This window comes from Paenibacillus sp. IHBB 10380, from assembly GCF_000949425.1.
GTDB lineage: Bacteria > Bacillota > Bacilli > Paenibacillales > Paenibacillaceae > Paenibacillus_AQ.
On record NZ_CP010976.1, the window covers coordinates 2,133,841 to 2,364,526 of the forward strand.

At 41.5% G+C, this 230,686-nt stretch carries 183 protein-coding genes and 7 pseudogenes (2 of these 190 running past the window's edge); 44 read left to right on the plus strand and 146 right to left on the minus strand.

Annotation, left to right across the window (positions count from 1 at the left end):
* Positions 1-917, minus strand: the 5' portion of a protein-coding gene (gene nhaC, locus UB51_RS09220) for a Na+/H+ antiporter NhaC (protein WP_044877048.1). 472 nt of this gene lie to the left of the window's left edge; the window shows 917 of its 1,389 coding nt (coding positions 1-917); the start codon lies at positions 915-917; its stop codon lies beyond the left edge, outside the window.
* Between the two features lie 1,006 nt (positions 918-1,923).
* Between nhaC and UB51_RS09230 the strand changes: the two genes are divergently transcribed.
* Positions 1,924-2,592 carry a CAP domain-containing protein gene (locus UB51_RS09230; RefSeq protein WP_044877050.1) on the plus strand — a complete coding sequence of 223 codons (669 nt, stop codon included), beginning with the start codon at positions 1,924-1,926 and terminating at the stop codon, positions 2,590-2,592.
* Between the two features lie 508 nt (positions 2,593-3,100).
* Here UB51_RS09230 and UB51_RS09235 read toward each other — a convergent pair.
* Entirely contained in the window at positions 3,101-3,880 is a 780-nt protein-coding gene (locus UB51_RS09235) for a PhzF family phenazine biosynthesis protein (RefSeq protein WP_044877051.1), read from the minus strand.
* Between the two features lie 112 nt (positions 3,881-3,992).
* Between UB51_RS09235 and UB51_RS09240 the strand changes: the two genes are divergently transcribed.
* Complete coding sequence (locus tag UB51_RS09240; RefSeq protein ID WP_044877052.1) at positions 3,993-5,381, plus strand: aminotransferase-like domain-containing protein; 1,389 nt, start codon at positions 3,993-3,995, stop codon at positions 5,379-5,381.
* A 31-nt stretch (positions 5,382-5,412) separates the two neighbouring features.
* Here the strand turns inward: UB51_RS09240 and UB51_RS09245 are convergent, their stop codons facing one another.
* The 3 genes from UB51_RS09245 to UB51_RS28210 form a co-directional block, all read right to left on the minus strand.
* On the minus strand, positions 5,413-6,447 hold the full coding sequence (locus tag UB51_RS09245) for a YdcF family protein (RefSeq protein ID WP_044877053.1): 1,035 nt from the start codon (positions 6,445-6,447) through the stop codon (positions 5,413-5,415).
* A complete protein-coding gene (locus UB51_RS28415) occupies positions 6,387-6,578 on the minus strand; it encodes a hypothetical protein (protein WP_162484580.1) in 192 nt (63 codons plus the stop codon). Before UB51_RS28415 ends, UB51_RS09245 begins: the two co-directional genes overlap by 61 nt.
* A 379-nt stretch (positions 6,579-6,957) precedes the next feature.
* Complete coding sequence (locus tag UB51_RS28210; RefSeq protein ID WP_160297246.1) at positions 6,958-7,110, minus strand: hypothetical protein; 153 nt, start codon at positions 7,108-7,110, stop codon at positions 6,958-6,960.
* 279 nt (positions 7,111-7,389) lie between these two features.
* Between UB51_RS28210 and UB51_RS28215 the strand changes: the two genes are divergently transcribed.
* A complete protein-coding gene (locus UB51_RS28215; RefSeq protein ID WP_160297247.1) occupies positions 7,390-8,034 on the plus strand; it encodes a hypothetical protein in 645 nt (214 codons plus the stop codon).
* Positions 8,035-8,750: 716 nt separating this feature from the next.
* Here the strand turns inward: UB51_RS28215 and UB51_RS09255 are convergent.
* The 3 genes and pseudogenes from UB51_RS09255 to UB51_RS27065 form a co-directional block, all read right to left on the minus strand.
* Positions 8,751-9,212: a hypothetical protein gene (locus UB51_RS09255; RefSeq protein WP_044877054.1), complete on the minus strand. Its 462-nt coding sequence runs from the start codon at positions 9,210-9,212 to the stop codon at positions 8,751-8,753.
* A 538-nt stretch (positions 9,213-9,750) separates the two neighbouring features.
* The gene (locus tag UB51_RS09260; protein WP_044877055.1) at positions 9,751-10,170 is read right to left on the minus strand and encodes a hypothetical protein; all 420 of its coding nucleotides are present in this window, start codon (positions 10,168-10,170) and stop codon (positions 9,751-9,753) included.
* Positions 10,167-10,295: pseudogene (locus UB51_RS27065) on the minus strand (winged helix-turn-helix domain-containing protein); the annotation flags it as partial. The pseudogene UB51_RS27065 and the gene UB51_RS09260, both read right to left, overlap by 4 nt.
* Here UB51_RS27065 and UB51_RS29680 point away from each other — a divergent pair.
* Positions 10,268-10,381, plus strand: a complete 114-nt coding sequence (locus tag UB51_RS29680) for a hypothetical protein (RefSeq protein WP_445322359.1) — start codon at positions 10,268-10,270, stop codon at positions 10,379-10,381. The pseudogene UB51_RS27065 and the gene UB51_RS29680 sit on opposite strands and share 28 nt — an antisense overlap.
* A gap of 209 nt (positions 10,382-10,590) precedes the next feature.
* Here the strand turns inward: UB51_RS29680 and UB51_RS27070 are convergent.
* Positions 10,591-12,411: pseudogene (locus UB51_RS27070) on the minus strand (bifunctional cytochrome P450/NADPH--P450 reductase); the annotation flags it as partial.
* A gap of 680 nt (positions 12,412-13,091) precedes the next feature.
* Here UB51_RS27070 and UB51_RS09270 point away from each other — a divergent pair.
* Positions 13,092-14,573: a M6 family metalloprotease domain-containing protein gene (locus UB51_RS09270; protein ID WP_044877056.1), complete on the plus strand. Its 1,482-nt coding sequence runs from the start codon at positions 13,092-13,094 to the stop codon at positions 14,571-14,573.
* A 237-nt stretch (positions 14,574-14,810) separates the two neighbouring features.
* On the opposite strand, the gene UB51_RS09275 is transcribed toward UB51_RS09270, so the two are convergent.
* The 9 genes from UB51_RS09275 to hpaB all read right to left on the minus strand — a co-directional run bounded on the left by UB51_RS09275 (position 14,811) and on the right by hpaB (position 27,640).
* Positions 14,811-16,034 carry a VWA domain-containing protein gene (locus UB51_RS09275; protein WP_044877057.1) on the minus strand — a complete coding sequence of 408 codons (1,224 nt, stop codon included), beginning with the start codon at positions 16,032-16,034 and terminating at the stop codon, positions 14,811-14,813.
* A gap of 3 nt (positions 16,035-16,037) precedes the next feature.
* The gene (locus UB51_RS09280; RefSeq protein ID WP_044877058.1) at positions 16,038-18,440 is read right to left on the minus strand and encodes a DUF5682 family protein; all 2,403 of its coding nucleotides are present in this window, start codon (positions 18,438-18,440) and stop codon (positions 16,038-16,040) included.
* A complete protein-coding gene (locus UB51_RS09285; protein WP_044877059.1) occupies positions 18,437-19,534 on the minus strand; it encodes an AAA family ATPase in 1,098 nt (365 codons plus the stop codon). The genes UB51_RS09280 and UB51_RS09285 overlap by 4 nt, the downstream gene beginning before the upstream one ends.
* 24 nt (positions 19,535-19,558) lie before the next feature.
* Positions 19,559-21,289 (minus strand): HEAT repeat domain-containing protein, encoded by a 1,731-nt coding sequence (locus UB51_RS09290; RefSeq protein WP_044877060.1) that lies wholly within the window; start codon positions 21,287-21,289, stop codon positions 19,559-19,561.
* 27 nt (positions 21,290-21,316) lie between these two features.
* Entirely contained in the window at positions 21,317-22,750 is a 1,434-nt protein-coding gene (locus tag UB51_RS09295; RefSeq protein WP_044877061.1) for a hypothetical protein, read from the minus strand.
* Positions 22,751-23,001: 251 nt separating this feature from the next.
* A complete protein-coding gene (locus UB51_RS09300) occupies positions 23,002-23,952 on the minus strand; it encodes a DUF4179 domain-containing protein (RefSeq protein ID WP_044877062.1) in 951 nt (316 codons plus the stop codon).
* Positions 23,953-24,165: 213 nt separating this feature from the next.
* Positions 24,166-25,326 (minus strand): MFS transporter, encoded by a 1,161-nt coding sequence (locus UB51_RS09305; RefSeq protein ID WP_044877063.1) that lies wholly within the window; start codon positions 25,324-25,326, stop codon positions 24,166-24,168.
* Between the two features lie 245 nt (positions 25,327-25,571).
* Positions 25,572-25,883, minus strand: coding sequence for an ArsR/SmtB family transcription factor (locus UB51_RS09310; RefSeq protein WP_044877064.1), 312 nt, complete (start codon positions 25,881-25,883; stop codon positions 25,572-25,574).
* A gap of 308 nt (positions 25,884-26,191) precedes the next feature.
* Positions 26,192-27,640 carry a 4-hydroxyphenylacetate 3-monooxygenase, oxygenase component gene (gene hpaB, locus UB51_RS09315; protein ID WP_044877065.1) on the minus strand — a complete coding sequence of 483 codons (1,449 nt, stop codon included), beginning with the start codon at positions 27,638-27,640 and terminating at the stop codon, positions 26,192-26,194.
* Between the two features lie 227 nt (positions 27,641-27,867).
* On the opposite strand from hpaB, the gene UB51_RS09320 reads away from it, so the two are divergent.
* Complete coding sequence (locus tag UB51_RS09320; RefSeq protein WP_044877066.1) at positions 27,868-28,518, plus strand: transmembrane-type terpene cyclase; 651 nt, start codon at positions 27,868-27,870, stop codon at positions 28,516-28,518.
* Positions 28,519-28,531: 13 nt separating this feature from the next.
* Here the strand turns inward: UB51_RS09320 and UB51_RS27745 are convergent.
* From UB51_RS27745 to UB51_RS09380, 13 genes and pseudogenes are all read right to left on the minus strand, one after another.
* Positions 28,532-28,633, minus strand: a pseudogene (locus tag UB51_RS27745) (DUF1541 domain-containing protein); the annotation flags it as partial.
* Between the two features lie 73 nt (positions 28,634-28,706).
* Positions 28,707-28,955 (minus strand): hypothetical protein, encoded by a 249-nt coding sequence (locus tag UB51_RS09325; protein WP_044877067.1) that lies wholly within the window; start codon positions 28,953-28,955, stop codon positions 28,707-28,709.
* 96 nt (positions 28,956-29,051) lie between these two features.
* Complete coding sequence (locus UB51_RS09330) at positions 29,052-29,393, minus strand: hypothetical protein (RefSeq protein WP_324607755.1); 342 nt, start codon at positions 29,391-29,393, stop codon at positions 29,052-29,054.
* A gap of 118 nt (positions 29,394-29,511) precedes the next feature.
* Complete coding sequence (locus UB51_RS09335) at positions 29,512-29,775, minus strand: hypothetical protein (RefSeq protein ID WP_044877068.1); 264 nt, start codon at positions 29,773-29,775, stop codon at positions 29,512-29,514.
* Between the two features lie 217 nt (positions 29,776-29,992).
* Positions 29,993-30,355, minus strand: a complete 363-nt coding sequence (locus tag UB51_RS09340; protein WP_044877069.1) for a hypothetical protein — start codon at positions 30,353-30,355, stop codon at positions 29,993-29,995.
* 208 nt (positions 30,356-30,563) lie between these two features.
* Positions 30,564-30,977, minus strand: a complete 414-nt coding sequence (locus UB51_RS09345; protein ID WP_044877070.1) for a hypothetical protein — start codon at positions 30,975-30,977, stop codon at positions 30,564-30,566.
* 805 nt (positions 30,978-31,782) lie between these two features.
* Positions 31,783-32,100, minus strand: a complete 318-nt coding sequence (locus UB51_RS09350) for a hypothetical protein (protein WP_044877071.1) — start codon at positions 32,098-32,100, stop codon at positions 31,783-31,785.
* Between the two features lie 10 nt (positions 32,101-32,110).
* A complete protein-coding gene (locus tag UB51_RS09355; protein WP_052675829.1) occupies positions 32,111-34,924 on the minus strand; it encodes a contractile injection system protein, VgrG/Pvc8 family in 2,814 nt (937 codons plus the stop codon).
* Positions 34,925-34,989: 65 nt separating this feature from the next.
* The gene (locus tag UB51_RS09360) at positions 34,990-35,424 is read right to left on the minus strand and encodes a DUF4280 domain-containing protein (protein WP_082063091.1); all 435 of its coding nucleotides are present in this window, start codon (positions 35,422-35,424) and stop codon (positions 34,990-34,992) included.
* Positions 35,421-35,969, minus strand: coding sequence for a hypothetical protein (locus UB51_RS09365; protein WP_052675830.1), 549 nt, complete (start codon positions 35,967-35,969; stop codon positions 35,421-35,423). Before UB51_RS09365 ends, UB51_RS09360 begins: the two co-directional genes overlap by 4 nt.
* Positions 35,966-37,174: a pentapeptide repeat-containing protein gene (locus UB51_RS09370; protein ID WP_052675831.1), complete on the minus strand. Its 1,209-nt coding sequence runs from the start codon at positions 37,172-37,174 to the stop codon at positions 35,966-35,968. The genes UB51_RS09365 and UB51_RS09370 overlap by 4 nt, the downstream gene beginning before the upstream one ends.
* A gap of 23 nt (positions 37,175-37,197) precedes the next feature.
* The gene (locus tag UB51_RS09375; RefSeq protein ID WP_044877072.1) at positions 37,198-38,616 is read right to left on the minus strand and encodes a phage baseplate assembly protein V; all 1,419 of its coding nucleotides are present in this window, start codon (positions 38,614-38,616) and stop codon (positions 37,198-37,200) included.
* A complete protein-coding gene (locus UB51_RS09380; protein ID WP_044877073.1) occupies positions 38,613-39,257 on the minus strand; it encodes a hypothetical protein in 645 nt (214 codons plus the stop codon). The genes UB51_RS09375 and UB51_RS09380 overlap by 4 nt, the downstream gene beginning before the upstream one ends.
* Positions 39,258-39,665: 408 nt before the next feature.
* On the opposite strand from UB51_RS09380, the pseudogene UB51_RS27075 reads away from it, so the two are divergent.
* Positions 39,666-40,188: pseudogene (locus tag UB51_RS27075) on the plus strand (transposase); the annotation flags it as partial.
* A gap of 83 nt (positions 40,189-40,271) precedes the next feature.
* On the opposite strand, the gene UB51_RS09390 reads toward UB51_RS27075, so the two are convergent.
* The 3 genes from UB51_RS09390 to UB51_RS09400 form a co-directional block, all read right to left on the minus strand.
* Complete coding sequence (locus UB51_RS09390) at positions 40,272-40,718, minus strand: DinB family protein (protein WP_044877074.1); 447 nt, start codon at positions 40,716-40,718, stop codon at positions 40,272-40,274.
* A 458-nt stretch (positions 40,719-41,176) separates the two neighbouring features.
* Positions 41,177-42,631, minus strand: coding sequence for a zinc-binding metallopeptidase family protein (locus UB51_RS09395; protein WP_044877075.1), 1,455 nt, complete (start codon positions 42,629-42,631; stop codon positions 41,177-41,179).
* Positions 42,632-42,669: 38 nt separating this feature from the next.
* On the minus strand, positions 42,670-42,975 hold the full coding sequence (locus UB51_RS09400) for a hypothetical protein (protein WP_144406989.1): 306 nt from the start codon (positions 42,973-42,975) through the stop codon (positions 42,670-42,672).
* A 188-nt stretch (positions 42,976-43,163) separates the two neighbouring features.
* Here UB51_RS09400 and UB51_RS27750 point away from each other — a divergent pair, with 188 nt between their 5' ends.
* On the plus strand, positions 43,164-43,361 hold the full coding sequence (locus UB51_RS27750; RefSeq protein WP_144406990.1) for a hypothetical protein: 198 nt from the start codon (positions 43,164-43,166) through the stop codon (positions 43,359-43,361).
* 319 nt (positions 43,362-43,680) lie between these two features.
* Here the strand turns inward: UB51_RS27750 and UB51_RS09410 are convergent, their stop codons facing one another.
* From UB51_RS09410 to UB51_RS09430, 5 genes are all read right to left on the minus strand, one after another.
* Complete coding sequence (locus UB51_RS09410; protein ID WP_234405591.1) at positions 43,681-44,430, minus strand: hypothetical protein; 750 nt, start codon at positions 44,428-44,430, stop codon at positions 43,681-43,683.
* A 534-nt stretch (positions 44,431-44,964) separates the two neighbouring features.
* On the minus strand, positions 44,965-47,229 hold the full coding sequence (locus tag UB51_RS09415) for a M56 family metallopeptidase (RefSeq protein WP_044877077.1): 2,265 nt from the start codon (positions 47,227-47,229) through the stop codon (positions 44,965-44,967).
* Between the two features lie 44 nt (positions 47,230-47,273).
* The gene (locus tag UB51_RS09420) at positions 47,274-47,672 is read right to left on the minus strand and encodes a BlaI/MecI/CopY family transcriptional regulator (protein WP_044877078.1); all 399 of its coding nucleotides are present in this window, start codon (positions 47,670-47,672) and stop codon (positions 47,274-47,276) included.
* Between the two features lie 260 nt (positions 47,673-47,932).
* Positions 47,933-48,145, minus strand: a complete 213-nt coding sequence (locus tag UB51_RS09425; protein ID WP_044877079.1) for a helix-turn-helix transcriptional regulator — start codon at positions 48,143-48,145, stop codon at positions 47,933-47,935.
* A 19-nt stretch (positions 48,146-48,164) separates the two neighbouring features.
* Positions 48,165-48,611 carry a hypothetical protein gene (locus UB51_RS09430; RefSeq protein WP_044877080.1) on the minus strand — a complete coding sequence of 149 codons (447 nt, stop codon included), beginning with the start codon at positions 48,609-48,611 and terminating at the stop codon, positions 48,165-48,167.
* 229 nt (positions 48,612-48,840) lie between these two features.
* Between UB51_RS09430 and UB51_RS09435 the strand changes: the two genes are divergently transcribed.
* Entirely contained in the window at positions 48,841-49,560 is a 720-nt protein-coding gene (locus tag UB51_RS09435; protein WP_044877081.1) for a DUF4386 domain-containing protein, read from the plus strand.
* A gap of 21 nt (positions 49,561-49,581) precedes the next feature.
* On the opposite strand, the pseudogene UB51_RS09440 reads toward UB51_RS09435, so the two are convergent.
* The 9 genes and pseudogenes from UB51_RS09440 to UB51_RS09475 all read right to left on the minus strand — a co-directional run bounded on the left by UB51_RS09440 (position 49,582) and on the right by UB51_RS09475 (position 60,565).
* Positions 49,582-50,160 (minus strand): annotated as a pseudogene (locus UB51_RS09440) (Crp/Fnr family transcriptional regulator).
* A 1,093-nt stretch (positions 50,161-51,253) separates the two neighbouring features.
* Positions 51,254-51,391: pseudogene (locus tag UB51_RS29425) on the minus strand (SH3 domain-containing protein); the annotation flags it as partial.
* Between the two features lie 125 nt (positions 51,392-51,516).
* Positions 51,517-52,557, minus strand: a complete 1,041-nt coding sequence (locus tag UB51_RS09445) for a hypothetical protein (RefSeq protein ID WP_044877082.1) — start codon at positions 52,555-52,557, stop codon at positions 51,517-51,519.
* Positions 52,517-54,175: a glycoside hydrolase family 3 protein gene (locus UB51_RS09450; RefSeq protein ID WP_044877083.1), complete on the minus strand. Its 1,659-nt coding sequence runs from the start codon at positions 54,173-54,175 to the stop codon at positions 52,517-52,519. The genes UB51_RS09445 and UB51_RS09450 overlap by 41 nt, the downstream gene beginning before the upstream one ends.
* Before the next feature lie 19 nt (positions 54,176-54,194).
* On the minus strand, positions 54,195-55,220 hold the full coding sequence (locus UB51_RS09455) for a zinc-dependent alcohol dehydrogenase (protein WP_044877084.1): 1,026 nt from the start codon (positions 55,218-55,220) through the stop codon (positions 54,195-54,197).
* 346 nt (positions 55,221-55,566) lie between these two features.
* The gene (locus tag UB51_RS09460; RefSeq protein ID WP_044877085.1) at positions 55,567-57,081 is read right to left on the minus strand and encodes a hypothetical protein; all 1,515 of its coding nucleotides are present in this window, start codon (positions 57,079-57,081) and stop codon (positions 55,567-55,569) included.
* Positions 57,068-57,343 (minus strand): acyl carrier protein, encoded by a 276-nt coding sequence (locus UB51_RS09465; RefSeq protein WP_044877086.1) that lies wholly within the window; start codon positions 57,341-57,343, stop codon positions 57,068-57,070. Before UB51_RS09465 ends, UB51_RS09460 begins: the two co-directional genes overlap by 14 nt.
* Positions 57,344-58,016: 673 nt before the next feature.
* The gene (locus tag UB51_RS09470; RefSeq protein WP_445322374.1) at positions 58,017-58,928 is read right to left on the minus strand and encodes an arsenic resistance protein; all 912 of its coding nucleotides are present in this window, start codon (positions 58,926-58,928) and stop codon (positions 58,017-58,019) included.
* A 47-nt stretch (positions 58,929-58,975) separates the two neighbouring features.
* The gene (locus UB51_RS09475; RefSeq protein ID WP_234405592.1) at positions 58,976-60,565 is read right to left on the minus strand and encodes a sigma-70 family RNA polymerase sigma factor; all 1,590 of its coding nucleotides are present in this window, start codon (positions 60,563-60,565) and stop codon (positions 58,976-58,978) included.
* Between the two features lie 528 nt (positions 60,566-61,093).
* On the opposite strand from UB51_RS09475, the gene UB51_RS09480 reads away from it, so the two are divergent.
* On the plus strand, positions 61,094-61,960 hold the full coding sequence (locus tag UB51_RS09480) for a pentapeptide repeat-containing protein (protein ID WP_044877089.1): 867 nt from the start codon (positions 61,094-61,096) through the stop codon (positions 61,958-61,960).
* 163 nt (positions 61,961-62,123) lie between these two features.
* Here the strand turns inward: UB51_RS09480 and thrS are convergent, their stop codons facing one another.
* The 3 genes from thrS to UB51_RS09495 all read right to left on the minus strand — a co-directional run bounded on the left by thrS (position 62,124) and on the right by UB51_RS09495 (position 86,321).
* Positions 62,124-64,037, minus strand: a complete 1,914-nt coding sequence (gene thrS, locus UB51_RS09485; protein ID WP_044877090.1) for a threonine--tRNA ligase — start codon at positions 64,035-64,037, stop codon at positions 62,124-62,126.
* Between the two features lie 568 nt (positions 64,038-64,605).
* Positions 64,606-74,412 (minus strand): non-ribosomal peptide synthetase, encoded by a 9,807-nt coding sequence (locus UB51_RS09490; RefSeq protein ID WP_052675834.1) that lies wholly within the window; start codon positions 74,410-74,412, stop codon positions 64,606-64,608.
* Positions 74,413-74,435: 23 nt separating this feature from the next.
* On the minus strand, positions 74,436-86,321 hold the full coding sequence (locus tag UB51_RS09495; protein ID WP_044877091.1) for a non-ribosomal peptide synthetase: 11,886 nt from the start codon (positions 86,319-86,321) through the stop codon (positions 74,436-74,438).
* Positions 86,322-86,834: 513 nt separating this feature from the next.
* Here UB51_RS09495 and UB51_RS09500 point away from each other — a divergent pair.
* A complete protein-coding gene (locus UB51_RS09500; RefSeq protein WP_052675835.1) occupies positions 86,835-87,635 on the plus strand; it encodes a class I SAM-dependent methyltransferase in 801 nt (266 codons plus the stop codon).
* A gap of 474 nt (positions 87,636-88,109) precedes the next feature.
* Here UB51_RS09500 and UB51_RS09505 read toward each other — a convergent pair whose 3' ends face one another.
* The 8 genes from UB51_RS09505 to UB51_RS09540 form a co-directional block, all read right to left on the minus strand.
* Positions 88,110-89,054: a GNAT family N-acetyltransferase gene (locus tag UB51_RS09505; protein ID WP_044877092.1), complete on the minus strand. Its 945-nt coding sequence runs from the start codon at positions 89,052-89,054 to the stop codon at positions 88,110-88,112.
* A gap of 582 nt (positions 89,055-89,636) precedes the next feature.
* The gene (locus UB51_RS09510; protein WP_044877093.1) at positions 89,637-90,650 is read right to left on the minus strand and encodes an LCP family protein; all 1,014 of its coding nucleotides are present in this window, start codon (positions 90,648-90,650) and stop codon (positions 89,637-89,639) included.
* Between the two features lie 28 nt (positions 90,651-90,678).
* The gene (locus UB51_RS09515; RefSeq protein WP_234405593.1) at positions 90,679-91,299 is read right to left on the minus strand and encodes an undecaprenyl-diphosphatase; all 621 of its coding nucleotides are present in this window, start codon (positions 91,297-91,299) and stop codon (positions 90,679-90,681) included.
* Between the two features lie 48 nt (positions 91,300-91,347).
* Positions 91,348-92,472, minus strand: coding sequence for an FtsW/RodA/SpoVE family cell cycle protein (locus UB51_RS09520; RefSeq protein WP_044877095.1), 1,125 nt, complete (start codon positions 92,470-92,472; stop codon positions 91,348-91,350).
* Between the two features lie 10 nt (positions 92,473-92,482).
* Positions 92,483-93,613, minus strand: a complete 1,131-nt coding sequence (gene ftsW, locus UB51_RS09525; RefSeq protein WP_052675836.1) for a putative lipid II flippase FtsW — start codon at positions 93,611-93,613, stop codon at positions 92,483-92,485.
* A gap of 45 nt (positions 93,614-93,658) precedes the next feature.
* On the minus strand, positions 93,659-94,192 hold the full coding sequence (locus UB51_RS09530) for a hypothetical protein (RefSeq protein WP_044877097.1): 534 nt from the start codon (positions 94,190-94,192) through the stop codon (positions 93,659-93,661).
* A 93-nt stretch (positions 94,193-94,285) separates the two neighbouring features.
* A complete protein-coding gene (locus UB51_RS09535) occupies positions 94,286-95,665 on the minus strand; it encodes a sensor histidine kinase (RefSeq protein WP_044877098.1) in 1,380 nt (459 codons plus the stop codon).
* 4 nt (positions 95,666-95,669) lie between these two features.
* A complete protein-coding gene (locus UB51_RS09540; RefSeq protein ID WP_044877099.1) occupies positions 95,670-96,374 on the minus strand; it encodes a response regulator transcription factor in 705 nt (234 codons plus the stop codon).
* A 576-nt stretch (positions 96,375-96,950) separates the two neighbouring features.
* Between UB51_RS09540 and UB51_RS09545 the strand changes: the two genes are divergently transcribed.
* The gene (locus UB51_RS09545) at positions 96,951-98,153 is read left to right on the plus strand and encodes an oxalate decarboxylase family bicupin (RefSeq protein WP_044877100.1); all 1,203 of its coding nucleotides are present in this window, start codon (positions 96,951-96,953) and stop codon (positions 98,151-98,153) included.
* A gap of 21 nt (positions 98,154-98,174) precedes the next feature.
* Here the strand turns inward: UB51_RS09545 and UB51_RS09550 are convergent, their stop codons facing one another.
* Positions 98,175-99,125: an alpha/beta hydrolase gene (locus UB51_RS09550; protein WP_044877101.1), complete on the minus strand. Its 951-nt coding sequence runs from the start codon at positions 99,123-99,125 to the stop codon at positions 98,175-98,177.
* A 182-nt stretch (positions 99,126-99,307) separates the two neighbouring features.
* On the opposite strand from UB51_RS09550, the gene UB51_RS09555 reads away from it, so the two are divergent.
* Positions 99,308-99,925, plus strand: coding sequence for a TetR/AcrR family transcriptional regulator (locus tag UB51_RS09555; protein ID WP_052675837.1), 618 nt, complete (start codon positions 99,308-99,310; stop codon positions 99,923-99,925).
* Positions 99,926-100,115: 190 nt separating this feature from the next.
* Here UB51_RS09555 and UB51_RS09560 read toward each other — a convergent pair whose 3' ends face one another.
* A complete protein-coding gene (locus UB51_RS09560) occupies positions 100,116-101,312 on the minus strand; it encodes an ROK family protein (RefSeq protein ID WP_199924999.1) in 1,197 nt (398 codons plus the stop codon).
* A 200-nt stretch (positions 101,313-101,512) separates the two neighbouring features.
* On the opposite strand from UB51_RS09560, the gene UB51_RS09565 reads away from it, so the two are divergent.
* Both UB51_RS09565 and UB51_RS09570 read left to right on the plus strand, forming a co-directional pair.
* A complete protein-coding gene (locus UB51_RS09565) occupies positions 101,513-102,331 on the plus strand; it encodes a purine-nucleoside phosphorylase (RefSeq protein ID WP_044877103.1) in 819 nt (272 codons plus the stop codon).
* Between the two features lie 121 nt (positions 102,332-102,452).
* A complete protein-coding gene (locus UB51_RS09570) occupies positions 102,453-103,709 on the plus strand; it encodes a nucleoside permease (RefSeq protein ID WP_044877104.1) in 1,257 nt (418 codons plus the stop codon).
* 187 nt (positions 103,710-103,896) lie between these two features.
* Here UB51_RS09570 and UB51_RS09575 read toward each other — a convergent pair whose 3' ends face one another.
* The 16 genes from UB51_RS09575 to UB51_RS09650 form a co-directional block, all read right to left on the minus strand.
* A complete protein-coding gene (locus UB51_RS09575) occupies positions 103,897-104,547 on the minus strand; it encodes a CatB-related O-acetyltransferase (protein WP_044877105.1) in 651 nt (216 codons plus the stop codon).
* A 315-nt stretch (positions 104,548-104,862) separates the two neighbouring features.
* The gene (locus UB51_RS09580; protein WP_044877106.1) at positions 104,863-105,717 is read right to left on the minus strand and encodes an alpha/beta fold hydrolase; all 855 of its coding nucleotides are present in this window, start codon (positions 105,715-105,717) and stop codon (positions 104,863-104,865) included.
* Between the two features lie 218 nt (positions 105,718-105,935).
* Positions 105,936-107,024 carry an efflux RND transporter periplasmic adaptor subunit gene (locus tag UB51_RS09585; protein ID WP_044877107.1) on the minus strand — a complete coding sequence of 363 codons (1,089 nt, stop codon included), beginning with the start codon at positions 107,022-107,024 and terminating at the stop codon, positions 105,936-105,938.
* Between the two features lie 29 nt (positions 107,025-107,053).
* Positions 107,054-108,433: an ABC transporter permease gene (locus tag UB51_RS09590; protein WP_044877108.1), complete on the minus strand. Its 1,380-nt coding sequence runs from the start codon at positions 108,431-108,433 to the stop codon at positions 107,054-107,056.
* The gene (locus tag UB51_RS09595; protein ID WP_044877109.1) at positions 108,430-109,143 is read right to left on the minus strand and encodes an ABC transporter ATP-binding protein; all 714 of its coding nucleotides are present in this window, start codon (positions 109,141-109,143) and stop codon (positions 108,430-108,432) included. The genes UB51_RS09590 and UB51_RS09595 overlap by 4 nt, the downstream gene beginning before the upstream one ends.
* Before the next feature lie 39 nt (positions 109,144-109,182).
* Positions 109,183-111,726, minus strand: a complete 2,544-nt coding sequence (locus tag UB51_RS09600; protein ID WP_052675838.1) for a hypothetical protein — start codon at positions 111,724-111,726, stop codon at positions 109,183-109,185.
* Between the two features lie 264 nt (positions 111,727-111,990).
* Positions 111,991-113,355 carry a HAMP domain-containing sensor histidine kinase gene (locus UB51_RS09605; RefSeq protein WP_044877110.1) on the minus strand — a complete coding sequence of 455 codons (1,365 nt, stop codon included), beginning with the start codon at positions 113,353-113,355 and terminating at the stop codon, positions 111,991-111,993.
* Positions 113,352-114,026, minus strand: a complete 675-nt coding sequence (locus UB51_RS09610; protein ID WP_044877111.1) for a response regulator transcription factor — start codon at positions 114,024-114,026, stop codon at positions 113,352-113,354. The genes UB51_RS09605 and UB51_RS09610 overlap by 4 nt, the downstream gene beginning before the upstream one ends.
* A 152-nt stretch (positions 114,027-114,178) precedes the next feature.
* Positions 114,179-115,333, minus strand: a complete 1,155-nt coding sequence (locus UB51_RS09615; RefSeq protein ID WP_044877112.1) for a HAMP domain-containing sensor histidine kinase — start codon at positions 115,331-115,333, stop codon at positions 114,179-114,181.
* On the minus strand, positions 115,326-116,018 hold the full coding sequence (locus tag UB51_RS09620) for a response regulator transcription factor (RefSeq protein ID WP_044877113.1): 693 nt from the start codon (positions 116,016-116,018) through the stop codon (positions 115,326-115,328). Before UB51_RS09620 ends, UB51_RS09615 begins: the two co-directional genes overlap by 8 nt.
* Before the next feature lie 363 nt (positions 116,019-116,381).
* Positions 116,382-117,389, minus strand: a complete 1,008-nt coding sequence (locus UB51_RS09625; RefSeq protein ID WP_044877114.1) for an LLM class flavin-dependent oxidoreductase — start codon at positions 117,387-117,389, stop codon at positions 116,382-116,384.
* Positions 117,390-117,446: 57 nt separating this feature from the next.
* Complete coding sequence (gene hslO, locus UB51_RS09630; RefSeq protein ID WP_044877115.1) at positions 117,447-118,328, minus strand: Hsp33 family molecular chaperone HslO; 882 nt, start codon at positions 118,326-118,328, stop codon at positions 117,447-117,449.
* 43 nt (positions 118,329-118,371) lie between these two features.
* Entirely contained in the window at positions 118,372-118,596 is a 225-nt protein-coding gene (locus UB51_RS09635; protein ID WP_044877116.1) for a DUF896 domain-containing protein, read from the minus strand.
* Positions 118,597-118,619: 23 nt separating this feature from the next.
* Entirely contained in the window at positions 118,620-119,102 is a 483-nt protein-coding gene (locus UB51_RS09640) for an RrF2 family transcriptional regulator (protein ID WP_044877117.1), read from the minus strand.
* Positions 119,103-119,417: 315 nt separating this feature from the next.
* A complete protein-coding gene (locus UB51_RS09645) occupies positions 119,418-120,134 on the minus strand; it encodes a thioesterase II family protein (RefSeq protein WP_044877118.1) in 717 nt (238 codons plus the stop codon).
* Between the two features lie 182 nt (positions 120,135-120,316).
* Positions 120,317-121,222 carry a LysR family transcriptional regulator gene (locus UB51_RS09650; protein ID WP_044877119.1) on the minus strand — a complete coding sequence of 302 codons (906 nt, stop codon included), beginning with the start codon at positions 121,220-121,222 and terminating at the stop codon, positions 120,317-120,319.
* A 117-nt stretch (positions 121,223-121,339) separates the two neighbouring features.
* Here UB51_RS09650 and UB51_RS09655 point away from each other — a divergent pair, with 117 nt between their 5' ends.
* Positions 121,340-121,960 (plus strand): histidine phosphatase family protein, encoded by a 621-nt coding sequence (locus tag UB51_RS09655; protein WP_044877120.1) that lies wholly within the window; start codon positions 121,340-121,342, stop codon positions 121,958-121,960.
* A 251-nt stretch (positions 121,961-122,211) separates the two neighbouring features.
* Here UB51_RS09655 and UB51_RS09660 read toward each other — a convergent pair whose 3' ends face one another.
* The 8 genes from UB51_RS09660 to UB51_RS09695 form a co-directional block, all read right to left on the minus strand.
* Positions 122,212-122,922, minus strand: coding sequence for a transaldolase (locus UB51_RS09660; RefSeq protein WP_144406991.1), 711 nt, complete (start codon positions 122,920-122,922; stop codon positions 122,212-122,214).
* Between the two features lie 2 nt (positions 122,923-122,924).
* Positions 122,925-124,298 carry a PTS ascorbate transporter subunit IIC gene (locus UB51_RS09665; protein WP_044877122.1) on the minus strand — a complete coding sequence of 458 codons (1,374 nt, stop codon included), beginning with the start codon at positions 124,296-124,298 and terminating at the stop codon, positions 122,925-122,927.
* A gap of 20 nt (positions 124,299-124,318) precedes the next feature.
* Positions 124,319-124,597 (minus strand): PTS sugar transporter subunit IIB, encoded by a 279-nt coding sequence (locus UB51_RS09670; protein ID WP_044877123.1) that lies wholly within the window; start codon positions 124,595-124,597, stop codon positions 124,319-124,321.
* 34 nt (positions 124,598-124,631) lie between these two features.
* Positions 124,632-126,698, minus strand: a complete 2,067-nt coding sequence (locus UB51_RS09675) for a BglG family transcription antiterminator (RefSeq protein ID WP_044877124.1) — start codon at positions 126,696-126,698, stop codon at positions 124,632-124,634.
* A gap of 290 nt (positions 126,699-126,988) precedes the next feature.
* Entirely contained in the window at positions 126,989-128,107 is a 1,119-nt protein-coding gene (locus UB51_RS09680; RefSeq protein ID WP_044877125.1) for a DNA alkylation repair protein, read from the minus strand.
* A 147-nt stretch (positions 128,108-128,254) separates the two neighbouring features.
* Positions 128,255-129,103: a M15 family metallopeptidase gene (locus UB51_RS09685; protein ID WP_199925000.1), complete on the minus strand. Its 849-nt coding sequence runs from the start codon at positions 129,101-129,103 to the stop codon at positions 128,255-128,257.
* 17 nt (positions 129,104-129,120) lie between these two features.
* The gene (locus UB51_RS09690; protein ID WP_324607756.1) at positions 129,121-129,393 is read right to left on the minus strand and encodes a hypothetical protein; all 273 of its coding nucleotides are present in this window, start codon (positions 129,391-129,393) and stop codon (positions 129,121-129,123) included.
* Between the two features lie 506 nt (positions 129,394-129,899).
* Complete coding sequence (locus tag UB51_RS09695) at positions 129,900-133,196, minus strand: endonuclease (RefSeq protein ID WP_234405648.1); 3,297 nt, start codon at positions 133,194-133,196, stop codon at positions 129,900-129,902.
* A gap of 204 nt (positions 133,197-133,400) precedes the next feature.
* Here UB51_RS09695 and UB51_RS09700 point away from each other — a divergent pair, with 204 nt between their 5' ends.
* The 3 genes from UB51_RS09700 (at position 133,401) to UB51_RS09710 (ending at position 135,652) form a co-directional block, all read left to right on the plus strand.
* Entirely contained in the window at positions 133,401-134,063 is a 663-nt protein-coding gene (locus UB51_RS09700) for an S-layer homology domain-containing protein (protein WP_044877128.1), read from the plus strand.
* Positions 134,064-134,181: 118 nt separating this feature from the next.
* On the plus strand, positions 134,182-134,976 hold the full coding sequence (locus tag UB51_RS09705) for a YqcI/YcgG family protein (protein WP_044877129.1): 795 nt from the start codon (positions 134,182-134,184) through the stop codon (positions 134,974-134,976).
* Between the two features lie 67 nt (positions 134,977-135,043).
* A complete protein-coding gene (locus UB51_RS09710) occupies positions 135,044-135,652 on the plus strand; it encodes a DUF1989 domain-containing protein (protein ID WP_044877130.1) in 609 nt (202 codons plus the stop codon).
* Positions 135,653-135,763: 111 nt separating this feature from the next.
* Here the strand turns inward: UB51_RS09710 and UB51_RS09715 are convergent, their stop codons facing one another.
* The 5 genes from UB51_RS09715 to zwf all read right to left on the minus strand — a co-directional run bounded on the left by UB51_RS09715 (position 135,764) and on the right by zwf (position 141,336).
* Entirely contained in the window at positions 135,764-136,324 is a 561-nt protein-coding gene (locus UB51_RS09715; RefSeq protein ID WP_044877131.1) for a GNAT family N-acetyltransferase, read from the minus strand.
* A 1,138-nt stretch (positions 136,325-137,462) separates the two neighbouring features.
* Complete coding sequence (locus UB51_RS09720; RefSeq protein WP_044877132.1) at positions 137,463-137,933, minus strand: ferritin-like domain-containing protein; 471 nt, start codon at positions 137,931-137,933, stop codon at positions 137,463-137,465.
* Between the two features lie 233 nt (positions 137,934-138,166).
* On the minus strand, positions 138,167-138,835 hold the full coding sequence (gene fsa / locus UB51_RS09725) for a fructose-6-phosphate aldolase (RefSeq protein ID WP_044877133.1): 669 nt from the start codon (positions 138,833-138,835) through the stop codon (positions 138,167-138,169).
* A gap of 31 nt (positions 138,836-138,866) precedes the next feature.
* The gene (gene gnd, locus UB51_RS09730; RefSeq protein ID WP_044877134.1) at positions 138,867-139,760 is read right to left on the minus strand and encodes a phosphogluconate dehydrogenase (NAD(+)-dependent, decarboxylating); all 894 of its coding nucleotides are present in this window, start codon (positions 139,758-139,760) and stop codon (positions 138,867-138,869) included.
* Positions 139,761-139,797: 37 nt separating this feature from the next.
* Positions 139,798-141,336: a glucose-6-phosphate dehydrogenase gene (gene zwf / locus UB51_RS09735; protein ID WP_082063094.1), complete on the minus strand. Its 1,539-nt coding sequence runs from the start codon at positions 141,334-141,336 to the stop codon at positions 139,798-139,800.
* Between the two features lie 257 nt (positions 141,337-141,593).
* Here zwf and UB51_RS09740 point away from each other — a divergent pair, with 257 nt between their 5' ends.
* Positions 141,594-141,914, plus strand: a complete 321-nt coding sequence (locus UB51_RS09740) for a winged helix-turn-helix transcriptional regulator (protein ID WP_044877135.1) — start codon at positions 141,594-141,596, stop codon at positions 141,912-141,914.
* A gap of 82 nt (positions 141,915-141,996) precedes the next feature.
* On the opposite strand, the gene UB51_RS09745 is transcribed toward UB51_RS09740, so the two are convergent.
* From UB51_RS09745 to UB51_RS09785, 9 genes are all read right to left on the minus strand, one after another.
* Positions 141,997-142,962, minus strand: a complete 966-nt coding sequence (locus UB51_RS09745) for an ABC transporter ATP-binding protein (RefSeq protein WP_044877136.1) — start codon at positions 142,960-142,962, stop codon at positions 141,997-141,999.
* Positions 142,955-143,938 carry an ABC transporter ATP-binding protein gene (locus UB51_RS09750; protein ID WP_044877137.1) on the minus strand — a complete coding sequence of 328 codons (984 nt, stop codon included), beginning with the start codon at positions 143,936-143,938 and terminating at the stop codon, positions 142,955-142,957. The genes UB51_RS09745 and UB51_RS09750 overlap by 8 nt, the downstream gene beginning before the upstream one ends.
* A 14-nt stretch (positions 143,939-143,952) precedes the next feature.
* On the minus strand, positions 143,953-144,879 hold the full coding sequence (gene opp4C / locus UB51_RS09755) for an oligopeptide ABC transporter permease (RefSeq protein ID WP_044877138.1): 927 nt from the start codon (positions 144,877-144,879) through the stop codon (positions 143,953-143,955).
* A 12-nt stretch (positions 144,880-144,891) separates the two neighbouring features.
* On the minus strand, positions 144,892-145,848 hold the full coding sequence (locus tag UB51_RS09760; RefSeq protein WP_044877139.1) for an ABC transporter permease: 957 nt from the start codon (positions 145,846-145,848) through the stop codon (positions 144,892-144,894).
* A gap of 54 nt (positions 145,849-145,902) precedes the next feature.
* Complete coding sequence (locus tag UB51_RS09765) at positions 145,903-147,645, minus strand: ABC transporter substrate-binding protein (protein ID WP_044877140.1); 1,743 nt, start codon at positions 147,643-147,645, stop codon at positions 145,903-145,905.
* A gap of 234 nt (positions 147,646-147,879) precedes the next feature.
* The gene (locus tag UB51_RS09770; protein WP_044877141.1) at positions 147,880-148,794 is read right to left on the minus strand and encodes an ArsR/SmtB family transcription factor; all 915 of its coding nucleotides are present in this window, start codon (positions 148,792-148,794) and stop codon (positions 147,880-147,882) included.
* A gap of 162 nt (positions 148,795-148,956) precedes the next feature.
* Positions 148,957-149,799 (minus strand): aldo/keto reductase, encoded by an 843-nt coding sequence (locus UB51_RS09775; RefSeq protein WP_044877142.1) that lies wholly within the window; start codon positions 149,797-149,799, stop codon positions 148,957-148,959.
* 131 nt (positions 149,800-149,930) lie between these two features.
* A complete protein-coding gene (locus UB51_RS09780) occupies positions 149,931-150,836 on the minus strand; it encodes an alpha/beta hydrolase fold domain-containing protein (protein WP_044877143.1) in 906 nt (301 codons plus the stop codon).
* A gap of 22 nt (positions 150,837-150,858) precedes the next feature.
* The gene (locus tag UB51_RS09785; protein ID WP_044877144.1) at positions 150,859-151,422 is read right to left on the minus strand and encodes a PadR family transcriptional regulator; all 564 of its coding nucleotides are present in this window, start codon (positions 151,420-151,422) and stop codon (positions 150,859-150,861) included.
* A 222-nt stretch (positions 151,423-151,644) separates the two neighbouring features.
* On the opposite strand from UB51_RS09785, the gene UB51_RS09790 reads away from it, so the two are divergent.
* Positions 151,645-152,499 carry a sulfurtransferase gene (locus UB51_RS09790; protein ID WP_044877145.1) on the plus strand — a complete coding sequence of 285 codons (855 nt, stop codon included), beginning with the start codon at positions 151,645-151,647 and terminating at the stop codon, positions 152,497-152,499.
* Between the two features lie 305 nt (positions 152,500-152,804).
* On the opposite strand, the gene UB51_RS27085 is transcribed toward UB51_RS09790, so the two are convergent.
* The 3 genes from UB51_RS27085 to UB51_RS09800 all read right to left on the minus strand — a co-directional run bounded on the left by UB51_RS27085 (position 152,805) and on the right by UB51_RS09800 (position 155,685).
* Positions 152,805-153,017: an S-layer homology domain-containing protein gene (locus tag UB51_RS27085; protein WP_324607778.1), complete on the minus strand. Its 213-nt coding sequence runs from the start codon at positions 153,015-153,017 to the stop codon at positions 152,805-152,807.
* A 360-nt stretch (positions 153,018-153,377) separates the two neighbouring features.
* Positions 153,378-154,985, minus strand: a complete 1,608-nt coding sequence (locus tag UB51_RS09795; protein WP_044877146.1) for a hypothetical protein — start codon at positions 154,983-154,985, stop codon at positions 153,378-153,380.
* Positions 154,969-155,685: an ABC transporter ATP-binding protein gene (locus UB51_RS09800; protein ID WP_044877147.1), complete on the minus strand. Its 717-nt coding sequence runs from the start codon at positions 155,683-155,685 to the stop codon at positions 154,969-154,971. The genes UB51_RS09795 and UB51_RS09800 overlap by 17 nt, the downstream gene beginning before the upstream one ends.
* An 885-nt stretch (positions 155,686-156,570) precedes the next feature.
* Between UB51_RS09800 and UB51_RS09810 the strand changes: the two genes are divergently transcribed.
* The 3 genes from UB51_RS09810 (at position 156,571) to UB51_RS09820 (ending at position 157,713) form a co-directional block, all read left to right on the plus strand.
* Positions 156,571-156,966, plus strand: a complete 396-nt coding sequence (locus UB51_RS09810) for a hypothetical protein (RefSeq protein ID WP_044877149.1) — start codon at positions 156,571-156,573, stop codon at positions 156,964-156,966.
* Positions 156,967-157,060: 94 nt separating this feature from the next.
* Complete coding sequence (locus UB51_RS09815) at positions 157,061-157,477, plus strand: hypothetical protein (RefSeq protein WP_044877150.1); 417 nt, start codon at positions 157,061-157,063, stop codon at positions 157,475-157,477.
* On the plus strand, positions 157,468-157,713 hold the full coding sequence (locus UB51_RS09820) for a hypothetical protein (RefSeq protein ID WP_044877151.1): 246 nt from the start codon (positions 157,468-157,470) through the stop codon (positions 157,711-157,713). Before UB51_RS09815 ends, UB51_RS09820 begins: the two co-directional genes overlap by 10 nt.
* Before the next feature lie 219 nt (positions 157,714-157,932).
* Here the strand turns inward: UB51_RS09820 and UB51_RS09825 are convergent, their stop codons facing one another.
* Entirely contained in the window at positions 157,933-159,480 is a 1,548-nt protein-coding gene (locus UB51_RS09825; RefSeq protein ID WP_044877152.1) for a class I adenylate-forming enzyme family protein, read from the minus strand.
* Positions 159,481-159,790: 310 nt separating this feature from the next.
* Here UB51_RS09825 and UB51_RS09830 point away from each other — a divergent pair, with 310 nt between their 5' ends.
* Entirely contained in the window at positions 159,791-161,863 is a 2,073-nt protein-coding gene (locus tag UB51_RS09830; protein ID WP_052675840.1) for an S-layer homology domain-containing protein, read from the plus strand.
* Positions 161,864-162,131: 268 nt separating this feature from the next.
* On the opposite strand, the gene UB51_RS28220 is transcribed toward UB51_RS09830, so the two are convergent.
* The 11 genes and pseudogenes from UB51_RS28220 to UB51_RS27090 all read right to left on the minus strand — a co-directional run bounded on the left by UB51_RS28220 (position 162,132) and on the right by UB51_RS27090 (position 173,290).
* Positions 162,132-162,290, minus strand: a complete 159-nt coding sequence (locus UB51_RS28220; RefSeq protein WP_160297248.1) for a hypothetical protein — start codon at positions 162,288-162,290, stop codon at positions 162,132-162,134.
* 149 nt (positions 162,291-162,439) lie between these two features.
* Positions 162,440-163,537 carry an alpha/beta fold hydrolase gene (locus UB51_RS09835; protein ID WP_052675841.1) on the minus strand — a complete coding sequence of 366 codons (1,098 nt, stop codon included), beginning with the start codon at positions 163,535-163,537 and terminating at the stop codon, positions 162,440-162,442.
* A 91-nt stretch (positions 163,538-163,628) separates the two neighbouring features.
* Positions 163,629-164,222 carry a TetR/AcrR family transcriptional regulator gene (locus tag UB51_RS09840; protein ID WP_044877153.1) on the minus strand — a complete coding sequence of 198 codons (594 nt, stop codon included), beginning with the start codon at positions 164,220-164,222 and terminating at the stop codon, positions 163,629-163,631.
* Positions 164,223-165,432: 1,210 nt separating this feature from the next.
* Positions 165,433-166,350 carry an FG-GAP repeat protein gene (locus UB51_RS09845; RefSeq protein WP_052675842.1) on the minus strand — a complete coding sequence of 306 codons (918 nt, stop codon included), beginning with the start codon at positions 166,348-166,350 and terminating at the stop codon, positions 165,433-165,435.
* Between the two features lie 191 nt (positions 166,351-166,541).
* Positions 166,542-167,564, minus strand: a complete 1,023-nt coding sequence (locus UB51_RS09850) for a hypothetical protein (RefSeq protein ID WP_052675843.1) — start codon at positions 167,562-167,564, stop codon at positions 166,542-166,544.
* A 311-nt stretch (positions 167,565-167,875) separates the two neighbouring features.
* The gene (locus UB51_RS26375) at positions 167,876-169,246 is read right to left on the minus strand and encodes a hypothetical protein (RefSeq protein WP_052675844.1); all 1,371 of its coding nucleotides are present in this window, start codon (positions 169,244-169,246) and stop codon (positions 167,876-167,878) included.
* 238 nt (positions 169,247-169,484) lie between these two features.
* Positions 169,485-169,670 (minus strand): annotated as a pseudogene (locus UB51_RS09860) (N-acetylmuramidase domain-containing protein); the annotation flags it as partial.
* 295 nt (positions 169,671-169,965) lie between these two features.
* The gene (locus UB51_RS09865) at positions 169,966-171,123 is read right to left on the minus strand and encodes a TolB-like translocation protein (protein ID WP_052675845.1); all 1,158 of its coding nucleotides are present in this window, start codon (positions 171,121-171,123) and stop codon (positions 169,966-169,968) included.
* A 70-nt stretch (positions 171,124-171,193) separates the two neighbouring features.
* Positions 171,194-171,955: a C40 family peptidase gene (locus UB51_RS09870; RefSeq protein WP_044877155.1), complete on the minus strand. Its 762-nt coding sequence runs from the start codon at positions 171,953-171,955 to the stop codon at positions 171,194-171,196.
* 602 nt (positions 171,956-172,557) lie between these two features.
* Entirely contained in the window at positions 172,558-172,872 is a 315-nt protein-coding gene (locus UB51_RS09875) for an IS66 family transposase (protein ID WP_052675846.1), read from the minus strand.
* A 199-nt stretch (positions 172,873-173,071) separates the two neighbouring features.
* Entirely contained in the window at positions 173,072-173,290 is a 219-nt protein-coding gene (locus UB51_RS27090; protein ID WP_160297249.1) for an IS66 family transposase, read from the minus strand.
* Between the two features lie 263 nt (positions 173,291-173,553).
* Here UB51_RS27090 and UB51_RS09880 point away from each other — a divergent pair, with 263 nt between their 5' ends.
* Positions 173,554-173,916 carry a hypothetical protein gene (locus UB51_RS09880; RefSeq protein WP_044877156.1) on the plus strand — a complete coding sequence of 121 codons (363 nt, stop codon included), beginning with the start codon at positions 173,554-173,556 and terminating at the stop codon, positions 173,914-173,916.
* A gap of 984 nt (positions 173,917-174,900) precedes the next feature.
* Here UB51_RS09880 and UB51_RS09885 read toward each other — a convergent pair.
* The 11 genes from UB51_RS09885 to UB51_RS09935 all read right to left on the minus strand — a co-directional run bounded on the left by UB51_RS09885 (position 174,901) and on the right by UB51_RS09935 (position 189,121).
* Positions 174,901-175,452 carry a GerMN domain-containing protein gene (locus UB51_RS09885; protein WP_052675847.1) on the minus strand — a complete coding sequence of 184 codons (552 nt, stop codon included), beginning with the start codon at positions 175,450-175,452 and terminating at the stop codon, positions 174,901-174,903.
* Positions 175,453-175,476: 24 nt separating this feature from the next.
* The gene (locus UB51_RS09890) at positions 175,477-176,949 is read right to left on the minus strand and encodes an N-acetylmuramoyl-L-alanine amidase family protein (protein ID WP_044877157.1); all 1,473 of its coding nucleotides are present in this window, start codon (positions 176,947-176,949) and stop codon (positions 175,477-175,479) included.
* A gap of 537 nt (positions 176,950-177,486) precedes the next feature.
* The gene (locus UB51_RS09900; RefSeq protein ID WP_044877159.1) at positions 177,487-178,467 is read right to left on the minus strand and encodes a hypothetical protein; all 981 of its coding nucleotides are present in this window, start codon (positions 178,465-178,467) and stop codon (positions 177,487-177,489) included.
* 92 nt (positions 178,468-178,559) lie between these two features.
* Positions 178,560-179,552, minus strand: a complete 993-nt coding sequence (locus UB51_RS09905) for a hypothetical protein (protein ID WP_144406993.1) — start codon at positions 179,550-179,552, stop codon at positions 178,560-178,562.
* The gene (locus tag UB51_RS09910; RefSeq protein WP_234405649.1) at positions 179,542-180,453 is read right to left on the minus strand and encodes a helix-turn-helix transcriptional regulator; all 912 of its coding nucleotides are present in this window, start codon (positions 180,451-180,453) and stop codon (positions 179,542-179,544) included. The genes UB51_RS09905 and UB51_RS09910 overlap by 11 nt, the downstream gene beginning before the upstream one ends.
* 129 nt (positions 180,454-180,582) lie before the next feature.
* A complete protein-coding gene (locus UB51_RS09915; RefSeq protein WP_044877162.1) occupies positions 180,583-180,777 on the minus strand; it encodes a hypothetical protein in 195 nt (64 codons plus the stop codon).
* 301 nt (positions 180,778-181,078) lie between these two features.
* Complete coding sequence (locus UB51_RS29285) at positions 181,079-181,207, minus strand: hypothetical protein (RefSeq protein ID WP_267884742.1); 129 nt, start codon at positions 181,205-181,207, stop codon at positions 181,079-181,081.
* A 295-nt stretch (positions 181,208-181,502) separates the two neighbouring features.
* Positions 181,503-182,546 carry an NAD(P)/FAD-dependent oxidoreductase gene (locus UB51_RS09920; protein WP_044877163.1) on the minus strand — a complete coding sequence of 348 codons (1,044 nt, stop codon included), beginning with the start codon at positions 182,544-182,546 and terminating at the stop codon, positions 181,503-181,505.
* Between the two features lie 122 nt (positions 182,547-182,668).
* Positions 182,669-184,582 carry a helix-turn-helix domain-containing protein gene (locus UB51_RS09925; protein WP_160297251.1) on the minus strand — a complete coding sequence of 638 codons (1,914 nt, stop codon included), beginning with the start codon at positions 184,580-184,582 and terminating at the stop codon, positions 182,669-182,671.
* A gap of 329 nt (positions 184,583-184,911) precedes the next feature.
* Positions 184,912-186,876, minus strand: a complete 1,965-nt coding sequence (locus UB51_RS09930) for an AraC family transcriptional regulator (protein WP_044877165.1) — start codon at positions 186,874-186,876, stop codon at positions 184,912-184,914.
* 247 nt (positions 186,877-187,123) lie between these two features.
* Complete coding sequence (locus UB51_RS09935) at positions 187,124-189,121, minus strand: AraC family transcriptional regulator (RefSeq protein WP_044877166.1); 1,998 nt, start codon at positions 189,119-189,121, stop codon at positions 187,124-187,126.
* A gap of 408 nt (positions 189,122-189,529) precedes the next feature.
* Between UB51_RS09935 and UB51_RS09940 the strand changes: the two genes are divergently transcribed.
* Together UB51_RS09940 and UB51_RS09945 are read left to right on the plus strand one after the other, a co-directional pair.
* On the plus strand, positions 189,530-191,122 hold the full coding sequence (locus UB51_RS09940; RefSeq protein WP_044877167.1) for a helix-turn-helix domain-containing protein: 1,593 nt from the start codon (positions 189,530-189,532) through the stop codon (positions 191,120-191,122).
* A 103-nt stretch (positions 191,123-191,225) separates the two neighbouring features.
* Positions 191,226-192,239: an ABC transporter substrate-binding protein gene (locus tag UB51_RS09945; protein ID WP_234405594.1), complete on the plus strand. Its 1,014-nt coding sequence runs from the start codon at positions 191,226-191,228 to the stop codon at positions 192,237-192,239.
* Positions 192,240-192,427: 188 nt separating this feature from the next.
* Here UB51_RS09945 and UB51_RS09950 read toward each other — a convergent pair whose 3' ends face one another.
* From UB51_RS09950 to deoC, 9 genes are all read right to left on the minus strand, one after another.
* On the minus strand, positions 192,428-192,826 hold the full coding sequence (locus UB51_RS09950) for a hypothetical protein (protein ID WP_044877168.1): 399 nt from the start codon (positions 192,824-192,826) through the stop codon (positions 192,428-192,430).
* A gap of 359 nt (positions 192,827-193,185) precedes the next feature.
* On the minus strand, positions 193,186-194,343 hold the full coding sequence (locus tag UB51_RS09955) for a GNAT family N-acetyltransferase (RefSeq protein WP_044877169.1): 1,158 nt from the start codon (positions 194,341-194,343) through the stop codon (positions 193,186-193,188).
* 73 nt (positions 194,344-194,416) lie between these two features.
* On the minus strand, positions 194,417-195,988 hold the full coding sequence (locus UB51_RS09960; protein ID WP_044880025.1) for an ABC-F family ATP-binding cassette domain-containing protein: 1,572 nt from the start codon (positions 195,986-195,988) through the stop codon (positions 194,417-194,419).
* A gap of 256 nt (positions 195,989-196,244) precedes the next feature.
* Positions 196,245-197,546: a pyrimidine-nucleoside phosphorylase gene (locus UB51_RS09965; protein WP_044877170.1), complete on the minus strand. Its 1,302-nt coding sequence runs from the start codon at positions 197,544-197,546 to the stop codon at positions 196,245-196,247.
* 41 nt (positions 197,547-197,587) lie between these two features.
* Entirely contained in the window at positions 197,588-198,295 is a 708-nt protein-coding gene (deoD, locus tag UB51_RS09970; protein WP_044877171.1) for a purine-nucleoside phosphorylase, read from the minus strand.
* A gap of 24 nt (positions 198,296-198,319) precedes the next feature.
* Entirely contained in the window at positions 198,320-199,498 is a 1,179-nt protein-coding gene (deoB, locus tag UB51_RS09975; RefSeq protein WP_044877172.1) for a phosphopentomutase, read from the minus strand.
* Between the two features lie 38 nt (positions 199,499-199,536).
* Positions 199,537-200,715, minus strand: a complete 1,179-nt coding sequence (locus tag UB51_RS09980; RefSeq protein ID WP_044877173.1) for a NupC/NupG family nucleoside CNT transporter — start codon at positions 200,713-200,715, stop codon at positions 199,537-199,539.
* 85 nt (positions 200,716-200,800) lie between these two features.
* Positions 200,801-201,196, minus strand: coding sequence for a cytidine deaminase (locus UB51_RS09985; RefSeq protein ID WP_044877174.1), 396 nt, complete (start codon positions 201,194-201,196; stop codon positions 200,801-200,803).
* Between the two features lie 55 nt (positions 201,197-201,251).
* Positions 201,252-201,926 (minus strand): deoxyribose-phosphate aldolase, encoded by a 675-nt coding sequence (deoC, locus tag UB51_RS09990; protein ID WP_044877175.1) that lies wholly within the window; start codon positions 201,924-201,926, stop codon positions 201,252-201,254.
* A gap of 265 nt (positions 201,927-202,191) precedes the next feature.
* Between deoC and bioA the strand changes: the two genes are divergently transcribed.
* The 6 genes from bioA to bioC are packed head-to-tail and all read left to right on the plus strand — an operon-like array spanning position 202,192 to position 208,121.
* Positions 202,192-203,553: an adenosylmethionine--8-amino-7-oxononanoate transaminase gene (gene bioA / locus UB51_RS09995; protein WP_044877176.1), complete on the plus strand. Its 1,362-nt coding sequence runs from the start codon at positions 202,192-202,194 to the stop codon at positions 203,551-203,553.
* Positions 203,550-204,296 carry a dethiobiotin synthase gene (gene bioD / locus UB51_RS10000; protein WP_044877177.1) on the plus strand — a complete coding sequence of 249 codons (747 nt, stop codon included), beginning with the start codon at positions 203,550-203,552 and terminating at the stop codon, positions 204,294-204,296. The genes bioA and bioD overlap by 4 nt, the downstream gene beginning before the upstream one ends.
* A 5-nt stretch (positions 204,297-204,301) precedes the next feature.
* Positions 204,302-205,300 (plus strand): biotin synthase BioB, encoded by a 999-nt coding sequence (gene bioB, locus UB51_RS10005; protein WP_044880026.1) that lies wholly within the window; start codon positions 204,302-204,304, stop codon positions 205,298-205,300.
* Positions 205,301-205,313: 13 nt separating this feature from the next.
* The gene (gene bioF / locus UB51_RS10010) at positions 205,314-206,492 is read left to right on the plus strand and encodes an 8-amino-7-oxononanoate synthase (RefSeq protein ID WP_044877178.1); all 1,179 of its coding nucleotides are present in this window, start codon (positions 205,314-205,316) and stop codon (positions 206,490-206,492) included.
* Complete coding sequence (locus tag UB51_RS10015) at positions 206,489-207,271, plus strand: alpha/beta fold hydrolase (protein ID WP_234405595.1); 783 nt, start codon at positions 206,489-206,491, stop codon at positions 207,269-207,271. Before bioF ends, UB51_RS10015 begins: the two co-directional genes overlap by 4 nt.
* Positions 207,261-208,121 carry a malonyl-ACP O-methyltransferase BioC gene (bioC, locus tag UB51_RS10020; protein WP_044877179.1) on the plus strand — a complete coding sequence of 287 codons (861 nt, stop codon included), beginning with the start codon at positions 207,261-207,263 and terminating at the stop codon, positions 208,119-208,121. The genes UB51_RS10015 and bioC overlap by 11 nt, the downstream gene beginning before the upstream one ends.
* A 7-nt stretch (positions 208,122-208,128) precedes the next feature.
* Here bioC and UB51_RS10025 read toward each other — a convergent pair whose 3' ends face one another.
* Together UB51_RS10025 and UB51_RS10030 are read right to left on the minus strand one after the other, a co-directional pair.
* Positions 208,129-209,064, minus strand: coding sequence for a DNA-binding transcriptional repressor DeoR (locus tag UB51_RS10025; protein WP_044877180.1), 936 nt, complete (start codon positions 209,062-209,064; stop codon positions 208,129-208,131).
* A 64-nt stretch (positions 209,065-209,128) separates the two neighbouring features.
* Positions 209,129-209,443, minus strand: coding sequence for a winged helix-turn-helix transcriptional regulator (locus UB51_RS10030; protein ID WP_082063297.1), 315 nt, complete (start codon positions 209,441-209,443; stop codon positions 209,129-209,131).
* Positions 209,444-209,626: 183 nt separating this feature from the next.
* Here UB51_RS10030 and UB51_RS10035 point away from each other — a divergent pair, with 183 nt between their 5' ends.
* Complete coding sequence (locus tag UB51_RS10035; RefSeq protein ID WP_044877181.1) at positions 209,627-210,238, plus strand: flavin reductase family protein; 612 nt, start codon at positions 209,627-209,629, stop codon at positions 210,236-210,238.
* A gap of 121 nt (positions 210,239-210,359) precedes the next feature.
* Here UB51_RS10035 and UB51_RS10040 read toward each other — a convergent pair whose 3' ends face one another.
* Positions 210,360-210,920 carry a hypothetical protein gene (locus UB51_RS10040; RefSeq protein ID WP_234405596.1) on the minus strand — a complete coding sequence of 187 codons (561 nt, stop codon included), beginning with the start codon at positions 210,918-210,920 and terminating at the stop codon, positions 210,360-210,362.
* A gap of 136 nt (positions 210,921-211,056) precedes the next feature.
* The gene (locus UB51_RS10045; RefSeq protein WP_044877183.1) at positions 211,057-211,827 is read right to left on the minus strand and encodes an exodeoxyribonuclease III; all 771 of its coding nucleotides are present in this window, start codon (positions 211,825-211,827) and stop codon (positions 211,057-211,059) included.
* Positions 211,828-212,034: 207 nt separating this feature from the next.
* Between UB51_RS10045 and UB51_RS10050 the strand changes: the two genes are divergently transcribed.
* From UB51_RS10050 to UB51_RS10060, 3 genes are all read left to right on the plus strand, one after another.
* Positions 212,035-213,201 (plus strand): MFS transporter, encoded by a 1,167-nt coding sequence (locus UB51_RS10050; protein ID WP_044877184.1) that lies wholly within the window; start codon positions 212,035-212,037, stop codon positions 213,199-213,201.
* 113 nt (positions 213,202-213,314) lie between these two features.
* The gene (locus UB51_RS10055) at positions 213,315-214,004 is read left to right on the plus strand and encodes a helix-turn-helix domain-containing protein (protein ID WP_044876000.1); all 690 of its coding nucleotides are present in this window, start codon (positions 213,315-213,317) and stop codon (positions 214,002-214,004) included.
* Complete coding sequence (locus UB51_RS10060; RefSeq protein WP_267884751.1) at positions 213,938-214,879, plus strand: IS3 family transposase; 942 nt, start codon at positions 213,938-213,940, stop codon at positions 214,877-214,879. Before UB51_RS10055 ends, UB51_RS10060 begins: the two co-directional genes overlap by 67 nt.
* Positions 214,880-215,036: 157 nt before the next feature.
* Here UB51_RS10060 and UB51_RS10065 read toward each other — a convergent pair whose 3' ends face one another.
* The 8 genes from UB51_RS10065 to UB51_RS10100 form a co-directional block, all read right to left on the minus strand.
* On the minus strand, positions 215,037-216,446 hold the full coding sequence (locus UB51_RS10065; protein ID WP_044877185.1) for a sensor histidine kinase: 1,410 nt from the start codon (positions 216,444-216,446) through the stop codon (positions 215,037-215,039).
* 3 nt (positions 216,447-216,449) lie between these two features.
* The gene (locus tag UB51_RS10070) at positions 216,450-217,160 is read right to left on the minus strand and encodes a response regulator transcription factor (RefSeq protein ID WP_044877186.1); all 711 of its coding nucleotides are present in this window, start codon (positions 217,158-217,160) and stop codon (positions 216,450-216,452) included.
* 300 nt (positions 217,161-217,460) lie between these two features.
* Complete coding sequence (locus tag UB51_RS10075; RefSeq protein WP_044877187.1) at positions 217,461-217,814, minus strand: YxeA family protein; 354 nt, start codon at positions 217,812-217,814, stop codon at positions 217,461-217,463.
* Between the two features lie 20 nt (positions 217,815-217,834).
* Positions 217,835-219,766 carry an FtsX-like permease family protein gene (locus tag UB51_RS10080; protein ID WP_044877188.1) on the minus strand — a complete coding sequence of 644 codons (1,932 nt, stop codon included), beginning with the start codon at positions 219,764-219,766 and terminating at the stop codon, positions 217,835-217,837.
* Positions 219,753-220,520, minus strand: coding sequence for an ABC transporter ATP-binding protein (locus UB51_RS10085; RefSeq protein WP_044877189.1), 768 nt, complete (start codon positions 220,518-220,520; stop codon positions 219,753-219,755). Before UB51_RS10085 ends, UB51_RS10080 begins: the two co-directional genes overlap by 14 nt.
* A gap of 242 nt (positions 220,521-220,762) precedes the next feature.
* The gene (locus UB51_RS10090) at positions 220,763-221,833 is read right to left on the minus strand and encodes an ABC transporter ATP-binding protein (RefSeq protein WP_044877190.1); all 1,071 of its coding nucleotides are present in this window, start codon (positions 221,831-221,833) and stop codon (positions 220,763-220,765) included.
* A gap of 262 nt (positions 221,834-222,095) precedes the next feature.
* Positions 222,096-222,824, minus strand: coding sequence for a hypothetical protein (locus UB51_RS10095; RefSeq protein ID WP_052675848.1), 729 nt, complete (start codon positions 222,822-222,824; stop codon positions 222,096-222,098).
* Positions 222,825-222,864: 40 nt separating this feature from the next.
* Complete coding sequence (locus UB51_RS10100) at positions 222,865-223,317, minus strand: flavodoxin (RefSeq protein WP_044877191.1); 453 nt, start codon at positions 223,315-223,317, stop codon at positions 222,865-222,867.
* Positions 223,318-223,581: 264 nt separating this feature from the next.
* Here UB51_RS10100 and UB51_RS10105 point away from each other — a divergent pair, with 264 nt between their 5' ends.
* From UB51_RS10105 to UB51_RS10130, 6 genes are all read left to right on the plus strand, one after another.
* The gene (locus tag UB51_RS10105; protein WP_044877192.1) at positions 223,582-224,415 is read left to right on the plus strand and encodes a YihY/virulence factor BrkB family protein; all 834 of its coding nucleotides are present in this window, start codon (positions 223,582-223,584) and stop codon (positions 224,413-224,415) included.
* Positions 224,416-225,004: 589 nt separating this feature from the next.
* Entirely contained in the window at positions 225,005-225,901 is an 897-nt protein-coding gene (locus tag UB51_RS10110) for a carbohydrate ABC transporter permease (RefSeq protein ID WP_144406995.1), read from the plus strand.
* Positions 225,898-226,779 carry a carbohydrate ABC transporter permease gene (locus tag UB51_RS10115; protein ID WP_044877193.1) on the plus strand — a complete coding sequence of 294 codons (882 nt, stop codon included), beginning with the start codon at positions 225,898-225,900 and terminating at the stop codon, positions 226,777-226,779. The genes UB51_RS10110 and UB51_RS10115 overlap by 4 nt, the downstream gene beginning before the upstream one ends.
* Positions 226,780-226,825: 46 nt before the next feature.
* Positions 226,826-228,220: an ABC transporter substrate-binding protein gene (locus UB51_RS10120; protein ID WP_044877194.1), complete on the plus strand. Its 1,395-nt coding sequence runs from the start codon at positions 226,826-226,828 to the stop codon at positions 228,218-228,220.
* Positions 228,221-228,941: 721 nt separating this feature from the next.
* Positions 228,942-229,949, plus strand: a complete 1,008-nt coding sequence (locus UB51_RS10125) for a LacI family DNA-binding transcriptional regulator (RefSeq protein WP_044877195.1) — start codon at positions 228,942-228,944, stop codon at positions 229,947-229,949.
* Between the two features lie 44 nt (positions 229,950-229,993).
* A protein-coding gene (locus UB51_RS10130; RefSeq protein ID WP_044877196.1) for an N-acetylglucosamine kinase crosses the window boundary here: on the plus strand, positions 229,994-230,686 show its 5' portion. It continues 297 nt past the right edge of the window; only the first 693 of its 990 coding nucleotides appear in the window; the start codon lies at positions 229,994-229,996; its stop codon lies off the right edge, out of view.

A 230,686-nucleotide genomic window follows, 5' to 3' on the forward strand; every position in this document is an offset into this window, starting at 1 on the left:
TGCAAGCCGCCGCGGTTTACGATGGAAGCGACCGTTTCGTTGGCGATAGAGCTCTTATAGCCGCTCTGCATCACACTGAACCAGACATCAATTGCCGTCTGGTGCTGAATCAAGGCGGTCAATAGAAGTCCGGTGACAATACCGACGACTAGCGTCGGTATAATCGGAATCCTCTTGATAGAGCAAGCAATAACAGCAAGAGGTGATATCAACGTTAACCAATGAATATGGAATCCGTCATGCAATGCAAGCTTGATTTGTTGTATCGATGATAAATCGATGGTATTGGTTTTTGGCGCGAGCAGGAAAAAGACAGTAGTCACGACAAGCGCCGGAACCGTTGTGTATACCATGTTACGAATATGTGTGAATAAGGATATGCCAGCCACCGCAGGAGCAAAATTCGTCGTATCGGATAATGGCGACATTTTGTCACCAAAACAAGCCCCACAGATGATCGCTCCAGCCGCCAGGACTGGAGAAACACCCGTCGTTAAAGCAATTCCCATTAAGGCGACGCCGATCGTACTGACTGTAGTGAACGAGCTTCCGGTGAACATTGAGACGACGATGGTGACATATAACGCGCTCACTGCAAAATAATGCGGTTCAATATAATCCATACCATAGTATAAAATCGTCGGTACCGTACCGCTCATCATCCATACGGCGATCAGAATACCGATGAGCGAGAGGATGAGAATCGGCATAATGGCCGTTTGAATACCTTGAATGATGGCGGATTCGAGCTTCTTCCAAGTAAAGCCGAATAAGCGCAATAGAGTGGCTGTGCCAACGGTTGTTGCGAGAAGTGGGAGATGCGGTTCCGCTTTTAAGAGAAAGATCGATACAAATAGAGCTGCTAGAATAAAGACGATGAGAATGATGCTTTTTGAGAAATTAAGCTGTCGGTCCATGATGATGGGGCTCCTTATCCATTGTTGTGGCGGTAGAAGATTCATATATCCTTATTCGCTTCTATATATCTTTTAGCATAGGATTATCATCTTTTTCACTTTTAAGCTTTTTGGCTTTTTGGCTTTTTCGCTTTTTGGCTTTTGTGCATTGAAGCATAGAGGTAATATAAACGATAAGTATGAATAGAGTCAATGTTATGAACATACAAAGCAGGATTTTTCAGCCAAATGGACAGACGTCGGGGTTTTGTCGCTCCAATTTTGATAGAGTCACATTCATCAAACCAGATGTACTGAAGGAAAGCCTCTTATCTGCCTTGAATACCGAAAAGTGTTTCCCGAAATACCTTTACGATTTCTGCCATAAAAGAATACCTCCTCCTTTACTCTTTTAAGCTCATATGGTGATTAACCCCGTTGGAGGATAATATTCGTCATGAGTGTATTTAGATCCCAGCTTGCAAAATATAAAACTATAGTAATATGATAGTTTCCTGTTTTGTACATAAGTATACTATCGGATTTATATCTTTCCTTTCAAATTCAACAGTGGCAAAACCTCCGCCAATTATTGGCGAGGGTTTCGTTTGACGGTCTATGGCTTCCGTTGGGGACAACGAGATACTTTGATCCTTTGACAAGTAAAGCCAGTTGATTGACTTTTTCCTCACCGATAACCAGGTCAAGTTCCCCTGTAATAAACAACGCTGGGCATTGAATGCTGAATGCTGCTGTTCTGTTCCTTCGTAAGTTGTGGGTATAGACGCCATCTTGTGCGGATTTTCTCATGTGCTCTTGCCAATATCCTTGATGTGCTTCTATATGTCTTTCTTCCATCGATTTAATAAAATCATAGTGTAAAAGCCATTCGGTTCAAACTCCTCCGATTCTATGGAGGTGACAAAGCCACAGCTAGGAGAAAACGAAAATAAGGAATAAATAAAGGGCAAGCAGGAAATCTTAATTCTGTAACTTCACTAATTTGACGGACCAGGGAGGTTGGCTTATGGTAAAGTTTATCGTATTAGCAGTATTATTACTGGTGACAGGCTGTATGGCCAATAACAATATGACGCAAAAGCAAGTGACTCCTAAGCAAACAAGAATTTCAAATCATGTTCATACTGTTGCACCAACTCCTGTTATAACACAAGCATCATCAACAACTACATCGAGGATTACAACAAAAGAAGCACAAAACGGAATTCATTCGGATTTGTTGGGTCTGATTCAAACACCGGCCGGAAATCCTGGAGAAAAAGTCCCGACAAGTACAACAGGACAGGCACAGGAAGGTGAAAACGATTCATCCCAATTCGCACAGCAGGTTCTGGATTTAGTAAATGGAGAAAGGTCCAAAGCAGGATTAAGTTCCCTGAGTATGAGTGAAGAATTGTCAAATATGGCTATGGTTAAGGCAAAGGACATGTACAACAATAATTATTTTGATCATAATTCTCCAACACATGGATCCCCCTTCGATATGATGAAGGAATTCGGGATCACATTCAATTCCGCTGGAGAAAACATCGCAAAAGGGCAAACCACCCCTACCCAGGTTATGAAGGATTGGATGAATAGCCCAGGCCACAAAGCAAATATAATGAATAATAGTTATACCCGTATCGGTGTTGCTTATTATAACAATGAATGGGTCCAAGAATTTACTGGATAACCCAAAATTGATACATACTACTGTCCATTTAGAACAGTAGTATGTATTTCTAACATGAAGATGCATCTATGTTGTTCTGCTTCCGGCGGATTCCGGAGAGAATCACGACTTTTAACTCTTCTTGGGCAATACGCTGAATGTAAGCGTAGATAATGACTTTGGTAAGCCGCTTCCCCATGATAAAGTAATGCATTGTATTTCATGTACGAACTCCATTATTGTAGATTTTCAATAGAAACCGGACCTTATTTCATGAAGACCGTCATTTCAAAATCGAAATTCACTATTTAAACAGCTCTAGGGGAAATACCTCCCGGAGCTGTTTTGTATGGACTGTTCAGAATTCTGAGCGAGATCCATTTCGATTGTAGCTCCTGAAGAAGATCCACTAACCTCATAAATCCAAACTATTGCAAACCGATAAACGCGACTTACGGGGATTTAGGAAGTATAATTCCTAATTTTTCAATTGTTCGTTCTATTCTCATCGTATGCAGTCTCCCTTACCTTATTGATTTATTTGAAGATCCGCTATGGCATATAAAACGGCTGATCCGCTAATTTTCACTCTATCTCCGACTAATTCACAGTATAATGTTCCACCGCGCTTGGAAAGCTGTCTCGCCACCATTTCATTTTTGCCTAGACGGTTTGCCCAGAAAGGAATGAAGTTACAGTGTGCAGAACCACATACGGGGTCTTCATTCACATTTAACTTTGGAAAAAAACTTCTAGAAGCAAAATCGTACTTTTGACTTTTGGCCGTAATGGAAACACCCAGGCCCGGCAGCTGTTTAAGCTTGGAAAAATCAATTGATGCATTTTGAACATCTTCTTCTTTTTCCAGTACAAACATTAAATCTCTACCCAGATAGGTTTCTACAGGTTTTACACCAAGCGCTTCCACCATTTGCTCCGTTAAGGTGAATTCTTCAGGCATTCTGCTAGGGAAATCCATTTCATAAAGATCCCCTTTTTTCACCACAACAAGCTCCCCGCTCATTGTCTGAAATGTAATTTGGTCTACATTCTTTTCATAATAGTTAGCAATGACATACGCGGTTGCCAAAGTAGCATGTCCGCAAAGGTCAATTTCTTCTGCTGGAGTAAACCATCTTAAACGATAGCACTCTCCCTCTTTGACAGCAAAAGCTGTTTCAGAAAGATTATTTTCAGCAGCGATTTTTAGCATGGTATCATCCGAAATCCATTCTTCCATGATACAGACGCCGGCAGGATTCCCTTCGAATAATTTTTTAGCAAATGCATCTACAACGTAATATTTCATTGTATTAACCTCCTTATTTTTATGGGAATTGATCACATACATAACTTTAGCGCTCTAATTGTATGGTTTCAATGATATAATTGTATGCAAGACAATGATCAGGAGGTTTAAGATGCCCGTAAATTCATTTGAACATTATCCGATGACGTGGAAACCGGATAAAAAGCAGCTTGTTTCTCCGTTATATCGATCCATTGCCAGCCTATTAGAATATGATATTCTCAATGGATATCTGCCGCCTAATACCAAACTCCCGCCTCAAAGAGAGCTAGCCGATTATCTTGATATTAATCTCAGCACCATAACCAGGGCTTTTAAAATATGTGAAGTGAAAGGGTTAATTTATGCGGTGATCGGGAGGGGAACCTTTGTCACTCCTAATGCGAGAAATGCAATCTTTATGGCAGAAAGTAGTGAGGGACAAAATTATATAGAGATGGGCATTGTAAAACCACTGGATTGCTCAAACGGATTAGTGGCAGAAGCTATCAAAAGTATTGCCAATAATAATTACCTGGAGCAATTACTTGATTATAGACATCCGCTGGGAATGCCTTATCACAGAATGGCAGCCAGGAAGTGGATGCAGAGATTTTCCATGGATGCACCGGTTGAGAACATCGCTATCACTTCAGGGGGACAAAATGCTCTTACGCTGATTTTAATATCCCTGTTCCACCCGGGGGATAAAATTGCGGTGGATACGTATACGTATCCTAATTTTATTGAGCTCGCTAACATATTAAATATCCAGCTCATTCCGATTGAGGGAGATCAATTAGGCATGATGCCGGAGAGGTTAGATGCTGCCTGCAGAACAAATCAGCTGCAAGGAATTTATATAGTTCCATCCTGTAACAACCCTACTGCTGTCACGATGGATATGAACCGCAGAAAGGATATAGCAGAGATTATAAAAAAACACGAACTTATCTTGATAGAAGATGACATTTACTCTTTTCTTGCTCCAGAAGGTTATTTACCTGTTTCACATTTTGTGCCAGAAAGATTTGTTTATATTCTAAGTATCGCTAAATCACTAAGTTCCGGGATGAGAGTGGCCTTTATAGCTTACGCAAATTCGTTTGTTGAAAAAATCACTTACGGAATCTTTAATATCAACATAAAAACTTCTGCCTTAAATGCAGAGGTTATAACAGAATTGATTAACACGGGAGTTGCTGACAGGATCATTAGAGATAAGAAAGAAATGGCAAAAGTACGCAATGAACTCTATCAAAAATATTTTCAAATAACTAATCCACATGAAAATCCGCTCAGTTTTTTTCGGTGGCTTCCGCTGTCCCAGCTTTATCAGCTCAAACAGTTTGAGCAGAATGCTTTAGCACACGGTATCCATGTTTATCATTCCGATCGGTTCTTGGCCAAAAAAGATGAATCCGCTCAGTTTATTCGCATTTCGCTGACATCTGCCAAAGATGTTGATGAATTGGATAGAGGACTTTGCCTGCTTAAGCGTCTCCTGCTAGATACCGAATAAAAAAAATTTGAAAGGTGTGCTGCCGCTTTTCTTAAAAAAATAAATAGCCAATTACCGTCATTATTATAGATAATCCTAGAATAATTCCTACTACTATACTATGACGCTTCCGACTCATTACAACAACCGCAATATATTCTCGAATCATTGCATTTGGCCAGTAATAGAAAGCTGTTTTTGAGCCGATTCCTTGGCTCATTAATCCTGCTTGTTTCGCATATAACCCGGCGCGGAAAAGGTGAAAGTTGTTTGTTGTAAAGATGCTTTTATATTTATCACCTTTTAATGAATCCATAATTTGTTTTGAAAAGAGCATGTTCTGGTAAGTATTCACAGAACGATCTTCTTTTATTGTGTGCTGCATAGGAATTCCCTTTTCGATAGCATACATTTGCATTGCCTCTGCTTCGGGAAGATTTTCATCTGAGCCTTGTCCACCAGAAAAAATGATTGTTGGTGGAGATGAGACAGTGGCTTGCTTCCAATAAAAATCAATCGCTCTATTGATTCTGCTAGCCAAAAGTGGAGGAACTTTATTATTAATCAATCCACTACCAAGAACGATAATAAAATCTTGATTGTATTTTGGTCTATTGAATTGATAGAGAAAATAAGCCATTAAGAAATTAGATAAGTTTACAAATAAATATAAAACAATAAAAACCATTCCCGTGTAAAGTAGCTGGAGTTTATCAGATAAGAATCGAGACGGATCGATTATAGAAATTATTATCAATAACAAAAGACAAATACCAAAAATAAAAGTTAAATAATTAGAAAAACGTCGTCCCTCTTTTCTAGTTAGAATCCTTGCATTCAGAAACATTCCTATCATTAACACAAAAAGGCCAAAGCTAAACATTAAGAAAATAATTAGAATAGGTATAACAGCAACAATCATTAAATATTGATTATTTGAGCTGAAAGCTAAATACATGCATAGAATACCTAATGAACAAAAAAATAAGTTGAATAGAAAACCATTGATTATCCTTCTAGGGTCTGTTAAATAAAACCATAGAAAAATGACCAGTAAAGTAATTGTAATCCCCAAAAATATAAACATATTTTCTTAACACCTCGTTTTTTCATATCATTTATTACGATCTCCTGACGCCAGTTTCGAATGGTCTTCAAGCAGGCAACAATAGCAGGATAGTTACGATTACTCCCCAAATGTGAATGTAGCATATTCATATGTACGAATCTCCCCTCAACAATCTTAGTGCAAAAATCATTTAAGTGTCAATTTCAAAGTTACAGAATTTCTCTGACTTTAATTGATGCATTTATCGCATCCTCCATGTGATTTTGCCAACTACTTGTTCCCCTTACGCTCTCTGAAGTTTTTATTACATGTATATGCAATTCTTAGATTTGGTAAAGATATTCTTTAACTAACGGCAAATGAAGCTTCCTTACGAGGAATTTTCAAAACCAATGACAACTTCACGCACTAACTCTTCGATAGTAGCTTCAGAGAGACGTAAACGTAATTCACCCGCAGCTTGAATAAAATATTCACGGTTGTTAAGGGGCGTCTTTAGGTCGCTGATTGACCCGCTCCCACAACAGTTTAATAGCAAGCGCAGCTTGAGAAGTGAAACCATTTTTCATTAGCCTCTTTCAGGCAGGGGGATGTATCCTTCTGATCGTCACTCAACCCTGTTATTAAAGGAAGGAGTCCATTCCCCTTCATATCGGCCTGCCAAATTTGATCAAATAGCATGTTTATTCCTCCAATATAAGTTTGTTGTCAGTTCCCCCAACGCTATATTCCTTTGTATATGCAATTACATTTATGCAGAGTAAATGCGGTAAATAATGTATTCGCCTTAAAGGAAATCATACTGAATTCGAATATGAATGGTTTGGAAACTAATGAAACATACTACTAATAGTATGACTTAATTGGGGGTGACAGGCTTGGTAATGAGGAGGAACGCATTTAATCATCATTCATGGCAGGGACAAAAAACCAGCTTGCGAGGAGATGAAGCAGCTAGTTTTGAAGTCCATGATTACGGGCTTAAGACGACTTGACGTTGAGACAGCAACAAGGGTGGAGCAGCAAGAAATCAAGATTTCTTTTGTTTACTATGGAGATATATGCAATCGTATTTTGATGGGGAAATGGCCACTTCAGCTAAAAAAGAAAATGATTGAAATAGATGGTCAATTCTATGTCGAGTCCGGTTATTATGATGAACCTCTGAAGCGCTTGATAGAGCGCCCTGCGAACCAACATACGATGGAGGATTATTACCAATTTACGCGTGGGGAAGTAGTCCGGTTTGCGGACGAGACCGCAAGGCTAGCCAGCCCGTTGTTAGCTTTAGGTTTGAGTTCACAACTTATTCAGTGGCGTTTACCAGATTTAGCTAAGTATCAGAATAGTCGTGTAGTGGGATCGGAAATCCGTGGGATGGTTGAGGTATGCGAAAAAATTATGAGGATTGAAGGAACCTTCGTTGTCCCTCCAAAACGTATAAATACGTGGAATATCTTCAATCGACTCAACCAACTGCTTGTACAGCATCATGGAAAAATCATCTTTCATATCTCCATCGTGAGCAATATAGTCATCCTCGGCACTAATATTGATCCAATTGACGATGTTTCTCGGATACATGCCGTCGTCAGGCTCATTTGAATCATAGAGTCCTTTTTGTATTGCTGGTTCACCTAGTGGACTTCCTAAGGTGAGCCAAAGCTGAACTTTTTTGCCCCACAAGAGCTTATACTCACTCATTCTAGAAAACTTCCATAACACATCGTACGCTACCAGGCTAATCAATTGCTGCAATGGCTTCGATCTTGATAAGGCAAACTTGTGAGTTAAAACAAAAAGGAGTGCCATGATCAATAAAAATGGGCTCTTTTTTGTGCGTTAGGATGTATGAACCGAGACTGTAGTAGCAGGAAGGTGAGCTTGCTTCTTTAAAGCAGCGATTATGTTGGTATAGCAACGATTTACATTTCTTTTCATATCATATAATTAATCAACGTGTCGAAGTCTATCAAAGATTGTCGATAATGTTATTTAAATCTTTTTACGATATTCTTTTATATTTGTAATTCGTCAAATTTTTCTATTGCTCCTATTAGAAGTTAAACTCTACTACGGTGCAATTAAGTATGGGATGTGAAGTTTAAGTTCCTACAAGAGAATACGAGTCCAGATTGACCAACTCATCGTATTTCTCCGATTTTTCCTCCTGTTGAGCAACGAATAGCTTTACGAACTCGAAGAGAATTGGGTTGACGGTTAAGAACAGCTAGTAATTCACTATTCATTGTTTCGTCTTCTTTTTCCAAAACAAAAAGCCATTCTCGTAAGAGAACAGCCTATTTATACCTATTATTTTATTAGAATAGCCAAGGGTTTAAATAGTAAGTAGCATTTGGATCATAACCAGTAAGGGAAGATTTGAATACAATGAAGTTGTATCTAGCATTTGCCTCAACCCTAAACGATACCCACTCAGGATTTCCAACACCCTGAGAAAGCACTGTATATGGTACAGGCTCACCAAAGTTTTTGTTAATTACGAATATAGAATGGGAGCTCTCTGGCTTCGTTTGGAGAAAAAGAGTCATTTCTCTTCCCCCGTCATTCGCACCAGTTTCGACGTAAAACCAGTCTCTATCATTTGCTGAATTTATCTTCCCCACAGCTAGATCTCCATATACAAGCTTTTGGGCTGAGTAGTAATCATCATTATATTCTTGGTCAGGAACATTTGCTGCGAAAGCCGCTTGTGATGAGAACACCAAAGAAAATACAATTATACCAACAGCCAACAATTTTTTAGATAGTTTATTTAACATTTGATAAAACCTCCATTTACTATTTAGGGTTTAAAATCTAAAATGAGGGCCCAGTCATCTCAATTTATTTACATAATATACCATGTATATCATTAACAGTAAATAATAATATTTCTATATTGATAGATTGTTATAAACAGAGACTCACTTCACATCACTCATTTAGAACTTTGTAAGGAGTCAACATAAAATGGAATATTATAAAAAAGCATATCTTATTCTGTGATGAATCCTCTACTTTGGTAGATATGACATCTGTCCGCATGTGATCACCACTACATAATAAAAAACCGCAAAATGCGACTTTTGGAATTAGTTATTCCGCGCGGATTTATATAAAACTATTTCAGAGCTGTATCTCAATTCGTATCTTACTGTGCTCCACGGCGTGCCGAATCGCATTGCTCAATATATTTATTCGTCTAGGGCCTGCACAGGCAGCAATAGATCCGATATCTCCCCTTTCACACGGACCTAACCCTCTCTTAGCTTCAAGTCTTGCTGCTGTATCTTCACTGGTTGCATAATGGTGTCTTCTTCATCCAATAAAGATTCCATCCACCACCAGCAAATAACCAGTGCTAAGTCCTGTCGGAATGTCTTGCGTCATCGTGCCATCTGACGAGATTTGAATTGTAATGATTGTGGACTCTGTTTGCAGCCTAATAAAATACGGGTCTAGGCTCATTCGTTCAAACTGCTTATTCAGTATAGCGACACTGGCATTATTATGATTCATAAAATGACCGAGAAGCCGTGCCGCTTCGATCTCATTCAAGTACACACCTCCATATTGACGACCCAATTGGCTCATGTTTCGTTCCAACTCATCTATTTTAGCTGACCTGTAAAATCGTTCAAAGAATAATCCTTCTGCTATTGTCACTAAAGAGAAAATAATCAAAATTAGTTCGGACGTTACAACGAATAATTTAAGGAGAACACCATGCCTTCTCATGGTTCCATCTCAAATTTATAGCCAGAACCAATGACAGTACGAATATATCGCCCTTCGTTACCTAGCTTAGCCCGTAATTTTTTAATATGGGTGTCCATTGTACGCAAATCTCCAAAATAATCAATTATATGTATGTCTGGCCATTTATGTAATACAGATGATCTTCAGCATTGTTTGGTTGCGCTTGTTTACAATGGGACGCGTGATATGAATCGTACTACCAAAAGAAAGCACAAATAGGCTGCCATCATTGTAAATCCTATCCAATTATTTTATATAAGCTTTCACCATAAAAGTATCCCCTCCAAGTTCACTCTTTCCCCCATGAAACATGCGGTCTTTTTTGAGTGTCTACTTAAAAGGGGATAATACCATGTCTCTTTCGAATCAAATGGTCTCAGCTACTACGTGAGCCAATCTTTAAACCCCCATCCAAACGTCTTTGACGTAATGTCCTTCGACCATGAGACGATCCAGCCATTTTTTCGCTTCCGTTTCGCTAACGCCGTGAATCTCTTGATAAGATTTTTGCAGGGTTGCCTCTACATCCGGAGCCATCTTACTTTCGTCTCCGCACACATAGAATCGTCCACCCTGATCCAAGAGTCCAATTAGCTCCTGCTCCTGCTGTTGCATCAGTTGTTGAACATAAGTCTTCGACTGCCCTTCCATCCGTGAGAATGCTATGTGTACGGTAACAAGTCCCTCTTGTTGGAACTGTTCCAGCTCCTCATGGTATATATGATCCGCTTCGTTGCGGCAACCGAAATAGAGGTGTGCTGTGCCAAGTTGCATTCCTTCTCGCTTGAGTGCACAACGTGCCTGGAGGAATCCACGGAACGGCGCGATCCCTACCCCTGGTCCTACCATAATAATCGGAGTTCCCGGATCTTCAGGAAGCTGGAAGCCTGACTCTGGCGTGCGAAGGAACATCACGATGGAATTTCCCGGCTGCATGTCCGCAAGATAGTTGGATGCAACTCCTTGGTATTCACCTTGGCCATTCCAGGCAGGTCCGCGCACAACGCTAACTGTAATGCTGGCCTGTTTCGGCTGCACGCAAGGAGAACTGGAAATCGAATAATAACTTACTTTAAGAGGAGGCAAAAGCTCCACAAAACGTTCAAACGGCATTTCGCATGCCACGTATTTCTCTAACAAATCAAGCATCGAAATCCGTTTCTGAAGGACATTCACCTTGTATGCCTCTTCCTCCATTAGAGCTTCCAGCTCTCGCTTATGGGGCGGGCATTCGGTTAATGCAGCAAGAGCAAGCTCGAGTCGCGGCCTCCTGTAATTCCACGCTGCGGCTCAGCAGGTCGTATAAGCTTACGGGACGATCCAGCGGGAGATGAGCTGCACGCTGTCCAGTCGATTTCAGAATAACATGGTCCTTGCCATCCAATCCAAATCGACTTAAGACACGCTCGACAAGTTCATTCCAATTATGAGGAAAAACACCCAAATGATCTCCCTCTCGATACGATATTCCCTCTGGAAGCTCAATTTCAATATGCCGAGTACTACGTCCACCCCCTCCTGTTTGAAGCTCGCAGTTGTCAAGTACTTTTGCATAAAGGGCGTCGTACGTTTCGGCAAGTGGCGTTTCTATCGCTTCACTGACATACTGTACGGACAGAGTAGAGCTTGCTTGTTTTGTCTTTTCTTTGATGCTCAATCCTAATGTGCTCATGATTTCTGGCCATAGCTGATCACGTCAGCTCTCTACCTGTGTTTCGAAATCGCCGCTGACGTCGCCTTCCCCGAGAGAGACTAGTCTTTTTGCCCCTTTGGATGCAAGCTGCTCGTCAATAAATTTCGGAACACTCTGATAAGTGCTTGCCCAGTTACGGTCACCGCAACCCAAGATGCAATAACGAATACCTTCCAATTCACCAGACTCCACTTCAGGCAACCACTGAACGAAGTTACGTGCATTATGGGGCGGTCTGCCATTATAAGACGCCGTTACAATATAAATAATGCCGTCTGTAGGTAATTTCCCTACATAATCGTTCAGAGATGCTACCTTACTTTGGAAGCCTTGATAGTGGGATGCATCCGCAAGCTCGCGGGCAATACCCTCGGCTGTGCCAAGATCGGATCCTCGAACCTTTCCGGGCGGAAATCCTCGGCATCCTCTCCCCACGCGGAGACATCTCGATGCAATTGAGGAATCAGCACAATCATTCGTTCCCCTTTTTTCAAAGCATATTTTCCCGCTATCATCGTATCTTCTTTCACTATGTTTAAATAAAATAAAAAAACGCGATTTTTGCGGATATTAATCGGACTACATTCTGTTTATAACCTTTAGTTATCAAATTAACCCGGATGAAAAAAAGTATTCGAAATAAACTTTCACACATATATAATGTAAATTTTAACATAAATAGATATTGAAGGTAAATTCAGGACATGCTATGATATGAGCAGATCAACAAAACTTACAGACACCACACTGAAATGAAGAAGTGTTACATTGTGAAAAATTGATAACTGTACCAGTTGTAGGAGCACTAGTCTTATTCTATTACTGTGACTAACTAACTATTAATTTTAAAAATTGAATATGCTATCTATACCATATAGACCCGAGGATGATGTTGCATCATCTTCGGGTCTATGTTTCAATTCGCTGTTTATGGCTTTAATCGCCACTCACCGGCAATAATCTCATCTGACTCTATTCGTCCTACTAAAACACGAGCGTTTAATTATATAATCTCTATAAAATTAGTGAATTTTTCAAAAAAAAATTGATCGGTGATTATTACGACCTACGGCCCTTTAACGATTATATAATCGTCACAACAAATCCGAAAAATTTCTAGTATTTAAAAAATTCAGGACTTGAGAATGATTTTCGAAAGTGAGTTCATAATAAAGAACAAAAATCACTACTCAGGAGGTAAATTTTAATGAGCAAAATAGATGGAGAAGTATTAAGCTTTACCCATGGGAACAAAGAGATAACTCTTCGCGTATTTGGTGATGAATTTTACGCTAGATATGAGTCGCTTGATGGTTATACAACCATTTATGATACAGACTTAAAAAAATACTGCTACGCTTATCTAAATAACGGAAAACTTTCTTCAAGTGGTATTGACATCACTGACCCCTCACCTTCAGATCTTACTCGTCATATTAAGGAGGATCCATCAATAAGAAGTGAAAAATTTTCAATGAGATATAACGAGCTCAGGCCAAAGGATGAGAAAAAAAACTTTGAAAATAATATGAGGGCAATAGGACCAAATAATGGATTACTTGAAGGAAGATCCATTACAAAAGGTGTAGTTCGTGGCTTAACTGTTTTAGTTGAGTTTTCTGATCTCTCTTCCTCTGTTACCGTTGATGATGTGAGCAACATGTTAAATGGAGATAATTATCAAGAAAATGGAAACTTTTGTTCTGTAAGTGAGTACTATAAACTAATGTCGTCTGGGAAATTAATTTATAATAATCACGTAGTTGGACCTGTAAAACTCCCAAATGGGATTGATTATTATAAAAGAAACCTTCTTATAAAGGATGCTATGGATATCTTAGTAAGAGATTTAAATATCGACTTGTCACAATTCGATTCCACGAATAGTAAGATTGTTGATGCAGTAAACTTTCTTTATGCCGGAAGGACAGTTTATGAAAAACAACTCTGGCCGCACAATTCACATGCTGATTTAGAATACAATGGTTATAAAATTGATTTATACATGCTATCCAGTCTAGGAAGAGGCCCTAGTGATTTAAGTATAGGGACTTTTTGTCATGAAACTGGACACTTACTATTCCGCTTCCCTGATATGTATGACTATGGTGAACGTGATGGTGACAGGGAAAAAAGCCAAGGTATAGGACAATATTGTTTGATGGGCTCCGGTAACCACCTCAATAATGGTCTTACACCTTCGCCAGTTTGTTCATATTTAAGGGACTTAGCCGGCTGGTGTGAAAATAAGATTATTCTTAACGAACTTACTGGTAAAATTAATGTACAGCATGGAGATTACAATACTATTCTTAAATATAATACTGATATTGAAAATGAATATTTTCTTGTTGAAAATCGAACGTCTGTTGATCTGGACAAACATTTGCCTTCAAGTGGGCTAGCCGTATATCATTGTGACATTAATGGATCTAATGAATATCAAGCTGCTACACCAACAGAGCACTATCAATGTGCTCTAATACAAGCTGATGGGAACCTAGATCTAGAGAATAACCGCAATCCTGGGGATAATCGGGATTTATACGGTAATATTGAAGGGCTTGCACTTTCATATAATACCAATCCATCCAGTAGACAGTGGAACTCTAAGGATTCAGGGTTAATTATTTCAGATATATCTGATTCAAGCATGAATATTGAGTTTACACTTGGTTCAAATGTTTAAGAAGAATACACATCATGAGGTTAACAAAGCCCTGAATTTTCGAGGGCTTTTCTATTCCTGAAAACCACCGGACTGGATTCCTAATTCCCATGCATTGAGGAAGAACGGAAGAGCGTCCATTTGTCGAGATGAGGAATTAAAAACTCTGCCCCGTTCCAGAAAATATCGAATTCGTGCCACAACTAAATCCTTGTTCAATAATTTCTCGGCACGATCACCTCTGGTATGCTGCCTTGTTTACAGGTTCTTCGCATCTCCTATCCGATTAGCCATCTCCTTCAGGTCCAATCCCTTCAATGCTCCTTCAATTAATTCAGGTAGCCGGTCTGGCGAACAACCGAAACACGGGATGCCAAAGGACGCTAACTTCTTAGCTACAGAATCATCGTAATCCGGTATTCCTTGATCTGATAGGGCAAGCAGACATACTGCCTTCACTCCCGCTTGCTGCATCTCTGCCATTCTGCGCAGCAGCTCAGATCGATTACCTCCTTCGTATAGGTCAGAGACGAGGATAAAAATTGTCTTTTTCGGTTCTGAAATAAACTGTTCACAGTAAGCTACGGATTTGTTAATGTCCGTTCCTCCTCCAAGCTGAACACCGAACAACATGTCAACTGGATCCTCGGCACACTGCTCGCTAAGGTCGACGACTTCAGTATCAAATACGATGACTCTAGTGTCTAGAGAAGGCATACTGGCAAAAATCGAACCCACAATCGATGCATAGATGACGGAATTCGCCATAGAGCCGCTTTGGTCAATATCCAGAATGACGGTCCACTCCTTGCTTCTGCGTGCCCGGTCGAAAAAGTAAACTTTTTCTGGTATGAGCAGCTGTCGGTCCATATCATAATGTTTCAAATTTTTACGAATGGTCGTATTCCAGTCGAGCCCAGAAGCTGACGGTAACGGCGAATGCTGCCTCCGGTTCAACGCCCCAGTTACAGCCCTTCGTATGTCATCGGAGAGCCGTTTCGTTATTTCCTCTACCACCACTTTTACGAGTTGCCGTGCCGTATCTTTCGTTTTCTCGGGAATATGTCCTTTTAATGACATCAATGTAGCCACCATCTGAATATCGGGCTTCACTTGAGACAATAGTTCAGGTTCAAAAAGGAGCTGATTTAACCCCTTCCGTTCAATAGCATCTGCCTGAATAATAGACACGACATCCGGCGGGAAAAATGAACGGATATCGCCAAGCCACTTGGCGAGCTTGGGGGAAGACGCCCCCAAACCTGCTGATTTCCGGCTCCCGGCGAGACCTGAACCGCTAGAGTCCATACAACTGTGACCAGATGTTCCATCATAGATAGCTGCCAGTGCTTCATCCATCAGCCTAGAGTCCTCATCAAGCAGAGGGCCGGACGTTGCTCCATATGATTGTAGCTTCGGCTCAGCATCTGCACCAAGAATCAGCCTCCATCTTTTTACCTGCTCCTCATGATTCATCGTCATAGCTTACAAATCCCCAAAATCAAAATCATTGAGTTCATCGATTTTCTCCTTTTCTTCCTCACTAAGTGGCTGCTGAAGTACTTCCCCGGTCTCCATCGCTCCGCTTCCCCACAGGTCGCCCATCAGTTCGGCAATAGATGCCTTTTCCCTTGGCTCAAAAGTGCTGAATACCCTGCGCAAAAACACCAAGGAACGTTGAAATTGCTCGTGCTCCAGTGAAAGTATGTACTCATCGAGCTGCTTCCACAGAAAGATACGGGAGAGTAACGCATATCTGTTCCTCGAAGCCAGGCCTTCAAACCAGCCTGCACCAAGATCGGCAGGAATGCCCGGAGATAGCCGCCTAGATACCTCTGCAGCACATTGGTTCTCGGACACTTCGTTTCGTTCGAGCAAAATACCAAATGCATAACCCGACATCATAGCGTTCCGGTCATCACGTGAGGAAAGTTCTTCTAGATTCTGCAGCCACAATAGGTCGTCAACCACATCAAAATGCTCTTGAGCAATCGTATGCAGTGCATTCATTGCACTGATGTTGTTCTTAGCCGCTTCTTCACTGCACAGTGCAGTATCGACCAGTAACAGAGTTCCACGCAAAAACAATTGCTGAAGAAGCGGGATCATTGTCTCCGTCTCAATTAGGCGGATCGACCCATATTGAATGAATACAGACAGCTCATAGGCCGAAGTGGCTATCTCTACAAAATTGCCCGCATCAACGGCCAGTCGTTGTAGCGTCCTTCTGGCCTCTTCCATAAGTGAGGGTAGGCCGCAATCGCAAGCGATACGGATAATCTGCGATGCTTCCACGATACTGTTACATTCCAGCAGCTTTTCATGTAGCACAAAGGCAGCCGCTAACTGGACAGTCTCCCCTTTTAAAGTCGATTCTACCGTTTGAATTTCAGCCTCTGGTGTCCACTGGAGCACCCATTGTTCTGCCCACGTGGCGGAATCTTGCCGGCTTCTGTGCTTCCTGGCAAAACTGATACCAATAAGCTCAAGCCGATGTAGCAGCACAGAGCGGTTCAAGTCGAGAAATGCCGCGGCTTCTGACTTAACTCGGCGATTTTCGCGCAGATCAAGTTCGAGGTCAGTGGCTACCACAGATTTGTACTTCTCCAGCTTGAGCCGTTTCAACTCACGCTTTAAGTCGTCCTGGACCGGTGTCTGGCTGACGCCTTCCGGCAGGCTACCGATTACTGTGCCGATATCGGTCCGGGCCAAAGCTTCAGCGACAGCGGACAGCTCGCCGTTACCGAGACTTATCACCACTGCATCCCGCAGATCCTTCCACGTTGGAAACCTACCGTTGTGCAACGAGGCAAGCGCATCAGCTAGCCTGACCCCCTCGATAACCGACGCAGTTGAACGGTACGTTCCGTGCTCACGCATATGAGTGACTATATGCGTGAGATACAACGAGGAAAGCTTGTTAAGTTCATTACGCTGCAGGCATCTCCAGAACAGTTCATAATAGGCGGGCGCATGATTTCCCGCCCCATAACCTGACTGTGTTGACAGCTTGTAATAAGAGTATGGCATGAGCGTAATTTTGGTAGCACTCCGCAGAAGGTTTGCCAACTGCACGTCGCTCATGGGAGGTAAATCCGCCCGCAAAGCCGATACATGATGTGCACCAGTTACGACAACAACTTTATCAGGATCATGTCCAGCATCGAGAACCTCTTTGATTCTGCGACGCATATAGGCTTCACGAATTTCGTTATACGCTGCCTCCGCTGGTGCAAGTTCCCATTCATGTTGTTCCGTCATTGCCCTCATTTGAGCGGAATAATGATGTATCGCCTCCCGATAAGTCTCCCTTTCCCCTTCGTGCTCGAAATACCGCTCCCAATATGACTCATAATCTGACTCTCCCGCAAGGGCAGCGATTTGCTCATACAGGTCATGCTGCGTACTCGCATAGCTCCGGATGTTACCAACTGCTTGGGGAACCTCTTCTTCCCCGTTGTTAGCATTTTGTACAGAATTATTGTCTCTGCCATTTCCCGCTTCATTGACCGGATTATTGTTCGAACTACCGTTTGTTCCCTCTCTTCGCATTTCGTACAAAGACAGCGAAATATCCGAAGGTAAATCGATAAACTCCACATGAACTCCGTTCTGTTCTGACCAAAGGAAAGCCTGGTACTCAGGGGAATATACTGCAAAAGGGTACAAAAGCGTCCTTACGGGTAACTGATCCGTATAGGCCAAAAGGGCAACCGGAGGCACCACCTTGCGGGCAACCAGCTGCGAAATATATTCGCTTGCATCTCCGGGACCTTCCACTAGAACTGCGGTAGGCTTCTTCTCTTCCAGAAAAGCGCGTAAATGATAAGCGCCCGTAGGAGATAAATGCCGGATCCCGAAAACATGGTACGGCTGCCTGTCGTTCATCCGTTCATCTCCGAACAAGCGTTGTACAAGCTCCGCCATGACGATCCCCGCTTCTTCATCACATTGTCCAAGTATTCTTTCCACACAAGACGGTCCTTCTCTTCATCTTTCACAATGGCTCCCTGCAGTCCTGCGGCGATATCTTCCTCCTGAATGGTCCCGCTGCCGAAGCTGGCAGCAAGCGCCATACTTCCAGTCAACAGCGAAATCGCTTCTGCTGTTGAAATAACACCGCTTGTCGGTTTCACCTTTTCCTTGCCGTCCATAGTCATACCACTGCGAAGTTCACGGAAAATAGTGACAATCTTGCGCACCACATCATCTTCCGGCAGGGACGCGGTCAACGCGTAATTCGCCGATATTTCACCCACACGCTTGCGAACGATATCAACCTCAGTTTCAATATCCGCTGGCGCTGGCAGCACGATGATGTTGAACCGCCGTTTGAGCGCTGCAGACATTTCATTCACCCCACGGTCGCGCGTATTCGCCGTGGCAATGATCGAAAACCCCCGTGCTGCTGGCATCTCCCGACCAAGTTCGGGAATAGACACCGTTTTTTCGGACAAAATGGAAATCAGTGCATCCTGCACTTCAGACGCGCACCGGGAAATTTCTTCAAACCGGGCAATCCCGCCCATTTCCATTGCCCGAAAAATGGGGCTCTTGATCAAAGCCTGATCCGACGGACCTTGTGCCAGCAACATTGCGTAATTCCAAGAATAACGGATCTGTTCTTCGGTTGTGCCGGCCGTTCCCTGGATGACCTTGGAAGAATCGCCATGAATAGCGGCTGTTAAATTCTCAGACAACCACGACTTGGCCGTTCCCGGTTCACCAATGAGCAAAAGTGCCCTATCCGTCAGTAGCGTGGCTATCGCTATCTCGACCAGCCTTTTATTCCCTATATATTTGGGCGTTATTTCCGTGTCTCCCGCCTTACCTCCGGTTATGTACGTAAGAACAGCCTTTGGCGAAAGCTGCCAACCTGCAGGCCTTGAGTCCTTATCCATATTTTTCAACGCTTCCAGTTCCTCACTGTACAATTTCTCGGAAGGAAGCCTTAACACATTTTGTTCATCATGTTTTGTCATTATCTGTGTTCCTTTCCTGTTCAATTAGGATGGTTTGGCTGCTACAGTATCAGCGATATCCAACACCTGTTGTTTGACGTTCTGGTACTTCATTGTTTCTGCGAACTGTCGCAGTCTATCCGCATAAACGGGAGAAAGTTGGGACAGAAGCGCTGTTTGTGAACGGTTTAAATAATACGAGTGACTCGTTTTATCTCGCTCCAAAATGTCCATGACCATTTCCGACACGTTATCATCCCTGAGGTGGAAAAGGGCCAGCAACATATCGACAGTAACGTAATCTTGGAATTTCGGATGAGCAGTAATCTGCTTGGTAAGATATGAGATGACTGTAGAATCGGAATGAATTGCGAACCGAGTGACAAGCTCTTTCTCATCCAGTTTTATCAACAAATGAACCCATCTTGGGTCCCATGTTTCTATTGCAGAATTTCCGTTCATCTGATCCGTAATATCCACCGAAATCATACTCATCGTTCGCAGCAGTTCCTTAGCGGCCGAAGTCCGTTTATTGCTTAACTCAGTAGCGTACCTCTCGTATACCTCTTCAGGTGGCAGACTGTGAACCGCAGCACGGAAACTGTAGGCAATGAACCTGCGGTTATACTTCTGCTGCAGCCCAACAGTGAATGCATATGCCTCTGGATCATCCAGATCCAGAAGCATTTGCGCAGCTACCTCTTGTAAACGGTCCAGCTTAGCTGTTTTAGAGGCAGGAACGGATAGTATCTTTTGCAGCAGTAAACAGAGTTCATTCGATGAATCGCCTTCTATACTTGATAGGTATGAAATGAGGTGCTGTTCCTGCTCATCATTCTCTTTACCTGCAACTATCTCAGCAAGTACATCTTCCGTTTGTCGGATGACGCGATGGATCAATTCATCCGATCCGCACAGACGGATTGGCTCTACTGCCAGTTCATGGTCCTTGGATGTCAAAGCTTGGAACAGACAGTCCTGTGCTTTATCCGAGCCAAGCTTGGATAAAGCGGACAAAGCAGCTCGTCGAAGTTCTTTTTTCTTATCATCAGCTTGTTCCAGCAGAAACTGCTCCTGTTCTGGGTATTCCCCCAGTAGTTCAATGGCCGCCGCACGTACATCGACAGATCCTTCGGTCGCAGCTTGGAGATACAGATCAATAGCGGCCTCTCCCTCCACATTATGAATTAACTGAAGTCTCCTAGCGTGTCCTTTACCTCCTTGAAGCTGAAACTGCTGTTTCAGCATAGGAAGAGCATCGGCTCCATACTGCGAAATCACTTTGTGAAAAAGAAACTCTGGAATTTCTGCATAGCTGTCATCCAGCGCGGTTACTGCCGCAGAAATCACACGAAAGTCGTGGAATAATCCTTCATTAAATGCCTGGTGGATCTGTTCCAGTCTGCCTTGGCCCTTTTGCGTTAATGCTTCGATCAAAGGAGCAATCTTCCGGTAAGGGATAGAGGTATCAGCTTTGATTTCCGTTCCAACCAAAGGATATATTTCTCCTGCCCCCTCTGTCTTTCCCTGTGTGTATAGGACGGAATGTAGAAGTGTACCTAGTTCGAGCAGCTTTGATGCTGCTTCGGCTCTATCCGACGCCAGAAGCTCATTTACTCCTTGTGCAAATTTATTGAATACGGGAGCGGATTCTCCCAATTTTTGCAGCTGCGGTAGCATTTTACCGAGTCTCAAATCCCCCGCCGCCATTCCACTTCCTGCTATGTACAGCCGGCGCAGCTCATGCTGCAGTTCAAACAGTATATTTATGCTCATAAACGTTTCTCCTAATCTTGTTCATCATCAGTAAAACAAACGAATAATATGATCACGTGTAACGATGCTTAACGGCTGAGCTGATAATTGATTGTGCTCCAGGTCATGCTCAAACATCACCAGCATTGCGTGATTGCTAACATGCTGTCGGTTCAACCACGACAGTAAAGGTGTTGTCGGATGATTCAGCCATGATAAATCTGCAAGCCGCAGCTGCTTGCCCTGTCTATCAACAATCAGGAAGCCATCCCTATCACGTGCAATATATGCATATTCCAAAAGTACAACCGGATGCTTATCAGCGAGCGGGGTTTTGATCTGATTTTTGACTAGTTTGACCGCCTCTGGAATAGACTTACATGCATGCGATCGCATCGTATCATAATCGTGCTGCTCTGGCTGCTGGAACGTCGCATCTTCCCAACGCACGCGGGGGTTCATATCTCCTGGATAGACAAAGAGCTCTTTGACTTTCAGCACATCATAGAATGAATCTTCCTCCCGGATAAATTTGGCGGCACGGAAAGGTCGGAATGTTCGTGTCATGCGAAGGCTACCGGTCAGAAGATCCATCCAACATCCTTCGTCAACATACTCGCCCCGAGCATCATCCGCATAGGAGCGGAAGAACAGCTGTCGTAGCTCTGCATCTACCTGTACCCGGCCATATTCCCGGAGCTCCGCCAATTGCCAAGCATGCCCGATCCATTCTTCGAGCGTGGAGTCAACATCCATCGTTACCTCCGGATTATCTATTTTGCTCTGCAAATAGTTCTTGCTTTTCTTCACCAATGAATAAAGGATGTTCAAACGCTCCATGGCGAGAGAATAGGTTGTTTCTCTGTCATCATCGGACTGTAGCACCAAGAGCAATTCCCTTAGGGCTGTCTGTGCTCCAGGGATATAATGGTTACCCAGCTGCTTGGCCTGCTCTTCTAACGTTTGAAGCATCTTCTTGTCGATGCTTCCCAATCCGGACTGGATAAGCTTTAGAATCAGTTTCTCCAATATGCCGATCCCTTCTAGTTGGGAAGATATTTTTTTTACCAAAGCTGCTTTATTCGGTTTACGTTTTTTGACGTTGTCTCCGTTGATCGCTTCTTTTTTCTTTTCTTCACGCTTCTCGGCGTTCTCCCTTTTGTCCACAATATCTTGAGGAATGTCTATCGTTTCAAACGGTTTACCCGTTGTATAGGCATACATTAATCCTAAATTATGTTTGCACGGAAACTGCCGACTGGGACAGGAGCAACGGAATATTGGGGTATCTTTTTTAATGAAGTCAACGGAACAGATGTATGGATTACTTCCACTTCCTTTGCACTCGCCAAAAATAAGGGTCTGGTCAGGGGAGTTGCACAACTTGGAGAACTTGTCCTTCTTGACCAAATCCTTACCATTCTTAATTGCATTGCTATTCAGTGCTAGACTATCTATATAGGATTCTGTTAATTGATTCATCTTCTACCTCTCACATCTAGTTTTAATATAAATTAATTCTACATTCATTTGAAATTACCTCTTAAAATACGAAAAAACGACAAAAAAAATAGACCGCGCGTGCGAAAATCCTTGTTTTTACTAAAATCGTTTTCGTTTCTGGCACGTCATCTTTATACGACTCTTAACCTTGCAGATTAGCATCACAGACCTTCCAAATAAAAAAGGAATCCGCGCTGACGTCAGCGTGAATTCCCCTCATCGAGTGGTTGTTATTTAGGGACTGTAATCTTCATTTCCAGCTTCTTGTGATAGGTCTTGGCCCAGTTTTTTTGGCTGTCTTTCAGAATCTTTCCTTTAGCGTCCAGTGTGTACGAAAATGGCCTAATGATGATTGTTTTCGGCACTGCATTAAACGAACCACTAAAGATCAGGTCTTCTTTACTCTTTGATCCGGACGGTTGCTCTAGGTTGGAATCCCAAATGCTTGCCCCGAGTACATTTCCTGTTTCATCTGCAATTTCATAAAACATCTTGCTGGAACGATCTTTGGATTTAGCTGCTGCCGGAACTTTTCCTGTGCTGTGCAGCTTGAGCATCATCGTTATCGGCGTCAATTGGAAATAGTCTACTGTATAGCTGAAATCCCCACTTTTTAGGGTTGTGCCCGGCTGCAATGTTACAAGACTTTTAGCCTTTTTCACCGGAACAGTAAAGGTGAACGGCTCCTTGACGTTCTCGGAGTACAACTTCAGCGTCATAACGAATTGATCCGGGAGCTGCGGTTTGTCATATCTAGAGAAGGAGATCAAAACGCCCCCTTTATCTCCCGGTATAGACTTCAGATTAGGAGTATATACAATCGGTTTCCCATTAGCAGACAAATCCAGTCCCTTCTTTAGGTCAATGATTTCCTTACCGACAGTCCCCCCCTCCTTCCGGACAGTAACCTCAAGGCTATTCCCGTCAAATATAACGTTGGATAAGCTGAGTGTCACGTCGCCGTGGGTAATTACTTGATTGGACTCATTATCCTCCCCATCCGCATCTATCAAGATGGGATTTGAAATGGGAGAGGTACTGTTGGCAACAGTAGCCTTTCCGGAAGTCTCGGCACTAACGTATGTAGGAAACCCGCTGCCTACGACTGCCATTCCCAACGTTACTATCAATGCTGTTACAGCGATTTTTTTTCTCATATCATTAGGTTTAGTAGAGTTCAATGGTCTCGCTCCTGTTCTATTCTGAGATACCTTCTTGAAACCGGCCGGTTTTCAAAAAGGTAATTACCTCTGTCTACACCTATATAACACTTCTCATCTGTGCTTTTGTGACAGGAATAATTTTACAGCCATTCGTTGCTTCAGAATATACGCTCAACAAATCCATACTCCGGTTACCAATATAGTAGCCTGTTGTGCTTCAAAAAAGGATCTTTATGTGACTCTCGAATCAAAAACTTTAATTTTTATCATAATCAATATGAAAGCAAGCAATGCGAATATGATTCCACTCCAAATGAGCTGATGTATTCCCCATTGAGAGATAAACCAACCACCAATGGAAGCTCCCAACGTAATTCCAAGATTTGAAAATGAGATAAACAAACTGTTTCCGAATTCAGGAGCTTCTTTCGCTTCCGTTGTAAGCCATGCTTGACTGACAATTAACCCGCCAGAATGCACCGTCCCCCAAATAAGTACGATGACAATCATCGGAATGAAAGAAGAGCCCATATAATAAACAAGTAAATAACTTACTATATACGCTAGTGGAAACATAATAACGGTCTTAGTAATGCTTTTTTGCAAAAAGCTTCCAAATAGAAAATTACCAAAAATCATGACTAAGCCAAATGCCATCAACAATGCACTAATCCAGGAACTATTCATATGAGTTACTTTTCCAAGATACTCGGCAAAATAGCTGTATACAGAGAACATAGCCGCAAAAACAAACATAATCGTTACGATATTTACCCATAATTGCGGTTTTTTTAATATACTAAGCTGCTTGCCATAAGACATTTTTTCCTTAACAGGCATGGAGGGAAGCCATAGTAATATCCCTACAAAAGCAATTAAGCTGACAATTGCGCCAAATAGGAATCCAGCTTCCAGCGAAATTTGTTCAGCGAGATATGACGTCACAGGCACGCCAAATGCAAACCCCACCGTAATCCCGGCAAAAACCTGTGTGACTGCTTTTCCACTTTTTTCTGGAGGGACAAGTTTGGCAGCCGTCACAAGAGCTACAGAAAAGAAAACCGGATGAAAAATAGCAGGTATGATACGGAATATCAACATCACATTGAATATCGTTGTGTATGCATAAACCATATTTGATATCGCGAACATAAGTACAGCGATTAATAGAATGACTTTTCGATTCATCCCGGATGCAAGTAATGTTAGGAAAGGACCTGAGATCGCAACGACTAGAGCAAATATACCTACAAGTGATCCAGCCTGTGAAGTCGATATATTAAATTTCCGAGCCACCTCGGGCAGAACTCCTACGATTCCCATTTCCGTTGTAATAATGCCGAACACACCTAGAGCTAGTACAAAAATAAGCAAAGGGTTAACCTTCTTCAATGTAAATCCTCCATTTCTTTTGCATTCATCAATTCATATATCTAGATTTGTAGATTCATAAAAACCTTCAAAGCGTCTAAAACAAATAATCAATTAATCACACCGTTAAAATATATTGGAAATACGCGCCGGGCAATCAATTAAGCGAATCAGGTTATGCCCACTCAGCCATCAGATTGAACAACAAACTACAATTACATATCTGTATATGTAGATTTGATTGCGTAAAAACCTCCTCCTTTCCTCTAAAGTTCATTTCGGACGTAATCGGAAAATTCCTGTATCGTTTTATCGTTCCGACGGTAATAGGTCCATTTCCCGATGCGCTCAGATTGGAGCAGCCCTGCTTGCTGCAGAGTTAACAAATAACTAGATATAACCGATTGTGCAAGTCCCGATTTAGCCTGAATATCTGCTACACATACGCCAATTCGAAAAGTAATACCATGTTCTAAATATTTCGCTTCATCAAAATAATCCTCTGGTTTTTTTAACCATAGCATAATTTGACGGCGTGTCTCGTTCGACAATGCTTTATAAATCAATGAAGGTTCCATACACAATATTATATCTATAAATATAGATTTGTAAATATAAAATGCGAATAATTAATAGCCACTGTCTCTTTCGAGCAGTAACCACAGTTGATAACTGTTCTACTACTGTAACTAATTAACTATTAATTTTTAAAAATGAATACATTACAAAAAGACGACTCTTCTTGATTTAGAGTCGCTCTTTTCTTGATTATTTTTGAGGGCTTTTCTATTCCTGCCTCGTAACTCCAACGTCTGGTAGTTGGAACTTGGTCACAGCTTCGCTAGCAGAAATAATGCCTCTCTCATGCACGGCCAGCATAGCGGAATTAAGACAGAAAATCTTTGACACGGTTCTTAAACTTTTCCCTGCCTTGATACCCAGTGTATAGACGACTATTCACTGTGGAGGAATTTCCAAAGAAAAAACGTTCGTAGACCGTCTGCCTGCCTCCAAACGCACTGACGCTCAGTTCCCACGCCAGTCTGGCTAACTGCACATTTTCTTTGGCATCGAAGCCTATGCCTTTCAGGTAACGGTTCAATTGGCCGCGGATTTCAGTGTCAAAATCCTTTTCGTCCGGAATCATAATTAGGCTGCTCCCACCAATTAATTGGATGATTTCAATCATACGGGGGTACATTTTCGGAAAATAAGCATTGGCAGCAAGGAGCGGCTTCCGATTGGGAAGCATACTGCCCCACCGGTCAGGAGAAGCCCCCTTCTCGGCTGCAAGCTGCAGCGCCTTGAGCGTTTCCAGCGCGATGATAATCTCTGTCACCTTCTCGATTATATGGTCATGGCTTTCCAGTCCGGCTACTTCGATCATCATTTCAATGGTTCCCAATAGAAACTCTGTTTTGGCAATGTTTTTACACATAATCTGTGCGCTGGCATGGGTATGAAAACGGCTTTCATCGACCAGTTGGAACGCCAGTTTCTCATCCCCACATATAAATACCCGGTCCCATGGGACAAGCGCGTCATCGAAAATGACTAGCGTATCCATCTCCTCAAATCGGGAGCTTAGGGGATAGTTATACGCGGATTCGCCGCCAACGAAGCTCTCCCTGCATACGAACCGGACCCCGGGGAGATTACTCGGCACTGCAAATGCGAATGTATAAGGACTTTCCTCGGCGTTTGCTGAGGGGAATGGTGGCGGGAATACAAGAATTTCGTCAGAGGTCGCCCCTTGCGTGTCCAACAGAAAAGCTCCACGGACTACGATCCCATCCTTAGTCTTTTCCACCACATGGGCCGCCTCCGACTCTACAAATGTCTTTAAAAAGGTCGACAGCCTGCCTGCCTTCGGTTGGATAAACACGTGCGAAAGGGTGATGTCATTTTCCCGGCAGTATTCATAGTAGCTCCTCAAATTAGAGGCATATTGGGGAGTTTTCTCTTCCAGAAGCCCCGATGCTGCGGAGAACGCCATAAGGACTGTGTTCATATAATCGGGGGCACGTCCCAGAAAGCCGTGATGAGTGTATGCCCAAGCCTGCATCATCTCTCTTCTTACAGCAAGCTCCTTCTTCGTCTTTGGCTGCATGAAGGAAAGTCCGACAGGGTCGCCTGTCAACGGTGAAGAATAAGACATTTTTGCTTTCCATCTGTCTTCCTGCTGCATATCATACAAAGAAGCTTGAGTCACCATAAGCCCCTTGAAAGCTTTATGCTCCGATATAGTCCCCTTCACCTGCTCACCTGCTATCCAGACATCGGGCAAATTCTTATTTATCTGTTCAATATATTGGGTACCATTTTTAACTGACATGATCTAATCACCCCCCTCGGTTCTACGTTACTGTATTCTGATTAAGGCTACTTTGCACAAGCGAATACCTATGATCACTTACTAAAAGAAATCCGTATTTTGTACATATGCCGACACTGCGTTGCCAGCGCCCCTTATGGTCTACATAGATTGCTTGTTTCATATATATAGACAAGCTAGCTGATTGATGGCCGAAAATTTTCTGAAAAGGATGCGATTGCCACCATATGGAGTACCTATTACCGCTAAAATCAGAATATTATCCTCTGTTGTTTGGGGTTGCCCTATTTTGGATTATCGTCTATATTCTTATTATTTATAAAGGGTTTAAGGATCAATCCTGTGGAATGCCCCTAGCCTCTATATGTGCAAACATTACTTGGGAATTTCTGTTTACCTTTCTTATGCCGTTTCACCCGCTTCAGCAAATCGTAACCTTAGTTTGGTTTTTATTAGACTGCATCATTCTGCTCCAATTTCTCTATTATTCAAAAAATTCATATCCAAAACGCACGCTTCATGCTTCTGTCTGCTTCTTAATTGTCATAGCATTTCTGCTGCAGTATGGAATGGCAGTTGAATTTCATGATAAAATGGGTATTTATTCGGCCTTTGGCATCAATCTGCTGATGTCCATCCTCTTCATAAAAATGCTATTGATCAAAGAGCTGCAAGGCCAATCCTTATCTATCGCTTACTTCAAAATGATAGGCACCTTGTGCGCCTCCATCCTCTGCTATTCGATCTACCCGCAATCCATTTTATTAACGATTATGTATATTCTGATCTTTATACTGGACGTTGTGTACATCCTGCTGGTCTATAACAAATCAATCAAAATCATTCACATGTCGACTATCTATAAAAAGCCTATGTGATTTATGAAATAGATACCCATTTATGATTTAAGACTTTCTTCCCACCCGTTGTCGGAGTATACGAAACAGCATAGGCTTTAGTATCAAAAACACCCACTATCGTTGCTATTGCACCCTACACACCTTCCATATGGCACAGAACTCCAAATCGTATCCTAACTATTTAAATTACTTAAACGACATGGCGATCAAGTCGATTTTATTTCGTACAGATCGTCTTGAAGCAAAATGCTGACGGAATCTTTTCCTTCAATTATGACCCTTGTGTCGAATAAGGAAGGAGCTCGTCCGTCAGGGAACCAAGGCCGATGTTTGTCCACCACAATCAAAGCCCCTTCTGCATCGCCGAGCGGTGCGAATTGCTGTCCGTCCTCTCCCCACAGGTTAAGTTGGAACGCATTGATAAGCTTCCGCGCGAGTAGATCTCTTACCCTCACCCGCACCCTCAGCCTTACCTGGTTGTATTACCTACTCACTAAAGGGGGAATGTCAATCAGAGTGCAACCTTATCTTAGCCATGTTACCAGATACTTTTATGATTGAATTTTTTCAAGAAAGTTTTCGAGCATTCTCTTTACTGCCACCCCAGCCTTTGGGATCAAATCATTAACTCGGTGTAATATGTGTGGATTGCCTAGTATCATTTTCTTGCTTTCTGGGGTGGTGAAACTCCTTAAAGTATCAACACATGTCTCGAATTGTTCCTCATCTTCAGTACTAAGCAATGATAATAGAATTTCCAGTTCATGCATATTACAGTTACTATCCAGACAATACGCTATTTTTTTCTGCCATTCTAGCGATTTGGTAAGTACTTCATTCGATAATTGCTCCCAATCTTGTGGGCTGAACTTCGATAACCTTTCAGATACCATTACACATCCTACCAAAAATCAGTAGAATTTTGATATTCCGTTATAAGTTCATCTACTTCTTTATACAATTTAGTCACCTCTTTCTGATTATTTTAGTAGAAATAAACAGATAGCTCATTTAGTTTAAACCTGTCGTGTGAACACCACCAGTAGGGAATCCTGAAATTACCTTATCTCCACCTTTTATTACTTCTATTTCGACCCCATTCACTGTACTTCTATGTGAATCAACCACAGATTCGTTACTACCTAATTCTAGACTATTGTTCGCAAATATAAAAAGGTGCTTGTTCGCTTCTGTCCTAGGGATTTTCAACACTAGCGAGTAAGTACTTGTATTAAATAGAGACCCCGATTGTAATCCTCTTTCGATTTTGGGCATGAAAAAAAGACTCATTCCTAACTCATGAATCAAGTAGGAATAAGCCTTTAAAGGTTTAATAAGTGATTGTACGATCTTGTTGTTATGATTTATACCTAATAGATTAATATTATCTATCGAATTTACACAAAATCTATAATCACAATTTTGAAGTTAGTTAAATATTATTACTTTTAAGTATTTATATGCTTTTTATCAGACAAATTGCTAATTACTATTAATCAAAACAAAAATCTAAACGTCCAACTTTTACCTCAACATATTTTCCATCAAGAAATCCATATTCAAATAAATATTCCCTATCAATAGCAAAATCTAATATTGAGCTAATAATTCCATTATCAATATCAAGAATTCCAAATATTGAATAAGAAAAGGTGCCTTTACTTAATATACTTTTCTCATGTATATTAGATTCTTCTATCTCAATATCATCATAAAGTTCTATCTCAACTTCTGTTTCCTCATCTTTAGGTATATTAATTCCAATATTTACAAAACCTGTAATAGTTACTTTTCCAATCTGGATTGTTACTTCCTCATCATCTTCAATTTCCTTAATCACACAATTGTATTTCATTAAATATTCTCTCCTTACTTTGGATTAATACCTTTATATTTTCGCCATTTAACATCTTCCAAAAAATTTTACCACTCTCGGTATGAAAAGTAGTTATAAAACCTTCATTATTTGGTCAAGTGAATAATGTCTGTCTCGCCGTCTAGAATCATACATTTTAATAAGTTTAGGAGTTTATATAATCTATTTTACAGACTCGTCTGATACTTTATGAATGAATTTTCATAAGAAATTCTTCAAGTATTTTCTTTACTGCTACGCCTGCTTTAGGTAGCAAATCATTAACTCGATGCAGTATGGATGGATTGTCTAATATCATTTGCTTACTTTCTGGGGTCGTAAAACTTCGTAGAGTATCTATGCATATCTCGAATAGTTCCTCATCTTTAGTACTGATCAACAATAATAGAATTTTCAATTCATACATATTGCAGTTACTATCCAAACAATACGCTAGTTTTCTTTGCCATTCTAATGAGTTAGTAAGCACTTTACTTGATAATTGCTCCCAATCTCGTGGGCTGAACTCTGACAGTATCTCACTTGCAATTATACAACCATCGTCGTACCATGAGTCCACCGTTGTATCGGCTGATATGAGATTATCCAATTCTCTATACATGTTAACCCACCTTTCATTTTCATAAGTTTTAACAGCCTGATGGGCGAGGTGCATTAACGTTACCTGTTGGGTAACCACTAGTTACATCATCACCAATTTTGAGGACATCAATCTCCACAACGTTTACTACTGTTTTATGCCAAGTTGCTCCGTCTCTTAATCTTGTTGATATAGCTGGTTACGTCTTTCATGTTCTGCCCCCAACCGAAATTTTTTTAACGAATTTCGGACTATATTAGAGGGCAAGATGGCTAGCCTTACAACGTTGCCTTACCTGTATATGTTGACTGGTCGTCACCAGATTTCTTTCCTGTACCGTAATCATCGTTGCAAGGGTTAGTTAAGTTGCGGACAAAGTCCTATTCTTTGCATAACACCTTTACTATAGTTGTCGTGCTATCCATCTTGAAAGGTGCGATTTTTTTCTTTCTCAGTATCACTATCGTTATGTGGTATTCTACAGTTACGAGTAATTTTGAAAAAACCGCAAGATAGCAAATGTAACAAAAAACAGATCAATCATGGTGGTGTCTGACCATAATCGACCTGTTTTATGTAACGCTTTAGCGTTATTTAGGTTATAATTGTCAAGCATTATTGTGCGCACAAACGAAATGACGAAATCTTTATACGGGTATTACATGGGTTAGATGTGTTATTGGTTGAATGATGGATTCATTCGGCACTGGGTATCCCCCAACAACTAACGCTTAATAATATTTAATTATAATCATACTTGAACCAAAACAAGGGTCATAATCTGATGATATTTTCCCTGAAATATTGATGTTCTGTTATTCCGTGTCTAAACGGAAAGTAGTTTTTCAATATTGGGGATTATACTAATAATATAGTCTTTAATAAATTGATTATGGTATTCTGATTGAATTTTAGAATAGATATATATGCCAACATCTTCGTGATATACCAAATTGAATTCAACACCATTCTTATTGCAATCTGCTATCCGTGAGTATATTCCTTCTATTACATCTACTATATCACAACTATCGTCCTTTAAAACCCCGAGAACAATTTCAAAATCATCAAAATATTCTAACTCAACTAAATAAAATTCCAACTGTTCAAATCGGTTTACAACCTCTGCTATTCGGACTCCCAAAATTCATCACCTACTCTAACCCTAATTTTTGATTAACACTCTTTCTTGATCTCTGAGAGCTACCAAGAATATAGTTATAAATTTCATCTCCAGAGTAACCCTTCTTCTTGGCGATATCTATTATCTCATTCCATGATTTATTGGGTTCTTTCCAAAACAATTCATTTGCTCCTTCTAAATCTGACATTAGCTCCCTTGCTTCTGTTCTATATTTGTTACGCAGATCAAATGCCTGTCTAGCTTGTTTCTCTAATTGGAGATTTGAATCAATCAAACTCGGAATACTTCGCTCCTGTCTTAAGTACCACTGTCTAGCTTCAACATCACTTAACGAGTGTTTAGGAATGCCGTTTACCGTGTTTGTAGGTTTACCCGGCCCCTCAACCTTACCTGGTCGTGTTACTTTTTGATTAGGTAATTTAACGCCGGTACTTGGTTTCATAATAGTGGGAACCTTTATACCTCCGACTACTGTTGATGCCAATCCAAAGCTACTCAACCAGTGTTCTTTGGAATAGGCTCCTCCTTCTGGGTTAATGGTACCTTTTATAGGACTTACTATAAGTCCTATAGTTAAATAATCAAGGTAATTCAAGAAGGAGTCGTTCCTCTTCGCAGTACGTTCTGCAGCGGCATCATATATTCCTTTGGGTATACCCGACGTTAAATAGTTTAACATGTCACCCGCTGAATCCCGTGCTTTATCTCCCCGGTCTTTTGCAGCCGACACAATATCAGTGCCAATTTCTCCAAAACTATCAATTGATTTCTTAAATCCATTTCTCGTATCCATACACATCAGTTGATTATAAGCATCTGCCTCATCTTGTAACTTCTGAAGTTTTCTATTTTCTTCTTGTTGTATCCATCTCTCCCTGACGTTCTCTGGTATGTTGTAATAGGTTGTCTCTATTTCCTTCATCACTTGATTCATTTGTAGTAATAAGTCCTTCAGCGAAGTTGGGCTTTTCAAATTTCTTGCAGAAGTAAATACCTTTCCCCAGAACATCGAGGAATAGTAGTTCTCCTCTGCCTTCTGCTCCTTGAGGTGATTTACGAATCCTCCATAAATCTGTAGCGCCAACGACTTCATCGACCCCACCGTCGGTGTTGCTCCCAACATTCCTAAGGATAAGCTGGTGGCGGCTACCTTAGCCATAGGGCCTATTACAGGTACCATGCCTAGTAAGGCCAAACCAACTTTGAGCAAGGCCCCTTGGTCCGGAGCGACGGAGGCCGTGATGGTTGGTGTTGTCGTTGCGGCTGACTGTGCCGCTTCGTAGGCCTCGATGGTCATGAGTGGTGGTTCTGGCATCGGCGGTAGATCTGCTACGAAGACAGGGGCTTTGACGCTACCCGTTTGTTGGATGCTTGGAGATTTAATGTCTGTCTCGCCGTCTAGAATCATACTACTGCTTCCACCGCGCAGGTAGATTGCTTGTCCCGCTTGTACATTCAGCTTATCTCCAGCCTTAACCTGCAAAGCTCCCCCACTTATCGCTACATGACCTGAACTCTCAATGAGGATGTCTCCGTCATTCAGGGAGATAATTAGGCCCTCGCTTGCACTAAGCTTTAGCTCTTGTTGTCCAAGACGAACTTCCTTACCTACGGCAGTACCCCACACTTTCTCACCAGGGGTCATCTTCCCTGTCTGCTGGGGAATAGAGCCTTGGACATAGGCCTGTCCTTCCCAAACACTTGGGATATACAGTTGCGCAAGATCCCCTCGCTCAGGCATACTGTATAGTCCACTCTGTCCATCCGCTACATATGCAGTTGCTACTGAGAACCAGCACTTGCTTCTTGCATCTACGGGTGTTTCACCTTCATCTATGGTCAGTTGAAGCTGCACCTCATCCTGCTTCACATCCAATACCTTACCGCTTAGTGTCACACCTGTGATTCGTTTATTTGCTAGTGGGCGTTGTTTAAGTTGCTCTTCTGGCACTAGTTGATAGGTCGTTGTTAGAACCGCATCTTGCATCCGCGTCTCTGCAGCGGCGACCTTAAGTTCACCGCCATCTCCCAATATTACACTATCTCCCAGCGCATAGTGGCTGTGACTTTCCATGATGTATGCCGTATATCCATACGTACTTTCTCCATCAGTCCAGGAATGATCTGCCCGCTCTTCTCTACCTCTATTTATACCTCTATCTCTATCTTCATCAAATAAACGGACATGTCCTAATATCTTCTTCAACCGATAGGAGCTTTCCTCTTCTATTTCCCACAGTCTTCCTTCCGGTACACCGAAGAACACCTTCGGTGATGCCGCAGTCACTTCAGGAATAACCACGGTCCCGAACCGTGCTGCCATACGCTTGATGAACGCCCAGTCTGTCTCATCATATTGTAGCGTGAATTCCTCAAGTTTAGCAGTACCCGATGCCATATCGATGACATCTGCATAGAGGTAGTCTGCTAAAATCTGTTCCAACAGTGCACTGTAAGTGAGATCCACATTCTGATACGAACGACGTCTGGGCTTCCAATCCAGTTGCGAACTATGTGAGATGGCTTCCAGCTCGAACCGATAGACACCATTTACACGATGCACCGCTAGATCTGTGAGTACTCCGTGAAATAGTCGTCTAACCTCTCGTCCCTCTTTATCCACTTGCCTAATGGCAATAGGCTCACGATCCGTCTCACCCTTGATACACTGTTCCCCTTGCTCCTCAGGTAATATTCCACTGACATACAAAGTGGCGTGATCATTCATCTTACGGATGATTCGTACCTCTTGCAGGGTCTGCGCCTCATACGGCCAGTATAGCCGAATATGTTCGTAGCCCACCTGCTCTTGAATTGTACTCATTAGCTTTTCTCTCCCCCCTTTCCTCTTTCACTCCTCTTCCACTCTGTGTAGATAGGATGAGAGATTCAATCCAGATTCTGTCCATCGTCCTCAATATGAATCAAGCCACCGTACAGACACTTCTGCTTATAGCTCTTAAGTAACGCAGGCTGTCCTTCAATGAGTACATCGCTCTTCTCACTCAACCATGGCATGGTCAGCGCCGGAATACACGGTGACTTCTTAACTCCGTTAATATCTACCATTTGGCTATTCTCAACCGCCGGGTTATGTACACAAGCGCAATTACCGAAAGATATTATATTAATGCCTTGCACATAATCTGCTACATGGGTCTGCGCTTTACCCTTCACATAGACTCCATGACTAAAGGGTAATTTCAACCGCGTTAGCTGGGTACCGTATTCACATTGAAGAATGGCACCTGCCACCACGTAGCTGTTCTTATCTCCACTTCCACTCTCCACGCTGAGATCGTTCGCATCACTTGTCTGCTTCACTGCTGATCCACTCCTCCTTCGTCCTCATGCTCTACAGCATGCAAGGTAATCCCTACATAGTCCCGACGTAGCAAGCTTTCTGCAAGCATCAGATTCACAAAAACATATCGTTCCCGTATGCCCTCTACCTGAAATAGCGGTCTGGTCACTCGTTGTTGATCCAGCACCAGATGCTTCATCGTACCGTCGATATGGAGTTCGCTCTGATTGGATAGACACTTCAGCGTAGGTGGCGACAGTAGCCAATAGACCGCTTGATGCATGCTCTTTATATCCGCTAATATCACCGATCGCCACACCAGACCTGGCATAATCTTCTCAAGAAACCTCCGCATACGATCAGAGACAAGGGGAAGAGGTGCATCCAGATAATCCGCGTATTCTAGATCCTCACCTTCACGAATCGGTAGTTGAATCGGTTCCAGTTGCCTTCCTGACTGCTGTAGCGTCTCCATTACAATCCGTAATCGTTCACTCTCCGCTAACCCCTTAGGCTCTGCACGGTGGGTCATTCGCTTATCCGCCTCAAGTCGGAATAATCTCAATGGACTCCCTCCTTCTCTGCGGTTAAGTGCTGCTGCACTTCAGAATCTGTATGCCATAGCTCTGGGCTCCCTGTCGTCTCGCTCAGATCGAGACCTAGCAGCATATCCTTATCAAACATAGCTCCAGCTAAGGAAGCTCCCGCCCACAGAACATTATTCATATGAGTACCGCGAAAATTGGCTCCATCCAGATTTGCTCCACGAAAATCTGCTCTATCCAACAACGAATCCCCGAAGTCTGCTCCCCTCAGGTTACAACCGCGGAAGATAACCCCTCCTAGACCGGGACCACTCCACTCAGGGTCAAGCCTACCGGAAATGCCCACCGCGTCACAGAAAATCGCCCCTTGTAGCGAACTACCACTGTAGTCAGCTCCAGCGATCACACTTCCTGAGAAATTTGCTGCGACCAGATCACACGACTGCCAGCTCGTTCCCATCAGTACACATTGCTTGAAGCTTGCACCTTCAAGGTGAGTTCCACGAAAAGCTGTATAACGGAAATCCATCCCGTCACATTCACAACCTGACAAATCCAAGCTTCCAAAGGCATGATAGGTATACTCATGTGCATTCTTCTCGTTAAGCCATGCCTTCACATCTGAAGCTAGTAACAAGCGACGATCCTCTCTATACACACATACGCTAGCATCACAATATTCACCAACACGTATTTCAAACTCTTCTTCTTTCTCAATCTCTGCAAATTCAGAAGTTACTATCGCCACACGCATGGCAATGCGAATAAGAGCTGCCACATATCGTTGTACAACCCCAGCTTCCCGCAGTCGAATTCGATCAAGCTCAATAGGCGTAATTAAGCCCATATAGGATTTAGCTGAATGGGCCAACCGTATCATCATCTCATCTAATGCTTGCAGCGCCCAATCCCCATCGTAGGTAACCTGTATCGGTGTTCGATCTAGGTACCAGTTCGCATCTGTTGCCTCGACAAGATAAGCACTTCCGCCCATGGCAATCTCCGTTCGCAGCATCGAGTACGTAATATAGCCAACTGCTCCTTTCCCTCCAGCGCGCTGTTCCCTGCTAATCTGCAGACAGAGTTCTTGGAAAGAAGCTACAAATGCCTCGATCAGATGTTCACCATCACGTTCAAGATAGAGGTCTAGTGCTTGTAGCATCTGTTGTCGCTCTAATCCAATCTCTTCATCGTTAAAAAGCCTTCGTGCTTCTTCTCGCTTCATCACGCATTCTCCACCTTCGTATGCTAATTCGACTTGACTTCGGCACCCGTAATGCTCGCATGACTCCCAAGGTGGACGTGACTTCCTTTGCAATCTAGATTCAATTCACCATCTGCGGACATCGTAATACTCTTCTTAGCACTCAGCGAGATATTCCCACCAGCAGAGAGTGTAACCCCTTTGCTACCTTGAATATGTATCCCATCATGATCGTTTAGCTTAATGAATACCGCTTCTTCCTTGCTTGTAATGACAATTTCATCTGGGGCCAGTCGAATTTCTTTTCCTGAGGGTGTGCGGAATATCTTCACATTAGGATTGCTGAGCTTATTGCTATTACTAACTTTTCTATCCTGACGCACAGCGCTTCCACCAATTCCCTCTTCTTCACGACTACTTGGGAAATAAATAGAGACGGGGTCTCCAATCTCCGGCATTACATACCATCCGCTATGCCCCTCTGCCGAATACATCGTTGAGTAAGGGAACCAGTGAGCCTTCTCCCGATCTTGAACCGCATCAATCTGAAAATGAACCTTCACCTGATCTCCTGTTACATCAATGACCTTGCCACTTAGCGATGCACCTGTGACCTCAGCATTGAAATACGCCTTCTGCCGTAATCCCTTATGCGAGCTAAGAACATACCAATTCCGCACAAGCCCTCCGCTCATATCCGTATATGCCTCACTAACATACAGACTGCGTCCCTGAAATTGAATATGACCGCCGAGCTCCATCACTTCATCCGTCTCTACCTCGAACACAATGAAATCTTGCTCATTCACAGGGGAGGAAGCTTCATTCTCAGTGAAATATCGAAAAGGAGTCATCCGCTTACGTACGGTATAACGAGTGTGATCCAGCTCAACAGGCGCACTGCTCTCATATATGCCAAAATAGAACTTAGGCGTATCAAATTGTGAAGCAGGCATAAGGCTCGTCCGATAACGTGATGCCATTCTGCGTAGAAATTCCCAATCTGTCTCATTGTATTGAATGGCGATCCTACCAATCTTGGCGTTAGCAGATGCTTCATCGATGACATCCAGTCCTTCATAATCTTGACCGATCTGCTTCAGCATCTCTGGGATCGTCAGCTTGATATCTTGAAAAGATCTGTATCTCCGCTTCTGATCCATTCGGTACGTATGAGAAATGGCTTCCACCTCTAGGGTATACACCCCTTGAATCACCTTCACCTCGACCGAAACAGGCAGACCGCTGAACAGCGGCTTACTCACACCTTCGTCATTGATATGATGCACACTAATCAACATATCCTCGTCTGTTGTCTGGATATAGCTATCCCTCAGTTCCTCTGGAATGATTCCCGTGAACCGCATTCGAGTATGCTCGTTAATATGCTTACTAATATTCAACTCTTGGATATTCAGTAGTTGATAGGGTCGTATTTCTAGGTTGTTATAAGTAAGACTCATGCATCTGTACCTCCATGTATAACTTGTAATGAATCCATCATGCTCTGGAAAAGGGGTGCCCATGTCTTCATTTCTTGCTCTGTACAGTTAAAAGAACACAGCAATGTCTTCCCTTCGAGAATAGCAAACCCCATCTCGTTATAAAGATTAGCGTTTAACCCAGAGGAAATATACAGTGAGTAACCAATTTGCTCACCATGCGCGTTCTCCCTGACACCAGAACCCTTCCACTCACGAATGGGCAGGTTGAAACGTAGTATATGCGACATATCCTCAGTTAAGCCAGCTAATCCCTCATCCGTTAGCGGATTATCTAAGCAGTTGAAGGTCAGATTAATAGAGCCCGCCCCATTCGTGTAGATCAACGAAGGACGATGCTCAGAAGGGTACTTTATAGCTACTTGTTGAGGATTCATCACTTGAAAGCTCTTTGGAAGAATCATACTAACCTTACGATCAAGCAGTTCCTTACGGCCAAAAGGCATCCGTTCTCCATCGACTAGCACAAGCGGCTGAGTTATATCTATGATTTCAATCGCATTCTCTACAGGAAGAGACTCAGATAATCCCTCTAGTTCTTCCGTCTCTACTTTCTCTGCCTCATATAGCATGGCGAATATTTGCTCATCCATAGCACTCATTCCTTAGCCCTTCCTTTCAATTGATAGCTGTACATTTATCGAATTATATGACATTGATGTGAATGTTTTATGAGTTAATTTATCCCTTTATTGTTCTATATCGGAAAACAAATTGTAAAATATTAGATTTATAGCTGCTGTAGGTTATATTCCATCAATGACTTGCCACACTAGCTTTCGATTATCTGAATAAAATATAAATGACCCGAAAGCCACTTTATTCAAAGTGTTTATCTTTCGGATCACAGTTTATATCTCTCAAGGTTTTTTTAACTTCATTTGGAAGCAAATGAGTTATCAATATTTTAAACAACCTTGTTTGTAAAAATTCTCTCTCTTGATTTGGATTAATTTAGTATATAACTCAACTTTCGCAACTCAATTCTTTAAATAAACCCTTGATATAGCGGCATTCAACTCTTGAATCTTCGTCTTCTAACAAGGCAATTTGAGTCCATCACGGATATGTATGTTCAAGCAAAGTTGCAATTCCAAGCCGTCTTAGATCAAGTCGTTCTGAACGTTGGGCAGAAGAAAAGGCAACGCTCATTATAGCTGCAGCAAGTAGCAATACTTTTCAAAAAATAACGTATCAGAGCCACCTAATAAGCCTTAATTTGTGGGGTTACTACTTCAGTATCAAGAGCATCTAGCCTATTTGGAGGAACAGATTGTTGCACTTGCTACTGAAGTAGAGGAATATCCAATTATTCAATCGATTCCCGGTATCGGCAATAAAATCGCGGCAACGGTTTTATCTGAAATCGGGGAAATCCACAGGTTTAATCATGCGAAGAAGCTAGTCGCGTTTGCAGGCATTGATCCTAGTGTATACTCGTCCGGGAAATTTACGTCAACAATAAATCGAATCACAAAACGTGGTTCCAAACAACTTCGATACACCCTGTATCTTGCTGTTTGTGCGGGATTAGACGTTCTAGAAGCAAGAAGTTAAGAGAAAAATATTGACAAGATATTAGCTGGTTTTAGTTCAAATAGCAAACATTTATACATCTATCTCACAAAAGTAATATAATCAGTATTCACTGGTTCAAAACCATCTGCTCGAATTCGTGAGTTAATCTGTCCTCGATGATACTGACCATGAAGTGCTACATGAATTAAAATATCTCGTGTGGAAGTCTTAAACTCTTTACCTTTACTGTTTGTGTATGATATTAAGTTATCTAAGTCAGTTTTTGCTATTTCAGCGAAAAGTGTTTTGAAGTTTTCTTCATTTTGTTTAATAAGTTTTGCACAGACTTCTAGATCACCATCCGACCAGATGGGCATTTGTGAACTGTCCTTTCCTTTTATTCTAGTAATCCATACTTGTTCTGAATATAGAATATGAGAAAATAATCTTACCTGTTGGTCCTCAACTTCAACATTTTGCAAGGTTTCTAGAATGCGTTGATTAGCCCAATTTAGATGTTCATACATCTTTTGGATTGTTTTCAATGGTACCGCCTCCTACATTATCAATCACTTGTTTTTTATGAATTCTATAAAAAAGAGTTCTTCCCCTTCTTTTACTCATTAAATGGGAGGTTTTAATCGATTGTATTGCACTAGCGTTACCCGTTAGCTTAATGAAGCATCGGTAGTCTAAGATCAATAACAACTCGGTAACCACTTTCATTACTGTTATAATAGACAAAAAACGACATCTCTGCCGTTCATTCTTTGCTATAAGCACTCCATATGTGTTGAGGCTGAGCATATATTCAAATTTTATAATTTAATATGGTAGATTCTACTCGTAGCTCAATTCTCCGCTTCACCACTATTTGTGATACGGTTTAGCTTAACGGGTCTATCGGCGAAAATATTAGGGCAAGCAAATCCAAAGCGGAAATCGGTAAGTTCTTGAACGGCTAAAAAGCCCTCGGCCTGAATTTTATGCAAAGTATGTAGTGTCACTCCTTTACGAGCAACCCGATTATCCCTTTCGCATGAGCCTGAGGCTTGCCTAGCTTTTCCGTTGGGGTGCAATCGATAGCAGCCGCAAGCTTAATAAACGTTACGATCTGCTCGTTCATGAAATGGACATCCAGCTTGTCCAGCCCTCCGGCTTCTCCTGCGGCACATAAATAATCCGGGGCGGGAATCAGGGAAACGGTTGGTATACCCGCCATATATAAGGGCTGACCTTCTCCGAAATAGATACTGCTCTTGGGCTGCAGCGTGATGCTTCTCACCTTCGTTCGACCTGAAAGCGAGGCCCTATACAGCTCGTCCATCACTTGATTTCCCGTATAGACAAACTCAACCTCAAACCTTCCGGTATAGCTGTATGCAGCGGCATCCTCTGAATCTTTCCATTCTTTACAGCCGAGATGCTCCAGCGTAAGCCCTGCGACCGCCCTTGGATGCCCGCCTTCTCCGCTCCACAGCTCAGGATGGTCATGCAGCCACCGGGTCGTCGCCTGCCCATGGATGCCGAACTGGGGAATTTGAAAATGCCCCGTCACGAACACAAACACCATGCTTCTTTGACGCTGTTCTATCGGGAGGGATGAAAAATAACGGGCCATGGCCAGCAAGCCGACTCCCCCATTTTCCTCGCAGGCGTTTGGTCCATCTGTATGCGTGTTCACGATCACCGTCTCACTTCGGTTCGTACCGGGAAGAACGGCATACAGCGTATCGCTTGACGCGCACTCATCCATTTCCGCCTGCAATACAAGCCGCGCCTTCGCCCCGTGCTTCGCCATCTTCTTCAGCCTGCTTCCCGTCTCCTTGCCTACCCAGAGTGCGGGACACTGCCGAGGCCCCGTTGTAAAAGGTAAATATTGCGATCTCGCATTAGCCTCCGACAGATCGCGCCACACACAGATGACGCCCAGCACGCCCGCCTGTGCTGCTTTTTCCAGGTTAGGCCCTCTCACAATGGAGCTGAGAACAGGATTACTCATCAGAAACGGCATGGTCTCGTTCTTCGGATAAGAAGATCTGCGTTTGAAAAATAGCGATGAAGGCAATTTCGGACTGCTCACATCGACGATAGCAATTTTGCCGGCGGCTTCACGAAAACGGCCCGGGCCTTTCCCGCAATAAATCAGCTCGCCCACAACGCCTTCCTCAGGCGTAGTCCCTGAATAAGGGAAATAAAACGTGGCTGTCAGCTCCTCCTCATGGTCGCCATCTGAATAGATGGACAACCGCCAATGTTTCGCCTCCCATTTGGTGAAGACATGGCTGTCTCTGTGCGTCTTCAGCCCCATTTGCCGTAATTCCGCTTCAAAATAATCAGTCAGCCGCTTATGCGCATCATTGCCTGTTAAGCGTGGCCCGAAGCCGTCAAGCTTCTGCTGCCACGACCATACCTTCTCCAAATCCGGAAGCTTATTCTGGTGTATGACCGTATCCATCGCTCTCACTCCTTGTGGCTTTCTTCTATTATAAACATTTAAGTATGCTGCAACGTCAAGGGGCTGCTGGACGAGCAATGAGGATACATATTGTTCTCCAAATATTCCTCGTAGTCCACGGGGATGAAAATAGAGAACATGCTGTTAGGTGTGAAGGGATTAACGATGCTTAAGTAAAAGTAATATGTTTGATCGCCTTTATGGATGAAATCCGCTTTGTCATCAAAGAAATCAGGCGCATTTCCACCTATCCAGCTTGTACAATGTTCTATTGCTGGGCCTGGGCTCGCATAATAGGTAATACAGTCTGTTCTTTTCACTAAAATTTGTTCGTTTGCGTGCAAAGAATTCATCTCCCTCCTGATTTGATATCATCTAGCCAACGGCTAATCCAGTGGAATCGCTTTGTTCATATATTCGATATTCACACAATTTTTTCCTTTTTATCGGAATGGAACCACGCTGCGGCAGGAATACTGTTGCATGCGTTGAATATTGCATAAACGTTTAAAACAAGGGAGATGTTCCGGCAATGAGTGCTTATGATGTTCATATCGGCAAGCTGATCAGAGGAAGACGGGACTTGGAAGGTAGCGGAAGCTATCTCCTCTGCACCCCCGATCAGAAAATCATGGAGATGGATTCGCACAACTCGATTGACGGTATCGTTGTGAGTTCCAAAGATGTGGAGGACCATCCCGAGAGATCTCCTATATACGTTATGCAATAATAAACGCGCCCATCTCCACATAGGATCTTAAACCGGCTGTCTGGAGCCCCTCCGCTTTGGGCCGACGGGTTGCATACCACAGCGGTTATTCGAAAGAATAGATCAACCGATCTATCGTTACTGTTAAACACATCCGTCGCTATTGGTTTCAACGTATAAATATTCTCTTCCTGGAACGGGCTTGACCCCGGGAACATCGGAGATATCTATATCCATCGTCATCGTACCTCTCCCGCATTTGCGTCTTGTTCGCCGGACACCATTGATAGAAATTCGTTCAAACTGATTTGACGCATTTCATAATCCGCACCGATGCTCTTCAGCTCTGCCTCGATTTTTGCGGCCCCCAATCAATCCCCTTATACACGAGCAAATGCGCCGCCTCGACATAGGCTTTCGCTTGCGAATAATCACAGGAAAACGTTTTTTTGACGAACAACAGTGTTTTTATCTTATTGCTGCCTTCACCTGTAATAAGTACGTTGTAGTAACGATACTGTGCTTCTTCGTCTGTCTCCCACGCCTCAGAACTGTGTGGCAATAAGACGCTATGTAGGAACTGGGCAAGATGGTCATAATAATTAAATCTTATATATCCGCCTAGTTGCCGGTAGAACAGGTGGCAAGTATACCCGGTTTCAACGGCCAGATCCGGCGAAAAAGCCGCTCGGCACATGCCAGCCAGCTTAGGCAGCGACAGCTGATCCTGCCCCGGCGGCAAGCGTAAAAAGAGATGGCTCTGCGAACCCGTCCACGGTTCATCCTCTTGGCCGCTTCCATACACCTGACGATATATTTCGTCCAGCACCATGACGTACGTTCTTTCGTCTTTCCGCTCCCGCGCCTGCAGCGTAATTGCCATCAATTGCTCCGCATGCCGAGGTAGCCAGAGCAATTGCGCCGTCTCTGGATGCAACGCCAGAAAATCACCGTCCACCGTTGTGCCTATCGCGACGCACTGTCCGATCTGCTGCGCTGTAATCGGGCTGTCTTCATCATGCTCCCATAACTCATACTCGGCAAAAGGCTTGAGCACCTCCGTGTATCCGGCAACTGGACATTCATCCACCCTCTGTAAGTTCCTTCTCCAAATCGCTTTAAAAACCGGAGATAGCCCGGTGGAAAAAAAGCGCGTCTTCCTTCGCAAGCGTTTGGTTTCGGTCATCGGACAGCGGCTTTGGCTGAGATACGATGTACATGAATACTCCTCCTGTTTCCTGAACGATCTTCCCTAAACGAACCTCTATAGGCATGGCTAAGGTTAAAATGATACGGACCTGCACTCCGCTATGGATTGAAGCAGCAAGATGCAATTCTGGAGGTATCTTACCACAATAGGTATATTGTGTACTGAGGCTTTCGTTTCAGAAATCGCTGTGATCGGTAGCTATTTCAAGTGTCTAACCATGAATGGAAACCCGAGGCACAAAACCTTTATCTAGCGCACTATAGTAGTTTTTTTAATGCGGGCGGAGCCAGCGTCATCATTGGCTTTAATGGCTACAGGCCACCACCCTCTCTTGACAAAAAAGGGGCGCCCTAGCTAGGTCAATGGACCTTTTAGGACGCTCCCTTATACTGCAACCAATTTGACCGATTTATGTTACCGGTCCGGCTTCATCAAATATTGTACTATTTTTTGGTCCTCCGGTCCTTGATCTTGGAACATGGCTTGATCTTGGAACACGGCTTGATAACAAACCTGACCGTCAAACCAGAAGTAGCTGATTAAGCTAAGATCATAAGGGCCGTTAGGTGAGCCATCTAGATTGTATGGCTCTGTACGAAGCACTTCCTGCCCCTGAAGAGTTAAAGCTTTGAGCTTTACCTTATTCCGTTCACCGTCAATTTTCGTAAAAGAAACCCGGCCGTTCTTTTTCATCTCCTGATACATATCCCCGTTTAACATCTGCTTAAATGAAACGTCTCGGATGCTGGAATCAGTTTTATTTTTCTGTTTGTGAGCGCCTCGGCTATAATCGACACTAAACAGTTTGCGCATGGAATCCTCATCATTTTCCACATAATTAAAATTCGCTTTACGGGAAACATAGGAACCGCTGGCGGCAAAATCCCCGGGCAGCTTTCGCGGAAAAGCGGCTTTAAAACCAACCAGTTCCTGAGCGCGCCGGATATCCTCGGTGTCATACAAATCGGTCAGGATTTTCCCATGATAATCATTATCTATTTGAAGCTTGTTCACCTTCGTATCGGGAAATTTCATTGAAGCGATGATTTGCTCCATTTCGTTGCTGGACAACGCGTAGGAGCTCAATTCATAGCTTATGCCTTGGTCCTTCCAGAGATAATAATATCTTTCCGGCTGCCCCTTCCAGGCGGTCATGCGAATCGTCACTTTTAAACCTTCATCCATGCCAGGTAAGGATAGGGATTCTTTCTCTATAACTTTCCCGCTATCCTTCTGATCGGTTCCGTCTTGCTCTTTCTTGAAAATTTGATCATATTGTTTCTGAAGATCAGTGCCTGGCTTGATTGCAAAGTTGAAGCTGCCACTACTTTTGCTTATTTTAGTTATAACGTACCATAGGCTGACACTCGGTGGCGAAGCATTGAACTGAATGCTCAATTTGCTAAAACCATATCCCTTTGGCAGCAAGGATGGAACTTTAAATTTAAACGGTGCCATCTTCGCCCCTTTTTCAAGGTTATCATATGACCGAAATTCTTCATTCGGAAATAGCGTTTCATTCCCGCCGTCTTCGGCATGAACCCAAGCGGAAGATCCCGCTTCAGATGCTCGCGCATTGGTCAGCGTTGCCGTACCGATCAAGAGTACAAGAACAACCGCCATCATTGAAAATTTATAAGAACCCTTTTTAAAAGATTGAATCATTCTAATTCTCCTCATCATCTCTTTTTGCCCGTTCAAGCCTTTGAAATAAAGAAGATGTGCCTGGCTTCTTCCCGTAGCATACCGTCTCAGAAATCCGATAATCGTCATGCCGTAAGGCACAGCCTCCTCTTCTCCAAGTGCCTCTAGGACACATGCATCACAGGCCAGCTCCCGGTCGGCTTTCATCTGCCTCAGCATGAACCAGACGAACGGATTCATCCAGTGAACAGCAAATACCAGACTGCCGACCATATTCCAGATTGTATCCTTTCGTTTGTAGTGGGCCAGCTCATGCGCGATCACGTGCTTGAGCAGTTGTTCATTGACTGCTTCTGAAATAAGCGATTTCGGCAAATAGACCGCTGGACGGAAAACTCCAGTAATATACGGACTCTGAGCGGATGGATCCACGTAAATCCCCACAGGGCGTTTAATGGAAAATAAGATTCGGCATTCTTCCGCAATCTTCAATATCGCAGCACTGTCGACAGGACTAAGATGTTTTTGTTTTCTTTGGAATCGCAGCCAGTAGGTCAGGTTATATCCGAGCAAGACGGCTGCACCCGTCAGCCAAACTACAGCCAGCACACGAACAGCCGGATGGCTTTCTCTCTCTATGCTCGCTTCGGCATGTTCTTCCATATCCTTCATGGTCATAAGAGGCTGAAAAACAGTATTCTTCTCAGCTTCATTCGTTGTATAATATGGTTGATATGTGTTTTCTATTTGGCTGTGTTCGGATATCGTGTCAGGCTTGCCCAGCTGGTACGAAAGCCCGAAGACAGCATTTTTTATGTCTGTCAGTGTAGGAACTGCATTAAACAAGCTTACCGGACTTTGCGGTAGCACCGGCAGCATGAGCCTCAACAGTACAATTAGCCATAGTGCATGCCTCAAACGCGCATGAATGCGTCTGCGGAACAGATGCTGAACTGCTAGCACCACGACTGCAACTGCGCTTGCCATCAGCGTCGAGGCAACAAACCAATTGAAGAGACGTTCAGCTATATCCATGGTATAACCTCATTTGGTTAAATTTCACGCTTTTAAGGCTGTGATCAGTCTTTTGAATCTTTAGATTCTTTTCCCTGCTTCTCCAGCAAAATTTGCTGCAATCGCTCGATCTCCTGATCTGATAACTGGGTCTCCTCCAGGAAATTGGTCATCATCAATCCGGCTGCGCCGCTGAAGACCCGGTTTAGAAAAGAACGGCTTTCCGCGCGTACGCACTCTTTTTCCGAAATTAACGGATAATACAGATAACTTCTGCCCGATTTCTGGTAGCCCAGCGCTTTTTTCTTCATCAGCCGGTTGATAAAGGTTCTGACCGTCTGATCACTCCAGTCCATGCCCTCCGGCAAATACTGCACGATTTGCTCGGCTGTCAGCGGGTTTTCCTGCCAAATGACCTTCATGATTTCCCACTCAGATTCCGAAATTTTAGGCATTTTTTCCATCGTTCTCCCTCCCTTCTCTATTTGTGATAAACTATTACAAATGTAAATATAACCTATTTGAATAACTATTACAAATGTAATTTAAAAAGGACATGAAATTTCACGCCTCGTGGCTTCATATATCAACCGATTGAACATAACCAGATCCGGAAGGTCTTGCAAGCTGCTGAGGAAATCCCCATCCCAATGCACCGGAAAAGAGCCGTACTTGAACCTCGAAGGTCAAGTACGGCTCCTTTGTACCAAATGGTTCTAAAACTCTAGTCATCGCGGAGAATAAACAGCTCCTCCACCGTAATTCCAAACACCTTGGCAAGCTTAATCGCTAATATCGTACTGGGAATAAACCTGCGGTTTTCAATCGTATTAATCGTTTTTCGCGTAACGCCAACCTGTTGGGCGAGCTGCTCCTGGGTCAATCGAAGCCTGGCCCGGTTCATTTTCATCGTATTTTCCAATACTTCATCATTCATAGGTATTTCACCCTTAGCATTATTCTTTTTCAAAACTCAAATAGGCTAGCGAAGAAGAAACAATCCCCGTAAACAAAGCGGCATGCAGAACGAAGCCTGTCGAGATATCTATCCAAAAGCTGAAGGTGAACAATACGGCGATCGCCGCCATAAGCACCCAAAATCCAGCCGCAAAGCTTCGAGTCCAGATCAATTGCATATATTCGTCGTTCAAAGCTTTAGCCATCTCCCGATTTTTGCGTAGGAGCCATGATCCAAGCTGCATCCTGATCAAAGAATACGCCCATATAATACTTCCTGCGACGGAAACCCAGGTAATCCATCCTCCAGATAGCGATATATGGTTCTTACCGGAAGTGAAATATGAAACCAAATACGGAACTTGCCAGATAATAAAGCCAATGGTGAGTCCAACCAAAAACCTCCTGCGTTTCGATTCAAGCTTTGAGATTCCTGCTAGCAACATATTCTCTCCCTTGAATGTAACCTTTACTACTCATAATATAACCTTAGGGTTACATATCGTCAAGAATAATTTTCCATATACTTCTTTAGGAACTCATCGTATTCATTTGTTACGGACTTACTGTCCGCTGAGGTCGTTCATATCGAGATTTCCCTTGATTTAAGTCAATGAAACCGTCATAACCCTTCGATTACAATGAATTCATTACAGAACTCTAGGGGGTTATTCGATGGCTACCACCAAAATACAACGAACGGATCAGCGACAATCTGCATTCATTGCGGGCATATCGCTAATAATCATGACACTTGCTGCATTTTTCTCTTATGGCTTTGTCCATGCTAACCTTGTGATACCAGGAGATGCCAGCGCCACATTTCATAACATAAGGTCATCCAGCATGCTTTTCAATGCTGAAATCTTTGGTTGGGTCATCATCCTGATCTGTGACATCGTGGTCGCCTGGGCTTTCTATATTTTCCTGAAGCCAGTGAATACAAGCCTTTCATTGCTCGGTGCGTGGTTCCGTCTTACCTATGGGGCTATATTGGGCATAGCCATATTGAATTTAATACTCGGGCGGCTGCTCTCGAGTAGTACAGACGATTTAGGATTATTTACAACCGAACAACTTCAAGCCCTTATGATGCTATTTTTAAATGCATTCGAGTCGATTTGGTCGATTGGTTTAATTATTTTCGGAGGGCATTTATTGATTGTGGGCTATGTGGCTATCACATCAGGCAGTATACCGAAAATCATTAGTATCCTATTGTTGATTGCTGGTGTAGGCTATATGCTCATTCACCTATGTAACACGTTTCTTCCACAATACGATGGCATCACTACTATACTTAAATATGTATTTATGGTGCCAATGATTGTAGGAGAATTGGGCTTTGGGTTATGGCTGTTGTTCAAAGGCGGGAAAAACCCTATACCGGCCTAACATCAGTCTTCATGATTGTCTTTATGGATGATGGACTCGTTTCTTGATTCTGCTTAATGACTCGGGGGTAATCCCGAGATAACTTGCCAATTGATATTGGGGCACGCGATCGATTAAATGTGGTCGGTTCAGTAATAGCGAATTGAAGCGTTCTTCAGGTGTAGAAGCAATAAAAGCAGCATATTCATCTTGTACTTGACCAAAGTTCTCCTCGACCATCTTGCGTGTCATGGATTCCAATTGCAAGTATTTGCTGAACATGTCCTGTTTGGCATCAAGATCACCAACAACCACGATACAGTCTTCCAGACAAGCTAAGGCATACGGGGATGACTTCTCTTGTTTATGTTGATTGAAGATCGTAACGGCTTGCTCTTCTGTGTAGAAATTCGTTGTGACCTCTTTTCCCGCTTCATTGATCGAATACTGCCTTACGCATCCCTTCAACACGAAATAACATTTCGTAGGAACATCTCCTTGTCTAAGGAGAACTGTTCCTTTTTTATTTTCTTCAATAAGGATATCATCAACAATCACCTGTTATTCTTCTTCGTTAAGGGATGTAAATTTAGTCATGTATTTGAACAATATTTCTTTCATTTCATTGTCCTTTCACTTCGTAGATAAAGTCATCTACCCTCTACTTTACCACTATTTGTGGTACGGTTCAGCACCCTTTGCAAAGGGTTTTCCATGGATTACTATAATGAACTTTACATATTATTTTGTACATATGTGTTTAATGTACAATTATCCCTTATACAGCAAGCAGCAAGCCCTCTTAAATAATTTATCCATCAATGCTCTGCCTCGCCCTTGCAAAGTTATCTGTGCATCAGTTGTTCAGTGAAAATAAAATATTAGAGTGCTGGGTACTTCAGCATTTACTCCGATAAAACAGGCATCATGAGCTCGAACCCCGTAAATAGATTATTTACGGGGTTATTTTGTTTTTTGGAGTTGATCAGGATTGAAACTAGGCGAAAAAGTCAGAACTATCCAAAAATTGCACGAGCTGAACCAAAAAAATTTGCTCTGAAAATTGGCGTTTCACAAGGGATGTTTGCAGTAATCCGTATGAGGAACAAAAGCAGGTTTCAAGAGTAACACTCCAATCGCAAGATGTAGAAAGGTCATACTCCTCTACGAAATTGTGGATGATTTTGAAACTTATCAATTACTTTTTTGGAAATTCAGCCACTTTTTAATATTTTTTTCAAATCAGCAAAAAGGGGTTAAAATAAAAAATCCCCCTACGTATTGTAGGAGGAAGGAAGTTTGGATGGTACGAGGAAACCCTTGTCCCATCTGCCTCGGCGAATACTGAGAGGCTATTTTGTTATTTAGGAGGCGCTGTAAATGTTGAAATAGTGCACTCCGTCGTGAGCGGTATCACCCGCTTTTGTACTTCGATTGGTGTTGAACCAGAATTTATCCCCGTTGGCGATTCCAACGCCCTCTATCTCAAAAAGGTCTAGATATGCATCGGAAGTAATGCGGAATGACAGATTATTATCTGCATATATTGTACCCGAGGCAGTAGATATATTACGATAAACAAGTACAATGCTGATGTTTTTATATGTCAGCGGAACATAAGCCATTGGTTACATTAATTGTACCGCTATTTGCGGTCAGTGGGAGTGAATCCCTGTGATGATAGTACCTCCGACAATACCTACCCCTATGTACATCAAACATTTATTACAAAACCACTTGGCACCCATCCTTCTTTATCAGTGGTTGTAGACTTACAAAAAATCCAGTTAGGATATTCTGTATCTTCTTTACCATAATGAACAAGCTCTCCTTCTTTGAGAATGATGGGAAGCTGCGAAGTTTGAGTTAATAATAAGGATTAGATTAAAAAATCTCTAACTTAGAGCCCACGTAGAAAACCTGGCCTTCCGGTATGTATCGCATCCAGCTCCGAAGGTTCTCCCCGGGGGCTTTTTTTCAGCCTTCGAGCAGTGTAATCAGTTTTTGCATGAGAACAGGCTCTTCATCCCGGAATTGGTCGAACCGGAGCCTCAGCCGTTCAAACACTGCCTTATCTTCGCGGATTTCATGACGAATGTACTGATCCCTCAGCTTCATCGCCCTTTTGGTCACATCCTTGTAGCCTTCCACAAGCTCTTCGTCGTACGGGATTATCCCCTCATCCACCAGATATCCGATCCGCTCGCTCATCATTTTTTTATGCTCCCAGAGGACATGAAGGTGCCTCACATCGTTGCGATCACCCAGCCGGGAATCGTTGTTCTCTACGGCATCATAGTACATTTGCAGATAGTCGTATACCTTGATTCCGTAAGCTTCCTCGTCGGGATTGTAATTGATCCGGTTTAAATGGGTCTCCCCGTTAAGGTAATCGCGCAGCTGGTCGATCGCAGTCGTTTTATCGAAAGGATAAGGAGAATGCGGCTCGTACTTGTAAAAATACGTTTGATGATCGGCCGTGAGGTTCTCCTTCAAAAGCTGTCTCATGGACTGGACGGCATCCTGGAACTCCTGGAACGAGATCTGCAAATTGCGGTATACTCCCGTATGGTCGAACATGGAAGCATAGAAGACACTTTCGTCCCAATCGAAACCGTATAGAAAAAGATGATGTGGGAACGGCTCTTTCTGATAGGAGGCCGCCGGGGATAGCCTGGCTTCGTCCAAAAACACGACGCAATAATAGTCGTTGCGGATCAGATCCGCGAAAAATTTTGGCCAGGCGTCCAATTGCAAAGTCTCCAGAATCGTATAATCGACAGAGCAGGTGACAAGAAACGGATTGTTGTAATGCAGTTCGTTGGGCATGCCCCGGAAAAAATCGACAAAGTACTGCCTGCCGTCCTCCAGAAATTTTTTGGTGCAGGACAACTGGATAAAATTGCTGTAATACCAAGGAATGGTTTCTTCGTGGACGCTGGTGATCGAAAGCGTGTAGGCCCACCGCAAAAATCCTTTAAGTGGCGGATTCAACAACGGAAGCTGAACGGGGTTCAATTGATTCTCTCCCTTCTGATGAGTGATCCGGAAGCGTGACCGGTAGTATTCCGGCAGGCTCCGCCATGCCCATCAGAACACGGGACAGGGCCTGCAGGGTATGCGGGTGATGCTCGTAACAGGCCAGAAAGCCCTTGGCTTCCGGGAATGCCGCGAGATCGACGGGATTGCGCAGGGAGACCAGGATGACTTTGGTCCCTCCCGCCAAGAGCTTGCGGACCAAAGCTGGTTGCCCGGGATTAGAAGCCGTGTGGAAAATTCCCACGACGATCTGCCCATACTCTTTCGATTCGGTGGCCAAGGCCGCAATCTCATCCGGACTCGGACTGGTCCCGTATACACGTTCCGTCAACTTTGCCGTAATAAAAGGACACAGGCAGCTGCCGAGAGTGTCATCATATAGCGGCTCGTCCTCGGATTTGCAGGCGGCCGCCATTTGCGGCCAGAGTACGAGCGTGCCGACTCCGGGAGACAACCGGCAAAAATCCGGTTCACGGTTAACGGCGGTGATGCTTTTCTCGCGGAGCCGCTCAATCGTCCGGAGCGTCCGCGGATTTTCCAGCAGGGTCCGCGTCTCCTCCCAACTGCGCTCCCGCAGCTCTCCGATGCGGAGCTCCTTCAGACGAAGGATGCGCTCCACGGAAGCATCGATCCGCTCTTCCGGCAGACGCCCGTCCGCCACCGCACGTTCCAGGGCAGCCACCGCCTCCAGCTGGCTTTCGTACGTATGGCTGACGAGAAGAAGGTCCGCTCCGGCCAGCACGGCCCGGACGACTGCCTCCCCCACGCCGATTCCCTGCGTTACGGCGTTCATCTCCATGCAGTCGGTCACGATAAGTCCATCGAATCCCATCTCTTCCCGCAGCAAGCCCGTCAGAATTTCCCGGGAGAGTGTGGCTGGAACGGACTCTCCGCCGCTGAGCACCGGAATCCCGACGTGGGCCGTCATGACGGCTTCGGCCCCGTTCCGCGCAGCCTGCCGGAACGGCACGAGCTCCACGGACCGCAGTCGCTCAAGGGAATGCCTCACGACCGGCAGCTCCGCGTGGGAATCCGTCTCCGTATCACCGTGCCCGGGAAAGTGCTTGATGACGGAGACGATTCCTCCGTCCTGAAAACCGAGCATGGCGGCGATCCCCAGCTCGGCGACAAGTTCGGCATCGTCTCCGAACGAGCGGACATCAATGATCGGATTTCGCGGATTGACGTTGATGTCCACCACCGGCGCGAAATTCATATTGATGCCCAGCGTCTTCAGCTCCTCCGCCGTTCCCTTGGCGGCTTCGTAGAGCAGCACGGGATCGCGTGCCGCTCCCAGGGCCATCGCCGCAGGCAGCTGCGCAATCCCCTGCCTTACCCGGACTACCATGCCCCCCTCCTGATCCGTTCCGATCCACAGCGGTATACCCGTCGCAGCCATAGCCATCCGCTGGAGTTCCTGCGTTAAAGCGAATGCCTGCCCAGGGTTGTCCAGATTACGGGAAAAGAACACGACTCCCCCGGTGAAATGATTTTGCAAAAGATCGCCGATATTCGCATCCGGCATAAGGCCCTCGAACCCTGTCATAAGCAGTTGCCCGATTTTCTCTTTCATCGTAAGCCGGTTACACGCTCTCATATGTATACCTCCTCTGCTATTATAATTGCGTCCAATCGAACAAAACTCCCATAAAATCGGACTTACGCCCGGCGAGCCGGGAATAGACCGATACGGCTTCGAGCGGGCTTGCTTCTTCGGTAATGAGACTTGAGACGTCCAGTTTCCCGCGACGGATAGATTCGAATATGAACCCGTTCATGTCCGATTCCGTCCAGCCTTTAAAACCCTCCATCATCCGGCCGTGAATCCCTAGTACGCTGACCGAATTAAAGACTACTTTGGGCCCGATAGTCTGCTTAGAAGGTTCCGTCGAATCACCCAGCAGGATTACTTTGCCCAGGTCCCGGGTCAACTGCGTGCAGTAGGGCAGTACGGCGTAAGAACCCGTCACGTCGTATATCGTGTCCAGCATTCTGCCTCCGGTAAGTTCTTCTACCGGTCCGAATGCTTCAGCCACCGGAATATTCAGCAGATCGGTCGCCCCATTTCTGCGGGCTTGGTCCAGACGGAAGCTGTCCGGTGCAATCGCAATAATCTGGCGCGCACCGCCCGCATTCAGATACTGGATGACAAGCTGGCCGATAAGACCGAGCCCGACGACTCCCACTCTTTCTCCGAATGCGGGCTCGGCGCGCAGGACCCCCAGCAGGGCAACCTTCGCGATCTGCGTAAAAATCGCCTCTTCGTCACGGATCGAATCGGGGATAAGCGCCGCTTCCTTATAATCCGCGAGGAAGTACTGGCTGTGTCCGGCCGGACAGATGATCCTGTCACCGGCCTTCATTCCCTCCACGCCGCTTCCTGTCTCCAGCACTTGCGCCGCCATGGAGTATCCCGGATAGAATGGGTACCGAACCCAAGATGACCAGACCGTCCCCTCGTCGAAACGCCCCTTCAGACAAGCTAACTCCGTTCCTGTACTTATCAGCGACTTTTTGGCCGCACATAAAATTTGTCCCGGTCCCGGCTCGGGCACCCGCTCCTCTATAAGTTCGATCCGATCCGGCTCCTGAAATACGCAATTTAACGAGGTGCGGCCTTGGGTTGTCGCAATGTTCGGCATACGTTGGCACTTCCTTTTCTAAGTGTAGGATAGAAACCCTGATATTTTTAATTGCCTGGAGCTTCCAGCAGACACAGGCAAGAGGCAGCAGTCTAGGCAGGTGTCCAAACGCATACAGCCGCCCGGCTGCCTTTTTTGACAGAAAATCCGTCTAACTGCTCGCGCTGCTGTACCCCTTCACGGCCTGTTTCCAGAGCAGCCATACGGCTGCGAAAGGCAGAAGCGAACCGACCAGCTTATGCCCCATACGGGCAACGGAGAAATCAGCATGGAATGCTTTTTGGGTGGACAGGATCTTGTGAAGGTAACCGAAAATGAATTCATGCGCAGCTCCCGAGTTCCAAATTTAGTTGTACACTTTAACGGACAAGTCGGCGAGCACCTGCCGTAGGCTTTCGACCAGTTTGCTGCGGTGTCCGTCGTCACGGCCCACCACCGATATATACAGCCGTCCCTTCGGCATGCCCCGTTTGTTCTGCGTTCCCTCGGCGATACGGCGACGGGTCAGAATCTCGTTTACCATTACGGTATTAGATGAGAGAGGGACGATCCCGTACCCCCCGGGGGCTGTCAACAGAAGACGGGATTCGTGCAGAGCCTGCAGCAGCCTCCCGAACGCAAAGTCTTCCGGAAGACCGAGGGACAAGAAAGTAAGCCAGCCGGTAAGGCCGTACGTTTCCCAGCATTTATCGAGAAAAGCGTTAATGAGGCCCATGGACTTGCGGGCGTTAATCTCCACAATGGATACGACTCCCCCGTCCTCCAGTATCATGGAGTCGAAGCAGACGAAGCCGTGGTAGCCGTCCTCCGCCAGAAGCCGGAGCGCTTTCTCCAGCACGCTGAAATAGCCTGCGTTCTCCAGCAGGAGGATAAAAGCTTCATCCGCTTTGATAGACCCGCCGTAATTTTGCTGGTGATTAATCATCCGCTGAACGGAGATGAATTCCGTCTCACCGCTCTCCCGGATGAACCAGTGAGAACTGAAGTCGGTCTCTTTCATCAGCAGGGGCTCCAGCAGGAATTGAGAGCGCAATCCGCTTCCCTCCTGTTTATACAGGTGCTCCGCTATCCTTCGCTGCATGGCTTCGCTGTCGATGAGCAGATTGCCCTTACCCGAAACGCCAAAGGGATCTTTCAGCAGATACGGCCCCCGCTTCAGAAGCGCACTTCCGGCCGCCTCCATTTCCGCTGCGCTGTTCGCCTCCGTGCCATAGCACTTCTCGCCGATTCTGACCAGGAGCCGGTTGGAGTACATCTTTGAGTTAACGCGTATAACCGTCTCAAGGTCCGGCAGAGGACCCAACGGTCCGGCGGCGTGCAGGTAAGCTTCCGTATCCGCCGTAATGGCGTACGGAGACAGAATTTTTGCGGCGCAGGTGAACACCGCTTTACCCGGTGATTGCGATTGCCGTAAATCTCCGGCGGCATTCACCGGAGAGATAGATTCCGGCAAGAGCGCACCCTCGGGATAACCGGAACTGGACGCCTGCAGCACTCTGTTTGCCGATTTAAGAAGCTGGGCTTGATCGGCCGCAAGCCTGAACATGCACCGCTTGAAAACGTCCGGTCCGGGCAGGGGCTCCTTCTCATCGTTCAAATCATAGTGATAACGGGTCCGAAAAGAAAAGCCCAACCCGTTCAGGTACTCGTGCAGCGCCGGATCGATTTTGCAACGGCTGTAGAGGACATCGTCCGGCCCGCAGAACGGAAAGAGCAGCTCGTCCATGCACAGGACGATCGATTCACGGTCCTTATCAGGCATAGCGGGTAGCCGGGCCAGATCCGGATCCCTCCAGCGCGTTTCGGGATCGAAGGTACCCATAACGGTTTTCGGAATCACGCCGGCTTCACTGCTTAACATCTTCGTACAACGGCTGCTCCTGCGGCTGGCAGCTTTTCAGAAAAGCGGTAAAAGCGTCGATCGACTGGAGATGTTCGTAATCGAATTGGTCATAGTCAATGGCCACGTTAAACTGATCCTCGACTTTGAGCATAAACTGGATCATTTCCAGAGAATCGAGGCCTATATCGTTGTTCAGATCCGTTTCGGGGGACAGGGATTGGCGGAGTTCCGGTTGGTCTTCTTTGATAGCGCACAAAATGTCTGCGATTTTATCGTACATAACTACACTCCTTCAAAGGGTTAATGTGTGAGGGTACAACCGAATCCTTACGTTTACAAATTCCACTCAAATAAAAACTGGTTTGCTGTCTCCCCTTCCTTTTCTATAAGTTACAATTATTATCATCTCCTTGTTAAAATCTGTCAATGATAAATGAAGTAAAAATTTTACTCTATTGTAATATTGTGTCCCTCCAAATAGATGCGAAGAATGGTTCAGCCAACACGGTGGGTTTGAGTTTTCTCACCACTTTGAATACGGTTAACATAATTATCTGCGCTTGGGCATCTTGGGCATAGCTCTCCTAAATGCCGAAAGTGCGGAGACTCCTCACGAAGAACAAGGCTTAGGGGTAGTTACAGCATAGGCATTGAAATGCTTTTTTTTGTGAATGTATTCTATACTTTTCTTCTAATACTAGAACGATGGTCTCTCTGGAAAACCTATCTGAAACAAGAGTTAACCATTCTTCTACTATATTTATTTCCTGATCAAAAAGTTTTGCAATCTCCATATGCCCCCCGAAACAATGATCACCCAATCAGAAGCTGCAATTAAATCCGTATTGCGTTAGCCCATGATGAAATAAATAACGGGAGATTATCCAGCTAATGTGAGTCAAATATGATAAAAAAGAAGTAGCACTATTGAGTGCTACTCCCATTTTTTTGTGTTAATTATCTCGTAGAACAATTGAAGGAACAAATCTAATGTAAATGAGTTCACCTACCAGCTCCACAATGGTTTGAGTCACAATCACTGCGCTGGCTACTGTAGCCCATTCATCTGGTAAAGCCAACGCCAAAGGAAGAACAACAAGCGAATTTCTCGTTCCTGAACTAAAAATAAGTGCTCTTCCTGCTCCCAAATCTAAACGAAATAACACAGCAATTATTCTAGATAGAAATGGCATCAAGATTAGAAATAAAATATAAATTGGGATTACACGTATGATGACATCAAAATCATTGTAGACTTTCCCTATTTGTGAAGCTACTACAACGATAAGGACAATTACCATAAACGGAACCGGCAACCAAGCCGTTACATTTAATACGGTTGTCCCTTTTTGATTATTTTTCGCCCATAATTGCGTAATGATCGCAAGCAGTAGAGGGATAACAATCAGGAAGAAAAATGCTTCTACAAAGGGTCCAATCTTCATTATTTCAGCAGTCTCCTGTCCCATAAACAACCACAAGTAGAACGGAAGGAGAATCATTTGAACAACGAATAATACAGGAGTTGCTGCTAACATAAGCCTTTCATTACCTAACCCAAGTTTTGTGAAAACAATGACATAATCGATGCATGGAGTTAGTAGTACTAAATACACACCTACTAAAATAGGCGGAGACTGCGGAAACAATTGGGTTAATATCCAAACCAAAAGAGGAACAATAATAAAGTTAGAGACCAGTAAAGCTCCAATGAATCTTGCATTTGATATAGATTCCCGAATTTGAAGAAATGGAATCTGCGCGAACATTCCATACAGAAGTATAGCAATTAATGGGGAAATCGTTATATGAAGTGAGGAACCTGCTTCTGGATTGACTAGCCCGACAATCACACCAATAATGATTGCTAATACATATAACCCAATTTGTTGGTTTTCAAATTTTTCTCTCGTTAACACTCTTTTTCTTCACTCCTTACCATAACTACTATTTTTCGGGATGTGTCCCATCGCCATTGTCTAGGATGATTATGTAGATGTATACCACCATACCATTCATCTATTCCATTCATCGATATTCTATCTTCTTTCCCGTCCATGACGTTCCTGCCTAACTCTGTTAGAACAACTTTACAATGACGAAATGACGGCGATGGATCCTTGTAGTTGGGAAATGTCTGTAGTCCTTCGATATTTAGCAACGGGAATGGACCTTGTGAAATTTTCGCTAAGTTATGCCAATATTGAAGGTCACCCATGCCGAGCTCATGTAGCTTATTTCCCACATGCTCAAACAATCCCAGCGGAGAATTCAGACCACTATGGACCATCTCTAATGTTGTTTGCTCTACAATTCCAAGTCCATTATGAGTGGAAGGCAACCGTGATAAATGAAGCTGAAATGCGTTATGTGCAAATGGTAAAGCTGACGTATCTCCTTGCAACATTTGATAGAGTTTCATCGGATCTGAAGAGGCATACGCCTCCCACATAGCGCTTCCGAGCTCCAGTTCCTCCTGCCCGACAGCTTGCCATGTTCCTGATAAAGTTTCCATTTGCTTAACAGATAATTGACCTAAGCCTCGGAATAATTTGATCTCTGGAAAAGTTCCGATACACAACAAGCTTAGCTTTGTTTTACCTAACGATTGCTGCGCAAACCAATGAAGCAAATAACATAACATCGTCTGATCAAATAGATCATGTTCGAACCATAACACAATTTCCTCATATTTATTAAAATCAACTAATACTTTCTCCTGTGTTTTGCTTATACGTATATGTTCTGCACTCGGAATTCCCATTGCTTTTTCCAAGTATTGCGCACGAACCGACCGGTTTGCATATTCCGTTGGATCTACAAATATGGGTCCTTCGGGATATACCTCCCTCCATACAAGAATATCACCTTGGACGACGCCTTGCCGTAGCTTTTCCGCAACGGAATCACCGTTTACAATATGTAGCATACTTTTTCCCCCTTCGTAAAGATTGTGGAATACGGATACGAAATCGGCAACGGGTAATGTTCCTTTCAATTTGCTACGAGCATCAAATAGCCTTTTTTTTAATGCAGAAACAGGTGTACCCAAGTAAGAAGAGATTTCTTGAAGAGAATAGCCGTGAAAATAAAACAATTGAACCGCTACTCGCATGTTTGGCGATAAAGTTGCTATGGATTCATGTAGTAACTTCTGCATTTCTCTTCTTTCAACAATCTCCGATACATCTACTTGTATCTCGGCAGTTTGGATGATTTCCTGGAATGGTACTGTTTGCGGTTGTTTCCTACGTATAAGACGATGACATTGACGAATAACTATCGTTTTAAACCATCCAGGGAAAGCTTCCGATTTTTTTAACTTACTCAAATGGATAAATGCTTCCGCAAACGCCTCTTGAACTGCATCTTCCGCTAAATGGGAATCATGCAGTTTTTCATACGCAACAGTATGAGCCATAGCTGTAAATTGACGAACAATATGATCACAGGCTTCGCGATCTCCTGTTTTCGCCTTTTCAATCCATTGCAACACGTTCATTCACCTCCTCTTGTCTGTATTCTATATATAAGTGCCGAAGGAGTTTACAAAAGTTACGATATATATCAGATGGTTGTGGATGAGAAAGGTTGACAGTTTATGCTCAAAGTAGCGCAGAGGACGGAACGATTTCGGAAAAGCGGTAGCGGTTGCCTGAATTTCCAAAGGAAAGCTACTTCGTAAGCATATGCCTTGGTCTCCGAATTCCAACCGCTACGCGAGATTAATTCAGAAATTTGGAGACCACAGCGATTGGAGAAACGATCCGTTCGCGGAGTGTCTCTCAGAATATCTAACTTTCCCCTACAAAAAAAACAAATGGGGTGTCCCTAGCCATTTTCACGACTTATGGGACAACCCCTCTTGCAAACAAAGATTGACAGAGAAAATATTCAGTAATAGTATATAAGAATTGAGGAAAAATTCATTTTTATACATAAGAGAACATCCTATTAACATCCCATAGGCTTACCTTTAGATTAGACTATGTAAGTATGGAAATACGGTGAAACGGAAGGAAGCTACCCATTGTCTGAGAATCACGAATATTCAGGATCTATCTCCGATAGGAGTCGCCTCAGTCTGCAATCTGAATGCGAGAACTGCTTCGGCTTGTGCTGTGCCGCGCTGCCCTTTGCAGCTTCGGTAGACTTCGCGATCGACAAAGACGCCGGCCAACCCTGCCTTAACCTGCAATCGGACTTCCGCTGCGGTGTTCACAAAAACCTCAGGCAGCTGGGCTTTCGAGGTTGCACTGTTTATGACTGCTTCGGAGCAGGACAAAAGGTTTCCCAAGACACCTTCGGAGGACACAACTGGCGACAAGCCCCAGAATCCGCGAAGCAAATGTTCGAGGTGTTCCCAATCATGCGGCAACTCCATGAGCTGCTCTGGTATCTAACCGAAGCGCTGACGTTACAACCGGCCCGCACGATCCACGGTGCGCTCAGCACGTTACTCGACGAGACGGAGCGTCTTACTCACCTCAGTCCCGACTCTCTCATGGAACTGGATGTGGCAGCACATCGGGCAGATGTCAATGCTCTGCTCCTACGGACCAGCGAACTCGTGCGAGCCCAACAGAAGGACCGCCCGGGGCGTAAGAAGACCCAGGGCCGAGGAGCCGATCTCATCGGGGCCAATCTCAGAGGCGCCGACCTCAGAGGCGCTAACTTGAGAGGCGCCTACCTTATTGCCGCTGATCTCAGAAGCGCTGACCTGAGACTAGCTGACCTCATCGGGGCTGACTTTCGAGATGCTGACATTAGAGGCGCCAACCTTACCGATAGTATCTTTCTTACCCAAGCTCAGCTCAACGCGGCGAAGGGGAATGCCGATACAAAGTTGCCTCCGTCACTCACTCGTCCAGCGCACTGGTCTAATATCGGAGCTTAAAGCGAGTGGGCAACAATAACCCGCAGCGCCTTCAAAGTCCTAAATTCGTTAACACATCTTATAATGAGTTTTACAAGCGGAGAAGGCTACTCATCTCAATGAGATGGGTAGCCTTCTTCTGAATTTGGCGAGCGGGCCTTATCTTCAATCAACCGAAATCAGCTTATTTTTTAGCATGAATTTCTTCCTTAATTTGTCCAATAATCTCTAGGATACTTTTGGAGCCAAGGTCTCCTTCACCTCGCTTTCTCGCAGACACACTATCGGAATTCTTCTCGTTCTCACCAAGTACGAGCATGTAAGGTATTTTTTCAAGTTGGGCTTCACGAATTTTATATCCGAGCTTTTCATTTCGTATATCTACTTCGACACGAATACCAGCCTCTTCTAATGATTTCTTCACTTGAAAAGCATAGTCGATATAGTTCTCTGAAACAGGCAATAGCTTGGCTTGGACGGGTGCAAGCCATAGTGGGAAAGCACCGACAAAATGTTCGGTTAAAATACCTATAAATCGATCAATCGATCCATAAACAGCGCGATGTATAACGACCGGTCGGTGCTTTTGGTTATCCTCACCAATGTAAGAAAGATCGAACTTTTCAGGCATCTGGAAATCCAATTGGATCGTCCCACACTGCCAGCTTCGTTTAAGCGCATCTAAAATGTGGAAGTCGATCTTTGGACCGTAGAAGGCGCCATCGCCTTCATTAACACGATACGCAATGCCACGTTTATCCAGGACATTTTGTAAAGATTTTTCTGCCTCGTTCCATAGCTCCTCAGAACCCATAGAATCTTCTGGCCGAGTCGATAACTCAATCTTGTATTCAAAACCAAATACTTGATAAATATAGCCAATTAGGTCAATGACACGGCTAATTTCATCTTCAATTTGCTCAGGTAATACGAAAAGGTGTGCGTCGTCCTGGCAGAATGTACGAACTCGCATCATTCCGTTAAGTGCGCCGGAAAATTCGTGGCGGTGTACTTGACCAAATTCCGAAAGACGAATAGGCAATTCTCGATAGGAGTGTAAGCTATTTTTGAAAATGAGCATATGTCCTGGGCAATTCATAGGTTTAAGAGCATACTTCGTTTCGTCTACATTGGTGAAGTACATGTTATCTTTGTAATGATCCCAATGTCCAGATTGCTCCCAAATCCGATTATTCATCATAAGCGGTGTACGTACTTCATCATAATCCCGCTGTCTCTGTATTTCACGCGCGAAGTTTTCAAGCTCTGTACGGATCGCCATACCCTTCGGAAGATAAAAAGGCATTCCTGGCGCTTCTTCAGAGAACATAAACAATTCAAGTTCTTTGCCTAGCTTGCGGTGGTCACGCTTCTTCGCTTCCTCAAGAAAATGTAAATGGTCTTCAAGTTGGGCTTTCTTCGGAAATGAAGTCCCATAAATGCGTTGCAACATTTTATTATTAGAGTCTCCACGCCAGTAGGCACCCGCCACATTCAGCAGCTTGAATGCCTTGAGTCGGCCTGTAGAGGGAAGGTGTGGTCCTCGACATAGGTCGAAAAATTCACCTTGATCATAAATAGTGATTACGGAATCTTCTGGCAAATCACGAATGAGTTCCAACTTTAACGGTTCTTCGAGTTCCCCAAATGTCTTAATCGCTTCTGTGCGGCTTACGATTCGGCGAACAATTGGTAAGTTTTCTTGTATAACTTTTTCCATCTCTTTTTCAATTGTGACAAGATCATCACTGGACAGTGGTTTTTCTATATCGATGTCATAATAAAACCCGTCTTCGATAACCGGTCCAATTCCGAGCTTGACGGCCTTATCTCCATAAATACGTTTAATGGCTTGAGCCATTACATGAGCCGTACTGTGTCTATATATCTCCAGACCGTCTTTACTGTCAAGTGTAACAATTTCGATGAGGCTATCACGCTCGATCAGATGGTTAAGATCCACGAGTTTTCCGTTGATCTTTCCAGCTACAGCATTTTTCCTCAAACCTGTACTAATGGATTCCGCCACTTGTTCGATGGTCGTTCCTCGTTGATACCTCCTAATTGTTCCATCTGGCAAAGTTACATTGATCTCCATGATTTAGCCTCCATTCTTAATTTTTCATTATTTTTGAACGCAAAAAAACGCATCTCTCCCAGAAGGGACGAGTGCGTTCAGCTCGTGGTTCCACCCTAATTCGACCTACAACGTATCATCTTTGGCTATTCACCAAAACATACAGATGCAAGGACCTCATTGGTATCCGGTATCGGGGATAAGGCGGTGTCGCTTACAGCCGCGAAATATTAATCGACGGGTTCAACGCCACGGCTACAAAGGGGTAATTTCACAACCGGTAACTGGAGAAGCTTTCAGCGTAAACTTCTCTCTCTGGACAGTTCGTGAAGGAAATCATGTCTTTGGTCAATGCCTAATTTATGTTTACCGGTACAATATTACATAATCGCTCTCGAGAAAGTCAAGGAAAAGAATTATTCTTTAAAAGAGATGGCCGTTTATTCAACGTATTTTTCCTAAAGAACAAACACTCACGCCATTGACGGTGATTCTTCCACCGACAAATCACGTGAGCGCTGATTAAACAAGAGAGAAGAATTCAATCATAAATCAAAGCCATTTAATAGTTTATTTTCTTTTACGTGTACTAAAAACTACTCGACGTAATCATTCCAAGTTCATTTATTTTAACCTCGGAATTCGTTACCACTTGTTTAATGATAGCGATAAAATGCTCTTGAATCTTTTCTACTGTTGATGAGTCATATACATTTGCATTATATAGCAATATTATCTTCATATGATCATGGGGCTTGACTATTAAAGTAAAATCAAAACTATTGTGTTCTGCACACTCAACATTCATAATTTCAAGAGGCTTTTCGCCGTATTTACCCAAATCCTCCAGCTGCTCTTCAACAGGGAAATTCTGATATACAACAACGTGGTTAATTAAAGATTGTTTTTGTTTGGTTAAATTTTGAATATCATATAATGAATACGTATCATAAGCATGTGACACAACAGCTTGTGCTTGAGTTTTTTTCATTAATGATATAAAAGATTCTTCTCCCTCCGATTGAATTCGAACAGGCACTGCATTTATAAATAATCCAATCATACTTTCAATACCAGGAATAACAGGCGGTCTGCCTGATACAACACTTCCGAATACAACATCGTTACTTTCATTATATTGCTGTAGTAAAATACCCCAAGCCGTTTGCACTAATGTGTGCATGGTAACCTGATTCTGCTCCGCTATTTGCTTCATTTGCTTGATCAGTACATCATCCAAATAACAGTTTAAAGTTTGTGAATCTTGTCTTACATTCTTTCTTTTTATTTTTTCTCCAGGCAATTTCGTTTGCTCTTCATAACCTTCCAAGTAATGACCCCAATATTTTATTGCTTCTTCACTGTTTTGTTGTTCTAGCCACTCAATAAATTGACTATATGGCGTCAGTAAAGTCATTTCAGGTTTTCTTTTCTCCCGAATAGCAAAGTAATTTTCAAATATTTCCTTGCTTACAAGAGACATACACCAACCATCCATTAAAGTATGGTGAAAACTCCATATAACGCGGTATTCTTCATTTTTTGTTCGTAAAACAGTCATACGTATTAAGGAATTTTGTTGTAAATCAAATCCTCTTGCCTTATTTTGTTGGATATAATCGTTAACATATCCCTCACGTAGAATCTCCTTCATATCCAGTAAATCTTCATAATTAAATTCGAATTTCTTCTCTTGATAAACGATTTGTAAAGGGATATCCATGAAATCACTATAAAAATTAGTTCTTAATATCGCATGTCTTTGCATTAAATGATCCAAGCTCTGTGCAAAAGATGTAACATCGAAATCCCCACGCATATCAAACATGATTTGTACAAAATAAGCTCCCGAAATTGGATTCCGTTCACTTTCAAACAGCATTTCCTTCTGTAACGGTGTTAACGGATAAATATTTTCTATACGACCTATGTGTTGTGTTTGTCCCACTAAGCGATCCAGTTGATCAATGGTTAATGTCTTGCATGAAATATCACTTGGTGTAAGTTCGGTTCGTTCTTTCGTAACACAATGGACAATCACTTCCTTGAGACTTTCCTTAAAGAGCGAAGCCAGTTGCTCCATTGTTTCTCGCCGATATTGTCTTTGACTATAGTTGATTGTGAGCGACAACCTGCCTTCTATAACGATCCCATTGATATTAAGTAAAAATGGCCTTTTGTTGTTTTCACTTACTGACGGACCACTAGAATGAGATGAAAATTTAATTCCATCATTTTCTGAACCTTGATCCACCTGTCCCATATAGTTAAAACTAATTTCAGGATTTTTTTCAAGAATAAATTCTTTATGAGAATGTGACAAATACTTTAGAATACCATAACCAACACCTTTGTTTGATATCTGGCGTAATCCTTCCTTAACCGTCTTAATCCTTCTTGATACATCTGTCGCAGCTTTCATACTAAGGATCACAGGGTACATACTCGTAAACCAACCCACTGTTCGGGTGATATCCATGTCTGGAATGATTTGTTCTCTCCCATGACCTTCTAAATTCACAATGATTTCTTCCATACCTGTCCAATCATGAATAGCCATTCCAAGTGCCGTTAGCAATAGATCATTAATTTCAGTATTATACGTATGATGTGTCTTCTTCAATAATTGTTCGGTTTCTTCTGCTGTCCACTGTATGGTTATCACTTCACTGTCTTTCCCTATGGTATAGTCACAGTCAATATCTTTAGGCAGTGGTTTCATATCAACCTGCTCAATACAATGCCAATATTTATATTCTTGCTCCATTTCAGGACTGTTTGCATAAATAGATAATTGTTCTGCCCATAGTTTATACGAAGCCGTTTTTTGTGGAAACTGAATTTCTTGACCCCTTAAAAATTGATCAAGTCCTGATTGAATATCTTCATATAAAATACGCCATGAAACCCCGTCTACCACTAAATGGTGAATTGCAACTAATAAATGATCCCCTTCAGCACATTGGAACAATCCTAGTTTTATCAACGGCCCATGATCTATATTTATACTACTCTGAATTTCTTTCACTTTATTTTCAATGATTTGTGCAGGGTTTACTTCTTTCCTAAGATCCATGATTTCTAGACTAAATAATTCATCTTCCTCGATCCCCTGATTCCTTGCTTCATATCTGCCTTCAGCTGTCTTGAGGAATACCATACGAAGTGCATCATGATGCTCAACCATCTTATTCATCACTTGGTGAATGTAACTAACTTCAAATCCTTTTTCTCGATAAAACATCATTTCCTGATTGTAATGATGCGCATCCACCATATTTTGATCGAAGAACCAGCGTTGAATCGGGGTGAGCATCACTTGTCCCGTAACTTCCCCTTGATCAGAAATGGTGCTTACTGATTTAACGTGTAAACTTAACTCTTCTACAGTGGGGTAGGTGAAAAAATGCTTCATTTCAACTTTATAACCTGCTTGTAGCAAGCGTGAGGAAACTTGAATGCATTTAATCGAATCGCCTCCGAGTTCAAAGAAATTATCTGATATGCTAATATTCTGAACGCCGAGCACAGCTTCCCAAGCAGAAGTTATCGTTTGTTCTGTAGATGTTCTTGGCGCCATATATTCTGTTCCTTTTTGCATGCTTTCTTCTGGAGAAGGTAATGCTTTTCGGTCGATTTTCCCGTTTGATGTTAACGGCATTTGCTCTAATTGAATAAAATAAGATGGAATCATATAATCTGGGATTTTTTGAGATAATTCCATTCTCATTTTCTTGGCTGTGAGTGAGCTGTTCCCTTTCAAATACGCACATAACTGCTTTGACCCATCATTATTCTCCCTAGCAATCACCACTGCTTCTTGAATAGAGTCTATTTTTAAAAGCGCTGTTTCCACTTCGCCAAGCTCGATTCTATAACCGCGAATTTTCACTTGATGATCAATCCGTCCTAGATATTCAATATTTCCATCCGGCAACCATCTCGCTGCATCTCCTGTTCTATACATCTTCCCTTCTATCACAAAAGGGTTATCTACGAATTTCTCTGCTGTTAAATCAGGTCGGTTTAAATAACCTCTAGCAAGCCCCTCACCTGCTACATATAACTCTCCCTGCACTCCGATAGGTTGATTTCGTTGGTGTTTATCCAAAATATACGTTTGCAAAGTCGGGATCGGTTTGCCAATATTGCTTTTACCCGCATGTATTTCAATTGCTGTTATTTCTTTATAGGTCACATGAACCGTTGTTTCCGTTATTCCATACATATTAATCAACTGTGTTAATGGATATTTTACCTTCCACTCACTTAATAACGATGGATTGAGTGCCTCTCCACCAAAAATTACTTTTCTTAATTTCAATTCTCTTCCATGATCTTGTAGCGCTTCACGAAGGAGATGATAGAAGTAAGTGGGTGTTTGATTCAATATCGTCACTTGCTCATTTTTTAACAATTGTAGGAATTGTTCTGGACTTTTTGCCGTCATTTGAGGCACGATGACTAATTTTCCACCATAGAGTAAAGCACCATACATTTCCCATACAGAAAAATCAAAACAAAATGAATGAAACAAAGTCCATGTATCTGATGCATGAAAATCAAACAAATTTTTACTATTGAACAATAAACGAACGACATTTTTATGTTCAATCCACGTACCTTTCGGTTTACCTGTCGTTCCTGAAGTATAAATTACGTAGGCTAATCCCGATGGAGCAACGGTTATTCCTAAATTTGAATGATCTTCATGATAAAATTCATGATCATCTACCATAACAACCTTTCCTGCGAAAGAAATACGTTCTTGTAAATGACTTTGTAACAATAATAAGTGTACTCCCGAATCCTCAAGCATATAGTGAATACGATCCGCTGGATATTCTGGGTCAATGGGTACGTAGGCTCCACCCGCTTTCATAATCGCCATGATTCCAATGATCATATCTAATGATCGTTCTGCCATGATCCCAATTAACTGATCCGCTTCTACCCCTTCAGATTTCAGTGTTCTTGCTAATTGATTGGCTTTTTCATTCAATTCTTTATAGGTTAAGTATTTATCCTCAAATACAACAGCCACTTGTTCGGGAGTTCGTACCACTTGCTCTTCAAATAACCCGTGAATCGTCTTGTCTAATGGATAGTCAGCCATGGAATCATTAAATACCTCTAAAATTTGTGTTTTCTCTTGTGGTGTTATTAACTCTATTTCATCGATACTAATTTGTGGACTTTTTATCACTTGCGCCAAAATTTGTATCAAATGACCTCGAATTCGTTCTATGCTTGCTTGATCATAGACGTTTGCGTTATAAAAAAACATCCATTTCATCTCTTCACCTGGTTTTATAATCAGGTTAAAATCATAATTCGTTTGTTCATCCGCTTCTACATTCGTAATCTTAAGAGCTGTCTTCTCTTGATCCCCAAACTGTTCCATAATGCCTTGTACGGGATAATTCTCAAACACCAGGATATGATCAATCAAATGTTGTTTTTGCTGCGTTATAGCTTGAATCTCATATAATGGATACGTATCGTAATGATGAGAAGCGACGGCTTGTTCTTGATTCCGTTTCATTACTTCAATAAATGCTTCATTGCCTTGGGCATGAATACGTACTGGAATGGTATTAATAAATAAGCCAATGATGTTTTCGATGCCTATGATGGCCGAGGGTCTGCCTGATACAACACTCCCAAATACAACATCGTCACTTCCATTATATTTTTGCAGTAAAATGGCCCATACGGTCTGCATTAACGTATTCAACGTAACTTGATTCTGACTGGCGATTTGTGTCATTTGCCCAGTCAATTCTTTACTTAGCTTATAAATCATATTCTCTGAACAATATTCGTCACTCTTCGTTATTGTATTTTCTTTCGGCAGAGTCGTTTGCTCGTCATACCCTTTTAAATATTCACTCCAGTATTTCAAAGATTTATCATGATCTTGTTTTGCTAGCCATTCGATATATTGACTATACTGGATCGCTACCTTCTCCTCAGGTTTTCTTTGTTCTTGAATCGCAAAGTATCCATCGAATAGCTCCTTTATTACAAGAGACAGACACCATCCATCCATCAAAATATGATGATAATTCCAAATAAAACGATATGTTTCATCATGGGTATGCAAGATTGAGATACGCATTAACACATCTTGAGATAAGTCAAAACCTTTAATTTTATCTTCTCTCGTATAAGATGCCACATATGCTTCACGTTCTTCTTCATTCATTTCACGCAAATCTTCATATATGAGTCCATTCTGTTTATTACGATATACGACTTGCAATGGATTATTTGTCCATTTACTGTGAAAATTAGTTCTGAAAATGACATTTCGTCGTATCAGATGATTTAAACTCTTTGTAAAAGCTTCCACATCTAAAGATCCATGAAGATCAAGCGTTGTTTGAATAAAATAAGCATCAGAACTTGAATTAAGGAGGTTAAGGAAAAACATTCCGTTTTGCATAGGCGATAAAGCATATATATCTTCTATCTCACCAATATGTTCGGATTGCTGCACAAATCCTTCTAATTCTTCTATATTTATTCCTTTTAACGAAATATCACTTGGGGTTAACTCTGGTTTCTCTTTCGTTACGCAATGCCTAATAATTTCTTGTAGACTATCTTTAAATAGTTTAGTCCATTGAACTATCGTTTCTTTGTGATATTGTGTGCGACTATAACGAAATGAAAGTGATAACTTTCCTTCCACAATTAGACCGTTCATATCAATAAGATGATTTCTTGTGTGGTTTTCACTTGTTGCTACTCCGTTAGAGTAAGGGGATATCTTCATCGCAGTATTTTGAATATCTTGATCAAATTGTCCCAAATAGTTAAAACTAATTTCTGGATTTATTTTAAATTGAGCATCTGCTAAATACCTTGCAATACCATAACCAATTCCTTTTTTCGGAATCTGGCGAAGGTCTTCTTTTATTCTCTTGATGAGGTGCGACATATTTGTACTTGCTTCCATATCTAGTACAACAGGATACTGGCTCGTAAACCATCCAATAGTACGTGTAATATCAAGATCTGCTATAATTTGTTCTCTTCCGTGCCCTTCCAGATTCACAAGGACTTTATCCATGCCTGTCCACTGATGAATAGACATGCCTAATGCGGTTAGCAACAAATCGTTGATTTCCGTTTTGTAAGCACGGTTCGCTTGTTTTAATAGTTGTTCCGTTTCTGCTTCTGTCCATTCTAACGTTATTTCTTCACTATCTTTTGTTAGTGCATGATCCTGTTCATCATCTTTAGGTAACGGATTACATTCGACTTGTTCTATTTCATTCCAATATTCAAGCTCTTGCTGTATCACTTCACTACCCGCATACAACTCCAATTGTTCTGCCCATAATTGGTATGAACCTGTTTTTTGAGGGAATTGAATCGGTTCTTCATTACGTAATTGTTCATATCCCTTTGAGACATCTTCTATCAATATTCGCCACGAAACCCCGTCTATGACCAAATGGTGAATAACGATCAATAGATGATCTCCATCTGCACATTGGAATAGGCCTAACTTCATCAAGGGTCCTTTATGCAAATGGATACTGCTTTGAATTTCATTGGCTTTATCCTCTATCTGTTGAGAAGGATCTGCTATGTTCTTGAAATCTATAATTTCAAGGCTATATAATGGTTCATCTTCCGTCCCTCTATTCCATGCTTCATAACCACTTTCCGTTTGGTTATATACGATGCGAAGCGCATCATGGTGCTCACAAATTTTATGTAATACATGGCGAAGTGTAGCTTCGTGAAAACCATCCTCCCGATATAACGTTATAGATTGATTATAGTGATGGGCATCCACCTTATATTGCTCAAAAAACCAATGTTGAATTGGGGTTAACATCACTTTTCCAGTTATGATTCCCTGCTCTGACATTGCACTAATGGGATGAACATATGAAATTAAGCTTGCTATGGTCGGATATTTAAACAAATGTTCCATTTGTACCTGATAGCCCGCTTGATATAATCTCGAAGAAACTTGAATAGATTTAATAGAATCCCCACCAAGTTCAAAGAAATTATCCGAAATCCCAATCTTCTCAACTCCTAATACCACTTCCCAGATGGATGCGAGTTGTTGTTCCACAAAAGTTGCTGGTGCTTCGTACGCCATTCCTTTCAACATATTTTCCTTCGGGGCAGGTAACGCTTTGCGGTCGGCTTTTCCATTTGTCGTAAGTGGCATCTGATCTAGTTGTACAAAGTAGGACGGAATCATATAGTTTGGTAGTTTGTGGGACAACTCTTCTCTCAGTTTTCCTATCTCTATTGCATCCTTACCAACCAGGTATGCGCATAATTGCTTCGTTCCCACTTCATCTTCTCGGGCAATGACAACGGCCTCTTGAACCTTTTTTATTGTTAAGAGTGCTGTTTCTATCTCGCCAAGTTCGATCCGGTATCCACGAATCTTCTCTTGATGATCCATTCTTCCTATATATTCAATGTTCCCATCTGGCAGCCACCTGGCTGAGTCACCCGTCTTGTACATTTTTGCTCCTGCAACAAACGGGTCATCTACAAATTTCTCTGCCGTAAGGTCCGGTTGGTTCAAGTAACCTCTAGAGAGTCCTGCTCCGGCTATACATAATTCTCCCTGTACGCCAATAGGCTGTAATCCATTTTGTTCCCCTAATATATAGATTCTATTATTCGCAATAGGCTTGCCGATTGAAATGTCTTGATCCGCATGATGAATAGAAAGAACCGTTGATACGACACTATTCTCGGTTGGGCCATACTCATTACAAATTTCGATATGCGAATTAATGTGCTGTAATTTGTGTATTAAGGCAGGTATGATCTTCTCTCCTGCGGCGACGACATTCTTCATCGAAATCCAATCTTCTGCGTTCACACTTTCCAATAAGGTCATCAAGAAACTCGGTGGACTTTGCATATGCGTGATTCCCTGTTTTTTTACGATGGTGTTAATGGCTATAGCATCTTTACATTGTTGTTGACTTAACACATATACCGTCGATCCAGAACTAATGGGCCCAAAAAAATGGGTAATAAACGAATCAAAAACGAATGGATTCAGCATCAATACCCGATCTTCTTCAGTAAATTTGTAAAATTCTGATTTCCACTGAATGGAATTTGCAATACTGCCGTGTTCGATCATAACTCCTTTAGGATTTCCTGTTGTTCCTGATGTATAGATTACATAAGCCAAATCACGCGAACTCGTTACGTGCTCCAAGTTCAAACGATTATTATCGTAACTTTGTTCATCATCTAAAATAATGGATGTTCCTGCAAAAAATACTCGTTCCTGTAAATGACTTTGCAATAACAAGCATTTCACTTGCGAATCCTCTAATGTAAAATGAATACGTTCTTCCGGGTATTCTGGATCAATTGGAACATAAGCGCCACCTGCTTTTAGAATACCGAATATGCCTATGACCATCTCAAGCGAGCGTTCCGCCATAATTCCAACTAACTGCCCCACCTGTACACCTTTAGATTGAAGCGTCCTAGCCAATTGATTCGATTGTTGATTTAGTTCTCTGTACGTTAGTTGTTTACTCTCAAATACCACAGCTACATGATCTGGTGTTCGTTCCACCTGTTCTTCAAATAATTGATGCATCGTCTTGTTCTGTGGATACTCCACCACTGTATCGTTGAAATCAAATAATAGCTTATTTCTATGTGTCTCTGAGAGCATATCTACGTTATTAATCTCTAGTTCAGGTTGGTTTAAAACAATGGAAAAGAATTGGTCTAAATGTTCAATCACTTGAACCATAAACTCTTCATCGTAACGATCTTCATCAAAAAATAATTTCAAATGAATTGCATCATTTTCCAGATCGAAATGAAAAATAGTATCTGAACTTACGTCCTTTTCATAATCGATTGAATGAATTTCATTTAAAGAGACCATGGTATTGATCATAGGTAAGTGGTTCGAATCATATTGCAGATTTAACTGTTCGACCATTTTTCTAAAAGGTATTCTTTGATGTTGGATGGCTCCACTTAAACCTAGTTTCACTTGATTAAATATAGATTTAAATGAACTATTACTATCTATACGATTTTTTAATATTAAAAACTTATTGGAAAGCGAAAGATCACTATTCTTTTCTTCCATCGTTGGAATACCAATAATAATATTGTTCTCACTCGTGTATTTATGAAGTAGGCACTTCATCCCAGTTAATAAAATCGCATAAATCGCCATATTAGAGTCCTTAGATATAGACTTGATTTTTTGCGAAACATCGGATGATAAAGATCTATAAATAAAATTGTGATGATTCGTATCACCTAAATGTTTTAAAGTCGTTTTATAAGGCAAATGAATAAGAACATCATCTTCTTCAAACTGATTTGTCCAAAAAGACTCTTGTTTTTCAAAAATTGACATATAGCACCTCCGATTTTTAATAATTAGAAATCTACTTCCATTAAATCTACTAAGGGTTCACTATTTATTAATTCTTCAACCAATTTAATCTTGTTGATTTCGATGTGTGGGTTTTGAACAACAGATGTTAAGATCAACAATAAATTTTTGGACATCGCTTCGATCGTTGTTTTCTCAAATAATGTTGTGCTAAATTCAAAAGCCGCTTCTAATTTATAGTCAAAAACTTCTGCATATAATGTTAAATCAAATTTTGATATCTTGTTATTTTGAACATAAGGTTTACATGTTACAGCATCCATTTGAATTTCCGTTACATCTGTATTTTGTAACACAAACATCGTGTCAAATAACGGATTACGCCGTACATCTTTTGTTATATCTACTTTCTTGATTAATTCCTCAAATGGATAATCTTGATTTTCATAGGCATTTAACATGTTTTCTTTGACCTCAAGTAAGTACTTCGTAAACGTTTTTTCTCCTGAAGGATAGTTTCTTAAAGCAAGTGTATTCACAAACATACCAATAATCGGTTCTAACTCTGCATGAGTTCTTCCTGCAATGGGTGCTCCAACTATAATATCTTCTTGCCCACTGTATTTAGATAAAAGGATGGTATAGGCTGCTAATAGAATCATATACAGCGTCGTTCCTGTTAAACCTTCCATCGTTCTTAAACCTTCAATCATTTGTTCCTGAATCACAAATTCGAATAAATCTCCTTCATAACCTAAGGATATAGGTCTCTCATAATCTGTTGGCATATCCAATAAGGGGATTCCTTCACTAAAAACATGGAGCCAATACTTTTCCTGTTCTTTCATCCGATCACCTTGAATTTGAATCTGCTGCCATTCTGCATAATCCTTGTATTGAATCCGAAGAGGTGAGAGTTTCGCTCCATTATATAACTCACTAATTTCAGTCATTAGAATGTTTACGGATAATCCATCTGAAATAATATGGTGCAAATCTACAAGCAATACATGACGCTCAGGCTCAAGTTCAATGAGTCCAACTCTTAGAAGAGGTGCTTGACTAAGATCAAATACACGAACAAATTGTTGAATTTGATCTTCTACATCTTCTTCTGTTAGTTCTACATATTCAATTCCAAAATTCACTTCAGAATGGATCAATTGTTTAGGTTCTCCGTGTATTACTTTAAATGCCGTTCGAAGAGACTCATGACGATGAATTAATTGTTGAAACGATTCTTCTAATCTCATTCGGTCCAATGATCCTTCGATCATGAATACACCTGACATATTATAGATAAGTTCTTTACCGGCCTTTATACTCATAATGTACATTCTCATTTGTGCTGAAGAAATAGGGTAGTATTCTTTCTCCACAGCTTTGGGGATGGAGACAAATACATTCCGCTCCTCCATATGATCAATGAACTGGGCCATCTGTTCGATCGTGAGTAATTCAAACACATTTCTGACAGATACACTGACATTCATTTTTTCATTTATCTTTGATACGAGCTTTGTTGCTCGTAAAGAGTTGCCTCCGACATCAAAGAAAGGATCTTTGATACTGATCTTATTTACACCAAGTACGTCTTGCCATACAGATAACAACTGTTCTTCCACCAATGTTCGAGGTTCTACATAATCTCTTCCCGTTTGTATATTTCCTTCTGGAGCAGGAAGTGATCTGCGATCAACTTTTCCATTGGGTGTTAGTGGCATTTGATCCAATTGTATAAAATAGGCTGGAACCATGTAGCTCGGTAATTCATTGGATACTTTTTCTTTCAACTCTTTAACCGTTAGCATTGAATCTGCTGTGAAGTATGCACATAACGATTTATCCCCATGATCATCCTCGTGCACAGTGACGACGACCTCTTTTACTGAATCTATATTTAACAGCGCTGCTTCTACTTCCCCTAGTTCTATTCGATATCCGCGAACTTTTACTTGGTTATCCATTCGTCCTATATACTCGATGTTACCCTCTGGAAGCCATTTTACTAGATCACCTGTCTTGTACATTCTTTCTCCCTGCACAAACGGATCACTTACAAATTTCTCTGCTGTGAAGTCTGGTAAATTTAAATAACCTCTACCTACCCCATCGCCAGCAATACACAATTCTCCTGCTACTCCCACAGGTTGTAATTGTTCATATTTATTCACAACATACAAACGGTTATTGCCTAATGTCCTGCCAATCGGGACGTATGCTCGACTATTTCCTGATACAAGTTGCTCTGGCGTAACTTTAAACGTAGCGGCATCCACACAACATTCTGTAGGACCATACACATTTATAATGGTTGGTGGCGCTGTGTGGTTTATAGAAAATAATGATGTTAATTCAACCACACTTTGCTGAGAAAGAGCCTCTCCTCCAATCAGCATGTATTGTAACGATATGTCTTGAAAACCGTTTGATTTTAAAAGTAATTTCAAGTGCGCAGGCGTACCGTCTGTTAAATCAATTTGATTGTCTCGATAGTAATTCAATAAAGCCTGTCCATCTAATATCGTTTCTTGGCTTGCGATAAACAAAGAGTGTCCTAACAGTAGTGCACCAAAAATTTGCTTAACAGATGCATCGAAATAATAAGGGGCTAATAATGCTACGTTCAATTTTTTATTCTGATCATCAATAACTTGGCCATACAACCCTTTAATTAAATGATGTACCTGACGGTGTTCAATCATGACCCCTTTGGGCTTTCCTGTTGTACCTGAAGTATAAATAACATAAGCTAACGAATTGGAATCTACTGTTAACTCCAAGTTCGAAATATCATCTGTATAGGCTTTTTTATCATTTAAATCAATATACTTTCCACTAAAAGATACAGCTCGTTTAAGATGCCCTTGCGTGACTAACAACTTTGCTCCTGCATCATGCAAGATATACTGGATACGCTCTGCTGGAGAGTCCGGATCAATCGGAACGTATGCCCCGCCTGCTTTTAAAATCCCATAGATGCCAATGATCATCTCAATTGAACGTTCTGTCATGATCCCTACCAATTGATCTGCATGTACACCTTCTGCTCTTAGTGTTCGTGCTAACTGATTCGCTCGTTCATTCAGTTGTCGGTAAGTCAAATTGTGATCTCCAAATGAAACCGCCAATTGGTTGGGTGCTTCCTTCACCTGTTCTTCGAACAGTTCCTGAATCGTCTTATCCCGTGAGTACTCTATCTTTGTGTCGTTAAATTCATTTAATAGTTGGTTTTGTTCACTTTGAGATAACATTTGAATGTCTGACAATACAACATCTTGTTTGATCACAATGTTTCTGAGTATGTTGATGAAATGCGTTTGCATCGTGTCGATTGTATCTCGTGTAAATAAATCCGTCTTATAATTAAAGTGCATCTCCAAACACTGGTTATCATCTTCCACGATTAGCATTAAATCATACAACGATACTCCAACATTTAATTCTTTAACCTTAAACTGACAATCATCTTCTTGTCTTTGATTTAAATCTGTATTTAAAAAGCTATACATCGTATTGAAGAGCGCTGTCCCCGTTGTATCACGATGTGTATTTAACTTGTCTATTAGTCTATCAAAAAGATAATCTTGGTTATCCAATGCATCTAGGGATTGTTTTTTTATTTCTTCGAGATAAAATCGAAACGACTTATTCGCAAGGGGTTGCGATCTAATCGCTACGGTCTGAATAAAAACACCTATCATTTTTTCTACATCGGGATGATTTCTACCTAAAGTAGGCGTACCTATAATAATATCTTCTTGACCTGAATACTTGTGAAGTAAAACATTATAGGCTGCCAATAAAACCATAAATAATGTTGTTTCTGTTCGTTTTGCAAGCTTATCCAAAGACAGCTTCAATTGATCATCTAAAAAGAATGAAAGTCTTGATCCTTTTGATGTTACAAACGGTGTTCGAACAAAATCAGTAGGCAAATTAAGGTTTGGAATCTCCCCTTTAAATTGATCCAGCCAATATTTTTCTTGTTTCTTGAAAGAGTCTCCCGCCAAAAATGTGTTCTGCCAAGCTACAAAGTCTTTGTATTCAACTTCAATTTCTGGAATATCATTTCCATCATAATCATCCATAAGTTCATTAGCGAGAATACTAACGGAATACCCATCGGATATAATATGATGCATCTCGATAAGTATCTCTACTTGATCTTGATCTATTCGAATGAATTCCGCACGAATTAATGGAGCCTTTGACAAATCAAATGGTTGTGCAAAATCATTAACAGAAAGATCAAACTGACTAGCGCTCATTTGAGACCTTTTCACTTCGAAATCAACGGATGGGGAAATCTTTTGATAAAGTTCTCCGTCTACAAGCTGAAAGGATGTTCGAAATGCTTCATGACGCTGTATCATTTTGTCCAATGAAGAAATCAATTTATGTTCATTACTTTTCCCTGTAATCGTGATGTGCCCGCACATGTTTTGAAAAATGCTATTCTGTTCGAATTGATCCATGAAATATATCCGTTGTTGTGCAGGTGATGTTTCATAGAATTCCTTTACTTTCAATACCTCTATAGGTATATAAGCTTCCTCTTTCTCACCCATAATCACACTAGCTAGGTCCTTAAGATGTTGATTCTTGAAGAATTGTACAATTGAAATTTTATGATGTAACTGCTCATGCACTTTTGAAAGCATAACCGTGGCTTTGAGAGAGTTCCCCCCTAGATCAAAGAAATGGTCATTTCTGCCTACTCTCTCTACAGTGAGTATGTCCTGCCAAATACATGCCAACGTTCTCTCCGTATCACTTACTGGATGTTCAAACACGGCTATTTGATTGGAGTTAAGTTCACGCTCATGAACAAAACGGTTATACATTTCATTTAAATGCTCTTGTCGTTCATGCGAAAATAACGTTAAAGACGAAATCTCAACCCATGAATGACTCACCATATTCTGCAGCAGATTCACAAAACCTTCTGACCACAATTTCATGATCTCATGCTCAATGACATCGGTATTATAATCAAAATCCAAACACAATTCATGGCTAACATCCGTAATATTAAGGAATAGGTCATAAGCCACATGTTTAATGGGATACGATATAATTTCGGTCTCCATGTTTTCAAAATAAAGGTTATGAATCGTTCTATCCATATTAAATAAAATACGAGTATCCGGTATTTGCATGTTAGGAAGTTGTTCTGAAACGATAGACAACGGCACACCCTGATGTTTCATCACGCTAGCTAATGTTTCTTTAATATGAATGATATGGTCTACAATGGATTGCTCCGTTTGCACGCTATTGTGAACAGGTAGAATGTTGACACAATTACCAATGAGCACGTTTTTATTCATGTGGGACTGACCCGCCGTAGGAACACCAATCACAAGTTGAGACTGACCTGTTAGTTTGTGCAGATATAAATGAAATGTAGCAAACATAGTTACAAACAAACTACTCTTATTATTTATACTTAATGTTCGGAGTGACTCTGTTAATTGAAGATCCAACTTCAAGGAATATCTTTCTCCCGAATATCCTTTTTGAACATCATCAGATTTCACGGTTGGTAAGTTTAGTTTTGGAAATGATAAGGAAAACTGCTCTTTCCAAAACTGAATCCCTTGTGTAAATGTATCTTTACCCTGTTCAATCTGTTGCCATTCTAAATAATCACGGAATGGAGTAGCTTCTGGTAATGCAATTGAAATCCCTCGGATAAGAGCAGAATATGTTTTTTCTAACTCTTGAATGAATACAGCGATCGACCAACCATCTGCAATAATATGATGAAATGAAAGTACCATAAAATATTGGTTCGTTTCTCGTTTAAGTAAACTGATTCTAAATAGAGGTTCGTCTGACTGTAAGTCAAATGCTTTACTCGCATCGTTAGATAACCATTTGGACATTTCCAGTTCTTGATTTTCATCCACATTATCTGAGAAATCAATATATGCACACTGAAAGTCCATTACGGGTCTAACTTGTTGTGTTTCACGATCTACATGAATCATCGTTCTCAAAGCCTCATGACGATGCGCGATATGATTTACTGCCTGATTCAATATTTGAGCATTTACATGCCCTGTCATTTTCAAAATAATACTTTGATTCAATGAAGCATTAGCATCTTCCCCATGCAGTGAAGTCAGTAAAAGATGTTTTTGCTCTAAAGAAAGTTGATATTCTGGAATAGGTGAGTCTCCAGGTATAAATCCAACCTCGCGAAGTTCATAGACTGTTTCTTTCACAATCTTAATGATGTTATTCATGTCATCCAACGTATGCACCGTGGATATAAAACAGTTACGCCCTTCCCAAATATATAAACCTTTATAAATTAAATGGTAAAAAAACAACTCCATATCCCCGAATGAAATAAATCTAAAAAGCGATCCGTAGTTTACCATATATATAGGTACATCAGACTTTTTGAAAAACTCATTTAGCTCTTTTACAAGATAATTTGTTAATTCATTTAAATCTTTATATAATTTATCTCCTTCTGATTGGAGATAACGTAGCACCGTTAGCACTACTCTCATCGTAAGGGGGTGTGTACAAAATGTTCCACCGACAAATGTTTTCTTATCCGCAGCTACCGGATAAGACTGATCACCAAAATTCCAAGTTCCGCCATCAACCGCATTCATGAATTCCGCTTTACCTGCGACGATGCCGATAGGCATCCCTCCACCTACAACTTTTCCATAAGTAATCAGATCTGCTTGAACGCCAAACCATTGTTGCGCTCCACCTAACGCGATTCTAAATCCAGTGATGACCTCATCAAAAATAAGTGCAATTCCACATCGAGCTGTAATCTCTCTTAGTTCCTGTAGAAATTGTCTTGGTTGCACATCAGGTCTTCGACTTTGCACCGGTTCCACAAGTACAGCTGCCAATTCATTACCGAGACTTTGAATGATTTCTAGTGATTCTGGATTGTTATAATTAAGAATAATTAAATCATCCATAGAGCTTTTTGCAATACCAGGAGCCATAGAAAGTGCAGAAGATAAAGCATCCTCAGGATTCGCTACACCCAGCACACCGTCATGGGTTCCGTGATATGACCCTGAGAACAATACAATTTTAGAACGCCCCGTTACTGCTCTTGCTAACCGTAGCGCTACCATGACTGCCTCTGTACCTGAATTATAAAATGCAACACGCTCTACACCTGTCATATCACAAATGGTGTCAGCGACTTCTCCTGCTAAATCTGACATTGGGCCTAAAGGAGGTAAATTGCTTTGAATACTATCTAGCATGACATTCCTAATAAAAGATGGATTATGACCGAATAGATTCACACCAAATCCCATGGTCAGATCCAAATACTCATTCCCATCTATATCCCACATCTTTGGGCCATCCGCATGTTTGGAGATAATTGGATAAACTATTTCTTTCCAATAAGAACGAAATCCAGATACATTACGATTATTGGCATGAGCAAACCGAGTCTGATCTGTTCTTAACTTAGAACCCTTTGTTTTTGCAGTATACTTTGTCATAAATTGTTCTACATACTGCTTTTGATGATGTGAAAATCCACTCTCTTCATGAATTTTTAAGGATTGATAAGGTATAAAGGGTTTGACTCCCTTAGATTCGTTAACTTGTTTGATTTCTTTCTTTTTTTTTATTTCATTGATTTCATTATTTCTAACTTCTAAATGAGCTGATTGAACAGCATTTGTTGAATCACCTAATAGTAAATTCAAACTTTTTAATTGTGATTCCATCAATTGAATAGCAGAAATAACGATTTGATCTGAAACATTTGCAGAAACAACATTTTGTTCCGAAACATTTTCAGAAGATTGCACAGTATTATTCACTATGGCATCATTTTCTGTATATTCCTCATTATGCTTAGAAGTTACATTCTCAGAAACATATTTAACTAAATAATGAATGTTAGTTAGGGTTTCAAAAAACATTTCCATTGGGATATCTAGACCAAACATATCTAAAATTTCTTTCTTGATTTGCACGAGAATAATGGAATCCAAGCCAATTTGGAGAAAATGAGCATGAACATCTAGATCATTCAGCTTAATTCCAGAAGCATGACTAATACTTGTTTTAATCTTTAATTCAATATCATTTGTAGCCATCTCCATATGAACCTCATCCCTCTCTGAAATGTTTCCCGTTGGTATTGGATGTTTAACTTCAATCCAACACCTCTTCTGTTCAAATGGGTATAACGGCAATGGAATTTTCTGAATGACTTCATGACCATATAATTTCTCCCAATCCATAACTGCCCCTTGTGTAAATAACTCGCCTAATTGATTTAAAGATTCCATAGTTGCCTCTGTATACAGATGATCGGAAATGAACCTTTTCTCTTTTTTTCCATAACCATAATAAACATCTGAAAGGTTACGTTCTCCTAGTCCGATTCGTTTTAATTTTTCACTTAGTTCTTGTGTACTGCTTATAACGATTGCCAAACGATAATCTAAATTAGCTCTTCCTATACTCGCTGTATAACAAATTTGTTGAATTGAAACTTCGCTGTGATCGATTATATATTGCTGATAGCTTTTAACTAGCTCATCAAGTGCCCCTTCATTAGTAGCAGATAGAACAAATAGATTAAGACTAGGCTTAGAGTCAGTAATGATATTTTCTGTTTTCAAAGGCACAAATTCTTCTAGTACAACATGCGCATTGGTACCACTAAAACCAAAAGAGCTAACTCCGCATCTTAAAGGCTTGTCTTCTTCAGCAAAATCCATCAATTCTTGATTAACATAAAAGGGTGAAGCCTCAAATTTAACTAATGGATTAGGTTTATCGAAATGAACCAATGGCGGAATTTTATTGTTTTGAAACATGAGGATGGATTTTATTAATCCAGCTATACCCGCTGCTTCAAATAAATGACCAATGTTTGTTTTTACAGATCCAATAGAACAAAATTGTTTCCTATCCGTATATTTCTCAAAAGCTTTACGCAGGCCATTAAACTCAACGGGGTCACCTATCTTTGTCCCTGTTCCATGTGCTTCGATAAAACTAAGCGTATCCGGAGAAATTCCCGCGTCTTTCCACGCGCGTTCAATCACATTCGTCTGTGACTCAGGATTAGGTGCAGTAATTCCCACCGTTTTACCATCTTGATTAATCGCACTTCCTTTAATCACACCATAGATGTGATCCCCATCGTTGATGGCTTGCTGTAATGGCTTCAAGAGTACAGCTCCTACACCCTCACCAAATCCTGTACCGCTAGAATCTTCGCTAAAAGTCCTTGTTAACGCATCTGGAGATTCCATATCTAATCCAATACTTATAGGTAACAATGCCGTTCTAATGCCCCCAGCTAATGCCATTTCACAATCTCCAACGAGCAATCCTTTACATGCCATATGAACAGCAACAAGAGAAGAAGAACAAGCCGTATCAATCGTAATAGCCGGGCCTTTTAAATTCATGAAATAAGCGATTCTACTCGCCAGTACAGATGGCAAATTTCCAATTAAATAATTTTTTAGTTCCTCCGGATAACTAGCCGTCACGAGGCGCTCATAATCATATCCCACTTTGGAGTAACCTACATATACGCCTACATTTTTTCCATTTATTTCTTCACCTGCGTAACCTGCGTCTTCAATCGTGTGCCATGCCGTTTGTAAGAACATTCTTTGATTCGGATCCATAAATTGTGCTGTTTTCGGAGTTACACCAAAGAAGGAATAATCAAATTGATCAATTTGATCTAAATAACCACCCTTAATAAATTGACTCTCTTTGATTTCACTTCTAATGGATTGTAAATAATCCGCTGCGTCTTTTACCCGATTGTCAGGATAATCATGAATACAATGCTTACCATTCTCTAAAACACTCCAGAATTCATTTGTATTTGAGGCTCCCGGGACATTTAGAGACATACCAATAATGGCAATATCTTTTGCTGATGGATCATCCTCCATGCTTTTGTTTACTCGTATCGTTTCGTCATAACCTTTAGATAGATATCTTACTAATTCTGATATAGTCGGATATGTAAAGAGGTCGGTGATAGCAAGTTCTTCTCCATATTGTTGTTCAATACGTTCAGCAATTTGAGCCAGTTGTAATGAGGTTGCACCCATATCAAAATAACTATCCCCAATAACAATCTTTTTCCCTACTAACACTTCAGAAAATAATGAAATTAATTCAGTTTCTAAGACGTGAACAGATATAGGAGCTGTTTCTTTTGTTTTATCATTTATGATCCATTCATTAATGAATGAGGACTCTGTTAAAAATTTTCCTGCTTCAAATTGCTTAACTAACTGATAGCGCTGTATTTTTCCACTCGTTGTTTTTGGTAATTTTTTAATAGGGAGTACGTCTTTAACACTCCACCCTCCGTGTATATATAAGTGTTTTTTAATTTCTTTTATGAGGGGTAGAAATTGTTCGATTGATTTTTTATAAACCAAAAACACGACAATTTCTTCACTTTGGCTATTAGAATCATAAACACCGCAAGCTGCAACTCTTCCTAATTCGATACCGTCCAATTGAATCGCTACGCGTTCAATGTCGTGGGGGTATACATTTTTACCATTGATGAAAATAATGTCCTTTTCCCGTCCTGTTACGATAAGATTACCATTCTTTATAAAACCTAGGTCCCCTGTATTCACCCAACCATCTTGAGTTAACAATTTCTCTGTTGCTTGTGGATTATTATAATAACCTTGGGTAACGTTATCCCCTTTGATTTGAATGTTTCCAATAACATAATCTGGGACAATGGTATTTACATGATCACAGATTCGTAGCTGGCAATAATCAATAGCCTTACCAACTGCAACAAACGATGCCACATGCTCAGCGTCTTTTTCTAATTCAACTACTTGCTCGCCGAAATTCAGGTGATCTCGGTGTATATATACAGAAGTCAATTCTTCATCTATATTTGGAAAAGCAACTGCAACAGAGGCTTCTGCTAATCCATATACGGTAAACATAGCTGTGTTCTTTAAATGATATGGTGACAATACGTTTGAAAACTCATGGCATACTTCGGGTAATATGGGTTCGGCACCATTATAAATGACTCTGACACAAGACAAATCCCAACCTATAGCTTTCTCTTCACGAAAGAAGTTCAAGAAATACTTATAACCAAAGTTAGGAGAGGATAGAATGCTTGCTTTATGTTCATTTACCTTTTGCATCCAAAGAATAGGTTTCCGAATAAACAATTCGGTAGGAATTAAGTACTGATGAATACCTGCTACCATCGGCACGAGGTGAAATCCAATTAACCCCATGTCATGGGTAAGTGGCATCCAGGAAAGAAAAGAATCACTTGAAGTAATTTGAGTACCATTTATAGCAGCACATGTATTGTAAATTAAGTTGCGATGCGTGAGCATAACACCTTTGGGATCACCTGTTGATCCTGAAGAGAATTGAATAAATGCCAACTCTTCTGCCTTAGCTTTATAACATCTAGCAGATTCGAAATCATATATTTTATTTTGTATAATATCCGATGTAGCTCCTAATTGATCATGAAAATCTAGTAATTCATGTTCTAAAGCGAACTTTTTGATTTTATTCAATGCCTTTTTGGACGCAATCATAAATGGGTCCTTAAGTAAGTTCCAAATACGGCTTACCTTCAGCTTATGTTCATCATCTTCACCAACACTTACAGGTACGGGTATCATCCCACCAAGTAAACAAGCCCAGAATGCTACTAGAAACAGTTTGTTCTCTTGGATCTGAAAAATAACTTCTTGCCTCGGTTTGATTCCTAATTCTTGTAAATAACCTAAATATCCTCGTGCTTCATTGAATAATTGACTATACGATATAAAAGTTTCTATTTTATCAGCATCAATAAAAAGAATACCACGGTCAGTTATTTTACTTCTGTCTTGTATGACCTCTACTAATGTTTGAAATTGATTAGTATACATATCTCTCCTCCAAAACTATCATCATAATCATTCTGTCTACATCCTATTTATACATATTTTCAAGTAGGATTTTATCATAGTAATATATGTAAATACAAGAAAAGTATTGTAAATTATAACACAATTAGATCATTAGATAATTAATACTATTTTTACATATTTATGATAAAATATCTGACTGTCAAGCAAATCCATAACGTTAGATTTAAACAGCAAATAGGCTACCAACTTAAAGAGGCAGCCTAGAATTTGAATGTTACTAGAAAATCAACGTGTACTGCAAAGCTTGATAATCACGAGTCATAGATTCATCTTCAAATAATGAATGGTCGAACAGCTGAAACGGTAAATGGGTACATTCAAGCTTATAAAAAATCAGAAGTTACTGGACTTCAAATGACGATTACTTTCTTGCTTCATTAACTTTTGAATCTCTTGAAGTAATAGTTGGTAAATAAATAAATTGTATGGTAAATTTTCATATATATTCTATATTGTATAGGGGTTGTTCAAATGAATATCAAAACGTATACCAAATCCAACCGCGAAGCCTGGAATGAAGTTAATCCGATCCATCAGAAGCATAATCCAATCAATTTAAAGGAGGTCTTTCAAACCAAAGGCTTCTCCACCCTCGACGAACACATCACTGACACATTTCGGCGGCTCGGGCTGCAAGGAAAACGTGCAGCACAGCTTTGCTGCAACAACGGCAGGGAATTGTTGTCCCTGGTCAACCTCGGCGCTCAAAGCGGCACCGGTTTCGACATTTCGGATCATGCCATCGAGGAAGCCAAGGAGCTTGCCGAAACTTCCGGATTGCCCTGCACTTTCGTCCGCACCGATGTTTATGACATTGACAGTACGCATGTCAACCAGTATGACCTGATGTACATCTCCATTGGAGCGCTCACCTGGCTACCTGATTTGCACAAATTTTTCGGCATTGCCTCTACCTTGCTGAAAAAAGACGGTATGCTTGTTATTTATGAAATGCACCCGCTACTGAATATGCTGGCTATGGAGGATGAGCCTGAATTTGAAGACCCGTTGAAAATCGCCTTTTCATATTTCAAAAGCGATCCCTGGATCGCCAATACCGGTATCGACTATGTCGGAAATACGACCTATGAGTCTCAAACCAATTACAGCTTCAGCCACACTCTGGCTTCCATTTTCAACGCAGTTATTCAAAGCGGCATCAATATCACCGAGTACGAGGAGCACCAACACGATATTTCCTGTATTTATACCGATGTAGAAAAAGAAGGAAAGTTTCCCATGAGCTACACGCTGATCGGGAAAAAATCTTAGCCGCCCGATGAACGGCAGTCACAGCGAGGAACCACTACGTCTCCGGAACAGCTCACAAGCTTAATGCCCTGAACGCCTCGTCCCTCTCGTGCTGTTTGGAGGCAACGCATTTTACGAAGCATGAACGACAGGGATAAGAATTGATTTTATATTAATCGATTTAGAAGAAAAAAAACACTAGCAAATATAATATATGAAAATAAGATTATTGTATGGGTGAATGTTGATATAAAAAATAATCTTATTTCTAATGAAGGTTCTTTCGACGAATCAGCCATGGGCCGTTTTTTATTCTCTTAGCAGCTGTCGCACTTCGTATGACAATCCGTCATTTGCATTAACGCTGTCCGATTCATCATAGAAATTGCCCACCTTCACTCAAGAAAGTGGGCAATTTTCCATATGGAACGGAGATCCTATCAATTTCTAAAATACTACATACTTACAAAGGTATACTTTGGTGATCAATAGAAATTACCACCTAGCTGCCCATGCTTCTATTTCGACTTTGAGAGAAGGAACTGCCAATGATGGGATGTAAGACATCGTCATCGAAGGCGCTGTACCACCATGAAACTTCTCCCACACTTCATTAAAGTAATCCCAATCAACTTCTTCCGTAGCCCAAATATTAATTTTAATGATGTCATCGGCAGATACAGATTCACCATTAAAAATACGTAATATGTTCTGAAGCGTATTATTGATTTGCTCGTTCATATCCGAAGGTAAATCTCCATTCATGTCTGTACCAACTTGTCCAGAAAGAACTAACAAATCTGCTCCTTTTGGAACAGTTGTGAGATGAGTGTAAGATCCGATAGGAGGGGCAACCGTCTTCGGATTTTTACGTTGGACTTTTTTAGCCTCTATGCCCCTTGTTTCGTCATTTACAATGGCTAATGTCTGATGATCCTCCCAATGACCATTAATTTTCACATTTTTCTTTGCAATGCCTTCTTTATGGAAACCAGATTTTAACAGAACTTTTATTGAGCCAGTGTTATGAGGCATTACCCCAGCTTCAATACGGTGAAAATCTAATTCCTGAAAAGCATATTTTACAACGAGCCTCAAAGCTTCAGTCATGTAGCCTTTCCCATTGTGGTCTTTATCCAAGAAATAGCCAATCCAACAGCTTTGCAGATTATCTCGTACCACTTCGGAAAGAATGACCTCACCAATGACTTGTCCTGATCTTTGTGAAAAAATCAAGAATACATAACCTTTGTCTTCTATTCTTAATTCAACTGCACTTTTAATTCTGTCTACTTGTCCTTGATACGTATAAAAGGATTCCTCTCTCGAACCTGTGAATAGTTGAAAAAAATCTTTATTCTTCACTTCAAGTGCTAAAAGTGAATCAGCATCAGATTCCTCAACTAGTTTCACATAAATGTTGTCTCCGTTTAATTGCATATTAACCGTCTCCTTTTTTTTGTATTAAAAAACACCACAGGAATCCTGCGGTGTACATAACAAAATATGTAACCACAGGGAAGCGACCTGTGGTGTTTTCTCCACTGTATCCTAGTAAGATCACTCTACACTAAAGGATAAAAGTCGCTAGCATCCAACTTTGGACATACTTCTCCCGTGATTAGCATGATCAAAGAAAACAGCAGTAGAGTACCCTATTCCGTTAGCTAAAGATTTTAATGATCTTTTCTTCATTTGGGTACTCTCCTTTCGCCATTTCTATTTTTAAAATACAAGTTTATTATATAAAAGGTTATACGGAAATATTATTTGGTAACATCTATTTCAAATGAAAATTGTACTCCAAAAATTTAGAAAATGCAAGGATTTATTAAGTAAACGCAATAATCGTTCAAATGGATGTAATGGATAAATAGCAGTATAGATATTTACATCTGATGCGATAAATTTGTTGCCAATATGAATATTGTAGCTATAACCACAACGGAAGGTCGGTTCTGCATAAAGGTTATCCAATGTGGTTCGTTCCCCAAATTGTTTACAGGTTCCCCTAATCATATTTTAATCCAACACCCCAACAGCTTCTAAGTAGAGCGGACTTTCTGAACTGATATCTGCCTCATTACGCAGAGCAGTCAACGCATGTTGCAGATCCTCTTTGTTCGCGTAAACATAGGGGCTTTTCCAACGGGACTCCACATGTAATGAACGAATATGATCCGGTTTGATTATGGGGAAGTTGAAGACCCATTGTTGAAGATTGGGTTCAGGAATATCTGACTTCACATTTTCTCCGATGATGTCCAATACTTTTCCCCATTGGGATATCCCTTGGAAAGCCCCCAATTTCTCAATGATTTGCTTGATCACTAGCTGCTGCCGATCGTTGCGCGCGAAATCGGATGACTCCTGGGTTCCTTCATTCGATTTACGATACCGCACGAAGTCGAGCACTTGTTTCCCATTAAGAGTCTGCAAGCCTTTTTTCAAATCTATTTGAGTTCCGTCTGTGGAATCGCTATATTTCATATCCATGTCGACATCTATTATTAGTCCACCAAGCGCATCCACCGTGTGCCGTATCGCGTCAAAATTCACCACGACCATATGATCAATCGGAAGACCTAGCAAATCCCCGAAAAAACGCTTTGTGTTGGGAATCACCTCTGACCTATCCCTTATATAGTAATAGGCATAATAGTAATTGGCTTTGTGAGAAGGCAATGATTTAGGCTTTAGTAACAAATCACGCGGCAGGGACAACAGACTGGCCGAACGGTTTTGCGGATTAAAGCTGACTAGCATAAGAACATCTGTATTCATTAACCCGCCGCCACCTTCCCGACTATCTATACCAGCAAGAAGAAATATCATAGGTTGGATCGATTCCTTCTTTACATAACCGGACGGATTATCAGATAGGTTTTCTGGAGCGGCCATGCGTTGAATCGCAGCATCCGCCTTATAATATATATATCCCATATAGATTCCAGCTCCAAGGATCAGGGCGATTATGACAAGGTAAATGATCATCATAACTTTACGAATTGCTTTTCTCTTGGGTTTGACAGACATAATTTCCTCCACTCAATTCTAATAATATTCAATTTTTGAGATTAGACGACCGGTCTTTTTTATAATTTATCCAAATCTTTTTTTCGATTTTTTCATAAAGATCAATACCAACATTCAAACATTTATAAGCTACAGACCATCGATGAACCATTTGATAAATCATTAATGCACTAATTACACCAATGAATGCTCCCGTGATGACATCGGAAGGATAATGAACGCCATTCCAAATTCGGGAAAATGAAATCAAACCCGCCAATACAAGCCAAATTACGCCATCTTTCTTATGAAACAACCCTATACCTGTTGCGATTACAAAGGCCCCAATCGAATGATCACTTGGAAATGAAGCGTTAGCGGAATGTTCAATCAATTGGTTAACCGTATCATGGACAAAAGGCCTGTCCCTATAGAAAAAGTGGGAAAGTATACTACCCAGACCAAATCCAACACAAGCTGAAAAGAGAGTTGTTATCACCATTTGCCTGTTCTTATGAATGCGAGTAAACCAATAAACAATAATCCCTAGGTAAAAAAGATATTCCGCTTTTTCTGATAGAAATCGCATGAATGGATTTAATGTTGAGAATGTTACTGCCATATGATTGATGAATTGAAATACGAGATCATCCGTTTGAGATATACCCAATTTCATAACCTGCTTTCTATTTCTGTAATAATAAGGTTGATCTTTAGTTCATTCAATATAGATATCGTCTTTATGAAATTTGACACTTAACACCAAGCCAATTGCAATCATATTGCTAAGTAGTGAGCTACCTCCATAACTTATGAACGGTAAGGAAATACCCGTCAGGGGTACCAAACCGATATGCATGCCTATATTAACGAAAATTTGAAAGACTAACATTCCTATAAGCCCCGTAACAAGATATGATCCTGCAAGTTCTCTACTATCTATGACGATATGAACCATACGATACAGGAGCAGGAAATAGAGCATCAACAGCAACGCAGAACCCAAAAAACCATATCCCTCTCCTATGACCACATAGATCGAATCGGAATACGCATAAGGAATAAACCCTCTACGTAAAAAAGATCCGTCACTTCCAGTCAATCCTCCCAAACCTATCGCATACATCGCATTTTTAACATGCCATGATTTATCGGGATCGCTGGTTGGGTCAAGAAACGTCTGAATTCTTGACATTTGATGGGGCTCTACAATCTTGGATAACAATTCGAAATTGGCATAGTATAGCCATAATATTGTGCCTATCGTAATGATCATAATACTGATGAACAGAATCATATATAATGAACGGATGTTACCCATCCACAGCATACTAAGCAGTGCGCCCACAAAGACTAGAGAAGTGCCTAAATCGGGCTGCTGCATGATTAAGATGATAGGAATCATGAAAATGATACAAATCGGTAATATATCTTGAAAAAGACGGAGCTTGGCTCCCTCTCGCTTACCTAATAAATGAGCAATCAGCAGCACTGTAAATATTTTAGCTAGTTCAGAAGGTTGAAGCTGAAATTGTCCAATACTTAGCCAACGAACCGCACCGTTAATGTTCTCTCCGGTAAACTTGACAAGAACCAGCATCCCAATGCCGATTCCATATAAAAGGTAGGATAGCTTGCCTAACAGAATTCTATAATCTAACAATGCGAGAACCAGCATCGGAATGCAGAATGCACCGAATAGATATAAATAACTAATGTGAAGGCCTTCTAAATTCGTATCCGTTGTGGCTCCATAAATAGCAATCGTACCCATGCCAACAAGACACAATATAATGAAAAGCACGAATTTATCCAGTTTTTCAATTATGCGAGTGATAATCATATGACAACCTCTATTTTGTTGGATTTCTGTAGTTTTCTTGACGTCTTCTATAGTTATCTCGTGAAATACTAAGTAAAATGCCGGTACTTGCTAAACACAAAACGAGCGAAGATCCACCATAACTAATAAAGGGAAGCGGTACTCCCGTAATTGGCAGACTGCCTGTTACAGCTCCAATATTCAATAGAAATTGAATAAATATCATCATGACGACGCCCGTCCCTAGCATTAAACCGAATGGATCATGACTCCTTATTGCAGCAATAAAACCTCGCCAGATAAAAAGGAAAAACACGATGATGAGCAGGCACGTACCCACAAACCCGAATTCCTCGCCAATCACAGCAAAGATAAAATCGGTATGAGCTTCCGGCAAATAAAACAGCTTCTGCACACTTTGACCGATTCCTATCCCCGTAAGGCCGCCATGTCCTAGTGCATAGAGCGACTGAATAAGTTGATACCCAGAGTCTTGTGGACTATCAAGTGGATTTAGAAAAGAGCTGATTCGCTGGAGACGGTAACTCTTACTAAGTGCAAGATAAACAAATATAGGGATGAGTGCTAAACTAAGGATGAAAAGATGACGGAGATCAACACCACCGATCAAAAGGATCGTTATAGTAATAAAGAATAAGATTAACATCGTGCCGAAATCGGGTTGTTTCATGACAAGCAGCAGAATGATGCCGATAATCACTATAATAGGGAGTAAGCCTCTACGAAAATTTCGGATATGATCTCCTTTTCTACTTACTATCGCTGACAAATATACGATGATGGATAACTTGGTAAACTCAGATGGCTGTAAATTAAAACCGCTCAGAACAAACCATCGTCTCGCGCCATTTATGTTTGCTCCCCCTATTAATACGAGAACAAGTGCCAGTAATGAGAACAGTAGCAGGATCGGCGCAGCTTTCTTCCACCATGAAAAAGGAATACCCATAAAAATGAACATCACAAATAATCCGATGAGCGCAAATACGCCTTGTTTCATGACGTAGTGCCACGGACTATTGTGTTTTATCATGGCCATCGGAGAGCTTGCGCTGAAAATCATAATCAAACCAAAACCAACAAGCAAAACAGTCAAAAAAAGAAGTGGAAAATCAGGACGGCCTCTTATTTTACCGTTCAAATCATAGGACACCTCCATCGCTTTAACTACTATCCTAGTGAATGGTTACTCAAGATCGAACTTACCGTGATACTCCTTCTTGGATAACAGCTTTAACTTATCTTCACTTAATCCATAAATGTCCAGACCATTTCCTGCATCCCCCAATGACCAGCCAAGCACGAGCTCAGATCGACCGTCCTGATTAATATCTGGAAATCCGGCATACTCCAAGCCGTAACCAAAGCCCTTGACTTCCGAGACTATTCGCCACTCCTCATTATGTTGCTTAAATAGAGCCGCTTTTAACATTTTACCTGTCGCTTTATTCTCTTCATATACAACGACAGCTTCATTGATACCGTCTCCGTCCATATCTCCGAATGAGATGTCATTGCCGTCTTTCCCCTGCATGGGGGCTAACAATTGAACCTCGTCAGGCAGTAATTTGATAAGTTCATGGCTGATTTTATATCGCTGAATGCTTGCTTCTGTTAATGGCGGCTTAATCATATCTAAGGGGGTTGCGGGTATCCCACATCCTCCGAGCAACAATAACGTAGTCGACATGATACCTATTCTAATGAGCTTGTTGAGCATTCTGATTACCTACTCCTCGCTTGTCAAGGTTATTTACTATTCTATCTTTGAAAGGGAACGAAGTGGTTATGAAATAGTTAAATCTCGATTTCCTTATATCGGTAGAAAGATATGGACTGTCGTTCCCTTGCCAACCTTACTGGTTAATCGTAATTCTCCGTGATGCAACTTTATAATCTGATCAGATATAGATAAACCCAAGCCACTTCCAGAAGCATGTTGATCTACTTTGTAGAATTTTTGCAGCACATTCGCTAGATCCTCCTCTGCAATTCCTGAGCCAGTGTCTTCAACGGTAATAACGACTTGCCCTAGAGCGGTATGAGCGTGTACTAGAATTTGACCAGATTCTGTAAATTTTAGCGAATTATCAATTAGATTAATCAGTACTTGCTTCAATCGATTCTCGTCTCCTTGAATGGTAGGAAGGGTCTCATCTGCTTGTATTTCGAGTGAAATCCCTTGCCTAGCAGCTCTTGGAGCAAGTTGTCTGCCAATATGATGCAATAATTCCGATAGATGAACCGGTGCAAAGTGTATGACAATTCTTCCGTTATCCAATTTAGAGAAATCTAACAGCTCATCCACCATACGAGTTAACCTATCACTTTCTGATTCAATAATATCAAGTCCCTCATGAAGTAGTGGCTTGTTGCCGTTCCCATTGGATTTCAACGTGATGACCCAACCTTTAATCGACGTTAATGGCGTACGCAGTTCATGCGAAACGGATGAAATAAAATCATTTTTAAGCTGTTCGCTCTTCAATATTCTACTTGCCATCATATTAAACGTATCTGCCAGGGAACCCAGCTCATCCTGGTAGCGCTTACGTACTCTTATGCTAAAGTCTCCTTCTGTCATCTGGTCTGCTGCCTGTTTAAGATCCTTAATTGATCTCGTTATGGTCCATGACAGCAATAGTCCAAGAGCGGTAACAATCGCAATAACAAGCATACCGATACAGATCAGTATGACTGTAATTTGATTAACCGTATTTAGTGTTTCAGTCAAGGAAGTGACAAACCTGACTTCCCCCACGACGATGTCATTTGCTTGTAAGGGATATGATACTGCTAATATGGCTTCTTGAGTTGAGGGGTTCTTCCCTTTCCAAGTACCAGGTTGTCCTTGGATAGCTGCTTGCACATCTAAATACTTGATCATATTGTTGTCCCCTTGAAGTCCAGTAGAGTCCTGCAGAAGTCGGCCCGAGGGATTAATAATCTGTACTTGCGCATCGGAATTGTGTGCAAACCCCTTCAATAATCGATCCGATTGTTTCTCCAGATCTTCATCGGCAAAATATTGCTGAAAAAAAGAAGCGGATAGCTCCGCTTGATTCATCAGGATTCGCTCTACATTATGAAAGTAATAATATCTCACAGAAACAATGAGAAAAATCTCAAGAATAAGAACAGTGAGGAAAATGACCACAACATAACTTCCTACTAATCTTTTCTGAATACCCATTTCTTCAACCGTCCTTCCTGAAGCGGTATCCGAGTCCCCATACCGTCTCGATCCAATGTGGCTTGGAGCCATCATCTTCAATCTTCTCTCTTAACTTTCGCACATGGACATCTACCGTTTTAGGATCTCCTATATAATCCTCTCCCCATACGAGGTTCAATAATTCATTTCGGGATAGTGCTCTATCGGGATGTTCTAGGAAGGTTCTAATCATTTGGAATTCCTTCGGTGTTAATTCAATAAGGTCGTCATGTTTGAACACCTTATTCGAATTCAGATCCATCCGAATTGGACCGGATTGAAGTACGAGTCTTTGTGGTTTTAGGGAAATTTCTGTACGGCGCAATATGGCTTTAATTCGTGCTACAAGCTCTAACGGATTAAATGGTTTGACAATATAATCGTCAGCACCGATTTCAAGTCCTTTGATTTTGTCCAGATCTTGTCCGCGTGCAGTTAAGAAGACGATAATGACCGCAGGGTCCCTCTCTCTTAGCTTCCGACAGATTTCAAATCCATTGGCATCTGGCAGCATAATGTCCAGAACAACAACGTCGGGTCGATTCGTTGAGAAGCTCTGTAACGCTTCTTCTCCAAATGCGGCCTCATTCACCACAAATCCGTTATTTATTAAATTAATCGACACAAAACGTCTAATATTATCGTCATCTTCAACAATAAGTACTTGATTACGATTAGCAGTATCCACTATTTTCCACCCCCATAACTGGATTCCTAGCAAGTTAAATGCAAAAAAAGCTCTCCCTGTAAAGAGAGAGCCTTGAGCTATAGATCCATATTCCTGCTTACGCTTCCGTATCAAATCAACATGATCCAACAGTCTATTTGCAATATAGAACAATGGAGGTTGGAAGGGGAAGCGACTGGGTGGACCAACAATAGGCTTCTTCTTTATAGGTTCTAACTAGACGATTGAAACTTCGACTCTGACTGCTGTCCATAACCATGTCCCTCCCTATCCATTCGAATTGTACACTATGTGCGGAGCTTCACCTAACGATGGCATTAATTACATGTGGATATTACTCTAGATTGATCAGCTTGTCAAAAAATAGTGATTCGTGTCGCACGGATTAGTCTAGTTATCTTTAATTAAAGGTAATCAGACTAATCCATATGTAGATATGGAACTTTCTCGAACGCTGGAACCAAGTCGTTTAGTAGATGTTACATAATACACTCCCGATAGTCATAAAATCTCTATGTGCTATTTCAACTCATACGCTATAAATTATGCCTTATATGAAGAGAGGAAGATCAACATATGAGTAATCATCCCTCAAAAAAGATTCAGATACCACAACCCATCAGGAGTGATGGTACTGGAGGAATTGACAAAGGCCCCCGTGATGTTCTAAGAGATTTGGAAAATCCAGATATGCTAGTTCCACCTATTACGGATAATGGACTCATTCCGAATATGAGATTCTCTTTCTCAGATACCCATATGCAGCTTAATCACGGTGGTTGGTCAAGAGAAGTGACGGTTAGAGAGTTACCCATTGCCACGACCCTCGCCGCAGTCAATATGAGTCTTACTCCGGGTGGAGTGCGTGAGCTCCATTGGCATCAGCAAGCCGAATGGTCATATATGTTACTGGGGAGAGCCCGTATTACTGCCGTTGACCAGAACGGACGGAATTTCATTGCTGATGTGGGGCCTGGTGATCTCTGGTACTTTCCACCAGGCCTTCCTCACTCCATACAAGGTCTTGAGGAAGGCTGTGAGTTTCTCCTAGTTTTTGACGATGGAAACTTCTCCGATCTGAACACATTGTCTATCTCGGACTGGTTCGCACATACGCCTAAGGAAGTATTATCAGCAAATTTTGGTGTTCCAGAATCGGACTTTAGTTCAATCCCTACGGAACAAGTATATATTTATCAAGATTCCGTTCCAGGTACGATCAATAGTCAAGCTATCGCCTCTCCCTATGGCACAATACCCTTATCCTTTAAATATGAGTTGCTCTCTCAACCTCCAATCAAAACTCCAGGTGGTACTGTACGAATCGTAGACTCCTCTAACTTTCCTATATCCAAAACCATCGCCGCTGCCCTAGTAGAAATTGAACCAGGTGAAATGAGAGAAATGCATTGGCACCCGAATAATGATGAGTGGCAATACTATCTCACCGGGCAAGGTCGAATGACCGTCTTTGCTGGCAATGGTAACGCCCGTACGTTTGATTATAGAGCTGGGGATGTTGGCTACGTCCCTTTTGCATATGGTCACTATATTCAAAATACAGGCACAACGACGTTATGGTTTCTAGAAATGTTTAAAAGTGACCGATTCGCCGATGTATCGCTCAATCAATGGATGGCCCTCACTCCTACCGAACTTATTCAAAGCAATTTGAATGTCGGACCTAATCTATTACCTAAATTACGTAAAGTAAAATGGCCAGTTGTCAAGTATCCTGGATATACTTTTCATCGTAACAATGAAGGAAGTGAACGGTAATCCATTGTTCGTTTACATGTGTTAATCATTTCCTTTCGCTGTAAAAGCGTCTTTTAGTGCACAAGCGGCATCCTGAATTGCCATTTTTGCCGCATCCACTTCATGTGCCAGATTAAAAAATTGATGAATCATGCCCTCATAGCATTTATAGTTCACAGACACACCTGCTGCTTGCAAACGTTCGGCGTAAGCCTTGCCTTCATCTCTTAACGGATCGTATTCAGCCGTAATGATCATAGCTGGGGGGAGGTTGCTCAAGTCTTGATATAATAAAGGAGAAGAATACGGATGTGAAGCATCCTCTTCATTGCTTAAGTATTGTCTATAGAACCATAGAATAGATTCTCTAGTTAACAAATATCCATCGGCATTTTCGGACATCGAAGGGAACTCGAATTTCATGTTGGTCGTAACGGCAGGATAGATTAGTAGTTGAAACATGATCGATGGATTCCCTTGTGCTGTGGCTTTGATCGCCATGACGGCTGAAAGATTCCCTCCAGCGCTGTCGCCTCCAATGGCTATTTGTAACGGATTTACGTTAAGTTCAGCGGCATGATGAGCGACCCAATTTAATGCTGCGAATGCATCATCCACTGCCGCAGGAAATTTGTGCTCCGGGGCCAGCCGATAATCGACGGAAACGACCACACACGAAGCTGCATTCGCCAATAAACGGCATATCGAATCGTGCGAATTCAGGCCACCCAATACAAAACCGCCGCCGTGATAATAGACTAAAGCCGGAAATGGCCCCTCCCCTTCAGGGGTATAGACGCGCATAGGGATTTCACTTTCAGGTCCAGGTATTTCAATATTTTGTACTTGCTTAACCGGTTCAACGTGTTCCGTCACCCATGTTAATGTGAAATAATGACGGAGATGCTCTATTGTCATTTGGTCTGAAGACACATGGTCGGCGACCCCATTGATTCGTTCGAGAAAATCGTGAATTTGTGGATGCAACGGCATTTTTATCGTCCCTCTTTTCTTTATTTAAACTATTAAGTTGTAAATTTTAACAACCTATTATTATTATAATTGTATAGAACATGAGAACAACCAGCAGATTGTCTTATCATGTTTGTTATTCAACAGAGAGATGTTCATGTGTTGGATAACGTGCAAATTTTTCAATGAGGAGGATGGTTTTGTTGGAAAACAACAAAAAAATGGATCGGCGCATAAAACGAACACGTCAATTTATAAAGCGGGCGCTCATTCAACTGATTGCCGAAAAGAGGTTTCACACCATTACGATTCAAGATATAACTGAACGCGCCGATATCAATAGATCCACCTTCTACTATCACTATCTAGATAAGGAGGATTTACTTCAGCAATACATGGATGAAATGCTTAACGAGGCGGTGAAAGATGTACGCGGCGAGCGGTCTTGTAGCCAGAAACAAACAGAATCTTACGTGGATTACGATCCCGTCCCTTTTTTTATCCGTATGTTTGAACATATAGGAAAGCATGCCGAATTCTATCGGGTCATGTTACAAGAGATTCCGGTATTCGGACGGCGCGTATCCGATGTTATTCAACAACTCTATAAAGAGAGTATTTCAATCATGCAGCCGGATGAACGCCAATTCGTCGTATCGAAAAATTTGTTGGTCACCTATGTTACCGGTGCATACACAGCCGTCATTATATCTTGGCTCGAAAATAATTTGCCCTACTCTGCATCACATATGGCCGAGCAATTATCTCAAGTCATGACGTTAGGCCCGCATCGAGCAGGAGGATTGGACTCTGTTCAATAGATTTCAGATATTTCATAGACACATGCAGACTGGGCATTACAGGTTATTATGGTACAGAAAAAAGCTACCCCATCTGAGTCGATTCTACTCGGATGAGATAGCTTTCTTCAATCTTCTTATTTATGTCTTTTATTAAGATAGCTTCTGGGCATTAGGGGCTGTAGACACAGTTGGATTGGATGCTTTAGGGTCATGCTAATAAATGGTTTAAAACCATTCCTCCAGCTCCTTGTGATACAATTTCATACGAATCATTTGCTGGGAAAATAGCAGTTTTAAGCTGCGGATAAAGCTTCAATTTTTGTTCAACGGTTTGCTTGGTTACTTCAAAAAACGAACCCTTCGGGACCAATGTTCCTCCACATACGACTGTATCCGGTTGATAAGTTAAAATGATATTTGATAATGCTATTCCATAGTAATACGCTGCTTCTTCAAGAACCTCTGTACATAATACATCACCTTTTTCAATTGCTTTCAAAATGAGGTGATAATCAATTTCTTCAATTGAGTCCACCATTTCCAAAAGAATGGAGGGCTTGCCTCTTTTAACGAATTGAATAACTTTATTTTTTATTGCTGCCAAGGAACTAAAGGTGTACAAACAACCATAAGAACCACATTGACATCTTGATCCATTAATATCAACTGTGACATGACCAAAAGTATTCGTTTTGTGAGGTTCTGTATAAGGAATATCCCCCCCTGTAATTGTACAAATGCGAATTTCGATATCACACATCGTAAATAAAAACCGTTCGCTTAATGCTGAAAAGTGTAAACGATGTTCTGAAAGTGCTGCAAAATTCACACCACTTCCAAGTGTTACATAAATCGGAATTTTACTGTGAATGTAATCTTGAATTTTTTTTATTTGTACAGAAACACTTTCATTGGTTTGATCGGTTGGATTAAAAAGATCATCAATTGAAATTCCAATTCCAAGTATATCCTTTACCCCAAGATGATGACTTGACAGCAAGTCTTCTATTTTGGGAATCAAAGCATCTAATGTTTCATAGATCGAATGAATATTCGTCGTCTTCATTTTAATTTGGCCACGAATATCTAAATTTAAATTGAGTACTAAAATAGTAGAATAAAGATTCGTTACTTCAATACCAATCACATAAGCTTCATTAGGGTTAATTCGATATAAAATTGGTTTTCTCCCCCCCGTAGATTCACCAAACTCACTACCCGAAATAAGCTTTCCTTTTATTAATTGGTCGAGCATACGGGCGCAAGTAGCAGGTTTCATATGTGTTTTTTCAATTAACGTTTCTACTTTAACCGGACCGTAATTTCGAATTAATGCATATAGCCATTTTAATTTTTTTATTTTGGAGTTTTTAGTTGTCTGAAATTCTATTAACATCTCATTCATAAGGAAGAAGCTCCTTTCATAAAGCCACAATCTTCTAGTGAAAATGGTAACGGAGTCCCTCCTAAAAATCAAGATCAGATTATAAGTGGATTAGTACCTTTTTATCAATTTGATAAAAAGTCGTTTACTTTTAATTTTGAGCATGCTAGAATAACTCATGAAAGCGCTTAATACTGTTATCCATATAGGAGGAAACAAACATGCACAAAACAGAAGAGATCTTAGAAGCTAAACATTATGTGGAGAAATTTACGAAAGTTAAACCAACCATTGGTATCATTTTAGGTTCAGGACTTGGACCATTCGCCGACACATTAGAGGATGCGGTACATATCTCTTATGATGATATCCCTCATTTTGCTAAATCATCCGCGGTTGGCCATGCAAATGAACTTGTCATTGGGACGATTGGAGGAAAGAACGTCGTTGCAATGAAAGGCCGCTTCCATTATTACGAAGGATTTACACTTGATCAAGTTACCTTCCCTGTTCGTGTTATGAAAGCGCTAGGTGTTGACAAATTAATCGTAACCAATGCTTGTGGTGCAATTAATACCGATTTCAATCCTGGTGATTTGATGCTAATTACCGACCATATCAACTTAACAGCTAATAACCCTTTGATTGGCCCTAACAATGCGGATTTAGGCACTCGTTTCCCTGATGTTTCTGAAGTGTATAATAAAAAATTAAGATCCATCGTTAAAGAGGTTGCAACGGAACAAAACGTGAATTTACGTGAAGGTGTTTATGCTTGGTGGACGGGTCCAACTTATGAAACACCTGCTGAGATTCGGATGATTCGTACTCTAGGTGCTGATGCTGTAGGGATGTCAACGGTACCTGAAGCTTTAGTTGCAACTCATGCCAAAATGGATACTGTAGGAATTTCTTGCCTAACTAATATGGCTTGCGGTATTCTTGACCAACCACTTAGTCACGATGAAGTCATTGAAACGGCAAACCGTGTAAAAGAAACTTTCCTAAAACTGGTTACAGAAGTGATTTCCCGGTTTTAATTTGTCATCTTTTTATCATTATGATAAAAAGAACGTATGGTAAGTAGGTTTAGCATGAAAGGAAGTACATTTGTTTCTCTGGGTTCATTGTTTACGATTGATACAATGTAGGAGGAACAACATGGGGATTAAAAACCGTTTAAAAATCATGTCGTTTTTACAATACTTTATTTGGGGAAGTTGGCTTGTTACACTAGGCTCTTACATGATTAATACACTCGGTTTTACGGGTATAGAAGTTGGGATGGTTTATAGTACAAAAGGTATTGCAGCTGTAATTATGCCAAGTTTAATAGGAATTATAGCCGATAAATGGATTCCTGCCAATCGTCTATACATCATCCTTCATCTGATTTGTGCGGGAGCGCTCTATTATGCAGCTTCAGTAAGTGATCCCACTATAATGTTCTGGGTCTTACTTGTAAATGCGATGGCCTTTATGCCAACTATCGCTTTATCCAATACCATTTCTTACACCTGCTTAGAGAAGAATAATTTTGATACGGTCACAAGTTTCCCACCCATTCGTGTTTTTGGGACAATCGGTTTTATTCTAGCGATGTGGGCAATTAGTTTGTTCCGATTCGAACTGAGTAACATGCAACTTTATATCGCAGCTGGTGCATCACTTATTTTGGCTCTTTATTCTTTTACTATGCCTTTTGTTCCAACTGCGAAAAAAAAGAAAAATCAAAACTGGGTCAGCATACTTGGTTTAGATGCTTTCGTTTTATTCAAAAAACCACAAATGGCACTATTTTTCGTATTCGCTATGTTACTTGGTGCTGTATTACAAATCACAAATACATTTGGCAATCCATTCTTACATGATTTTGCATCAAATCCGGCTTATACCGATAGTTTTGTTGTAAAATATCCATCCATTCTCTTATCCGTTTCACAAATAGCTGAAGTTGCTTTTATCCTTGCCATTCCTTTCTTCTTGAAAAAGTTCGGCATTAAAAAAGTTATGTTAATAAGTATGCTTGCATGGACATTACGTTTTGGCCTATTTGCATTCGGTGATCCTTCACCATTTGGCTTTGTATTACTAATGTTATCTATGATTGTTTATGGTTGTGCCTTTGACTTCTTTAATATTTCGGGTTCCATCTATATCGAAAAAGAAGTTAGCTCTGATATTCGTGCCAGTGCACAAGGACTATTTATGACAATGGTTAATGGTGTCGGTGCTTATGTAGGATCTATTGCAAGTGGTAAAGTAGTGGATTATTTCACTGTAGATGGCATGAAAGATTGGCAGACTATTTGGCTCCTTTTTGCTGCATATGCCATGCTATTAGGAATCCTTTTCTTCTTCACTTTCCGTTACAAACACCAACCAGAAAAACTAGCAAACGTGGGAGTAAAACATTAATAGTTTTAAAAAAATAAAGACAGCTTAATTGAAATGGTAGAGAAGTAGGCAACCGGTTCATCGCCAACAAGAAGAACCGTTCGGAAAATATACCGGACGGTCTTTTTATGTGCAAATCCACACTTTTAGCGCTCTGAAGGGAATGAGAATTGAACTCATAAGGTGCTTATTCCTAGATATTCTTCTACTACACACCGTTTTCCTTTTTCATCAGCTGCTTTAGTTGCTCAACATCATTGCTACATAAAACTGATATGAATTTAGTGATCTTTTCAATATCCCATTCCCACCATTGGAGTTGAAGTAGCAATTCGGTTACTTCTTCATTGAATCGATCGCGGATAACCGCGGCTGGATTCCCACCTACAATTGTATAAGGCTTAACATCTTTAGTTACTACTGAGTTTGTTGCAATAATCGCTCCATCACCGATTCGAACTCCGGGCATGATTGTTGCATTATGACCAATCCATACATCGTTTCCGATCATTGTATCGCCTTTACTTCCACCACTCAATCCTTCCAAACCTGCTTCCCACCCCTGGCCGAATGCGCCAAATGGATAAGTACTAAACGCTTGAATGTTGTGATTAGCACCATTCATAATGAATTTAGCTCCAGAAGCAATTGCACAAAATTTACCGATAATCAATCGATCACCCATGAAATCAAAATGATACAATACGTTGTTTTCAAAGGATAGCGGATTGTTCAAATCATCATAATATGTATAATCTCCTACAATAATGTTCGGATTTTTGACGATGTTTTTTAAAAAACAAAGACTTCGAACTCCAGACATCGGAAACACACTATTCGGATTTGGACCATTCAACATAAATGACCCTCCCTTTTATCAAATTATATTTCACCTTATATTGTACCGAAATTCACTACTTTTTGCACACGACAATAACATTACCTATCTCACTATCGGATTAAGCCATGGGAATAATCGAAACGATATATTTTCAGTTGGCATCGTAAATACCCCCAGACCAATTCCATTCAATGAATCGGTCTGAGGGTATATGAGCTTACAATCTTTTTTTCGTATAAACCTTATCGTACGCTGCCTAAGTTGCATACATAAAGGATACACATTGTAGTATGGTTCAATGTCAAGCATAATTTTTATGGTTAGGTGAAATCCTTACTTCCCCTCATTGATCCATTCGATCAATTGTGTGTCAAAGGAATGCGGTTCTTCAAACATGGGATTGTGCCCGCTACGCTCAAAAACCACTTTCTTCACCTTTCCCCCATCTGTGTTATCGATAGAATCCCACAGCGAGACGGGTGCGACCAAATAATCATATCTTCCTAAACCAATGAATACGGGTTTATCGAAACTAGCCAACGATTGGATCATATTTAGTTTCCCAAATGTATTTCCCCACAAATAATCAATGATTGGCATATTCGTATATACACCATTCCACATATAAACAGCATCAAACGTATAATCGTAAAAACTGTGGGCGCCCATCCGAATACACATGTGAACAAACCGTCTTTCAGGATCTTGCTTGATGTCACTTTCTAACAGAGCAATGTCTTGTTCGAATTGGCGCTTTCTTGCTGGATCTGCATTCTCGTCAAAAAACGAAAAACTTTGCTGCTGTCTTTCTGGGCTATTGGTGGGTGCTGAATTTAGCAAGACCACTTTCTGCACATGTTCAGGATATTTCTTGGCGTATTCTAAAGCCATAAAAGCATGTCCTGAATGCCCCAATACGATGAAATCCTCTAATTTAAGAGCTTGTCTTGCCGTTTCAATATCATCTAAAACTTTATCTAATATATCATCTTCTGGTTCTAAAGCGCACGGTGGCTTAACAAATCCTCGATGATCCAGAAAAATGAACTGGAACTCTTTATACAGATTTTCCGAGAATAAGCGCGGGTAATATACACTGCTACCTACCACTAATACCGGCCTTCCCAACCCTTTTATACAATAATTTAATTCAAATCCATCACTAATGACACTTTGAAATTTGTTCATTTTAATAATCCCCTTTTCTATTTTTGTTTCATATACCACTCCCTTTCCACTTCTAATTCCATCGTATTTTCCATTGAACGTTCTAACACTTCAACTCACCTCTATTGAATTCGTATAAATAGAAAGCTCCTCTTTGTTCCTCTAATTCGGAAGGGTTAATTATCGGAATATCCTTTATGATCATCTTCCGAGTCCACAAAAATCAAATAGGTCATGGCTTACTGGAGAACAACAGTGTCGCCAACCTTAAGTCCTGAGAGTATCTCTGTCTTGTCTGTTGTTTCCAAACCGATCTTAATATCTCTTCGTTCATATTGCCCGTTGCCTTTGTCCAGCATAACGTAGGAAAGGTCTCCTTCGTGTACGATAGCAATGCTGGAAACAACCGTAGCATTCTCTTTGCGTATTACCTCAATTTCACCGTTCAGACTGAGTCCGCCTATTAAGTGCTCGTCGGGCGGCAGTGAGATCACCACTTCAAATTGAGGCGCTTGACTGGTAGTGTTGGTCTGACCTGCAGCTGTCGTGGCGAATTTAGATACCTTGGTTACCTTTCCGCTAAGCTTCAAATCTTTTAATGCGGTCATTTTAACCTGAACCTTCATGCCGGGCTTGATGCGGAAAATGTCCTGTTCACCCACCAGTGCAATGAATTCTAGCTCGTTCGTATACACAATTTTGCCAATGTACTGGTTGTCCGTCACAGATTGCGGCCGCTCACTCGTGCTGTCAAACAGAAAGATACCGTTTGCTGGCGCATAATAGACTGCCGTTTTTAGCTTGTCCTTCTTAACTGCAAGCTCCCGCTCCTGAATATCCGTATTCACCTTGTTAAGCTCATTATTCAGGCGACCTGTCTCCTGCCCTGCAAGCACCTTTAACCGTTCCGCCTCCGTTGCCCCAAGAACGGCGGTCTCATCTTCCTGCTGACTAACGAATTCACTGAGCTCCGCTTCCAGCTTCGTCTTACGGATCGTCGCCTCTTGCGTTATGATTTCGTTCTTCAAAGCGGATTGATCCAGGGTGTATAGTACATCCCCCTTCTTCACCTGAGCTCCGTTATCCACTTTCCATTCCGTCACCTTGGAAGCGAACGGAGCATATACGAGCTTCTCCTGCTTATACTTTGACTTCCCTTTAACTTGAACTGAATTGATGATCTTTTCTTTGGTCACCTCAAAGGTAAACGCCTGTGGCTGTTCTACAGGCTCCAGCTCTTCTTTTGGCTTGTACATTTGGGTAAATAGCACATAGCCTGCAACTAATATTATCAATGCTATTACAATCCATTTTATGGTCTTCTTCATCACTTCGGCTTCCTTTCAACTTAAAATCGTTAATCCCGTTTAATTGCCGAGAGCGCATTCGTTCTAGATGCGCTAATTGCGGGATAAATCCCCGATAATACGCCTGTCATAATTGCAAAGGCAATCCCCACTGGAATCGTCATTAAAGGAATATCAATAATGAGAGGCTCCCCCATTCCCGGATCTGTACCAATGAGCTTATTGATGCCTAATACAATGAGATAAGAAAACAATACACCAAGTATCCCGCCCAGCATGCCAAGCAAAGCAGCCTCTGTAATAAACATATTACGGATTTGCCGCATATTAGCCCCTAGCACCTTCATAATGCCGATCTGGCGGCGGCGCTGATGAGTAGACATGGTCATGGCGACGATAATGGAGATCGAAGCTATAATTAGAATGAATACCCCTACACCCAGTGCTGCCTTTTTGACCATATTGAATTGCTTCGCTATCTCCTCTTTTTGATATAAATTTGTACTCGTTGATAGCATCAACTTCTTAATCATCTGCTCCACCTGTACGATGTTGTCTATGCTATCCACCTTCACAATAACAGAGTTATAGACTCCTTCTTGCCCGACAGTTCCATTATTCAGATGTAACTCCTCCACCAGGCGCTCAGCACTTTCCAGTGACATGTATACCTTTTTGTCATAGAGTGCCATATCAGGATTTCCCGTTTTATCCAGTATGCCTACTACACGAAATGGTGAGCTGATATTGGTCTGGGTCAATTGGGAGGTAATGTCATTCGACTGGGACTGCAGCTGAATCTGTTGCTGATACATCTCCGAAGGCAGATTGCTCAATCTGTCGTAATTTTCCATAATTTCAGCATTATACGGATCACTTTCTAATTGCTCAAAGAAATTTTTCCGAGTCTCGGCATCAACTAATCCCACTGTCGCTCCATAGTTAAGGACTACCATTCCGCTTAGATCAGAAGGGCCACCTTGCTTAAAGGTATTATCATATTTCATCAGCAGACGTAGATCCGTTCCGATAATCTGTACATCGGATACTTTATTATCCATAGTATACATCTGGATATAACCAAGCTCTTGAAAAGGTGCAGCTGCGGTGACATGCTTGATCCCATTTATCAACTCTACCTTCTGGCGGGTCAGCTTTCCGGGATCGAGCTTATCACTGGTCTGTGAAGCTCCCGCTTTACCGCCGCCCCCTTGTGAAGGGATACCGACATTCGGCGTAACTGAAATTTCGTCCATCTTGAAATTCCGGTTCACTTCTCTCTCCGTATAGCTCTGCGCGGACTCACCAATACTTAGCGCAACGATAATTGCGGCGCAGCCAATGGATATCCCAGCCATACAGAGACCCGTGACAACCTTACGCCGCTTGACCTGATCCCAGGCCAAACGTGAGATATCACTAATTCTCAATGCTTGTCACCCCCTTCGGGTTCCGATTCTGTGGATACACCCTTTTCTGTTATCAAATAACCGTTCCGAAGCGAAACAATACGCTGCATTTGTTCTGCTACTTCAATTTCATGTGTCACAATAATAAAAGTGGTGTTCATGGTCTTGTTCAATTGAAGTAAGATGCCAATGATTTCTTGTTCTGTTGTCGAATCCAAATTACCTGTCGGTTCATCTGCAAAGATGACGGACGGTTCTGTGATCAGGGAACGTGCAATACTAACACGCTGCTGCTGTCCACCCGACAGCTGGGAAGGGAATAAATCACCCTTGTCCGGAAGGCCGACGCTCTCTAGCAAAGATATAGCTTTTTGCTTGCGGATTGACGGAGACACGGATTGGAACACCAGCGGAAGCTCCACATTTTCACGGACAGTCAGACTGGTGATCAGCTCATAGGCTTGAAAGATAAACCCAATACTTTTTCTCCGAAATTCAGAAATCTTGTTCTCACTCATCTTAACGATATCTTGATCAGCAATGTAAATATGCCCTTCTGTTGGCTTCATTAAGCCTGCCATCAGATTCAGCAGTGTTGACTTGCCGGAGCCGGAACTGCCCAGCAGAGCGACCATCTCCCCCTGCTTCACTGCAAAGTTAATATCGTGAAGCACCGGTGTTGATTCACTACCGTTCTTAAAAGAATGTGTTACATGTTCGACTCGCAACATAGGAGCTACTCCTTTTTGTACTGTGATATAAATGAAGTCCTATTCCTCGATTACCTTTAGCTTCTCATAGGTTAACGAGTATGTCTGGCTAGCCAATTCTATCCGCTCACCTTGTAATTCATCATATAACGTTAATTTATAGGGGCCACCGTACAGATCTTTGTACATATTACTGTTGAAGGTCATGGTAAACGAATTATTACTTCCTTCCGTCAGATCCGTTCCTAGGACTACAGCTTTTTCCTGGGACTTGCCATAAGGGTCTGTCATTTTGAGCATCAGCTTGTGGTTGAACGTTCCCGTGTCGTAGCTGCTGTCCTTGAGCAGGTCGTAATTTAACACAATGCTAATAGTGTCACTACCTTCCATATGCTTACCATCAGATCCTTTGATAGATAAGGTATACGGGTACAGCGCAACATTCGTCAAATTCGCCACTGACTTTTGAGGACTAAGTGCCAGAGAAGCTATGTTGATAAAGCCGGTGGTCTCTTGTCCCGGTTCGCTCAGCTTGTTCCCTGTGATCCCCGGACCTACATAAAGAGCAATATCCGAGGTGCTCACCGACTTGGGCAGCTTCGTCCAGAAGGTGATTAATTGTTTGCCGCTAGGGGCAGCAGAGGCATCTGATTGGTTGGACGCCGCTTCGTACAACTCGCCATCTGCAGTCTTGTAGTATGCTTGAAGACGTGCCATCTTGCTTTGTCTTTTCTCCTCACTGCTCATGATCATCTCCGTATACACGATGTTTGAGTTAACCCCTTCATACACCGTTGTCTTGTTCTCTTGGACTTTAGCGTTTTTGCCTTTACCGGTAACCGTATAGCTTCCTCCACGATCAATTTTTTCCACAGCATTCATCGTGCTCTTCGTGCTGAGTGTAAGAAACGGAACATTCTCCTCGTTAGATATAGAATATAGAATGACTTTCAGACTATTAAATTTCATGGTGTAATCAACTTTAGCGAGCACATAAATTTCGGCTGTCTCGCCCGGTGCCAATGCCGTTGATTGTTTGTCCATAAATAGCTCCGTCGAAGACGTCAAATCTTTGTTATCCACCTTCAATGCTCCCTTTAAGTCAGGCAGAGAAAGCGTCACCGACTGGGTGTTAACAATTCTTAATTTGGCTACAACGATATCATCGTCCTTCCAGGGAAAGCGTTGTAGCGATTGAAGACTATAGGTGAAGGAGCCATGAGGATTCGTAGTTTTGTACTCCAACCCGCTGTGCGTATCCGGACGAGGGGTGTACGGAATCGTATAATAAGCGACGGGAAACGTCAGCTTAGCTGTTGCCCCCGGGGTTGCTGTTGTATCTGCGGTGACTGCCTCAATCATTTGCAACTGCAGTGTATTCTGCTCCACCTCAAGAGGGAGCTGTGCTGTAAGCTGGATTATCTTTTCTTCCAAAGGCTTTAAGGTCATTCCACTTAGAGCCTTCGCATTGATTGGGAAGGTCTTTCCTTTTGAGGATTTGACAGCAAGCTCATAAGAAGGCAAGGTTACGGCCTTGTTACCTGAATTTTTCAAACGAAACTGAATAGACCATATCCCCATATCATTTTCTGCATATACCGTTGCGTTGTTCAGCTGAGTTTCGATTGTATTGTTGTTGATTAATATTTTCTTGACAACACCCTTGCCTACGGTTAGGTCAGGAACCTTTGCCGCCGGAAGTTTATAAGAAGACTTTGGAAGTTCTAGCTTCAGGGTCTCATCTTTTTGGACAAATTGCAGCTTCATGTTATCCGTTTTTAGATAGGCGGGGATCTCTGTCAGATAGTAGATCACCTTTTTCTCCTGAGGCTGAATTTTATAGGCTACTTGAGAGCTATCCAGCGCTAGTTCAAACGAAGTACCTCCTGCCGAGACCAGATATGCCGTATAGCCCGGGTCGCCGAGTACTTTTTTTCCTCTGTTGGTCAGGCTTATTCCAACCTTGGCATATACTTTTCCGTTATGTTTATTGATTTGCAACGACTCGGTATTCGCTGTAACGGGAATGTCGTTTATCGTGGTAGTCAAACTCTTGCCGCTTGCAGCAGTTGGGGAATAATTAGCCGGTAGACTAAATGTACCTACTTGCTTCAAATATCCCTTGGTCTTGGCGTCCCAAACGTACATTGGGATTTTCACACCTTTCAGTGAATCCGTCTTCCCAACATTGACATAGTACGTCACGCGCAGGCTTTCTTTGGAAACCACTTTCTTCTTGAGCGCATCTCCGGTGACTGGGTTGCCTGGAATGACGGATCCGGCCGGAGTCACAACTCTGGAAAAATAATGGATCATGTTCATATCGCTGTTGCTTCCGTTAGAATAGTTCAGTGTGTAGGTTAGGATATTCCCCTCCGCCTGAGGCCAGATATTGACGTCCTCGAGTGTAGCTTTGATATTGCTACCTATCTGAATGTAGCTCAAGCTGTTAGTTGTTTTGTTAGCTGTCACAGCAGATATCGTGGTACTGATATCGTTGGAAGCTCCTGAGGCGGCAGAGACCGTGTATCCGGGCAACTGACAAATGACAAGTGTGCTTAATAGCAAAGCATTGTATGTATTTCTATTTCTATGTTTAATCATTTGTTCCCCTCCAAGTATAATTTCTAGAATAACTATAATGGTAGACGCCAAGGTAATGGTATCAAAAATGTAATTCTCTCGTTTGTCCCTAAGAAACCGTGAATATCTCCCTTATTAATCTCTAAATTAACTTTCTTCCTACCTCTTGATCCGTAACGTTTGGACAAATCATGGGTTATAATGAATTCATTCAATCTGATTACCTCGATACTTATCATAACTACCGAGGCTTAAGAAGAAAGATGGCTTTTGTTTAAGTTTCGTTTAAATTTCTAGATTTTTCGGATATACCTGCACCCGTGTCCCCTCTTCAGAACTGATAATATCCCATTCCAGCCCCATCTCTTTGATCATAATGGAGACGATGGATAGACCAATTCCAGCTCCCTTCTCACTGGATTTAGCTTTCATACCAGGTCCTTTGTCTTCAATGATAAGCATAACTCTTCCCTCATGTTCCTCCATAGATACAGCAATGTATTGACCTTTTCGTGCGTGTCTCACGACATTCTGAAACAAGTTGTCCAAAATCCGGTTGAACCACTCAGAGTCAATACACCAGTAAACGTCTTTGTCGGCTAAACATACCTTCACTTCAAATCCATCCTTTTCAAACAGGGGGTACCAGGACGCAAGGGATGCGCGAACTATTCTTACGATATCTGTTTTTCTCATCCCAAGTGGATATTTCCCTGCGGATAAAAGTGTATAGGACAGTAAATTCTCAATAAGCTGACCTAAATAATCAACCTTCGCTTCAATGATTTGAATGGATTCTTTGGCCTTCGTACTTAAAATCTCCTTGTGTAGAGAATAGGCATGACCCCGAATAGTTGTTAACGGTGTACGCAAATCATGCGACAAATTTGTAATGAGCTGCTTACGTAGTTGCTCCCCCTCCTGCTCTCTCTGTCTACTCATATTCAATTCATCGATCATATGATTGAATGCACGTTCCAATTGTCCTATCTCATCCTTCTTGTGTACAATAATCGTACGTGGAATCCCTGTCTCATCGACTTCTGTCATGGCTTCTCGAAGATTCACAAGCCGTTTGCGTATTTTGTAGAACAGCAGTCCCGTCGCAAATATGAAAAAAAGAAATATAATAAAAATGAATACTAAAACAACCCAATTATTGTTGGGTTCACCATCACTCTTCATCAGTGAACGTGGAATTTGAATAACCATGAAGCCTTCGTCCTGTGACTCTCCGATGAGAGATACAACGGTAAAGGGATCTGAACTTACACTTTTCTTCATAAATTGAATGCTATAGCCTGAAGTCCATTGATTCGGAATTAACTCATTCTTAGGAATCATCTGCTCCGTTGTACCTGCTGCATTAACCCAGAATATCCCTGATTTTGGATACCGCTGATGTAATGTTTGCAACTGCTCGTTTATCGTCTCTCGGGATGCGCCCTTTAGTTTTTCCGCTTCACCTTTCCATATTTTCTCTATCTCATCGCCATTTGCATAAATATACTGATCCACTTTATTCTTAGATATAATTTCTGTTGGTAAATAAAAGAGCAGCGCAGTAACCGGAAGTATTAAGGGTAAAAATAGAAATGCAACCATGATAATAGTAAGGAACCTAGCTAGCAGAGAATGGCGAAATTTCATTGTTTCACCCTATATCCAATTCCACGAATGGTCTCAATAATCTCAGGATTACTAGGATCACTCTCTATTTTTTCACGAAGATGACGTATATGTACCATTAATGTTTTGTCACCTTCCGAATATATTTCTCCCCACACCGCCTCGAAAATTTGTTCCTTCGTTAGTATTTGATTCGGATGACGTAATAAGTAATTGAAAATTTGAAATTGTTTGCCTGTTAAAATAATTTCCTGCTCTGTCCGTGTATCGATGATTCTTTTCTCATTAAGATAAATACGAACATGCATAAGTTCAATCATTGCAACAGAGACTTTCTCAAAACGTCGTAGTAACACCTCAACCCTAGCGGCTAATTCCTCAGGATGGAAAGGCTTCGTAAGATAGTCATCAGCAAATTGAAGCCCTTGCAGCTTATCCTCTATCGAAGCTCTTGCTGATAGCATTAAAATCGGTGTTTGGGGAAAGTCTTTTTTCAATCGCTGCCCCACGGAAAAGCCATCAAGTCCTGGTAGCATAATATCTAGTATGACTAAGTCGCTTGTGTCCATTTGCTCCATCGCACCTTCACCAGAAGTCAGCCAACAGACGTCATATCCACGACCAGCTAGATCATCGTTCACCCAACCTCCAATTTCAAGATCATCCTCAATATATAATAGGTTCTTATTCATCGAATCTTGTATCCTTTCACTCTATATAAGTTAATAGTATGTGGTATTTCAATGACATTTCGTTTATATTACCAGATTGTATAGGAACATGTCCTATGCTTGCCATCACATAACAAAAGAACCCTTATTGAATAAGAATTCTTTGATAAGTACTATATTGTTTCAACTCTTATTACTTGCTGATCGCCTTTAACATCTTTAACTTTCATCGATATTTCATCGGTACGTGGTAAACGCACTTCAAAGAGCGTACGAATCAGACTACTTTGGACAGAAACAGTTCCATTATGCTGCACCACGATATTCTTCGTAATGAACAAGCCGAGACCTGTACTCCCCACTCGATGAGTTCGTGCTTGGTCACCGGTATAGAACATATCAAAAAGATGCGGCAACTCTTCTGGGGGAATACGATCTCCATAATTGACCACTTGAACCACCACATCGTCTGCATCAAGATAGCCGTTAATATCTACAAACTGACCATCATTTCCATAACGAATGGCATTGGTCAATAGATTCTCAAATACACGTGCCAACAGGTCTCCGTCACCATAAATCATTAAATGCGGAGTCACATTCAATCTAGCTACTAAATGGCTTTTCTCAAAGCTAGGATATAATTCTTCGTTTAATTGTATAAGCAGTTCAGTCAGATCGATTTGTCTTTTTTCAATGGTAAGCATGCCGTAGTTCATTCTAGTTATTTCGAATAGTTCGTCAATAAGTTTCTCTAAACGTTGAGACTTGGCAAAGGCAATACTTGTATAATGTCTGACTTGTTCTGAAGTTAGATGATCGTCCTTAAGAATGTAATCTAAATAACCTAAAACAGAAGTCAGCGGCGTACGCAGATCATGAGCCAAATTCAAGACTAATTGATCCTTACTGTTTTCTGCAAAATCTCCTCTTTCTACAGCCTCTTGCAATTTTTCACTAGCCAGATTTATGTCCTTGGCAACATCCCCGAATTCATCATTGGATGAAATATGAACTCTACTTTTAAAGTCGCCATTGGCGAGATGATGAATTCCATTGGAAATCTCACTGAAATAAGTGGCATAACGCTTCGTCAAAAGAAAGAAAAACAAAATCGCAAGCGGGATAAAAATAATCAAAAATGAGTTAACATCCCCTATCTTCCTTATGAAATAACGAATAGGAGTCAATGGATTCTCAAACTTAAGAGTACTATAATACAACTGGAGAACTTTATAGATCATAAAGGTAATGGTAGCGGATATAACCATGCTTAGACCCAATAACATAATCATTTTAGAACGAAAACTTCGTAGCATTTTAGCCATTGAATGTATAACCCACTCCCCAAATGGTTTTGATAAGTTTGTTTTTATTTATATCCTCTCCAAGTTTCTTTCGCAACGTACGAATATGAACCATGACCGTATTACCACTTTCATAGTAGGCTTCCCCCCACACCTGTTGGAAAATATTTTCCGCGCTATAGACTTTCTTAGGATATCTAGCTAATAGATACAAAATATCGAACTCCTTCGGCGTTAGTTCGATGACCTTACCGTAAAGGAAAACGGTGCGTTGATCAGGATGAATAACCAATCCACCCTCCTCCAAAACAGGTTTGTCTACTTCTGGTTGATTCAACTGCATGGAACGCCGTAGCTGAGCATTCACACGAGCAACCAATTCCATCGGGTTGAACGGTTTGGTCATATAATCATCCGCTCCCCTCACCAGTCCTGCGATTTTATCCAGGTCGGAAGTTTTGGCACTCAAAAAAATAATAGGCATTTGATATTGTTCTCGAATTTGTCGGGTTACTTCAAAACCATCCAGTTTGGGCATCATAATATCTAAAATCGCCAAATCAATAGAATGCGTCTGCACAGCATGAATAGCTTCCTGCCCATCAGATGCTTTAATGATATGGTAACCCTCCTTTTTTAAATGTAATGCAATTAGATCTGCAATTTCTTCCTCATCATCAGCTATCAAAACAGTGATACGCTTCATTGTATCCACTCCTTTTATAAGGTTAACATTCCTACTATTCTATTACATTGTTGTGATGAAACTATTAAATTAGACCGAAGATACTTTTTTCATTGTAGATCAGTTACTTCGAAATTGGAATTATTCTTTCTCTCCATCACATCTCCATATTTAATTCGAATGGGCAATTTGTCTATAAAAAATACCTAGAGTAACTTCTGCCCGAAGCTACTCTAGGTATCATTATTCCTCTATCAAAACAACTAAGATGCTACCGGATCTATTGCATGTACAGTTGAAGATACTAACCTTTTTGTCGAAATTTACGTAGCGTGTTTTTTCGCAATGCTACCGGTAACTTTAATTGTTTCTATACGTTACCCGTTATGCTTTCATTCCCGTGACATCAGTTACAATTTCATAGGAACGGAGACGAGCTTTTTGATCATAGATCATCGAATTAATAATCATTTCATCGGCTTGAGTCTCATCCAGAAATGCTTGAAGCTGTGCTTTCACTTCATCTGGGTTCCCAATAATCGACGATTTCATCTGGTTCATGAGAAGTGCTTTTTCGTGTGGTGTCCAAATGCCTTCCATGGAATCTACGGGTGGAGCTAGTTGTTCCGGCTTGTTACGAATTAAGCTTAAAAACTGCTGTTGATGTGAGGTTGCAAGAAATTGCGCTGCCTTTGTTGTATCTGCTGCATAGACATTTACGCCTACCATAGCATAAGGCTTATCCAATACTTCTGACGGTTGAAAGTGGTCACGGTATTGTGCAAGAGCTGGTAATGTATTATCTGCTGAGAAATGGCTCGCAAAAGAAAAAGGTAAGCCTAATTTAGCAGCTAAAGCAGCACTAAAACCACTGGATCCCAAAAGCCAAATAGGAATCTCTTGTCCTTCTCCAGGAATAGCTCTTACACGATTGTGTTTGGAGCCCTCATCTAAATAACTCATTAACTGCTCTAACTGTTCCGGAAACTCTTGTCCATTACTTCCATGATCACGACGAAGAGCCATTGCCGTATATTGATCACTTCCAGGTGCTCGACCTAATCCCAGATCGATACGTCCCGGATACATGGCTTCAAGTGTACCGAATTGTTCTGCAATAACGAGTGGAGCATGATTAGGGAGCATAATTCCACCGGAACCAACGCGGATTTTTTTGGTACCCCCGGCCACATAACCTATCACGACTGAAGTTGCTGAGCTAGCGATCCCAGGCATACTATGATGTTCAGCAAGCCAATAGCGATTATAGCCCCATTCTTCCGCATGCTGTGCTAAACTCAGTGTGTTTTTAAATGACTCGGTAGGCGAGCCGTCCTTTCTAATTGCTGCCAAATCCAATATAGAATAAGAGATTTGATTCAGTTTTTTCATAGTATCTCAACTTCTTTCTTCTCGGAGTGTATTGATTGGAGCATCTTACTTGAAACGTTATTGAATAGCTGCTTCCAATAATATTTCTAGATCTTCTTTCGTGAAAAAGTAGCCTTCATTGCAAAAGTGGCATTGTGCCTCAGCCTGTCCATCGGTATGGATCATGTCCTGAATCTCGTCACTTCCTAAACTTACAATGGCATTAGATAATTTTTCTTTGGAACATTGGCATTGGAACTGAATAGGCATTTTCTCTAACACTCTTACATTCCCATCCCCTAATACTTGATCAAGGATCTGTTCAGGCGTCATCCCTTGCCGAAGCATTGAAGAAATGTTAGGGATTACCTTCAGCCGATCTTCAATGAAACTTATAATCTCCACGTTACTACCCGGCATGAGCTGAACGATAAAGCCCCCAGCTGACTGAATGGTATTGTCTGAATTGACAAGGACGTCCACGCCGACAGAAGAAGGAATTTGTTCAGAATGAACAATATATGAAGTAAAATCTTCTCCCAGCTCCCCCGATACGAGAGGAACATGTCCGATAAAAGATTGTTGTAATCCAATATCTTTTGAAACTGACAGCATTCCATTCGTTCCAACCGCTTTTGCAACATCTAATTCACCAAGATCATTTGGATCAACATGAATCTGAGGATGTTTGACATATCCTCTAACCTCCCCTTTGGCATTCGCATCAACGATAATCGTCCCAATTGGACCGCCACCATCAATTTTTGTCGATAGTTTTTCCTCACCTTTAAGCATCGCACCAAGCATGACACTAACCGTCATAGAACGTCCTAATGCTACAGAAGCCGTTGGCCATGTATTATGGCGACGTTGAGCTTCACCTATGGTTTCCGTTGTTGTGACTGCATAAGCACGAACTTGATCTTGATAAGCTAGTGCTTTTACTAAGTAGTCTTTCATAATAATAATCCCTTTCTACTGTTCCCAACGTATTAGACGATCCTTATCTCGATGCCTTATCTTGCACTATACGAACTTTATCTGGTGTAACATCATTTCCAAGCGGATCGAGCACAGTCAATCCTGAAATCGTATTAAGAACTTGTCCCCTAATTTCACGCAAGTAATCTTCACGTAATACTTGTTGCTCAACCCGTTCACTATCGGTTAAACCTTCTTCACGTTGCTTTTTTGCTAATTCATTAATACGACTTAAGTTTGTAATCATCTTTATCCCTCTTTTGTATAATTTTATAAGACCATATTTTCTTTAACCCATGCTTGTAAAGATTCAACCTCCGTTTTAAAACGTTCTTCGCGAATTTCATCATAAAAAGTTGCAACGGTTTCTCTCTTCAATACAGATTTCCAAGAGTTCTCAGCTTCTTCCATTAAATCAGTTAATAAACAACATTGATCTTCTATATTTAGCTCAAGCATATCGTTCAAAGTACCACTGGCAGAGTAAAGTGTCTGCTGTCCTTCAATGGCAAGATAAATATCATATATCCGAATTTCATTAGGTTTTTTCTTTAATTTAAAACCACCTTTTACTCCTGGAACAGAAGTAATCAAGTCGGCACTAACTAACTTTCTTAATAATTTTTGGAAATACGTTGCTGAAGCACATAATTGTTGACTGATCGCTTCTCCAGGCAAAACCGCCTTGTCTGGCAACATATTCAATAAAAGAATAGCATAAACCGATTGTTCAACACCTGTTTTCATATGCATCAAAATCACCTCTATTTGGCTTTTGTATTGTTGAAAATTTCATTCTCTAGTCAATTATTCTTGATAAAGAGACTTGATTCAGATCACTATAATCTAAACCGGATAATCATTGTCCGATTTAGATTATAATATACTAGAATTTAATAAAAGTAAAACGAATGAGACTGACCTGTTATTTCCGGTTGCTAAGTGAAATCGAATTAGAGCGTCTTCTAGGGATAACAAAAAACCAATCAAAACACGAAAATAACGTGTTTTGATTGGTTCACTTTTATGGCTCTATCGTTTCCGTTAGAGCCAATAGGATGTTAGCGCTTAATACTGCATGAGCCGACCTGCGTTCGCCAGCTTTAGTACGATCTTGCTATATACCTCATCCATATAATTCAGGATGTAAAAATGTGTGCCGGGATATACCACAAATTCGCAGTCCTGTATCGTTTTGTCCGCCCACGGCTCCACATCCTCCCGGTTTACCGTATCATTCGTACTGTATAGGATCGTTAAGGGACAATCAATTGGTTGTTTCATTTCATAACGGTGATTCTCGATTATCGAAAAATCCGACCGCAGGATAGGCAGTACGTACTCCTTTAGCTCTTTATTTTTGAACACTTCATCTGGAGTTCCGCGATAATCCATTATTTTCTGGATAAAGGCATCGTCGGAAAGATGTGAAGTCGGTTCACTGCGCTTTTGCTCATGCGGACAACGGGTTGATGAAAGAAATAGGTGCTCCGCTCCCCTATACCCTGCCGCAACGAGACGGCACGCTGTTTCATAAGCAAGTAGCCCTCCCATGCTATGTCCGAACAACGCGTACGGGCCACCTGCATTGTGCAATTCCACATAATTACATGCTTCGTCGACAGCTTGAGATAACGTCTGGTAGTTCGGGTCACTTGCCCTGCTCCCTCTTCCTGCAAGTTCAACTGGATATACCGTAATCTCTCCGCGCACCTGCGGCCATTTCTTATAAAACATTGCGGAACCGCCCGCATATGGAAAACAAAATAAATTCACATTCGTCATTTACATTCCCCCTTATACTGCTTACTTACCTGATTCATTGACAACTGCATTGTAAAACGATCAGATAAGTCTCTTTCCGAAATTGAAATATGTATTATTATAGTATAATTTACTAATATATCTTAACTAGATCTTTTGATTAAAACAAGAGTTCTTTGGAATGGTTTCGAATGACTCCCTCACTATTTTGAATTTATACCATCCAAATTTTCATGCACAATGGATATAAACGCTTTAACACAAGGCTCATATTTTTCATTTTTACGTGTACACAACGAAATCGTATTCATAGCAAACAGCTTATCCACATACACTCTTGCCAGCTCTCCTCGCCGGATAAACTCACTGGCAGCTAAAGAAGATATAAAGCTTGCACCGTAACCAGAAGCTACGGCATGAATCGTCTCGTTCAGTCCGCTGAATTGAAGCGCTACTCTTGGGGACTGAACCCTGTTAGTCCTGCATAAGGCGAACAACCTCTCCCGAGTTGCACTTCCTTCCTCTCTCATGATAAAAGGCTCCGTAACCATCTGACTGAACGTAATGTGCCGATTGGCAAACTTGTGGTCAGGAGCAACAACAAACCAAACTTCATCTTTATAGAGCTCCTCCCGCTCCACTTCTTCAGGATAAAATTCAGGCTCTCCTCCGCAAATGGCGATATCCACCACATAATTCATCAGTTTATCAAGGACTTCCTGCGAATTGGCAGTGGTAATCGTTACCTCTGTTTCTGCATAATTGCTTTTAAATCTGGCAGCCCATTTGGGAATCAGAAAGCTTGTGGCCAGATATGTTCCCGCCACATGCAATTTGCCGCTTCCGTGAATTCGATAATCTTCAATCATCGACTCGATTCGATTCTCCAAGGTGAACAACCTACCCACAGGCTCTATCAGTTTTTGTCCAATCAAAGTAAGGGCTACCCCCCTACCTTTGGGCTCGAACAAGACTACATTCAATTCCTTCTCAAATTTCTTGATCTGAGCCGTAATCGCAGGCTGGCTTATATTAAGTCGGGCTGCCGCCTGGGTAACACTTCCCGTTAAGGCAATCGTATAAAATATTTTTAGAGCGTGTAAATTCATGAAATCCCCTCCACTTCATATAACTTTTATTTATATAAAATATAAAATATATATTATTATTATATACTTTGAAATAGTATACTCAAGACATGAAATTTATACATTGGAGGAATTACTTTGGCAGAGACTACTTTATATTTGACAAGACATGGACAAACGGAGTGGAATTTACAAAAGAAAATGCAAGGGCATCAGGATTCATCTCTTACAGAATTGGGGGTTCTTCAAGCGGAATGGCTACATAAGAGGTTAGAATCTGTATCATTCGATGCGGTTTATTCAAGTTCCAGTCCACGAGCATTCCGAACCGCCCAAATAGTGGCGGGGAACAATAGGGGAAGTATTACGCAAATGGACGAGTTAAAGGAAATCAATATGGGACTATGGGAAGGACAGCAAATTGATTTTATACAGGAGCGTTATGCGAAAGAATATTTTGAGTTTTTCAATAGTCCCCATTTGTACCAGCCAACAGGTTCAGGAGAAACATATCAGGAGCTACTAGACAGAAGCAAAGTTGCTATAGACCGAATTCTATCCTTATATCAGGGAGGAAATGTACTCATCGTTACTCACCGAATAACCTTGAAAATGATCCTAGGCTACTACGGTAATAAAACGATAGAACAACTTGCAAGCCTGTCGGATATTGAGTCAACCAGTCTTTCCAAAATTTCAATAAAAGACGATATCCCCTCTGTTGAAATGTATGGAGATATATCCCATTATGATCAATAATCTTTAATCATGTATTCAGAGGATTAACGGTTGCACCTCTATACTCTAATTGCAAGATTCAGAAAATGGGGAAGCAACACAAGAAAAAACCGAGGTTTAACCTCGGTTTTTTGATAATGTGCAGAAAAGATAGGTCTTTTGCCAGCTACAACATTCAAACCTTGATGTAATTTCTCCGTCCACCTTCGTATAATTGGATTTAATTACGGTATTATTTTCTTAGAAGTCGGTATGACAAAATGATCTTGAATTTATACAATGGAATAGCCGAGCATTTGAATATCTTTGGAGAACATCTGTACTGTCTCTAGTGAGATTTGCTCCAATCCCTTGCCAACATTGGGCAGCTTGCTCAAGATGGCCGGGGTACAGGTAATAATATCGCATCCGCATTGGTCCGCCTGAAAAATGTTAAGCAATTCTCTCGGACTTGCCCATAGTAGCTCGGTTCCCGCTTTGGCATGACAGATGGCTGCAGCCTCTTTCATGACCGGTACAGGGTCTACTCCAGAATCAGCCATTCTTCCTGCAAATACTGAAACCACATTAGTCGTCCCTTGTGCAAAGGCATTCACCGTCTCCCGAACCTGAGTAAGCGTTAAAATTGCCGTAATATTCAGTGAATACCCTAGTCCCGATAACTTGCGGATTAAAGGAATAGAGGTTTCTCCCCGAGAGTTGGTAATGGGGATTTTGATATACACATTCACTCCCCATCCAGCAATTTTTTTCGCTTCTTCCTCCATAACGGCGAAATCATCCGAAAAGACTTCAAAAGAAATCGGTCTATCTGGTATATTCTGCAGCACTTCCTTAGCAAACTCTTCATAGTCTCGGATTCCGGCCTGCTTCATCAAAGTAGGATTTGTCGTAAACCCCTTTATGTTGCCGGATCGGTAAGCCTCCAGCATATCCTCTACAACTGCCCCATCTGCATAAATTTTAATTTTTAGATTTTCCATAATCAGGCTCCTTTAGTATCTTCATAATTGTTTAGCGTAACCGATTTGGTCTTGATAAAATTAGGGATTAACAGAATAATTACTAATATAGCTACAATAACGTATATTCCCGTTGGACCAGCTTGACCAAGAGTAATACCAAGTATGGCAAAATCAACATCTCCGAAGGTCGTGTTAGCGAAACCTAGATTACCAAGCACTGGAAGCAGGAGAGCAGGAAGGAAGGACAGCGCCAAACCATTGACAAAGGAACCTATTATTGCTCCTTTGCGACCTCCTGTCGCATTGCCGTATATCCCTGCTGTTGCTCCACAGAAAAAGTGGGCAACGAGTCCGGGGATGATAAGCACTCCTCCCCCCATACCTAGAATTAGCATCCCGATTACGCCGCCAATGAAACTACAGACGAAACCGATAATGACAGCGGTTTGCGCATAAGTAAAGAATACCGCACAGTCGACCGCAGGGATGGCATTAGGAATGATTTTGGTTGCAATGCCTTGGAAAGCGGGAATTAAATCAGCCAGAATCATCCGTACACCCGAGTAGACGATTGTTACACCGATAGCAAACTTCAACCCCGTCATAACGGCGAACAAATACGGCGACATACCATCAGATAAAGTCGATGTAAATTCGGGTCCGGCCGCAAATGCAGCGATTAAATAAAACACAATCATGGTTAAAGCCGTTGAAATCGTCGTATTGCGAAGGAAATTCCATTTTTCCGGAATATTTATCTTTTCCGTGCTATCTTCGGGTTTACCGACTCTCTTACCAACCCAAGCCGCCAAATAATAACCCAAGCTTCCGAAATGGCCCATGGCCACTTCATCTCCGTCAGTAACCTTCAGGGTGTATCTTTGACCGATCGCTGGTGAGATTGCACTCCATGCGCCTAGAAGGAAACCGCCTACAACAATCAAGAGAGCGCCAGACATCCCTGAAGTACCTAGAACCGCGGATAAAAGGCAAGCCATAAAGAAACTATGATGTCCCGTTAGAAATATATATTTATATTTGGTGAAACGGGCGATCACTAGATTGAGCACCAGACCGAGCACCAGAATGGACATGGTTTCTACTCCGAGTATCTTTTGCGCTGAGGCTACGATGGCCTCATTGTTCGGAACGACGCCCTGAATATGAAACCCCTTCTCAATCAATGCTCCCAGCGGATTCAGATTGGCAACGATAAAATCTGCTCCCGCACTGAGCATAATGTAACCGAGAATGGGTCCCAAGGTTCCAGTTAATACCTTGTGCCCTGGGCTTTTTAAGGCAATCAACCCAATAAAGGACATAATCCCGATCAAAAGAGCCGGCTGGGATAAAACATCCTTTATGAACTCCAACAACCCAGATATAAAGCTCATCATTGCTCCCCCTTGGACGTTTAATTATTCATCTCTAGCAAAGTTTCCAATATGTCTTCCTGGATCTTTTTCTTATTGATATAACTACGGGTGACAGCCACTCTTTGGCTTTTATCAAATTGGGAAGCCAGTTCATTCACTGTAACGATCAAATCACAGTTCCGACCTTTAGCTGCATTGAAATCCGAGGATTCAACCGAAGCCTTGATGCCATTTTCAGAGCATATTTCCTCGATCTTCAATTTCAGCATCAGACTACTACCAATTCCGTTGCCGCATACGGTCACAATATTCAACATGCCCATTCCTCCTCATATATTTCGATATCTAGATCTAGCTATACTGCTCGATTAAAGCAATGATAGGGTCTAAATTATCGGCCTGAATCAGTTTCTCAATATTTCCTTCTTCTTCGAGAAGTTCCATCAATTGTGTTAATGCTTTAAGATGTGATTCATTGTCGATAGCGGCCAACACAATTATAATGTTCACGTCTTTCTCGGGATCATTGTCCGCAAATGAAACACTTCGATCTAGCTTCAATAGACTCATTCCCAACTTGGAGACACCATCCCTTGGCCGCGCATGGGGTACCGCTACCTTCGGGGCCAACACAATATACGCTCCCAGCGTGTTCACATTGTTAATCATGGCGTCAACATATCTTTGTCCTATTGCATTGGTATATAATAAGGGGCGTGCTCCAATCCGAATTGCCTGTTCCCAATTATCCACCCCTTCTTCAAACTGTATCATGTCTTTAGTAAGCAGTTCCTTTAACACAGGCTTATACCTCCCTATATTGTCTAGTGTATTCCCATTAAGAATGTCATTGATCGCGGTATACAGCCCATCCTCATCATGAACCTCCGCAAAAGATTTGATAACTTGCATCAAACGATTCGCCTTCGGTTTAAAGGACTTTGTTCCATGTAAAATGAAATCAACCTCCTGAATAATCTTAGCTTTATCCATCGATGTCAGAATAGGCTGAACGATGATCAACGGCTTTTGTGTACGGAGGGGGACAGTTGAAAAAATAATGTCCACTTCCTCGCGGGAATCATCATATTCCCGAATGGAGCTGACCTTCACAATCTCCAGTTCGGGAACGACTCTCTCAATTTGCCGCTTCAGCATATTGGATGTGGCTAGCCCATTCGGACATACGATGATGCCCTTTTTTCGAGTAAAAATGATCGCTTGGTCATTCAGAAATGAACCAAAATGCAGGGTGATGTAACCGATTTCATCATCGGAAAGCGAAGAACCCACGAACTTTTCGAATTTCCTAAGTGCTTTTCTGACAAGAAGAAAAAGGTCAAAGTGCTCCTCCTTAATCGTTTCCAAGTAAGGATTGGACAGTGGAATATGAAAGATATGTCGATAATAAGCCGGCTTCAAATGCATCAGTAACGATTTGACGGCCTGCTCGCGATTCTTGAATTCCACATATGCCAGCATCTCAAATTCAGATAGAATTTCGCTGGTAATCTTATTGAACTCTTTGCTGTTTTGTTTCTGATAAATCTGGTTGTCATGCCTGAGACTTAATCCCAACATAAGGATCGTGATATACGTCTTTTCTTTCCCGGACAGCTTGGTGTTTAAATCCTCCAGCATGCTTTCCACAGCCTGATAATCCTTTGTTTCCTGAATGGTTTTCATGACACTGCTAGTTACAGAGACGGCGTGATCCCCTTCTAATCTTGCAAGCAGAAGGGTCATAAAGGAGGCAAATTCCTTCATGCGCTCCTCGACAAAGGAAATACCCAAGCTGTCTTCAATTCGGTTCAGTGATGAGATGATAGCATCATAGCTTTGATCAAAAGCTCCGGTTTTTTTTTGCTCATCATAAACAGTTTTGAGGACAAAAAGTCCTCTTGGCTGTTGAACCACACGCGCTAGACTGCTTAAGATTAACGTCCGGATGTCCATTTCATCTCCATCCAGCCAGTATCCCTCCTGGCGGCTGTATTTCAGCGAGATTCCGACTCGTTCCGACTCTGACCGAACCTTTTGGATATAAGTCAACACGGTATTTCTACTGACTTTAAACGATGAAATAAAATGGTTGACGGATAAATAGTCGTTCGTCATAAAAATCTTTACGAGCATCATATCGTTTCTTAACATGGGAGACGGAATAAATTCCTGCAACTTGACTTTAGCTAGCGTGCCTGTGATGATCTCCTTCGTTTTTTCATCCACGGTGAAACCGTGCGCGCGCTTGTTTTGGATGAGGGGCAGATTTTGTTCTAACAGCCAATCGTTGATTTTTTGAAGATCGTAATTTACCTTTCGCCTTGAACTACCCAGCTGAAGTTCCAGCTGTCTGAGAGTTATAACCCGATTAGACAATATGAGATGTAATACTTTAGCAGCTCGTTCGTCTAGCATCTCATCCCTCCTCCGCTCTCGTTTCCCATTATAGTATAGATTTCGTAATGAATGCGCTTCCATTTAACCCTATTTTCGTCCATTGCTTTGTACAACATTGGGTCAATGCCTCAGCCGTAGAGCCATAAAGAGCTAGGATATGGATACTCGTCCACAAATTTCATAGGGCGGGTTGAAAGATCCACTGTATCAGATCTTTCAACCCGCCCTATTATTATTGTGCAATATTCCTATCAGATCCAGAGGATATCCTAATATACCTTATATGATCATTTGTATAATTATTGATTTCATACATCCTCATTTGATGTGAGTTCCACCATTACATAAGCGACTTCACGTCCGTTCACTAACAGTGAAATCCGGTGCTCGCCAGGATAATGACGACGGGTTGTCAACTCTCGCCAGCTATGTGTTCGTGTACCCTGAAGGTATGTACCACCAGGCACTGTTTTGTCTGATAATAGGAATGATTTGCGGGATGTTTGCCCTCTAGCCTTCACGAAGTCTATTCCATATTCGATACGGATGTGTGCCTGTTCTCCCTCTTGGATATGAAGCTCGTATCTGAGTTCGCTTGAACCGCCTATGGGTATCGTATTGGGCTCAGCCGATAAAGAGGCATGGGTTGTTATCGAAGCTGTGCCCGCTGCGGGTTCTGCATAACCGAATAACGACATGATCTCAGGATCAGCCTTACGGATTAAGGTTCGACAGCCGTGTCGTACGATCCAGTCTGTATGTGAATTCACACCTTTCCAGCGCCGGGCTATATCTATTACCACTGAAGGATGATCCTTTACAATGTCGTTAAGATTATTGGCGACGCTCTTACGTACATATAGCGATGTGTCTGCCTTTAGCAGTTCAAGTACGGGCAAGATTGGATCTGGTTCGCGCTTGAACATCGGGAGTGCTTGTCCCCACGGTAGACGGGGCCGACAGCCTTCACTTGCTAGACGTCGAACATGCTCATCCGGATGCTGCGCCCAAGCTAACATCTCGCACATCATCCGCTCAGGATCGCGCAGCAGAAAGGGTCGTACGGCAAATTCCGCGGATGACTTCGAAGTGAATCGCTCTAGCGCTTTCATCGAAAGCTTCCAATGTTCCTCTGCCTGACCATACACCTCCACGAAATCCGGAAAGAATAAATACGGAAATCCAACACATGTCTCATCGATCGCGAACAGTACGTCCAGCGCGTCTTCATACTGCCGTGGTAAATATCCTCCAAGTGATAATGTAATCCGCCGCATACGAGCTTTAAGTTCAAGCTCATCCCATGTGTCATCCATCGTTGTAGCGATGAACCCTTCATTATCGAAAGCACCATAAACGGTGTGTATTTTCTCGCCAAAACCTCTTAGAAATGCCTCATTGTACATCAATTTTAATGGTTCTCCCATTATCTATCTCCTTTTGCAGACTATCTTAGAACGAATAAGTGCGGATCATTCACCGACTTTTCGCTGGGTCTGTACTTTAGGATCGTATCATACATAACTTGACACCTATATGTCTTGTTCGTTATGTGATAAATCTAATTCAGTCTTTCATTCAACATCGAAGTTAAAGTACGTATTCGGAAATGGTTCCGCGATTAATGTATAGTGCCACCATTCCTTCGTATATGGTTTGAACCCCTGCTTTACCATAGCGTTCTTAAGTAGATTGCGATGGATCGTTTGTTGTTTCGTGATTAGCTTTGTACCGTGTTTGGAGACATCCCCGAAAAAATCGAAGCTACCACCCATATCTACTTCCTTGCCTGTTGATAGGTGTACTAGTGTTAAATCAACGGTGCTCCCTCTCGTATGACCCGATTTCGTAGCAATAAAACCGAGCTTGAATAAATTTCGTTTATCCAACTTGGGATAGAATTGCTTTTTCATCTTGATATCTTTCGTATCTTTGGACCAGCTTACAAAGTGATTGACCGCCTTCTGTGGACGATAAGCATCAAATATCTTGAGAACGTACCCCTTCTGTTCCAGCTCCGCATTCACTTTTTTCAGCGCTTTTGCTGCTTTAAGTGACATGATCGCGAGTGGTGCTTTATAACCATCTATTCGTTTACCCACAAAATTATAATCGTCATAATATTTGAGATCATATTGTGCTGTAGGGATAAGCTCATCTAAATAAACGAATCCCTGAGGTAAAGCATTCTTTTTTACAATGGCGTCCTGTTCAGAGCTTTGATCTTGAATACTATCGGTGACCGTATCCCCTGACAATATGCTACTTTTTGTATTTTGAGCCAATGCTACTTGTTCCGGCTGATATATATAATCGGGTTTAGCGGTAACCATTATCGAGTTTTTAAAGCTTGAGTAAGCAATCAGCAAACTAACCACTATTAGGACTGAAGTGATCTTTTTTCCCCACCCAGTTGACTTCATCAGCTAAGACCTCCTATTCATTTCAGTTCCTTGAATGCAGTAATAAATTCATTGGGATTAGCTCTGACAGTGTAAGGATACACGCCTTGCTTCGTATGTAAATATAGAAATCCTCCCTCAGCTCCCATTCTTCGATAAGACATATCAAATACTTCATCGATAGGGAACTCTCGATATTGCGTTTTAACTTTATGTTCATATAAATACATTAATCGTTCGTGCACCACGGTTGTTTGTTCCATGCTGGTCACTTTTCTATGAATCTTGTAATACGATTGTATAGCAAGCAATTTATCATAACTCCTTTCATATGATTGAGGATAACATAATGAAATAACCATTACTAATCCTCATTACATGCTCCAGGGTAAAGGTGTCCCTCTGTCTATTGACGATAGTAGGTAATTAAAGCTGCGAAGATTTAGTTTTCAAAATTCAGTTTATTTTAGGGGAGGGGTTTCCTTGATACAGATGAGCTGTATATAGAGTAAGGGGAGTAGCTGTTAAATATTAAGTATCTAGATGAGAATCTGCATGGCTTAGATATTTCTATTGTGAATTTTTCATATGATGATTTTTTATAGTGTATCCCATGCTTGTAGTCTCCGAAATGTAAAAGCTCGTCTAAGAATGTACTCCATTCTGACGGATTGTCATATGAAGCCTCGTCGCACAAACAACAATCCATAACCTAATAAAGCCGCGGAAGTCATTGACATGACCCCACGGCTCTTTAGGTTACATTGTTGTTGAGTATGATTCTACTTTAGTTCATTATTGTTACTTTTCATTATTGTTACTTCACGACATGAACAATAATCGTCTCACTTGAGGTTACCCCCGAAGAGTTGATCAGTTCAGCCCGATATTCGTATGTGCCGACTGCTTTACCTGTCAGTTCAGTTACAGCGCGTTGAGCATTGGGTGAGATCTCCATAAGATCCTTTGTCTCGATTAATACCTCATTCTCGTATAGTCGATACTCTGAACCATTCGTTCCCCACCACATATTCATAGATACGTTGTAATCTCCATCGCCGTCCCAGTTATCTTGTGATAATACAGGTTTGCTAGGACCTGCTGATGTTACGACTACAGTAAGTGGATTACAGGTGGTCGTTCCAAATGAATTGATTAATTCACATGTATAGGTATAAGTTCCATTCGCTTTACTTGAAATATCCGTTGTTACCGTCTGTGCGGATGGAGAAGAATCAGTTAAGCTTCGTGTGCTGATTAATACGCCATCCTCATATAACTTGAATTCAGAGCCATTGTTTCCCCACCACAAATTCATTGTTACCGTGTAGGTACCATTGGTAAGGCCTGTGTTATGACCATTATTATCTGACAATACAGGCTTACCCGGAGCTCCATTCGCAAGAGAACGACTTACCTGAAAGGTAACGCTCTTCTCTGTTAAATTACCGGCAACATCAATAACGCTATATTGTACACTGTGATTACCTAAGCCAAGGTCTTTAGCGTTCAGCGTCTGACCACTTTCAATTTCTTGCCCATCTAACGATAGCTTTTGCGTAGCTACACCAGATAGTGTATCTGTACTGACGAGTTCAAACTTCACAGCATCCAGTTCCGATACATCTCCGACAGCTTTACCCGATTGTGTTAACGTAACGGTTGGCGATGTTGTATCCACCTTTACCTCAACAGTCTTTACAGCTTCTGAATGGCCTGTTGAACTTGTAGAAAAGTAATTAATTCGATTGGTTCCTTCAGAGTTAATGGTAATCGGTCCAGTATATGTAACTTCAGTCCCGCCATTCATTGAATATTTCGTCGAGACCTGATCAGCAGCATTCTGATCTGTGACGGTTAATGTAAGTACCACGTCTTGATTAAACCAGCCGCTAGCATTAGGTACTGTTGACAATGAGGATGTGGTTACAGGTGTTGCCGTGACAGGATTAAGCGAAAAATCGCTTAATCCTCTTACTTTCAACTGATAGACTCCTTTAAATATAGAAGACACACCTGTCACATTCACTACCTGACCTTCGTGATATGGAAAGTCAGTAAGAAGTAAACCTGTTCTAGCATCAACACGTACATGATTGCTAGTAGTACCACTCACTACATCGAATTCAAAAGAACCTACGGGGCTAGCCGCCGCCACAATATTATGAATTGAAACATCTCTTAGTTCGATAATCTGCCCTTGATTTCCATCATTCACAGTGGTTACCTTTTTCGGAACTGGAAGTGAGGCTGATCCCGTCTTCACGATGCTAACCGGCTCAATCAGTTCGAGTTCCGTATTATAAAGGGCCAACGGCGCAGTTACCTTCACAATATCTCCTTGATGAAATCCGCTTGTACTTTGGTATACATAAATACCACCTGTTGCATCCTCTAAGTAGAAAGCTTGACCACCAAATGCTCCTGGCTCTGTCGTTATCGTACCTTGAAGGGTAACGACACTACCTGCTGCTTTACTACGACCTTCCGCTATCGTGATTAACGTTGGGTTAGGATTCCCTACATCGGGTAGTGGTTCTGCAGGAACGTTCGCCAATGTTACAGATGTCGTTAAGAGATTACTGCCATTTTGTCTTAATCTAAGATTAGCTGATCCCGTTGTGTTGGGCTTGATTCTAACGTTTAAGTCTTTATAAGCCTTGCCTTGGCTATCAGCGGTTACACTGAACGTTCCGCTGTATCCATAAGCAGCGGGCCAAGTTCCATCTTCATTCTGAATCTTCGCCGCTTGATTACCTCCAGCAACATATATTCCTGTGCTAAATCCAGACACTGTTGAATTAGCAGGCAAATGATCTACAACTACACGAATTTGGAAATCCTCCGCATTAGGAAGTGTAGCCTGATGTACGAAGTTGTATGTTACATTCGTACTAGGCGTTGTACTACCATAAGATCCAGCTTTGAAAGTAGATTGATCCCACCATTTGTAACCCGCTGCAGGTGCAGACCATGGTTCTGCTTGTGGCTCAGTAGAAGCTGTTGGAGCTTCAAAGGGAAGTAATGTAGTCTTCGCATCAAGCTCTAAATTAGCCACTTGATCTAGACTTGTATAACTTTCCTGTTCTGATAACCAGTTAACCGTATTCACAAGTAGCACCGCATCATCTTGCTCTTTGAAGCCGTCATAAGTGGTTTTCTTCGTTCCTGTTTCCTCACGTAAATATTTCGGAGAAACATCCTCTACAGGTGATGAATCCCCAATGAAGGCAGCTTTCCCCATTCCTACTTTGGATACGGCTACATACGGCCCTTCAGCTATACCTCCACCGTTATATACACCTTGATCCACCGCATTTCCCCAAGCAGCATTGGTTTCGGGGAGATATACGATGCCTTTAGCCTTACTAGGATCAGTAATAGCTAGAGTAGAACCCGCATGCATCGCTATTTTGCTTACACCTGTTGTTATTCCAAATGCTTGGTTCGGTGCAACGATCTGATTCGCCGTTATGTCACCTAGTGCATTATAGCGGAACCGAACACCGAAATTTGTGCCCAGCCAGTCGGAGCTAACCACATCTTGCATGGCTGCAGAATTTCTCTCATCCGTGCTCATTCCTTTTGCAGGATCTTCCCATGCACCACGGCGATAACCGTTAATAGATTCAGATCCATCCCAACGGTTTTTGTTCCGATCTGCATTATAGTGATCTCCGATAAAGAAGATGCTTCCGCCGCTTTCTACATACTGTTTCATTGCTGCCTGTTCACTTTGTTTAAAAGGAATATTCGGTTCTGCAACAACAAATACTGCATAGCTACTCAAGTCACTGTAAGTAATTGGAGTTACCTTGCGTAGTTCTTTTACATCATAACCGTCGTTTGCCAGTGCATTGCCAAAATCCGAAAATCCACCGTCAATAACCCAATCAGCAGCTCCAGCTGTCTGTCCGTGCGTATTGTCGAAAAGAACCTTTTTACCTGCATTTTCATTCACTACTTTTGCTGCAATGTAAGGTGCTGGGTTGCTCGGTCCTTCAGCATGAACAGATTGAAACTCATAGCCTAATCCCACTTGAAGCGATAGTGCTAAAGACAATGCCAATCCCGACTTCAGCCATTTGGCTCTGATCCTAGCAAACTTATTCATCATATTCCTCCTATGTGTAGAAAACTAGTATAACAACCCTCATTTTAACATCAATATATTATCTTAAGGACTACATTGTGTAAATTTTCCATAAAAGTATTCCTTTCTTTTGATCTTGTATATTTGTTTATGCAACCTTTTATCCTTCATCTCGTCTACAAGGTTAGAAAGACAACAAAATATGGATTCACTTAGGAGGATACTATGAAAACACTGCATAAATTCACTACTCTTGCCATCGCAACGGTGCTTACCTTATCTTTAACGGGACACAGTCTAGCAGCAACAGCTCATTTTACGGATTTGGATCATATACAAGGGAAAGATCAAATTGAAGCCCTATACAATAAAGGATTCATCAAAGGAATCCGTGACCATGAATTCCAACCCAACGCAACCATTACATCTGCACAAGGCGTTCAAATGATTGTAAACAGCTTTCAACTGAGCCTTGCCGCTATTGACTTCAATGTGGCCCCACAAGCGAGTGATTTATTTACCAAAGTCCATGACGATGCCTGGTATACCGATGCTTTCATTATTGCGATCCTTAACGGAGTAAATCTAAGTGCTGATATCGATCCGGCACACAAGTTAACTCGAGAAGAGTTTACGTCTTACGTCATTCATGCTTTAGAGAAGGATAGTAACCTCCCACTGATTCGAATTAATCCAGTCGATATTACAGATGGAACAGATCTAAATACACATTATTCCGGCACAATCCAGATTGCAGTTGCGCTGGGGATTACCACTCTTGACGATAAAGGATATTTTCATCCCAAAGAAGAAATTTCTCGTGCCGATGCAGCTGTCATGACGTATAATGCACTGGAATATCTGAAGGCTCATCCACGGCAAAGCTAGCCACTTGCTATATAAGATCGTATAGCTCAATTCTTTATGTTATACCCGGTACATTCACCTAATTCCCCCCTTCGTCATACACATATCATCTAACCGATGAAGGGGGTTCTAACGTTATATGACTGTACTATATACAAAAAACTGGCTGGATGAGCATCTTCAAGAATTAACGGAATGGCAGCAGCAGGTCTTCAAAGAATTCGGAGCCATGATTAATGATGAATTGAATACGTATCCCTGTGTTCCTGGAAGACAAGGCTTTCTAGCAGATCATTTGCGATTTGGATTTATAGAAGATGCTAGATCACATAGAGCCATCCAAGACCTTGCTCTGATGCTTAAAACATATGGTCAATGCTCTAGAGAAACAGGTAAATTTGCATCCCTCGTAATCTTCTTTCGTACCCCCTCTGTTCTGCTAGATAATTATTCTGTTCAACAATATGAAGAACTTTTTTGGAATTTATTAAGTCAGGTTAGTCAATGTGATGACAAAGAATGGCCAAACAATATTTCAACTGATTCCTCACACCCCTCATGGGAATTTTGCTTTGACGGCAATCCCTACTTCTCATTTTGTGCAACCCCTGCTCATCAAGCACGGAGAAGCCGATATTTCTCTAATTTCCTACTCGCCTTTCAGCCCCGATGGGTCTTCGAAGAAATCAATGATTCCACTATCTTTGGACAAAAAATGAAGAAGGCCATTAGGAGTAGACTCGTAGAATATGATGGTATTCCCGCACATCCTTCTCTAAACTGGTACGGCCAAAAGGATAATCTCGAGTGGAAGCAATATTTCTTACATGATCATAACGAAGTTCCCTCAAAGTGCCCATTCTCAAGAATGAAACATGATCATCTAGATAAACAAGTCGAAGGCAGATCCCCTCATTCATTTACATCTGAATAAGTTTATACTGCTTTACCCACACTGATAGAAATTCATTGTTTTGTTATCTTTCGTTAGGAGGGGCGTAATGACAGAAGAACACATCGTTCAAACCATAGACATTCCCGCACTAGAAGGAAGAGGATTTAGGATTAAACAGGGAGAGATTGTTAAAGTCATAGATGTAGAAGGGCAACAAGTGGCTGATTTTGTTGCCATTGTGGCAAGTAACACTACCGAAAGACTGGATCCTACAGTCACGATGGATGTATTACGCTCTGTCCATGTGAAACCTAACGATGTTCTATATTCCAATGTGTATAGACCTCTGCTCACGATAATAGAGGACAAAGTTGGCAGACATGATTTCATCAACTCTGCATGCCGCCCTGAAATGTACGGCTTCCTATATCACCAACCAGAGCATGCTAGCTGTTATCATAATTTAAACGTCTCACTTGCTGAGTTCGGCATCCAGCAGCCCCCTCAGCACTATCCTTTTAACCTTTTCATGAATACGGTCATCGATAGCCAAGGGAATATACAAGTGAAAGCTCCTATATCTACAGCAGGAGACTATATTTCGTTAAGAGCAGAAATGGATCTGATTATAGCGATATCGGCTTGTCCTTGCCAAGAAAGTGATTGTAATGGTACTCACTGTACACCGATTAGAGTAGAAATTATAAGTACATAAGGACGACGAGAATACCCCATTCCCTAATCAAGGGATGGGGTTTGTCATCTACTTAGAACGGTCACCGTAGTTAATAAGCGAATCCTATGACAAATCTAGTTAACCATACTATTATATAGTATGGGGCTCTTTTTGATTTTCCTTTTCTTTATCTTTTTCGCGTAGATATACTTCATGTAATTCCGGGTTTACTACCTTCTTCAGGAGATGCATCGTTCCATCTCCATTACCTGAATCAAACGCCTTGAGTCGCTCATACCCTCTCCGCTCGTACATAGGGAGAAGCCACGGGTGCTTCTCGGCAGTAGCCAAAGTAAGAGCAGAAGCCCCTAGCTTGTCACGAATAATCGTTTCTTCCACCCAAGTGAGTAACTTCATACCGATACCCGTTCCTTGAGATAGAGGATCTACCGCAAACCACATAATGAATGGCAGATCGGTTATAAACTTAATATTATCCTTCTTAGAAAGTGTAACTGTAGCCTTGATCTCTCCATCGACCTCTAATACATAACACTCATTTGTTGTTACATTGTCTTGAATAAGTGCAATATTGGCATTTGCCGCAGGCCATTGAAGTCCAAGCTCACGAATCGTTACGTAGGCCTCATACGTAATATATTGTAGTCTTTCGGCGTCCTCAACTGTTGCCAATCGATATATTTCAGTCATTAGCTTCACCTCTGTCATTGAGTAATTAAATAATTCGATTGATTTAATATGGATTAACTTTATCATTGTCTATTCCAAGATGCTAATAAATTTTATCTATTTGTCGATTGAAAAAATTGACAATACAAGTGCATGAGATTAGAATTACGTTTTTAACAGTTTGTTTGATCTTCTATTATGAATTTTTCATATGATGAAATAATCTCAATGAGAAGATGACCTTTATTTATGATCCCACTATCTTATCAATATAAGTACAGGTAATATCGAACAACCTGCTACACAAAAACTTAGTGGCTAATTGCTGTTATATGAATGGATTGTATGTCACTCCCTACAAAATGGGTTGTACACCCTGGGGAGGCATACAAAGAAGTTACTTCAATACCATTTATGACGACTTCTAATATTTCAGTATTGCTTGGACTAGAGTATATAGAAACTTGTCCTACGGTAACTAATGACCCCGATCCAACTTCCCATAATTCTATAGTGTTTCTCTGATCCCCTTGGATAAGAAAGCTACTACAATAGGCTCTATCTATTGGGTTAGCTTTTGGTTCTATTAGAGGGGCTATTGTATTAGATGTATGTTTTCTTATTGATGAATGCGTGACTTTACATCGTAATACTGATCGTTGTGACCGTGGTCTTAGCAATGTGGAGTAGAGCTTTGGCGATGTTGTTAATATAGGATAATATAATCGCCTATTTTTCTTATGAATTTTACAACTTCGTTTTTTACACTTCCTTCGTATCCTTTGTCTTTTTTTGAATACCGCTGGACATGGGAAAATCGAAATTTTTATATGAGCTACATGACCTTTCTTTTTTAAACTCGTATTTCTTTTCAGTGGTATCATCCTCTTTCCGGAAACCTGTCCACTCATTCTCATGCGCTTCAAGACCAATAGATGACTTTTTGAAGAAACCTCTTATAGTTAAATTCGTTCGTGATTAAAACTATCTATCTACTCTATTCAATGAATAATCTAAGGCTATTGATTGCACTCTAGCCTTTATGTATGCAATATATCATTTTCTTTAAAAAATCTAAGATAGTACAAGTGATAAAAAAACAAAAAACAGCTCGTTCCTCATCAGAGGATGAGCTGCAGAATTAGGCTCTATTCAACACTTAACCGTTAGTTCGATTTAACGATAACAAATAATTGTATTTGCTTGCATGTTTCAATTCGTCTAAAATAATTCCATGTACAGTATCTCGATAAATACCTACCGGTAGACCAAACCACATCTTTCTGTATTTCTCAACTGCGGACAACTCTCCTTGAAGAGCTAGCTGTAACCCTGTGACATAGGACTCTACTCGCTGATATTTTTCATTGCTAATGCCCGTAATTTCCTGACCAGTAATCTCCTTAAACATCCCTCGGAACATATGATTATGACCACGTTCATCGTCACGTATTGATACAATGATATTGGCTTGTTCGGAGTTAGGGGCAAGTCGGATAAGTTCATCATAGAACAATTCGTCGTTTCGTTCTCCTTGCACGGCTTCTTTCATTAAATCTAGTGCTTGAGACGGAGTTACTGACCAGACTGGCTGAAATGAAGATCTCCAATATGGAGCTACCCAATACATATATAATGAACCTCCCAGTATAATCATTGTAATATCAGCGTATGAGCAAATGCCTATTTAGGTTACAAAATGATTGAATAAGCAAGAAGAAACAAAAGAAAAATAAACCATTCCTCATCTGAGGATGGTCTGCTTCTCTTCCAGTAACAAACAACCCCAATGCCAGCAAGGCATTGGGGTTGTTTGTTACTGAATCTCATTTATTTTGAAGTTCCAGAAAAATTCTATAAAAATTAGTTTTTAGGAGCTTTTACCCAATCTGCAGCAAATTTCTCCATCCCTTGATCTGTTAGAGGGTGTTTCGTTAGTTGTTCAATGACACTATAAGGAACTGTTGCAATATGCGCACCAGCCATAGCTACACGCGTTACATGATCTGGGTGACGTACAGACGCAGCAATAATTTGTGAATCCAAGTTGTGAATACGGAATAATTCCGCAATTTTGGATACTAACAATACGCCATCTTCAGAGATGTCATCCAGACGACCTAAGAATGGGGATACATAAGTAGCACCTGCACGAGCAGCTAGAAGCGCTTGGTTTACTGTGAATACTAATGTAACGTTTGTTTTAACACCTTTTTTAGTCAAATAACGACAAGTTTCTAAACCAGTAATGTTCATAGGAACTTTAATGGTAATATTCTTGTCTCCGCCATTAATCTTAATCAACTCATTTGCTTCAGCAATCATATCCTCAGCAGTTAATGCATCAGGAGTAACTTCAGCAGAAACGGATTCAACATCGGGTACTAATTTCAGAATTTCTTCAATACGATCTTCGAACTTTACGCCTTCTTTAGCAACTAAGGAAGGATTCGTAGTTACACCGGATAGAACACCGATTTTGTAAGCTTTTTTGATATCTTCAACGTTTGCAGTATCAATAAAAAATTTCATGAATAATAACCTCCATATTTTTATGAATTCTTTATTTCATTTCTACAGCATGTCCACCAAATTCATTACGTAATGCTGCTACGACTTTACCTGTAAATGTATCATTCTCTAAAGAACGATAACGCATTAATAGTGACATGGCAATAACAGGTGTAGCCGTTTGTAGATCAAAAGCTGTCTCAAGTGTCCATTTCGCTTCGCCAGAAGAATGCATAATCCCTTTAATTTCATCAAGTTTTGCATCTTTGGAGAAAGCATGCTCCATAAGCTCGATAAGCCAAGAACGAATCACAGAACCATTATTCCACACTTTAGCCACTTTTTCAAAATCATAATCAAAGTCGCTTTTTTCTAATACTTCAAAACCTTCGCCTATTGCTGCCATCATGCCATACTCAATTCCATTGTGAACCATTTTTAGAAAATGTCCACTGCCAGACTTCCCTGCATATAAGTACCCATTCTCCACAGATGTATCTCGGAATATGGGCTCGACGATATCCCAAGCTTCTGAATCTCCACCGATCATATAACAGGCACCATGACGTGCACCTTCCATACCTCCAGAGGTCCCTACATCAAGGAAGCTAACACCGATTTCTTGAAGCTGATCATGACGCTTGATCGATTCCTTGTAATGCGAATTACCAGCTTCAATGATAATATCTCCCTTATTTAACAAAGGTGAGAGCTCAAGAATTACAGCATCTACGACTTTATGTGGAACCATAATCCATAGAACTCTTGGGCTTTCCATTTCTTCAACAAGTTCTTTCAAGCTGGATGTACCTGTTGCACCGTAGCTTTTAATCTCTTCGACCGCTTGTGCATTTAGATCAAATGCCACTACATCATGTTTGTGGTCCAACAAATTCTGACCTAAATTCAAACCCATTTTTCCTAACCCAATTAAACCGACCTTCATATCATTTCCTCCAAAATTGTTAGTATGCAGCTAATCGTTAGTTTACGGAAGTTACGATGGTTTCTTCTGGTACCTTATTGTTTTCTATACGTTCATTTGTTTCTATTAGGGCTTGATTATCTTCTACTCTCCACCATCGGTCTTCCCCGATAAGGATATTAGAAGCTTCTGGTCCGAAAGAACCTGCCGAGTATCCATGAAGTGGAAGACTATTCATCTCAACAGCATCCAGAATCGGTTGTACCCATTTCCAAGACATTTCAACTTCATCCCAATGTGCAAAGAAAGTAGAGTCTCCACGCATAGCATCATGAATTAAGTTCTCATAAGCCTCAGGCAAGTCTTTCGAAGATGAATAACAATTCACAAGCACAGGCTCGGTATTATTATCGCTAAAAGGATCTGTACTATTCAAATGTAGCGTTACCGCTTCGTTCGGTCCAATCTCAAGTACCAATAGATTAGGAATAGATTGCTCCTTATCTTGATTGAGATATTGATCTAGAGGTTCTTTGAATTCAATGACAATTCGTGTTGATTTTTCGTTCATTCTTTTGCCTGTACGAATATAAAAGGGAACTTCGTTCCAGAAAGAATCATCAATCCATAAGCGAGCAGCGATGAACGTATCATTCGTCGAGGTTTCATCAACTCCAAGCTCGTCGGTATAACCTACAACTGGCTTGCCTTGAATTTCACCTGCTGTATACTGACCGCGAACAACATCATGAATAATATCCTCTGGTTGTAAAGGACGAAGTGATTGCATAATTTGTCTCTTTTTACTTTGCACCTCTTCAGGTGTACTATGCTTGGGAAGTTGAATGGCTGTCATCATCAAGAGTTGCAGAAGGTGATTCTGAAACATATCACGAAGCGCACCCGACTTATCATAATACCCTGCACGTTCTTCTACTCCTACGGTTTCGCTGGCTGTAATTTGCACATTGGCGATATAACGATTACTCCATAAGGCTTCTAGAACCGGATTGGAATATTCGAGAACTTCGAGATTCTGCACCATATGTTTGCCCAAATAATGATCTATACGATAAATTTCATTCTCTTCAAACGTTTTACTCAATGTATCGTTCAATTCACGCGCTGTCTTCAAATCACGCCCAAATGGCTTCTCGATAATGAGACGTTTCCAACCTTGGGTTGAGCCTAAGCCGCTTTCTTTAATGTTAGTAGCTATAATTTCAAAAAATTCAGGACCGACGGATAAGTAGAACATCCGATTCTGAGGAATACTTAATTCCTCTTCTCTTCGTTCGACATGCTGAAAGAGCTTCTTATAATCTTCTTTACGACTCACGTCTAATACGCTATATTGAAAAGCACTGAGGAATACATTTAAAGTGACAGTATCGACAGGCGCACGTCTAGAAAAATTCTTTAAAGATTCCCGAACTTGATTCTGAAATACTTCATTAGACAACTCTCGTCTTCCCAAGCCAATAACTGAAAATGCTCCAGGCAGCTTCTGATCCAAGAACAAATTGAATAAAGCAGGATAAATCTTTCTTTTGGCTAAATCACCTGTCGCTCCAAACAACACAAAAGTAGACTCCACTTCCATTCCTCCTCTGGTAAAACTCTCTATATATTCAGGTTACTTATAGTTACCCTTTAAGTTTATAATCCCAATATTACAGCTATGAATTTTATTCGTCAACTTATTTTGTCGAAAATGTGAATGAGAACTATCCTGTATTTATAAGGATTAACTATGTTATAGTAATATTAAGTTCAATATTAACTACTTCAAACACAAAATTAATGATTATCTGACACGGGAATTAATCGTAACCTTAAGGGAGAGGCGGAATGATGATACAACATAAAGAATTAATGCCTTTATGCGAAAGGGTAGAATGTGTACATCGATTAATCGGCAAGAAATGGGTAAATCTAATTATTCATACCTTAATGGAGGAACCCAAGAGATTTAGTGAAATTCACGCTTTTATTCCTGATTTAAGCAAACGAATGCTTATTGAGCGTACGAAAGAGCTTGAGGAATGTGGAATCATTATTCGAAATGTCATTACTGAACGCCCCATCCGAACGGAGTATTCTTTGACGAGAAAAGGGATGGAACTCGGCAGAGCCTTGAATGCTGTTGAGCACTGGGCTATAAAGTGGCTATAATATTGACTAGCTATACGTACAAATAGACCACCCAACATGGGGTGGTCTATTTGTTTGAGCGAGAAATATAAACTCACTTCTACTACACTAAATGACAAGCTACATGATGTTGATTGCCTACTTCGCGGAACTCTGGAATCTGCTGCTTACAAATGTCCACTGCATATGGACACCGAGTATGGAATTTACAGCCAGATGGTGGATTAGCAGGACTGGGAATATCCCCCTTTAGAACCATTCGCTCTCTCTTTAACTTCGGAATTGGGATGGGTACAGCAGATAAAAGAGCCTTGGTATAGGGATGAAGTGGATTTCGAAACAGCTCATCCCTGGATGCCGTCTCCACCATAGAACCTAGATACATCACACCAATCCTGGAGCACAAATGCTCTACAACACTTAAATCATGAGAAATGAATAAATAGGTTAACTTTCGCGTTTCTTGTAACTTACTAAATAAGTTAATGATTTGTGCTTGAATAGATACATCTAGTGCAGATACAGGTTCATCAGCAATAATGAGTGCTGGATTAAGAACAAGCGCACGAGCTATGCCAATCCGCTGACGTTGTCCTCCCGAGAATTCATGTGGGAATCGATCGATATGATAAGAGGACAAGCCACAAGAGGCAAGAACATCTAATACCTGATCACGCACTTCTCCTTTTGATGTGAATCCGTGGTCCAATAAGGCTTCACCGATAGCATCACCGACACGAACTCTGGGGTTAAGTGAGCTATAAGGATCTTGGAAAATCAATTGCATTTGGGGTCTGATCGCACGTAGCTCAGAGGGACTTAGACTATGTATATCTAACCCCTTAAACTTAATTTCTCCATCCGTTTTGTCGGTAAGACGTAAAATGGTACGCCCTACTGTACTTTTGCCACTTCCAGATTCACCAACCAAACCAAAAGTTTCACCAGCTTGAAGCGTAATACTGATATCATCTACTGCTTTAACATGACCAACAGTACGGTTGAACAATCCTTTGGTGATCGGGAAGTATTTCTTTAAATGGTTGACTTCAAGTAAAGCTTCAGGCATGAATAACCGCCTCCTCATAGAGCCAGCAAGCCACTTTTTGCTGATTGCCTACTTCTTGTAACTTCGGCTGTTTCGTCTGACAAATCGACATACAGTGCTCACAGCGATCATGGAAATAGCAAGATTCTTGTAAATCAAGCGGGTTCGGCACCTGCCCGGGGATAGAATATAACTCTTCTAATCGTTGATTAATGATAGGTTTAGATTTCAGAAGCCCCTTAGTATAGGGATGCTTGGGTCGTTCGAATAACTCTACAACCTCACCCTCTTCTACGATTTTTCCAGAATACATGACGATCACGTAATCAGCCATTTCAGCAACGACACCCAGATCATGTGTAATGAGAAGAATAGACATATCGGAGTTTGCTTTAAAATCACGCAGCATATCGAGAATCTGAGCTTGTATCGTCACATCAAGCGCTGTGGTTGGTTCATCTGCGATCAATAGCTTAGGATTACAGGAAATCGAGATGGCGATCATAATCCGTTGCAACATCCCTCCGCTGAGTTCATGGGGATAAGCTTCAGCAATTTGCTCTGCTCGGGAAATTCCCACCTGTTCTATTAATTCAATCGCCCGAGCACGCGCCGCCTTCTTATTCATCTTCAGATGGATAATCAGTGGCTCCATGATCTGCTCACCAATCTTCATAACTGGATTAAGCGAAGACATAGGTTCTTGAAAAATCATAGCGATCTCATTCCCACGAATACTTCGCAGACTATTTTTATCCTGCTGGAGCAGATCTTCTCCACCGAAATCTATTTTTCCAGCGACAACCTTACCCCCTGGCTCCTCTACCAGTCCCATAATAGACATTGCGGTTACGCTTTTACCGCAACCTGATTCACCTACAATACATACTGTCTCTCCAGCGTGCACACGAAAGCTCACATCATCAACCGCTTTAACAGCACCTTCTTCAGTATAAAAATACGTACTGAGGTGATCGATATGAATTAATGGGTCCATGAGATGTATATCACCTACCTCTTCTGTTTAGGATCGAGTACGTCTCGAAGACCATCTCCGAATATGTTAATGGCAATAACCGTGGCAAATATCGAAAAACCTGGTGGTATCCACAGCCATGGACGTTCTTGGAAATCAATCATATTGTTTGCGGCATCAATCATATTTCCCCATGTTGGCGTGGGAGGCATAACGCCAAGACCGAAAAAGCTAAGGACCGATTCACTAAGAATTGCCCCCCCTATATTGAGGGTCGCAATAACGATTAATAACGGTACGATATTCGGTAGCAAATGATTGAACAGCTTACGACGGTCACGTAAACCAAGCACGATGGCAGCTTGCATAAATTCACGTTCACGAAGACTAAGCATCTGCCCCCTTACCATCCGTGCTAGACCGGGCCAACCCACGAAACTTAGCATCAGCATAACGATGTACATACGATAATCCGTTGGGATTTTCCATTCTGATAATAATGCACCGAATATGAACAGTAGCGGCAGGCTCGGAATGGTCAACAATAGGTCTGCTATCCGCATAATAATCTGATCCACAATCCCCCGATAATATCCAGCTATAGCCCCAAGCAAAGAACCGATAAATACCGAGAGCATCATAGATGCTAGACCTACAGTTAGAGATATTCGCCCAGCCTGTAACACACGTGTCAACACATCTCGCCCTAATGCATCTGTGCCAAGCCAATGTTTCAAATGAGGGGCTTTATTCATCATAGCCATATTGATTTTGTTATCTGTGTAAGGTGAGAATATCGGACCTATGAAACAAGCCACGAACATCATAATCACGACGACAAAACCAGATACAGCCAGCTTATTCTTGAGTAACTTTCGTATCGATTGTCTGAACAATGAAGATTTCATGGATGAAGCTTTTGTCAGTTGGGATTTCATCATTTTATTATCGGTAGTTATCATAGCTACTCCTCCTCACTGTAATCGGACACGCGGATCGGCTACATGGTACAGAATGTCCGATAATAGCGTTCCGAGGACGGTCAGAATAGCAATAAACATCGTGAATCCCATCAGCAATGGGTAGTCCCTTAATGCAAATGATTGCATATAGAGCTGTCCAATTCCTGGCCAATTAAATATTTTCTCTATAATAAGCGATCCTCCAAAGAGTGCTGGAAGCTCGAATCCAACCAGTGTAATAGCCGGCAGAAGCGCATTACGTAGCGCATGAGTGAATAGCACCTTGCTTTCCTTAAGCCCTTTCGCCCGAGCTGTACGTATATAATCTTGTTTAATGACATCGATCATGTTACTGCGGAAGTACCGAGTCAATGAACCTACGCCGAGCAGTGTCATGACAACAACTGGAAGTGTCATATGGTGAATGACTTCCTTCAGATAAGCTATACCTGTGGCGTTACTCCCGGTAGTAAGTATGCCGCCTGGAGGTAGCCATTTCAGATCAACTGCTAATATTTTAATGAGAAATAAACCAATAAAGAAAGATGGGATAGACATCGCAGCGAAGATGGCCACCATAACCAATGTATCGAACCAAGAGTATTGCTTATAGGCAGAAATAACGCCCACAACAACGGCAATGACCCAAGTTAGAAAAGTGGATACCGCAGCTAACAAAAATGAATTCCAAATATATTCGTTAAATAGCTGAAGAACCGGTTTTTGCTGTGCCAGCGAAAATCCAAAATCACCATGAAAGGCATTAGACATCCATAGTCCATATCGCTCTAACAGAGGTTTATTCAACCCATAAATTTCTCTCAGCTCTGCTTTACGTTCAGGTGTTAACTTAATATTTCCACTAATGAAGTCACCTGGTGTCATGGCATAAAGACAAAATATGAGTAAAGAAGCAGCAAACAAAATAACGAACATATACATCAATCTTTTCGATAAATAAGTGCTCATGATCGACTCCTTATGATGGTATCCCCTGCCATAAAGACAAGGGATACCTATTTTCTACTTTAGAGACCATTTGGGTAGGCTGCCCGCAAGTCCAATGAAGGGACTTACAGTGACATTCTCAATCCGGCCATTGTATGCATACACGGTTTTCTTATAATTTGTAAAAATAACCGGTAGCTCATCATTTAGGAGTTGGTATATTTCTTTGTACACTTTTTTACGGTCCTCGATATCTGTCGTAGCCAATCCTTTGTCATATAACTCTTTGAATTTAGGGTTGTTATAGCCTTTAATTTCTCCGTCAATGAATTGAAGGAGACCATCCGATGGATCAGTAAGCATTGGAGTAGAGAATGATACGAGGTCGTAGTCCCCACCTTCAACTTTGGATACTAGAGAGTTAAAGTCTGCGAATACTTCGGGTTCAAACTTTATGCCTATCGCTTCGAAATTCTCCTTCGCTACAGCGATAAATATATCCGTATTCTTACTCTTGGAACCTAGGAAGTGAATGGATAAAGGTGTACCATTCTTCTCACGAATGCCTCCTGCTCCAACGACCCAACCTGCTCCATCAAGCAGCTCCTTTGCTTTCTCAGGATCATAGTTGTATGGATTAATGCCTTCTTCCGTGTAGGACCAAGATATCGGGGAAGCCGGAATATTCGCAATGGAACCTGCACCTTGGTTAGCGTCCACAAAAATACTTTGGCGATCAAGACCATATGTAATAGCCTGCCTAACCGCTTTATCCTTAAGCTGTTCATGTTCTAAGTTTGCTTGTAAATACCCGTATGAGCTTGGTGTATATGGAATAACATTGACAAATCCTAGTCCCTTTAACTTGTCGATATTTTCTTGGGTGGCACTGAATGAGGCATAATCAACTTCCCCAGTCTCAACGAACTGCCAAACGTCACCCTCCGTCGTTTTATATATGAAGTGTTCAGTTGCGGGCTTTCCTTTGTAATAATATTCATTAGCTACGAACCGAACCTCTTGACCTGGAATAAACTTCTCTAGCTTATAAGGACCGTTACCTACAGGCTTCTCGTGAAGCTTCTTGATGTAATCTAACTGACCGAATTGATAATCCTTACCATAATAAGCTTTAGACAACACATTTGAACCAAGCGTCACTAAGGCCGTGGCATTGGGCTTCTCTAACGTAACCGAAAGGGTCTGTGGGTCTATAATTTTAATGCCTTCAATTGTTGTAGCTTTGCCCTCTTTATAGTCTGCTCCGCCTGCAACATGTAAAGTGAGCACCTGAGAATCTCCGTCATACGCCTTATCGTGTAGAATCGTCCAAGTAAAAGCTACATCATCTGCCGTTAGTGGAGATCCATCACTGAATTTCAAGTCACTTCTGAGGTGGAAAGTATAGGTGAGTGCATCCTCTGATACATCCCAACTCTCTGCAAGATCAGGAACGGGAAGACCCTTATCGTCCACATTAACAAGAGATGCATAGAGTAAGGAGGATACATTTCCGTCATACCCACTTTGTTGAAAATAAGGCGTGAATGCGCCACTGGGGTCCGTTAGTCCAACAATAATGGTATCGGTACGTTTTTGTGCTACAGCAGGAAGTTTCGATAAGTCTGTCGCTGTGAAAGGTTCGGTCAGCCCTCCAGTAGAAGTTGCAGGCGTATCCGTACTATTATTAACCGCTGTTGTCGTTGCTGACTTATTGTTGCTTGTAGAGTTGCTACTGCTATCTTTATTCGAACAAGCAGTCACCAACATTGAACTAACAATAAACAACGACGTTAATAAATAAATTCCTTTTTTCATGGTTTCATCCCCGTATCCCTCTAATTTTTGGAACTATTTCTTTAAACTATAATTCCGATCAGTTAAGTGTGAATAACGACCGATAAGGTATATTATAGAAAGCAAATGAAGTTCTGTAAAGGGAGAACTTGTAATTATTTCTCTACACAGAGAAATATATGATATTTAACCGAAAAAAGAGCCCTATTCACTCCTATAGAGTGCGCATGGCTCAATGTTTACTATAATTTATTGTTAGGTCTGTAAATAATCAAAAATCTGGTTATTCATATGACGTATACCTTCCAGTCGTAGACTGTAATCCGTTACATTCTCCCCTTCGATATACGCATGGAGTAAACCCGAACAACGAAGATTAAAAATATGATCATGAACAATGCCTTTAGATATCCCCGCATTTTTCACAATTTCGGTAAAGGTTTTGCGCTCACCATGAAGTGATTGCAATATCTTCAACCTACTCTTTTCCCCTAAACTTCGGATCGCTCGATACATATAGGGGGAAATATCATTCTCATCCCCAAGTGATATTCTGGATGCATAATGACATAATGTTAATTTCCCATAAAAGTACACGATATTCGCAGGTTGAAAATGATACTGGGGTACTAACACCAGTGTCTCTAATCCTTCTACAGGGACAAAATAGAAACCATTTGTTGTTGTATTCACAAACTCCGACAAATTATTTGGACTTTGTGCTAATTCAATCTTTTTATCATTGGCGTGCTTGTGTAGTGCATCCATCATGGTAGGTTTACATCGACTGAAATACTGAAGATTCCATTCGGATAGAAGAAAAATGATTCGGTTACGATAATCATTCATATGACTCGGAAACGTCTTCACATAATCAGAAAGAGATTCATAGATCTCACCTACTGAGAGTCCCTCAATCCATTTTAGAACACTTTCTATACTCTCTTTGTGTGGACACAAATGAATAAGCAAGTATATCATTTTCCAATCGTTATTTAATTCCGTTTCCTCCAGCTGAGAGGAAAGTTTAGCACTCAACTGACTCTCCGTTTCCTTTGCCCATGCTGAGCCTAAGTCAATTTTTTTATAAGATTTTTTACAAATAAACGTATGTAGGCTGTTCATCAACTCGTGAATAGGATTAAATTGTACCTCCACATGGTATGTCATAGTACACCTCCTGATGTAATCTTTAATATAGTCCGTTACAGCGTTAGTGTCTTAATATTATGGTATACAATAGGAAGTGTGCAAGTTCTTCCGTAACAAAAAGACAGGCCGCTTCATCAGCGTCAGCCTGTCTTTCTTCACTTTGTTAATGACTTTCTGTAGTTAGAAATTAAAATTATCAGGGTCTGAACCCACCCGTGTATTATCATTCAATGCATCAATTCGTTTCATATCTTCCGGTGAAAGCTCGAAATCAAAAATATTTGCGTTCTCAATGATTCGCTCTTCTTTAACGGATTTCGGAATCGTTATGAATCCATTCTGTATGTCCCAACGAAGAATAACCTGAGCAACAGATCTACCCTGTTTGTTGGCAATCTCCATAAGCACAGGATGATCTAGCAATTTACCCTGCATGAGTGGAGACCAAGCTTCTAGCTGGATACCCTTTTCTTTGCAAAAAGAACGTAACTCAAGCTGAGCTAGACGAGGATGATATTCAACCTGATTCACCATAGGTACAATGACAGCTTCTTGTAATAGGTCCTCTAGATGGTGGACATGGAAGTTACTAACGCCAATCGCACGTACACGTTTGTCATTATATAATTTCTCAATGGCTCTCCATGTATCTTTGTACTTTGCTTTAACAGGCCAATGAATAAGATATAAGTCAAGATATTCTAAGCCCAATTTATTCAACGTGAGATCAAAAGCAGCCAGTGTGGATTCATAACCTTGATCACCATTCCATACTTTAGAGGTAACAAAAATGTCTTCGCGCGTTAGACCCGCCTCTTGAATTCCTTCAAGAATACCTTGACCTACGCCTTCTTCATTTTTGTAGATCGCAGCCGTATCTATGCTACGATATCCATGTTTAATGGCATTCTTGACTGCATGTACAACTTCAGTACCATCCTCAACTTTAAATACACCTAATCCAAACCAAGGCATCTTCACTCCATTGTGAAGCGTGGTAGTATCCTGTAAGCTTTTTACCATTATATAAGTCCTCCAATTCAAAAGTATATATATATTATTACACATAAATCTCGAATAAGACTCATTATTCGAATTATTTATTATATTAAAGCAACCCCTATCTATTCATCATGAAATGATCCATTAAGTTCTTATACTTTCATACCCTTTATTATTTGAATCATTTGTCCTGTTGCTTTCTTTGATTCAGGAAATGAAAACAACGGCCAAACATGTAACATGGAGGGATATTCATAATAGTTTATATTAATCCCTTGTTCATCTGCCATAGCTTTAAATTTTCTAGCATCAGGATTTGTTATGTCATGTGTTCCTGTGAATAGACTTATGTTACCAAGCCCATCAAAACTCCCATATATGGGGCTGACCAGATAGTGTTTTGATCCATTGCCTCCTCCATACCACTTGCCAATATCAAAGAGCGCAGGTACCGCTGCTATGGGATCATATTTTTCTACTGCCTGTATTTCAGGATTGCTAAACGATAAATCTAACGCCGGCGATATGAGAATGATATTCCCTGGCTGCGATAAATTCTTTTCTTTTAAAAGCTGTGCTAAAGCAAAACTTATTCCTCCTCCTGCTGAGTCTCCCATAAATACCACATCTTCAGGTTTTACTTCTGAGATCATTTGTTGATAAATAGGCACCATCATGTCAAAAACGTCTTGATATTGATATTTCGGTGCTAGGGGATAAATAGGTACCGTTATTGTACATTGCAAAGCATCTACTAATCTGCTAAGAAAATCCCAATGAAGGCTCATAATCGTATAAACATAACCTCCTCCGTGAAGATAAAGAATGTGTTTATTACCTATACCATCTAAGGGTTTTATTACATAATAGTAATGACCATTCACTTCATTTTCACTAATATTAAATCTTTTTTTCATTTGTTTCGGAGGTTCACAACTGTCTGACAATTGCTTTTTCTCTATCCTCTTTCTTAAGTCATCACCCGTTAATTTCCACATCTTATTTAGTCTGATCATTCGCAATAAAACTTTGACAAACTTGCTTTGAAAGCTTTCCATAGGTCACCTTGTTCCTAATATGTTATTTAGTCTCCGTGCGTAAAACGATTCGTTCACGGAGACGCTGTGCCCAAGCGACTTCGAGCTGCATTTGCTCTATACGGACATTCATGAGGTCATGTGTTGTCTCATAGAATTGCATGCCGGGTATTCCTTTAGCTGGTTCGGGATTATTTTCAAAATTGTTTACCTGATTAAGAAGTTTCCGAATGGATGTGTGGCAGTACTCCAGATAATGGTTTACCAAGTAGAGTTGGTCTTCTGGACGTAAAAACTCTAGATGCGCAGACTTGATGTGGAAAATCTTCTGATACGTACCGGGATTAGAAATCGTATCCATCATAAGCTGAAAGAAGCGCTCACGTCCTTTAGCTGTGATTGCGAAAGTACGAGAAGGACGATCTGTTGGGAAAGGAACATTAACTGGATCAGCATCTGTAATAAGCCCTGTTTTTTCTAACTTGGTCAACAGAGTTGAAAGAGTTCCTCTACTAATATTCTCCCAAGGGCTAATGATCTTGGCAATCAGATATGCATGTAACGGGAAATGCATCAAAAGAGATAGAACAAAAAGTTCATACATCATAATCATTCCTCCCTAGAAAAGGATCTTCTAGCATATTAGTTTTAATAAAACGGTTTTATAAAAACTATATATAATAACGATTCTAACGTCAAGTTTTGTCGTATCAGTGACCTTTGAAGGGATTCCCGTGCTAACGCTCGTTCTAGTGAATCAATATACCGAACCATGTGATACTCATGTATAATATTATCCATAATAGAATGTATAAAGGAGCAACATATAATGACTTCAATAATCTCGAAACAGTGGTTACTTGCTCGCTTGTACGAACCAGATCTTGTCATTGTAGATTGTAGATTTATGATGGGACAGCCTGATGCAGGAAGCACGGCATATGAAGAAGAGCATATCCCAGGTGCTGTTTATATGGACTTGGAAAAGGATCTATCAGCACAAGTAACAGAACACGGAGGTAGACACCCCCTACCTGATCCAGATCGCTTAGTGAAGCGTCTCGAACAATTAGGAATATCCAATGAAGTACGCATCGTTGCCTATGATGATCAAGGCGGCGCCATGGCTTCAAGATTATGGTGGCTAATGAGATATCTAGGTCATGCTGATATATATATCTTGAACGAAGGATTCTCAGACTGGAAAAATTCAGGTTACCCTGTCAAGACAGATCAGCCTATTCGTATACCTCAATCCTACATTCCTGAAATAAAATCTGACATGTTAATAGATGTTGAAGGTGTGCGACAATCATCTATTCAACGTAACTCTATTCTATTAGATTCCAGAGAACCTGCACGCTATCTTGGACTAGAGGAACCTATTGATTCCGTTGCTGGCCACATTCCAGGAGCCATAAATAAGTTCTGGAAAGAGCTCAAAGACGAACAAGGCCTTTGGAAAAAAGGTGCTCTACTAAACCAACATTTCGAAGACATTCCTCGTGACCAAGAAATCATAGTCTACTGTGGCTCAGGCGTAACCGCCTGCCCGAACATCCTTGGGCTCTATGAAGCGGGTTACAACCAAGTGAAGCTGTATGGGGGAAGTTGGAGTGATTGGATTAGTTATGAGGGGAATGCGGTGGCTATAGGTAATGAGGAAGCGCCCAAAGACGTATAGCAGTGTATCGATGTTGAATACATCGCCATGTGGCTTATCTGCCCCGGCGATGTGTTTTTCTATGTTCGGAGTCAACATCGAGTCAACAACACAACCCTGTAAGTACTTACCGAGCTGGTTGAACCAGCCCAAATAGCAATCATCTCCGTGTATACAAAAGAAGGTCGGGTAAGCCCACCTGCAAGGTGTGCCCCCGGCCCCCATGATAATTAAGTCAACAACGATATCCATCTGGCATTTGATTCAACGGTAGATCAACCGAATGTCTAACGCAATGAATCCCAATCTCCTATAGACGCAATATTTCAATCTATCCATCCAGCCACTTGCAGCAACCTGATGAATACGACTGCTACCTGTGCTCGTGTCGTTGCACCTTTCGGATCGAACGTATCCGCACCTGTCCCTGTCATGATTTTAAGCTTGATCATTAGGCGAACGTTCTCCAAAAAGGCTGCGTCTATTTTGGAGTTAATTTGTCTAGCAGTCGAGGAGACTGACAGCTGGAGTGATTGGATTAGTTATGAGGAGAATCCAGTGGCGACGGGGAAAGAGTAAGGGTTACAAGATCTCGTCAACGGTCGATTGGCATGTAATCCACTTGGCTATGTGTAGAGATTAGAACCCCATAGGAAGGGGTCTACTCTCTATTTCCTGTTGTATTTTTCTATTATTGGGTTTATGATTTGATCTTTTTCAGTGTAGATACATTGAGATGATGCGTTTATGGAATGTGACTAGATAATTATTGTTAACTATTATGAATTTTTCATATGATGAAATTTTATAAACATTTCAAACATCCCCAGCCAGAATTATGGATTCAACCGTTATCAGTTCAAGATGTTCCCTATCTAATTCACTCTTTATTTCACTCTTTATTTCACTCGGAATGTACGGCTTCCGTATTTTCGAACGAGAATAAGCGAAATGAGTAAGTAAACCAGCGTAAGAGTAACCACAATGGCAGTAAAAATATCTGCTGGCGCTCGTACGATAATGCTAATACCGCTTGCGAACGATACTAACATGGTTATAACATAATACAGCGGATTCTTCAGATTCAATTCGGTAGCATAAGGCTGAAAGATATAATACATAAATAGATGATGAATGGAAAAAAATACGGACAACGAGAGTATGCACACCCACATCATGAGTAGCTCTTTGCTTAACCATTCTCCGCTCGCAGCTAACATAATAGCTGTTAATGCCGTAGCTAGAGTTGTTGCAATCCTTAGATTGAGGAGCATTATTTTAATAAGTCGAATCCGAAAGTGCTCGAAAGATGCAGCTCGATAGAAGCTATACCGCAACAAACTGAGATCACAGTTATAGAACATAGCTCTGCACATCTTTTCTCCCACGGACAAGAAATACATAGCCGTAACTAGGAAGGGAAAAATAACTCCCAGATTCGGTACTAGGAATTCTTCTCTCTGTGATAGCATCATAACGACTGCCATTCCCACCGCACCAAATGCGCCTATAATGGCCATTCTCATGTATACCGGCTTGTTAATAAAACTGCGATGCCTGGAGAAGAACAGAACGTTCAGATATCCGTAACCTTCCTTTGTTCCGATATTTTCCTGATGCTTCCCATTCAAGGTATAGTCGCTTTCTTTCGATTTCACACTCGTTTTCTGCGCCTCCGACATCATACGCCCTAGATCCAACAGGGGATCATCCCTCTTGGTTGCGGCATCGACGGCCCCCCTGTAATCGGAATAACGGGCAAGTCGAACAGCGGCGAAGATACCGCCAACCACGAGAACAAGATAGACAGGCAGGCTTAGCAGAAGCGTCGAGGTTACCGGTACCAGGTCGAACAGTAGCGGTAGATAAGCGGCTGCATAGCCAAGCCCGATGACGATCCAGACTATCACGTTATTTTTTATCAAGACCATGCCCGTTTTGTCAAAGAGCTTAAGATGCATATACTCCATTAGAGTCCTCCACAAGGTAACAGACGCCACCAAGAAGATAGTCTCTGTGATGGAGGCTCCTAGCAATGAGGCGAATAGAAGCATCGCAGGCAATAAATAGACCATGAACGTAACATAACGGTAACCAAGAGTAGCCTTCATATATCTTGTAGGAGACTGTCTCATTAGCTTCACAGCTACGTACTTTTCCCGTTTCGGCTCCAATATGGTGGCGCTACTGACACCTGCGATCACAAAGCTGATTAGAAAATAAATATGTACAAAATGCTGAAGCTGATCTTCCGCAGAGAGCTCTTTACCTAACCCGACTACAGGCAAGTAGATAAGCAGACCCACATAAGCTAGCCTAATTACAAATCCCCATAGTAAACTTATAAGAAATACGATAACGGAAACGGCCTTTTTCAAGTTTAAATTGGAGTAAATACTATCCGTTACATGCTTGCCAATCAACGGTAGCTTCTGGATGTAATAAATGAAAAGATTCGCTGCAATGGATGTCCGCATGGCAAGAAGCGTATTAAGAGTTCTCAGCATGGCTCTCATCCTTCAGCAAGTTAATAATGTTTTGTTCAAATTCCACGCTATGCAACAGCTCTGTCGGTACAGCAGCCAACCGTCCGTTGTTCAACACGACCAACTCATCGCATAGATCGGAGGCCAATTGCAGTATGTGCGTGGAGAACACCAGAATATGATTCTGTTTCATCTCCCGCAACATCTCCTTCATCTCTAGCGCTACGATGATATCAAAAGAGGTAAGCGGCTCATCGAGTAAAATCACGAGCGGTTTCGTAATGAGGAACAATAGCATCTGTAGCTTGTTCTTCATCCCGTGAGAGTAACCCTTAATGAGCCGGTGCCTATCCTCCTCTGACATACTCATCATGTCAAAATAATCGTCTATGCTTTGATCCATTCGCAGCTTATCACGGTTAATATCCATAAAAAACTTTACGAATTCATAGCCAGTCAGGAACTCAGGCAGAATCGGCAGTGAATAGACATACCCAATATCCTGCTCGCTCAACTCCCGAACATGTCCATTCTCCTCCAATAACGCTTTCCCTCCGTCCATGGCCATCTCTCCGCTCAAGCAGTTGAACAACGTCGTTTTGCCTGCGCCGTTCCGGCCCAGCAGACCGTAAATTTTTCCTTTCTCAAAGGTATATCCAGCTCCCTTGAGTACCTTTTTTCCGTCAAATTCTTTGACAATATCTTCTATGATCAGACGCAATCACAAATTCCCCCATTCGACTAAAAATGCCATTTGATTTTTACTTCTATACGTAATAGGTGACAGTATAGTTTCATTAACACATAGACTGAACAACGGAAATAGAGAGGTAGAATTGCCAAATGGACTGTGGATATACAGAAAGATGCCCCCCTTTTCTAGAAAAGGGGCAATGCATTCAGAAGCGTAAAGAGGGAGTTCCATCCTTTCATACAAAGGTTTTAGGTGCCTACAGGCTACAGGTCTTTACCAGACAAGGCTTTGGATCATTTGCCTACGATCGCCCATACCCCCTGGGCAGGCTTGAACCCCTTGCCAGAGAGAGAAACACCTTACGCCCACGCGCTTTGATCTGTACATCCTTTCTTTACACCATAGGGATATATATATATATTATTTTTTATTTTTTTTATGGGCCACACTGGGCGAAATACTTTGGGGTCCTTGTCGGCAGGGACCTCATGGTTGCCCAGAGGTCATGGGCGGGACTGGGCAGTTTGGGCAGATGAACTGGTGGTTTTAGTTCATTCAGGGTTGTTGGGTTCATTGTTGAACCGGTAGCTTGCTTATCTTGATGCTGTGTACTCCACGTTAATCTTATGCTGCTTAGTTCTGTTGGGTGGCTGGTGAGCTTCCTCTCTCGAAATGTGTGGTCCTGGTCCGAAGAGTGATTCCCTTTGGTTCAGAAAATGATGCGTCTAGGCGGTCAACTTGGCGATGTGCTATGGTCTAGCCTCTACTTCGGGGAGCTTTGTGGTTGTGGTAGCTGATCAATGGTGCTCGTTGGTGTACCGGATGGATCGGTGATACCGTGTAGTTGGCTCTCTTTCTGTGCTGCAGTGTCTGCTCAATGAAAACACTTTCCTCTAGTGGATGACAGCTGGAGTGATTGGATTTCTTACCCTTAAAATGAAAATGTTCAGACTTTCGTTACAACTTCTCGTTATAATCTGTGTTTCCGTTTCATTTACATTACCTGTATCTTCTGCTAAAACATTTGAAATACTGCCTGATCCTGTGTGGACGCATACATTTCCGGAATATAACTATATGGATAATGTATACCGAACAGAAAAGTACATGTTCGCACATACCAGTACAGGAGACGACCGGCTCTGGAATGAACTATATGACTCAACAGGTAGGCGGATTTTCTCATTAAACACAACAACCATGTCCTTATTCGGTTCAGGTTACAGCATTATCACAGCCCAAAATGGAAACACATTCTGGCTGAAGCCACAACGCATAAAAAACAAAAAAAATGGACACGATCCCTAGTCGCTGTTGATACTTCAGGCAAACAACTCTGGTCCAAATCATTCGATGGCACTTCTCAGACGCAAGAATATATTTTCAGGATAACGATACCATTTTGATGGTTATGAATTCTATCGGAGGTGAGGGGAATCGCAAAACAAAGGTATATGTATACAATCAGGCTGGCAAACTACTATACCAAACACTATTAGACGGCTTTTTAGAAACTGTACAGGGCGGGGTCATCATCACTGTTGATGGTTATTCTACTGGAAACGATAATTTCATTGTTCCTATACATGGCTATAACAACTCCCTCAAGCTGCTATATAAATACCAGCCTCCACAAAACTATACGGTTACACCTGCTGCAACTAGTGATGGAACAGTGTTTATTTCTAGCACCGTACGCAATATGAAAGCAGAAAAGATGTTTGCCCTGAACGTAGATCCAACAGTAAAATCATCATCGGAACAGGTAACCATATTATATTTTATGATAAAACGGGTCAACTTAAAAAAATGGGGGTAACCAAAACAAACAAACTCGATTATAAGACTGTTCAGCTTTCGCCATCCGGCAAAGAAATTCTGATTCAGGATAGTAAGAATATTAAAATATTCAAGGATTCAGATTTGAACATGGTCTATCAAGTTAATTTGTCTCAGTCCGAAGATAACAATGCCAGAACCAATTATTATTATGGTGATAACGGAGTTATCTACTCCTATTACGATACATTCCTATCCAAATATATTCTGAAGTAAAAGATAGTCATTCTTATTCTATCCCGCGTTGTTGGAATATAAAGCACAGTTATGAGCCCTTATTGTCCCAGCGTCCACTTTTCGAGATTGGCATTCTTCGGACACGAGGGTTCGTGGGGATAAGACGTTTATTCTCCCACAACTATCCGCATGATATAAACGTGCGTTCCAATCACTCTTTTGTGTGTACAAAGGTTTAGTGCACCCTTTGTATACTCATCATTGGCAATATTGTTTCCTGATTTTCACCTTGTTCAGTTTTCCTACGGAAGTTCTGGGTAAGTAGTCTACAACTTCCAAACGTGTAGGAATCTTAAATGGGGCGATCTTATTGAAACAGAATTTCTTCAGCGCTCCTAAAGTAAGATACGAGTCTAATTTGAGAGTTACCACAGCAGTTACTTCTTCACCCTCATCAGATAATGGCGTTCCTATTACTGCAATCTCAAGGATAGAAGGATGTTTGCCTAGTACTCCCTCCACCTCTGAACAATACACGTTTGAACCGCCCACAATGATCATATCTTTCTTTCTATCCACAAGGTACAAAAAACCATCTTGATCAAATCTACCTATATCCCCAGTATACAGCCAGCCATTTCGAAGGGTTTTGTTTGTCTCCTCAGAATTATTCCAGTAGCCGAGCATCATTTGATCGCCTTGACAAATAATTTCGCCTTTGTCACCCTGTGTTACATCATTCCCAGACTCATCAATGATACGTAAGTTAAATGCCTTTTGTCCCCATAATGACATATTTGCCGGATTACCAACGGATATTAGGCGATTTAACTTTCCTTGATCGTAGCATTGATTTATTGATAAAAAGCTGATGAAATTTCCACTTTCCGTTTGTGAATATACTTCAGTTAATTGTGCATTTGGAAAAATATCTAGTGCCTTGTGAAATGTTTCCTCACTGATAGGAGCCCCGCCACAAGAGATCCCTTCTATTGATTGTAATCGTCTGGATTTTATATCTTTCAAATTGACAATATCTCTAAATAAAAGTCCTACAGTACCTAAAAACTTAATTTGCTCACGCTCAATGATTTCAACAACCTCCTCAGCTTGCAGTGGATAGGAATCCGGGTAGATGAGGCAACCTCCTTCAAATAGTGTAGACCACAGTGTGAATTGACCCGTCAAATGTGCTTGATTAAAAACAAGTGATTTTTTAGAGGGATTGTGTCCCCCACCCCTCTCTGGGTTCATGGCAGCCCAACTGTTGATATTGCGATGCGAATGCATCACGCCCTTGGACCGTCCAGTCGTACCTCCCGTATAAATAATAAGCGCAATATCGTCAGGATCTGCCTCATACCATTGAGTTAGGGAAGGAGAATTAATAATAAAGTCCTCTATGGAATTGGGAGCAAGACGTGACTTACAAGAAATGGAATACTTTATATTCAGTAAAGAGATGACTTCTGATATATTCAAATGATCGAGGTCATGAATTACAGCAACGGGAGCAGCATCTTGAAGTATTTGATTAATTTCTAAAGGTGCTAAACCGGGAAATATTGCAGCTGGAATTGCACCTATAGCAATCACAGCGCATTCCGCAATAGCAAGGTATGGTGATGGGTTGCCCAGTAGAACAATACGTTCACCAGGTTTTATGTAAAGATCATACAAACCACGAGCAACACTGTTCACTTGATGTAAAAGTTGCTCATAGGTTAGGATCTCGTTCTTATACTTCATTGCATTATTTGTTGGATACATACGAGCAATATTCGGGAGTATTTTTGAAAGCAGCATTCAGTTCCCTCCTCCAATCATTTTGATAAAACACATAAATTTACTGTGTATTAAAAACGTACCATTATAAAGAGACAGTAGCAAATAGCTTTTTCTTATAACTAAATATTGATTTTGTTATAATTTAAATTCGAGAGGTGACTAATCTAGATGTTATCTAACTGAAAATAAATCAATACATTTTCAACAGGTGGAACACCTTCGCAAATTTTGTTATATTTTCTTTTCTATTTGCAGGGAAAACATTGAAAAATGTCGAATAAAGCTCTAGCAATAACTCTATCTGCATCGAAAGGGGATCAATATACATATGAATCATTCTACTTCAAGACACTCTCAATTATCATTCTTCCACCGAATCCTGCATCTGGCTTGTTCTATCACTCTGACGGCTATGCTCGTTGTGGGCATGAGCGCGTGCTCGTCAACGGTAAGCGCAGCTGACAGATCATCCGGGTATACACAAGATCAGTTGGATGCGTTAGCTTACCTGAATGAGATTCGCACCAAGGTTGGACTTCAGCCATTAAGACTGAACGCCAACATTACGACGGCCGCCGAACTGCATGCTACATACTATAACATCAATAATATTCAACCAAGTCTGGACGCCCACAAAGAAAAACAAGGTATGCTCGGATTCATGGGCATATCGGTCATTGACCGACTAAAGGCATCTGGTTGGCAGATCGGCACGGGCAATTACCGCACTGGTGAAGTTATGAGCTTCGTAAAAAAATCGAGCATTGATGCCATGAACAGCTGGCTCAATACTGCTTATCACCGCCAACTCATCCTTAGTCCCATGTATGACGAGATTGGCATTGGGCTCGTAGACGGTACTGCCGTCGTCGATCTTGCCGCGACTTCTCCTTTGTCTTCGATCAATAATGGTATCGCATTGTACCCTTATGATGGAATGAAGAACACCGGAGTTGGATTCTATGGCATGGAAATCCCGAATCCACTGGATCAATTTGACGTCAAATTCTCGGGGTACATTATATCGGCTACCACGGATAAAAATCTCACATGGCATGAGGCTGTCATTACTGACGAGAGCGGCGCGATTGTCCCGTACTTTGAGGAAGTAAAGCGAAACGACACGTTATTCTTGTATACCAAGTCGGTGCTGAAGGGCTACCATACCTATACCGTATCCCTCGATTACCAGGTAGAAGGTTCGTCCGAGAAGCGGAGCAAAGTCTGGTCATTTACAACGGGCCAAGGAAATAAATTGTCTAGTCTGTCGGCAAAGTATCCAGAGATTGTCATCAACGAAGGCGCTCAACAGCCTATTCAGGCGATTGCCATGTATAACGATGGTTCCACCATGCCGATCACTTCTGAGGTGAAATATACTAGCAGCCGTCCAATTGGATTAAGTGTTTCTTCGACCGGGATTATAAAGGGGCTAAAAGCTGGCGACTACGTTGTCACGATAGCGTCTGGCAGCATCAAAGAACAAGTAACGGTCAAGGTACTAGCTAAACTAAAAATCAAATCGTACCTATCCGTTGATCCTGTCATATTGACGGACATCACGGGGCATAAATCCCAATCTGCCATTGAGTGGGCCCTGCACTCAGGCATTATGCAAGGCTACGCCAATGGTACGTTCAAGCCAGATGCGACCGTAAGTGAAGCGGATTTCTGGACAATGCTACTAAGGATGTACAAAGTCAACTATGAGGGCTATGCCCCAGCTAAGAAAAAACATTGGGCTGATGGTGCCTATAAGATCGCTGCCGACCGTAACTTTCCTCTGGACGGACTGAAGAATCCTGCCGCAAGGAATGTATCAATAACACGGCAGAAGGCAGCAGAGATTATAGTGGCAGCGGATGGTTTCAATTATATAGGTACCAATGCGGTATGGTACATGATCACAACGGACTATGTAAGGGGCGTAACGGAACGGTCCCTTGAGGGTTTCAAAGGGGAGAATGTAATCACGCGGGCCGATGCAGCCGAGTTGTTGAAGTATTTGCAGCCCCAAGTGACCGAGTTACGTGGAAGACCAATCGGTCTAAGCCCGGGAGAGACACTACCACGACTGCCAAAGAAGGAAGTATATGTGAAGCCGGACAAACTGGAAGATTACATGCTGGTAGCGGAATTCCACGCTGACCATTCGCTTACGATTGAGGGGAAATTCCAGCCTTTTGCTGGCAAGCAGATGACAATCAGGGTACAGTCTGGTGGAAAAACACCTAAGCATATTGAGGAAGTTAATGTCTCGCTCGACAGCAATGGTGTATTTAAAATAACGGCCCCTGGTCCGTACGACCAAGAATCACTGAATTTGTATTTTGAAACTGTGGAAGTGAGCTATTGGATCGATGTCAATTATAATAGTATAAACTCCAGCCAATATCGATAAATACAGACGAAACTCGGTTCTTATCAATCAGCGACTGGACATACTGCTGTGCGAAGGTGTATGCGGGTATCCGGTGAAGTGCGCACCCCTTAGAATAGACATTGGATCCCCCTCGGGGTTTAGCCGATGAAATTATATGGGGTGCACTTCACTCTTTCGGAGAGCCATCGTATAGCCTTACTTTTACTTTTGTAATATCAGGGTCGAAAATTAAGCCGACAACCAGCACACATTCATCCCGAATAGACACCCTACTTAATCTCCGTCCTTAAATTTTCACGCCCCAATCAAAGCCCTGATTGCTCTTGCTGTAACAAGACCAGCCGACCGCTTGGTTGGTTCCGATAAAAATGCCGGAAGAGTCCTCGATATTGTTAACAATTAAATAGTTGAAAATCACGCATGCCCTTTGATGAGACAGGTTCAAGCAACCCCCTCCATGCAGATGGTTGCCTATTTCGCTCTTCAATTGAGCGTATATACCAAAGTTATATTCCCCCATTTAGTAAAATTGCATGGATTTTGACCACGACAATAAGCGCATCCACCTGTATTAACGGAGCCCCATGCAGAGACTCACTTGGCCGTCGCCATAACATTCGTTCGCTCCAAAATATCAAATAACGCCTCGTTGAATTTCTCCTTCCGGTCAAGCATGGCAATATGACCCGCATCCGGAATGGAGTAAAACAGCTTGAGCGGCGCTTGTATTGTTGAAAAGAATTCCTGTGCCAGTGGATAGGGTGTTTGCCAGTCCCGCTCGCCATGTATATAAAAGACAGGTATTTCAAATGTAGCACCCATAGACGACAGATCGAACGATTCCATTAAATATTTCCAAATATGACGCTGTCCGTCGCCAAATGCTCCGGAGATGAAAAAATAGCTCATATCCTTGAGAGTATAAAACGGTGAACATAAAGCATTGATGATAAGCTCTATTGTAGGACCGGCCGATAACTTATATTTTCTTTGAAATTTTCGAGCCTTCGTAAGTTTCCTGATCATTTCGTCATCGAATGCGAGCGGAGGGTAAGGTTTCAAACGAAGAAGAGCTTGATAATCGTTGTCGTTTCCCGCTTCTTTCGCCGATTCCAGTACTTTTTCATAGCCGACGCGTTCATTGTCAATCATATTGACAACCTGCCCTACGCCGATATAAGCCTGCACAAGCTCCGGATATTTTTTACTGAACAGGCTGCCTAGCACCGAGCCCCATGAATGTCCCAAAATGATAATCTTCTCTTTGTGATACTTATTTTTCAAATATTCCACAATTTCATAAGTATCCTGTACGATACGGTCAACCGTGGTTGTTGGCGCAACTTGTTTCGGATCATTATTGAAATAGGTTTTGCCGCTGTTTCTTTGATCCCAATGTACGACCGTGACACGTTTCTCCCAAGGGATCTGAAACTCTTGGGCAAACGGCAGTATAGGCTCTCCCGGGCCGCCATGCAAAAACAGCATCACAGGATTGTCAATGTCCTCGCCCCGATGATGCAAATATTGCGAAATGCCCCCGATGGTTACGAATTCTCTGCAATCAATGCCTTTACTCATGGGGCTAATCCGAATTTGATTTGCCTTCTTCTTTTTCTTGTACTGGACAAACAAAACCAAGCAAACCATTAATATAAGCAATCCACCTAAAACTATTAATAAAACGCTCATAGGTACCTCCGATAACTGATATGACCACGGTTCCGCTCAACAGAACAATGGCCAATCCCATACGACAGTTTGTATATCTTTAGGAATTCTCTCATTGCTTGGCTCCCCCCGCCATGTAATCGGCAATGGAATGAACGAGTATATCCAAAGCCTTCTCTCTTCCCCGCTCACCAAAAGGCATATCTGTCGAACCCATAAAATGGAGCGCATTCATTAGATATGCAAGCACATCAATCTCGCATCCCGATTCGTCAATGCCGCAAAGCGACAGCGTCCTGCTAAAATAGTCGTTAGATTTTAATGCTTCCCAGTCTGCCGCCTCATCTGGAAGCTTACGAAGCAGATACTCTATATCCGATGGAGAAACGTAGAGAACAATACTGTCCGCTGCCAGATAGATTTCCTTCAATGCCTTTATAAGTCTTTCTTTCAATTTTATTTTTTCGGACAAAACGGACTCTACTTTCTCAAACATTCTATTCTCGCTCTTTTTGATAATCGTATAGAGGAGTTCTTCTTTGGAATTGTAGTACGAGTAAAAGGAACCTTTACCGATATTTGTCGCATTGGTGATATCCTCCACAGTAACCCGCTTTACGCCTTTTTTGCGAATCAGTTCAATCCCTTTTGTATACATCGCTTCTCTCACCATTTCTTTTTCATGTTCGGTGACAATCTTAGGCATAATCCCCCTCCTTTTAATGACTATAAATCAATTATATAGTCAATAAAAATATATTACCCTCTTTTTCCGCTTCTTACAAGATATTTTGTTTGAGTGAGCCGGTAGCATGCAACGACAATGTATTGAGGAAGCCCTGCGACCAGAAAGTCCAAGTTCCGTGTAGTCGCCGACCCCATTCACTACAGGGAGAGGAGTTCCCCTGTTCTGAAGGCCAATTCTCAGTGGTTTGGAAGCCGGTAACAATGTACGGGATATCCCTTTAAAAGAATTGTTTGGGTACATAGGAATGAATAAAAATTCTCATATATATATTTATATTTTTACTTTTTCACCGTGTTTACGGGAACCCGTCGTAGACGGACTTGAGCTATGTAGCCATGTTTACCAGACTGTTACCGGAAGTTACCGAAACTTGTGTACAGGCGCTCGGAATGGTTTGCTTTTGCTTTAGTCTTACGTCGCTTGTTTAGTCGTGATGTTCTGTAATCCGCGTTTATGTGTATACTTCCTTGTCCTAGTGCTGTGTATAACCAAGGTTTAGAATTACTGGTGTACGGTTAGACGTGACGTGCAGTACTGCTGTGTGCTTGGTTTTGTTTTCTGACCACATCTTGGGGTACTACACTGAACAAAGTCCCATGTTGTTTGAAGTGAATGTGGCTAACGATGCCCAAAGGAGGGCTCTCTCTGAGACGTATTGGGCGCTGATGGGGTCAAGACTTTGCGCTAAGACCCATTCATCTGCAAGTTGTGGCAATGTGTTTGTAATCACTTTTCGCCATAATGGGAAGCTGGAGCGATTGGATTAGTTATGAGGGAAATCCGGTGGCTACTGGGAAAGAGTGAATGAGGAAAGCCCGCGTTGGGCGCAGGCTTTTTTAGTTGATCATATGGCGATGTAGGGCTCATACCGTGTGCCTGAGATATCTCAAGACAGAAATACAAGGTATGACCGTACAATCGCTTTTTCTTTTCTTTTTTATTTACTATCGTTTGTCTTTCTGGGGCTAGCAACATAAATGAAGGGGTACTCGCCTTTGCTTATCTTCCATTTCCATTCAGAATTAAATTCCCGTCTGCCTTAACCCGGATATCTTTTTTGCTCCGCAGTTCAATCCCATGTTCATCCAGCAGTCGGATCACCACTTCATCATCATTACCCCGTTTTAATTAATGATTGGATATCCCATGTTCCTGCTCCTTTCATTGGCTAGTTTACGTTTATCCGTTGTTTGCTTACGTATTGAATGACATTATTAAGTGTGCGGTTATGTTCTGCTTGATTTATTTCTTTATCCAGTTCAGGTAGCGTAATAAACTTGTTGTCTTTTGTCTGAAAATAAGCACCTGCCACAGGACGAGTTTCTACCCCGTTTTTATTGACTCCCGTAACATAATCCGCAATGATCACAATATCCGTTCGTCCATCTTGGTTCAAATCCTTAAATGCTACAGCCTTAACCTTATCAATCATTCTACCTGTATTACCATAAAATTCAGGGAAATTGTATACAACTTTGTTCTCGTAGTCTTCCTTTCCGTTCCCTGTCAAAAAAAATTGAGCTTGTATGAAACTGTGATTTTTCTCATTCTTTAAAGTAGACACAAATCTGACGTTCTTCCACCCCGCTAGAGAAGCATTAAAAGACTGTTTCTTTTGAATAATATACGGTTCCATATTAAGATCTATCTGACCATCCTCTTCCAAAAAATTAACATAAGGTTGTTCTTTGATAGACTTTCCCATATTATATTCGATGAAAATGTTATCTATTTTTCTGGTTGAAGTATCCCAGCTAATACATAAGTGAAGTCCATTTTTGGAATAGGTCAAAAGTCCATTGGTAACACTATCTGGCTGCCCATAAATTTGTAGCGTCTCTTCAAGCGTATCACCTATTTTGAGTCCTCTTCTGGTCGTTATTTTGGGAGATTCGATACTGGCGGCTACCAGATAACTCTCTCCATCTACCAGATCTTCGCCCTCAAGTTCAATTTTAGACAAAACTACGAATCGAATCTCTGGCTCTTCATATCCTGGATAAGACAAGTTCCATCGTCTAAACTCGCCATTTCCACTGATGAATCCATTATTGCTCGCTTCGTATCCTTCACCATATCCCCACATGGCAATAAGATCTTTAATATTGGTACTTTTAGTGAACTGCTCGGAACGATATGAGATTGTAAAATCATCTTCCTGAAGCGCCTTTGGTTTAAGGGAAACCGCATTATTACTCTGAACAGATTCTTTGCTCTGTCCATTGTTTTTTATATCTTTAATTTTCCATTTGCCTGATTTTTTTTCCAGAATGAACGTTAGTTCTTTTTTTCCTCACCGTCTTCCGTCATCTCTGATCCGTCCTGAACCAAGAATGTTTTCTGTTGACCTTGGTTAGCAACCTCAGAGATGTTTAATTCCAATCCGCCGTAATCCATTAAGGAAAAGTTAAACATATCTTCAATATCATAAGTTTTGCTTACTACTGTTACTACCGAATCAGTGAATAAATCTACCTCTTGTATGTGGAATTCAAATCTCTTCATTAAATGTATATCTTCCAGATAATTTTGAATCACAGCCTTTGGATCACTCGGATATATAAATTCCTTAGGATCTTCTTGATATAATAACTCAGATTGTTCAGGCCCTGTTCCATCATATTTCTGGTAGAGCATTACTCTATGCTTTTGAGTATCTTGAACATCATAATAACTTACAGTTTCAAAAATACCATCTTCATTAATATCTTCTAACTCTCTGATTCCTCTCCCCGTAGCTCCAGGATAATCATAATTAATAATTTCTATCTGATTATGTTGTAGTTCATATATTACAAACCCTTCGGCACCATACATTTCTCCATAAGAATAGACAACGATAAATTTACGCAATGTCTGGTCTAAACTCATAATCTTCATCTCCGTATTAATGTGTGCTGTTACAATTGGATCCTTTAACTCTCCAATCGTACTAAATTCCCCCCCTTTATTACCTATCACATTTATTTGTTGAAATTCGTCCGGTTTGTCTCCAAAGGCGATAATGTATTCTGCATTTCCATCTCCATCAACGTCTTCTTTAATTACTTTCTGCTGTTTCATATCAGGCGGTCGAGTTTGTTCTATAAACTGCTTTAATTTGTTAGCTTCGTCCAAAGCATCTTGACTTACTTCTTTCGCAGTTTGACCGCTGTTAACAATCTGAGAATTGGATGTAGATACTGATGTGTTGCTACTAGCAGTAGTTTTTGTATGTAATTCTGTATGCGGGTTACATCCTGAAATGAACAGTATAGCGATACAGCCAATGATCATCATACAATTTTTTCTGTAAATCATATTTCCCCCTCTTTCGTAGAAAATGTATTTCACCCAGATTTTGGATGTGAGGGCATGGGCGAAGCAGTGGATGACATATTTTTAAATACAGGTATTCTAAAAATCATAGGGGCATCTACCATTTTTCCTATTCCTTCATCCAAATATTCCGTATATTTTTCCGTCTGGGAGCCTGTTAGCACACCTGTCAGATATACCTTTACATGCTCGTTTATCTTCTCATCACCTTAATCTTAGGATTTTGAAGCGGGAGGGCGGTACCGTCGAAATAGACAATTGGATATCCCATAGTTATGACTCTCCCTTATCAGTTAGTGTACGTTTACCCGTTGTTTACTTACGTATTGAATTACATCATAAAGCGTCCGATTGTGCCCTTTCCCGTTGATCTCCTCATCCAGTTCGGGCCGTGTGATGAAGCTATGGTCTGGTTGCTGAAAATAAATACCTGCTACGGGAAATGGAACTTCACCCTCGGGGCCGCTCCCTGTAATGTACTCACCAATGATCGCAATGTCAGTGTATCCATCCTGATTCATATCCTTGAAAGATACTCCCTTCACTGCCTTCAACATCCCTCTGTTATTGCCATTAAATTCAGGGAACGTATATAAAATAGTATCTTCGCCATCCAATAGAAAAAAATTCGCCTGATTTAGCCCATGAGTATTACTTGTAGCGGATACAAACTTTACTTCTCCCCATCCTTTCAGGTTGGTGGTAAAGGATTGGTTGTTGTCTATGGCGTATTCATTGTTGTCTATTTTTTGCTGTTCTGCCCCATCAACATTAAATGATTTTAATGCTTGCCGTATCTCAACACCTTTTCCAGAAAATTGAACAGTTAGACTTGCATCCTTATCACTTGTAATTACAAATCCATTCGTATCCTCTGAGATCTCTATACGCATTTCTATATACTGCTGGTTTTCTACAATTAGTGTATTATCATAAATACTCAGGTTCCAAAAATCAGTAGAACCAATTGTGTTAGTGAAACTATGTTTCTTCTCAGTCCATTTCTGATTGTCCAACTCCCACGCCGAAACAAATACAGGCTTAGGTGAATACAAAGAAACGTAGCCTCCTAATAAAAGCTCTATCTTATCTTTATTAGTACGAATCACAAAATCTCTAACCATCTCTGCACCTTCATTCATAACTAATTGGGCACGTACATGATGCTCATCATTCCACCACTGAATAATTGTATATTTATCTTCTATCGTACCCTTTAGACCCAGAGGCGCCTGAAAATTAACCACTCTGATATTAAATTTTTTCTCTTCAAGTACTACCGCTTTAGTAAATGAAAAAACTTCTTGATCAAACTTATTACTAAATTCACTATCCTTTATTTTTACACTTTCCTGCATGTTCATTAGAGCAACTAGCCCCGATGTAAACTGATCCAGATTGCTTTGTCTTATCTCTTCCTTTAAATCTTTATTTATACTGTTACTTAGTTTGTTTTTCAATTGTTCCAATTCACGTTGATAGGAACCGCTTGAGGCCGACTCGTTAATACGGGACGAACCTATATCCGGTTTCGATTGGAAGTTTGAACTTTTTTCAAGTTTTGTTTGAAAGTTCGAATTTTTTTCCGATTTTGATTGAAAGTTAGTACCTCCATTCAATGTAATACACAACAGTAACAGTAGTAAAACATGTAATGTTCTCATTTAATCCATATCCCCATTTTCACTTAAAATGTTCATTTGTCAGATCGAATTCCTGTTGAAGATTATAGGATTTACCATGCACAGTTCCGGTACCATTAACAATGGTAAATTTCCTTAAACTTGCATCATTCATATATTTATCTAATGATTTGTCAATGAGCCGCGTACCACTTTGCAGTCAGATCACTTAGCTTGTCGGCATCTGCCTTAGATGTCTTGGCAATCGTATGGATCAGGGGACTTTATCACGAACGGCTTTGCCTGCTTCTTCCGCCGCTTTCATTTGCTTGATATTCCCGCTCGCATTGCCTTCCATCCAACGGATGGTTTGCTTCTGCATCTGTTCCTGTGCCCATTTAGGCATCGTCGCCATTTCACGCAGTTTGCTTCGAAGTCCTTCTGCCAGCTTTTGTGCTTTGCGCATTAACTGTTTCTTCTTCCTCCACAGGCGGCTTCGCAGGTATAGTTCCCTTACTTCCATCTTTCGGCGGAAATCGATTCATCAAATTTAAAACGTTCTACATTAGGCATGTCTATAACATGACCGTCTGAAAATTCAAGTCTCACTTTTTAGATATCGCTGTCTCCTTTATATGTGCTATTGGGATTCAAGAATCCTTCAATGATATTTAATCTTCTTTCTTCTTGGGGGCTTCCCAAAAATTGAGTGATACTTTCTCCCTTTCCATTACTCTTTTTGCTTTTGAAGACCAAAGAGTCTAGTAATTCTCATCCACCATATGGTTGGCATCAAATAGATACTTCCCTTGATCAGAACGCGTTGAAGAAACAGCAATGGATTGTACCTTTACCTTGTTGCTGTACTTCATGTAGTCAAGATTCGTGTTAATCCACTGTATTGGTTCCACCCAGCTTCCAGGGTTATTGACCGTACGGGAAATATCCTCTTTTTTTCCACTATGGATATCTATCAGAAATACCTTCACCATATCTCGATCTGCCAGCACTATCTTGTTCAGATCAGGAGATAATACAAATGAATCGCTAACTTGGCCTAGCCGTTTCTTTGTTCCGGTTGCTATATCTAGAGAATAGATATCATCCAAGAACGTATCCTTATTTTTAGAAATCGTATAAACAAGCTGGTTCGGCTGATCCCACTTTAAAATAGACGTAACATCTTGACCGGTAAGCAGACGTTTAGCCCCGCTATTATGGAGCACATCGAGCATAACAATCCCCTTCAGATCGTCCAAAAAACAAAATTTTGTGTTATCGGGCGAAAAAATTCCTCGTCCTGGGTAAATGCTGTTCGCGCTTATTTTAAAACGACCCATATTGATTGGCGATGTCTGTTTAGTTGGTGCATTATATACGTACACTTTCTTCTTCGATTCGTATATATATTTACTTAGATCAGAGGAAACGACAAGATAACTGCTATGAGTAAGGTCAAATTGAAACTCCTTTTTACCTTCGTTCAAATTGTATACCTCTACCTTACTTTGTTGCGAATTAAGTCTCCATCTGATTACCGCTATTCTACTGCCATCATTTGTCATTCTCCCGACACTAATATAGGAGCCACGGTTTTTGACTCTTTCTTGTTTCGTTTGCATCGTGTCTATCAAATCATTCATACGTATATACGTTTTTCCTGTGGGATCGTCCAGATTGGTTAAAAACTCTTCATCATCCGGCCCTCCTCCTCTTTCACCGTTCAGAAGCCAGTTCATTTTTCTGCTGTTATGTTCAGTGTTTATATATTGTTTAGCCATATCAAATGAGACTTGACCAACTTGATCCTTTTTTAAAGCCTTTGTAGGATATGCATAGCTAATTTGTTTTTGAGAAAAATCGATAGAAGATAACAAGATTATAATAATAAAGATACAAACTTTTTTTATAAAATGCATGACTTCACCACTTTCCTAACTTCCACATCAATGGGTTGACTCTTTTAAATCTCCAGAGTAGAAAGTCGTATTAATTATTTTTGATTGAACCATCCTCCTGGATAATTCGTCTGACTCCCATAACGTTCGTATAAATATAGCCGTAAGATGTCCCCCAATTTTCATTTAATTTATCTATTGTCACATTGTGAGAAGGCTTATTATCTCTCCGCATTTCTTCAGGAGTTTGTGCATTGCCATGCTCATGAATAAACTTGCCGTCCCCAATATATATCCCTACATGAGTTGGTGTTTTGGTATTCTTTTTCCAGTTGAATAAAATCAAATCAACTAACTTCAAGTTATTATAATTCCCACTAGCCCTTAAACTGTGATGATCAACTTTTGTGCCGCGATAAATTTGATCTCTCGTCGTACCGCCGATATGTTTGTTTAATATTATTAAATAAACAGAAGATGTAAAATCAGAACAATCCATGTAAGGTGGTGGACTATTAGGATCAATTATCATTGTTTTAATTTTAGTATCCATACAATACGGAATTTTCCCCAAAAATTGTTTAGAAAAATCCACAATCGCCTTTCTCTTCTCCTCAGCAGAGCTGTTGGATGGCGTTGATTTAGGCTGCTCTTCTACTGGTTTTTTCGGTGTAGCCGGAGCCTTGCCCTCTTCCTTCGCCTCTGAATTCTCTTTTGCTGGTGTGCTGACTGTTGACTTCGGTGCTTTATTAACCTTTGGCCATGGCAGAATACCATTCGCTACCTGATTGTCCGCCACCGTCAGCTTATGGGCTGCATCCAAATATTGTGCAGACAGTTCCTCCAGGTTCATCCTTCCAAATTAAATTACTTTCAGCGTTAGTTTATTGTTAAATACTTCCTAACACTATATCGGAAAGCAAGATATATATACTGATAGCGGTATGTAAAAATGAGCAAAAAAAAAGTAGATTCAATAAAACTCCAAATAATTCTAGCTTATTTTTCAACTATCCGATCATTTAACACTTAATTAAAGCCTGTTTTTTCATCAACTGTTTTTAAACAGAAAGTGAAGATGCCCTTGGACAGGGAGGAAGGTATTCCTAAAAAATCTGACAGCTGGAGTGATTGGATTTCTAACCCTGACAACCCTGTTGTCACTGGCGAGGAGTAAGAGACGAGAAACTCTATCGGACAGGTTTTCTGAGTACATCGCCATTTGAGCCGAGTGCTCTGGATGATGTATTCAGAAGGACTTCGAGTCAACATGGAATCAACACTCGTTTACTGAATATATTTTCATGAATCTCCGAATCTAGCACATCCTCGCATGCTTTCAAATACGATGTTAGACGTATTTTATACTTTATAATGATATAGCTACATTAATGGTTACTACTTAGGTACTCATAGAAGCTGCATTGGCCTCAGCAGAAGTGAGTGAAGAGAGAATCAGTAGATTTTGTTTGCGGAACAGATGACACTGTGGATACGAGCAAATTGCTCTGCGTTAGTATTCATTCGATAGGAGCCTGATACTTTTATTTTAATTTTTACCATGCCAATATCATACTCGGCTTGATTGTTATCAAGGGGAAGGTTGGTATCTTGAATAAAACGTAGAATGGCTTCTTTATGAAGCTGAAATCGCCGTCGTGCTTGTAGATCTGTTCTCTTTCTTCCCGCGGAACGCACGCTTTCGGTATGTTCTACAGAAGCCCATTCTTGCTGACCTTCAATCAGAATGTCATCATAGCGCGCTTCCATTGCTTATGGGCCTTTACATAATGCATTACAAAGTTGTAGATCTGTTTAAAGTACGTGGCGTAGCAATCCTGCACCAGCGTATTTGTGAAGCTAGGTAAGAAGTTCAGTTCCTTGATCGCTTTGCTTTCCACGGGTTTCATGAACACCGAGTCATGTCCAATCTGAATTAGACATGACGTGTAGCCAGTGACCTTCCCATCTACTGGCAGGTCTGTTTCATCGGCATATATAACAGGGCTTTTAGTAACTGATTGCGAATGACATCTTCAAACGGTTCTAGTACTTCGAACATTCGCTTCATTGAAGTGAGTAAAGTAACTTCACTAGGTCGATAACCGGTAAGATCATGAAAGATTTGTGAGATTCGCTCAAGCGGAATCATTGATACATATTTAAAAGTAGGTGGCCCATGAGTCAAAACCTGCTCCATATTGAGTAGGTGCTTTTACTCCGGCTAGGAATGAAGCCTGTTGCAGGGTTTGACAATTCGGGCAGCACTTCTTATGAATGCGATGCTCGGTCACGACTATGCGTTGCTTCGGTAGATCGAACACTTAACGCTTATTTTTAAATCCATAATTTTTCTCCATTTACTTTTATATTATCTTCTACTATAATCTGTTTTACAGATACTCCCTGACACAAGTTCCTAATCTTCTTTGTAAGAAAGGAGGTGTAAGGATGAAAAAAACGGTATCTTCTCTCTGTATAATGCTTGCTATTGTTTTAGGGTTTACAACAACAGCGTTTGCTGCGTTCAACTTTTCTAGCCCGAATTTTACGCTCTCTAGTGGCACAATCAAGTTCGGTTCAGGCGTTATCGTCAACACGGGTAAGTATCGCGATGATTTAACAATTAAACTTTATCACGGAAATAAGCTGATCAGTACTAAACAAATAACACTGAATCCTCAAGAATGGATCTATCCAGGCACAGGGTCAACACCAGAGATTATACTAGCAACTGGCCAACCAGCTGGTGTTTACACATATGTTCTATCAGGTACAGGAAGTTGGCATGTTATGGCGAGCGTAACTAATTAATGCTGCTAATGACATTGACTAAATCAGCCCCTTGCAATTGCACGGGGCTGATTTATATTTTATAACCGTTATGTTTACAAGTGGAATGATGACATTCTTTTGTTGAAAAACAAGTTCCAAAATAGCCCAATCAGCACAATATAGCCACCAATCGATACCATGAAATATGAAGCCGTTCGTTCCTTATTTACTCCGCTAATCTCTATTCCTCCATATAGCGATAATGCAAAGATCGATAACAGCGTTATCACAATGCGAGAAAGGAAAGGGTAACGGGCTAAAAAGAAGGTTTTTGGCTATTGGATAGTTTAACTTGTGTTTTTGCTCATCTTAATGATGAGTATGAAATGAAACTCAATGTTATTGATAAATATAATTAGCGGCTATTAGAGCTATAAATGTAATTAGTTAATCATACGGGTTCTTCCAAGCCAAAATTTTTTCTTATTTCCGCCTTGTTCAATTTCCCCACGGATGTTCTAGGAAGGGTTTCAACGATTTCCAAACGAGTAGGAATCTTATATTTCGCGATCTTGTGTAGACAGAATTGATTAAGACTGTCTAAACGCTTAAAGAAGTGTTAGGCCGCGAGTACAGGCGCGGCGAACTCACCCTTGTGCTTAGCATACCCGGATTAACCTCGCTCCCTATGTTGGGTATTCAGAATGTTGACCAAGTACACAATAAATGGAACAGTTACATGAAAGAATATTATGAAGATATTCATAACTATCCAGACATCGACCTAATCTCATTGACGATAAGATTTAAGGATACAATTGTAAAGCGGATCAAATCGCCTTTTGGTTATTCATTTCCCACAATCCGTAATGGTTTCAGGCTAAACTCAAACAGCGCGCACCGATTGAGTACCGGCACGCGCTGGCTACATAGCCTTTTTCATCTGTTTATTTGACAGGGTATGACCAGATTGTCGGAAATGAACGCTTGTAGTAGATTCTCATTACAAAATTATTCTATTATCTAATCTCGAAGAATCGGATGTTCTAGCTCAGCATGTCCCATTAAACTCTCAACAACTTCACCATCTACGAGCAGTTCTATGCTCTTCACTTCATCAAATTGAAACAACGTGTTCTTCAATGCTTCTAATGCGAATTGTTCCCCACCTGCTCCCAATCTTGCTTCATCCGGCATATGAATATCCAACGTTATCATTCCTTCACTGAATGATATGGTTTTCAATTCCATCTTACTCCACAAGGAAATGAGTTCAGGATTACTATCTTTTTGCAAAGCTTTAAATGCTTCCTGATACTTCTCAGTGTTATTCGCGAATTGAATATCTTGCTCGGTTTTTTCAAGTTCCATTGCTTGTGGATCTGTAAAATACACCTGAATTTTTTGACTTTGCTCCTTATCCTCTTCTTTGCCTACCGTCGCTGAAACATCTTGATTATTCGAACTCAGAACCGTTGGGGTACCCGCATCACTCAGTGGATTCTGTCCACACCCTACCCCAATAAGCATCAAGAGGGATACTATAAGTGTACATCCTACCTTCTTATTCAACATATCACATCCTCCAAGAAATTCCCTTTACTTAACACCCATATATTCTTTAATTCCATCTACTATAGCTTGAGCCGCTTTATTCTGTACGTCATCTGATAACATAAGTTTTTCTTCCGCGCTATTACTCAAGAATCCAACTTCCAAAAGTACAGCTGGCATTTTAGTCTCTCTAATCACTTGTAGACTACCATTTTTAACACCACGGTCACTGAAACCTATAGCTTTAACTAAATACTTATGAATAACATTTGCTAGATCTTTGCTACTACTTCGTTGGTAATAATAAGTTTCTGTACCATTTGATTGGGGAGATTCAAGAACACTGTTACCATGTATAGATACAAACACATCAGCATTTAACTGATTAGCCAACTGCACCCGTTCAGAACGGGTAGGGTATACGTCACTATCACGGGTCATCACTACCTCTATATTGGGCTCCTTAAGTAGAAGTGTTTGTACTTTCAGAGATAACGACAAGTTAAAGTCCTTCTCATGTTTATTCGTGATACTTAATGTCCCTGGATCGCTTCCACCATGACCTGGATCGATAACGACAACCTTAAGTCCTGAATTGGCAACCGTTGGAACAGAAATAGCACTGTCTTCTGTATCGTTTAAATTAATAACAACCAAATTAGAATCCAAATCGTGATTTAATTGAAACGCATTTGCATTATTTAGAGCAATGACAATTCGGACCTGGTAAGGATCACGAGTAAACAATGAATATCTCACTTCTGACACATTGGAATACCCACTAACATCCAATTTACCTTTCAATCCCGTATCCAAGGGTTGCGATGATCCAAAGGAATCAGCAAAATTCGTATTCGGTAGGTCCAACACAATACGATCGGGATTCTTTAATGTAGAAATGGTAGGTGTAACTTCTCCATCCAAAGATACGACGAGCTGGTTATTTGCAAAATTCATTCCATTAACATGCTTTAATGATTTCGCACTCTCGTCTGCACCGACAACTGGATTTCCACCAGGTTTAGATGTATCTTCTGTAGTAGGTGATTCTGTACCTACTTGTCCATCTTGAATAGACTCCTTGTTACTGCTCGTTAGGTAAACAGTCTTATCCACGTTATCCCAGCTCACAATAAGTCCCATTTGTTCACTAATGAAACGAATCGGAACTACCACAGTTTCGTTCTGAACTTGAGGCGCAACATTCAATAAGACTTGTTTCCCAGCAACAATCGCTTCTTGTTGGTTAACAGTTAGAGATATAATCTTCGAATCTTGTTGGATCTTGACGCCTTGTGACTTTTGATCCCACTCTACCTTAAACTTCAGATTCTCAACAACGACACGAATCGGAATCATAACATTCTTATTAACGATTGTAACTTGGACATTAGCTGGCATACTTATTTCCTTACCATCTAGAATGATCTTCGACTGAACCGCTGAAGCTTTCCCTTCGCTCGGAAATACGATAAGCAAGAACAGACTTAACAGAAATAAAAGAATAGATCTCTTCATTATTCACCTCAGTTGTATATAGTCTTCTAAAAGTTCATTTTTTTAACCAGATTTACTTGATAATGACATTATTCTTCATTTATCCATCGATATCCTGCTATATTTATGTTTTTTGTTAGGAATATAATGGTTTTTGTAACAATATCTTTACAGCAGTCATTTGTTGTCACCTATAATATGATGATATATAGTTATCAACTCTCTAGAGATGATTTTGGGTCTAAAAAAAGCTAATTAAGTGTGCTGATATCCATGATGTTTCAGCTTATATCAAAAGGAATTATCAGAAGCTGCTAAAAAACTTGGAATAACGAATATAGAGCTTCTGACGAGAATTATCGAAGAGGAATACTAACGAATGGAGGAAAAAAATCAGGACTCTACTGAGTTCCAAGATTGGCTCATTTTTATCTTGATGCACTTAGATTTAAAAACAATAGTAGAGTCTGAAGAATATTACGTGGAAGGGTGTTCTTTAGTAGCATATAGCGGATTCGGAAACAGTATGGATCCAGCTATATCCGCAATAGCATCCCCTTAACGTAGCCCAATATCGTGAAAGCGGTTAGCGATCGGTTCTTGTAGCAACGTTTGGATGGACTGAATCGCAGAAGTCTCAGCTATTTTTGCGTCTTGGAATAATTCAATTAGTTTGTTTATCTGCAATTGAGCATGGGGAAGCGTACTCATCTCAAATACATCTAATCGCTTTAAAATCTCATCGAAGATCGTAGCCAGTAGCGTATAATGTACTGCTACTATATCCAAGGCCGGCCAATAAGTCCGGGCTTCCTCTGTATACCTTGCCGCATCCTTTTTTACTGCGGCATAAACATTAAATGTTGTATGCGCCCCCGCGGCGTCGTAGTCACCGGCGCGCAACGCCTCCACGATTGCGTCATATGCCTTCAACCCGCAGGCATATTCGGACTCCGGAAGCATCAGATCATGAGTCTCCCATTTGAAGACCGCCTGAATAAAAGATTCCTTAATCACCTGCAGCACATCTATTTCTAATTGATCCTCGTAAACTTGGTAGTACCAATAAGGCGAATCGTTTCGTCCCAATTCACAGAAGGGTAACTCCTGATAAGCTACTGCATGACCATCCGTATAGTAAAAAACTTCCTCGTTGTCATTGTATCCATTAACAATAACGAATTGATCTTTCCATAGGACAGCGCCCGTGCTACGATCAATAGAACTTTTAATATCCAAGACGGCATGTCGCTGATAGAGGGGAAACGTTGGTGCAAAATTAAACCCAGCACACTGTGAAGCCGTAATCCCAACAAGATCAGCAGCAACAAGATGCTCAGCCATCCAATTGTAAGCTGTGGTTGAATCTCTATGTAGCTTTCGATGTACGGAAAAACGAAAGCATGCGGCTGTCATCCCGGATAACATATACTTCGGTAAAGAAAACCAGCCTTTCTCCGACAAAATGCCATACATGGCATCCGTAAATGAATAGGATTCCATGTTTAATCGGAGTGGATGTACAATGACCTGCTTCATTCCTTCTTTCCTTTCTTTTACCAGTCGCTTAGCATTTAATCATGCAACTGCCAGTCATATTTAGTTCATAATTCTCATGCCACCAGTCCCTGTTATCTGGCAGAATGAGCTCCCCATCTTGGCAGAATGGATCGTTTTCGATCAGGATAACGCTCTGATATGATTCTACTCAGTCCCATCGCCCTTTCTTCCAACACCAGCGCCTTTTCAAACGTAGTGCATAAAGACAGAAGCCGATGTTCAGCAAGCTGTCTTTTACCGTGAATTGATGGCAGTGAAACAGCAAGCTCCTCTTCCACAATGCTCACAAGCTCCGTATACATACTGTAAACTTCATCTAATCCAGGTAAAATGTTCTTAACTTCCTGCATATACTCTTTAATTTCAGACCGTGATGAAAGGTACGAATCTACAATATATACAGCTCCCGAGCGGTCAAAGTCTCCTTGCTCAAAAGCTCGTATAAGAAAGCTATACGCATGCCTCCCTGAAGCAATACATCGATCGGGTAATGTTTTATACATTGTTTCCCAGTCATATAATGCAAGTCTGAGTGATTCCAGTACAGCATCCTGCATGCCGATGTTCACCTTGTCTCCAAATATCTGACAGTACCAAAAAGGTGTCATATTTATTCCGAAATTATCATATAACACTATTCGACTTTCTTCGGACCAGCCGTCCTGCACATAAAAGACACGGTCGTCATCGTCATAACCATGAATGACCCCAAATTCAGGAATCCAGTATACTCCGCCCACACCAAGTTCTAAACTTTGCCTCATCCATTGAACCGCATCCTTTTGATAGATTTCAAACGAGCTATGTCTTGTTCTCCCAGCATCAAAGACTGTATATATTCCTAAATTATCGATTGCTGGCTTATGCTCAATGCCCCACTGCCCATATGCTGTGACCGACATAGGAAGGAGCTTCTGATGTACTGAAAATTTGAATGCCATACCACTAAGTCCTGAAAGCATATATTTAGGTCCATCAAACCGATTAGCCGCTGTCAAAATGGCATACATAGCATCTGTAAAAGATTTGGATTCCCGCCTCATATGTATGTCCTTAAGTATCATTAGAGTCCCCCTGTTCATTTAGCAACTCCAGCATCCCTCTGCATCTGCTGCGTATTTTCTCTCTAAGCCACTTGGGGGCTATAATCTGGCGCCACTCGGAGGTGAGCAGATGCCCAAGAAACCCATCTGAGTCATAGAACTCTACCTCATATATGTCTTCAGTTGAAGAACAAACCTTGTAACCATACCATATAGAGTCTTGTGGTGGCACGGCCAGTCGAATTTGTGCCTTGAAAGGCTTGATCTGTTGCGTTCTCCCTTGTTGTCTCCGTTCATCTTCAATGTCTGCTTCAAACTGCCGCTCTGTCAGATTCAAGCGAAGAATATCAGACAGCCGAAAGGTTTGAAGACGTCCCTGTCCTTCGATGTGGGCAATGACATGATCGTCATCGTAATGACGAGTCAGCTTAGCAGGACAAATATGCATCTCTTGCTGTACCCCCGCTTGCTCTTGATAGATAATACGTACGATGAGGTGGGCTCTGATGGCATGATCCAGCAGTTCAATATACTGTATTCGGCGGGTATCTACTTCAAATACGGGCAGATAAGCTTCAATATTCAGCTCTTGGTTATCCGTAAAACGATCCAGCAGACTGCCTATCCTCCGGATCGTATCTGCATTTTCATAATTGTAATGGCTATAACGATATGCTAAATATTTCAGCACCCGGTTTTCTTCTTCCGTTATGTATAAGAGGGGTAATATGAAGCTGTCATCTTCATAGCAGTATCCACGTTGTTTTGCTATATATTGCACTGGAGCACGAAGGGATGCCGCCAGATATTCAATGTCCCGCTGCGCTTGCCGCTTCGATATTTCGAAATGCTCTGCCAAATGATTGCTGTTCGGATAACTTCCCGCCCTGATTTGTTGATCAAACCATTGAATGCGATGCATATGGCTCAAGAAAACATTCTCCCCTTCATGTTGGTATCTTCGATTACACAATATATTACTATAATGAAACAAGGGTGCCTAGTTGCACCTAAATGCATAATGCATGAGGACAATTGGCACCCTTGAGTACTATTTCACTTCATCGATGGCATCTACTTTAGCTTGTGGTGCCTTGTCGCAGCGTTTACATACCTTAACAGCTGTCCCATCGGTTTTTGTTCTTGGATAGAGCAGCTTAATTCGCGTGCTCTGGCAGATCGGGCATGTGCCGCGGCCTCGTGATGGTAAGCTCCAGAGCACATGCCCTCGTTTTGTCTTCGCCATGAATATGTTCCTCATTTCAGCAATTTAAATGTTACTTCTGAATTATAGAACAATTGGTACGACATAAAATGTCGTATTAAATTATTGCTATATTACTTCAGATTTATATCAGTTCAAATCGCTGATCCACATGAATCATGTCATTAAGGAACTCCGTCGTTTCTCTGAGGTTTTTACGGGCTACTCGATACTTTTGTTCCCTAAATAGTCGGATAATTTAACCATTGCCATCTGCAGCCCCGTTATGCCAAAGAAAAATAAAATCATGCCGACTACATTACCTGTAATACTTTTGGTAGCATTAAAAGGAGTGTTGGAGTAGAAGAAGCGCACTAATCATTAGCAACACAAACAGTAGTCCGAATGCCTGATAACCATAACGATGAACCAGTGATGTAATTCGTTCATCTTCAATCCGTCTTCTCATCATCTTCCTCCCAGAATAAGTCGTTTAACGTTTTATCCAACACCTTACAGATCGCAACACACCTCTTGTAGAGGCGGGCTGCACTTTTTTCTTGGCTTTACTAGTTTGGGTAGCGTAACCTGTTACTCGTAACGAAGGGCTTCGATTGGACCCAAAATCCCCGAACAGACTCTAGCGAGTTCAGCGATTTTCTATCGAGAATACACGTATTCAAATTCTTATGAATGCTTAATATGAGCGCCAACAAAGACCCACTTTGAATTGCATTTTATAGGAGGCAGGGGACAAATCCCTTCCCTTATGCATCTTCCTCCCGAACACCAAGTGCAATATTTTTCTCCTTGAACCGAGTATTATGAGAGGACACGTAAGCGACTTCGTCCGCGCTCGGCTCCATATAAAGCTTGGCGCTGTTTACGGCAAAGGCCGCATCGGTAAACGCTCCAGCAATCAAGTAAAGCTTCGTTTCGTAGTCTACAAAGTCTCCAGCGGCGAAAATCCCGGGTATATTCGTAGCCAACTTGTTGTTGACTTTGACGTTCCGTTCGCCCATGTCCAACCCCCATTCACGGATTGCTCCGAAATCCACCTTCAATCCGTGGTTGACAATAACTGTATCCACGCTGAACTGCTCTGTTTCCCCAGTCTCCACATGGCTAATCGTCACCTGCTCAATCGTCTTGCCATCTTTGCTGTGCAATTGGGTGACTGCATAAGGCGTTCTAAGGTTGACAGAGGATTGTTTCATGCGTACAACGTTTTTCTCGTGTCCACCAAATTGATCGCGACGATGTACAATTGTAACGCTGGCAGCCAGAGGCTCCAGCTCATTCGCCCAATCCACCGCCGAGTCACCGCCGCCAGATATCAGGACATGCTTACCGCGAAACGGCTCAAGTTCCTGCACCGTATAATGTAAATTGGTCACCTCATAACGATCTGCTCCTTCAATGTCCAGCTTCGCCATCTTCAGAATACCGTAGCCGATGGTGAGAATGACAGTTTTTGTCCAATGCTGTTCCCCCGATTCTGCCGTAAGCAGAAAGGTTCCATCCTCTAACCGCTCAAAGTTCACAATCTGCTGTCCAAATATAATCGTCGGATCAAAAGTACGCGCTTGTTGCGCCAACTGAGTAATTAATTGCTCACACAGGATCGGCGTCACGCCGCCGACATCCCATATCATTTTCTCTGGGTAGATTAGCATTCTTCCCCCAAGCTCCTCCTTAGCTTCAATTAACTTGGTCTTCAAATCACGCATGCCGCTGTAGAATGCAGCATACATCCCCGCTGGCCCGCCGCCAACTATCGTTATATCATATAACTCCAATGATTTCGTCATGATACGTTCCTCCAGTATGTAGTTTCTAATTTGTCTTGATGTAAGAGTCCCCACGCTTTATGCTCAAAAAATGACTATTCCGCTGGATCGGCTACGACCGTAGGAATAGCCATTTGCTACTGTTACTCTGCCATAATTTCCGGGAACTTAACTAGCAATTTATCACTGGTGTTGGCATCATCATAGTTCCATTTGGTCTCCACAAAATGAATTTTATTATTCTTCACCTGTGGTAATCCACTCCAGAGAGGTTTCTTCAACAAATCATTAAAAGTGTTCTTCGCATCTTTATTCGAAGGATAAAGTACAAACAGATGGTCTCCGACCAGTTGATCATGCATTACTTCCTCAGTAATCTCAATATAAGGACCATTATTCGGTTGCAATGCCTCAACGGTAGGAGACATTTTGAAACCAAGTGGCTGATACAGTAAATCCGCTATTCCGCCAGTCTTCATAATATACATGGCCTTATTCCAATAGTAGATTAATATAACCGCTGTTTCGCCTTCCTTCACTTTCCCTTGCTCCCGCAACTGCTGCCACATGGCTTCGGCTTTATGGTCATATTCCGCCAACCATCGCTCTGCTTCAGCCTTTTTCCCGACGATATCTGCTACAATCGGAAATCTTTCCTTCAATGGTAACATCCCATCAAATACAACGGTGGGGGAAATTTTAGATGCCTTATCGTATTCGTTATCCAATACATAACTTAGCAACGTTAGATCGGGTTGTAGGGCAAGTACCTTCTCGAAGTTGGTCGGATATCCTATATCTTCAGCGGGATTCTTCTCCTGGTATAAATCTCCAGAGTCCGCAATAAATCGACGATCAATACCGATAGGCTCAATACCAAGCGCCCACAAATCTCCCATATTGTTTCCCTGTAGCACAATTCGCTGTGGATCCAACGGAATATCTACGATATGCCCCTGACTGTCTGTATAGCTTCTTGTCGTCGCTGGAGTCGATTGCTCTGGAACTTGCGTCTCCACAGCGTTCTGACTTGGTGCCGCTACTTCCGCATTCCCTGCATTCGTGCTTGTTGTTGCTGTCGAACAGGCACTGAGCACTAGCGTGATACACAGCAATAATGTTGCTGACATTGATGTTGATCTTGATCCTCTGTACATAGGTAAATCTCCTTCTTCTCTGTATTGATAATGATTTTCATAATCATCACCAATATAACGCCGAGACTTAGGACGAACAATAGCAGATCCGGAACTGGAACAGGGCAATTTCGGAACCAGCTTCCCTTCACGATATTGCGCCTTGAACAATACGGGCGATAAGTCGTAATATTTCTTGAAGCTACGGCTTAGCGCATGCCCATCCGGATAACCGACACGTTCAGCTATCTCTTGCAACGTAGCTTCTGTATCCATTAATAGCCGTGCTGCTTTGTTCATTCGAACCTCTGTCAAAAATCGGATTGGGCTGTCGTTCAACCTGCTCTTGAACAGCTTGCTTAAATATCTTGTACTGCAATCAAATAGCTGCGCTATCGTATCAAGCGTAATAGGCTCCATATAACGTTCGTTCATATAACGAATCGCTTGCGCCACTAGATCCGGCCTAGCAGACTCGACTCCTTGGCGCTGCATCTGCCACAATAGCTCATGGAGAAACTGATAGAATAGCACCTTCACATGAAGCTTCTCCAACGGCTCGAGCTGAATCCAATCTTCAAGCATACACTCGACCTTATCCATTAATGAGACCGGATACAGGGGAGCAAAGCCATACTGAAGCTGGAAGGGATTTTCCCTTTCCATGAGCCGCACGAGTTCCTGACTGGCAGATAGCGACAGCCTAGCTTTGTACAATATCATATAATATTCGAACATCTCGTCAGCTACGATGTCCAGACACACACCTTTACCGCCATGAAACACATGGAATCGATTCACAGCATGTAGGGATCCGTCTAGGCACACCTGTGCGCTGCCGCGAACTGTATACAGAAAGGCGCTTGTCGGTAGTCGATAAGCAAGTAACTCTTCCCCAAGCTCCATAACAATATGGCGCACATCGATCACCTTAATTGATGCATGATTCCACAATTTGAGATGCTCGCTTAGCCTCATCGCATCATTTCATTCCCTTCCACCGCAAATATCCTGATTTTTGCTCTCATCATCACTTCAATGATAACAATTATCATTATCAGTATATCATCAAAATATCTTTCCTACATCGTCGTTTTAATCTGACTGATGCTATCATAGGCCTTCAATTTCTCACTGATGAAAAGTCGCGAGCTTCTGGAGATAATTCTCCTATAAAATGTCGGGTTTGATTTCGTGAACTATATAAGCTAAGGTATTGCCAAAATCGATGATGCGATTGGATCGGGCTGTTACGACTTCGATTTCTCTATCAGCCAGTCAGCCAGTTCTTCGACTTGGGTTAGCAATGCGATTGGATCTTGGAACCATGAGCGTTCTTCATCCCAAATATACACGCGATCATTCTTGATAGCATCCAATTTACCCCATATAGGATCAGCCTTGTACTCTTCCAGCGTCTTGTTGCCTGTTAGCACAGTATAATCACCAGAGAAATCGGATAATACTTCCAAGGACAACTTGTGATATTTCTCCTTCATAATTTCGGCGGTGACAGCAGCTGGCGGTTTGAGGCCCAGTCCCTCGTAGATGGCTCGTCCTCCCCGTCCAGAGATTTTACCGAACACAAATACTAAGCCATCGTACTCCTGTAGTACGCTAATCGTTGCTCCCTGCGGAAGTACCTTCTCTACCTTGGCTTTCGCTACGTTAACGCGGGCGTCATAGTCTGTAAGCCAAGCGATTGCTTCTTCCTGATGACCGAGCAGCTCGCCGAAATATGTCACTTCCTCATGAATATTTTTGAATTTATTATAAGGAACAACAACTGTAGGCGCTATCTTGCTATAACTTTCATAGACATCCTCTTTCCTGTTTAAAGTAATAATTAGGTCAGGCTCCAACGCTATTATTTTTTCCATAGATTCACCAATATCCTCAATACCTGCTACCTTATCTTTGATATAAGGGTTATCCATAAGAAGTTTTGACGAACCGACTGGAGTTTCTCCCAGAGCAACTAGACTACCAAGATAGTCTACCGCCACAATCCGCTGCGGATTTACCGGAATCTCAACATCTCCAAATAAGGTAGATACCGATTTGGTTTCCCCGTTACTCGTTGATTCAGCCTGATTCGCCGCTCCTCCCTGATTCGTTTCTACTTGCTGAACCTTTGTCCCATTGCTCTGTCCATTGGCCGCATTTGTATTCGTCCCTCCTGTACTGCAAGCACTGAGCAGCAGCGTTAGACAGAACAACAAGGTAGCTGCCATAGATGATTTTGACCTTTTATACACCGTAAAATCCCCTTTCTCTCTATACTGATAATGATTTTCATCCTCATTAGCAATATATCGTTGATCGAAACGATTCACAATGGAGTATTTTAGCGATTTATTTGCAGAATGTTGTATATTGTCGCTAACATGCTTACGCTTTTTGTACTGACCCGGAGCTATTCCCACATGCTTTTTAAACATCCGATTGAAATAAAATAGATCTGGATAGCCCACACTGGCGGCAACCTCCTGCAAAGTGGCATCCGTCGTCAGCAACAATTCCTGTGCCTTGTCCATTCTTAGCTTAATCAAAAAATAAATCGGGCTACTCCCCGTCTGATCCTTAAACTTTCTGGATAAATATTGTGGACTATAATTTAACAGATTCGCCATGGTCTCAATGGTGATCGTCTGGTGGTAGTGCTCCGTCATGTAACGAATAGCTTGCTCCGATAAATTCGGAAGGCTCGTTTCAATGCCCTGCCCCTGGATTTGCCACAACAATTCATAGACGAATTGATAGAACAGCGATTTAGTATGCAGCTTCTCCAACGCCTCCGGTCGGCTCCATTCGTTATGCATCTGCTTTATCTTGTTCAGCAAGTTAACCGGATATTGCGGAGTGAACGCATATTGCTGTTGAAACGGATTATCCCGTTCCAATATAAGATGCAGCTTCTGGTGGAACGGAGGAGGCAACGATGCTTTGTACAGAATCAGATAAAATTCAAGCTCCTCTCCTGATTCAATATCTAGACAGGCACCTTTTCCGCCATGCAGCACATGAAACCCTCGGACTATACTCACATGACCATCCAGGCAAATTTGTCCGCTACCTCGCGTCGTAAATAAGAAGGCACTGGCAGGTAACCGATAAGCTCGCAACTTCTTTTTGAACTCTATTACCATATGACGAACGTCCATAACGTGGATGTTCGCTTGATTCCACAATAGAATATGATCTTTTATACTCATCTTACGATTTCAATCCCTTTCCTCATTATTCCGTATGCCGTCGCTCTATGATATCACCTTTGCAACAACTGTTTTTATTATAAATGATAATCATTCTCTCTCATAGTTCGATCATTACATTCTGGGAAAAGAGTTTCTCTAAAGTATTAGGTATTGATAGACACAAAGAAGCCGGGTACCTTCTTTCGGAAGGTACCCGGCTTTTTCTTCGCACAGAAAGATGTTTTCTCACATCAATCATATCGATTCAGTTTTTTGGTGCTGAGGCCAGCAAGTTTTCCATGATAAAGTCGAGCTGCTTGTCAATGGAATAGATATCATTGTAATAAAATAAATTAAAACTGATTTCTATTAGTCTGTTTTCTTTTATGGCCGGAATACTGTTCCAAATCGCATTGCCCGTCAAATCATCCATCCCCTTATAGGAAGAACGGAATACATAATCACCGATATAATCCGAAAGCACTTCCATTGAGACGCTATAGCCTGATGATGCTTCCGTTGCAACATCCATTTTTTTCTGAACGATCTCTGGCGCCTTCATACCCAAATATTCATAAATGATCTGGGATCCGCGTCCGTATTGCTTGTTCATTATAACAAACATTTCTTTTTTGCTGCCCTCGATAATCGTTACCGTTTTGTCAGTCAGACCTGCTGCTGCCAGCTTCTCTTTGCTTTCTTCAACCTTCTTATTGAAGTTAGCGAGAAGAGTTTGCACTTCCTGCTCTTTACCGAAGGTTTTGCTCAGCAATGTAAGTCTTTCTTCCGTAGTCATTTTTTCATAGGGAACATAAACCGTTGGTGCAATCTGCTTCAATTTATTATATGTTTCCAAAGAAGGGACAATAATTAGGTCTGGATTAAGCGACATAACGGCTTCTGGATTCGGTTCAAACCAAGTTCCAAGCATTTCGACCCCTTCCAGCTCCTTTTCAAATGCAGCTCCCTCGAATACATCGGAGACACCGACAGGCTTGATTCCCATAGCAACCAGGTCACCTAGCAAATAGAGTACAACGACTCGTTTAGGATTAGCTGGTATCTCCACGTCACCCATCTCAGTAGACACGATGCGCGTTTGAGCTTCACTAGCTTGATTGCTTTCATGTGCCGTACCTTTTGTATTCTGTTCCGATGCCATCGTTACAGAAGCATTCCCTGATGAAGGGGTCGCGCCTCCGTTGGCTGTTCCGCTATTCGTTCCGCCAGTAGAACAAGCTCCCAGCAGAAGTGTTATACTGAGCAGCAAGCTTACGGCCAACCCAGATTTTGAATTAATTCTCATTCGTATAGACCCTCCATGTTTGTATTGATAATGATTATCATCACCGTTATCAATATAACGTCCAATTCCTCCTGTTCCAATGGATAATCCCGTCATTTTGAATGGATGATCTTCTGATAAGCGCCGTTGCCGCTCCGCCTTTTGGAAGCGAATCGGGGACAAACCTATATTTTTTTTGAAAATACGGCTGAAATAATAGACGTCAGAATAGCCAACAGCGTGTGCAATCTCTTGCAGTGTTGCATCCGTGCCGAGCAGCAGCTCGATGGCATGATTTACCCGTACCTGAATCAAATAATGAATCGGGCTAGCTCCTGTCTGCTCCTTAAACCGCATGGACAGATGGCGGGGGCTGTAATTCAACTTATCCGCGATTAATTCCAGTGTGAGGCTTTCCTGATAATACGCATCTATATACCGGATCGCCTGGGATACAAGATCCGGCTTACGTGTCCTGATCCCTTGAGTCTCCAGTTGCCGCAGCAACTCATGAATGAATTGATAAAAGAGCCCCTTAATATGAAGCCGATCCAGACTTTTCGCGCCTTCCCATATCTTTTCCATCAAAATCAAGTAGCGAAGCAATGGAACCGGCTCCTCGGGCCGGAAGGCGTATTGGAGCGTAAATGGATTGTGCTGTTCCATCAGCCGCACTAGTTCTTTCCTGACGGGGAAGGCATACACCGCTCTGTAGAATAGCAAGTAATATTCAAATTCTTCCTTTGCCTCTATATCCAAGCGCATCCCCTTGCCCCCATGCAACACGTGAAACTGCCTTGCTTCATGCCTAGTACTATCTAGATGCAGGCTTGCCGAGCCGCGCACACCATAAATAAAGCTGCTTGCCGGCAACAGATAGGCATCCAGCAGCTCGCCCGGATTCATAATGACATGACGGATGTCCAGTATTTTGACCGCTGTGTGGTTCCATAACATAATATGCTCTTCCAGCTTCATTGCGTTTCCTCTCCAATCCGTTTCTCTGAACGTACTCCTTTCCTACTAACGGACAGAAGTACGTTCAAGCTATACGATTTATCCATTATAGATGATAATAATTTTCAATTACAATCAAAAACGTCAGCTCCATAAATGGGCCGTACAAAGTATCTTCATGAAGAATGGCTATCTTAGACGACACATGCCGGCTCGTGAAGGCTTAATAAAAAGGATTATTCGTTACTTGTAGGCTTAGACGGTCAACCCAAAGCTATCTATTAAATGTAACTCGTATCTCTCTGCTTAAGTAAACACGAAAATTAGGCTTATACAAGTAGGAGAATCTGTTTAATTTTAGTTGGCACAGTGGCTTAAATTCGCTATAATTGAGAATGGTTATCACACATAAGACTGGAGTGTTCCCGCATGTACTACACTGAATTCAACAGCATTGCAGCATCTGTGCATGCCTTTTATGTTCCTATACAGGCAATACGCTTATCCGAAGAGTATCTGTTATCAATGAAAGATGAAGAGCTGCATCATCATGCGATTATTGTCATCTGGGGCGGAAGCGGATTTCTCAAAGCCAACCATACGGAATATGAGTTAAACCGGGGGAAGGTGTTCTTCCTTGGTAGCACATCCAGAATCAGTATATCTTCCACATCCAGATTAGAGGGCTTACTGCTGCATTATAAATGCCTGAGCAGAGAAGATTCTCCCTTACAGGAACCGTTCCTGCCGAACAGTGTGTTAGAGCACTGCCCCGACAAAATTATGATACTTGCAGACCAGCTTCATGGAGCATGGGTTGAACAACAAATGGATAATCCGTTCCAGCTGCAACAGCTATTCACCGCACTGATGGCAGAGTTACATAGCGAGATGAAGGCAAGACAAAACCTTGAAAGTAGTTGGCTAGAGCGGGCGCTCGCCTACATTGACAACCATTTCTGCGAAGAGCTAACCAGGGAGCACTTGGCCAGACTAGCTGGTGTCAGTCCCGAGCATTTTTCCCGCTCGTTTCGCAAGTCAACGGGTCAAACTTTCAACGAATATATCACCCTACTGCGGATTCGCAGCGCCCAACAGCAGCTGTTAACTCGAACGACGGATTTGAACACTCTGGCGTTGAATGTAGGGTACAAGGAAGGTACCTACTTAAGCCGAAAATTTAAACAGCTGGTCGGCTTGTCCCCTACCATCTATCACCGCAAGACGAAACGAGTAGTTTCCATGACGTTCAACCATACCGCCGCTTTGTGGACGCTTGGGGTAGTCCCGGAACTCGGCATGTATTCCTCCTGGCTGCAAAGTGTAAAGAATGTCACTTTCGATCAAAATATGGAACCGTACCGGAAAAGCGCCTCTATGATCTATGATGCGATTGCCGCAGCTGAGCCGGATGTTATTATCAACTATAATACGCTGGAGGAGAACAGACCTCTGATTTCGCTGGCGCCTATTATTGAGCTCCCCTTCATGACGATGGATTGGCGCGAGCAGTTCCGCATCATTGCCGATGTCGTAGACAAACGGGGTCAGGCTGAGGAATGGCTAGCGCATTATGCGAAAAAAATTAATGAAGTAAACACGCAGCTTGATCATTATATCGGACCGAGGGGAACCGCCATCGTTTGGGAAATCGGATCAGGTGTCGCCTACTGCTTCAGTAGCAGCTATGGAAGGGGCTGCCACATTTTATATGAAGACCTTGGCTTTCATCTTCCCGCAGCACTGCTTGAAGAAGACATTCTGCACTTGGGGTATATTGAGACTCCAATTGAAACGATGGCTTCTTATTCTGCCGACCATATTTTTATAGTTTCTACGCCCTCAGAACCAACGCAAATTACACGTATGCACCGCTTGTTCCAATCCGAGGCGTGGCTCTCTTTGGAAGCAGTTCGATTAAATCGAGTTTATCTGTTGGATCAGACGGATCTGTTTTACGGTTTTGATCCCTTGTCTTCACAGGTACAACTGCGGGAGCTCTCCCGCGTACTGACATCATAATTGTCCATGACCTTAGATCACTTTAAGGCATAGTAATTTGAATTCTAAAGTTGTAAAGTTATAAATGAGAATGATAATCATTATAGACATAGGAGGATTTACTTTGTTTAATCTATATTATATGAAGCAGCGGCTGATCCTGCCGTTACTACTTCTGCTTACCGTACTCGTATCCGCATGCGGAACTACGGGAACGACAGCTACCAATCAGTCGGACAGCCAAACAGAGGTGAACCCGGCTCAGAGCTCTGGATCTACCAGCAATGATGTCAAGGCGGTAAATGAAGATAGCAATGCAGTTAAGACGATCACCACGGTGAACGGCGATATCGAAGTTCCCGTTCATCCTAAACGGATTGTCGCCGAGGAATATCTGGGCAGCCTGATTGCCCTTGATGTGATTCCGGTCGGAGCTCCCGGGCTGACACTTGAAAATTATTATTTTAAAGACGCGCTCAAGGGTGTAGAAGGTACCGGAACTTATGGGCAAGTGTCACCTGAGAAACTCATTTCTCTAGAGCCGGACTTGATTATTTCAGGAATGGCGGATAGCTATGAGCAATTAAGCAAAATTGCTCCGACCATTATCATTCCTTACGGAACGTTGAAAAATGCCCACGAAGAGCTGACCTATTTCGGGGAGCTGTTCGGCAAGGAAAAAGAAGCAGAAGCTTGGCTGGACAATTATGATCAGCAGATTTCAGCAGCCAAAGCTAAGGTGGATAAGGCTATTCCGGCAGATGCTACCTTCTCGATCCTCGAAGTTGGCAATAAAACGTTATTGACCTATGGCGATAACTTCGGCCGCGGTGGACAACCCATCTTTCAGGCATTTGGCCGCAAGCCACCCGCAGCCGTAGCGGATGAAATTATGGAGAAGCAATGGGCAGAGTTGTCGACGGAATTACTTGATAAATACGCTGGAGATTATCTGGTTGTAACCTCCAATGAGCTCACCTTGGACGATCTCAAGGCTGATCCGATCTGGAGCAAACTACCGGCCATGAAAAATGGCCATGTCTATGTTTGGCCAGAGGAGCGTTCCTGGTATTATGACCCAATCGCAGTTCTGTCCCAAACCGAGGAGCTGGCAAACTGGCTTACAGGCGAGAACTAAACCGCAAGTGAAATCTGGAAATCAGTCAATTATGATCCATAAGGAAACAAAGAACCGTCAGGATAACCTAGCGGTTCTTTGTTTCCTTCGGCCCTACCCGGATAGTGAACACACCACCAATGTGCTTCTTACAGTAAAATAAACGGATGCTACCATTAAGTATAAGAAACCCGTCGAAAGTAAATTGATTAAAATTTAGCACCTGTATTCATTTCATAAATATTAATGGTATCTTCATGTATTTCAATTGCTATTACAGTATCGTCTTTTTTAAAAAATTGAACATGCCCCATCCGCTTTTCTTCCAATTCCATCCATCCTAAATCTTTTAATTTTTGAAAATAACTTTTAGGTGGATAAAGCCCTTGTTCTCCCCCTATATTTTTCAATTCATATCTAACGCCTATTTTAATATTTGGATTGCTCGAATTTGTCGTTATTTCTATTTGTTTTGCATTTTTCGGAATAGGAATTTCGTCATTTATTGATGACTCCTTATATCCTATTTCCTCATCATTTGAAGGTCTACAACCGTTTGCAAATATTAATAAAGGTAACAACATGAAAGCAATTAAATATTTCTTCAAACTTATCTCTCCTTATCACTCACTAACTTCACCAAAAAAATTAAAGCCCTTGTTACTAACGATTATAGCGGTTAATACAACGTTTAAATTGACTATAATACTACAATTACTTAAACGCCCAGAAATATAGAAAAGTTTCATATATTTACAAAAGACAGAGAACGGGGAATTTAGGAAACTTCAACCTATTCACTTGATCATCCGCTATTAGGAGAAAAGATATAGTTAGCTTAAGGAATGAATTAGAAATGAAAAAAGGCCACATGCGATGTGGCCTTTTTGCTGTGTAGTGAAATGTAAAATGAAACTTGGTGACAATAAATCTTAAGCGGAAGTGTAAAAGATATCTGCTCTAAAGTTTACTGACATGCCTCAGCAAGAATATGAGCAATCTGTTCGCTGTCCTCTTCTCTGTAGACATGTTCATGATAATGGGGTTGATGAATGTCCTTCCATCCCTTTTCGACAGCCTTTGAGTAATAATGTTTTGCACGTTCCGTCTCACCGATCAAATAAAACAAACAGGCTGCGTTCCAATACAGTGCTACATCTCCATTCCAGTCCCAGCCTATATCAAGCGCATGTGCGTAACTCCAAGCTGCACGAGCGTAGTCTCTATCCACGCCATACTTTATATCACCGCGCATATAATGGTTTCCGTTGACTAGAAGGTTATTTAAGGAGATGTTCCACCCGAACAGGACTGGAAAATCTGCAAGTAGCATGAAACCTACAGATAATGCTGTTCTCTGCGAGCCTATATTGTCTGACCAACACTGCCAACCCACTCTAGTTATACCCCGCTCTTTTGCGAGGGAGAGCACACCTAATGCCGTCTTACGTGCCCAGCCTTTACCTCGATAGCTTTTATCCGTTTGAATGCCAAGCTCGCACTCATTCCCAACTACCCAATCCGTAAGGCACCAGCTGACAATGGTCGGACCCTCATCCGTATCTTGTATAGCTGCACATCCCCAACCTTTGTCCTCATAAGTCTCTAATGAAGACCATCCCCCTAGAATTTCACTTATTACACCACAAAGCCCCACTATATCCATTCTCTTCAAAAAATCTCCATTTATTGGAACAATATAATCATCAAGGTGGGCATCTATACTATTGAGATCGTGAGTATAAGTCATTCGCCCACTTCTCATCGGCAATAAATCTTTCATAATCACCTCTAGAGCACCTTTCCAAGTCTCATTCGATGGATAAAACAAAACATAGTCTAACTGACCATCCGACGCAAGCGCGGGTAACAGCTCCAATTTGAACAGATTATTAACTTCTTCAAAAAATGGACTATTCTTCGGACTCCCCCCCAGAAAAATACCTTGAGGACTTGTCAGTACTGCTGTTGTACCGTCATTAGACAAGAAAACTCTACCGGATATAAAGCCTGTAATAACACCTTTAATGGATATATGCTGCTTCAACGCTTCAAAACAATCTGCTACTTGATAAAAATCCTCGCTAGTGAGTTCCATTCCGTGAACCATGCTCTTGGAATACATCTTGACTCTTTGCCTCCCATAAGCATATGAGAGATTTTATTCAGCTATAAATATAAAGATATTTAAGTCCGTTCTATACACTCTGCTCACTTATCCCCAATTCAGGATCAAAGGTGAGCATCTTTGTCGCTATTTTATCTATGAAGAAGCGATCATGACTTACCGTAACTACAGCTCCAGGGAAATGGATTAGCGCCTGCTCCATGACCTGAATACTTGTCAGATCCAAGTGATTAGTAGGCTCGTCCAATATAATGACCGCAGCTCCTGAGAGCAAGCATTTAGCTAGAGCCACTCTGGCCTGCTGTCCACCGGATAGATTACCAATGACTTTACTCAGATCCATTTCTGAGAATTGAAGCATCGTTAGGAATTTATTCACTTTCTTCCGAGTAGCATTTAAACCAAGTCCAGAAATATTCACTGCATGGCTAACGGTATCCTTAAGATCAAGCTCATCCCACATTCGGTTGAAAAAGGCGTAGCTGACGCCCCTCTCCCAGATCACATCGCCGGAATCCGGTAGTTCTTGCCCCGTAAGCACCTTAATGAGGGTGGACTTCCCGCTTCCATTGGGTCCCACGATGACCAGTCGATCTTCCTTCTGAATATCAAAACTTATGTTCTCAAATATCGACCGACCATCATACGTCTGTCCGATTCCTTTCACTTCACATAGCTTGTCTGGGAAACGTAAATTTTCATAAATATCGGTGATCAGCACATTCACTGGATGTGGATCAACCCGCTTCTTCATATCCGCTAACTTACGCGATAATCGGTCTTTCGAGGTTTTCTTGTTGGAACGGTTATCGATAGCTTCGGACTCCATGATGAGAAGTTCTTCCTCCCATTCGAACTGGCGATCCAACACTTTCTTACGCATCTTCTTCTTCCGTATGTAATCGGTATAATTACCTTCGTATTCTTGAAAATGGTAGTTCTCAATCTCAATCGTTCGCGTAACGACTCTATCGATGAACTGCCGATCATGCGACACTAGAATCATCGCTCCATTGAAGCGGTGTAACCACTGCTCTAACCATACCAGACCTTCTAAATCCAAAAAGTTAGTCGGCTCATCGAGCAATACAACATCGGGCATCTCGATTAGAACCTTCGCTAGTGCGGCGCGATTCCTCCAACCTCCGGACAACTCACCGACAGGCTGATTACGCGATCTATCATCGAACCCCAACTTGGTTAGAACCGTGTCAATTTCAACAGAAACATTCCAACCATCTAAATGCTCCATTTGTTCAAATAGCTCTGCTTGGCGCTCTAATAGTTGATCCATCTGGGCATCATCCGTTACTTGGCCTAGCTTCCCCCCTATTTCCTGTAGTTCCCGTTCGATAAGTGCAACCTGCTCGAAGCATAATTCTAGCTCCTGTTGAACAGACAAACCTCCGCTCAGTTCCGAGAATTGAGAGAAATAACTTATCTTAACCTGAGGGTCCAGTTCCACTTTTCCAGCTGTAGGCTCCTCTTTACCCATAATCAGCTTGAAAACAGTCGATTTACCGGCTCCGTTTCGTCCAATAAGACCAATCCGTTCCCCTTTGCTCACCCGAAAATAAATATCCCGAAAAATCAATGTGTCTTCATATTTCTTAGTTACATTCTCCATACGAATTACGCTCAAATCTATCACCCTCTAGTTCCTCTATTTAATCTGATAAAAGTCGTGTTCTTATTCGAGTATACTTCGATCACTCAAGCGTGATTATAACATTAGATCGCTTTTCATACATCACACCCATAGATTCGATACCATAACGAAGTTTATTTACAAGTGAAGAAATATGTCCAGCTACATGAAAAGACCAAGTGAAAGTCTATCCACTTGGTCCTAAGGGTGCTTACTTCATGTATATTTAGAGATTTACTGTGTTTCTTTACTATTCTGTTACGATATCATAGATAAGGACAGCTGGCTCCGAATGGTCTCCGATACGGATATTTTCATAAATTTTAGCCATTATGTCATTTACATTTTCACGATTAGAATGAATGGTTACCAAGGATTCTCCCACTTTTACAGGATCACCAATTTTTTTGTTTAGCATTAGGCCTACGGCTAGATCGATTTCTGAATCTTTCGTCGCCCGTCCAGCACCTAACAACATAGCAGCAATACCAATCTCATCCGCTACAATCTCAGCTACAACACCGTCTTCTTTAGCAGGTACTTCAATTAGATATTTCGCTTGTGGCAATTTCTCGGGATGATCTACTACCGACGGATCGCCACCTTGATTAGCGATAAATTCTTTGAATTTATTCAAGGCCTTACCATTACTTATAACTTCTTTTAGCATTTCTTCTGCTTCTTCAAGCGAGCTTGCTTTATTCGCTAAGAACACCATTTGACGACCCAAGGCAAGACACAACTCTTCCAAGTCTTTAGGCCCTTTACCTTGTAATGTATCAATCGCTTCTTTCACTTCGAGCGCATTTCCAATAGCAAAACCAAGAGGCTGGCTCATATCAGAGATGACGGCCATCGTTTTACGACCCACATTATTGCCGATACTAACCATAGCATGTGCCAGTTCCTTGGCGTCTTCTACAGTCTTCATAAATGCACCTGCGCCTGTCTTCACATCCAGGACAATCGCATCAGATCCAGCAGCAATTTTCTTACTCATAATAGAACTAGCAATGAGTGCTATCGAATCGACTGTTGCAGTTACGTCACGAAGAGCATACAGCTTCTTATCTGCAGGTGTAAGATTTCCTGATTGTCCGATGACCGCAATTTTATCCTTATTGACCAAGTTCACGAATTCCTCTTTACTAATTTCCACGTGGAACCCTTCAATGGCCTCCAATTTATCAATTGTGCCTCCAGTATGACCCAATCCACGACCTGACATCTTCGCCACTGGGATATCCAGAGCAGCAACAAGTGGAGCAAGGACCAATGTAGTCGTATCGCCAACACCGCCTGTGGAGTGCTTATCTACCTTAACGCCTTCAATCGCCGACAAATCAATTGTATCGCCTGAATTTACGATCGCCATTGTCAAATCAGCGCGTTCCCGCTCCGTCATATCTTGGAAAAAGATCGCCATCGCCAAGGCACTCATTTGATAATCTGGAATCTCGTCTTTCGTATAACCTTCTATAATGAAATTGATTTCCTCTGTCTTCAGTTCTTTACCATCACGTTTTTTTGCAATAAGATCGACCATTCTCATCGTATATTCTCCTCACGTTTGCTATTTATTATAATGTCTAATTACAGAGAAATAACTGTATCAAGTGCTACTTCCATCATGTCGTTGAAAGTGCTTTGTCGTTCTTCTGAAGTTGTCTCTTCCCCAGTCAATAAGTGGTCACTCACAGTCAAGATAGTTAGGGCATTAACACTGTACTTCGCTGCCAATGTATATAAAGCAGTTGATTCCATTTCCACGCCCAAGACACCGTGACCCATTAGTTTCTCGACAATCGATTTGTCATCTCTATAGAAGGTATCTGAACAGAAGACGTTACCTACATGCATTTTCAAACCTTTTGCTAAACCACGTTCATATGCTGCCTTTAGCAGTGAGAAACTAGCAATCGGGGAGAAATCATAGCCACCAAATACATGGCGATTCACACTGGAATCAGTACACGACGCCTGAGCTAGAATGACTTCACGAACGTGAACACTCTCCTGCATAGCGCCACAAGTACCCACACGAACCAAGTTCTTCACACCATATTCTTGAATGAGTTCGTTCACGTAAATACTAATTGAAGGAACTCCCATCCCCGTTCCCTGCACGGAAATTCTCTTGCCTTGATAAGTACCCGTGAAACCTAACATACCTCGAACCTGATTGTAGCAAATGACATCTTCCAAGTACGTCTCTGCTATAAATTTAGCCCGTAGGGGATCTCCTGGTAATAATACTGTTTCTGCAATTTCACCTTGTTTAGCTCCGATATGTGTACTCATGTGTGATTGTCTCCTTCTACTTTGTTATTTCAAATCCGATAAAAAGCTGGTACCATACTGCGGCATCGTAACTTCAAAGTTCTCTGCAATAGTTGCGCCAATATCCGCGAAGGTATCCCGTAAAGGTAGTGCATGACCTTGCTTAAACCGCGGAGAATAGACTAATAGCGGCACATATTCACGAGTATGGTCCGTTCCGCGATAGGTAGGATCATTACCATGATCTGCAGTGATGATCAGAAGATCATCTTCAGTCATCTTGGCGAACACTTCCGGTAAGCGGGTATCATAGTCTTCTAATGCTTGTCCATACCCACTTGGATCTCGGCGATGACCATATAACGCATCAAAATCGACTAGATTTAAGAAGCTGAACCCCTTGAATGATTCATCAAAAGTCGCAATGAATTTATCCATACCATCTGAATTAGAAACGGTACGAACGACTTGAGTGACCCCTTCACCGTCAAAAATATCTGAGATTTTGCCGAGAGCAATGACATCATAATTGGCATCCTTGAGTGTATTCATGACTGTGGGACTGAAAGGCTTCAACGCATAGTCATGACGATTAGATGTACGTTTGAATTCACCTACTTCACCAACGAAGGGTCTGGCGATGATTCTGCCCAGCATATACGGATCTTCTAACGTGATCTCTCTACAAAATTCACAAATCTCATATAATTCCTTTAAAGGCACGACGTCTTCATGTGCAGCGATTTGAAGTACTGAATCCGCAGATGTATACACTATTAAAGCGCCTGTCTTTACATGCTCTTCTCCAAGTTCCACCATAATTTCTGTTCCACTGGCTGGCTTATTCCCAATGACTTTACGGCCGGTTTTCTCTTCAATCTGAGTAATTAATGCATCAGGGAAACCATTCTCGAAGACACGAAATGGTGTATCAATACGCAAACCCATCATTTCCCAGTGTCCTGTCATTGTATCTTTGCCACTGGATGCTTCTTGCATCTTCGTGTAATAAGCAAGGGGTTGATCGGCTTTAGGCACGCCTTGGATTTCCTTAATATTGGATAACCCAAGTTTAGCCATATTGGGCATTTCCAGCCCTCCGCATTCACGGGCAATATGTCCTAAAGTATCAACATCAAAATCATCGAATTGCGCAGCATCTGGTGCTTCTCCAATACCTACCGAGTCCATAACAATGAGGTGTATCCGTTTAAATGGTGTCATTGGTAATTGATTCCTTCCTCTCATGATTCTCTAATATTTCATATAAATAGTCCAGCTATGATTGCAGACAGGACACTAACTAACGTTGCTCCATATATTAATTTCATACCAAAGCGAGCCACAACATTCCCTTGCTTCTCATTCAGACCCTTTACTGCACCTGCAATAATACCGATAGACGAGAAATTCGCAAACGAGACAAGGAATACGGACACAATTCCAGTAGTTCGTGCGGATAGCTCGGTGTTCTTGCTAAGCTCGAGCATGGCGACGAACTCATTGGACACCATTTTCGTTGCCATAATGCTCCCCGCGTCAACCGCTTCTTTCCATGGAACACCCATAACAAAAGCAAAGGGTGCAAAAATGTAACCGAGTAATTGTTGAAACGACACGCCGAATATACCATTAAAAAGCCCGTTAATCATGGCAATCAAAGCCACGAAACCAATCAACATGGCTGCTACCACAACAGCCACTTTGAAGCCGTCCATGATATATTCCCCAAGCATTTCAAAAAACGATTGTTTCTCTTCTTCCTGTACCTCTAGAATATCCTCTTCTTCCCCGACAATATAAGGGTTGAGGATAGAAGTAATAATAAATCCGCCAAACAAGTTAAGAACAAGTGCGGTTACTACATATTTAGGATCTATGATTGCCATATATGATCCTACAATAGACATGGAAACGGTAGACATCGCCGAAGCACACAACGTATAGAGACGATGTTTCGGTAACAAACCGATTTGCTTTTTGACAGAAATGAATACCTCGGATTGTCCCAGAATTGCTGAGGCAACCGCATTGTACGACTCCAACTTACCCATGCCATTCACCTTACTAAGTATAAGGCCAATATATTTAATTATAAAGGGCAAGACTTTGATGTACTGCAGAACACCAATGAGGGCTGAAATAAACACAATCGGCAATAACACCGATATAAAGAACGAGAATTGTCCTTCATTGAGAATCCCGCCAAATACAAAGTCAACACCAACGCCTGCATACTCCAACAATTTTTCGAAGGCACTTGAAATGCCTTTAATGAAGAAAGACCCTAAAACCGTATTTAACAACACAGCGGCTAAAATGACTTGTAAGATAATCATAACAATTAAGGGCCGATATCGAATCTTCCTTTTATTGTTACTGGCGAAGTAAGAAAGTCCAAAAACAATTAGTAATCCAAGTATAACGAGTAAGTATCTCATGTTGTGTTTTTCTCCTAATGATTAATTGAGTTATTCTACATCAAATCAATATGAAGCGCTTACATAATTATCCATCAAAACCAAATTATTTATTCATATCCTTAGATTGGAATGCTCCCGGCAAAAGCTGCGCCATAGTCCATTCTTCTGTATTTCCATGCAGATTCGTTAAATAAATCTTGGTATTCTCATCACAAAATTCCGACAACACTTGACGGCAAGCTCCACATGGGGAGACGGGACCTTCGGTGTCCGCTACCACTGCAATCGCCTCAATAGTATGTTCTCCTTCTGAGACCGCTTTAAAAATAGCTGTTCGTTCTGCACAATTAGTTAATCCAAAAGAAGCATTCTCAATATTACAGCCTGTGTAGATTCGCTTGCTTCCCGTCAATAAAGCTGCTCCAACTGCAAAATGTGAATAAGGGATATGAGCATGCTTGCGTGCTTCTATTGCCTCTTTAATCAACTGTTCCTTCAACACTATTCCCCCTGTGGGGCTGCTCCATAATGGAGCAGCACAAATTATAATATTATTAGTAAGACGAGGCTGATTGCTCGCCTTCCATTATTTTCACGCCTGAACTCGCGCCAATTCTAGATGCACCTGCCGCAACCAATTGTTCCATATCTTGAAGATTACGAACCCCTCCAGAAGCTTTGACCCCGATCTTGTCACCAACAACTTGACGCATCAGAGCCACATCCTCAGCCGTTGCTCCTCCAGTCGAGAATCCCGTCGATGTTTTAACAAATTCAGCCCCAGCTTTAACCGATAGTTGGCAAGCCAATTTCTTCTCGTCTTCTGTCAAGAGACAAGCTTCAATAATCACTTTTACAAGCGCTTTGCCATTTGCAGCATCGACGACCCCTTTAATATCTTGTACAACATAATCATAATCTCCGTCTTTCAAAGCACCGACATTAATGACTACATCAACTTCATCCGCTCCACATTCAATAGCATGGCTTGCTTCAAAAGCTTTGCTTGCACTAGTATTCGCTCCAAGTGGAAATCCGATCACCGTACACACATTCACTTTGCTATTTGCCAACTGTTCAGCCGCATAGGATACCCACGTTGGATTTACACATACGGATGCAAATTCATATTTTATAGCTTCTTCTGTTAATTTGGTGATCTCAGCTTTCGTTGCGTCTGCGCGTAAAAGCGTATGATCGATGATTCCTGCTAATTTTAAATTTAACATTTCCCCATCACCTTTCTCTTATGCAAATCTTAATCCCATGATTAGAATAACACCTATATGAACAAATGTAAATACCAATATGAAATTATGTTCATGATTAGAGATCGCATTAATATATTAACCAAAATATCTGTTATAACAACGGCTGTTCTGCCGAATTCTGTTTACAGGGACATTACTGTCTGCTAGAATAGGTCACGCCCCATTGTTAACCAATAAATAATCATAGGTTAACAATATAAAAATTAACGGATGGTGATATTTTGTGATAACAGAGTACGAACGGCTTGCTACCCTCAATAAGGCTCACTTATGGCATCCTTTTACACAAATGAAAGACTACAATAACTCTGACCCTCTCATTATTGAACGCGGCGAAGGCATCAAGCTCTATGACGTTAATGGACGTGCTTATTTTGACGGTTTTTCTTCGGTTTGGCTTAACGTCCATGGGCATAACGTTCCGGAGCTAAATCAGGCGATCACGGACCAGTTAGGGCGTGTCGCACACTCTACCCTTCTTGGAATGGCAAATGTACCTGCCATTGAGCTTGCAGAAAAGTTGGTGGGGATCGCCCCACAAGGGTTAACGAAAGTATTTTATTCTGATTCAGGAGCAACCGGTGTCGAGATTGCGATCAAAATGGCTTTTCAATACTGGCATAACTTAGGGGAAAGAAATAAAAAGACGTTTATTACAATGAATCAAGCTTACCACGGAGATACAATTGGTGCCGTTAGTGTAGGTGCCATTCCCTTATACCATGAGACGTTTCGCCCTATGCTGTTCCCTTCTCACGTCATTCCATATCCCTATGCTTATCGCCATGAAGGCGGTGAAGCGGAAGCAATGGAAGCAACCCTAACGGCTCTGCGTAAGTTGCTCGAGACGCAAGCGGATACGATAGCAGCTCTAATTGTGGAGCCGATTGTACAAGGCGCCAGCGGTATCATTGTCATGCCGCCAGGATGCTTACGTGAGATGGCTGCACTGTGCCGCAAACATGGGGTATTGTTCATCGCTGACGAGGTGGCGACCGGTTTCGGTCGGACGGGCGCTATGTTTGCTTGTGAACTCGAAGACGTTTCTCCTGATTTGATGGTGATCGGAAAAGGCCTTACAGGCGGGTATTTGCCTGTGGCAGCGACGCTTGCGACAGACGAGGTGTACAATGCATTTTATGCTGATTACCTAGAACAGAAAACATTTTTTCATGGTCATTCCTTTACAGGTAACCCATTGGGTTGTGCCGTTGCTTTGGCTAGCTTGAAGCTATTTGAAGAGCGCAACATGATAGAGGGAGTAAGAGCAAAGGCGTCATTTGTAGAGCATAAACTCGCAGCACTTAAAGATCGCCCACATGTTGGTGAAATCCGGCAAAAGGGATTGATGATTGGTATCGAGCTAGTACGTGATAAGGGTACACGCGAGCCCTACAATTGGGCAGAACGAATTGGCGTTCGCGCCAGTCATAGGGCAAGAGAACTTGGAATGCTAACGCGGCCTCTTGGAAATCTAATCGTCTTTATCCCTCCACTTGCAAGCAGTGAAGCTGAGCTAGATGAAATGACAGATATTTTGGCCAAATCGGTACTTAACGTCACCGAAGGTGGTTCCACTACATGAGCATAGTAAACGTAGACACGATACGCGGATTATTTATAACAGGTACAGACACTGGCGTTGGGAAGACAGTTATGACGGCAGCCATTGCTGCTGTGCTTCGTGCTGAAGGATTGAATGCCGGTGTCTGGAAGCCGATTCAGTCCGGTGCACCACTTGGCAGCGGAGTTACCGATGGTGAACGGTTACTGAAAAGCACAGGAATCGATGAGCTACCACAGGCAGTAGCACCATTTACATTTGAAGCTCCGCTTACGCCGCTACTCGCCGCTAAGCAGGCTGGTATAACCCTTACGCTTAAGGAGTTGATCGCTGCTGGTGAACCGCTAACTAAACGTTACGATACACTTCTCATCGAAGGTGCAGGCGGTGTCGCTGTACCCCTGACCGCTGATGCCCTCGTGGCGGACTTGATCGCGGAGCTTCACATACCTGCTCTCATTGTAGCCCGTTCCAGCCTCGGCACGATTAATCACACACTTCTGACGGCGTCATTCCTGCGGCATCGAGGAGTCCCCATTATAGGCGTCATTATGAATGACGGTGAATTAACGGAGCAGACTCATGATCCTAGTGTTGCTACGAATGCGGAACTAATTGAGCATTACAGCGGCCTTAAGGTACTAGGAAGGTTTCCTCACTTACACGACGATGCGAATTCAGAAACGTTGGTACATACCTTACGAACAACAATACAATTCGCGCCTATCAGACAGGCATTGGCAGTTCAGACTATAGGAGGATGATGGATATGGAAACCATGGCAACAGCAATGAAATGGGAATCACTTGCAAACAAAGCGTTAGATGGGGAACGTCTAACGTTAGAGGAAGGGCTCGCTGTACTCGAATCTAATCATGATGAGGTGCTACTACTCATGCAGGCTGCTTTTAAAGTGAGAAAACATTTTTACGGTAAAAAAGTAAAATTGAACATGATCATCAACGCTAAAAGTGGACTTTGTCCCGAGGACTGTGGCTATTGCTCGCAATCCATCGTTTCGACGGCGCCGGTTGAAAAATACACCCTACTCGATAAAGATACGTTACTTGCCGGCGCACGTGAAGCCATGGCTCGTAAAGCTGGAACTTATTGTATCGTAGCGGCCGGAAAAGGCCCAACAAATAGAGAGCTGGATCAAGTGGTGGATGCGGTTAGAGAAATCCGTGAAACGATGCCGCTAAAAATCTGCGCATGTCTGGGCATTCTGAAGGACGAACAAGCCGAACGTCTTGCGGACGCGGGTGTACATCGATATAACCATAACTTGAACACCAGCAAAGCCAATTACCCAACCATCACCACAACCCATACCTACGATCAACGTGTTGAAACATTAGAAAGGGTTAAGACCCACGGCATGTCCCCCTGTTCTGGTGTCATTATCGGCATGGGCGAGACTAATCGAGAAATTGTTGAAATGGCTTATGAACTCCGCGAGCTCCATGCGGACTCCATTCCGATTAACTTCCTAAATGCCATTCCGGGAACTCCACTGGAAAATGCAGGACGCACGCAGCCATTACAAGCGTTGAAGGTACTAGCCTTATTCCGTTTCATCTGCCCTTCACAAGAAATCCGTGTGGCAGGCGGGCGTGAAATCAACCTTCGTACATTACAGCCTCTGTCTCTCTACGCTGCAAATTCACTTTTTGTAGGTGATTATTTAACGACATCAGGTCAAGACATTTCAGTTGATCATCAAATGATCGAAGATTTGGGCTTTGAAATTGAATTAAATGCTCTTTAAGGGGGTGACAAGCATGAAATGGATAGAAAAAGAACTTGAGTTATTGGCTAATACCTCCATGAAGCGTTCCTTGCATGATAGTTCCCCAGTCTCCGAATCCCCAGGATATACGTTTCGTGGAGAGCGATTGCTCCTCAACCTGTCTTCTAATGACTATCTTGGACTTGCACAGCATCCTGCGATCATAGAAGTGATGCGTGAGACACTACTCAAGGAAGGAGTTGGCGCTGGCGCCTCGCGGCTTGTGACTGGAAATAGCCCCCTTTATAGTCGTCTGGAAGCAGCGCTGGCCGAATGGCAAAACTGTGAAGCAGCGCTTGTATTTGCAAACGGTTATATGGCTAATGTTGGTGTTATTGGTGCACTTGTAGGTCGGGATGATGTTGTACTCAGCGATCAGATGAATCATGCAAGCATTGTTGACGGCATTGTATTGAGCCGCGCTGAACATGCCCGGTATCGTCATAACGATATGGAACATCTGCGCGCATTATTAAATAAACATAGTAATAAACGGAGAAAGCTGATCGTAACCGACGCTGTCTTTTCCATGGATGGCGATCAGGCTCGTTTGCAGGAACTCGTCAGAATTAAACAGGAGTATGGAGCCCTATTGATGGTGGATGAAGCACACAGCGGTGGGATCTATGGCATGCGTGGCGAGGGATTGTGCCATGAGCTTGGGCTGCAGAATAATGTGGATATTCATATGGGTACATTCAGCAAATCGTTCGGCGTCTATGGTGCCTATATCTGTGGCAGTCGCATGCTCATTCAGTGGCTGGTGAACAAGGCCAGACCGCTCATCTATTCAACCGCGCTGCCTCCAGCTATCGTAGCTGGGATTTCAAAGGCATTACTATTGGTACAAGTCGAACACTGGCGCAGAGAAAGGATATCCGTAGCAAGCAAGGTATTTCGGTCCGCTCTTTGCACCGCCGGTTTCCAAATAGGTACTGGCGACTCTCCTATCGTACCTCTGATTATAGGCGATAATGCTAAAACTTTACGCTTCAGTGAGGCTCTTGAAGCGTCAGGTATCGCATCCGTGGCCATCCGCCCACCTACTGTTCCTGATGGAACTGCGCAAATCCGTTTCACATTGTCAGCTGCTCATACGGATAGAGAGCTAACTGATGCCGTCGCGCAAATCCGCGCCATTGGACATCAATTAGGAGTGCTGAGTCTATGAATGCATCAGATAAGCATCCTATGAATATCAAGGTAGAGACAAGCGGCACTATTTTGTGGTTGACCGGATGGAGCATGCCGGATACGGTATTTGATCGACTTCGCTTGTTACTGCCGGATTTTTATCATATTTCTGTAGACTACAGCGATGCCGATTCTCCAGAGAAAATGGTACTCCTTACTGAAACAGCGGCAAGAAATTTCCTTTCTTCGGGTGGAACTACTTGTAAGACAAACCGTGGCCCACTATTGATCGGAGGCTGGTCGCTCGGTGGATTACTAGCGCTGAGACTAGCAATCCAAGATTTCGCTGATGGTCTTGTGTTGTTGGCTGCAACAGCCCGTTTTACCCGTTCAAAACAGGAGTTAGACCTTGGCTGGGCCGATACATACGTTAGGCGAATGATTAGAGGGCTTACGAAGGACCGACAAGCCGTTGAAACCGAATTTCGACAGCTTGTTTTAACTGAGGAAGAATGGAAAACCGATCTTGGTGAAATTCTTCCTCCAATCGGTAGCTGGACAACCCCGGCACTAATCACGGGTCTTCAGATTTTGCGAAATGAGGAATACTTGTCTCAACTATCCATGATCGATTGTCCGGTGCTTCTTGTTCACGGTACTGACGATAAGATTTGTCCTTACGGCGCTGCGTCAGAGCTTACAGCACAATTGCCTCAAGCAGAATTACTTACAATACCCGCAAGCGGGCATGTACCGTTTTTGGGAAGGGAAGCACACATAGCAGATGAACTGAGGAGATGGTGGCATGAACAGTAAAAATAGTGCAATTCAACGTCAATTTAACCGTCATGCACGTTCGTATGATGCACAAGCCCATATTCAACGTACTATGGCAGATCGGCTTACTGAATCTCTCATAGGATGGAAGAATAAAGGCTTCACAGATGAGCCCAACATTCTTGAGATTGGCTGTGGTACGGGTGCTCTAACCGAAATGCTTGTAAATGAGTGGCCTAACGCTAGCATTACCGCGCTTGACATTGCATCCGCGATGATCGAACAGGCTGAACAACGTGTCTTATCCACTGTAACAAAACATTTGAATACCCGACAAAGTGCAACGGATCGTTTACGATTTCTTCAAGCCGATGTTGAAATGTGGGCGGCTGAGGCAGAGACGGACTCGTTCGATCTCATCGTCTCCAACGCCTGTTTTCAATGGTTAAGTAATCCTCGGACTACGCTAAGCCAACTTCGACGGATTCTTCGTTCTGGTGGTTTGTTGATCTTTACTACATTCGGTCCTGATACATTCTGCGAGCTGCATCAGGCGTTTAATCAGGTGTATCGAGCCAGCGGAATGGAACCACGACGGCATGGATTGTCTTTTCAATCGATAACGCAGTGGAACAACTTGCTAGAGGAAACAGGATTTTCTAATATTCAATGTGAAGGTTCGATCCAAACAGAAAAGTATCCTACCGCGAGAGATTTTCTTCTTTCGGTTAAAGCGATGGGTGCTAGTACTTCAGAAGCCCAGGCGATACGTGACCTCAGTCCGCGGCGATTGTTCACCAGCATGTATGAGGAATATGAAGATAAGTTCAGCATACAAGGAGGCGTTGCTGCCACTTACGATCTTCTATTCATTCAAGCAAAGTCCTAATGATCCATTATCTTAATAAAGCTTGTGCAGTAAATTGATCCGTAATTAATATATTCGCGTACTTACCTGCAAGCGCAGCATGAATCGCTCCAATTTTCCGTTGCCCTCCCGCTACTAGAATAGATTTTTCCTTGTTTCTCAGATCGGAAAGATTTATTCCTACCGTACGGTTATTGATTTCTTCACTACATATTTTCCCCTTTGCGTCAAAGAACCGTGAACAGATATCAGCTACCCCAGTACGTCCAAGCAACTCCTTCTCTTCTTCATTAAAGTAACCTAGACGGAAGAGTAGCGCATCCTCCTTCACAGTTCCAACCGTAAAGACCGCAATATTCGCTTGTTTGCCCAGATCAATGATTCGTCCAATATGACGGTCTTCCTCTACCATGCTCTTAACCTCAACGCTATCAAATATAACAGGTAAGGGTAAATACCGCGCAATGGTCTGAAATGCTTCCGCAAACAAATTCACAATTTCAGCTGCGTACGTATTTACTTGAGAATGGCTCACGCCCCCCTTTAATTGGACCACTTCCACTGCTTTTAATGGTTTAGATTGCAATTGAAGAGCTACCTCGTGCATGGTTGTGCCCCAAGTTACACCGATAATATCTCCATCCTGCACGGTTCCATGAATAAATTCAGCCGCTTTTTTACTGATATGTTTTTTAATTTCCTCGTAATCATTTAGTGGTGAATAACATAATTGAACCGTGTCTAATTGAAATCGCTTCTTCAGCTCACTGGCTAAGATATCCAAGTCTTCACGGGGGTCAATAATATCTATCCTTACATATCCTTTTTCTTTGGCATGTTGTAGTAATCTAGAAACCGTTGGCCTTGATAAGCCCAATTGGGAAGCAATTTGCTGCTGACTATAATCAGATTGATAATAAAGTCTTGCCGCTTCAATACTTAAGCGTTGTTTCTCACTATCCATTTATAATCCAACTCACTTCATTTGATTTGATTTGATTATGCAGTCTTCATTATACATTTATCCCTTATTGATTTTCTACGCCCCATTTGCACATTCCCTCTAATATCGGCATCAATGTTCTACCTCTTGGAGTTAAAGAATACTCCACTTTCGGAGGGATTTGTTGATATTCTACTCTATTTACGATGCCATTGCATTCTAACTCACTTAATTGAGAGCTTAATACCTTATGGGTAATCGCTGGCAGCTGATTTTTTAATTCACCATAACGCATCACTTTCTCACACGTTAATTGGTACATGATTCTCATCTTCCACTTTCCTCCGATTATGGATAATGTGTAGTCAAATGGAGTTGGTATGACTTGTGGCTTAACCATTTGGGTCTGTTGATTCAATGAAATCACTCTCCTCGAGGTAAGTATCTAACCCAAAAGTGCATACTGGATTTTAGAATGTTCGAGTTTATACTTAGAGATGGCTACCTACTAAAATAAGTAGAATATCATACAATTATGGCATTCACTGTTCACTTGATCAAATTTTATCGAAGGAGGATGGATATGCCACAGCTTCATGGACTCACATTTAACACGAGTGACTTGAGCGAGCTGGAAATGTACAAGCTGATGATCGGATCCGTTGTACCCAGACCTATCGCATGGGTTTCTTCAAAAAGTAAGGATGATGTTGTTAATTTAGCACCATTCAGTTTTTTTACAGTTGCATCAAGAAACCCGCCAACGCTATTGATTTCAATAGGAACTGGCGTGGACGAACGAGAGGGTACAGTAAAGGATACACTCACAAATATTCGCGAAGTGGGAGAATACGTCATTAATGTTGTCTCAGAGCCACTGGGCGAAGCGATGTTGCGTTCATCCGCTAGTGTCGAGCCTGCGAAAAATGAGTTTGAGCTTGCGGGCGTCACCCAAAAGTCATGTGAGCTTGTAGATGTACCCGCCGTGCTGGAAGCGCCGATTGCGTTTGAGCTGAAGCTAGATCGGATTATTCCAGTAGGTGGAGATCATCTTGTGCTTGGAAAAGTGCTCCGTGTACAAATTGATTCGGCCGCCTATGCAGGGAACTATAAAGTAGCTATCGATAAATGGAGACCCCTTGCAAGCTTAGCAGGGGACTTTGCCAGGCTCACACCTCCGTTTTCAATTGGATAGAAGCATCCTACACTTGATGTTACTCGTAGCTAGCAGAAAGCTCTTTTTTCCTATTCAAGCGTGACTATTTGTAGTAGGTGCGCGTAGAAAAAGCCACGTTGGACGCGGCCCTTTTTCACTGCTATTCTGAGGATACGGAATGATCCTTCGTTATTTTTTTGTGTCGAGGCCATAATGTGTAACTGAAGCTAATCAGAAAATCAATACCTAACACAACTGACCATACACGCATCATCTGAAACAGCACTAACGTACGACTGTCCACATTCACCATAAATATCATTCCATACAAAATAACGCATCCGATCGCCCATGAAAGAAAGTGACGGAACCAACCATGTCGTTCGTCTCGGGCATGCTCTTTGCCAAATTTGACTCGTTTCTGCGGAGAAGGACCACCCGCGAACTTATGGGCAAACCGAACATCAGTCCACCGAATCATGGAATGACCAAATCCTATCGAAACTCCGATATAGACCGCTGCAATACCATGAGCCAAACTAGCCTCTGCCCCCTCCTGTAAATGAACTACCGTTACAATTAGAAGAATCAAGTCGATTATAGGAGTGAAGTAAAGTAATAAGGCCCCTGTCTTTTTTAAGCGAAAAATGTAACGACACGCTAATCCAGCTAGGACAAATACCCAGAATGCGATCTCACAACCAATAATTAAAGCAATCATGATCTGCCCCTCTTCCTTCTTAACAATAATTCTACCAAAACCAACTTAACACCAAATGGAACATATTTCAAATATGCTAATTGTACTCAAAGGATAGATCTTCAATATCTGTGTTTAACAAACATGCGATGAATAATTACAACTCTGCCGTAATATCTTCAATATTAAGAATAATGGGACAATGATCACTGCCCATGATCTTACAATCAATTTGTGCATCCAATAAGAAGGGATTCAGTCTTGAAGAAACAAGGAAATAGTCAATTCTCCAACCAATATTCCGTTCTCTAACCTTTGCCATATAGGACCACCAGCTATACGCATCTGTCTGTTCAGGATAGAAATATCTAAACGTATCGATAAATCCAGCATCTAGCAGTCTAGTCATCTTATTCCGTTCTTCTGGGGTGAATCCTGAATTTGTGAGATTCGATTTAGGATTCTTCAAATCTATTTCTTGATGGGCAACGTTCAAATCACCACATATAATAACAGGCTTTTGATCATCCAATTGTTGCAGGTAACTTAGAAAGCGATCTTCCCATTCCAGTCTATACGGAAGCCTTGTTAGATCACGTTTAGCATTTGGCGTATATACATTCACGAGATAGAAGGTATCAAATTCCAGCGTAATGATCCGTCCCTCTGGTTCTTCATCTTCCTCCAAGCCATATCGTACTGAAAGAGGTTTAATCCTTGTAAAAATAGCAGTTCCCGAATACCCTTTCTTCACCGCGTAATTCCAATATTGAGTATATTTTTCTCCTAGTTCAAGGTTAATTTGTCCTTCCTGTAGCTTCGTCTCTTGAACACAGAATATATCTGCATCCATTTCTTCAAAATAGTCATTGAATCCTTTCGTTACACATGCTCTTAAACCATTCACATTCCACGATACTAGCTTCATTGTCATTTATCTCCTTACAGTTCACTTTAATTACTTCATTCAAGTGTAACATATATGTACAATGTGGCTTGGAGATTCATTAGGGTAATAACAATGGAGGATCTACCTCACGCTTCATATATCATGCTTCATGAATCTAATGAAGCATGATACAATAACAAGGCTGTAATAGACAACTGACGTCAAATATGTAAAGGACACAAATTCATGAATTCAGCAGCACCCTTAAGAATGTTTAATCTTTTGTACTTTGCTCTGCTTGCCTTATTTATTCCCTTCCTTCCGGTCTTTTTAGATGATCAAGGATTGAGCCCCTCACAAATCGGATTCATTGTAGGTACAGGAGGTTTCATTACGATCCTCGCTCAGCCTCTATGGGGGATGATCAGTGATCGAACCAAAACCATTCGTAAAGTGGTCTTGTTTCTACTTGTAGGTGCTACTATAGCCGGTTATTTCTTATTTAACTCCACAAGCTATGGAATGCTTATTTTGTTTGCTATGCTGGTGTATTTCTTCCTGATGCCAATCGATCCGCTCACAGAAAGTTTGAACTTTCGTGTATCTGAGGGAATGGGCATTAGCTATGGTTCCATTCGTACATACGGAGCACTCGGTTATGGCGTGATGTCGCTTATTACCGGTTACTTTATGTCTTATTTCGGAGCTTACAGCTTAGCATTGCTCTTTGCTGGTATTGGGATCTGCTGCTTTATCATTAATCTTCGAATTCCGGATGCGCCGGTCACTGCCAAACCGGTAACGGTAGACGGTCTCAAGAATTTCTTGAGTAATCGCGAAACGCTACTGTTTCTAGTACTCGTATTCATAAGCTCCGTTCCAGCTCGTATGAATGACACTTTTCTTGGTGTGTACATCCGTGAGCTTGGAGGAAGTACCGAGCTGGTCGGACAATCCTTTTTTCTAGCAGCAGGTAGCGAAATTATCGTATTCGCTCTAAGCTTCTGGTGGCTACGCCCAGGTAAAGAACTCTTGATCGTCTCCATTTCTGGCGCTTTTTACTTTATGCGCTTCTTTCTCTCAGCTTGGATTACCGATCCACATTTACTAGCCTACATACAGGTTCTTCAACTGCTTACCTTTCCGGTGTTCTATTCAGCAGCTATTCAATACCTGTACCGTATCGTACCTGAGGAATGGCGTGCCACTGGTCAAACGGTGCTGGCGTTATTATTCTTCGGTGTATCCAGCATCATCGCCTCTTATGTTGGTGGGGCCGTGTATGAAGCCTTTGGTGGCAAAACGCTGTATTTGTCCCTCTCAGCCATGTCTTTTGTAGGGATGTTATTCGGATTACTCTTGTATCGGATATATGGTAAAAGGCATTCTGATCAATCCATTTCAGCCGAATAAGTACTCTTCATAAAATACATCGAAAAAAGCAGGTTGAACTTGATACGCTCCCATCATAGTAGACAGTAGAAAAAAACAAACCTTCTACTACTACAATGATGGGAGTTTTTCTAATGTCTAAAAGAAGTCCTACTTCTTTAGAAGTAAAATTACACGCCGTTCAGCGGTGTCTTGGGCATAAGTCAAATCCAAACTATGAAGCAAAACAGCTCGGGGTAAGTAAGGGAACCGTCACGGATTGGATAAGAAAATATAAGGCAGATGGTTTGGAAGGGCTAAAGGAATCAAAGACATGGAAAACATACTCAAAGAAAGCGAAGCTTGCTGCTATTAAAGAGTTATTGTCTGGTCATTACTCCTTATCAGCGGTAACAAAAAAGTACCATATTTCAAGTACAAGTGTCCTGAGGAATTGGATTTCCAAGTATACTAGTGAGATAGAATTGAAACCTACTCGTAAAGGAAAGGGACTATCTCATATGAATAATGGACGTAAAACATCTTTTGAAGAACGCATTGAAATTGCACAATATACCATCGCTAATGATTTGGATTATCAGAAAGCGATCGCAAAGTACGATGTATCCTATCAGCAAGTGTACGCATGGGTTCGGAAATATCAAGGAGGCAGTGAGGATGCTCTCAAGGACAATCGCGGTCGCAAAAAGCCTGTAGAGGAACTAGATGAGCATGAACGTCTTAAGCTACGGATCAAGCAATTAGAAGCTCGGAACGAATACCTGGAGATGGAGAACTCCTTCGCAAAAAAGTTGGCACAGATCAAGCAACGAAATACACGCTAACCCTCGTTCGACAAGTAGACTTGTATCATGCGATTCAAGAACTGAACAAAGAAAAAGGTTACGCAATTACGAAGTTGTGTGCGTTAGCAGGGGTTGCTCGATCTGCCTATTACAAGTGGTTAAACTGGACGCCATCTGCCAGGGAACTTGAAATTCATGCGCTAGCTAAAGAAGTGAAGCTTCGTTATGACAAGCGAAAAGGGATACTTGGGTATCGTCAAATGCGTACTCAGCTAAACCGAAAACTCAAAAAGACTTACAACAAAAAACGCTATTATCGAATCATGCGTGCTCTTGGACTCAAAGCAGTCATCCGTAGGGAACGGCCGAGCTACGTGAAAGCCTCTGAAATCCATGTCGTTGAAAATGTAATGAAACGTAACTTTGATGCCAATTCTCCTAATTCAAAGTGGTGTACGGATGTCACCGAGTTGAAGTATGGGAATGGTCGCAAGGCCTATTTAAGCGCTATTATCGATGTATACGATAACGCCATTGTTTCATGGGTATTAAGCCATTCCAACAACAATAAACTCGTGATGGATACGCTGAAGAAGGCTTACAAGAAGAATCCCAGTGTAACCCCACTCCTCCAAAGCGACAGAGGCTTCCAGTACACATCTCATGAGTATAATCGACTCCACGTAAAATATGGATATATGAAAAGCATGTCTCGTGTGAGCCGATGCTTGGACAACCAACCTATTGAACGATTTTGGGGTACTTACAAATCAGAAAGCTATTATCTTACAAAGTTTCACACCTATGAAGACGTCTTTAAAGACGTTAGCGAATATATTCGCTATTACAACAACTACCGCTATACAGAGTGTTTGGGTGGTTTGTCACCTAATGAATACCGCCGAACTGTATAACAAAAAACCTCAGCTCTGTTCAAACCAGCCGAGGAATCGAGGTCTAACTATTTTTGTTTTTTACACTGTCCACTTGACAGGGAGCACTTCAACTATCGCCTGCTTTTTTTGATATTAAATGGAACAATACATGATTCGATTTGCTCCTACGCTTCTTTTATAATACGATTTCAATCGTTGTTCCGTAACCCACTATACTGTTGATTTTAATTTCTCCATTGTGTACCCGAATAACATCATTTGCAATAGCCATACCAAGACCGGAGCCTTTATGTAACTCCCCGGTGTTTGTTCCCCGATAATACCGATCAAAAATTCTTTCCAACTCTTTTTTCTGTATGCCTTTTCCATCATCTTGAATGATGATGTGTATCTGTTCCTTCTTTTCAATACGGACAACAATATTTACATTGCTATCATTATGAACAATCGCGTTATAGATCAGATTACTTATTGCTCTCCGAATGAAGATCTCATCAACATCTATTGCAATCGTTTCTTGATCACACTGAAATTCAATGTGTCTATCGGAATACTTGGCGTCATTCAAAATATCAATCACCATATTCCGCAGAAGAGTCACCATATTAACCGTCTTTTTATTTAAAGACAATTCTTTGTTTTTCAATCTTGTAGATAAGTTTAAATCCTCGATAACCTCATTCATATATAGTGATTTACTCTCAATGATTTCAGCATATTCCATCATTTCTTCTATTGAAAATTGATATTCTGCATCTTTCATCATTTCGGCATAACCTAAGATGGAAGCTAACGGCGTTTTAATATCATGAGAGATATTCGAAATCCACTCTTCCTTCATTTTATCCAGTTTTTTTCGCTCATTTTCGCTCACTCTTAGCTCATTTGACAAATAATTAACATTGTAAAAAACTTCTTTGTAGATTCCTTTAGGTTCATAATTTATATTGTATTCTTTATTGGCCAACCTTTTGATCCCGTCAATCAACGAGTTTAATGGCTTGGTAAGCCTTTTACTGAATAAATATCCGATCAATAAAGCAATAAATCCATCAATAATTATAAAAATGAGGCTGCCTACTTTGAACATATGGAAGATGTTCCGATAATCATATGACAAGACATATTTACCGATATTAGGATCTTCAATTCCAATAAAAAAACTGTAGTTTTTTTGATTCATTTCTTTTCCACTTACAAAAACGGTGGTTTGTCCATCAATTTCCTTATATTTGTACATTTGAATCGCTTCTAATGGCGTATATTTTTTCTTTATCTCTTCTGGCAATCTATAACCGTATATTTCCTTGCCGTTTTCGTCTAATATTTGTATCCAGGCCTTATTGGCTTCAAGCTCTTTTTTTCCTTTTTCGGTGATTGTCACCTGATTATTAGCCATCGCTATATAATGACGGAACCCTGTCGTAAATGCTTCTGCAGATATCTCTCTAGTTTGAAAAGAAGGCTTCTGAGATACAGCCTGGGCGACGAGCAAACCCAATACAATCACAATATTTATAATAAGCACTAGTATGACTACCAACACAACGGATAATAAATATCTTCCAGTTAACCACCATTTCATGGATTATTCGTCCCTTATAACAAGTTTATATCCTAAGCCTTTTACTGTAATTAGATATTGAGGGTTTGAAGGCTGTTCCTCAATTTTCTCCCTTAATCTCCGAATGTGTACCATAACCGTATTATCAAAGCCTATAAAATCTTCCCCCCACACATGGTCGCAGAGGCTTTCTTTGCTAATAATTCGATTCGCGTTCTTAAGAAGATACGATATCAAGCCAAGTTCTTTTGGCCTTAGTTCAATGTTTTCACCATTCTTTTTTAATTCTGCCCTTTGTTCATTTAATTCGAAGGGACCTGCTTTCAATAGAGTGTCTTCTTCCTTATCAGCCTGGATATAATCAGCTCTACGTAATTGTGCTTTTACACGATAAGCCACTTCTTTGGGGCTAAATGGCTTTACAATATAGTCATCACCACCAATAGCAAATCCTAAAATTTTGTCAATTTCCTCTGTTTTTGCGGATAAGAACAGAATGGGTACGTTAGAGATACTTCTGATTTGTTTACAAACGTCATAACCTTCTCCATCAGGCAGCATAATATCCAGCAACACAATATCAGGCTTTTTTTGCTGGAATTGTATAAATCCGTCACTCACTGTTGTTGAAGTATAGATATTATCTATTCCTTCTTTTGTTAAAACTGTTTTTAAAATTCTTAAAATGTCTTCTTCATCATCTATAATTAATACCTTAGTATTTTTTAGTGACATGTCATAACTCCTTCGCCCAAATTCCTCTGTGTTAGTAAGTATATAGCATAGATACGTCAGTTTAAACCATAAAATTCGAAATGACAGCACGTTTTAGATGTTGTTTCATAATGAAAAAAGACTTAGTTATCTTTAATCGATAACTAAGTCCTTCACTTTTAACTATGCTTCGCTATAGAGTGAATTTCATTTTATTATTTTTCTGACTCTTCCATTTTTCCCATATGTCATGAATCGCCAGTGCCAAACCGCGAATAATATCTAATGAAATAATTCTTTCTTTTTGATAAATGGATGGATTCACTTTAATTTTTCCTTAGCTTTGTTAGAAATGTCTTCTATTTTCACTTCTTTATAGGACTTGACTTTTTTATCGTCTTTCACAAATAAATTTAAATAAGCTTCCTCACGAAGTTGCTTGTTACTTGTAAAAGTAAATGTTTGTTCTATTCCATCTTCATTAAAGGCAGGTAAGGTGTATTCATAAGTTACGAATTTCTCACCACTATCTGATTTGCTTTCTATCTTCTCACCCATCCCTTTAATTTGAACATAATAATTGTCTGTACCTATTCTGTTTAGATTCACATTTTGCATAAAAATGAAAGCGCCAAGCACCACTACAAGAAATACAACTAGGATTACCTTTTTCATTGTTTGTCTCCTTCACTATACTATTTTGTTTTCGTCACTGTTTTGTAGTAAGCATTTACTGTTACAAAGTAATACACGATGTAAATACATGTGTACACTCCCATACAGATCATCACTGGAATAACTAAGCTGATTTGTAACAATCTCGATAAAGCGGTTAGTGCCACTGCACAATGGGCTATTCCTGCAAGCAAAGGCAAACCAAAGATGAATAACATTTGTTTGGCAATAGCTAATCGTACTTCCTTTTTATTCACACCGATTTTGTGTAAAATTTCATAACGCTCTTTATCTGAGTTCGCTTCTGTTAATTGTTTGAAGTAGATAATGCTTCCTGTAGCAGTAAGGAATACTAACCCTAAAAACCCGCCCATGAAAATCATTAAGCCTGTTGATTCTAAACCGGCAGCATAATCTGCATAGAAGCTAGAAAGCCTTGCTTTATCCGGCATAATCGCTCGAATGTCTTTTGTTAATTGCTCAGCATCATCTTCATTTGTGATTTTATACAAGTCCATATTTTCTCGTTTTATTTCTTTTTCTAAACCCGAAAACAACTCATCACTGACAACAATAGCAGTACCTGCAGTGTAATGATTGAGGATATTATACTTCTTCAAATTCTTAAATGTAATATTCTCATCACGGTCATTTACCTTTACAGAAATCGTTGAACCGACATACTCAGGCGACATCCCTTTCGTGTACGCGGCATCTAATACTGCTGCTTCATTTGCTTTTAGTGAAAGCACATCATTTCTTCCTTGCACTTTAGCTATTTTATTAAAATCACGGTTTGAAACCACAGTATAGATCATTTCATCAATATAGAATTTACTATCTAGATTGGTTACGTCTGCCTCTATTTGAAGTGTCGAAATCGCCTCATGATAGATCATGTCATGGTTTTTACTGTTTGAAATCATATCATTTACTTTGTTTGCTACGTTGTTATCTCCCGCAATAAACATTATGCTGCTCGGGTCAGCCATCTCCACATTACTTCTGTTGTTGTAATACAAACTATAAGCTGTTCCAACGGCTGTTAATGTCGTTGCACTTAACACTGCGATAATTGTCAGTGTACGTGCATTACCTTTGATCCTAAATAGAAGCTGAGATGTCCCGATTAAGTTAATTCCGTTCCAATATTTCTTTTTATTCTTTCTTGAAACCTTTAATAAATAAACAGTTAAACTACTAAATAAGAGATACGTACCTAGTATCACTGTAATTAAAATGACGAGCGGAGTAACCATGAACCCCATTGTTCTCCATATCTCTGAATCTAGCGCGTTCTGTAACGCGAGCCAATAACCGATTCCGATTAATATAATGGATAGCAGAGCTATGATAAAAGAGGTTTTTGGTTCTTGGTCACCTTCTTTATCTGCATGAAATAGTTCAATTAATTTAAAACGGTAAATTAATCGATATCCTTGAAACGATGTAATGAGCGTAATAATAGTAAATACAATAATCGTGTTCATGATCGCTTCTAATGAAATGGTGAAATTCGCAATGGCATCATAACCCATGATCTTCATTAAAATCACCACAAAAAACTTCGACAATACAGAACCCAACAGAATTCCCACAATAAGAGCCAAACATCCCATGATGAAGTTTTCATAAAAAAGCATGCGACCTATTTGCTTCTTACGTACACCGAGTAGAGAGTACAGTCCAACTTCTTTTTTACGTTTCCGTGTAAAGAAGGAATTGGAATACCAAATAAAAACAGCTACGAAAATGATTAAAACGACGGCCGCCCCGCTAAATACGGAGTTGATTTTTGGGGATGTGTCAGAAGTCGCCTGAATCGTCTGATCATACTTCAATGACACGAATACAAAGTAAATCACAATGCTAAATATCATCGATGCAAAGTATAGAAAATAGTTACTGAAATTTTGCCGGATCGTTTTTCTAGCAATGCTAAATAACGTCATGATCTCCACCTCCGAGCGAAGCGAGGATATCTAATATTTTGCGAAAGAACTCCTTGCGTAGCATCTGTCCTTTATGAATTTCTGTAAAAAGGCTGCCATCTTTAATGAATAGCACTCGTTTACAGAAGCTTGCTGCATATACATCGTGAGTTACCATCATAATGGTTGATTTGTTATTTTCGTTTAATGTGCTTAAACTTTCGAGTAAATTTGTAGCAGATTTCGAATCCAGTGCACCTGTCGGCTCATCAGCTAGAATTAAGCTTGGATTTGCAACAATCGCACGAGAAGCTGCTGTTCGTTGTTTTTGACCACCTGATATATGGTAGGGATATTTATTTAGAATTTCCCGAATCCCAAATGTATCAGCCACTACATTGACGCGTTCCTCGATTTCCTTTGCAGGTACCTTGGACAAGGCAAGCGGAAGCACAATGTTTTCTTTTACTGTTAACGTATCAAGTAAGTTGTAATCTTGGAAAATAAAGCCCAGCTTGTTGCGGCGGAAATCTGACAATTGCGCCTCTGTCATTTGGATAATATTCTGATCATCGATAATGATATCGCCTGATGAGGGCATATCAATGGTTGATAAAATATTGAGTAATGTTGATTTTCCGGCACCCGATGGGCCCATGATCCCAACAAATTCACCTTCTTGAATCTCTAAATTAATATCTTCCAACGCTTTGTATACATTGCCTTTGACACCAAATGCTTTTTGCACATTTATCGCTTGTAAAATTGGTTTCATGTAATTGTAATACCTCCTGTTAAAGCTATTATAATCCTCAAGCCTTACACCCCATTAATTTAAACCTTACATAAACCTTAAAACTATGTAAGCCTAAAATAGTTAATGGAATGACTTCATCCAAACTAGCATTCACGCCTGAAACAAATATAAAACCTAAATATGCGTCAAGCCGTATAAACGGCCTGACGCATATTTAGGTTCGTTGCTCTTATTTATATTTATTTACCCGCTACTAACGGTTACACCTCATATTGTTCAACCATCACAGGTTGTTCATATACACCGGGCAAGACACGTCTTTTGTTCTTCACAGCCTCAGGTGGTTCTACTGCTGGAGCCATCGGATGTAAGAGCCATGATTTCACAAAGTGAGTGTCTGAAACTTTAAACAGAGGAGCTTCTCTTTCCGAGTCTATCTTCATAGCATAAGCACTCCGTAAGGCAAACGCATCTCCTTTAGGAGGCTTAATAAGATCCGGTGGCGTTCCTGGAATCGCTGTCAGCATCTCTCCGCTATTACTATCCAGACTAGGCATAGATGCCAATAATCCCCATGTATAGGGATGTCTTGGATCATAGAAGATTTCCTCTACTGTACCTGTCTCCACAATTTGTCCCGCATACATAACCGCTACACGATCTGCCATTTTGGCAACAACGCCAAGGTCATGTGTAATGAAAATAATTGATGTTTTAATTTTTTGTTGCAAATCCTTCATCAGTTCCAGAATTTGCGCCTGTATCGTTACATCCAGTGCCGTAGTTGGTTCATCGGCGATCAAGAGCTTGGGATTAGCTGCAAGCGCCATTGCAATCACGACCCGTTGGCGCATACCGCCACTGAATTCATGTGGATATTGATTATAGCGTTCTTCAGGTCTGGGAATACCCACAAGAGTAAGCAATTCTACAGCCCGCTTGTGCGCTTTATCTTTTGACATTTTCTCGTGTTTAAATAGGACCTCTGTAATTTGATGCCCTACTTTCATCGTAGGATTGAGCGATGTCATTGGGTCTTGTGAGATTAGTCCAATCTCTTTTCCCCGAATCTTCTGCATTTGCTTCTCAGTTTTTGAGATTAGTTCCTGACCATCAAATATAATTTGACCACTATTATAAATACCTGGTGGTGTTGGAATTAGCTTCATTACGGATTGAGAAGTTACACTTTTTCCTGATCCTGATTCACCTACTATTGCCAACGTCTCACCCTTATCAACATGAAAACTGACTCCACGGATGGCTTGTACCACTCCACCATGAGTCTTAAATGACACTGCTAAATTCTTTACTTCCAGAAGATGTTTCATTCTATCACTCTCATCCTAAGTATTTTTTTAGTCACAGCATACACCTATCTGATTATATATAAATGAATTCATATCACCTATACTCAACATCGGTAGTCAAAATTTATCTATAATGAGCATGACTGTGGCTTGTTTAGAAACTATTCTATAGTCTACATTATAACAGTTCTACACACCATCACAACAAATACAAAAAAAGGAAGACACGAAATCACTTAAAGTCATTTCATTTCATCCCCTCTATTACAAGTCTTTCATTTCATCATGAAAATTGATTACGTGGATGACCCACATCAGATGAACGAGAGTCTTTACGTCTTTTACACTCGCATTCTATATTCAACTCCGCACTCCGTGTATTCACTCCTGCGAGTAGTGAAACATAATCTAACGACTCATGTAATGCAAGACTCCCTTTAGGAAATAAGTGTTTGCGTCCTGTTAGCAATGTATATACTTCTATTTCTTCCGCAGGGCCACCAAATGCGTAGTGGCATAGAACGTTAGCCATATGCGCAAAAGCCTGAATAACACCTGGGTCATCATCCACCAAAAATTTCTGTATCAACATACCGCCTGAGGAATCTTCATCCTGCCACACCATTTGAAAGATCATAGACAGCTTGAGGTCTAACTCCGGCACAACCGTGTACCATTGTTCATATAACATGACTGGGACCTTGTCTATACGACCAGAACTCACCACTCTCGTCAGTTCTTCCACGATTTTATTGTGAACACTCCAATAATGCATTGGGTGATCGAAATCATCTGTTTTTCGTGGCCAACGCCGTTCAATCAGATATTGCATTGGAATTTCTTTACGTACATGAGGGGCAAGTGTATAGAAATCGTTAAGTGCATGACCTACAGCATACTGTGCGCGATGGCGCCAGTTCAGGTTCTGTGTCGAGCAAGTACATTTGTGAATGCTCTCGTATCTAATCATTTCTTCAATCTCATAGTCATGTATCTGGCTACGATTAACCATAAGTGTTGTGAGCCCTTTGCCATCCTGCGTTATCATATCTTTAAGAAACGGTCATACAAGCGTCGGCAAAATTTTTACCAAATACTCGGCATGCATCTTGCTCTTCCTTACTTGGACCGTATTCGATTTTAAGGCTTTCTTGAACTACAACCGCATGACATTCTTTTAGTTTATTCTCTAACACATCTACAGCCCCACAATAAATGCTATAAGTAGTATCTCCACTACCAAAAACGGCTGCTCTGCTACCGTTCAAATCAACCTCATCCATTTCTTCAGTGAAATCGAGAAATTCATCTGGCAACTCGCCATCTCCCCATGTATACGCTCCAAGCAGATAGCCATCATAAGAAAGTAACTGTACCGCATTGCAATCATCAACACATTTCACATCAACACTTGACCCCGTTTGACGGATCCCATCTGCAATAAGTTCAGCAATTTCCTCCGTATTTCCAGTCAAACTTGCATAGATTATAATAATCTTCGCCATATTCTCCCCTTCTCCTCCAATGATTTTCTATTTCACCGATTATAATTGATAATGATTATCAATGTCAATTATTCGTAAGACAGATCTTCACCAGGAGTGAGTGACAATACTTTAATATGGGGACAAATGATAGTATATAATAGAGTGATTAGGCATACTTTTTAACTTTAGAGAACATAGTGATTCTAAATCTATAGAACAACCGTTTTATTAACTGATTCACTAGTACAGAAATCACGTTATTGTATTCAAATGGGAGGTACCATGGAGAGGGCTAAAACTGTGAGGTTGATAGGTTTTTTCAAACAATTATACAAAAAGGTCAGGGATGACGATGTGCAAGCCATCAGCGCCCAGTTGACCTATTATTTAATTCTTTCCTTCTTTCCTTTTCTAATCTTTATTATGACACTAATAGGCTATGCGAATGTCTCCATGGAAGAAAGGGTAAGCAGCTTAAGTGATATTATGCCTGCGGAAGCGGTCTCTATTGTTGAGGAAATTCTCAAAGAAGTTTCTCAAGGCAGAAGTCAGACTCTACTCTCATTTGGTATGCTTGCCACCTTATGGGCAGCTTCTAGAGGAATCAATGCCATCATCAAAGGACTTAATAAAGCTTACGATATTGAGGAGAATAGATCGTTTTGGAAGGTTCGAGGAATCTCTTTACTAGCCACATTTGTACTAGGCATCGTCATTCTACTTAGTGTGCTTCTACTCGTCTTTGGAGGATGGGTCGGGGATCAGCTCTTTGTTCTACTAAACTACCCAACTGGCTTTCGGGAGGCTTGGGGATTGCTTCAATATATCGTGCCCCTTCTAGTCATGACCACCGTATTTACGCTACTGTACTTCATTGCTCCGAATCGCAAGATGACGTTTAAGGAAGTGCTACCCGGTGCTATTTTTGCTACTGTTGGATGGATCACGACATCGGTATTATTCTCAACTTATGTGAACCGATTTGGGGATCTCACAAGAACATATGGAAGCTTAGGCGGTGTAATGGTTCTATTAATCTGGTTGTATATCAGTTCAATCATTATATTGATCGGTGGAGAAATTAATGCCATTTTAGTGAATCGAAGAGCACATTGATTCATAATCCCTGCCGATAAATGAAAGATACTCCGATAGTAGCTATACTCGTGTCACCATCACTAAATCTAAAGCAAAACCTTACTTCAATAAACCGAAATTAAGCCGTTAGATAAAAACGAGATGGTAAGCTAAATTTGGAAAAATATAAAGGCAGCCTCTGAGAAGTTTATAGATGTTTAAACTTTTGAGACTGCCTTTTATGATATTTAAATTACTTCGTTGTCGTCAATGATCTAGATACAGCCCAGCGGATCAAGCTCTATTTCTTCCCCAGACAATGGATAAGCGAAGTCGATGTCGAGATATGTGTGATATACATGTCATATATAGTTTGAATATAGGGTTATAATTAACACATCAATTAAATATAATGTTATATTTAATGACAGAAAGCGTTTGCAAAAAAAGTGTTGATTATTTATAAACCATCCTCTATGATATTGTCATTAGGCTGGATCCAAAAATTAATGCACTCTAACTTTGTAGCATAATAATACTCTAGACCCTAAGTTTATCAGGTATTTCTATGCCATAAAGTTTAAGCGCTTTAACTTATATATAACATAGTAGAGAGGTTGGTGTTTCAGTGATTCATCGCGAAAGCCGGCGACAAACGTTTTATATGTATATGTTCATTTTACCATGGCTTCTCGGCTTCCTCGTATTTGCTTTGTATCCTATCTTATCATCGCTTTATTACAGCTTCACGGACTACGACATCATCCATCCACCTAAATTTGTTGGACTAGCGAATTACAATGAAATGCTGAACAGTGAGCTCTTCTGGAAATCTGTGGCGGTAACGCTGAAATATACCTTCATTAGTGTACCCATTCAGCTGTTACTCGCACTGGGTTTCGCACTCCTACTCAACCAGAAGATACCATTCCGCGGGTTTTTCCGGACATCCATGTACTTTCCAAGTATGGTGTCAGGTGTAGCAATGTCCCTCCTGTGGTACTGGATCTTCAACCCGCAAATCGGATTGTTCAACTACATGCTCTCTTGGATCGGAATTTCCGGTCCGGCATGGCTCATGAGTCCAGGCACAGCTCTGTACGCACTCATTATTATGTCCTTCTGGACAGCAGGCTCCGGTATGATTCTATTTCTTGCCGGTTTGCAAGGTGTTCCGGGTAGTCTTATCGAGGCTGCAAAACTTGATGGCGCCGGACGCTTCAATGTCTTCTTGCATGTGACGCTACCCATGATCTCACCCATACTCCTCTTCCAATTCATCATTGGCATCATTGAGTCCTTCCAAGTGTTTACCCAAGCATTTGTTATGACGCAAGGTGGTCCAAACTACTCTACCTACTTCTATGTCTACAACTTGTATACAAGCGCATTTAAAGAATACCGAGCAGGCTACTCGTCAGCTCTCGCCTGGGTTTTACTAATTGTTGTTATGATATTTACGGCACTCATTATGAAATTCTCCAACCGTTATGTTCATTATGAAGGGGGGGACGGGAACCGATGAGTACTCTTCCTTCAATAAGCAGCCCAGACTCACGACCTTCACGGCGTAAGCGCCATATTGATCCGGTTCGTATACTTAGTTTTATTACTTTGATTGTGACAACGATCCTAATGATACTGCCCCTGTTCTTCATGTTATCTACGTCACTGAAGTCGAAGCGCGAATTGCTAAAGTTCCCTCCGACATTTCTACCCGAAACTTGGCAGTGGAGCAACTACAAGGACATTTTTGAAACACTGAATTTCGGCACTATGTATATGAATAGCATAATTATTGGTGTACTTACTGTATTTGGCACCCTACTCTCGTCCTCGCTCGCAGCATATGGTTTCGCCAGATATCGGGGTAAAGGCAACAATCTACTATTTATGCTCCTTCTAAGCACTATGATGCTACCGTATCCAGCCATTATGATCCCACAATTTATCATGTTCTCGAAAATGAACTGGATTGATACGTTCCTACCACTCATTGTACCTGCATTCTTTGGCTCAGCGTATAACATCTTTCTGCTTCGCCAATTTTTCTCTACGCTCCCGAATGAATTATTCGACGCAGGTCGTATGGATGGCTGCAGTGAACTCCGCATGTGGCGCAAGATTGCCTTACCACTGTCTGGACCCGCTCTAGCAACGGTCGCCATTTTTGCTTTCATTTACAGCTGGAACGACCTGCTTACTCCGGTGCTCTACTTGAGCTCCTCTGATAAGTTCACACTTCCAGTAGGGATGTCATCCTTAACCTCATCCAGATTCAGAATACCACCTTGGCATTTGTTAATGGTCGCCTCTGTACTGGCTATGCTACCTATTGTCGCCCTGTTCGCCTTAGCTCAACGACGGTTCGTAGAAGGCATTGTGCTAACGGGTATCAAGTAATTCAATCTACGAAAATCACTTGAAACGATATGGAGGAATGAAACATATGAAGAAGAACAGGAAACGGCAAACAGGTTCATTATTACTTGCAGCGTTGATGTTTATCGTACTAACATTATCCGCATGCAGCGGAGGTAAATCAGCAGGTGACGTCGCTCCCGGCGCAGATACAGCGACCGACTCCAATAATTCAGGCAAGGATGGGCAGGTTACCATTACTCATTATACAATTGACTCGGAAGATCGGACGTTTATTGAGAAGCTAATCCCTGACTTTGAGTCTAAGCATCCCAACATTAAGATAAAAATCGACAAAGCCCCTTATGAACAGTTTGACAGTAAGTTGCAGACATTGATTGCTGGCAACAAGTCACCTGACGTTACAAGCCACTATGGCTATGGCGGATTCGCAGAATATTACAACAAAGGTATGCTACTAGATATGACTGATCTGATTAAAGAAGACGGCTTCAAATCATCAGATTATAACATTCCCGAGAATCTGATGAAGATTTACACCGTCAAAGATCATACCTACGGTATTCCGGTCAACATGTATGTCACGCTCATGCTCTACAACAAAGACATGTTTGATGAGGCACAGCTTGCATACCCAACTAGTGATTACGAGGATAAGAGCTGGACTTTTGAAAAAATGGTTGAAGATGCGAAGAAAATGACCGTTGTTTCCAAGGATATCGGCAAAACACAGTATGGAGTGGACTTCACCTGGTCCGAACGCGATATGCGTCCACTATACTTTGGTGCCCAGCCATATTCAGATGATACATGGACCAACGGCGGTGTGCCATCAGCAACCCATTTTGACTCCCCAGAAGTCATGGACGCTTACAACAAGCTGTTCGGGCTGGTTCTGAAAGAAAAAGTAGCTCCGACTACTATCTGGAGCAAGAGTGTAGCTGGTCAGAACGGCGATCCATTTGTAGCAGGCAAGATTGGTATGTCCGTTAGCGGATCATGGAGCCTCGCTGGTTCAAATGATTTTCCTTTCAAAGTTGGTGTAGCTGCTGTGCCTTGGGGTGGTAACGATAAAGTGCGCAGTACGCTTTACGTCGATCCACTGCTGATTCTGAAAGATTCCAAGCATCCGAAGGAAGCCTTTGAATGGATTAAATATCTAGTGACCACGGAAGTTCAGGAGAAATCTATTGATTTAAGTGGGGGTAATCCACCCGTAAACGCCGTTGCTGCCGAAACCTACTATAAGCATTTTGAAGGTATCGATCCTGATGACGTACGTAAAGTGTATGAGGGCGGCGTGAAATACGGCTTTGAGTCCTTCAATCATTTAATTACGAATTACTCACAAATCAATGACATGTTTATCAATGAAATGCAGCCCATTGAAAATGGAGACAAAACGGTAGAGGAAGTCATGCCGACGATCCAAAAGAAAGTTACAGATATTCTTAAACGCTAACCACCAAAGAAACCGCCTATGAGGTGGTTTCTTTGCATGAAATCACGATTTTCAAAATGTCGGAATGTGAAATCATATTGAAGCCACTTTAATTTAATTTGAAACAATATCCAAATATACAGAAAATGATGTTAACATCCACAAATATGGAATCAATCATTCCTTTCGATTCATTAAAAGTTATATCAAAAGAAGCACTTCACATATAAAAGGGGTTGATTATTTATACATCATCCTCTATGATGTTGTTATAATGCCGGACTCCAAAGTTAAAGCACTTTAACTTTTCAACATAATATTACTTTAAATCTTATGTTCTTCAGGTTTATTATATCCTAAAGTTTAAGCGCTTTAACTTATAGCATACAGAAAGGTAGGTGTATCCGCGAACCATTGCTAAGGCCGGCGGTAAACACTTTACATGCACTTGTTCTTATCAACATGGCTTCTTGGTCTCCTGATATTTCTTTCTACCCTAGTTATATACTAGCTTCACGCAACTACGATCAATATGATGTAGCACAATAAAAACAGCAACACAAATTAGTATGAAATAAAACCGACGACTCAAGGAGAAATCAAGTCTAGTCCGCCATGTACCGCCCAAGCAAAAGTGCTGCCCAGCCCGAAAATAAGCTTTGGCAGGTCTTCCCTACTACATGTATACTAAGGTTAGTTAATTATCATGTACGGAATGTGGATTGCGAGGGGGAATGGCGAAATGAAAGTTAATATATTTGACGTAGCAAAAAAATCTGGGTTGTCTGTGGTAACCGTCTCACGAGTCCTGAACGGTGCCGAATCGGTACGCGAGAAAAACCGGCAGAAAGTTCTTGATGCTATAAAAGAACTAGACTATCGTCCCAATGCTGCCGCACGCAGTCTAGCCCGAGGCAAGACGGGTATCATCGGCTTAATTATAACCACCCTGCACGATTCATTCTTTGATGCGATCGTCAAGGAAGTGAACGACCTACTTGCACTGCACGGCTATTTTCTCGCTGTTTCAGTATCGTCAGCTGGCATCGCTTCGGACGAGAGCCATTATCTGATTCAGGAAGACCGTGTTGATGGGCTGATCCTTCTCTCTCCATTAGAAGAAGACAGCTATATCGTCGAGTTGAAGCGGCGCAATATTCCTTATGTGCTCATCGACCATCAAAAGCCCGAGAATGATAGCTTTTCGATTACGGTAGACAATGTCAAAGGCGGTTACGCTGCTACACGCCACCTTCTTGAATTGGGTCACACCTCAATCGCGCATCTGTGCGGAGATGAGATGTTCCGCAGTACACGTGAGCGTCGTAGCGGCTTCTTAAAGGCTCTCAATGAGCAGGGGCTTGCCCCTTTTGAAATCTTGTATGGGGAATATGAGATCGAATTTGGCTATCAATCTTGCCGCAAATGGATAAGCTCAGGATCGCTTCCAACAGCAGTCTTCGCTGGTGACGACTTCATTGCGCTCGGTGTCGTTAATGCATTGCTTGAAGCAGGGATACGTATTCCAGAACAGGTAGCCGTTGTTGGTTATGATGGACAGGATATTGCTTCTAAGCTTCATCCTTATATAACCACAATCCGCCAGCCGGGAGAGCGGATCGGAATGGCCGCCGTGGATATGCTGCTGAAACGTATTGACGGTACAATGAAGCGAGGATCCTGCATAAGGCTTGATCCCGAACTGCTTGTCCGTGAGTCTACGGTTTCCCTACAACCACCCGGTCATTGAATTATACTAGACAAATATCTGATGAATATAGGAGTGACTACCATATGACTTACTACTTAGGAATTGACGGAGGAGGAACCAAGACATACGCGCTTCTGACTGACGAGTCCGGCTATGTACTCGGCAAAGGTAAGAGCGGTAACGGCAATCACCAGACTAACGCATCCCATGCTGCACGAAATATCCAAAGCGCCGCAACCGATGCCATTGCACAAGCTGGTTTACGTCAGGAAGATGTGAAACACGCCTACTTCGGTCTTGCAGGAGCTGACCGAGAAGCAGATTACCGTATTTTACGTCCCATGATTCGTGACATTGGATTTACGAATTATAGCATTAATTGCGACACCATGATCGGCCTACGGGCGGGTACCAATCACTCTTATGGGGTTTCCCTCATTTGCGGTACCGGTACGAATTCAGCGGGACGCAACCTTCAAGGTAAACATTATCAATGCGGTGGTTTTGATTATATGTATGGCGACTTCGGCGGTGGTGGTTCGTTAAATATTGAAGTATTCCGCTCAGTCATCCGTTCATGGGATGGACGTGAACAACCTACACTACTCACGGATTCACTCCTTCGCATGCTTGGACATGAGAATGTGGAGAATATGTTTACCGATTTCATGGACAACGGTCATCGTGTACCTGTCGATGCTGCCAGACTGCTGTTTGAAGCGGCAGCACTGAATGATGCTGTATCATTGGATATTTTACGACACCAAGGTGAAGAG

Bases quoted from the DNA above. Each gene is read 5' to 3' on its own strand.
- UB51_RS09765 (WP_044877140.1), bottom strand. From the start codon at position 147,645: ATGAAAAAAGGAATTTATTTATTAACGTCGTTGTTTATTGTTAGTTCA.
- UB51_RS09980 (WP_044877173.1), bottom strand. From the start codon at position 200,715: ATGAGATACTTACTCGTTATACTTGGATTACTAATTGTTTTTGGACTT.
- UB51_RS09505 (WP_044877092.1), bottom strand. From the start codon at position 89,054: ATGCAATTAAACGGAGACAACATTTATGTGAAACTAGTTGAGGAATCT.
- UB51_RS09760 (WP_044877139.1), bottom strand. From the start codon at position 145,848: ATGAGCACTTATTTATCGAAAAGATTGATGTATATGTTCGTTATTTTG.
- UB51_RS10080 (WP_044877188.1), bottom strand. From the start codon at position 219,766: ATGACGTTATTTAGCATTGCTAGAAAAACGATCCGGCAAAATTTCAGT.
- UB51_RS09640 (WP_044877117.1), bottom strand. From the start codon at position 119,102: ATGCATATGAAAACAGGTGTTGAACAATCGGTTTATGCTATTCTTTTA.
- UB51_RS09780 (WP_044877143.1), bottom strand. From the start codon at position 150,836: ATGGAAAGCTTTCAAAGCAAGTTTGTCAAAGTTTTATTGCGAATGATC.
- UB51_RS10015 (WP_234405595.1), top strand. From the start codon at position 206,489: ATGAATGCATCAGATAAGCATCCTATGAATATCAAGGTAGAGACAAGC.
- UB51_RS09845 (WP_052675842.1), bottom strand. From the start codon at position 166,350: ATGTGGGGATATGGTGAAGGATACGAAGCGAGCAATAATGGATTCATC.
- UB51_RS09705 (WP_044877129.1), top strand. From the start codon at position 134,182: ATGACTGTACTATATACAAAAAACTGGCTGGATGAGCATCTTCAAGAA.
- UB51_RS09785 (WP_044877144.1), bottom strand. From the start codon at position 151,422: ATGATGTATGAACTTTTTGTTCTATCTCTTTTGATGCATTTCCCGTTA.
- UB51_RS09825 (WP_044877152.1), bottom strand. From the start codon at position 159,480: ATGCTGCTTTCAAAAATACTCCCGAATATTGCTCGTATGTATCCAACA.
- UB51_RS09920 (WP_044877163.1), bottom strand. From the start codon at position 182,546: ATGACGAAATCATTGGAGTTATATGATATAACGATAGTTGGCGGCGGG.
- UB51_RS09395 (WP_044877075.1), bottom strand. From the start codon at position 42,631: ATGGATACGGTCATACACCAGAATAAGCTTCCGGATTTGGAGAAGGTA.
- UB51_RS09865 (WP_052675845.1), bottom strand. From the start codon at position 171,123: ATGCATTTTATAAAAAAAGTTTGTATCTTTATTATTATAATCTTGTTA.
- UB51_RS10070 (WP_044877186.1), bottom strand. From the start codon at position 217,160: ATGTCACTAAAAAATACTAAGGTATTAATTATAGATGATGAAGAAGAC.
- bioD (WP_044877177.1), top strand. From the start codon at position 203,550: ATGAGCATAGTAAACGTAGACACGATACGCGGATTATTTATAACAGGT.
- UB51_RS10085 (WP_044877189.1), bottom strand. From the start codon at position 220,520: ATGAAACCAATTTTACAAGCGATAAATGTGCAAAAAGCATTTGGTGTC.
- UB51_RS09340 (WP_044877069.1), bottom strand. From the start codon at position 30,355: ATGAAATACAATTGTGTGATTAAGGAAATTGAAGATGATGAGGAAGTA.
- UB51_RS09875 (WP_052675846.1), bottom strand. From the start codon at position 172,872: ATGGAAGCGCGCTATGATGACATTCTGATTGAAGGTCAGCAAGAATGG.
- UB51_RS09510 (WP_044877093.1), bottom strand. From the start codon at position 90,650: ATGTCTGTCAAACCCAAGAGAAAAGCAATTCGTAAAGTTATGATGATC.
- UB51_RS09685 (WP_199925000.1), bottom strand. From the start codon at position 129,103: ATGAAGTCAACTGGGTGGGGAAAAAAGATCACTTCAGTCCTAATAGTG.
- UB51_RS09665 (WP_044877122.1), bottom strand. From the start codon at position 124,298: ATGAGCTTTATATCTGGGTTGTTGGAGTTCATAAAGGATGTTTTATCC.
- UB51_RS09930 (WP_044877165.1), bottom strand. From the start codon at position 186,876: ATGAGTATAAAAGATCATATTCTATTGTGGAATCAAGCGAACATCCAC.
- UB51_RS10075 (WP_044877187.1), bottom strand. From the start codon at position 217,814: ATGAAAAAGGTAATCCTAGTTGTATTTCTTGTAGTGGTGCTTGGCGCT.
- UB51_RS10030 (WP_082063297.1), bottom strand. From the start codon at position 209,443: ATGGTTAAGCCACAAGTCATACCAACTCCATTTGACTACACATTATCC.
- UB51_RS10065 (WP_044877185.1), bottom strand. From the start codon at position 216,446: ATGAAATGGTGGTTAACTGGAAGATATTTATTATCCGTTGTGTTGGTA.
- deoC (WP_044877175.1), bottom strand. From the start codon at position 201,926: ATGTTAAATTTAAAATTAGCAGGAATCATCGATCATACGCTTTTACGC.
- UB51_RS09935 (WP_044877166.1), bottom strand. From the start codon at position 189,121: ATGAAGCTGGAAGAGCATATTATGTTATGGAACCACACAGCGGTCAAA.
- UB51_RS09695 (WP_234405648.1), bottom strand. From the start codon at position 133,196: ATGAATAAGTTTGCTAGGATCAGAGCCAAATGGCTGAAGTCGGGATTG.
- UB51_RS09900 (WP_044877159.1), bottom strand. From the start codon at position 178,467: ATGAAGCAGGTCATTGTACATCCACTCCGATTAAACATGGAATCCTAT.
- hslO (WP_044877115.1), bottom strand. From the start codon at position 118,328: ATGAAAGACTACTTAGTAAAAGCACTAGCTTATCAAGATCAAGTTCGT.
- UB51_RS09955 (WP_044877169.1), bottom strand. From the start codon at position 194,343: ATGTATTCCAAGAGCATGGTTCACGGAATGGAACTCACTAGCGAGGAT.
- UB51_RS09595 (WP_044877109.1), bottom strand. From the start codon at position 109,143: ATGTTGCGAGTCGAACATGTAACACATTCTTTTAAGAACGGTAGTGAA.
- UB51_RS09245 (WP_044877053.1), bottom strand. From the start codon at position 6,447: ATGTTTATATTTTTGGGGATTACAATTACTTTACTGGTCATTTTTCTA.
- UB51_RS09295 (WP_044877061.1), bottom strand. From the start codon at position 22,750: ATGAATCAATTAACAGAATCCTATATAGATAGTCTAGCACTGAATAGC.
- UB51_RS09585 (WP_044877107.1), bottom strand. From the start codon at position 107,024: ATGAAGAAGACCATAAAATGGATTGTAATAGCATTGATAATATTAGTT.
- UB51_RS09740 (WP_044877135.1), top strand. From the start codon at position 141,594: ATGATACAACATAAAGAATTAATGCCTTTATGCGAAAGGGTAGAATGT.
- UB51_RS10025 (WP_044877180.1), bottom strand. From the start codon at position 209,064: ATGGATAGTGAGAAACAACGCTTAAGTATTGAAGCGGCAAGACTTTAT.
- UB51_RS09700 (WP_044877128.1), top strand. From the start codon at position 133,401: ATGAAAACACTGCATAAATTCACTACTCTTGCCATCGCAACGGTGCTT.
- opp4C (WP_044877138.1), bottom strand. From the start codon at position 144,879: ATGATAACTACCGATAATAAAATGATGAAATCCCAACTGACAAAAGCT.
- UB51_RS09330 (WP_324607755.1), bottom strand. From the start codon at position 29,393: ATGGTATCTGAAAGGTTATCGAAGTTCAGCCCACAAGATTGGGAGCAA.
- UB51_RS10050 (WP_044877184.1), top strand. From the start codon at position 212,035: ATGAATTCAGCAGCACCCTTAAGAATGTTTAATCTTTTGTACTTTGCT.
- UB51_RS29285 (WP_267884742.1), bottom strand. From the start codon at position 181,207: ATGATGAGAAGACGGATTGAAGATGAACGAATTACATCACTGGTTCAT.
- UB51_RS10055 (WP_044876000.1), top strand. From the start codon at position 213,315: ATGTCTAAAAGAAGTCCTACTTCTTTAGAAGTAAAATTACACGCCGTT.
- UB51_RS10040 (WP_234405596.1), bottom strand. From the start codon at position 210,920: ATGATTGCTTTAATTATTGGTTGTGAGATCGCATTCTGGGTATTTGTC.
- UB51_RS09465 (WP_044877086.1), bottom strand. From the start codon at position 57,343: ATGTACGATAAAATCGCAGACATTTTGTGCGCTATCAAAGAAGACCAA.
- UB51_RS09545 (WP_044877100.1), top strand. From the start codon at position 96,951: ATGAGTAATCATCCCTCAAAAAAGATTCAGATACCACAACCCATCAGG.
- UB51_RS09475 (WP_234405592.1), bottom strand. From the start codon at position 60,565: ATGAACGTGTTGCAATGGATTGAAAAGGCGAAAACAGGAGATCGCGAA.
- UB51_RS09490 (WP_052675834.1), bottom strand. From the start codon at position 74,412: ATGTCAATTTTTGAAAAACAAGAGTCTTTTTGGACAAATCAGTTTGAA.
- UB51_RS09430 (WP_044877080.1), bottom strand. From the start codon at position 48,611: ATGTTGCTAGCAGGAATCTCAAAGCTTGAATCGAAACGCAGGAGGTTT.
- UB51_RS09560 (WP_199924999.1), bottom strand. From the start codon at position 101,312: ATGAATGAGATGTTAATAGAATTTCAGACAACTAAAAACTCCAAAATA.
- UB51_RS09570 (WP_044877104.1), top strand. From the start codon at position 102,453: ATGGGGATTAAAAACCGTTTAAAAATCATGTCGTTTTTACAATACTTT.
- UB51_RS10100 (WP_044877191.1), bottom strand. From the start codon at position 223,317: ATGGCGAAGATTATTATAATCTATGCAAGTTTGACTGGAAATACGGAG.
- UB51_RS09450 (WP_044877083.1), bottom strand. From the start codon at position 54,175: ATGAGAGCGTGTAACCGGCTTACGATGAAAGAGAAAATCGGGCAACTG.
- UB51_RS09600 (WP_052675838.1), bottom strand. From the start codon at position 111,726: ATGATTAAACATAGAAATAGAAATACATACAATGCTTTGCTATTAAGC.
- UB51_RS09550 (WP_044877101.1), bottom strand. From the start codon at position 99,125: ATGCCGTTGCATCCACAAATTCACGATTTTCTCGAACGAATCAATGGG.
- UB51_RS10095 (WP_052675848.1), bottom strand. From the start codon at position 222,824: ATGGTTAATCGTAGCCAGATACATGACTATGAGATTGAAGAAATGATT.
- UB51_RS09880 (WP_044877156.1), top strand. From the start codon at position 173,554: ATGAAAAAAACGGTATCTTCTCTCTGTATAATGCTTGCTATTGTTTTA.
- bioF (WP_044877178.1), top strand. From the start codon at position 205,314: ATGAAATGGATAGAAAAAGAACTTGAGTTATTGGCTAATACCTCCATG.
- UB51_RS09420 (WP_044877078.1), bottom strand. From the start codon at position 47,672: ATGGAAAAAATGCCTAAAATTTCGGAATCTGAGTGGGAAATCATGAAG.
- UB51_RS09770 (WP_044877141.1), bottom strand. From the start codon at position 148,794: ATGACATACCATGTGGAGGTACAATTTAATCCTATTCACGAGTTGATG.
- UB51_RS09885 (WP_052675847.1), bottom strand. From the start codon at position 175,452: ATGTTGAATAAGAAGGTAGGATGTACACTTATAGTATCCCTCTTGATG.
- UB51_RS10045 (WP_044877183.1), bottom strand. From the start codon at position 211,827: ATGAAGCTAGTATCGTGGAATGTGAATGGTTTAAGAGCATGTGTAACG.
- thrS (WP_044877090.1), bottom strand. From the start codon at position 64,037: ATGGAGATCAATGTAACTTTGCCAGATGGAACAATTAGGAGGTATCAA.
- gnd (WP_044877134.1), bottom strand. From the start codon at position 139,760: ATGAAGGTCGGTTTAATTGGGTTAGGAAAAATGGGTTTGAATTTAGGT.
- UB51_RS09500 (WP_052675835.1), top strand. From the start codon at position 86,835: ATGAATATCAAAACGTATACCAAATCCAACCGCGAAGCCTGGAATGAA.
- UB51_RS09680 (WP_044877125.1), bottom strand. From the start codon at position 128,107: ATGGGAGAACCATTAAAATTGATGTACAATGAGGCATTTCTAAGAGGT.
- UB51_RS09720 (WP_044877132.1), bottom strand. From the start codon at position 137,933: ATGTATTGGGTAGCTCCATATTGGAGATCTTCATTTCAGCCAGTCTGG.
- UB51_RS09650 (WP_044877119.1), bottom strand. From the start codon at position 121,222: ATGAATTTACACGCTCTAAAAATATTTTATACGATTGCCTTAACGGGA.
- UB51_RS09425 (WP_044877079.1), bottom strand. From the start codon at position 48,145: ATGAATGATGAAGTATTGGAAAATACGATGAAAATGAACCGGGCCAGG.
- UB51_RS09820 (WP_044877151.1), top strand. From the start codon at position 157,468: ATGGGGGTAACCAAAACAAACAAACTCGATTATAAGACTGTTCAGCTT.
- UB51_RS09275 (WP_044877057.1), bottom strand. From the start codon at position 16,034: ATGACGATGAATCATGAGGAGCAGGTAAAAAGATGGAGGCTGATTCTT.
- hpaB (WP_044877065.1), bottom strand. From the start codon at position 27,640: ATGTCAGTTAAAAATGGTACCCAATATATTGAACAGATAAATAAGAAT.
- UB51_RS27750 (WP_144406990.1), top strand. From the start codon at position 43,164: ATGAGTGCTTATGATGTTCATATCGGCAAGCTGATCAGAGGAAGACGG.
- UB51_RS28210 (WP_160297246.1), bottom strand. From the start codon at position 7,110: ATGCTATTTGATCAAATTTGGCAGGCCGATATGAAGGGGAATGGACTC.
- UB51_RS09255 (WP_044877054.1), bottom strand. From the start codon at position 9,212: ATGTTAAATAAACTATCTAAAAAATTGTTGGCTGTTGGTATAATTGTA.
- UB51_RS09670 (WP_044877123.1), bottom strand. From the start codon at position 124,597: ATGTTGAATATTGTGACCGTATGCGGCAACGGAATTGGTAGTAGTCTG.
- UB51_RS09775 (WP_044877142.1), bottom strand. From the start codon at position 149,799: ATGGTAAAAAGCTTACAGGATACTACCACGCTTCACAATGGAGTGAAG.
- UB51_RS09580 (WP_044877106.1), bottom strand. From the start codon at position 105,717: ATGAACAAATTTCAAAGTGTCATTAGTGATGGATTTGAATTAAATTAT.
- UB51_RS10105 (WP_044877192.1), top strand. From the start codon at position 223,582: ATGGAGAGGGCTAAAACTGTGAGGTTGATAGGTTTTTTCAAACAATTA.
- UB51_RS09280 (WP_044877058.1), bottom strand. From the start codon at position 18,440: ATGAACGACAGGCAGCCGTACCATGTTTTCGGGATCCGGCATTTATCT.
- UB51_RS09310 (WP_044877064.1), bottom strand. From the start codon at position 25,883: ATGGAACCTTCATTGATTTATAAAGCATTGTCGAACGAGACACGCCGT.
- bioC (WP_044877179.1), top strand. From the start codon at position 207,261: ATGAACAGTAAAAATAGTGCAATTCAACGTCAATTTAACCGTCATGCA.
- UB51_RS09795 (WP_044877146.1), bottom strand. From the start codon at position 154,985: ATGCTGAGAACTCTTAATACGCTTCTTGCCATGCGGACATCCATTGCA.
- deoB (WP_044877172.1), bottom strand. From the start codon at position 199,498: ATGACACCATTTAAACGGATACACCTCATTGTTATGGACTCGGTAGGT.
- UB51_RS09750 (WP_044877137.1), bottom strand. From the start codon at position 143,938: ATGGACCCATTAATTCATATCGATCACCTCAGTACGTATTTTTATACT.
- UB51_RS10035 (WP_044877181.1), top strand. From the start codon at position 209,627: ATGCCACAGCTTCATGGACTCACATTTAACACGAGTGACTTGAGCGAG.
- UB51_RS09240 (WP_044877052.1), top strand. From the start codon at position 3,993: ATGCCCGTAAATTCATTTGAACATTATCCGATGACGTGGAAACCGGAT.
- UB51_RS09605 (WP_044877110.1), bottom strand. From the start codon at position 113,355: ATGAAATTTCGCCATTCTCTGCTAGCTAGGTTCCTTACTATTATCATG.
- UB51_RS09270 (WP_044877056.1), top strand. From the start codon at position 13,092: ATGAGCAAAATAGATGGAGAAGTATTAAGCTTTACCCATGGGAACAAA.
- UB51_RS09455 (WP_044877084.1), bottom strand. From the start codon at position 55,220: ATGCCGAACATTGCGACAACCCAAGGCCGCACCTCGTTAAATTGCGTA.
- UB51_RS09915 (WP_044877162.1), bottom strand. From the start codon at position 180,777: ATGGCGAAGACAAAACGAGGGCATGTGCTCTGGAGCTTACCATCACGA.
- UB51_RS09610 (WP_044877111.1), bottom strand. From the start codon at position 114,026: ATGAATAAGAACCTATTATATATTGAGGATGATCTTGAAATTGGAGGT.
- bioB (WP_044880026.1), top strand. From the start codon at position 204,302: ATGGAAACCATGGCAACAGCAATGAAATGGGAATCACTTGCAAACAAA.
- UB51_RS28415 (WP_162484580.1), bottom strand. From the start codon at position 6,578: ATGAATATGCTACATTCACATTTGGGGAGTAATCGTAACTATCCTGCT.
- UB51_RS09435 (WP_044877081.1), top strand. From the start codon at position 48,841: ATGGCTACCACCAAAATACAACGAACGGATCAGCGACAATCTGCATTC.
- UB51_RS09835 (WP_052675841.1), bottom strand. From the start codon at position 163,537: ATGAGCGTTTTATTAATAGTTTTAGGTGGATTGCTTATATTAATGGTT.
- fsa (WP_044877133.1), bottom strand. From the start codon at position 138,835: ATGAAATTTTTTATTGATACTGCAAACGTTGAAGATATCAAAAAAGCT.
- UB51_RS09345 (WP_044877070.1), bottom strand. From the start codon at position 30,977: ATGTATAGAGAATTGGATAATCTCATATCAGCCGATACAACGGTGGAC.
- UB51_RS10115 (WP_044877193.1), top strand. From the start codon at position 225,898: ATGAGTACTCTTCCTTCAATAAGCAGCCCAGACTCACGACCTTCACGG.
- UB51_RS09495 (WP_044877091.1), bottom strand. From the start codon at position 86,321: ATGTATACTAATCAATTTCAAACATTAGTAGAGGTCATACAAGACAGA.
- UB51_RS09530 (WP_044877097.1), bottom strand. From the start codon at position 94,192: ATGCTCAACAAGCTCATTAGAATAGGTATCATGTCGACTACGTTATTG.
- UB51_RS09575 (WP_044877105.1), bottom strand. From the start codon at position 104,547: ATGTTGAATGGTCCAAATCCGAATAGTGTGTTTCCGATGTCTGGAGTT.
- deoD (WP_044877171.1), bottom strand. From the start codon at position 198,295: ATGAGTACACATATCGGAGCTAAACAAGGTGAAATTGCAGAAACAGTA.
- UB51_RS10120 (WP_044877194.1), top strand. From the start codon at position 226,826: ATGAAGAAGAACAGGAAACGGCAAACAGGTTCATTATTACTTGCAGCG.
- UB51_RS10090 (WP_044877190.1), bottom strand. From the start codon at position 221,833: ATGAAACATCTTCTGGAAGTAAAGAATTTAGCAGTGTCATTTAAGACT.
- UB51_RS09790 (WP_044877145.1), top strand. From the start codon at position 151,645: ATGACTTCAATAATCTCGAAACAGTGGTTACTTGCTCGCTTGTACGAA.
- UB51_RS09355 (WP_052675829.1), bottom strand. From the start codon at position 34,924: ATGAGTACAATTCAAGAGCAGGTGGGCTACGAACATATTCGGCTATAC.
- UB51_RS09645 (WP_044877118.1), bottom strand. From the start codon at position 120,134: ATGACGAATGTGAATTTATTTTGTTTTCCATATGCGGGCGGTTCCGCA.
- UB51_RS09745 (WP_044877136.1), bottom strand. From the start codon at position 142,962: ATGCCTGAAGCTTTACTTGAAGTCAACCATTTAAAGAAATACTTCCCG.
- UB51_RS09840 (WP_044877153.1), bottom strand. From the start codon at position 164,222: ATGCCTAAGATTGTCACCGAACATGAAAAAGAAATGGTGAGAGAAGCG.
- UB51_RS09565 (WP_044877103.1), top strand. From the start codon at position 101,513: ATGCACAAAACAGAAGAGATCTTAGAAGCTAAACATTATGTGGAGAAA.
- UB51_RS09625 (WP_044877114.1), bottom strand. From the start codon at position 117,389: ATGAAAAAACTGAATCAAATCTCTTATTCTATATTGGATTTGGCAGCA.
- UB51_RS09965 (WP_044877170.1), bottom strand. From the start codon at position 197,546: ATGAGAATGGTCGATCTTATTGCAAAAAAACGTGATGGTAAAGAACTG.
- UB51_RS09910 (WP_234405649.1), bottom strand. From the start codon at position 180,453: ATGCATCGCATTCAATGGTTTGATCAACAAATCAGGGCGGGAAGTTAT.
- UB51_RS09335 (WP_044877068.1), bottom strand. From the start codon at position 29,775: ATGCCCAAAATCGAAAGAGGATTACAATCGGGGTCTCTATTTAATACA.
- UB51_RS09230 (WP_044877050.1), top strand. From the start codon at position 1,924: ATGGTAAAGTTTATCGTATTAGCAGTATTATTACTGGTGACAGGCTGT.
- UB51_RS26375 (WP_052675844.1), bottom strand. From the start codon at position 169,246: ATGAGAACATTACATGTTTTACTACTGTTACTGTTGTGTATTACATTG.
- UB51_RS09710 (WP_044877130.1), top strand. From the start codon at position 135,044: ATGACAGAAGAACACATCGTTCAAACCATAGACATTCCCGCACTAGAA.
- UB51_RS09905 (WP_144406993.1), bottom strand. From the start codon at position 179,552: ATGATACTTAAGGACATACATATGAGGCGGGAATCCAAATCTTTTACA.
- UB51_RS10125 (WP_044877195.1), top strand. From the start codon at position 228,942: ATGAAAGTTAATATATTTGACGTAGCAAAAAAATCTGGGTTGTCTGTG.
- UB51_RS09520 (WP_044877095.1), bottom strand. From the start codon at position 92,472: ATGATTATCACTCGCATAATTGAAAAACTGGATAAATTCGTGCTTTTC.
- UB51_RS09830 (WP_052675840.1), top strand. From the start codon at position 159,791: ATGAATCATTCTACTTCAAGACACTCTCAATTATCATTCTTCCACCGA.
- UB51_RS09635 (WP_044877116.1), bottom strand. From the start codon at position 118,596: ATGATTACAAACTTAAGTCGTATTAATGAATTAGCAAAAAAGCAACGT.
- UB51_RS09290 (WP_044877060.1), bottom strand. From the start codon at position 21,289: ATGAGCATAAATATACTGTTTGAACTGCAGCATGAGCTGCGCCGGCTG.
- UB51_RS09870 (WP_044877155.1), bottom strand. From the start codon at position 171,955: ATGAACCTGGAGGAACTGTCTGCACAATATTTGGATGCAGCCCATAAG.
- UB51_RS09940 (WP_044877167.1), top strand. From the start codon at position 189,530: ATGTACTACACTGAATTCAACAGCATTGCAGCATCTGTGCATGCCTTT.
- UB51_RS09285 (WP_044877059.1), bottom strand. From the start codon at position 19,534: ATGACAAAACATGATGAACAAAATGTGTTAAGGCTTCCTTCCGAGAAA.
- UB51_RS09620 (WP_044877113.1), bottom strand. From the start codon at position 116,018: ATGAAGCGTATCACTGTTTTGATAGCTGATGATGAGGAAGAAATTGCA.
- UB51_RS09260 (WP_044877055.1), bottom strand. From the start codon at position 10,170: ATGAGAAGGCATGGTGTTCTCCTTAAATTATTCGTTGTAACGTCCGAA.
- UB51_RS09320 (WP_044877066.1), top strand. From the start codon at position 27,868: ATGGAGTACCTATTACCGCTAAAATCAGAATATTATCCTCTGTTGTTT.
- UB51_RS09890 (WP_044877157.1), bottom strand. From the start codon at position 176,949: ATGAAGAGATCTATTCTTTTATTTCTGTTAAGTCTGTTCTTGCTTATC.
- UB51_RS09850 (WP_052675843.1), bottom strand. From the start codon at position 167,564: ATGATTTACAGAAAAAATTGTATGATGATCATTGGCTGTATCGCTATA.
- UB51_RS09535 (WP_044877098.1), bottom strand. From the start codon at position 95,665: ATGGGTATTCAGAAAAGATTAGTAGGAAGTTATGTTGTGGTCATTTTC.
- UB51_RS09460 (WP_044877085.1), bottom strand. From the start codon at position 57,081: ATGTTAAGCAGTGAAGCCGGCGTGATTCCGAAAACCGTTATGGGTACC.
- UB51_RS09660 (WP_144406991.1), bottom strand. From the start codon at position 122,922: ATGGAAAATCTAAAAATTAAAATTTATGCAGATGGGGCAGTTGTAGAG.
- UB51_RS09615 (WP_044877112.1), bottom strand. From the start codon at position 115,333: ATGGCTAAAATGCTACGAAGTTTTCGTTCTAAAATGATTATGTTATTG.
- UB51_RS09375 (WP_044877072.1), bottom strand. From the start codon at position 38,616: ATGAGTCTTACTTATAACAACCTAGAAATACGACCCTATCAACTACTG.
- UB51_RS09715 (WP_044877131.1), bottom strand. From the start codon at position 136,324: ATGACTGAAATATATCGATTGGCAACAGTTGAGGACGCCGAAAGACTA.
- UB51_RS09370 (WP_052675831.1), bottom strand. From the start codon at position 37,174: ATGAAGCGAGAAGAAGCACGAAGGCTTTTTAACGATGAAGAGATTGGA.
- UB51_RS09415 (WP_044877077.1), bottom strand. From the start codon at position 47,229: ATGGATATAGCTGAACGTCTCTTCAATTGGTTTGTTGCCTCGACGCTG.
- UB51_RS09675 (WP_044877124.1), bottom strand. From the start codon at position 126,698: ATGCTAGACGAACGAGCTGCTAAAGTATTACATCTCATATTGTCTAAT.
- UB51_RS09235 (WP_044877051.1), bottom strand. From the start codon at position 3,880: ATGAAATATTACGTTGTAGATGCATTTGCTAAAAAATTATTCGAAGGG.
- UB51_RS09380 (WP_044877073.1), bottom strand. From the start codon at position 39,257: ATGAGTGCTATGGATGAGCAAATATTCGCCATGCTATATGAGGCAGAG.